This window comes from Chromobacterium subtsugae (genome assembly GCF_001676875.1).
In the GTDB taxonomy this organism is placed as follows: Bacteria; Pseudomonadota; Gammaproteobacteria; order Burkholderiales; family Chromobacteriaceae; genus Chromobacterium; species Chromobacterium subtsugae.
Map to the genome: position 1 here is coordinate 115,094 of NZ_JYKA01000003.1, position 224,485 is coordinate 339,578.

Below are 224,485 nucleotides of genomic sequence, written 5' to 3' on the forward strand. Positions count from 1 at the left end.
TTGTCGACGATGCGCAGCTGCTCTTCCTGCGCCTTCAGCAGCTCGCGCGTGGCTTCCAGCTGGCCGCGCAGCGAGGCTTCCTGCACCGCGGTGGTCACCACGTTGGCGATCAGGGTCTGGTAGGCGGCTTCGGTCTGGAAGCGCTGGTAGTCCGTGGCCGCCATCAGGCTTTCCAGCTGGCGGCGCTCGCCGCCGAACAGGTCTAGCGTGTAGGACACGTTGACGGTGGCGTTGTAGACGTTGAACTCGCTGGGGCTGGTGCCGGTCAGGATGGCGCGCTGGCGGCCGCCGCCCAGCTGGGCGTTGACTGCCGGGTAATAGGCGGTGCCGGCGGCGGCGTTGTAGTTTTCGCGCGCCAGCGCCAGCGAGGCCTGGGCCGCGTCCAGCGTCGGGTTGTGCTCCAGCGCGGCGCGGATCAGTTGATCGAGCGAGTCGGAGCGGAACAGCGTCCACCATTGCTCCGGCAGATCCTGGCCATTGGCCAGCCGCTGGCTGGCGCCGGCGGGGCCGACATGCTCGCCGCGAGCGGAGACGGTGCTGGCTGGCAGCGGGGCTTCGGTATAAGGGCCGTTGGCTGCCGATGGCAGGACGGGCGGCTTGAAGTCGGGACCGACCGCGCAGCCGGCCAGCGCGATGGCGACGGCCAGCGCCGCGGCGCCATGTTTCAGATGATGTGGCGGCAGCCGGCGCGCAATGCCGCCAGGCTGTCCGCCGCCGCTTGGACTCGATTTGGAATACACAGCGTGCTCCTGGATTTGCGGAACGCCGCCCGCCGGCAAAGGCCGGCGGCTTTCCTGATCTCTTCCCCTGCGCCGGTGCGCATGGCCGTGGCATGGGGCTGAAGCCTGTATGCTCTATGGATTTCGTCCATATGTCTACTGAGTTGATGAATGGCCGGCCGCTATGTTGCTTTGATGGCGGAGGCGGCCGCGCGGGCGGTTTGCAGCCAGTGCCGCGCCGCCTGGAGCGGATCCATGCCCTGGCGCGAAATCTGGTGGTCTAGGCAAACCACCGACGGGTTGCCCAGCGTCAGCGCGCGCAGCGCCTCGACTGCGGCCGGCGGCAGGCGCGCCAGCGCGGACTTGCGGATCAGCAGCGTCGCCTCGTCCTTGCCGCGCAGCAGCTTTTCGGGGTCGGCCAATTCCCGGATGCTGTGCCGCCAGTGCAGGAACTGCGGCTGCCAAAGCGGCACCACCGCCCAGTCCTGGTTCGCCACCGCCCGCTCGAAGGCGGTGGCGCAGTCGTCCAGGCTGCCGTGGCGGAAGTGATAGCCGGCTTCGTCCAGCCGGTAGCGCTCGATGATTTCCAGCGAAAAGCGGCTGATGCCGGCGCCGGGGTTGATGCCCTGTATCGTTTTTTGCATGCGGGCGGCCACTTCCGGCTTTTTCAGGTCGGCCAGGCTGGGAACCTGCTCCTGAGGCACGTAGTCGGGCACGCCCCACAACGCGTACGGGGTGTAGAGCACAGCCAGCTTTTCCACTTCGTCTTCCAGCGGCGCGAGATAGGCGCCATGGCTGCCTGGCAGCCAGGCGCTGCACAGCAGATCGCCTTCGCCGTTGCGCAGCAGCTCGAACGCGCGTTCGTGCGGGACGCGCCATTCGCTGACGGCCACGCCATGCTCTTCCAGCAGGGCGGCCACCACCGCGGCGCTGGCGTGGTGGAAGGACAGGTCTATCGTGATCAGGGTGAGGTGGGGGCGGTTCATGTCGTCTCCGTGGCGTTGGGGGGAGGGGCGGCCGCCAGCGCCCGGCGCAGGGCTTCGCCGCCCAGATCGGTCAGGCGGCGCGCCTGCGCGACGACGCCGCTCAGGTGCAGGCCGGCGTGGGTCAGGCCGGACAACAGGATGCAGCTGGTATCGACGCCGGCCGCGCGCAGCGCCGCGGCGTAATCCAGGCCGTCGTCGCGCAGCGGATCCAGCCCGGCGGCGCTTGCCAGCGGCGCAGGCCCTCCGCCGCCGCTCGAGCTTGCGCCAGCGTTTCGGTGGCGATGTCCAGCGTGCCGGCGGCGCGGACGCGCGCCAGGAGGGCGGTCATTTGCGGGGCGGCGGCCGGGCTCATAGCGCGGGGTTCGGCTGGAAGTGGATCAGGTCCGGCTCGCCGTCGAAGAAGTGCCAGAAGCTTTGGGCGAAGGGCTGGAAGTCGGCATGGTCCATGAAGGCGCGGTGCGCGTCCAGGCTGTCCCACTGCACTGCCAGCAGGTAGTCGCGCTCGGTTTCCAACTGGCGGCCCAGCTTGTGCGCCTGGTAGCCGGGCTGGCGGCGCAGGTAGCGGGCGGATGCCTCGGCCCAGGCGGTTTCGAAGGCTTGCGATAGGCCCGGCTTGACGCGCAGACGGACGATTTCAACGATCATTTCGCATTTTCCTTTTCGGCGATGGGGTTCAGAAGCCGGACAGCACGATCTTGCCCTTGGCGGTATGGCTTTCCAGCAGCGCGTGGGCGCGCTTCAGGTTGTCGGCGTTGATGGCGCCGAAGCGCTCGGCGACGGTGCTCTTGACGATGCCGGCGTCCACCAGCCGCGCCAGCTCGGTCAGCAGCTTGTGCTGCTCGATCTGGTCGTCGGTGGTGAACATCGAGCGGGTGTACATGAACTCCCAGTGCAGCGACAGGCTCTTGCGTTTGAGCTGGGAGATGTCCAGCGCAGCCGGGTCGTCGATCAGCGCGAGCTTGCCCTGCGGCGCCAGCGCTTCGACGATTTCGCCGAAGTGCTGGTCGGTCTGGTTCAGGCTGGCCACGTAATCGACCTGATCGATGCCGATGCGTTTGAGCTCCCGGCTCAGCGGCTGGCGGTGGTCTATCACATGATGCGCGCCCAGCTCCGCCACCCAGGCCTGGGTTTCCGGGCGCGAGGCGGTGCCGATCACGGTGAGGCCGGTGAGCCGGCGCGCCAACTGGACCAGGATGGAGCCGACGCCGCCGGCGGCGCCGACCACCAGCAGCTTCTTGCCGGACGGCTGTTGGTTGGCCAGCACTTGCAGACGGTCGAACAGCAGCTCCCAGGCGGTGATGGCGGTCAGGGGCAACGCGGCGGCGGTTTCGAAATCCAGGCTGTCCGGCATGCGGCCGACGATGCGTTCGTCCACCGCGTGCAGTTCGCTGTTGGCGCCGGGCCGCTGCAGCGCGCCGGCGTACCAGACGCGGTCGCCCGGCCGGAACAGGCTGACCTGGCTGCCGACGGCCTTCACCACGCCGGCGGCGTCCCAGCCCAGCACGCGGGCCTCGCCGGCTTCCGGCGCCATATTGGCGCGGACTTTGACATCCACCGGGTTGACCGAAATGGCCTTCACTTCGACCAGCAGGTCGTGCTCGCCGACGACGGGCTCGGGCAATTGCACGTCTTGCAGCGCTTCCGGATGGGAAATGGGCAGATTCTGATAGTAGGCGACGGCTTTCATCGCGTTTCCTTTGCTTGGCTGAGGGGCCGCCGGGATGGCGGCTCCAAGTGATGGTTTGCATGGTATTCCTGTTTTATTTCCATTAAATCCAGCTAGAATTCGAATCAGTTTCAAAAAAATATTGATAAAAATGGTCAGGACCGATGATTTGCAGGTTTTCATCCGCGCCGCGGACAACGGCAGCCTGTCGGCGGCGGCGCGGCAGCTGGATCTGAGTCCGGCGGTGGCCAGCGCGGCGCTGAAGCGGCTGGAGCAGGCGGTGGGCGCGCAATTGCTGGCGCGCTCCACCCGCAGCCTGAGGCTGACGCTGGCGGGGGAGCGCTATCTCGAACACGCGCGCGCGGCGCTGGACGCGCTGCGGGCGGGGAGCGTGGCGCTGGCGCAGGATAGGCAGGCGCTGTCCGGCAGCCTGTCGCTATCGATGCCGTCTGACCTGGGGCGCAATCTGCTGCGGCCCTGGCTGGACGATTTTCTGCTGCGGCATCCGGGCCTGGGGCTGCAGCTGCAGATCAGCGACCGGGTGGCCGATCTCTACCGCCAGCCGGTGGACGTGGCGTTGCGCTACGGCGTGCCGGAGGATTCGGCGCTGGTGGCCTTGCCGCTGGCGCCGGACAACCGCCGGGTGCTGTGCGCGTCGCCGGACTACCTGGCGCGGCACGGCGCGCCCGCCGCGCCGCAGGAGCTGCGCGGCCGCGAATGCCTGCGCTTCATCCTGGGCGCGGCGGTGCACGAGCGCTGGAGCTTCGCGCAGGGCGGCGAGCGGCAGACGGTGACGGTGGCCGGGCGCTGGCAGAGCGACGACGGCGAAATCGTGCGCCGCTGGGCGCTGGCCGGACGCGGCATCGCCTACAAGTCGCGGCTGGACGTGCTGGCCGATCTGCGCGCCGGCCGTCTGTTGCCGCTGCTGGACGGCTATGATACGGAGCAGACCCCGCTGTTCCTGGTGACGCCGCACCGGCTGATGCTGTCGCCGGCGGTGGTGGCGCTGCGCGCGCATCTGCGGCAATGCCTGGATGGCTATCTGCTTGGCCCGGACGCGGCGGGCGACAGTCTTGATTGAAACAAGTTGCGGCGCGGGAGGGCGGGGATGTGTATTTTCCGTAAAGAATCGGGCTATAATCGCGGCCTTGAATCCCTAATCTTGCGAATCCAGCATTCCAAGTCACAATCTTCCACATGATCCGCAAGCTAATCCGAAAAGTACTGGACCTGCCGGCCGGCATGAGCAAACGCCGCAACAAGCCCCGCGTCTTCCCGTTGCCGCAACACGGCGTGCGCCGCGACCAGCTGAGCCAGGCGGCGCTGCGCGTCACCTCCCGGCTGCAGGAAGCCGGCTATGCCGCCTACGTGGTGGGCGGCGCGGTGCGCGACCTGATGCTGGGCGTGTCGCCCAAGGATTTCGACGTGGCCACCAACGCCACGCCGGAGCAGGTGCACCATCTGTTCCGCCGCTCCCGCATCATCGGCCGCCGCTTCCGCATCGTCCACGTGATGATGGGTCCGGAAACCATAGAGGTGACCACCTTCCGCGGCGGCAATGTGGACGACACCAATGAAACCGGCCGCATCATGGCCGACAACAGTTTCGGCAGCCAGGAAGAGGACGCGCACCGCCGCGACTTCACCGTCAACGCGTTGTTCTACGACCCGTCCGACGAAACCGTCATCGACTACCACAACGGCGTCAAGGACCTGCACGCCAAGAAACTGGTGATGATAGGCCAGCCGGCGCGCCGCTATCAGGAAGACCCGGTGCGCATGCTGCGCGCGGTGCGCCTGGCCGCCAAGCTGGGCTTCGAGATCGACGAGGACACCAAGAAGCCGATCCGCGCCCACGCCCATCTGCTGAAGAAAGAGCCGGCGGCGCGCCTGTTCGACGAAATGCTGAAGCTGCTGATGTCCGGCCAGGCCTACGCCTGCCTGAAGAAGCTGCGCGACGAGGGCCTGGCCCGCGGCGTGTTCCCGCTGCTGGACGCGGTGATGGACGACAAGGGCAACGACGACGCCTTCCTGCGCCTCAGCCTGGAAAGCACCGACGCCCGCCTGCGCGCCGACAAGCCGATTTCGGTCGGTTTCTTGCTGGCCACCCTGCTGTGGCGCCAGGTGAACCAGGGCTGGCAGCAGCGCCTCGCCGCTGGCGAGAAGAGCCTGCCGGCGCTGTTGTCCGCCATTTCCGACGTGGAGTCCGAACAGGACAACGATTTCGCCATCCCGCGCCGTTTCAGCGTGACCATGCGCGAAATCTGGACGCTGCAGGCGCGCTTCGACAGCCGCAGCGGCGGCCGGCCGTACCGCTTCCTGGAGCAGCCGCGCTTCCGCGCCGCCTACGATTTCCTGGCGCTGCGCAGCGAAGCCGGCGAAGTGCCGGCGCAACTGGTGAGCTGGTGGGAGCGCTTCCAGCGCGCCGACGCCGACGAGTGCGAGCGCCTGATCGCCGAGGCCAAGGAGCAGGGCGGCGACGCCGAGCCGGCCAAGAAACGCCGCCGCCGCCGCAGCAACAGCCGCCGCCGCGACGAGTCCGGAGGCGGGGAGAGCGCCGAGTGACGCTGGCCTACGTGGCTCTGGGCAGCAACCTGGAGCAGCCGGCGCAACAGGTCGGGGCCGCGCTCGCGGCCCTTGGCCATTTGGCCGGCGCCACGCTACTGCGCCATTCCTCGCTGTACCGCACCGCGCCGGTCGGTTACGCCGACCAGCCCGATTTCATCAACGCGGTGGCCCTGCTCGACACCGATTTGCCGCCGCTGGCGCTGCTGGATAGGCTTTTCGAGATCGAACAGCGCTTCGGCCGCGAGCGCAGCTTCCGCAACGCGCCTCGGGTCTTGGATCTTGACCTTCTGCATTACGATGGCGTCATAATGAGCGAGCCGCGGCTGACCCTGCCGCACCCGCGCATGCGCGAACGCGCCTTCGTGATGGTGCCTCTGGCCGAAATCGCCCCGGCCGGCATGCTGCCGGGCGTCGGCGACGTGGCCGCGCTGGCGGCCGCGCTGGACGCGTCCGGCGTGGAGCGGCTGGACGAAAGCCGTGGAACCCGACAACAACAGGAATAATATGAGCCAATTGCGCTACGTGGTGGTGGAGGGGCCGATAGGCTCGGGGAAATCCTCGCTGGCGGCCCGGCTGGCGCAGTACTGGGGCGTGCAGCTGAAGGCGGAAGACCCGGCGGCCAATCCCTTCCTGCCGCGCTTCTATCGCAATATGCCGGCCCATGCCTTGTCCACCCAGCTGAGCTTCCTGATGCAGCGCGCCGACATGGCGCGCGAGATGCTGCAGGGCGATCTGATGGCGGCGCCGCTGGTGTCGGACTTCCTGTTCGAAAAGGACGCGCTGTTCGCGCGGCTGAACCTGGACGAGCACGAGCTGGCGCTGTACCAGCGCCTGGCGCGCCAGGCCTTGCCGGAATACCCGGTGCCGGACCTGGTGATTTATCTGCAGGCGTCCGAAGACACTTTGCTGCAAAGGGTGGCCGCGCGGGCGGTGGAGTACGAGGTAAACTTCCCCGAAGGCTATCTGAAGCGCGTGCAAGCCGGTTATAGCGAGTTTTTCCACCAGTACGAGTCGTCGCCGCTGTTGATCGTCAACACCGATCATCTGAACCTGGTGGACGGCGACGAAGATTTCGATCTACTGATCCGCTGCATTGCCGAAATGCGCGGCCAGCGCAGTTATTTCAACAAGAGCGTCTGACCGGGGACCGGTTGCATCGTCCCCCTGGGCGCCGCAGATGGAACACGAGGAAGTCGAGAAATGAAAATAACCGTCAATACCCTGCACAAGTTGGCCGCGGAAGGCCAGAAGATCACCATGCTGACCTGTTACGACGCCAGTTTCGCCAGTCTGCTGGACGAGGCGGGGGTCGAGATTCTGCTGGTCGGCGACTCGCTGGGCCCGGTGATGCAGGGGGTGGATTCCACGCTGCCGGTCAGCGAGGCGGACATGCTCTACCACATCCGCTGCGTGGCGCGCGGCAGCAAGAACGCGCTGATCCTGGGCGACATGACTTTCGGCGCCTACCAGGAAAGCCCGCAGCAAGCCTTCGCCCACGCCGCCCGCCTGCTGCAGGCCGGCGCGCACATGGTGAAGCTGGAAGGCGGCGCCTACATGGCCGAGACCACCCGCTTCCTGGTGGAGCGCGGCATTCCGGTGTGCTCGCACATCGGCCTGACCCCGCAGTTCGTCAACGCTTTCGGCGGCTACCGCGTGCAAGGCCGCGGCGATGACGCGCAGCGCATCGTCAACGACGCCAAGGCGCTGTCCGACGCCGGCGCCAGCCTGATTGTGATGGAATGCGTGCCGGCGGCGCTGGCCAAGGAAATCACCGCAGCCATTTCCGCGCCGACCATAGGCATAGGCGCCGGCGTCGATACTTCCGGCCAGGTGTTGGTGCTGCATGACATGCTGGGCGTGTACCCGGGCAAGAAGGCGAAGTTCGTCAAGAACTTCATGGAAGAGGCCGACAGCATCCAGGGCGCTGTCGAAGCCTATGTCAAGGCGGTGAAGGAACAGACCTTCCCGACCGCGGAACACACCTACTAAGCCCGGGAGAGAACAAGCGATGGAAATCATCCGTACCGTGGCGGACATGCGCGCCTGGCGGAAACAGGCCGGCAAGCTGGCCTTCGTGCCCACCATGGGCAATCTGCACGAAGGCCACCTGGCGCTGGTGCAAGCCGCCCGCGGCCAGGCGGACAAAGTGGTGGTCAGCATCTTCGTCAACCGGTTGCAGTTCGGCCAGGGCGAAGACTTCGACGCCTACCCGCGCACCTTCGAGGCGGACTGCGACAAGCTGCGCGCAGCCGGCGTCGACGCGCTGTTCTTCCCGACCGAAGGCGAGCTGTATCCGCGCGTCAAGCAGGACTTCAACGTGGAGCCGCCGCGCATCCAGGACGAGCTGTGCGGCGCCTTCCGCCCCGGCCACTTCCGCGGCGTGGCCACGGTGGTGACCAAGCTGTTCAACATCGTGCAGCCGGACCTGGCCTGCTTCGGCAAGAAGGACTTCCAGCAGCTGCATGTGATCAAGGCGATGGTCGAAGACCTCAACTCGCCGATTGAAATCCTGCCGGTGGACACCGGCCGCGCCGCCGACGGCCTGGCGCTGTCCTCGCGCAATGGCTACCTGAGCGCGGAGGAGCGCGCCGAGGCGCCGCGCCTGTACCGCAACCTGACCGCGATCCGCGACGGCCTGCTGGCCGGCAGCCAGGATTACGCGGCGCTGGAACAGTCCGCGCGCGACGACCTGTCCGCCGCCGGCTGGGTGGTGGACTACGTGGAAGTGCGCCAGGCGGACACGCTGGAAATCGCTCACGCCGGCGAAAAGCGCCTGGTGGTGCTGGCTGCCGCGCGCCTCGGCCGCACCCGCCTGATCGACAATATCGAAGTGTTCCGCTAAGCCGGAACGACAAGGAAGCTGTCATGCAACGCAATATGCTCAAGTCCAAGCTCCACCGCGTGACCACCACGCACGCCGAGCTGCATTACATTGGATCCTGCGCCATCGACGAGAACCTGCTGGAAGCGGCGGACATTCTCGAATACGAAGAAGTGCAGATCTGGAACGTCACCAACGGCGAGCGCTTCGCCACTTACGCGATCAAGGCCGAGCGCGGCTCCGGCGTGATTTCGGTCAACGGCTCGGCCGCGCGCCGCGCCGCGCCGGGCGATTTGCTGATCATCGCCTCGTTCGCCCAATACGAAGACGCGGAGCTGAAGAACCACTCGCCCAAGCTGGTGTTTGTCGACGGCGACAACCGCCTGACCGAAGTCAAGGGCGCCACGCCGACCCAGCCGGCCTGAGCATCGTTTATCCGGAATCCAGCCGCCTGCTGAATCAGCAGGCGGTTTTTTATTTTCCAAACAGCGCTGATTCAAATGGCCGGCCTGATTTCCCCCGTTGAAATGAATGCATCCGAATTTTCTGTTCTTGGCCGATTTTTCTTGTTTTGCTTTGCCTATTGTTCGGCAATCCGGCGCTTGGATCATTCTGGCGATGTTTTTCAACCGTTTTTCTTCGCATTGAAATAAATAAATCATCTGCAAAGGCAGAATGCCGACGCTTAAGCCAATAGAATGCCGGCTGGGCGATTCAGACCCGGTAAGACAAGAAAGGCATGTGATGAGCAAGCATAATATCGCGGCGGCAGGATGGGCAGTCCTGCTGCTGGCGGGCTGTTCCAGCGGCAGCGCGCCGTCGGGCAGGCCGGCAGAGGGGACCACGGTCAGCGTGGCGCTGCTGGAAACCACCGATATCCACCAAAACGTCCTCAGCTACGACTATTACAAACTGGCGGCCAATCCGTCGTTTGGTTTGGAGCGGGCAGCCACGCTGATTCAGCAGGCGCGCAGCCAGTATCCGAACAATCTGCTGCTGGATGACGGCGATTTGATCCAGGGCACCGCGCTGGGCGATTACCAGGCGGCGGTGAATCCGGTGAAATGCGCGGATACGCTCGCCGTGCACAAGGTGATGAATTACCTGAAATACGATGCCGGCACCATAGGCAATCACGAATTCAATTTCGGCCTGCCTTTCCTGTCGCAGGTCACCAATACCGATTTCCGCCTGGCCAATATCGCGCGGCCATCCGCCTGCGGCGCGCCGGCTTATCCGCAGGTATTGGCCAATGTGGCCAATCTGGCGGATAAAAAGCCCATTTTCCAGCCTTATGCCCTGCTCAAGCGCACTTTCGCCGGCACCGCGCCGGACGGCAGCAGCGTGCAGGTGCCGGTGAATATCGGCGTGATCGGCTTCACGCCGCCCACCATCATGGATTGGGACAAGAAAAACCTGAACGGCCAGGTCTACACCAACGGCGTGGTGGAAACCGCCAACACCTATGTGCCGCAGATGCGCCAGGCCGGCGCCGACCTGGTGGTGGCGCTGTCGCACGGCGGGCTGGATCCGTCCAGCTACAGCCCGGCGATGGAAAACGGCAGCTGGCACCTGACCAAGACCGGCATAGACGCGCTGATGATAGGCCACTCGCACGATATCTTCCCCAACCCGGGCGCGGCCGGCTCGCAGTTCAACGCTATGCAGGGCGTGGACAACAACAAGGGCTTCGTCAACGGCGTGCCGACGGTGATGGCCGGCAATTGGGGCAACCGCCTGGGCGTGATCCGGCTGACGCTGAAATACAGCGGCGGCAAGTGGGTGGTGCAAACCGGCCAGTCGGCGGTGGAGACGCGTTCGATCAAGAACGCCGACGGCAGCTATGTGGCGGCCGACCCGCGCGTTGCGCAACTGGTGGCGGGCGAGCATCAGGCCACGATCAATTACGTGAAGACGCCGATAGGCAGCACCGATTTTCGCATGAACACCTACTTCGCCTTGCTGGGAGATGTCAGCGCGATCCAGATCGTCAATATGGCGCAGCAGGACTACGTGAAGAAATACGTGCAGGCCAACCTGCCGCAGTACGCGTCGCTGCCGGTGCTGTCGGTATCGGCGCCGTTCAAGGCCGGCCGAAATGGCGCCAGCGACTACACCGACGTGGCGCAGGGGCCGATCGCCATCAACAACGCCGCCGACCTCTACCTCTATCCCAACACGGTGCAGGCGGTGAAGGTGAGCGGCGCGGATGTCAAGAACTGGCTGGAGCGCGCCGCGCAGATGTTCAACAGCGTGGACCCGACGTCGTCGGCGCCGCAGGAGCTGATCAACTCCGCCTTCCAGGTGTTCAATTTCGACGTGATGTACGGAGTGCAGTACCAGATCGACGTCAGCCAGCCGGTGGGCAGCCGCATCGTCAACCTGACGTATGACGGCCAGCCCATCGATCCGTCCCAGCAGTTCATCGTGGCCACCAACAATTACCGCGCCAGCGGCGGCGGCAACTTCCCCGGCATAGATGGCACCAAAACCATCATCCAGGCCCCCGACGCCAACCGCGACGTGTTGATCGCCTACATCAAGGCCAATGGCGACCTGGGCCGGGCCCAGTACGGCAGCAGTCGGCCGTGGAGCTTCGTCAAGATCAACGCCAAGGTCAATTTCAAGAGCATCGCCAACCAGTTGGCGGCGGCCAGCCTCGCCGGCATCAATGGCGTGAGCCAGGGGGCGGACAACGGCGATGGCACCTGGACCTACCTGGTCGATCTGAGCAAGTGAACGCGGCTGCGCCACGGAGGAGCAGAGCCGGCGGCGTCCGCCGCCGGTTGTCAGCGATGAAATCCCATAATATGTCATGGATCGCCGCCATCGCGGCGGTGTCCATTCTCGCCGGCTGCGCCGCCAAGCCCAGCCAGGCCCAGCTGGACGACGCCCGCCAGCACGCGCAGTTCGCCAACGACGCGGCGGCCTGGCGGCAACTGGAGGATTGGGCCAGGAACGACGACGCCGACGCCCAGCGCGCGTTGGCCGAGGCGCTGGCCAGCGACGGCGGCATGGCGGGCTGGCGCAAGGCGCGGCCCTGGTACCAGGCGGCGGCCGAGCGCGGCGACGCGCTGTCGGCGTTCCGCCTGGCGCGGATCTACGCCAAGGGCTTGGGCGTGGCCGCCGACGCCGGCCAGTCCGACCGCTGGCTGGCGCTGGCGGCGCGACGCCGGCAAGCCGACGCCGCCTGCATGCTGGGCCTGCGCGCCAAGGATGGCGGCGACGCGGCGGCGGCCAGGCGCTGGTTCGAACTGGCGGCGGAGCGGGGCAGCGCCGAAGCGATGTTCCAGCTGGGCATCGCCTATCAGGAAGGGCTGGGCGTGGCGGTGGACTTGCCGCGCGCGCGCGGCTGGTACGAACAAGCGGCCAGGCTGGAGATGCCCGCCGCTTTGCAGACGCTGGCGATGGCTTACGAGGGCGGCGATCTGGGTTTGAAGAAGGACCCGGCCAAGGCATCCGAGCTGTTCAACCTGGCGGCCCACGCCATCCACGATTTCGAATCGGCTTTGTTTTGAGGCGGGCGCTGCTCAGCGCGGCACGTAGCGCCGCAGCAACTGCTCCAGCTCGCCGGAAGCCTGCATCTGCCGCAATTCCCGGTCGACCAGCTGTTGCAGCTGGGCGCCCCTGGGATTCTTGCGGCTGAAGATCATGTGGAAGGCGTTGCCCGGCATGCCGGGCAGCGGCATCCGGCCGATGGCCGGGTTGTCGACGATGTGGGTGACGCTCAGCCGGTCCAGGCCGGCCAGCACTTCATAGTCTTCGGCGAACAGGTCGAAACGGTCGGCCTGCAGCATCCTGGCGAGCGTCGGATAGTCGGCGGCGCGCAGCATGGCGTTTTTGTCGACCGCGGTCAGCGCGGAATAGGCGTAGCCCTTGACGCCGCCCAGCCGGTAGCGGCCAAGGTCGGCCTGGCCGGCGACGTTTACCCCGTCCGGATACTTGGCTCTCGAATAAAACACATAGTAGTGCGTCTGGTAATAGGGAAGGGAGAACAGGAACTGCTTCTCCCGTTCCGGATTCTTGCTGGCGCTCAAGGCCATCAGGTATTGCTCGTCGTTGTCGATCGCGGACAAACAGCGCTTCCATGGCAACAGGTCTATCCGGAACGGGATGCGCTGCTTGTCCAGGATGCGGGTGATGACATCCACCGAATAGCCGGTCAGTTCGCGGGTCTGCTGCTGGTTTTTGCGGACATAGTAGGTGTAGGGCGGCCATTCGTCGGCATCGTCGCAAATGCGCAGCGGCGAGCGGTCGAGCGCTTGCGCCTGGCATGGCGCGGACAGGCATAGCCAGGCGGGAAAAAGCCAAAGAGCGCGCATGTCTAGTATCCGCCGCGGGAAAATACCCATTCCGCCAGTATAGAACGCGACGGTCCCGCTGCCCGCCAGCACGGGGCGTGACAGTTTTTTTGCACATGCAGCATAGCTCAGGCATAGTGAAGAGAGCAGGGGCGTAGCGGCGCCCGGCGGCAGGCGCAGGAAGCCGCCCGGATGCGCGCCCCAATCCTTGGGAGAGCCGTCATGACCATTGGCCTGACCGGCGGTTGCCTGTGCGGAGCGGTGCGCTACCGGCTGCGCGGCACGCCTTTCCACATCACCCACTGCCATTGCCGCAGCTGCCGGCGCGCCAGCGGGGCGGCTTTCGTCACCTGGTTCACCATGCGGGTGCATGAATTGGAATGGCGCGGCGAAAAGCCGGTGCAGTATCACTCCTCCGCCGCGGTGTCGCGCGGCTTCTGCCCGCACTGCGGCTCCACGCTGACCTACTTCCACGAATCCGATCCCGAGGAAATCGACATCACCGCCGCTTCGCTGGACAACCCCGAAGTGCTGGTGCCGGAGCACCACACCTGGTGGGAGCAGAGGCTGGAGTGGGGCACCGCCAACGCCCAGGGCGCGCTGCCGGTGCATCAGCGCGGCGGCGGCTAGGCCAGTTGGCGCTCCGCCACGATCACGCCGTCCTCGTCGGCGTACAGCCATTGGCCCGGCGCGAGTTCACAGCCGGCGATGCGCACCGGCAAATCCCTCTGGCCGCCGCCCAGCTTCACCGATTTGCGCGGATGCGCGGCCAGCGCCTTGACCCCCAGCGGCAGTTGCCCAAGCGCCGCGCTGTCGCGCACGCAGCCGTCTATCACCAGCCCGGCCCAGCCGTTTCGCACCGCCAGCTCGCCCAATTGATCCCCCAGCAGCGCGCAGCGGCGCGAGCCGCCGCCATCCACCACCAGCACCTTGCCCTGGCCGTTTTCTCCCAGCGTTTGCCGCACCAGGCTGTTGTCCTCGAACAGCTTCAGCGTGACGATCTGGCCATGGAAGCGGGCATGGCCGCCGTATGACTGGAAAATGGGCTCCAGGACGCGGACGGCGTCTGCAAAGGAATCGCAAAGATCAGGGGTAGTCGGGATCATCGATGTTTCCTGGGGATCAATTGTTGGCGGGCGGCCGGCTAGCCGGGGAACATGCTCAGGAAAGCCTTGCCGATCGCGAAGGTGGCGCCGGACAGCAGCAAGATAAGGCCAGCGGTCTTGACACCGTCAATCTCGTTTTTTTGTACCGCGCTGATATTTTGCCAGGCGAGCCGGGTGAGTTGCTCGCTATCAGTGAGCTTGCCTTCCAGGCCTTGCTGGTCGATGGCGCTCAGCACCAGCGTGTACTCTTTGCCGTCGGTGGTCTTGAGGCTGATCTTGTCGCCCGGTTTCAGCTGGCTTTGTTGCGGCGAGGCCAGGCTGGACAGGGCTTGCTGATTGTCGGCGATGACGCGCATGGACGTGCAGCCGGTGAAGCACAGGCTGCTGGCGATGATTAGGCTGCCAGCCAGTATTTTTTTCATTTCACTAAATCTCCAGACATTGCGATTTGATTTGTTTTGAATGGTCTGTGGACGACATTTAATGAATTTATCATTTTTATCGCAATAAAAAACCGGCGTTTCCGCCGGTTTTTGTGTGCTGTTTGTGACGGTTTTAGTGGAATTGTTCTTCCTCGGTGGAGCCGGTCAGCGCGGTGACGCTGGAGGTGCCGCCCTGGATCACGGTGGTGACGTCGTCGAAATAGCCGGTGCCCACTTCCTGTTGGTGGGACACGAAGCTGTAGCCGCGGTCGCGGGCCGCGAATTCGGGCTCTTGCACCTTTTCGACGTAAGCGGACATGCCGCGCGCCACGTAGTCCTGCGCCAGGTCGTACATGTTGAACCACATGCTGTGGATGCCGGCCAGCGTGATGAACTGGTACTTGTAGCCCATCGCGCCCAGCTCGCGCTGGAATTTGGCGATGGTGGCGTCGTCCAGGTTCTTTTTCCAGTTGAACGACGGCGAGCAGTTGTAGGCCAACATCTTGCCCGGGTGCTTGGCGTGCACGGCTTCGGCGAACTTGCGCGCGAACTCCAGGTCCGGCGTGCCGGTTTCGCACCATACCAGGTCGGCGTAGTCGGCATAGGCTACCGCGCGGCTGATGGCTTGCTCCAGGCCTTTCTTGGTCTTGTAGAAGCCTTCGGCGGTGCGCTCGCCGGTGAGGAAGGGCTCGTCGTTGGGGTCGACGTCGCTGGTCAGCAGGTCGGCCGCTTCGGCGTCGGTGCGGGCGATCACCAGCGTCGGCACGCCGTAGACGTCGGCGGCCAGGCGGGCGGCGATCAGCTTTTGGACCGCCTCCTGAGTCGGCACCAGCACCTTGCCGCCCATGTGGCCGCATTTCTTCACCGAGGCCAGCTGGTCTTCGAAGTGCACGCCGGCGGCGCCGGCGCGGATCATCGACTTCATCAGCTCATAGGCGTTCAGCACGCCGCCGAAGCCGGCTTCGGCGTCGGCGACGATGGGCGCGAAGTAGTCGACATAGCCCTTGTCGCCCTTGTCCAGGCCCTTGGCATGCTGGATTTCATCGGCGCGGGTGAAGGTGTTGTTGATGCGCTCCACTACCTTGGGCACCGAGTCCACCGGGTACAGCGATTGGTCCGGATACATCGCCGAGTATTCGTTGTTGTCCGCCGCCACCTGCCAGCCCGACAGGTAGATGGCCTTGACGCCGGCCTTCACCTGCTGCATCGCCTGGCCGCCGGTGAGGGCGCCCAGACAGTTGATGTAGGGCTCGGTGTTCACCAGCTTCCACAGCTTTTCCGCGCCGTGGCGGGCCAGGCTGTGCTCAACCTGCAGGGAGCCGCGCAGGCGTTCGACGTCGGCGGCGGTGTAGCCGCGTTTGATGCCCTTCCAGCGCGGATTTTCGTCCCAGTCTTTCTGGATGGCTGCAATGCGTTGTTCGCGAGTCGTCATGTTAGAACCCTTCTCGATGCGTTTCTCTGCTCGCCAGGCGGGCCCGGCGTCCTCAATAGCGTGTCGGCGTATCCGGTGTTCCGGATTTTTTTGTCAAACCGGGCCGTGTGGGCCTGATTTTCCGCGCCGGCTTGAACAGCGCGTTCGCGCCATGCCGAGCCGGCTTTTTCCTTGGTGTGCGGCCATTATAAGCACAAAAAAAATCGCTTGTGTGCGGTGCAGCAGAGAAAAAATCGTGTGTTTTCATAAGCTAACAATTCATTCACTTAAACGAATCGTTCATCTGGTTGAAATGTTGCCAATACGAAAAAATGCCAGTTGAAATTTGCGGATATTCGTTTCTTGTCTTTTTGCCGACCGGCGCCGCCGAGGGCTTGAAATCGATGCAAAAGGCCCTACCTTGGGTCTGGACATCAAATTTAGCCGGTGCAATTCCAAGGAAACGTCATGCAAGAAAATCAGAACCCGGCGGCCGAAGCCGTGGAAAACGAAGCGACCGAAACCGCCAGCGACGCGCATACCGAGCTGGAGCAGACCCCGGAGCAGCACATCGCCGGGCTGGAAGCCGAGATCGCCGAACTGAACGACACCCTGCTGCGCGCCCGCGCCGAACTGGACAACCAGCGCCGCCGCGCGCAGGAAGAAGTGGCCGCCGCGCATAAATATGCGATCGGCAAATTCGCCGCCGAGCTGGTGACGGTCAAGGATTACCTGGAAATGGCGCTGCTCGACCAGAGCGGCCAGATCGACACCTTGAAGATGGGCGTGGACCTGACGCTGAAACAGCTGGTGTCCGCCTTCGACAAGGCGCAGATCAAGGACATCGCGCCCAAGGCCGGCGACAAGCTGGACCCGCACCAGCACCAGGCGATGAGCGCGGAAGAGTCCGACGCCGAACCGAACACCGTGGTGCGCGTGATGCAGAAGGGCTACCTGCTGGCCGACCGCGTGCTGCGACCGGCCATGGTGGTGGTTTCGAAAGCCAAGGCATAAAAAAGGCTGCCGACGACCTCTTGAAAAGATCGGCATAGCCAATATTTATTGAGACAACAGGCGCTGGCTATCGGATCGGCCGGCGCCGGAACGAATCGAGAAAAGGAATACATCATGGGTAAAATCATCGGTATCGACCTGGGCACCACCAACTCCTGCGTGGCAGTGGTAGAAGGCGGCAACCCGAAAGTCATCGAAAACGCCGAAGGCAACCGCACCACCCCGTCCATCATCGCCTACGTAGAAGACGGCGAAATCCTGGTGGGCGCGCCGGCCAAGCGCCAGGCGGTGACCAACCCGAAGAACACCATCTACGCCGCCAAGCGCCTGATCGGCCGCCGCTTCGAAGACAAGGAAGTGCAGAAGGACATCGACCTGATGCCTTTCGAAATCCTGAAGGCGAAGAACGGCGACGCCTGGGTGAAGGTGCGCGACCAGGATCTGGCTCCGCCGCAAATCTCCGCGGAAGTGCTGCGCAAGATGAAGAAGGCCGCCGAAGACTACCTGGGCGAAGAAGTGACCGAAGCCGTGATCACCGTGCCGGCCTACTTCAACGACAGCCAGCGCCAGGCCACCAAGGACGCGGGCCGCATCGCCGGCCTGGAAGTGAAGCGCATCATCAACGAGCCGACCGCGGCCGCGCTGGCCTTCGGCCTGGCCAAGCAGGAAGGCGATCGCAAGATCGCGGTATACGACCTGGGCGGCGGCACCTTCGACGTGTCCATCATTGAAATCGCCGACGTGGACGGCGAGCACCAGTTCGAAGTGCTGTCGACCAACGGCGACACCTTCCTGGGCGGCGAAGACTTCGACCAACGCCTGATCGACTACATCGTCACCGAGTTCAAGAAAGAACAAGGCGTCGACCTGAAGCAGGACGTGATGGCGCTGCAACGCCTGAAGGAAGCGGCTGAGAAGGCCAAGATCGAGCTGTCCAGCGCCACCCAGACCGAGGTGAACCTGCCGTACATCACCATGGACGCCACCGGTCCGAAGCACCTGGCGATGAAGATCACCCGCGCCAAGTTCGAAAGCCTGGTCGACGACCTGATCACCCGCTCCATCGAACCGTGCCGCGTGGCCCTGAAGGACGCCGGCGTGTCGCTGTCCGACATCACCGACGTGATCCTGGTCGGCGGCCAGACCCGCATGCCGAAAGTGCAGGACGCGGTTAAGGAATTCTTCGGCAAGGAACCGCGCAAGGACGTGAACCCGGACGAAGCCGTGGCCGTCGGCGCCGCGATCCAGGGCTCGGTATTGTCCGGCGATCGCAAGGACGTGCTGCTGCTGGACGTGACCCCGCTGTCGCTGGGCATCGAAACCCTGGGCGGCGTGATGACCAAGCTGATCCAGAAGAACACCACGATCCCGACCAAGGCGTCGCAAACCTTCTCCACCGCCGACGACAACCAGACCGCGGTGACCATCCACGTGCTGCAGGGCGAGCGCGAGAAGGCCGCGGCCAACAAGTCGCTGGGCCAGTTCAATCTGGGCGACATCCCGCCGGCGCCGCGCGGCATTCCGCAGATCGAAGTGGAATTCAACATCGACGCCAACGGCATCCTGCACGTGTCCGCCAAGGACAAGGCTTCCGGCAAGCAAGCCAACATCACCATCCAGGCGTCGAGCGGTCTGTCCGAAGCCGAGATCGAGCGCATGGTGAAGGATGCCGAAGCCAACGCCGAGGAAGACAAGAAGCTGCACGAGCTGGTGACCGCGCGCAACCACGCCGAAGGCCTGATCCACAGCATCAAGAAATCGCTGTCCGAGCATGGCGAGAAGATCGGCGTCGACGAAAAGGCCAAGATCGAAGACGCCGTCAAGGCGGCTGAGGAAGTGGTCAAGGGCGACGACAAGGAAGCCATCGAAGCCAAGGCCGAAGAATTGGCCAAGGCCAGCCAGAAGCTGGGCGAGATCATGTACGCCCAGGCCGCTCAGGCTGAAGGCGGCGCCGAAGGCGCGCAAGCCGCCGGCGACAAGAAAGACGACGGCAACGTGGTGGACGCCGAGTTCGAAGAAGTGAAAGACAAGAAGTAATCGTCGCATCTCGCTGAACGAGGCACAGGGAATGGGGGAGAGGCTCTCCGCCGGCCTCTGTGCCTTTGCCGCATCAAGACGACAGGGCTGGCCGCAAGGCCGGCCGGAGAGTGAATAGACAATGTCGAAAAAAGATTTCTACGATGTGCTGGGCGTGAATCGCGATGCGTCCGACGACGACATCAAGAAGGCCTACCGCAAACTGGCGATGAAGTACCACCCGGACCGCAATCCGGACAGCAAGGAAGCCGAAGACAAGTTCAAGGAGGTGAAGGAAGCCTACGAGATCCTGTCCGATAGCCAGAAACGCAGCGCCTACGACCAGTTCGGCCATGCCGGGGTGGATCCGCAGGCCGGCGCCGGCGGCGGCCAGGGCTTCGGCGGCTTCGGCGATTTCGCCGACATCTTCAGCGACATCTTCGGCGGCGGCCAGCGCGGCGGCGGCGGCGGACGTTCCAACGTCTACCGCGGCGCCGATCTGCGCTACAACATGGAAATCACGCTGGAAGAGGCGGCGCGCGGCTGCGAGAAGCAGATCCGCATTCCGTCGCACGAGTCCTGCTCCACCTGCAACGGCAGCGGCGCCAAGCCGGGCACCCAGCCCAAGACCTGCTCCACCTGCGGCGGCCACGGCCAGGTGCGGATGAGCCAGGGCTTCTTCTCGATCCAGCAGACCTGCCCGACCTGCCACGGCAGCGGCAAGCAGATCTCCGATCCATGCACCAGCTGCCACGGCGCCGGCCAGAAGAAGACCACCAAGACGCTGAACGTGAAGATTCCGGCCGGCGTGGACGAGGGCGACCGCATCCGCCTGGGCGGCGAGGGCGAGCCCGGCCAGAACGGCGGCCCGGCGGGCGACCTGTACGTGGTCACCCACATCAAGCAGCACGCGGTGTTCCAGCGCGATGGCATGGACCTGCACTGCGAGATGCCGATCTCCTTCTCCACCGCGGCCTTGGGCGGCGAAGTGGAAATCCCGACGCTGGACGGCATGGCCAAGGTGAAGATCGCCGCGGAAACGCAGAGCGGCCGCGTCTACCGCCTGCGCGGCAAGGGCGTGAAGGCCGTGCGCGGCAGCGAATTCGGCGACCTGCATTGCCATGTGATCGTGGAAACGCCGGTGAAGCTGACCGAGCGCCAGAAGGAGCTGCTGCGCGAGTTCGAAGCCATCAGCCAGGGCGATGTGGCCACCCACAATCCGCGCTCCAAATCGTTCATGGACAAGCTGCGCGACTTCTTCGAGTAAGCCAGCCGCGGACGCGTCGAAAAGCCAGCCTGCAGCCAGGCTGGCTTTTTTATCGCCGCCAAGCAAAACAGCCACCCGCGAGGGTGGCTGTTTGCACATTCCGGAACCGGGGACGACTGCTTAGAAGTTGTGCTTCATCATCGCCCATACCGTGGAGGAGGTGGACTGCGCGTGGCCATTGATGGTTTGCGCGTCGCGGTTCTCCTTCACTTGGCCGTAGCCGGCCTGCAGCAGGGTGCGCTTGCTGACGGTGTAGTCCAGCGCGGCGGCCCACTGAGTGGCGCCCAGGCTGTAGCGCACGCCGTCCACCTTGGCGTCGCCGCGCTTGGAGTAGACCACCGACGGCTTGAAGTTGCCGAAAGCGTAGGCGGCGTTGATGGCCCAAGTGGTGTTTTCCAGCTTGTTGGTGCCAGTGGCGATGGTCGGGAAGTTGCCGATGCCGGCGAGGACTGGGCCGGAGTTATCGCTCTTCTGGGCGTGGGCATTGCCATACAGGGTGACCCACTGGTAGTTGGCAGCCAGGTACAGATTGTTGGCGTTGTAGCCGCCTTCCAGACGGTTGGTGGCGCTATTGCTGCCGCCCTTGGTATTCAGCGCGCCGGCGTAGGCCCAGGCGCCGAAGAAGCCACTGTTCTGGTAAGCGAGGCGCAGGCCGACCTTGTCGCCCTGTTTCATCTGGCCGGCGGCCTGGCTTTCGCCGGCGCCGTACTGGGCGGTGCCGCTGAAGCCGTATAGTTCCGGGGAGTCGTAGCGGATGCCGTTCTTGAAGCGGGAGTCGCCGTAGGCGCCGAACACGTCGGTGGCTTCGTACAGCGGGAAGCCGGTACCCATATTGTCGCGGAAGGGGCCGTACAGGTTGTCGGTGGATTCTGTGTCGCCGAGTACGTCGGTCAGGTAGCCCAGGCGCACCTTGCCGAAGCCGCCTTCCACGCCGACATAGGATTCGCGGTTGGCCAGCTTGCCGGAGTCGGTGCTGGAAAAGCCGGAAGTGCCGTCCAGCGACAGGCCGGTCTCAACCTGCCAGATGGTTTTCAGGCCGTTGCCCAGATCTTCCTTGCCTTTGAAGCCGATGCGGCTGCCGAAGTCGTCCACGCCGAAGGTGCTGGTGTAGTTGTTGGTGCTGTTCTTGGTGCTGGACACACCGGCGCGCAGCGAGCCGTACAGGGTGACATCGGCTTGCGCGAGCGCAGGAACGGCCGCGGCGATGGCGGCGGCGAGGATAGCTTTCTTCATTTCTCTAAAACCCTTTGTTTTTGATTTGCCACGCGGGCATCTGCCAAGGCGGTGCTTTTTTTATTCCGCCGTAGTGAAGGCGCAGTGTGTCGCGATGAAAAGTTCCCAGTCAAGAAACATTTATTAACAAGCTGGATGGTTTGTTTGGGATGTCATCAGCATTGCGCGGCGGGCGGATTGATACTATTTGGCAGTTTTATTGATATCAACGGCTTGTCTGCGTCACATTCCGTTGCATTCTCCTGAGCGGATGAAATTATGCATTATGAAATTTTGTTTACGTTTCTTGTTATCTGGATTCGTGTTGTTTTTTTGATAATTCATATCTGGTAAAAATAAAATGCCTTTGGAATTTTCCGTGAATGCTGCATTGCCGCATTGATGGAGTTAAGGGCAGCTATGAAAAAATTTCATTTTATTGGCTGGGCGAGTCTTGAGTCGACACAGCTTCCTATTGATTTGGTAAGGATTGTTGCCATTGTCTTTTCATCTGCCTCTGCGCGCGATTGTATTTGCCATGATGAATGACGATGGTGTGGTTGCGTTGCGCGGAACAGAGCTTTTTACCCTGGAGCGGCGGTAAAAGTTCGCTAGCGCCATATTTGCAAAATCCGGGCCGGATTCTTGTCGTTTGGCTAAGCTTTTGACAAAATCTGCGCGCGCAGGTCAGAGCGTTTCGGCACGGTTTCCCCATTGGCACGCAGCAGCAGATTTTGCGTTTTTGATGGCGCTCTGCGGTGATTCATTGCCGGCGCGGCTAGGGAAACATGTGTTGAATATCATGGTCTTGTCTTATGTTTAAGTGTTTTTACTTATCCATTTAACATGTTAATCAAGTGTAAAATAATCGGCTAATTGTTAAGTTTTTTATAAAAATATTAAGCCGCCTGTGATGAAACTCCGTTCTCTGGCCGCCGCGCATGGCGGCTTTTTGCTGTCCACCATCTGCCAGGCCGCCGCGCCGCCTGCCTTGATCCAGCAAACCGATCAGCTGCTGCGCCTGCAGCAGCAACAACTTGAGCAGCAACGCCAGTCGCTGCAGCAACGTCCGGATGTCTTTCTGCCTTCGTCCGCGGGCGCAAAGCCAGCGCCCGCCATTCCGGGCGCCGCGCCGGCGGCGGCTTGCTTTGCCATCGGCCAGACGCAACTGGACGGCGCGCCGGCCAGCTGGCAGCGTTGGCTGCAGCCGCTGCTGGATGCCGGGCTGGGTAAGTGCATGGGCCTGGACGCGCTGAATCGCCTGGTGGCGGCGCTGACCAACGAGATGGTGGCGCGCGGCTTCGTCACCAGCCGGGTTTATCTGCCGGAGCAGAATCTGCGCGGCGGCACGCTGCGGCTGGCGGTGGTGGCGGGCAGGATACACGCCATCCGCTTGAAGGAAGGCGGCAGCGATCTGGCCCTGCGTTCGGCGTTTTCATCCGGCCCCGGCGACATTCTCAATGTGCGCGACCTGGAGCAAGGGCTGGAGCAACTGGGCCGGTTGCCGGGCCAGCAGGCAACCATGGAGATGGTGCCGGCGGAGGCGCCGGGCGAGAGCGATGTGGTGGTGGCGCGGCAAGGCGGCCGGCCGCTGTCCGGCGCGCTGACGCTGGACGACTCCGGCCAGCGCGCCACCGGCCGGCTGCAAAGCGCCGCCAGCCTCAATATCGGCGGCGCCGCTGGCCTGAACGATGTGCTGGCGCTGTCGTGGACTCAGGATGCCGAGCATCTGCGCCATCCCTTGAGCCAGTCGACCGCCGCCTCCTGGCTGCTGCCGCTGGGCGATTGGACCGCCATGGCCAGTTACAGCGGCTTCGCCTACCGCCAGACGGTGCAGGGCGTGAACCAGGATTTCATTTCCAGCGGCCACAGCCGCAATACCCAGTTGTCGCTGTCGCGGCTGTTGCGGCGCGACCAGAGCGGCAAGACCGAACTCAAGCTGAGCCTGACGCGCAAGGCGTCGCGCAGCTTCATCGAGGACGCCGAAGTGGCGCAGCAGCGCCGCGACCTGACCATCGCCGGGCTGGAGCTCAGCCACCGCCAGTATTGGGGCGAGGCGGTGCTGGACGGTTCCATCGGCTATCAGCGCGGCATCGGCGCCTGGGGCGCGCAGTCTGACGCCCAGGCGGCGCAAGGCGGCCCCAATCCGCGCCATCAGCTTTACCAGGGGCGGCTGGCGCTGCAACTGCCGCTACATGCCTGCGGCCAGACCTTGCGCTGGAGCAGCGAACTGCGCGGCCAGTACAGTCCGGACCTGCTGATGTCCAGCGAGCAATTCGCCATCGGCGGCCGCGGCACCGTGCGCGGCTTCAATGCCAGTTCGCTGGTGGGGCAGAGCGGCTACTACCTGCGCAATGAACTGAGCTGGCCGCTGCCGCCGGCCGGCGCGCTGGCGTTGGAACCCTACCTGGGCCTGGACGCCGGCCAGATCTCGCGCCCGGTCGGGGAGACCGGCCCCGAGCGCAGCCTGTCCGGCTGGGCCGCCGGCTTGCGCCTGAGCCTGGGCGGCCATCTGTCCGCCGAACTGACCCACGAGCGCGCGCTGCACCAGCCGCAAGGCTGGGACCGCCCGGCCATCACCCACTTTTCGATCACCGCGCAGTGGTAAGCCCGCTGCCCTGTCCCGTCTTTTTGAGCTGACAATATGAACAAGCATCTTTATCGGATCATTTTCAATCAATCGCGCGGCCAATTGATGGTGGTGCAGGAAGACGCCAGCGGACAGGGCAAGGGCAACGGCGCAGAGGGCGTCGCCGCCACGCTGGGGGCGGCGTGCAAGGCATTCTCGCTGAGGCTGAGCGTATTGCTGATCGGCCTGGGGCTGGGTGCCAGCGCCTTGGCAGCCGACATCGTCGCCGATCCGCACGCGGCGGCCGGCAAGCAGCCCGGCGTGATCCAGGCCGCCAACGGCCTGCCGGTGGTGCAGATCGCCGCCCCCACCGCCGCCGGCGTGTCGCACAACCAGTACCTGCAGTTCAACGTCGGCCCCGGCGGCGCGCTGCTCAACAACAGCGCGGTCAACGTCAACACCCAGCTGGCCGGCTTTATCAGCGGCAACGCCAATCTGAAGAACGGTAGCGCCAGCATCATCCTCAACGAGGTGACGCAAGCCAACCCTTCGCAGCTGCGCGGCTATCTGGAAGTGGCCGGCCAGCGCGCGCAGGTGGTGATCGCCAACCCCTGGGGCATCAGCTGCAGCGGCTGCGGCTTCATCAACACGCCGCAGGTCACGCTGAGCACCGGCGCGCCGCAGCTGAACGCCCAGGGCGCGCTGACCGGCTACCGGGTGGCCGGCGGCCAGGTCAGCGTCGATGGGGCCGGCCTCAATGCCGCCAATGTCGACAGCTTCGCCATCATCAGCCGGGCGGCGTCGATCAACGCCAATTTGTACGCGCAGAAGCTGGACCTGGTGCTGGGCCGCAATCAGGTGGACGCCGCCAGCTTGCAAGCGCAGCCGCTGGAGGCCAGCCCTGCCGACGCGCCGGCTTTCGCGCTGGATGTGGCGCAGCTGGGCGGCATGTACGCCAACGCCATCAAGCTGGTGGGCACCGAGAAGGGCGTGGGCGTCAACCAGCAGGGCGCGATGGCGGCCCAGGCCGGCGATCTGGAACTGACCAGCGCCGGCGACCTGATTCTGCGCGGCAAAACCTATAGCCAGCAGAATCTGGCGCTGCGCGCCGGCGGCCAGCTGCAACACGAGGGCATCACCCGCGCCGAAGGCAATGTCCGCATCGACGTGGCCGGCCAGGCCACGCTGCACCAGGCGCTCAGCGCCGGCGGCGATCTGGCGCTGGAGGCCGGAGCCCTGCGCAGCGACGGCGCCCTGGCCGCCGGCTCGCAAGCCGACGGGAAGCTGAGCGAGCGCGGCAAGCTGGCGCTGACGAGCCGCGGAGAGCTGCAAAGCAGCGGCGAATTGCTGGCCGGCGGCGATGTCAGCCTGCGGGCCGGGCAGGCCAACTTGGCGGGGACAGTGCTCAGCGCCAGCCACGGCGCGCTGGAAGTCCAGGTCGCCGGCGATTTGCATGCGCAGCAAGCGCGCCTGAGCGCCGCTGGCGCCGCCCGGCTGGACATCGACGGCCAATTCGACAATCGGGATGGCCAACTGTCCGCCAGCCAAGTGCAGTTGCAATTGGGCGCGCTGGACAACCGGCAGGGCCAGATCGTGCAGACCGGGCAGGCGAATGCCGACTGGCGGATAGCCGGCGCCGTCGACAACCGCCAGGGCGAACTGGCCAGCGCCGCCGGACAGTGGCGGCTGCTGGCCGCCAGCCTGGACAACCGCGGCGGCGACATCAGCCATGCCGGCGGCGGCGCCTTGCAACTGGCGGTCGGCGAGCTGGACAACCGCGAGCACGGACGCATCGCCAGCGACAGCCGGCTGGATGCGCAGGCCGCGCGATTGGACAACCGCCAGGGGCGCTTGGTCGGCGTGCAGGCGGCGACGCTTCAGATTCAGGGGGAGTTGAGCAATGACGGCGGCGTGCTGGGCGGGGACGGCGCGGTCAAGCTGACGGCCGGCCAGCTCGACAACGGCGCTGGCCTGATCCAGGCAGGCAAAGACCTGCAGCTGAGCGCGACCTCATTGACCAACGCCGACAAGGGCCAAATCCTGGCCTTGGGCAAGGACGCGTCCAGCCGGCTGGATGTCGATGGCGAAATCCATAACCAGGGCAAGCTCGCCGGCAACGCCGACCTGACGGTCAATGCGGCGACCATCGACAACGCCAAGGGCAGCCTGCAGGCCGCCGGCCATCTGGAGTTGGGCAAACAAAGCCAGCTGACTAACGACGGCGGCCATATCGTCGCGCAAAGCCTGAACATCGCCGCCGATGCGCTCAGCAACCAGGGCGGCGAGGTGTATGCGCAGCAGCAGCTGACCAGCCAGCTCAAGACCCTGGACAACAGCAAGGGCAGCCTGATCGGCGGCCAGGGCGTCGACTTGACGGTGGCCGACAGCCTGCATAACGACGGCGCGCTGGGCGGCGGCGGCGCGGTCAAGCTGACGGCGGGCAAGCTGGAGAACGCCGCCGGCACCATCCAGTCCGGCAAAGACCTGCAACTGACCGCCGCTTCGCTCACCAACGCCGACCATGGCCAGATTCTGGCGCTGGGCCAGGACGCCGCTAGCAAGGTGGACGTTAGCGGCGAGCTGCGCAACCAGGGCAAGCTCGCCGGCAACGCCGACCTGACGGTCAATGCGTCGACCATCGATAACAGCAAGGGCAGCTTGCAGACCGCCGGCCATCTGGAACTGAGCAAGCAAAGCCAGCTCACGAACGATGGCGGCCATATCGTCGCGCAAAGCCTGGATATCGCCGCCGATGCGCTCAGCAACCAGGCTGGCGAAGTGTATGCGCAGCAGCAACTGACTAGCCGGCTGAAGACGCTGGACAATAGCCAGGGCAGTTTGGTCGGCGGCCTGGGGGTGGATCTCGCGGTCGGCGGCAAGCTGCATAACGACGGCGTGTTGGGCGGCGACGGCGCGGTCAAACTGACGGCCGGCGCGCTGGAGAATGGCGGCGGCTTGATTCAGGCGGGCAAGGACCTGCAACTGACGGCATCCAGCCTGAGCAATGCCGAAAAAGGCCGGGTTCTGGCGCTGGGCAAGGATGCGGCCAGCCTGCTGGACGTCAGCGGCGAGCTGCACAACCAGGGCAAGATCGCCGGCAACGCCGACCTAACCGTCAAGGCGGCAAGCGTCGACAATGCCAAGGGCAATCTGCAAACCGCCGGCGCGCTGAATTTGACCAAGCAAGCCGCGTTGAGCAACGACGGCGGCCATCTGGCCGCCCAAAGCCTGAACATCCAGACCGGCAGCCTGAGCAACCAGGGCGGCGAAATCCGCCAGGTCGGCCAAGGCGCGGCTACTTTGCAGATTGGCCAGGATTTCAACAACCAGCAAGGCCATGTATTCAGCCAAGGCGGCCTCACGCTCGGCGCCGGCCAGCTGGACAATAGCCATGGCGTGCTGGCCAGCCAGGGCGCGCAGCAGTTGCGGCTGCAAGCGCTGAATAACCAGAACGGCGTGCTGGCCAGCGGCCAGGCGCTGGGCCTCGCCTTGTCCGGCGCGGCCGACAACCGCCAGGGCCAGATCCAGGGCGACAGCCTGCAGTTAAGCGGCCAGAGCCTGGACAACCGCGGCGGCGCGGTCAAGGCGCTGGGCGCGGACGCCAGCCGGGTCAGCCTGTCCGGCATGCTGGACAACTCGGAAAAAGGCGCGCTGTCGGTCAACGGCAAGCTGGACCTCGCCGCCGGCCAGCTGAACAATCAGCAAGGCCTGCTGCAAAGCGCGGCGTTGCTGAGCGCGCAGATCGAGCAGGACGCGCAAAACCGCGACGGCCAGCTGTTGGCCGGCCAGCTGTCGCTGAGCGCCGCCAGCCTGGGCAACCAGCACGGCCAGATCGGCCAGGCCGGCGGCGAGCTGGCCAAGCTTGACATCCGCGGCCAGATCGACAACAGCGGCCAGGGCAAGATCACCGCCAACGGCCAGCTGCAGATCGACAGCGGCGACCTCGACAACCATCAGGGCGTGCTCAGCAGCCAGGGCGACCTGACGCTGCGGGGCGGCGCGCTGAACAACCGCCAAGGCACGCTGGGCAGCAACGGCGCGCTGGCGGTGACCGGCGCCAGCCTGGACAACAGCCAGGGCCTGTTGCAGGCAGGCCAGGCCCTGCAACTGGACAGCGGCAGCCTGCAGAACGGCGGCGGCAAGGTGCTGGCGCTGGGGCAGGGCGACAGCACCTTGAATGTGAGCGGCCAGTTAGCCAACGGCGGCCATATCGCCGGCAACGGCAACTGGCAACTGAACGCCCAAAGCCTGGACAACAGCGGCGGCAGCGTTTACAGCCAGCGCAACCTGGCGGTCAATGCCGCCACCCTGGCCAACCCCGGCGCCATGCAAGCCGGGCAGGATCTGGCGCTGACGCTGCAAAGCGACTTCGTCAACAGCGCCGGCACCCAATTGCAGGCCAACCGCAACCTTAGCATCAGCAGCAGCGGCAACCTGTTCAACAACGGCGAACTGCAAACCGGCGGCAACCTCAAGCTGAGCGGCCTCAACTGGACCAATAACGGCAATGTCAACATCGGCGGCGCGCTGGATACCCGGCTCAGCCAGAGCCTGGTCAACAACGGCAACCTGGGCGCCGGCGCGCTGAATCTCAACGCCGCCAGCCTGGTCAACACCGCCTCCATCACCGCTGGAGACATCGCCATCCATGCCGGTAGCCTGGACAATAGCGGGGGCAAGGCGCTGCTGGCCTCGGCTGGCAATCTGGCGCTGGATGTTGGCGGCACGCTGAATAACCACGACGGCGCCTGGTTGTACAGCCAGGGCGATATGCGCATCGGCCAGGCCGGCGCGAAAACCGGCCAAGTGGTGAATCACGTCGCGACCTTGCAGTCGGACGGCAATATGTTTATTGACGCCGGGCGGGTGAGTAATGAGTCGAATCCGGTGGTTACTACCGTTAGTACATCAGATTCAAGTGAAAGAAAAACACTATATCAGTTCCCAGAAATGGTAAAGGCAATAACCTCGTATTGTGGTCACGATGGGCGAGGTCATTGTATGGCAGAAACAAGACCTTATGTTGGGGTGTTTGATTTTGGGAAAGGAGAGGATTATAGCTCGCTATATCCTTTTTATGACTGTTCTGCGAATCATTGTTTCCCTCCTGATACGGAGGATCTTAGATATAGACTAATTTCAGATGATAGTTCAACTCATCGTCTGACGGTTGAGCGCATGGTTTTTAAAAATCATAGAGGGGATTCTAAATTTTCCTCAAGCTCAATTGAGAATTATTATTATTTATCTAGGGATGGTTCACGGTATATTTATCCGGTCGGTTTTGATCCGGCCAAAAATTTTCTGCCGAGTGATAGTGTTATTCAAAATAGATTGATTCCAGAGTTCTTGGCAGTTCCTAGGGGTGAGTTGGAGTCTCGGGCAGGTAAGCCAGACTATATGTATGATGATTTAGATGTTTTTAATTTGGGTTTGGTGAAGAAAGTTGAATTGGGTGCTGCTGACTTTCCATATGAAAAGGGTGTGAGTGGGGAGTTGTTTCATGATGTGAAGAAAACAATTTCTATTGATCGCGCTAGTGCCAGTGTAAATGCAGCTAACCTTTACTCTGGTGGGGATTTGGTTGTTAATGCGGATCAAGTCGTAAATCGCTATAGCAAAGTTGCTATAGGTGGTGGGCTGTATGGGGTGGGCCGAAATATTGAGAACATAGGTCAGAAGTTGCAGAAGACGACTGTAACTTCTGAAGTTCAATATTTCATGCAGGGAACTGAGAATCCATATGTCGATAGGCTTTGTGCAAAAGGAAAGACAGATCAATGCGCTACTCGGGTGGTTAATGTACCAGCTAGTACTTCGACTGAAGTTATCGGCTCCCTCGATGCCACCGTCGTCACCAACCAGCACCTGAGCCTGCAAGCGCCCACCATCGCCAACAGCAAGGGCGCGCCGCGGGTGGATGCCGCGACGATGCAGGCCGCGCTGGAGAATATCCAGGTGATGTTCGATCGGGCGCCGGACTCGGCCAGCGTCGGCGGCCAGGGCGCGCCGGACCATGCCGGCCAGACGCAGGGCGCGGCGCAGGCGGTGGACGCCGCGGCTCAGCCCGGCAAGCAGGCGCTGGGCGTGGCGGCCGCCGCGGCGTTGGCCAATGCCAGCCCCATCCGCATTTACGGCCAGGGAGAGCTGGGCGGGCAGTACCAGCCGGCGCCGGCCCATCAGCAGGTCACATTGCAGGCCGGCGGCGCCAAGGCGGGGAACCCGGTGGCGGCCGGCTACGCGGTGCCGGACAACGGCATGTTCCACGCCAAGCCCGCGCCGCAGCAGCCTTACCTGGTGGAAACCAATCCGCAGTTCACCCAGTACAAGAATTTCGTCTCGTCCGACTACCTGCTGAAGCAGCTGAACTACGACCCGAGCAAGGTGGAGAAGAGACTGGGCGACGGCTTTTACGAGCAGCAACTGGTCAGCCGCGCCGTCACCGATCTGACTGGCAAGCGCCTGCTGGACGGCAGCCGCAACGCGATGGAGCAGTACCAGCAGTTGATGAGCAACGGCGCGCAGTACGCCAAGCAATTCCAGCTGACGCCGGGCATGGCCTTGTCCGCCGAGCAGATGGCCAAGCTCACCTCCGACATGGTGTGGCTGGTGAAGCAGAACGTGGGCGGCCAGGAGGTGCTGGTGCCCATGGTCTATCTGGCCAACGCCGATCAAAAGTCGCTGCGCGGCCAGGGCGCGGTGCTGGCCGGCAACAGCATGAGCCTGCAAGCCAGCGGCGAGCTGATCAATAACGGCGTCTTGAAGGCCGACGCCACGCTGTTGGCGCAGGCCGGCGCTATCCGCATCGAAGGCGGCAAGGTGCAGGCCGGCGGCGATCTGGGCCTGAGCGCCAGGCAGAACCTGGTGGTCACCGACGACGCCCAGCACAGCCAGGCCGGCAGCAGCATACTGGCTGGTGGCAATCTGCAGCTGCAGGCTGGCGGCGATCTCAAATTGCAGGCGGCGGACGCGCGGGCGGGCGGCAACGCCTGGCTGCAGGCCGGCGGCGATCTGGACATCGGCAGCCGCGAAACCAGCTATAGCCTGGGCGGCGGCAACGGCTACGGCAGTTTCCAGTACCAGCAGGTGGACCATGTGGGCAGCCAGCTGAACATAGGCGGCAGCCTGGTCCTCAACGCCGCCAGCGACCTGACCCTGAGCGGCAGCGCCGTCAAGGCGGGCGGCGGCATTCTGGCGGCGGCCGGCAACAACCTTGCGTTGGAATCCACGCAGGACAGCAAGCACGGCGCCGGCAGCTGGCGGGGCGGCGCTTACGACACGCTGTCGCAAAGCCATCACGCCGCCACGCTGCAAGGCGGGGACATCGTGCTGAAAGCCGGCGGCGACCTCAGCCTGCAAGGCTCTTCGGTACAGGCGGATGGCAGCCTGGCGGCCATCGCCGGCAAGCAGCTGACGCTGCAAAGCCAGGTGGATACCCAGCGCGACAGCGGCTACAACTGGGGCGGCAGCCATAACTGGCGGACCGACAACCTGACCGTGGCCGGCCTATCCAGCAAGGGCAGCCTGCAGGCCAGCGCCGGCGGCGACGCCGTATTGAACGGCGCCAGCCTGAGCAGCGATGCCAAGCTGGCCTTGTCCGCCGGCAACGACATCAAGCTGGGGGCGGCAGCCACCGAAAGCCGCAGCGACAACGACTGGGGCGCCACCGTCCGCAATCAGTACGACCTGACGCAGCACGGCAGCAGCCTGCATGGCGAAGCCGGGCTGGCATTGCAGGCCGCGCGGGACATCCGCACCCAGGCCGCCAGCCTCGCCAGCGATGGCGAAGCGGCTTTGCTGGCCGGCCGCGACATCTATCTGGGCGCCGCCGACGACGCCCATAGCGACTACAGCAAGACCGTGCGCTCGTCCGGCGGCTTTTTCAAGCATAAAACCACCGTCGACATCAGCGCGCATCAAAGTACCACCCAGGTCGGCACCAATGTGTCCGCCGACACGCTCCGCGTCCAGTCCGGACATGACCTCAACATCGTCGGCAGCCAGCTGGCCGGCAGCGGCAATGTCGCGCTGCAGGCAGGCGACAATATCGACATCGCCGCCGGGGTCAATGCCAGCCAGAGCTTCCAGTTCCACCACGAAAAAACCTCCGGCTTGTTTGGGCTGGGCGGCGCGGGCTTCATGGTGGGCAGCAAGGAGTTGACCGACGCGCTCAACGCCAACGGCGTCACGCAAAGCCAGAGCAAGAGCCTGGTGGGCAGCCTGAAGGGCGATTTGTCGGTGCAGGCGGGGCAGGGCTTGAAAGTGCAAGGCAGCAGCCTGAGCGCGCTTGGCGGCAATGTCGATGTTGGCGCCGACAGCGTCGCCGTCGGCGAAGGCCGCGACATCATGGTGGTGGACCACGACCACATCGAAAAACAGCGCGGCTTCAGCGTCACCGAGGTCAACACGCTGAAAAACACCTTCGACAACCTGAAGGATGTGATCCATACCCAGCGCGGCTTCGGCCTGCTCAAGGGGCTGGCCAACGAAGCCGCCGCCAGCACCTCGTCGCAGCAGGGCGTGGACATCGCCTACTCCCGCGGCGAACAGGGCAGCCACGAACATAGCCGCACCGTCAGCAGCGTGGGCAGCGCGATCCTGGCCGGCGGCGACATCCGCCTGCAGGCCAGCGGCAAGCCGGCCGATGCCGCCGGCAGCGGCGATCTGACCATCACGGGTTCGCGCCTGCAGGGCGGCGGCAAGGTGGACCTGTTCGCCAACGGCAGCGTCAATCTGCTGGCCGGGCTCAACCAGCGCCAGGACGACAGCAGCAGCTACCGCTACGACACCCGCGTGTCGATGTACAACCAGCAAATGGGCGACGTGATCCGCGCGCTGGAGGGCGGCCCCAGCCACAACGGCACTTCGCTGTCGCCGTACAACCAGCTGCGCGCCGAAAGCGTGGGCAGCCGCCAGGACCAGCAGCTGCAGGCCAGCGAAATCCGCGGCGACCAGATCCGCGTGGTCGGCCTGGGCGGCGATGTCAACGTGGTGGGCGCCACGCTGCAGGGCGTGCACGATGTCAGTGTGGCGGCCAGCCAAGGCAGCGTCAACGTGCTGGGCGGCACGGAACATTACCAGAGCAGCCAGGACAGCCACAGCCTCACCTTCGGCAATGTCGGCGGCGGCAACCACAGCGCCACCGTCGGCGCCCAGCATACCTGGGACCAGCTGGCCGCCAACGGCAGCGAGCAAAGCGGCGGCTTCAGCCGGATAGAAAGCCAGCAGGGCAATGTCGCGCTCAGCGCCGCCGACGCCATCACGGTGGCGGGCGCCGCGCTGCAGGCCGGCCAGGACCTGTCGTTGACCGGCAAATCGCTGCAAATCGCCCCCGGCGTGGACCAGGACCAGCACAGCGAAACCCACCGCATGAACCAGCGCGGCATCACCGGCGCAGTCAGCAGCCCCATCCTGGCCGCCGCCGACGCCGTCACCAGCATGGCCGAAGTGGCCAGCAACAAGAACACCGACGCCCGCACCCGCGCGCTGGCCGCCGGCACCGCCAGCCTGGCCGCCTACAACGGCTACCAGTCGGCCAAGTCCGTCTCCGACGGCCAATTGATCTCCGGCAGCCTCACCTTCGGCGCCAGCAAGAGCGAAAGCCGCGAGGAAGGCAAATCGCTGGCCAATGCCGAAACCAGCCTGACGGCGGGGCGCGACCTGATCCTGCGGGCCAGCGGCGGCGGCAAGGACTCCAATATCGACATCGCCGGCAGTCGGCTGCAGGCCGGCCGCAACGCCACCTTGCAGGCCGACAACCAGATCCAGCTAGTGTCGGCGCAGGACAGCAGCAGCCTGCGCGGCGAAAACGACAGCTCCGGCTGGGGCGCCGGCATAGCCGTGTCTTTCGGCAAGGGCGGCTTCAGCTTCGGCGGCACCGCCAACGCCAACCACTCCTTCGGCAAGGAAAACGGCAGCACCATCGACCAGCGCGACACCACGGTCTCCGCCGGCGACACCCTCACGCTGAAGTCCGGCGGCGATGCCACCCTCAAGGGCGCCGAAGCGCGCGGCCAGACCATCGTCGCCAATGTCGGCGGCAATCTGGACATCGAAAGCCTGCAAGACCAGCACCAGTACCAAAGCAGCAGCAAGAGCATGGCCGGCAGCGTCACCATCGGCTACGGCTTCAGCGCCAGCGCCAATTACAGCCAGCAGAAGATGGACAACGACTACGCCAGCGTGCGGCAGCAGTCCGGGCTGAAGGCCGGCGACGGCGGCTACCAGGTGGCGGTGAAGGGCAACACCAATCTGGCGGGCGCCGTCATCGCCAGCAGCGACCGGGCGGTGGCGGACGACAAGAACAGCCTGAGCACCGGCACCCTCACCACCAGCGACGTATACAACCACGCCAGGTCCTCCGGCAGCAGCGTCGGCCTGGCCGTCAGCGGCAGCATGGGCGGCGGCGGCAAAGACGGAGACGGCAAGGGCGGCGCGGCCAGCGGCAGTAGCAGTAGCAGTAGCAGTAGCAGCGGAGCCGCGGCGGCCGCAGGCAACAGCGCGCCCGCCAGCCAATCGTCCGGCGGCAATTACAGCGGCGCCCACGTGCAGCAGTTCGGCAATGGCGGCAGCGCCGGCACGTCCGGCGTGATGGCTTCCAGCCAAAGCGCCGAAAGCGTCACCCGCGCCGGCATCAGCGGCGGCAAGCTCGCCATCGTCGACGACGCCGGCCAGCAGGCCCTCACCGGCCAAAGCGCCGCCCAGGCCGCCGCGGCGGTAAATCGCGGCGTCAACAGCGACAGGGACGGCGCCAACGCCTTGCAGGACAAGTTCGACAAGCAGCAACTGCAAACCGCCTTCACCGTGGTGCAGACGTTTACCGACCAGATCAGCACCTTCGCCGCCAACAAGGCGGTCGAAGCTAAAGCGGCCAAGGACCTGGCCGACAGGGCCAAGACCGACCCGTCGCTGAGCGACGAGCAAAAAGCCCAGTTGCAAGCCCAGGCCGACCAAGCGGCCAAATGGGCGCCGGGCGGCCGCTACAGCCAGATCCTCACCGCGGCAACCGCGGGGATCAGCGGCAATGTCGGCAACAGCCTGAGCGACATGGCGCAAAACGCCGGCATCGCTTACCTGCAGGGCCTGGGCGCGCAGCAGATCAAGCAGATGGTGGATGAGCTGGAAAAGGGCGACAAAACGGTAGCAGGCGAAACCGTGCGCGCGGTGCTGCACGGCGCGCTGGCCTGCGCCGGCGCCGAAGCCAGCAGCCAAAGCTGCGCGGCGGGCGCGATTGGCGGCGCGGCCAGCGTGGCGTTGAACAATGCGCTGGACAAGGCGCAAGACACCAACTCCGACAAGATGACGGCGGAAGAGAAGCAGCAGCGCGAGAATCTGGTCAGCAGCCTGCTGGCTGGCGCATCCGTCGCCGCTGGCGCGACGGATACCGCCGCGACTACGGTGAATGCGGCGAAGACGGAAATGGAGAATAATTTCTTTGCTTTGCCAATGACGCCACCGCCAGTAGCGTTACCTGGCAAAATCCCTCCCATTGTAGATAGCTCACTTGATGGTAAGCCAAATTTGGCAAGTCAGATTGCAGGAGAGGTTCGTGGCTCTTTAGAGGGGGCTGGCAAGGCATTTAATGACCCTAAGGCATTTGGTCAGTTTATTCTTGAAGGTATGGGAATCGTAGACCCAATTGATCCAAGTAGCTACTCGCGCTCTTATGGGAAAGATTTGAGTAAGGGAGATATTGTTGATTTGTCGGATTTTGGCCAGCGTCAAAAGCAGTCGGGAGGAGGTGCAAACTATGTTGATCCCAAAACTGGATGGAGTATTTCTCCCGAACGCAGTGGAAATCCGCACGGTGGTAGTGCTTGGAAGCTATTTGATGCGAAAGGACGGCGAGTAGCAACTTTGGATGAATCTGGGAAGGTTTTGAGAAAGTGAGGAGTATTGTGAAGATTGATGAATATCCATTTCGAGCTGATATTTCCGTGTATGACCATGTGCTTAATGAGGAGGAGTGTGATGCGTTGCCATTTATGTGTTTTGATCATGCGAATGATAATAATTGCTTAGATGACTATTATGTTGGTGAGAAGAAATTTTGTGGCTGGTTTGGTGATTTGATTGGTATTTCCAATGAAGTGGTTTTTTTTGCAGGGAGAAAAATTGGAAAGAATGAGTTAAGGCGATTAATAATTCTTGGATTACGTGAAAGGAAGTTAAGTGAGCTTGAATTTTCGGATGGAAGGCTAGTTGTAAGATTTGGATATGATCAAACACATAATGTTTTTTCGATGGATGGTGATTTGTTTGATAGGACAATAAAACTCGCCAAACTGAATGGTTTGCATTTAATAAGTTAAGTTAATGGTTCGGGGGGGAGGGCAGGTCACGGTTTTCATCGGGCAGGCCCTCACTCTCGAGTGCCTCTGTTTTGCACTGGTGACTCGGGTTTCCTAAAGCGGCAGGCCATAGATTGGGCTTCATTTCATTCATCCTAATCTACGGTTTCAAGCAAATTATTCAGGACCGTAGATACCGTCTTTCACGTCAAGCGGCTCGTGCGTAGTCGGCCCGGTAAGGCTGGCGTGTTTTCAGCACGCCAAAGCACAGATGGACCAGCTTGCGCATAGCTGCTCCCAGGGCGGACATTTTCGTCTTGCCCCGCGCTAATAATCGTTGATACAGCGCCTTAACATGTGGGTTGTATCGTATGGCGACCACTGCTGCCATGTACAGCACGGCTCGAAGGCGCGCTGGCCCAGCTTTGGATAGGTGAGCTCGGCCCAAGAGCGAACTGCCTGATTGACGTTCCACTGGCACCAAACCAAGATATGCGGCCAATTGCTCGGCGCTGACGAAATGATGGGTATGGATGATGGCCAGAAGATTGCTGCCCGACTGTGGGCCAATGGCCGGAATGCTGCTCAACAGGACCATAGGTTGGGCTAAGCTTGTGAAGCCCAACGTTTACCGTGAAATATATGATAATGCCTATGGGTTAGGTGATGTCTGTTGCTTCTCGGTAAGCGTTTGTTTTCATTTCATTCCGCCCAACCTATGGCTCAGTAGCCTTTTGTGGGGATGGTATGGATTTAAATGATTTTAAAAGAGGTTTTTTAAATAAAAATTTGATTTCTATTTTGTCTGAGTGCTTTAAAGGTGCTGGCAATATTGATATTGGAAAAGTCAAGAGCTTGGGCTGGGGAGGGTATGCATTAGATGATATAAACATCTTTGATGAAGATGCTGTTTTTTTAAGCATGGTGATGAAGAGTGTTGATGTGAGCAGTGTGTTCTTGGTTCGAGATATAGACATTGGCATTGAAAATCATAAGGTGGAATGTCTTGTATTTGATCCGGAAAAGAAGAGGTTGGAGGAGTTTCAAAAGTTTGATTTCCACCTTGAGTTGCCATTGCTAGACTGCGTTCTGTTCGATGAGAAATTTCAGTTTCTAATCCATCGCCCAGCAAGCTTTGACAAGGATATGATGTATTTTGGCCCGCCAGCGTTCCTGGATGTAGCAGTTGTTGGTAATGGATGGCGAAAGATTTTTTAAGGAGCGTAGGTTGGGCTAAGCTTGCGAAGCCCAAGGTTTACCGCGAAATATACGATAATGCCTATGGGGTAGGCTATATCTTTTCATTCTCGGTAAACGTTGGGCTTCATTTCATTCAGCCCAATCTGCGGCCCTGGTTAGATTGATATATTAGATTTTAAAATTAGAGTCCAATTTGGATATAAATTATTATGTTATTCAGCTAAGGACTATCATTTGTGATTGATCGGATTAATTTAAATGTCCTTATGGGAGCGTTTTTTTTCTACGTGCTTATTTTTCTTTTCGATTGCAATTTTTTTGACGATTTTTATATTTGCACTTTTGGTAAATTTCTTAAGGAGTTATGATGTTTTTGTTCTCCAGTTTTTGTCGTTTTTCTTTTTTTCGGTATCAGCTCTTGCTTTAGGGGTGATTTTTTCCGGGTTTTTGAAAGAGTGTAAATTTTATGGTGGGGTAATTTTGAGGTTGGGGTGGTATTTTTACATCCTCAAACTATTGGTATTGATTTTTTTGGGTTGGCCAGCTCATAGCGGTTGGGTAATGTTAAGGGGGCTGTGGGGATGGGTGGGGCTTTGGGTGTATTTCCCTGCTTGGATATTGGAGAGGAGGAGGATGAAATGGTTTTTAGGCTTTCCACTTTACTTGCTTCTTCCTGATGCCATTTTTATTATAATCTTTTTTTTCAGAAAGGAATTGATTGGAGTGAGGTGTTTGCTTACTTGATTTCTCTGGGGTTTTATTCCATTTTCTTTAAGTATATTTTTGATTTATTTATTCATAGATTTCATTTTAAGTCTAACTGTTTTGAATCGAATATTTTCGTGGTAGTTGCTACTGTTTTTTCTGTTTTAGGAGGAGGTGGTTTGTTTTTGTTCGTTATTTTTGTTTAAGGGTTTTGTGAGGTGGCCGTTCTGGACGGTATCTACGGCCCTGTGGGAGTCAGTTTTGTCTGAGCAAGTCGTAGGCTTAATGTGGTTTAGTCTTTCGTACGCGCCATCGATATGGCGAGAATGCCCAGCTCGCATGCCATCTGGCTGGCGCGCTCAGCGCAGTCGCGATCCACGGTTCTCGCTAGGAAGAAAGCCGCCGCCATCACTGGCGGCGGCGGGTTTCACATGTGTTTTTCAAACTGGCTGACCAGCCGGCGCAGGTCGCCGGCGGTGAGGTGCAGTTTCTGGGCCACTTGCAGCGTGGTGCTGATGCTGTGGCCGTTTTGCTCGGTCAGGCGGCTCATGGTTTCCATGTTCTGGGCGACTTCGGTGGAGGCCGACGACTGTTGCCGCAGCATATTGGCCACGCTGGCGGAGGATTCCGCCACTTTCTCGTTGGCGCCGCGGATGGCCTCCAGCCCCTGGGCCGCCACCTGTATCGTCGCTTCGGCGATGTGCACCTTGTCCACCGCCGCCTTGACGTCGGCCAGCGCTTCGCTTGAGCGTTCGCGCAGGAAGGCCACCGACTGTTCTATCTCCAGCGTGTTGCCGGCGGTGCGTTCGGCCAGCTTGCGCACTTCGTCGGCCACCACCGCGAAGCCGCGGCCTTGCTCGCCGGCCCGCGCCGCCTCGATGGCGGCGTTGAGCGCCAGCAGATTGGTCTGATTGGCGATTTCCTTGATCACGCCGGTGACGGTGTTGATCGATTCCACCGACTGTTCCAGCTTGATGATGGTGTTGCGGGTGCTGGACACCTCGTTGACCACCTCCAGCGCGGCCTGGCGGGTGCCGTTCATCTGCGTTTCGCCCTGGGTGGCCAGTTCGGTGGCCTGGCCGGCGAAGTCGGCGCCGGTGCGGGTGGCCTGGGAGATTTCGTTGACCGCCACCGACAGCTGCTCCAGCGCCGCCGCCACCCGGATGATGCCTTCCTGCGTGTGTTCGCCGCGCGAGTTCAGCGATTCGGCCTCAGCGTGGGTGGCGCTGGCGGCTTCGCTGATGTCTTCGGCTCCGGCCACCACGTCGGCCAGGATGGCGCGCAGGTGGATGCGCAGGGTTTCCATTTCTTCCAGCACCGCGCGCGGCTCGCGCAGGCCGGCCGGGGCGATCTGGCTGCTGAAGTCGCCTTCGGCCAGGCGCATCAAGGCTTTGCGGGCGGCATCGATGGGGGGCGTCTGCCAGCGGGCGGCCAGGTAGCCGGCCAGCGGCGCCCAAAGGGCCAGCAGGGCGAGTAGGCTGACCCGCGCCGCGCCGCCGGGCAGGGCGGCGGCGGCCAAGGCCAGCGCCGCGGAAGGCAGCTGCGCCAGCAGCATGGCCAGGCTCAGCGGCAGCGGCGTGGTGTGGCGGGTTTGCGGGAAGGCCTGGCGCTTTTCCCGGACGCGGGCGTAGAGCTGCTCGGCTTCGGCGGTTTGCGTCTTGGAGGGCGCGCTGCGCACCGACATATAGCCCACCGGGCGGCCGTTTTCGCAGATCGGCGTGACGTAGGCTTCCACCCAGTAGAAATGCCCCTGCTTGCTGCGGTTCTTGACCAGGCCTTTCCACGGGCGGCCGGACTTGATGGTGGTCCAGAGGTCGGCGAACGCCTCTTCGGGCATGTCCGGATGGCGGACGACATTGTGGGACTGGCCGATCAGCTCTTCTTCGCTGAAGCCGCTGATGTCGATGAAGGCCCGGTTGGCGTAGGTGATCTGGCCTTTCAGATCGGTTTTGGTGACGATGGGACGGTGGGGCAGCAGAAATAATTCAATGCTGTCCACGGGCAGGTTTTTTTTCATCGGCGGCGCCTCCTAGTTCTGTCATTGCGAATCGGCATGGCAAACCGGATTTCGCGCGGCGGCGTCCGGTTTCGAGAGGTTTGCATCCATTCGGATCCATACGGTTGGGATCGGCTTCCATCCCTAAAACCGATTGATGCCCGTAAACTTTTCGCTGCTCGCCTCCATTGGCGATATAGAACAGAAGCCCGCGATGTATATAAGCAAGTTTGGCGTTCATTTGATGTGAATTGTCGTGCTTAATAATGAGAATGATTGCCTGTCGCCAAAAGACGCGGGGCGGGGTAGGGCAGCCTTGTTTGATTTGCTGTCTATATAAGGCAAGGCCTTGGTCATTTGCGCGGTGCGGCAAACGGCGGCTGGCGCGTGATTTTTCAAGGGGTTTTATTTCTGGCGCGGCAGTCGTCATTTTCTATGAATATTCAGCCGTAACGGGATTGCGGTTTTCGCTGCATGCGTTTGCCGAGCGATTGCGGATTTTTCTTGGATCAGCGGGCTGATTTGGCGTTGGCGTTGGCATGAATGGGTCTGCTGGATGAATGATTGAATTCGGTCGATGCGATTTGGAATGCGGCGCAAGGCTTAAAGCACTTGTAGCCAATATAGACAAGTGGATCACGGCGATGGGGATTTTGCGCTAGGTGCGATTGCTTAATTGGATGACGCCTGGCGCGAGTGCGAGGCGGGGCCGCTTCTCTGCAATCGACCCGGGCGGCCGGTATGGACGAGGATGGCGCGCCGCTGCGGCAGGTCCGGGAGGGTAGCGATGCCCGCCGGCGGGAATAGGCGTACAATTGCCAACGTCTTTTAAGGGGGTTTGCCGTCATGATTTTTGCCAATCGCTATTTCCCTGCCACCCGCATGCGCCGGATGCGCAAGGATGCGTTCAGCCGCCGCCTGATGCGTGAGAATGCGCTCACCGTCGACGATCTGATTTACCCGGTGTTCGTGATGGAGGGCAGCAACCAGCAGATTGACGTGCCGTCGATGCCGGGCGCGCCGCGGCTGACGCTGGACAAGCTGCTTTACGTGGCGGAAGAGGCGCTGGAGCTGGGCATTCCGATGCTGTCGCTGTTCCCGGTGATCACCGGCGACAAGGATAACGAAGGCAGCGAGGCGTACAACCCGGAAGGCCTGGTGCCGCGCGTGGTGCGCGAACTGAAAAAGCGCTTCCCGGAGCTGGGCGTGATGACCGACGGCGCGCTGGACCCGTACACCATCCATGGCCAGGACGGCGTGATAGACGCCAACGGCTACGTGCTGAACGACGAAACCACCGAGATCCTGGTCAAGCAGGGCCTGTGCCATGCCGAAGCCGGGGTGGACGTGTTCGGCCCGTCGGACATGATGGACGGCCGCATCGGCGCCATCCGCCAGGCGTTCGAGGAAGAAGGCTTCATCCACACCAAGATCCTGGCTTATTCCGCCAAGTATTCGTCCGGCTTCTACGGCCCGTTCCGCGACGCGCTGGGTTCGTCGGCCAATCTGGGCAAGGCCGACAAGAACAGCTATCAGATGGATCCGGGCAATATCGAGGAAGCCATCCAGGAAGTGGCGCAAGACCTGGAAGAGGGCGCCGACATGGTGATGATCAAGCCCGGCATGCCTTATCTGGACGTGATCCGCCGCGTCAAGGACACCTTCCACGTGCCCACCTTCGCCTACCAGGTGTCCGGCGAGTACGCGATGCTGAAGGCGGCGTTCCAGAACGGCTGGCTGAACGAAGAAAAGTGCATGATGGAAAGCCTGCTGGCGTTCAAGCGCGCCGGCGCCGACGGCATTCTGACTTATTTCGCGATGGACGCCGCGCGTTTGCTGCGCCAGCGTTGATAATATAAAGCATGGCGTCCACCCCCTCGATCGCGCTGGCGGCAGGGGGTGTTTGTTTTTGAGGATGGGAAGATGGATGTACTGCATGCCACATGGTTTTGGGTGGCGGTGATCGCCGCGCCGGCCATCGCGCTGATCGGCACGCTGGCCAGGCTGGCGCGCAAGGAGCCGCCGATCAAGCTGCCGTCCGGCGTGGCGCCGCTGCGTTGGGATGACGACGAGGAAGACGCGCCGTCCGGCGAGGCCAAGCCGCCCGTCGCCGGCAACGGTGACAGAGTGCCGCCAAAACACTGAAAACTGTCACTGCTAGCCGCGTGACGGCTGGGCTAGAATGGCGACAGTTTATCTCGCGGCCTGCCTGTCGGGCGGGCCGCCGCGCAGTCCGGCTGCGGGCTAAGGCCCCGCGTCCGGCCAATCACAAGGACTGTTATGAACCACACTTACCTTGCCCACCTGCAAGCCACGCTGGCGCAGATCCGGGCCGACGGCTTCGAAAAACCGGAACGCGTGATCGCCACGCCGCAAAGCGCCGGCATCGCGCTGGCCGGCGGCGAGAAGGTGCTGAACTTCTGCGCCAACAACTACCTGGGCCTGGCCGACGACAAGCGGCTGGTGCTGGCCGCGAAGGCCGGCATGGACGAGTACGGCTACGGCTGCGCGTCGGTGCGCTTCATCTGCGGCACCCAGTCCATCCACAAGCAGCTGGAAAAATCCATTTCCGAATTTCTGGGCACCGACGACACCATTCTTTACTCCAGCTGTTTCGACGCCAACGGCGGCGTGTTCGAAACCCTGCTGAGCGAAGAGGACGCGGTGATCTCGGACGAGCTGAACCACGCCTCCATCATCGACGGCGTGCGTCTGTCCAAGGCCAAGCGCTTCCGCTACAAGAACAACGACATGGCCGATCTGGAAGCGCAGCTGATCGCCGCCGAAGCGGCCGGCGCGCGCTTCAAGCTGATCGTCACCGACGGCGTGTTCTCTATGGACGGCATCATCGCCAACCTCAAAGGCCTGTGCGAAGTGGCCGACCGCCACGGCGCCATCGTGATGGTGGATGACTCCCACGCGGTGGGCTTCATCGGCGAATCCGGCGCCGGCACGCCGGAGCTGTGCGGCGTGGCCGACCGCGTCGACATCTACACCGGCACGCTGGGCAAGGCGCTGGGCGGCGCGTCCGGCGGCTACGTGGCCGCGCGCCAGCCCATCGTCGACCTGCTGCGCCAGCGCTCGCGCCCCTATCTGTTCTCCAACACGCTGGCCCCGGCCATCGCCGCCGCCAGCGTGGAAGTGCTGAGCATCCTGAAGAGCGGCGAAGGCGCCGAACTGCGCGCCAAGGTGCGCCGCAACGCCGAATTGTTCCGCAAGGAAATGGCCGCCGCCGGCTTCACGCTGGTGCCGGGCGAACACCCTATCGTGCCGGTGATGCTGGGCGACGCCCGCCTGGCTGGCGAGATGGCCGCCAGGCTGCTGAAGGAGGGCGTTTACGTGATCGGCTTCTCCTACCCGGTGGTGCCCAAGGGCAAGGCGCGCATCCGCACCCAGATGTCCGCGGCGCACAGCGAAGAGCAGGTGCTGCGCGCGGTGGCCGCCTTCATCAAGGTGGGCCGCGAGCTGGGCGTCATCCCCGATTAATGCGTCAAGCGCCGCGCCGCGTCAGGCGCGGCGGGCAAGGATAAGAGAATCATGAAGGCGTTAGCCAAACTGAAGGCCGCTCCCGGCCTGGAAATGACCGATGTGCCGATGCCGGAAGTCGGCCACAACGATCTGTTGATCAAGATCGTCAAAACCGCGATCTGCGGCACCGACATCCACATCTGGAACTGGGACGAATGGTCGCAGAAGACCATCCCGGTGCCGATGCACGTCGGCCACGAGTACGTCGGCGTCGTCGCCGGCATGGGTTCGGAAGTGCAGGGCTTCAAGATCGGCCAGCGCGTGTCCGGCGAAGGCCACATCACTTGCGGTTACTGCCGCAACTGCCGCGCCGGCCGCCGCCACCTGTGCCGCAACACCACCGGCGTGGGCGTGAACCGCGAAGGCGCGTTCGCCGAATACCTGGTGATCCCGGCCTTCAACGCCTTCCCGATCCCGGATGACATCTCCGACGATCTGGCCTCCATCTTCGACCCCTTCGGCAACGCCGTGCACACCGCGCTGAGCTTCAACCTGGTGGGCGAGGACGTGCTGATCACCGGCGCCGGCCCGATCGGCATCATGGCGGTGGCCATCGCCAAACACGTCGGCGCGCGCCATGTCGTCATCACCGACGTCAACGACTACCGGCTGGAACTGGCGCAGAAGATGGGCGCCACCCGCGCCGTCAACGTCGCCAAGCAGGACCTGAAGGAAGTGATGCAGGAACTGGGTATGACCGAAGGCTTCGATGTCGGCCTGGAAATGTCAGGCAACCCGCAAGCCTTCCGCCAGATGCTGGAAACCATGAACCACGGCGGCAAGGTGGCCTTGCTCGGCATCCCGCCGTCCAACACCGCCATCGACTGGAACCAGGTGATTTTCAAGGGCCTGGAAATCAAGGGCATCTACGGCCGCGAAATGTTCGAGACCTGGTACAAGATGGTGGCCCTGATCCAGTCCGGCCTCGACATCAGCCCCATCATCACCCACCACTACAAGGTGGACGATTTCGAAGCCGGCTTCGCCTCCATGCTGTCCGGCCAAAGCGGCAAGGTGATCCTGGACTGGAGCTGATCCGGCTCCCCGCTTCGCCAGGCAAACGGCTCCCTTGCGGGAGCCGTTTTTGTTGGCGGCGGGGTCAGTCATGCGGCGGCGCGTCGGCGGCGCGGCGGGTCTTGAAGAAGGCCATCATCTGCTTCAGGCGCAGCGCCTGGCTGTTGAGCTGATCGGCGGTGGACGACAGCTCTTCCGAGGTGGAGGCGCTCAGCTGCGTGGTCATCGACAGTTGGCACACCGCGGTGTTGATCTGCATCAGCCCCTCGCTTTGCTCTTTCGACGCCATGGTGATTTCCTGCACCAGGTCGGCGGTCTTGCGGATGGAGGGCAGCATCTGCCCCAGCAGTCCGCCGGCCTGTTCGGCCAGTGCCACGCTGTCCACCGCCAGCTTGCCGATGTCGCGCGCGGCGGTGCGGCAGTGCTCGGCCAGTTTTCTCACCTCGGCCGCCACCACGGTGAAGCCCTTGCCCTGCTTGCCGGCGTGGGCGGCTTCGATGGCGGCGTTCAGCGCCAACAGATTGGTCTGGTAGGCGATGTCGTCGATGATGTCGATCTGCCGGGCGATCTCCCGTATCGCCGACACGGTCTGGCCCACCGCCTGGCTGCCCTGGTCGGCGTCCTCGGCGGCTTTGCCCGCCATCTCGTTGGTGATGCCGGCGTTGTCGGAGTTTTGCGCCACGGTGGCGGCGATCTCCTCCACCGACGCGCTGGTTTCCTCCAGGCTGGCGGCCTGCTGCGACGCGCTCTGGCTAAGCGCCTGGGCCGAGGCCGAGACTTCTTCCGAGGTCAGGTTCAGCGATTCGGCGTTGCTCCCCAGCTCCTCGATCACGCCGGTCAGCTGGCGCACCATCTGCGCCATCGCCGCCAGCACGCTGATGTCGTCGCCGGGGCGCGGCGCGACCCGCACCGTCAGGTCGCCGGCAGCCACCCGCTTGGCGATGGCGGCCACCTCGGCCGGCTCGCCGCCCACCTGGCGGAACAGGCTGCGGCCGATATAGATGATGGCGGCGGCCAGCGCCGCCAGGCTCAGCAGCGCGGCGGCGATGAACCAGCCGCGCTCGTCGCGGTAATGGCTGCGCGATTCGGCGATCTGGTCCCGCAGCAGTCGCTCGAAGCCATCCTGGATGGCGGCGCTGGCGTTAAGCAGCTGCTCGGTCATGTCGCGGTCCTGCCCCTGCACCAGCCGGTCCACGGTTTGGCCGGACAGGCGGTCGCTCTGCCGGAAGGACGCCAGCGCGGCGCGGTAGCGGCTATCCAGCTGGCTGTGCTGCTGCAGGATGGCGTTGAGGGCTGAGCGGTCCTGGCCGCTGTCTTTTTGCAGCTGGGCCGCCTGTTCCAGCGTCTGGTCCACCGTTCGGCCTTCGGCCTGGAAGGCGTTGAAGTGGCGCTGGTAGTCGGCCGGCGCGTTGCCGCGCAGCAGGATGTCCTTCCATTCCTGCACCTGGATCTTGAAATGCAAATTGGCCAATTGCACGCTGCGGTTGATCCGGCTTTGCTGGGCGACATGGTTCAATTGCCGCTCCATGTCGCGGTTCATCGCGGAAAGCTGATAGATGCCGGCGACGACCAGCAGCAACAGGGTAGACAGGTTGATCACGCCCAGCGCGACGAGCCGGGTTTTCATGCGGATTTCATGCGCCATCTGCGGATCTCGTTTGCAGTCGGATTATCTTTGTATTTTGTATAGTCCGCTTTGCCCGCGGCGGCCGGCGCTTGACCGCCATCAGGGGCGGCGCGGGCGGCGCGTCGGATAATCTGGGCCGAGCTATGCAAGGGGAGAGACGATGATCGCGGTGATAGGCGCCGGCGTGTCCGGTTTGTCATGCGCCTGGTGGCTGCGGGCGCGTGGCGCGCCGGTACGGGTGTACGAGGCAGCGGGCCGGGTGGGCGGCAAGGTCTGGACCCGGACCGAGGGTGCTTTGTGCGAGGCCGGGCCCAATACGCTGCTGGCGGACGAGGCGCTGCTGCGCTGGTTTGAGGAGCTAGGCCTGTCGCCGGTATGGCCGGCCGGCGGCGGCAGGCCGCGCCATGTGCTGAAGGATGGGCGCTACCACCCGTTGCCGCAGAGCGTCTCGCAATGGCTGGCGGGCGGTTTTCCCGGTTGGTCCGCCAAACTGGGGGTGGCGGCGGGGCTGCTGAAATCCGGCGATCCGCGGGCAGGGGAGGAAAGCCTGGCGGCGTTTTGCCGCCGCCAGTTCGGCCGCGCGGCGCTGGATAACTTGCTGGACCCGCTGGCGGGCGGCGTCTTCGCCGGCGATCCGGATGAGCTGCTGCTGGCGGAAACCCTGCCAGAGCTGGCGGTGGCGGCCCAATCGCCGGGGCCGCTGTGGCGCGCTTTGCTGCGGCTGCGCGGCCAGCGTGCGGCGCGGCGGGTCTGCACGCTGGCCGGCGGCCTGGAAAGCTTGCCGCGTCGTCTGGCGCGCGATCTGGACATCCGGCTGAACGCGCCGGCGACGGCGCTGGCGCGCGACGGCTCGGGCTGGCGGCTGCGCGCCGGGGCGGATTGGGAGCGCTTCGATCAAGTGGTGCTGGCGCTGCCGGCCGGCGCCGCCGCCGATTTGCTGGAAGGGTCGGAACCGGCGGCGGCGACGCTGTGCCGGCAGGTGCGCTACGCGCCGCTGGCGGTGGCGTTCACGCTGGCGCGCGCCGAGGCGCTGACGCGGCCGCTGCCGGGCTTCGGCGGCCTGCATCCGCACAGCGAGGGGGCGTTGGCGCTAGGGCATTTGATGTCCAGCAATCTCTACCCGCATGTCTGCCGTCCCGGCGAGCGGCTGCTGACCAGCTTCATCGGCGGCCGGCGCCAGGCCGCGCTGCTGGAACTGGACGACGATGCGCTGCTGGCGCGGCTGAATTGGGAACTGGAGCGGCTGTTCGGACTAAAGGGGGCACCGACGCTGCAGCGCGTCGCGCGCTGGCCGCAGGCCTTGCCGCAGGGCACGGCGATACAGCGCGCGCTGCGCGCGGCGACGGCGCCGTGGGCCGAGCGGGGCTTGCATCTGTGCGCCAACTGGCTGGACGGCGCGTCGCTGCCGGATTGCCTGGACAAGGGGCGGCGGCTGGCGGCCCGCATCGCCGGCGCGGACGGCACGGCTTTGCTCCGGCGGCGCTAGGCGGTAGAATCGTCGTTTACTTCTTCTTCTACCGCCACGTTTATGCTTACCTTCCAGGAAATCATCCTCACGCTCCAGCACTACTGGAACCGCCAAGGCTGCGCGCTCTTGCAGCCGTACGATACCGAAGTGGGCGCGGGCACCTCGCATACCGCCACCTTCCTGCGCGCGCTGGGCCCGGAGCCTTGGAACGCCGCTTACGTGCAGCCCAGCCGCCGCCCCAAGGACGGCCGCTACGGCGAAAACCCGAACCGGCTGTTCCAGCATCACCAGTTCCAGGTGGTGTTGAAGCCGGCGCCGGCGAATATCCAGGAACTGTACCTGGGCTCGCTGAAGGAGTTGGGCCTGGACCCCACCCAGCAGGACATCCGCTTCGTCGAGGACGACTGGGAAAACCCGACGCTGGGCGCCTGGGGCCTGGGCTGGGAAGTGTGGCTGAACGGCATGGAAGTGACGCAGTTCACCTACTTCCAGCAAGTGGGCGGCCTGGATTGCAAGCCGGTGCTGGGCGAGATCACTTACGGCCTGGAACGCCTGGCGATGTACTTGCAGGGGGTGGAAAACGTCTACGACCTGATCTGGACCCATCTGCCGGACGGCCAGCCTGTCACCTACGGCAACGTGTTCTACCAGAACGAAGTGGAGCAGTCCCGCTACGCCTTCGAGCACAGCAATGTCGAACTGCTGTTCCGCCAGTTCAGCGATTACGAAGCCGAGGCCAAGGCGCTGCTGGAAGCCAGCTTGCCGCTGCCGGCCTATGAAATGATCCTGAAGGCGGGCCACACCTTCAACCTGCTGGATGCCCGCGGCTCCATCTCGGTGACCGAGCGCGCCACCTACATCGGCCGCATCCGCACGCTGTCGCGCGGCGTGGCGCAAGCCTATTACGACGCCCGCGAGGCGCTGGGCTTCCCGATGTGCCGCAAGGACTGACGAGGTTTTGCCGGCATTGCCTATGCTGGTAAGGCCGGCGCGGGCCGGGTTTGCCGGGGAGTGGATGATGAAAGCCTGTATTGCGATATTGCTGTGCTGCAGCCTGCCGGCCTGGGCCGAGCAGCCTGCCGACTGGGTGGTGTACCAGGACGGCAAGTCGCTGCAGCTGGCGATAGACGGCAACTCCCTGTGGCTGGGCAAGGATGGCCTGGTGCATTTCATCCACCAGGAACGCTTTGCCAGGCAACGCTACGAAAAATCGTACCGGCTGCACTTTTACATCCGCCGCACCACCGGCTACGCCGATTGCAAGCAGTACCAATACGTGTTTGTCGGGTCGGAATATTTCGATCAGAACAACAAGCACCTGTTTTCCACGATGTTCCCGGTGCCGCGCTACGCCTGGAAGTGGCAGCCGGTGAACGAGGATTCGGTCGCCCACGCCATGATGAAGGTGATTTGCGAGGCGGCCGGCGCCGCTTCCCAAAATAATTGAAACGATGACAATGAACGCAACCCTGCTGATAGAACTCCTGACCGAGGAGCTGCCGCCCAAGGCCCTGCCGCGCCTGGCCGCCAGCTTCGCCCAGACCATCACCGAAGAGCTGAAAAAGCTGCAGTTCATCGCCGCCGACGCCGAAGCGGTGGCCTACGCGTCGCCGCGCCGCCTGGCGGTGCAGCTGCCGCAAGTGCTGGCCATGCAGCCCGAGCAGCGCGTCACCCGCCAGGGGCCGGCGGTGGCCGCCGGCATGAAGGACGGTCAGCCGACTCCGGCGCTGGCCGGCTTCGCCCGCTCCTGCGGCGTGGAAGTGTCCGAGCTGGCCGTGGTCAGCAACGGCAAGCAGGATGTCTACGCTTATTCCAGCACCAAGGCCGGCGAGGCGCTGTCCGCGCTGCTGTCCGACGTGGTGGCGCTGGCGTTGAAAAAGCTGCCGGCCCCCAAGCTGATGCGCTGGGGCAATCTGGACGTGCAGTTCGTGCGCCCGGTGCACGGCCTGGTGATGCTGCACGGCGACGCCGTGGTCGATGGCGAAGTGCTGGGCCTGAAGAGCGGCCGCGTTACCCGCGGCCATCGTTTCCTGTCGCAGGGCGAGGTCAGCATCGCCGACGCCGATGGCTACGCCCGCGCCATGCATGAAGAAGGCAAGGTGATCGCCAGCTTCGCCGCCCGCCGCGAATTGATCGGCCACAAGCTGGCCGAGGCCGCCGCCAAACTGGGCGCCACCATCGCCGCGCCGGATGCGCTGTTCGACGAAGTGACCGGCCTGGTGGAATGGCCGGTGGTGATGGAAGCCGGCTTCGAGGCCGAATTCCTGCAAGTGCCGCAGGAATGCCTGATCCTCACCATGCAGCAGAACCAGAAATACTTCCCGCTGCTGGACCAGAACGGCAAGCTGATGAACCGCTTCTTGCTGGTGTCCAACATCGCGCCGCAGGATCCGTCCTTCGTCATCGGCGGCAACGAGCGCGTGCTGCGCGCCCGCCTGTCCGACGCCAAGTTCTTCTTCGAGCAAGACCAGAAGGTCCGCCTGGACAGCCGCCTGCCGCGCCTGGCCAATGTGGTGTACCACAACAAGATAGGCTCGCAACTGGAGCGCGTGGAGCGCCTGCAGAGCATCGCCGGCGCCATCGCCCATGAACTGGGGGCCGACGCCGCGCTGGCCGCCCGCGCCGCTTACCTGGCCAAGGCCGACCTGGTGTCCGACATGGTGGGCGAATTCCCCGAGCTGCAGGGCATCATGGGCATGTACTACGCCCGCCATGACGGCGAGCACGCGGAAGTGGCCGCCGCCATCGAAGGCCACTACCACCCGCGCTTCGCCGGCGACACGCTGCCGGAAGGCAAGATCGCCACCGCGGTGGCGCTGGCCGACAAGCTGGAAACCATCATCGGCATCTGGGGCATAGGCCTGATCCCGACCGGCGACAAGGACCCGTTCGCGCTGCGCCGCGCCGCGCTGGGCGTGGTGCGGATGGCGCTGGAGGCAGACCTGGACCTGAAGCGCCTGCTGGATATCGTGGCCAACGCCTTCCCGACCGGCAAGCTGTCCGCCGGCGTGGCCGACGAAGTGTTCGGCTTCATGATGGACCGCCTGAAGAACTTCCTGGCCGCCGACTGCAAGGCCGACGAGATCGACGCTGTGCTGGCGTTGTCGCCCAGCCGCCTGTCCGAGGTGCGCGCGGTGCTGGCCGCCGTGGCCCAGTTCAAGGCGCTGCCGGAGGCCGCCGCGCTGGCCGCCGCCAACAAGCGGGTGAAGAACATCCTGAAGAAGGCCGAGGGCGACATCGCCGCGGTGAACCCGGCGCTGTTCGCCGAAGACGCCGAGCGCGCGCTGTTCGACGCGGTGGAGACCCTGGCGCCGGCGGTGGACGCCAAGTTCGCCGCCCACGACTTCGCCGCCGCGCTGGCGCAGCTGTCCAGCCTGAAGGCGCCGGTCGACGCCTTCTTCGACGGCGTGATGGTGATGGCGGAGGACGCCGCGGTGCGCGCCAACCGCATCGCGCTGCTGGCGCGCCTGGCCGCGCTGTTCAACCGCGTGGCGGACATCTCGCTGCTGGCGGAGTAAGGGCAGGGCGGAAGCCCGGCCTGGCCGGGCTTCCGCCAAACTTTCAGCTTGCGATAGCCTGAATGGCGGAAGGCCCCGGCGGGGCTTCCGCCCTACTCATTGGGGGACGCGTGAAACTAGTCATTCTCGACCGCGACGGCGTGATCAACGAAGACCGCGACGATTTCGTGAAGAACAGCGTGGAATGGGTGCCGATCGAGCACAGCCTGGAAGCCATCGCCAACCTGACCCAGTCGGGCTGGCGCGTGGTGGTGGCCACCAACCAGTCCGGCATCGCCCGCGGCCTGTTCGACGTGCACGCGCTCAACGCGATGCACGAGAAGATGCACCGGCTGGTGAACCAGGCCGGCGGCCGCATCGACGCGGTGGTGTTCTGTCCGCACGGGCCGGACCACGGCTGCGAATGCCGCAAGCCGCTGCCGGGCATGGTGCTGGAGATCGCCGAGCGCTTCAATGTCAAGCTGGAAGGCTTGCCGCTGGTGGGCGACAGCCTGCGCGACCTGGAGGCCGTCGCAGCGGTGGGCGGCCAGCCCATCCTGGTGAAGACCGGCAAGGGCGCCAAGACGATGGCGTCCGGCAAGCTGCCGGAAAGCACCCTGGTGTTCAACGACCTGTACGATGCCGCCGAGCATCTGATCAACCATCACTGAGGTAGACACTGCAAGCATGATCAGTCTATGGATACGCAATCTGCTGTACTGGCTGGTGCTGTGCGTCATCACGCCGCTGTTTTTCTGCCTGCTGCTATTGGCGGCGCCGCTGCCGCGCCGCGGCCGCCATGTGTTCGGCGTCAGCTGGGCGTTGACCCTGCTGTGGATGCTTGAGCACGTCATCGGCCTGAAGTACACGGTGGTCGGCCGCGAAAACATCCCGGACGAGCCGTCGGTGATCTGCTCCAAGCACCAGTCCGGCTGGGAGACGCTGGCGCTGCAGAAGATCTTTCCGTGGCAGGTGTACGTGGCCAAACGCGAGCTGGCCTGGATTCCGCTCTTCGGCTGGGGGCTGGTGCTGATGAATCCCATCATGATCAACCGCTCCGACCGTTCCCGCTCCAACCAGCGCTTGCTGGAGCAGGGGCTGGAGCGCAAGCGCCACAAGTTCTGGATCACGGTGTTCCCCGAGGGCACCCGCACCAAGCCGGGCGTGCCGGGCAAATACAAGCTGGGCGCGGCGCGGATGGCCAAGCAGTTCGACATGCCGCTGGTGCCGGTGGCCCACAATGCCGGCGAATTCTGGCCGCGCAACGCCTTCCTCAAGTATCCGGGCGAAGTCACCGTGGTGATCGGCCCGGCGGTGCGTCCGGCCGATGACGCCGGTCCGGAGGCGATGATGGCCGAGGCGGAAGCCTGGATAGAATCGCAGCAGCGCCTGATCGGCGGCGTCGGCCCCTTCGCCCATCCCGATGAAAAACGCCAGCGTCTGGCACCGCCTGCCTCTGCCTGACGGCGAGGTGCCGGTGCTGCTCACCCGCCGCGCGCGCAAGAGCATAGGCATCAAGGTGCACGGCGGCGTGGTGGAGCTGATCGCCGCGCCCGGCGTCAGCCAGCAGCGGCTGCACCAGGTGCTGGAGCTGCGCCGCGACTGGATAGTCGGCCACGTGCTGCGCCAGCGCAGCCAGCTGGCTGCCGGCGCCGAGCTCACTCACCTGACTCTGCTGGGCCAGCCGCTGCCGCTGCAACTGGCCGGCGGCCTGCGCAAAACGGCGCGCCGCAGCGGCGACGCGCTGCTGGTGGGCGGGGTGGCCGCCGGCGACCGCGACGGCCTGAAGGCGGTGGTGGCCAAATTCCTGAAACGCGAGGCGGCTACGCTGTTTCCCGGCCGCCTGGCCTTGCTGGCGGCGCGCTGTTCGCGCCAGCCGTCCAGCCTGCAGCTGTCGTCCGCCCGCACCCGCTGGGGCAGCTGCAGCGCCGATGGGCGGATCCGGCTGAACTGGCGCCTGATGCAGGCGCCGCTGGCGGTGGTGGACTATGTGATCGCCCATGAGTTGGCCCACTTGCTGCACATGAACCATTCCCCGGCGTTCTGGGCCGAGACCGAGCGTCTGTGCCCCGGCTGGCGCGATGCACGCCGCTGGCTGCGCCAATATGGCGGCGCCTTGTTTGCTTTTGATTGAATCATTTAGGAGATTGATTATGCGAATGCTCCATACCATGCTGCGCGTGGGGAACCTTGAGCGCTCTTTGTCGTTCTATCAGGAAGTGCTGGGCATGAAACTGCTGCGCCGTTCCGATTTTCCGGAAGGGCGCTTCACGCTGGCCTTCGTCGGCTACGGCGACGAGGCCGACCATACCGTGCTGGAACTGACGCACAACTGGGACACCGCATCCTACGAGCTGGGCAATGCCTACGGCCATATCGCCATCGAAGTGGACGACGCCTACGCCGCCTGTGACATGGCGCGCGCCAAGGGCGGCAAGGTGACGCGCGAAGCCGGCCCGATGAAGCACGGCAGCACCGTGATCGCCTTCATCGAGGACCCGGACGGCTACAAGATCGAGTTCATCCAGAAGGGCAGCCGCTAAGCCCAGGCGCCGTCCGCGGCGCATCCGGCCAGGCGGGCACCCGGAGTCTGCCTGCGCCGCTCACTACAACCGGGAACGTTCTGGCAGCATCTCGCTGCATTTTTTGCTCTTGGGCGCATGCCCGCAGGAAGGACTGATGAATCATAAATTACTTGGCATGGCGGCCTTGTCCATGACGCCCGCGCTCGCGCAGGCCGCCGATATGGACGGGGCCGCGATGGGCTTGGCCTGGGGCGTGCCGTTTGCCGGCATCCTGTTGTCGATCGCCCTGTTTCCGATGCTGGCGCCCGGCATCTGGCATCATCATTTCGGCAAGATCACCGCCGCCTGGACCGCGCTGTTCCTGGCGCCGTTCGCCGTGTCCTTCGGCCTGGGGCACGCCGCCACGCTGGTGCTGCACGCGCTGCTAACCGAATACATTCCCTTCATCGTGCTGCTGTTCGCGCTGTACACCGTGTCCGGCGGCATCCTGGTGTGGGGATCGCTGCACGGCTCGCCGCGGCTGAACACCGCGCTGCTGGCGATAGGCACCTGTCTGGCCTCCATCATGGGCACCACCGGCGCGGCGATGCTGCTGATCCGCCCCTTGCTCAAGGCCAACGAGGGCCGCAAGCGCAATGTGCACGTGGTGGTGTTCTTCATTTTCCTGGTGGCCAATGTCGGCGGCGGCCTGACTCCGCTGGGCGACCCGCCGCTGTTCCTCGGCTTTCTCAAGGGCGTGACCTTCGGCTGGACCTTCCAGCACATGCTGGCGCCGGTGGCGACCCTGGCCGCGCTGTTGCTGGCGATATTCTATTTCCTCGACCGCCATCTGTACGCCAAGGAAGCGCAGGAGGGCACGCTCAAGCCGGTGGACGCCAGCCACGACAAGCCGCTGAAGCTGTACGGCAAGCGCAATTTCTGGCTGCTGGCCGGCGTGGTGGGCGCGGTGCTGATGTCCGGCCTGTGGCAGCCCGGCATCGTCTTCGAGCTGCCCGGCGCCCACCTGGAGCTGCAGAATCTGCTGCGCGACGCCGCCTTGCTGCTGCTGGCGCTGGCCTCGCTGTGGATCACGCCCAAGCAGGTGCGGGCCGGCAACGAGTTCAACTGGCTGCCCATCCTGGAAGTGGGCAAGCTGTTCGCCGGCATCTTCATCACCATCGTGCCGGTGATCGCCATCCTGCGCGCCGGCGCGCACGGCGACCTGGCCGGCCTGGTGCAGATGGTGTCGGCGCCGGACGGCAAGCCGCTGGACGGCATGTACTTCTGGATGACCGGCATCCTGTCCAGCTTCCTGGACAACGCGCCGACCTACCTGGTGTTCTTCAACCTGGCCTCCGGCGACGCCGCCACGCTGATGGGGCCGTTGGGCAGCACGCTGCTGGCCATTTCGATGGGCGCGGTGTTCATGGGCGCCAACACCTATATCGGCAACGCGCCCAACTTCATGGTGAAGGCCATCGCCGAGCACCGCCATGTCAAGATGCCGGGCTTCTTCGGCTACATGCTGTGGTCGGGCGCCATCCTGATGCCTTGCTTCGTGCTGATGACCTGGCTGTTCTTCTGAGCGCGGTTCTTGGCGCAAAAAAAGCCCGCGGCGCGCCGCGGGCTTTTTTCATGCCGGCCGCTGGCTTATTTGGCCGGCGCGGCTGGGGTGAGCACCATCACTTCTTCCTGCGGCGCGGCGTACGTCGGCTGGCGGGCGTCGGCGTAGCCGCCGTTGTCGCGCATGGTTCCCAGCGCGCCGAATTGCTCGGTGATCTGTTCGACCACGTTATGGCCCAGCGACTTGGACACTTCGGACACGATCTTGCCGTTGTTGGGGTTGAGGACGGCGCCTTGCTCGCCGACCAGCTTGACGTCGGAGCCGGCTCCCATCGCGCTGAACGCCGCCTTCACCGCGTAGGTCTTGGTGTTTACCAGGCTGAAGTCCGCCACCAGCTGCATATTGCGCGACAAGGACACCGTGGAGGTGCCGGCGATGGGGTTGGCGTCGTCCTGCACGTCGATGTTGGAGACGGTGCCGAACAGCACGTAATCGGCGCCGCGGAACTCGCCGCGCTTGATGCGGGCGATCACGTCGAACAGCGTTTCGTTGTTCTTGGAGGGCCGATAGCCCTGGGCTTCCACCAGCTGCACGGTGCGCAGCTTCAGCAGCTCGCCCTTGATGTCGGCGTTGAAGCGGCGCATTTCGCCGCGGTCGATGCGGACCTTGGTGCCTTCCACTTCCAGATAGCGGTTGCTGCTGGAGGCGGCGGCGTAGTTGCGGTTGGCGTTGAAGCTGTCGTCGCTGGAGGCGGCGGTCAGGTGGAAGTATTCTTCCACTTTTTCTTCGTAGGCGAGATTGGCGACGGTGATTTTGAGGGCGGCGGCGCCGGCCAGCGTCGGCAGCACGAGGAGGGCCGCGGCCAGGCTTTTCAATAAGATTTTTGGCATGGAAATGTCAGTCTGCAGAAGGCCGGGCTTCCGTGGGAGGCCCGGCCGGAAAACAAGGATCAGCGGCGGGAGGTCTTGCGGATTTCCTGCTCGTCGGCCCATACCAGCTCGCCGGTTTCGTTGTCCACCAGCTCCAGGCTGAGCTTGTAGTACACGTCCTTGACGTCGCTGTTCTTCTTGACGATGGAGGAGATGCCGCCGGTCAGGCGGTAGTCGGCGCCGACCATCTTGCCTATCTTCTTGCTCTTGCTCTTGTCGTACAGGCCGGACTGGTTCTGGCGCATCAATTCCTGGGTCTGGCCTTCCATGTGGGCCACGTCGGCGACGAAGCGCACGGTGCCGGCCTTCATCAGCTGCACGCGGATCGATTTGGTGATTTCGGCGGTGTCGATGTATTCGCTGGTCTTGTTCTGCACGTCGGCCAGGGTCAGGCGCTTGCCGCGGATGACCGGCACCTGCACCAGCGAGCGGGTCATGCTTTCCGCCAGGCGCTGCAGGTCGGTGGAGCCGAATTCATTGCTGACCAGTTCCACCGCCTTGCTGTCGCCGTAGCTGACGGAGCCGTCGCCCAGCGTCGGCGAGTTGGTCTGGGCGCAGCCGGACAGGGCGGCGATGGCGAGGGCGCACAGGGCGGAGCGGGTCAGATTGCGGGCATTCATCATGGGTATCCTTGACTTGCGGAATTAACGGAAAAGATTGACGGAGTTGTCGGGGCTCTGCAGTTCCAGGCGGAAGTCGGCGGCCTGCGGCGTGGGGGCGACGGTCTGGATGGATTTGCGCTCCAGGCCCTGGAGCTGCAGCTGCTTCCAGGTTTCCTCGGCGCCGGTTTGCATGCCGCTGCCATCCAGCCATTTGAAGCGGTAGAACAGCATCTGCTGCTTGGTGGCGCTGTTGGACAGCTCGGCCTGGACGTTGAGGAAGTCGTTGCGCTTGACGACGCGTGCGGACTCCACCTTGATGTTGTCCATTTTCCCCAGCGTTTCCAGTTTGCTTTCCAGCCCGTCGGCATGGCAGAGCGGGGCCGCGGCCAGCGCGGCCAGGAGCAGACAACGACGGATGTGACGCATGTTCATGGTGTTCCTGAATTAAATGCCGGCGGTTTTCACTGCGGCTGCCGGCGGTTGCTTGCCGCCTTGGGGCGGGATGACGGTTTGTTCGAACAGGCGCAGCGGCACGATGGCGTGGCTGCCGGAGATATCCAGCTCGACCTGGCGTTCGCCGCTCGGGGTGGGCACGCTGACGCTGTAGCGGCCCGGCTTGAGGTTGACGCGGCCGATGGCGATGCGGGCGGGCAGGGTGCTCCAGGCGCGCTCGTCGGATTGCTCGGTCAGCACGGTGGCGGTGATGCCAGCGAGCGAACCCAGCGCGCCGAACTGGTCGCCCAGCTCTTTCTGCGCCAGCCCTTTGGCGACGGCGCGCACGGTGCTGCGCATGATGATGCCGGGCATCTCGTCGCGCAGCGCGCGGCGGGCCATGGCGTCGAAATTGCTGATCGGCGTCAGCGCGACCGGCTTGTCTCCCACCTGCAAGGCCAGCGGCTGGTAGCTGTGGCCGGGCATGATCACCGGGAAGGCGATCTGGGTGATGATGGGCTTGCCGTCCAGGCTGAACGGCATCGGAATGGCCAGCGAGGTGCGGGTGGGGATCAGCCCGCTTTCCACCACGAACAAGACGTCGGTGCCAGCGGCTTTCTGGGCGATGCGGCTGTTCAGGCCTTTCAGGCCTTGCTCCAGCAGCGGCATGTTGGGGCGCAGCTCGATGGCTTTGCGGTAGCCGGCGGAGGCGAGGGAGGGCTCGCGCAGCGACTCGAAGATGTAGCCGGCGAGGTAGTGGCTGAAGGCGCTCTGATAACCGTTCTTCAGGTTCAGGACTTCCGGGTCGTCCAGGGTTTCGACCGGATAGCCTTGCAGATCCTTGAAGGTGGTCTGGACGTTGTTCTCTTTCGCCTCCTCTTCCACCTTGTCGTACTCTTTTTCGTGCAGGCTGGCGATCAGCGCTTCGCGCTCGTAGGTTTTCTTGATTTCGGTGCGGGCGCCGGCGTAGTTGCCGGACAGCGCGTGATCCAGCGTCAGCATGGTGCTGAGCATCACTTTCTCATAGTCTTCGCCGTCGTAGCGCCGGACCTTGTCGTTGATCAGCAGGCTGCCGGCGGTTTCCGCCGCCTTGGATGTGGTGAGCTTGGATTCCTCTTCCCAGACGCGGATCTTTTCATCCGCCTTCAGCCAGGCGTCCACGCTGCCTTGCAGATCGCCCTTCAGCCGCAGCAACTGCCCCTTCTCCAGGTGATAGAGCAGGTCTTTGTCTTCGCTGCTGTTGTTGGCCTCGACGCTGGCCAGCGCATCGTCGATGCGGCCTTCGTTGGCGGCGGCCAGAGCGGTTTTCATTTCGCCTTGATAGCTGCGCATCGAGCCGCAGGCGCTGAGCGAGGCGGCCAGGCCGATGATGAGCACGGAATTGGCCAGTTTGGATTTGCGTTTCATCTTGTCTTTGGCTGTTGTTTTCGAGAGGGAAGATCGGCGGTCGACCCGGCAAGAAAGGCGGTTGCGGCGGCGAGGAGAGGGTTTCAGACGCGGAATTGCCGGATATCAGGCAGGCGGCGAAGCTTGCGCTCCAGAGTATTTGTCGCAGAGGTGACTTTATTTGCCAGGATAGTTCAAAAATTAATAATGTTAATTGTTAATAATTTTTAAGTCAAAAAGAATATTCTTACGTCCTGCCGAGAGCAGGCTGGCGGCGCGGCGTTTTCGCGGCATGGCGTTTCAGCTATCCTAGCAACTTTGTCCTGAACGCCTTACTGACCGACACCATGCACATCCACATCCTGGGTATCTGCGGTACCTTCATGGGCGGCATCGCCGCCATCGCCAAACAGGCCGGCCACAAGGTGACCGGCTGCGACGCCAACGTCTACCCGCCGATGAGCACCCAGCTGGAGGAGATGGGCATAGCCCTGACCCAAGGCTTCGGCGCGGAGCAGATCGAACTGAACCCGGACGTGTACGTGATCGGCAACGTGGTGACGCGCGGCAAGCCCTTGATGGAGGAAATCCTCAATCGCGGCTTGCCTTACATCTCCGGCCCGCAATGGCTGGCGGAGAACGTGCTGCAGGACAAATGGGTGCTGGCGGTGGCCGGCACTCACGGCAAGACCACCACCAGCTCCATGCTGGCGTGGATACTGGAAGACGCCGGCCTGGCTCCGGGCTTTTTGATCGGCGGCATCCCGGAGAATTTCGGCGTGTCGGCGCGCTTGCCGGGCAAGCCGGCGCTGGATCCGGCCAGCGTCAGCCCCTTTTTCGTGATCGAGGCCGACGAGTACGACACCGCCTTCTTCGACAAGCGCTCCAAGTTCGTCCATTACCGGCCGCGCACCGCCATCCTGAACAATCTGGAATTCGACCACGCCGACATTTTCGCCGACCTGGCCGCGATCGAAACCCAATTCCACCACCTGGTGCGCACCATTCCCGGCAACGGCCGCATCGTCAGCAACGGCCGCGAGGCCAATCTGGAGCGCGTGCTGGAGCGCGGCTGCTGGACGCCGGTGGAGCGCTTCGGCGCGGACGCCGGTTGGCAGCTGGGCGAGCTGCATGAGGACGGCGGTTTCGATGTGCTGCTTAACGGCCAGATGCAGGGCACGGTGCGTTGGGGACTAATGGGCGAGCACAACCGCCTGAACGCCGTCGCCGCCATCGCCGCCGCCCGCCATGCCGGCGTGGCGGTGAAAGATGCGATAGACGCCTTGTCGCGTTTCGCCAACGTCAAGCGCCGGATGGAAGTGAAGGGCGTGGCGGGCGGTGTAACCGTTTACGACGACTTCGCCCACCATCCGACCGCCATCGCCACCACGCTGGAAGGCCTGCGCCGCAAGGTGGGCCAGGCGCGCATCCTGGCGGTGCTGGAGCCGCGCTCCAACACCATGAAGCTGGGCACGATGAAAGACGCGCTGCCGGGTTCGCTGGCGCTGGCCGACCAGGTGTTCTGCTCGGCTGCGGGCCTCAACTGGAATCCGGGCGAGGCGCTGGAGGCGATGGGCGCCAAGGCGCAAACCTTCACCGACTTCGATGCGCTGATCGACGCCATCGTCGCCGCGGCCCGGCCGGGCGACCATGTGCTGGTGATGAGCAACGGCGGTTTCGGCGGCATCCACCAGAAGCTGCTGGACCGGCTGGCCTAAGCCATCTTCACGTAAAAAAACCGCCCGGGCGACGCCGCCGGGCGGTTTTTTTGCGCGCGCCGCCGTTCAGGGCAGCTTGATGATGTAGTTGGCGCCGCCTTCGCGCGCTTTTCCCTGCGCCTGCTGCAGCCGCTCCAGCATCGGGGCGGGGCTGGTTTCGGTCGGGCGCAGCGCGCTCAGGCCGACGCAGGCCGCGGCCTGGTGTTCCGCGCCCTGATAGACGAAGGTGAGCTGGCGCAACGACTTGATCAGCCGCCGGCCCATTTCATTGGCGCCGCTCATCGGCGTGTTGGGCAGCAGGATGATGAAGGCGTTGGCGCTGCGGCGCGCCACCAGGTCGCTGTCGCGGGCGTTTTGCAGGCACAGGCTGCCGGCCAGTCGGATCAGATGGGCGTAGGCCGAACCGTCGTCCTGGTCGGGCACCATTTCCGGCGCGTTGACCAGTTCCAGCGTCAAGCCCGACAGCGGGCCGCCATAGCGGCGGGCGCGGCTGGTTTCGGCGTTGGCGACGGCCAGCAGCCGGTGCATGCCGGCGACGCCGGTCAGCTTGTCCTCGTCGTCGGTTTGGCCGCCTTCTTCCTTCAGTGTCTTGACAATGCTCAGCGAGCGCTCCACCAGCTGGCGTTCAAAGTCCAGCAGCTGCCCCATCACCTTGGCCTCGGTGCGGTCGGAAAAGCTGAATACCAGCATCGGGCGGTCGTTGAGGCTCACCTTGCGCACCGACAGCTGCGCTTCGAAATCGCGGCCGCTGGCGGTGCGCAGCTGCATGCCGCGGTTGTAGATCATGTTGTCGCTGCCCAGCTCGGCGCGGATGCCGGCTGCCAGTTCCGGATCCTGGATGAAGTCGAAGATGGAGCGGTCCAGCAGTTCGTCGTGGGGACAGGCGAGCAGGATGCAGGCCAACTGGTTGGCGGATGCGATGCGGCCATCGTCCGGAGACGCCACGATCAGGCAACCCTGGACGGTGTCGATGAAAGGCTGGAGCGCCTGGAACGTAACCATGACTTCAACTCCTGTGGCGGACGAGGAGGGTTTTTCGCGCAGGGCGCCCGTTGGGCATTACGTGCTTTTACTTAATCTTATTCCTAGTTGGCACAGATTTCACGGTCAGGTGTTCATGCTGAATGGAAATTTTCCATGTCGTTCGGGTAATGTGCCAAGGTCGGGCCTTAATTTGGTAGATACCACCCGCAATCGTGTTACATTTTGAAACGTATCGCAGGATCTGCGATGAGGACCGGCGCGTTTCGCCACCCCAGAAACGCCGGTAGCCGCCGTTGAACCGACGGCCTCCTCTCCCGGCTCCGTCTTCCCGAGTCCCTGCCTGCCGGCAACGCGCCGCGGGAGGAGAGGACGCCATCAGACATCCGCGCCAGGCTGCAAACCGGCCGGGACGGATATCGGCACCCAAGCTTTTCCCGCTCGGACGGAACGCGTTTTCGCGCGCCGCGGGCGCGGCATGCGCTTTCAAAAAACCAATACGACAAAGAAGTGACAGGACATGGCTAGATCTCAATGGGGCTCGCGCCTCGGTTTCATTCTCGCGGCGGCCGGCTCCGCCATCGGGCTGGGCGCCATCTGGAAGTTTCCCTACGTGGCCGCCACCAACGGCGGCGGCGCGTTTTTGTTCATCTACCTCGGCATCTGCCTGACGCTGGGGCTGGTGCTGATGCTGGCGGAAATGGCGCTGGGACGCGCCACCGGCGCCGGCGCGGTCGGCGCTTTCCGCAAGGTGGCCGGCGGCTTCTGGCCGGTGATCGGCTATATGGGCGTGCTGGTGTGCTTTTTGATTTTGTCGTTCTACAGCGTGGTAGGCGGTTGGACCATCGCCTACATCGTCAAGTCGCTGCAGGGCGGCATCATGACATCCGACCCCAAGGCGCTAGGCGCCATTTTCAACGGCTTCATCAGCGATCCGGCGCAGCCGCTGCTGTATCACGGCGGCTTCGCGCTGCTGACGCTGGCGGTGGTGGCCGGCGGCGTGCAGAAGGGCATCGAGGCGCTGTCCAAGCTGCTGATGCCGGCGCTGTTCGCGCTGATGCTGGTGCTGATCGCGCGCGGGCTGACGCTGCCGGGCGCGCTGGAGGGCGTCGGCTACTTCGTCGCGCCGGACTTCTCCAAGGCGAGCGCCGCCATGCTGGTGGACGCGCTGGGGCTGGCCTTCTTCTCGCTGTCGCTGGGCCTGGGCATCATGATCACCTACGGCTCCTATGTCGGCCGCGAATCCAAGCTGCTGGGTTCGGCGCTGTGGGTGATCCTGCTGACGGTGGCGACCTGCTTCCTGGCCGGCCTGATGGTGCTGCCGGCGGTGTTCGCCTTCGGCTTCGACCCGTCCGCCGGTCCCGGCCTCACTTTCATCACCATGCCGGCGGTGTTCGCCCACCTGCCGCTGGGGCAATTGTTCGCGGTGCTGTTCTTCTGCCTGCTGCTGCTGGCGGCGCTGACGTCCTCCGTTTCGCTGCTGGAGGTGGTGACCAGCTTCGCCATCGACGAATGGGGCATGTCGCGCCGCGCCGCCGCCTGGCTGATGGCCGCCGGCATCTTCCTGCTGGGCATTCCGGCTTCGCTGTCGCTGGGCGTGTGGGGCGATTACCAGCTGGGCGGGATGAATTTCTTCGATCTGCTGGATTTCGTCACCTCCAAGCTGCTGATGCCGGCCGGAGAATTGTTGCTGGCGCTGTTCGTCGGCTGGAAGGCCTGGCCGGTGGTGAAGGCCGAGCTGTCGTCCGGCCGCTCGCCGCGGGCGATGCAGTGCATGCGCGGCTTCTGCATGGCGCTGGCGCCGCTGCTGATAGGCTGGATCATGGCGGCTGGCATCTAAGCGGATAGGTGGAAAAGGGACAACGGGAGGCGCGAGCCTCCCGTTTTGCTATGGTTCAGACTGTGCGAACCCGGCGGAGCGGCGAAATGCGGTGGATGGGGCTGTTGCTGTTCGGCCTGCTGGCCGGCGCGCCTCGCGCGGAAACATTGCAGGTGCTGACCACCCAGATTCCCGGGGTGATCGCGCTGGCGGCCGACGGCGTCACCATGGAGGGCACCGGCATCGACCTGATGCGCGAGGTGGGGCGCCGCGCCGGCGTCGATTTCCGCTTCGCCGCCTATCCGCAGGCGCGGGCCCGGCTGCTGGTGGAGCAGCAGGTCGACGCCTGCTCGCCGATGGCGCGGCTGCCGGAACTGGGCGAGCGTTACAAGTGGACCGCCACGCTGCTGCCGATGCGGCTGGTGCTGCTGGCGCGCGATGGTGACGCCCGCCGGCTGCGCAGCCTGGATGAGGCGCGCGGTTTGCGGATAGGCGCGATGCGCGGCACCATGGCGGCGGCGCGGCTGAGGGCGCGCGGGCTGGCGCCGGAGGAGAGCGCCGATTATTTCGGCGGGCTGGAGAAGCTGCAATTGGGCCGGCTGGACCTGTGGGCGATGCTGGACGTCGGCGTGGCGTCGCTGGCGCGGCGGCTGGGCATGCCGCAGCCGCGGGTGGCGCTGGTGCTGGACACGCTGGATGTGGCCTTGGCCTGCAACCGCAAGCTGGATGACGCGGTGCTGGCGCGCTTGGACCGCGCCATCGCCTCCATGCATCAGGACGGCAGCATCAATCATTTCGACCTGCGTTGAGCCGGCGCATGCCAAACGCGCCCGGGCTGGGCTACACTGCCGCTTTGCCCGTTTTGCGAGACCGCCTTGAAAGTCCGTCTGACACTGTTATCCGGCTGCCTGCTGCTGGCCGCTTGCGCCACGCCGCCGAATCCCGCCTCCGCTCCCGCTCCCATCGTCGCGCCGGTTCCGGAAGAGCCGGCCTCCGCGCCGGCGGTGGAAACACTGCCGCAAACGCCGCCGCCGGCCTCGGCGCCAGTGCAGGTGCCGTCGCTGCCCATCGCCCGGCCGGTGCAGCCGCCCGCCGTCATTTCCGACAGCCAGGGCCGCGCTTTGCTGGACCGGCTGCTGCCGCCGGGCATCCCCGACCGCAAGGGCTGGAGCAATGACGTGATGGGCGCGTTCAGCCATCTGAAGATTCCGTACACGCCGCAGTTCTTCTGCGCGGTGCTGGCGGTGGCGGAGCAGGAGTCCGGCTTCAGCTCCGATCCGGTGGTGCCGAATCTGTCCAAGATCGTTTGGGGCGAGATTGACCAGCGCCGGCAGAAATACCTGATACCGTCTTTCGTGGTGGACGCGGCGATGAGCAAGAAATCGCCCGACGGCCGTACCTACAAGCAGCGGGTGGACGCGCTGCGCACCAAGCGCGAAATGAACGCGCTGTATGAAGACATGGTGCGCGAGCTGCCGTTCGGCCAGACCATCTTCGAGCACAAGAACCCGATCCGCGACGGCGGGCCGATGCAGGTCAGCGTCGCCTTCGCCGAAACCCACGTCCGCGCCTGGCCGTATCCGTACAACTATTCCAGCCTGCGCGACGAAGTGTTCACCCGCCGCGGCAGCGTCTACTTCGGCACCGCCATCCTGCTGCAATACCCGGCGCCGTATCATGAAATGGTGTACCGTTTCGCCGACTACAACGCCGGCCGCTACGCCAGCCGCAACGCCGCCTTCCAGCAGGCGGTGGCCCGCCTGTCCGGCCGCAAGCTGGCGCTGGACGGCGACATCATGCTGTATTCCGACAAGATGAACCGCGTGCTGTCCGGCGCGGTCAGCGACACCCAGCGCGCGCTGCAGTCCATCGCCGGCCGGCTGGGGATGAGCAATGCGGAAATGCAGCGCGATCTGCAGCAGGAGAAGCTGTCCGGCTTCGGCCAGAGCCAGCTGTACCAGAAGGTGTTCGCGCTGGCCGGCCCCAAGGCCCCGCGCGAGATCATTCCGCAGATCGTGCTGGTCAGCCCCAAGTTCACCCACAAGCTCACCACCGAGTGGTTCGCGCGCCGCGTCGACGGCCGCTACCAGCGCTGCCTGCAGCGGGGAGGCTGAGCCCCGCCGGCTTGAGTCCGCACCGATAGCGCCTATAGTGATTGCAGCGGCGCCGCGGCGGGAAACCGCGCGGCGCCGGTTCGCATCCGGACGGCGGCCGTTTCCTGGCCGTCGTCTCGCGTTTTTCGGAACGGGAGGCAGGCATGAAGGTTTCCATCAACGGCAAGGAGGTGGAGCTGGGCTCCTCTCCGGACACGCCCATCCTGTGGGCATTGCGCGACGAACTGGGCCTGACCGGCACCAAGTTCGGCTGCGGCGCGGCGCTGTGCGGCGCCTGTACGGTGCTGAAGAATGGCCTGGCGATACGCGCCTGCGTGACGCCCATCTCCACGCTGGCCGCCGATGACAGCATCACCACCATAGAAGGCAACGCCGGCAAGGTGGCGCAGGCGGTGAAGCAGGCCTGGCACGATCTGGACGTGGTGCAATGCGGCTTCTGCCAGAGCGGCCAGGTGCTGGCCGCCACCGCCTTGCTCAGCGCCAACCCCCATCCCAGCGACCGCGACATCGACCTGGCCCTCAGCGGCAATCTGTGCCGCTGCGGCACCTATCCCCGCATCCGCGCGGCGATCCACGCCGCCGCCAAACTGTTATAGGAGGCCGAGATGAGCGTAAGCGGAATCTCCCGCCGCGCCTTTCTCAAGGCCGGCGGCATGGTGGGCGGCGCCTTGTGCCTGGGTTTCGTGCTGCCGAACGGCGGGCTGGCGCGGGCGGCCGGCGCGGGCGGCGCCATCCCGACGCCGAATGCCTTCGTCCGCATCGAGAAGGACGGCGGCGTCACCATCGTCAGCAACAAGTCGGAAATGGGGCAGGGCATCTACACCTCGCTGGCGATGCTGATCGCCGAGGAGCTGGAGTGCGACTGGAGCCGGATCCAGGTGGTGTCGGCGCCGGCGGCGCCCATCTACGTCCATACCGCCTTCCATATCCAGATCACCGGCGGCAGCACCAGCACGCTGTCCAGCTACGACCAGTACCGCAAGATAGGCGCCGCCGCGCGCGACATGCTGATAGCCGCCGCCGCCCAGCGCTGGCGCGTGCCTGCCGCGCAATGCCGCGCCGAAAACAGCCGGGTGTTCAATAACGCCAACGGCGCCAGCCTGGGCTACGGCGAGCTGACCGAGGCCGCCGGCAAGCTGCCGGTGCCGGACACGGTGGCGCTGAAGCCGCGCCATCGCTGGAAGCTGCTGGGCACCCGCGTGCATCGGGTGGACGGCGGCGAGAAGCTGGACGGCCGCGCGCAGTTCGCGATGGATGTCCGCCTGCCCGGCATGCTGACGGCGCTGGTCAAGCGCTGCCCCAGCTACGGCGGCAAGCCCAAGGGCTTCAATGCCGACGCGGCCAGGGCGGTGCCCGGCGTCAAGGCCGTGTTCGCGATCAGCAACGGCGTCGCGGTGCTGGCCGATGGCTTCTGGCCGGCCAAGAAGGCGCGCGACCTGCTGGAAGTTGAGTGGGACCGCGGCGCCAACGCCAGCCTGGATTCGGCCCGGCTGCGCGCCCACTACCGCGAACTGGCGTCGCGGCCCGGCCAGCATTACCGCGGCGTCGGCGACGCCGATTCCGCATTGGCCGGCGCGGCCAAGCAACTGGAGGCCTGGTACGAGGCGCCGTATCTGTCGCATTCGCCGATGGAGCCGCTCAATTGCGTGGTCTGGCTGAAGCCGGGCAGCTGCGAAATCTGGAGCGGCACCCAGTCGCAGACCATAGACGCCGGCATGGCGGCGGCGATGACCGGGCTGAAGCCGGAGCAGGTTTCGCTGCATACCACCTTTCTTGGCGGCGGTTTCGGCCGGCGCGCGGTGCCGGTGGGATCCGATTGGCTGAGAGAGGCGCTGGAAGTGGCCAAGCAACATGGTCAGGATCTGCCGGTGCGGCTGATGTGGACCCGCGACGACGATCTGGCCGGCGCCTATTACCGGCCGATGTGGCTGGACCGCGTGCGCGGCGGCATAGCCGCGGACGGCAAGCCGGCCGCCTGGCTGCAGACCGGCGTCGGCCAGTCCATTCTGGCCGGCACGCCGTTCGCGCCGATGATGGTGAAGAACGGCATCGACGCGGTATCGGTGGAGGGCACCGACGACATGCCCTACGCGCTGCCGGCGCTGGCGCTGGACCTGCATACGCCGGAGATTCCGCTGCCGGTGCTGTGGTGGCGCTCGGTCGGCCATTCGCACAGCGCCTTCGCCAAGGAAAGCTTCATCGACGAGCTGGCGCGGCTGGCGCGCCGCGACCCGGTGGCCTACCGGCTGGCGCTGATGGACAAGGCGCCGCGCGAGCAGGCGGTGCTGCGCGAGGCGGCGCGGATGGCCGGCTGGGGCCGCAAGCTGCCCAAGGGCCACGGCCTGGGGGCGGCGGTGCATGCCTCCTTCGGCAGCCATGTTGCCCAGGTGGTGGAGGTGGCGGTGAAGGGCAAGGAATTGAAAGTGCTGCATGTCTGGTGCGCGGTGGATTGCGGGGTTGTGGTCAATCCCGACCAGGTGGCCGCGCAGATGGAGGGCGGCATCATGTTCGGCCTGTCGGCGGCGCTGTTCGGCGCAATCACCTTCAAGGACGGCGAAGTCGAGCAGAAAAACTTCGACGGCTACCAGATCGTCAGGATGTTCCAGGCGCCGAAGGTGGATGTCTCCATCGTCGCCAGCGACGAAGCGCCGGGCGGCACCGGCGAGCCGGCGGTGCCGCTGGTGGCGCCGGCGCTGGCCAACGCCGTCCACGCGGCGTCGGGCAAGCGGCGGCGCGAGCTGCCGCTGATCCGCCACGGCTATCAGATGGTATGAGGAGGCGGCCATGAGAAAAACCATGATCCTGGGCTGGGCGCTGGCGGCCGCTTTGCCGGCAGCCTGGGCGGGCGGCGACCCGTCGGCGTCGCTGCGGGCCTATGGCGAAGTGGCCAAGGTGCTGCAGTCGCCGCGCTGCATGAACTGCCACACCGTCACCGACTTTCCGCGCCAGGGCGACGACCGCCATCCGCACGCGCAGCTGATCCGGCGCGGGCCGGACAATATGGGCGCGCCGTCGCTGATGTGCATGGCCTGCCACCAGGCGGCCAACTCCGCCGACGGCCTGGTGCCGGGCGCGCCCAACTGGCATCTGGCGCCGCTGGCGATGGGCTGGGAAGGCCTGAGCGGCGGGCAGATCTGCCGGCGGCTGCTGGACAAGACGCGCAACGGCAACCGCGACGTTCCGGCGCTGGTGGCGCACATGACCGCCGATCCGCTGGTGCAATGGGCATGGAAGCCCGGCGCCGGCCGCGCGACGCCGCCCCTGTCGCAGCAGGACTTCCATGCGGCGGTGCGGCGTTGGGCGGACAGCGGCGCTTATTGCCCGCGCTGAGGCCGCCATGCAAGGCAATGTCGAGGAAGTGCTGAGCCAGGCGCTGTCCTGGCTGGAGTCCGGCCGGCGCGCCGCTTTGGTGACGGTGCTGTCCACCTTCGGCGGCAGCCCCAGGCCGCCGGGGGCGATGGCGCTGATCCGCGACGACGGCGCGGTGTTCGGCTCGGTGTCCGGCGGCTGCGTCGAGGATGACCTGGGGCGGGAGATCGTCGCCGGCGGCTTTTTCGGCCGGGAGACGGCGGTGCGGGTGCGCAGCTTCGGCGTCAGCGTCGAGGAGCGCCAGCGCTACCGGCTGCCCTGCGGCAACAGCCTGCGGGTGGCGGTGGAGCCGGCGCCGGACGCGGGCCAGCTGCGCCTGTTGCTGGACGCGGTGCGCGCGCAGCGCTGCCTGTGGCGGACGGTGCGCTACCGCGACGGCGCGGCAGCGTTGTCCGACGCCGGCCCGCCGGGCGAGTTCGCCGAGGACGAACAAGGCTTCGGCGTGTTGCACGGACCGCGCTGGCGGCTGCTGATCATCGGCGCGTCGGAGCTGGGCGCCTATCTGGCGCAGATCGCGGTGACGCTGGATTACGCGGTGACGGTGTGCGATCCGCGCAGCGAATACAGCCAAGGCTGGAGCCTGTCCGGCGCGCGTCTGTCCGGCGAGATGCCGGACGACCTGGTGCTGGCTTTCGGCTGCGACAGCCGCACCGCGGTGGTGGCGGTCACGCATGATCCCAAGCTGGATGACCTGGCGTTGATGGAGGCGCTCAGGCTGCCCTGCCATTACGTCGGCGCGCTGGGTTCTGCCGCCACCACCCTGAAGCGCAAGGCGCGGCTGGCCGAGCACTTCGGCCTGTCGCCGGCGCAGCTGGAGCGGCTGCACGGCCCGGTGGGGCTGGCTATAGGCTCGCGCACGCCGGCCGAGATCGCCGTCTCCATCGCCGCCGACCTGATCGCCAGCCGCAGCGAGCGCGCGCGGCCGGGCGTCGCCGGCGCGGCGCGGACTTGCCGCGCATGATAGCCGGGGCCATGCTGGCGGCCGGAGCGGGGCGGCGCTTCGGCGGCGACAAGCGGCAGGCCGCGCTGCCGGATGGCCGCACGCTGCTGGAAGCCAGCCTGCAGGCTTTCGTCGGCCAGGTGGACGTATTGGCGGTGGCGCTGCCGGAGGACGACGCCTTCGGCGCCGCGCTGTGCCGCCAGTTGGGCGCGACGCCGCTGGCCTGCCGGCTCAATCGCGCCGGCCTTGGCCATTCGCTGGCCTGCGCCGCCGCCTGGGCGCTGGCGCTGCCGCAATGCCGCGGCCTGGTGCTGGGCCTGGCGGACATGCCGCTGGTGCGGCCGCACACCGTCAGCCAGGTGGCGGCGGCGCTGTGGCACGGCCGGCCGGTGCTGCCCTGCTACCTGGGCCAGGCCGGCCATCCGCGCGGCCTGCCCGGCGCGTGCCTGCCGGCTTTGCTCGATCTGTCCGGAGACATCGGCGCGCGCGACGCGCTGGACTGGAGCCAGGCGTTGCGGCTGGAGCTGGACGACGCCGGCGTGCTGCTGGATATCGATACGCCGGAGGATCTGCTCCGGCTGGGCTGATCCGCGCGGTTTGGCGCGCGCCGCGCCGTCTTTCCTATAGTGAAGTGTTCTTGCGCGTCGGGGGTGAGCATGCGAGTGCGCTTTACGGTTGCCCACAAGCTGGTGTTGCTGATCGCGCCGCTGGTGCTGGCCTTGTTTTTCGTGGCGATCGGCTATGCCTGGAACCAGCGCCAGCTGCTGCAGGCGCTGAATCGCGACCAGACGCTGACGGAAAACATCGCGATGGTCGGCGAGCTGATCCAGTCGCTGCAGGACGAGCGCGGCTTGAGCTACGGCTACCTGAACCGGCACCAGGCCTTGCCGGCGCAGCTGGGACGGGCGCGCGACGGGGCCTCCGCCGCCTTGCAGAAGCTGCTGCGCCAGCCGCAGGCAGAGCTGTCTGATGCGCTGCGCCATTACCTGGAAACCAGCGCGCCGCGGCCGGAACAACTGGCGCAGCTGCGGCGCGATGTCGACAACCGCCATATTTCGCCCGACCCCGCCTTCAACCGCTATTCCGACATGATCGAGCAGCTGTCCCGCATCATCACCCTGTTCAACGCCCAGACCCAGGACGTACAGGCGCTGATCTTGCAGTGGTCGGCGGTGAATTGCCAGAAGGAGTACACCGGCCGCACCCGCGGGCTGATCACCGGCGTGCTGACGGTGGGCAGCTTCACCATCACCAATTTCCGCCAGGTGAGCGGGGTGGTGTCGCAGGAAGAACTGTGCCGGACGCAATATCGGCAGTACGGCGGCGACGACGCGCTGCTGCGCAACGCCATGATGCGCAGCCGCCAGTTCGAGTCGGCGCGCGACGCGGTGCTGGCGCGCGGCGCCGGCGCGATGCAGAGCGCGACGCCGGAGGAGTGGTTCGCCGCGGCCAGCCAGCGGGTGGCGTCGCTGTACCAGGTGCAGCAGGACCTGCTGCAGCAGATCCGGCAGCGGGTGGAGGGCCAGGCGCATAGCGCGCGCCTGCATGGCTATCTGGTGCTGCTGGGTCTGCTGTTCCTGTTGCTGCCCATCGCGCTGGCAGTGCTGGTGGGGCGCAACATCATCCGCACGCTGGGCGCCGAGCCCGACGAGGTGGCGCAGGGCATGCGCGAATTGTCGGCCGGGCGGCTGGATTTCTTTCTGCCGCTGGCGGCCGGCGACGACCACAGCCTGGCCGCGCACATCCGCCAGATGGGCGACCGGCTGTCGGGGGTGATCCTGCAGGTGAAGCAGGACGCGGATGCGGTGGCCAACGCGTCCACCGAGCTGAATTCGGCTTCGCAGGGCTTGTCGCAGGGCGCGGCGCGCGCGTCGGTCGACGTGGAGGGCGCCAGCAGCGCGGTGGACGAGATCGCGCGCAGCATGGCCGAGATGGCCGGCGACGCCAACCGGGCCGGCGGCATGGCCGATACCGCGACCGGGCAGGCGGCGGACGGCAACCAGGTGGTGCAGCAGACCATCGCGGCGATGCGGGAGATCGCGCGCCGCACCACCATCATCGACGACATTGCCTACCAGACCAATCTATTGGCGCTGAACGCGGCGATAGAGGCGGCGCGGGCCGGCGAGCACGGCAGGGGCTTCGCGGTGGTGGCCGACGAGGTGCGCAAGCTGGCGAAGCGCAGCCAGGCGGCGGCCAAGGAGATCGACCAGGTGGCGAACCGCAGCGTGCAGCTGGCGGAGAGCGCCGGCCGGCAGCTGAGCGACATCGTCGACTCCAGCCAGCGGACGCTGGAATTGGTGCGCGGCATCTCGCAGGAAGCCACGGTGCAGTCGCAGCGGGTGGGCGGCATCAACGAGGCGATGCAAAGGCTGAACCAGCTGTCGCAGGGCAACGCCGCGGCCAGCGAGGAATTGTCGGCGGCGGCGCAGGAAGTGGCGATGCGCGCGGACAGCCTGCGCCGGCAGATGCAGTATTTCCAGCAGGGCGACGACGACAAGCCGGCCTAGCCTCGGCGCGCGCCCGCCTATGGAAAACCCGGCCGCCTGGCCGGGTTTCGTTTTGCGCGCGCCGCGGTTTTCAACGCACTTCGCGGATGTCTTCGCGCGAGATGCGCAGCCGCACCTCGGTGCCGCTGGCCAGCAGGTCGCCGGCGTTGCGGTTGAGACGGTCCACCTGCAGCGTGGCGCCGCGGGACTCCACCTGGTAGCGGATGATGTTGCCCAATAGCTGGTGTTGGCGGATCACCGCCGGCAGCGTGTCGGCGCCGGCCTCGCCGGCATCGGCCAGCTGGATGGATTCCGGACGTATCGCCAGATGGCCCTGGATGTCCAGGCCCAGCAGCGCCTGGCTTTGCTGCGCGGACAGCAGGTTGTAGTTGCCCATGAAGCGGGCGACGAACTCGGTGGCCGGCTGGGTGTAGATGGTTTCCGCCGCGCCTTCTTGCTCCACCTTGCCCTGGTTCATCACGAAGATGCGGTCCGACATCGTCAGCGCTTCTTCCTGGTCATGGGTGACGAAGACGGTGGTCAGGCCCAGGCGGCGCTGGATGTCGCGGATCTGCTCGCGCAGGTTTTTGCGGATGCGGGCATCCAGCGCCGACAAGGGCTCGTCCAGCAGCAGCACGCGCGGCTCCACCACCAGCGCGCGAGCCAGGGCCACGCGCTGGCGCTGGCCGCCGGACAGTTGGTGCGGAAAGTGTTTCTCGCGGCCGTTCAGCTCCACCAGCGCGATCACCTCGCCGACTTTGCGGCGGATCTCGTCGGCGCCGCGCTTCTGCATCTTCAGGCCGAAGGCGATGTTGTCGGCCACGTTCATATTGGGAAACAGCGCGTAGCTCTGGAACACCATGCCGATGCCGCGCTTCTGCGGCGACTGGTGGGTGATGTCGTCGCCGGCCAGGCGGATGGCGCCGCCGCTGGGTGTTTCGAAGCCGGCGATCATGCGCAGCACCGTGGTCTTGCCGCAGCCGGACGGCCCGAGGAAGGTGACGAACTCGCCGGCCTCCACCTTCATGTTGAAGTCGTGGACCACGGCCTGCTGGCCGAAGCGCTTGTTCAGATGGTCGATTTGCAGAAATGCCATGATGCTTTCCGTTTCCAATTCAGTGTTCATCGGCGCCGAGGGCGGCGCGGTTGCGGCTGACCACCTGCATCAGGCCCATCGCCGCCCAGGTGACCAGGAAGGCGATGATGGCCAGCGCGGCCGGCTCGTAGGCGCGGTTGGCGCCGATCAATTGCAGATAGGGGCCGAAGGCCGGGCGCGCCAGCAGGCTGGCCAGCGTGAACTCGCCGATGACGATGGCGAAGGTCAGGAAGGCGCCGGACAGGATGGCGGTTTTCAGGTTGGGGAAGATCACCAGCCTGAGGATGTCGAACCAGCCACTGCCGAGGCTCTGCGCCGCCTCGGTCAGCGAGCGCACGTCTATCGCCGACAAGCCGGTGTCGACCGAGCGGTACAGATAGGGCAGGGCCAGCGTCACGTAGCCGAACACCAACAGCAGGTCGGTGCCGCGCTCGTTGCCGGTCAGCGGCAGCCAGCCGCCGCTGCCGTACAGGCGCAGGTAGCCGAATACCAGCACGATGGCCGGGATCACCAGCGGCAGCAGGGTGAGAAACTCGATCAGCGGCCGCAGCCGCGGCAGCTTCAGCTGCACCCAGAAGGCGGTGGGCACCACCAGCAGGATGCCGGCCAGGATGGTCAGCAACGCCAGCAGCGCGGAATAGCCGAAGCTGGCCTGGAAGCCGGGGTCGCTCAGCACCACCTTGTAGGCTTCGAAGCTATAGCCTTCGCGTTTCATCTTCAGGCTGAATTCGAAGGTGGCGATCAAGGGCAGCAGGAAGTAGCCGCTGCCGAGCAAAATGGCGATCCAGGCGCCCAGGCGCGAAGTGGCGGCGGTTTTCATGCGGCCTCCCGGTGGCTGCGCTTGCGCAGCCAGATGTAGCCGGCGTTGGCGCTGCCGGTGATCAGAACCATGCCCAACGCCAGCGCGTAGCCCAGGTTCTGGTCGTGCAGCACGTCGCCGTGGATTTGCGCGTACAGCAGAATGGTCACGATATTCAATGAGCTGCCGGTCAGCGCGTAGGCGGTGGCCACCGCGCCGAAGGCGTTGGCGAACAGCAGCAGCGCGGCGCCGGCCAGGCTGGGCCACAGCACCGGCAGCGCGATGTGGCGCCAGTAGGCGAAGCCGGAGCCGCCCAGGCTTTCGCAGGCTTCGCGCCATTCATCCTTCAGGCCCTCCACCGCCGGAGCGATGATCAGCACCATCAAGGGCACCTGGAAATACAGGTAAGTGAGGGTGAGGCCGGCGAAGCTGAGAATGGAAAAGCCGCTGCCGTACAGGTCGAAGTCCAGGTATTTGCGCAACAGCATGGTCATCAGCCCCATCCGGCCCAGCGTGGACAGGAAGGCGAAGGCGAGCGGAATGCCGGCGAAGTTGGACGCCACGCCTGAGAAGGTGGTCAGCGTCGGGCGGATCCAGGCGGGCAGGCCGCCGCGTATCGCCGCCAGCGCCAGCGCGAGGCCGAGCAGGGTGCCCAGTATGGCCGAGGCCGCGCTGATTTCCAGGCTGATCTGGTAGGCGCTGAGGATATTCGGTTCGAACAGGCGGATGATATTGCCCAGCGTGAAGTCGCCCTGCGCGTCCTGGAAAGCGCCCACCATCAGCAAGGCGGTGGGCAGGATCAGGAACAGCAGCGCGAACAGCAGGAAGGGGGCGACGCCCAGCCAGGACAGGATGGATCCGCGTTGCGGTTTGCCGCTGGAGAGTCTGCTGCCGGGAGGGGACATGGTGTCGGATGATGCGGACATCGATATGGTTTCTCTTGCCAGGTAAAAAGGCCGCCTTCGGCGGCCCGGTGCGATATGGCTACGCCAGGTTTACTTGACGCTGCTGCCCACCACGCTGTCCCACTGCTTGGTGATGCCGGCCTTGTAGCTTTCCTGCTGCTCGATGGTCGGGAACACGGCCTTCTTGTAGGCGGCGGCGTCCGGCAGCTTGCCGATCAGATCGGCCGGAATCTTCTTCCGGGCGGTCAGGTCGTTGAAGCGGATCGGGTGGCAGTAGCCCTTCAGCCAGGCCACCTGGCCTTCGTCGGAGTAAAGGTATTCCATCCACAGCTTGGCGGCGTTCGGGTGCGGCGCGTAGGCGTTGATGCCCTGCGCGTACACGCCGGCCACCACGCCGCTCTTCGGCACCACCACTTCCACCTTGGGGTTGCCCTTCAGGGTGTCGCGGTCGGCCAGCGCGTTGTAGTCCCAGCGCACGATGATGGGAGTGGTGCCCTGGGCCAGCGAGGCGGCCTTGCCGATCACCGGCACGAAGTTGCCGTTCTTGTTCAGCTGCGAGAAGAATTTCAGGCCGGCGTCGGCGGATTTGTTCACGTCGCCGCGGGCTTGCGACAGGCCGGCGGCGAACACGCCCTGGATGGCCTGGTTGGCGGCGCGCGGGTCGCCGGCCAGCGCCACGGCGTTCTTGTATTCCGGCTTCAACAGGTCGGCCCAGTCGGCCGGCGCCTTGCTGATCAGGTCCTTGTTGACCTGGAAGGTCAGCACGCCGTAGTAGTCGCCGTACCAGTAGCCGTCCTTGTCCTTGGCGTTGTCCGGAATGGATTTCCAGGTGGACACCTTGTACGGCTGCAGCAGGCCCTGGGCCTTGGCTTGCGGGCCGAAGGAGAGGCCGACGTCGATCACGTCGGGCGTTTGCGGACCCTTGTTGTTCTTGTTGGCCTTGATGGCCTCCAGCTCGTCGGCGGAGCCGGCGTCCGGATTCAGTTCGTTCACCTTGATGCCGTACTTGGCCTTGAAGCCGGCGATGACGTTGCCGTAGCCGCACCAGTCATGCGGCAGGCCGATCACGGTCAGCTCGCCTTCCTTTTTAGCGGCTTGCGCCAGTGCGGCCAGATTGTCCGCCAGAGCGGAGTTGGCGATCATGCTCAGCGCGCCGACTACGGCGGCGTAACCCAGTTTGTTCTTCATCATTGCTCCCCTTCTTGGCCATTGGCTTATCAAAACTTATGCGATGGTATGAGGGATTGATGACAAATCCACGTCAGTAATATGACAAAATGATTTCAGTGCTGGATGAGTGCCCGCGCCGGACGGAAAAAACCGCCGCGGCGCGGGCGGCGGGGTCAGGCGTGCAGGGCTTCCAGACGCCAGTCTCGCGGCTGTTCGGCGAAGCGGCTGGCCAGGAAGGGCGTGATGTCCAGCGGCAGGGCCTCGCGGTGCGCCAGCTTGTCCAGCAGCACGCCGGTGATGGCCGAGGTGAGGATGCCGGTGCGGAAGTGGCCGCAGGCGTTCAGGTATCCGTCCACGCCGTCGACCGGCCCCAGGATGGGCAATTCGTCCGGGGTGCCCGGGCGCAAGCCGGCCCAGCAACGCTTGATGTTGATGCGCGCAAGCTCCGGCAGGCAGCGCACGGCGCCCTGCACCAGTCCTTGGATTTCGGGGTAGGTGGTGCTGACGTCGTAGCCCTTGTCCTCGGTGGTGCTGCCGATCAGGATTTCGCCGTTGTCCTTTTGCGCGATGTAGCAATCGCTGGTGGTGATGCAGCCGCGCAAGAGCTTGGGCATTTTCTCCGACAGCACGATCTGGCCTTTCACCGGCTTCACCGGGATGGAGAGGCCGGTCGCCCATTGGCATAGCTCATCGGCCCAGGAGCCGCCGGCGTTGATCAGCGTGCCGCAGGAAAAGTCGCCGGCTTCGGCGGTGCTAACGCCGGTGACGCGGCTGCCCTGGCGCGCCACGCCGGTGACGTTGACGTTGAAGAACACGTCGACGCCGTTTTGCCGCGCCGCCTCGGTATAGGCGTCGGCCAGGCGGAAGGGGCTGACCTGGTGGTCGCAGAGGAATTCCAGCGCGCCCTGGGCGCTATGGCTGACATAGGGCTCGTCGGCGCGCAATTGCGCCTGGTCCAGCCAGCGCACCTGGCTGGCCAGGTGGGGAATCTGCGCGGCGATGTGTTCGGCGTACAGCCGGTCTTCTTCGTCGTAGATGACGAATTTCAGCCCGGTTTCCTCAAACTTGAAATCCACGCCGTGCTTGTCCCGCAGCTCCTGGTGCAAGGCCGGGTACAGCGCGTTGGACGCCAGCGCGAAGTCGAAAAAGCTTTTGGGCAGGATGTGCGGCGCGCCGGCGCTGACGTTCACCGCGGCGCCGGCCGCTTCGCGCTTGCGCTTGGCCGAGGTCATGCGGAAGAAGATCACGCCGCAGCCCAGTCCCACCGATTCGCCTATCGCCCACAGGCCGCCGGCGGAGGCGCGCGAGGCGTTGCCCGGCCGCTTGGCGTCTATCAGGGCGATTTTCAGATTGCCGCGCTTGGACAGCTGGTAGGCGCAGGAGGCGCCGATGACGCCGCCGCCGGCGATCACGATGTCGTACTGCTTGCTCATGTCAAACCTCTTCCGTCGGTTGGGGGGCGGTGGTCGGAAATGCCGAGAACGGCAGCGGGTCCAGCGGGAAGCGCGGCCGGATCCAGCCGACGTCCTGCTTGCCGGTGTGTTCGCGCAGGCGGTCGCTGCAATAGCCGACGCACATCTTGCCCTGGCAGTCGCCCATGCTGATCCGGGTGCGCATCTTCAGGCTGATCAGGTCGTTGACGCCCTGTTCCAGCGCGGCGTCGATGTCCTGGCGGGTGGCGTGCTCGCAGCGGCAGATCACCGTGTCCGGCCGCGGCAGCGCCAGCTGGCCGGCGCCGCGGCGGGTGAAGCGGTCGATGCCGACGCGGAAGCGCAGGATGGCCGCCAGTTGGTCCAGGCAGGCCTGGCGCTGCCGCAGCGCTTGCTGCTCGCTGAGAATGTGGCGCTGCCAGAGCATGGAGATGGCGGCGATGCGGCCGGTCAGCATCGCGGCCTCGCCGCCGCGCAGGCCGCCGATGTCGCCGGCCAGGTGGATATGCGGCAGGCTGCTGCGCTGCCAGTCGTCGCTGTCCGGTTTGAGGAAGCCATCGTCGTGGTACTGGTGCGCCAGCCCCAGCTGCTGGGTCAGCTGGGTGCGCGGGATGAAGCCGTAGCCCACCGCCAGGGTCTGCGCCGGCAGGCGGCGCTGCCGGGACAGGTCGGCGGTCCAGTCGGCGTCGTAGGGCGCGACGGTGATGTCGCGCAGCTCGTCCTGGCCATGGCCTTCGACGATGCCCCAGCCGTAATGCAGGGGAATGCCGTGGCGTTTCAGATAGGCGACCATGCTCAGCCCGTCCAGGAACAGTTGCGGCTGGTTGAGCAGGGCGATGGCCTCCTTGGCCAGCCGGCCGAAGGCGCAGGCTTCGTAGATGCCCGCCACGTCGGCGCCAGCGCGGTGCAGCTGGCAAGCCACCAGAGGCAGCAGCGGACCGGTGCCGGCCAGCACGGTGCGGCCCAGCGGCTTGACCACGCCGCTCTTGAGCTGCAGTTGCAGGCCGCCCAGCATGATGACGCCGGGCAGGGTCCAGCCGGGAAAGGGCACGCTGCGTTCGTGGCAGCCGGCGGCAAGCAGCAGCTGCGAGTAGGCTATCGGCTGCACCTGCTCATCCGGGGACAGGGCGAACAGCTGGCCGCCGTCGCCGCCGACGACGCGAGTCTCCAGGCGGATGTCGATTTGCGGGCGGAATGGTTCGAATTCGCGATGCAGCGCCTGCATGTTTTCGCGGTAGCGCTCCCCCAGGTAGTCCAGCACCACGCCCTGGCGCAGCGGGCCGCGGTAGACCACGCCGCCCAGCCGCGAGGCCTCGTCCAGCAGGATGCTGTGCACGCCATGGCGGGCCAGTTCCATCGCGGCGGCAATGCCGGCGGGACCGCCGCCGACGATTAGCGGTTTGCCGTTCATTTCAAGCCCTCCGTATCCAGGCGGTTGCCGGCGGTCTCCACCCGCATGCCGGCTTGCACCACCGTCTGGCAGGCGCGCCGTTTGTGGCGGCCGTCTATGCGCACCTGGCAGCAGTGGCAAACGCCCATGCCGCAATAGGAGCCGGCGATCTGTTGCTGGTCGTTGCGGCTGAGCCGGCGCAGGCCGACGGCGTTCAGCACGCTCAGCACGGTTTCGCCGGCCGCGGCGGCCACGGCCTGGTTGTCGATATGGATGGTCAGAGTCTGGCCTTGCAGGGCCTGGATGTCATGGTCGCGGTGTAAGGACATGAAGCACCTTGCTGTGGTGAATGGTGTGGCAGGTTGAGTTTCGTGGACAGGAAGGCCCGCCAATCTCCTTCCGTGTCCCGTTGCCGCAGCAGTGAACGAATGGCGCCATTTCGGCTTCAATTGCCGCAAATGATATGGGCATTGATTTTTTGTGATTGCAATGTTTTTAGCATCGCCTTGCCTGGGTTTGTTTAATCAAAATCAACTTTTGGACTTAATCTCCAGGAAAGCGACAGGCAGACAAACTGTCTGTCACTTTTTTGCAGGACCATGGTTTTCGAACGGATTTTCACTGTTTGTTAATGAAAATTTGCAAAATCGTTTTAATTAAAATTTTTAATTAAAATAAATATGTTTTATGCGGCGAGCGGCTACAAACGCTTACATGCGGAAACCTAAATCCTGCTGAAGGCGAAGCGCGACGATGCAATGCTGTAGTCAGTCCCGGATGGATGCCGGGAGCAGATTGCGCCGCGCGGCCCGCCGCCGGATCAGGAATCGTTGAGGAGACAAGAAATGAAATTGAAGAACATTGGCATTCAGTGGCTGGCGCCGCTGATCGCCGCCGCCAGCCTGAGCGCTTGCGTGGTGACGCCGCCGCGCGCCCAGATGGTGTATCAGCCGGCGACGGTGCGGCTGGAAATGCCGCGCGACTGGCGCCCGGCCGAGCATCCGTACTATCTGCACGCGATGAGCGATCTGCGCGCGGCGCGCGCCTATCTGGCGCACGGCGACTATCCGCAGATCATGGATGACGAGCGCCGCGCGGTGTCCGAGATCGACGCCGCGCTGGGCGAGATGCAGCGCGCCGCCATCGAAGACGGCAAACAACCCTGGCGCTACGAGCAGCCCGATGCGCGGCTGAGCCCGACCGACCGCTTCCACAAGGCGCTGGAGCTGCTCGAATCGGCCCGCCGCGATGCCAGCCACCAGGAAGACGACCCGTGGGTGCGCGACCTGCAGCATCGCATCCTCCACCATGTAGACGCGGCGCACCATGCGGTGCAGCAAGCCATCAACGATGCCCTGCGCTAAGCGCGGGCCGATACCCGACTTCCCAAGGAGAGCGAGATGAAATTTTCCGGAATACTGATGATGTTGACGATGGCGGCCGCCGGCAACGCGGTGCTGAGCAGCCAAGCCATGGCCGACGGCTGGCGCGACGGCGACGCCTGGACCTGGCAGCAGCACCAGTGGCATCCCGAGGAGCATCCCTATTATCTGCACGCGATGACCGATCTGCGCGCCGCGCGCGATCTGCTGGCCCGGCCGGATTATCCGCGGGTGATGGATGACGAGCGCCGCGCGGTGGACGAGATCAACCGCGCGCTGCACAAGATGCGCGACGCCGCCATCGACGACGGCAAGAACGTCGACGACCGCATGCCGCCGGATGCGCGCTGGCGGCCGGAAGACCGTTTCCATCAGGCCAAGCTGTTGCTGGACAAGGCCCGCCAGGACGCCACCCACCGCGAGGATGATCCTTACCTGCGCTCGCTGCAGCGCGACATCGTCCATCATATAGACGAGGCGCGCCGCGCCATCGACTACGCGGTGTCCGACGCCCTGCGCTGAGTCCCGCGCGCCCGCCGCGTGTGACGACGCGGCGGGCTTGCGCTACCATCTGGCTGATAATTAAAGCCTGATGGAGTATTCAATGAGCCGAATCCTGGTGCTCTACACCGGTGGTACCATAGGCATGGACCACACCCCGGATGGCCTGGCGCCCGTGCCGGGCTTGCTGCCGCGCCTGCTGCAGCGTTTCGTCCGCCCAGGCCTGGAATTCGATGTCGTCGAATTCGAACAGCTGATCGACTCCTCCGTTCTCGTCCCTTCGCAGTGGAACCAGATCATAGACGCGCTGGCGCCGCGCTACGACGCCTATGATGGCTTCGTGGTGATCCACGGCACCGATACCATGGCCTATACCGCCAGCGTGCTGGCGTTCGCGCTGCAGGGCTGGAAAAAGCCGGTGGTGCTGACCGGCGCGCAATTGCCGCTGGTGCACCCGCGCTCCGATGGCTGGGCCAATTTGGCCGACGCGCTGGAAGCCGCCTGCCAGCCCGACCTGCACGAAGTGGCGGTGGCTTTCGACCGCTTGCTGCTGCGCGGCTGCCGGGCGCGCAAGCTGGATGTGGAGTGCTTTGCCGGCTTCAACAGCCCCAACGACCTGCCGCTGGCCGAATTCGCCATCCATGCGCATTGGCACAAGCCGCGCTGGCTGCCGGGCGAAGGCGAGCGGCGGGCGCAGCGGGTGGACGAAAATCTGAAACTGGCGGCGCTGATGCTGACCCCGGGCCATGGCAGCGCGCTGGCCGGCCAGGTGCTGCAGCGCGAAGGGCTGGATGGCGCCATTCTGCTCTGTTACGGCAGCGGCAATGCGCCGGCGGACCCGGCCTTGCTGGCCGGCGTGGCGGCGATGACGGCGCGCGGCTGTCCGGTGCTGACATTGACCCAGGTGGCGCGCGGCGGCGTGGAGGTGGGGGCTTATGCCGCCAGCCAGCCGCTGGCGCGGGCGGGCGCCTTGCCGGGGGCCGATCTGACGCCCGAGGCGGCGCTGGCCAAGCTGCAGGTGTTGCTGTCGGCCGGGCTGGCGTGGCCGGAGCTGGCGGCCGGTCTGGTGAGGCCGCTGCGCGGAGAGCTGAGCGCCTGACGCGCGCGAAATGATCGAAAATGGCTGCCTAAATAATGGGCAGCCATTTTTTGTTTACTCGATTCAATGGCTTGCCCAGCTTGTCCACAGCGAGTCCACACGGCTTTGCACCGCAGGTGTGGGAAAGGGCGATGTCTGATCCGCCGCCGCAGGGAGGGATGGCTCGATGGGGTTGCTTAAAAAATAGGCTAGAGGCCGAGCCGGGTGTCAAATCAGGGGTTTGCGTCGGTTGTCCACATGTCGCGAACAGGATTGCCGGGCGCGGATGGGGATTATCGCGGCGCGCGGCGCGGGATGGGTTGCCTAAAAAACAGGCAGCTCCGCTTTTGGCTTGTTTCTCATGGGTTTGCCGCGTTTATCCACAATGCGCCCACATGGCTCTGCACCGGGATTGGGGGAAAAGTTCCCGTTTGACCAAAAAATAGGCGGAAGAAGAAATGTCGCTTGGTTTCAATGGTTTGCCTGGCTTGCCCACAGCCAGCCCACAGCCCTGTCCCCGGCGGCTGTGAAAATCCGGGAAAGCCGGCGGCGGCGGGTTATAATGGCCGGCTTGGTCCCGGCGACTGCGGCGCCTGCCGCCGGCCGTGGACGGGAAGCGTGAATGATGCGGCACAAGCAAGCCCAAGCGCCTGTCAGGGTGGCGATAGTCGGCCCGGAGTCCAGCGGCAAGAGCACGCTGGCGCGGGAATGGGCCGAACAGCTGCGCCGCGAGGGCCGGCGCGCGGCGTGGGTGGCGGAATACTCGCGTGCCTATTATGCCGATCGGCCTTATATTTCCAGCATGGCGGACATCGAGGCGATCGCCGCCGGCCAACTCGCGGCCGAGGAGCAAGCGGCCGCGGCCGCCGACATCTTGTTGTGCGACACCACGGTGCTCACCTGCAAGATCTGGGCGGAGGTGGCGTTCGGCCAGGCGTCGGCCGAGTTGCTGCGGCTGTATCGGCCGCAGGATTACGCGCTGACTTTGCTGACCCGCCCCGACATGCCCTGGCAGCCCGACCCCTTGCGCAGCCATCCGACGCAGCGCGATTGGCTGCTGGAGCTGCACCGCGCCGAACTGGCCCGCGCCGGCATCGCCGCCGTCGAGCTGGCGGGCGGCCGGGAAGCGCGGCTGGAGCAAGCGGCACGGGCACTTTGGCCGCTTTTGCCTGCCTAAAAAACAGGCAGGTGTAAAAGGCCTAGCGAAATCAGCGGATTGCCGCGCTTGTCCACAGCGGCTCCACAACATTGTTCGCCGGCGAAGTGGATAGCCTGGCGCGGCTGCCTAAAAAATAGGCGGCCTTGAAAAGATCAGACAGATTAAGGGCTTGGCGGCCTTGTCCACAGGCCGCTCACAAGCCTGTCCAGAATGGATGTGCAGAAAATGAAAGAAACGTTCCGTCTCAATAGCGAATACATCGCCTTGTGCGACCTGCTCAAGGCCTGCAATGTCTGCCAGTCCGGCGGCGAAGCCAAGCATTTCATCGCCGAAGGCAATGTGCAGGTCGATGGCGCGCAGGAGCTGCGCAAGACCTGCAAGATCCGGGCGGGCCAGAAGGTCAGCGGCGACGGTTTCCTGATCACGGTCGAGGCCGCCTGACATGGACGACGCGACGGACGCCATGCCGCAGCCTCCGTTCGAGGTGGATGACGACATGTGCTGCGGCAGCGGCTGCGAGCCGTGCATCCTGGATATCCATCAGCAGGAGCTGCGCGCCTACCGCGCGAGGCTGGCGGCTTGGGAGGCGCGCCAGGCCGAAGGGCTGGCCGCGGGAGACGCCGATGGCCGGCATTGATCTGCATTTCCACTCGCGCGTTTCCGACGGCGCGCTGACGCCGACCGAAGTGGTTGACCGCGCCGCGCTGCGCGCGCCGTCGCTGTTGGCGCTGACCGACCACGACTGCACCGGCGGCCTGGCCGAGGCGGCCGCGGCCGCGGCGCGCAACGGCATCGATTTCCTCAACGGCGTCGAGGTTTCGGTCAGCTGGGGCCGGCATACCGTGCACATCGTCGGCCTGGGCATAGACCCCGGCCACGCGCCGCTGGCCGCCGGCCTGCAGCGCATCCGCGATGGCCGGGTGGAGCGGGCGCGGCAGATGGGCGAATCGCTGGCCGCGGCCGGCATCGCCGGCGCCTTCGACGGCGCGATGCGCTGGTGCGACAACCCGGAAATGATAGGCCGCACCCATTTCGCCCGCCACCTGGTGGCGTCCGGCGCGGTGAAGGACGTGCGCACGGTGTTCCGCAAATTCCTGACGCCGGGCAAGCCCGGTTATGTCGCCCATGACTGGGCCAGTCTGGAGGACGCGGTCGGCTGGATCGCCGGCGCCGGCGGCATGGCGGTGATCGCCCACCCGGGGCGCTACGACATGGGCAAGACGCTGATCGAGCGGCTGATCCTGGACTTCAAGGCGGCGGGCGGCGAGGGGATAGAAGTCGCCTGCGGCAGCCACAGCCTCGACGACATGCACAAATTCGCGCTGCACGCCGAACGGCACCAGCTGTACGCCAGCAGCGGCAGCGATTTCCACGCCCCGGGAGAGGGCGGGCGCGACGTCGGCTACACCGAGCCGCTGCCGCCGCTGTGCCGCCCCGCCTGGCTGGCGCTGAGCGGGCGCGTGATCCGCGCCGCGGCCTGACAAGGACGAAAACATGGCCCAGTTTTTCATGATCCACCCCGACAACCCGCAGGCGCGGCTGATCCGCGAGGCGGTGAAGATCCTGCGCGACGGCGGGGTGATCGCCTATCCGACCGACTCCTGTTACGCACTGGGCTGCGCGCTGGGCGACAAGGCGGCGATGGAGCGCATCCTGGACATCCGCGGCCTGGACCTGAAGCAGCGGATGATGACCCTGGTCTGCCACGACTTGTCCGAGCTGGCCAACTACGCCCGGGTGGACAACAGCCAGTTCCGCCTGCTCAAGAGCGCCACGCCGGGCAGCTACACCTTCATCCTGCAGGCCAGCCGCGAGGTGCCGCGCCGCACCCTGCACCCGAAGCGCGCCACCATAGGCCTGAGGGTGCCGGACCACAAAGTGGCGCTGGCCTTGCTGGAAGAGCTGGGCGAACCCATATTGTCCTGTACCCTGATGCTGCCGGGCGACGCCGAGCCGCTGTCCGACCCTTATGAAATCCGCGAACGCCTGGAGCACCTGGTGGACGCGGTGATAGACGGCGGCTGGTGCGGCACCGAGCCCACCACCGTCATCGACATGACCGACGGCGTCGAGCTGGTGCGCTCGGGCAAGGGCCCGCTCTCGCCCTTCGGTTTTTGATTCATTTTTGCTCTAGAGAAAACATGCAGTCACTTTCCTTGATTCAGCAACTGGCGATCTCCATCCTGCCGATTCTTTTCGCCATCACCGTGCCGGCCGGCGCGCAGGCCTATATGGCCGACCATCTGGGCGACCGCACCGCCTACATGACCGGCCGCCGCACCTTCAGCCCGCTGGCCCACATCGACCCGGTGGGCTCCATCCTGCTGCCGCTGCTGGGCGTGGCGCTGGGCGGCTTCATCATCGGCTGGCCCAAGTCGCTGCAACTGAACGCCGGCGCCATGCGCAAGCCGCGCAGCGCGCTGGCCAAGGTGGCGGTGGTGACGCCGCTGGCCAATCTGGCGATGGCGCTGCTGTGGGCGGGCTTGATCCTGGCATCCGCCCATGTGCCGGCCTATTTCGCCGAGCCGCTGGCGCTGATGGCGCTGGTGGGCGTCAAGATCAATGTGGCGCTGATGATCTTCACTCTGATCCCGCTGCCGCCGCTGCCGGGCGGGGTGATTTTGCAGGCGCTGCTGCCGCAGCGCGCGGCCTGGCAGTTTTCCCGCATCGAGCCCTATAGCTTCTGGATTTTGCTGCTGCTGATGTTCAGCGGCCTGCTCGGCAAGCTGTTGCTGCCGCTGGTGCAAGTGATTTTCCAGCTGATCGTGGGCGTGGCGGCGGGCTGAGCCCCGCGCTGTCGCGGCCGGCTATCTGCCGCCATGGCGACGCCTGGCGGAAACGGGAGACGAAGCCATGTTGGAAATAGACCAGCTGGTCCGGCAGATCACCATCTACGCGCTGCCGCTGTTGTTCGCGATTACCCTGCACGAAGCGGCGCATGCTTATGCCGCGCGCCGCTTCGGCGACAGCACCGCCTACATGCTGGGGCGGATGACGTTGAATCCGCTCAAGCACATCGACCCGATCGGCACGGTGCTGCTGCCCTTGCTGCTGTTGATGACCGGCGGCTTCATTTTTGGTTGGGCCAAACCGGTCCCGGTGAACTTCAGCGCTTTGCGCAAGCCGCGCCAGCACGGGCGCTGGGTGGCGGCGGCGGGCCCGCTGGCCAATTTCGCGATGGTCATCCTGTGGGCGAGCCTGCAAAAGCTGGCGTCTGTTGGCGTGGGCGAATTCAGCGAGCCGCTGTGGCTGATGGGCCGCGCCGGCGTCGCCATCAATATCTCGCTGATGCTGCTCAATCTGCTGCCCATCCTGCCGCTGGACGGCGGCCGCATCGTCGAAAGCCTGCTGCCGCCGCGCTGGGCCTGGCGCTTCGCCCAGACCGAGCGCTACGGCATGTGGCTGGTGTTGATCCTGCTGGCCACCGGCGGCCTGGGTTTGATCCTGCAGCCGTTTTACCGCTTGATGTATGATCTGATCCGACTGTTTTTCTAGAACCTTAGGCGGGGCCCGCCCTGCCGCCGGCAGCAGCCGGCGGTGTTTCGCCCCGCGCCAATGAAAGCAAAACAATATGTTCGCCAACCGCATTCTTTCCGGCATGCGCCCCACCGGCAGCCTGCACCTGGGCCACTATCATGGCGTGATCAAGAACTGGGTGGAACTGCAGCACAGTCACGAATGCTTTTTCATGGTGGCCGACTGGCACGCGCTGACCACCAACTTCGACGATGTCTCGATCATCGGCAGGTCCATCGATGAAATGGTGATCGACTGGCTGGCGTCCGGCGTCGACCCGGAAAAGTCGACGGTGTTCGTGCAGTCGCGGGTGCCGCAGCACGCCGAGCTGCACCTGGCGCTGTCGATGGTGACGCCGCTGGGCTGGCTGGAGCGGGTGCCGACCTACAAGGACCAGATGGAGAAGCTCAGCCACAAGGACCTGACCACCTACGGCTTCCTCGGCTATCCGCTGCTGCAGGCGGCGGACATCCTGGTGTACAAGGCCGGCCTGGTGCCGGTGGGCGAAGACCAGGTGCCGCACATCGAGCTGACGCGCGAAGTGGCGCGCCGCTTCAACCACATGTTCGGCCGCGAGCCCAATTTCGAGGAGCTGGCGCGCGCCGCGGTGAAAAAGATAGGCAAGGCCGGCAAGCAATTCGATCAGCTGCGCACCGCTTACCTGCAGGACGGCAGCGCCGAGGCGCTGGAGCAGGCGCGCGAAATCCTGGCTGGCAGCCAGAACCTGGGCGCGGCCGACCGCGAGCGGCTGATGGGCTGGCTGGAGAACAAGGGCAAGACCATCCTGCCCGAGTGCGAGGCCAAGCTGACCGCCGCCTCCAAGATGCCGGGCCTGGACGGCCAGAAGATGTCCAAGTCCTACGGCAACACCATCACCATGCGCGAAGCGCCGGAAACGGTGAGCAAGAAGATCCGCGGCATGCCGACCGACCCGGCCCGCGTGCGCCGCACCGACCCGGGCTCGCCGGCCAAGTGCCCGGTGTGGCAGCTGCACGAGGTGTACAGCGACGGCGCAACCAAGGAATGGGTGAAGGCGGGCTGTACCAGCGCCGGCATCGGCTGCCTGGACTGCAAGCAACCGGTGATCGACGCCGTGGTGCGCGAGCAGCAGCCGATGTTCGAGCGCGCCGAGAAATACCTGGCCAACCCTAAGCTGGTCGCCGAAATCCTGGCCGACGGCAACGCCCGCGCCGAGAAGGTGGCGCGCGAAACCATGTGCGACGTGCGCCAGGCGCTGGGCCTGGGACGCTGATCCGGCGTTCTGTCCCGCAGACATCCCGGCCGCTTGGCCGGGATTTTTTTCGCCTATTTCTGCTGCAGCAGCTCCGATACCTCGCGCACCACCTGCACCACGTCGCGGGCGCCGTCGCGGATTTCCGAAATCGCGCCGCGGGCCTGGTCGGCCAGTTGCAAGCTGCTGTCGGTCAGCGCCTGCATTTCGCCCATCGCGTCGATGGCCGAGCGCGAGTCGTCCTGGATGCTCTTGACGATGCCGGAGATTTCGCCGGTCGACTGGCTGGTGCGTTCGGCCAGCTTGCGCACCTCGTCGGCCACCACCGCGAAGCCGCGGCCGCTCTCGCCGGCGCGGGCGGCTTCGATCGCCGCGTTCAGCGCCAACAGATTGGTCTGGTCGGCGATGTCGCTGATGGTGTTGACGATGGAGCCGATCCGGCTGGAGCTGTCGCCCAGCTTGGACAGGATGGTGGACGAGCTCTCCACGCTGTCCGCCACCCGGCTGATCTCGGTGGTGGCCTGCTCCAGCACCGCGCTGCCTTGCACCGACAGTTGGGCGGTGTTTTCCGACGCCTGCACCGCGGACTGGGCGTTTTCCGCCTGCTGTTGCAGCCGCTCCACCTGCTCGGTGATGTCGGTGGCGAATTTCACCACCCGCAGCGGCCGTCCGTCCGGGTCCAGCACCGGGTTGTAGGTGGCTTGCAGCCAGACCGGACGGCCTTGCTTGTCGACGCGGTGATACTGCCCCTGCATGAAGCGGCCCTGCCGCAGCTGCGCCCAGAAATCCTGGTAGGCCTGGCTGTGGGCGTAGCCGCTTTCGCACAGCATGCTGTGCGGCTTGCCTTTCACTTCGGCCAGCGCGTAGCCGAAGGTCTGCAGGAAATTGTCGTTGGCGTCGAGGATATGGCCTTGCAGGTCGAACTCGATCCGCGCCATCGAATGGTCTATCGCCTGGCGCAGGGCCTTGTTGTCCTGCTCCGCCGCCACCTGGGCGGTGATGTCGGTAGCCACCTTGATCACGCCGCTCACCTTGCCGTCGGCGTCCAGGATCGGCGTGTAGTTGGCTTCCAGCCAGACTTCGCCGCCGTCCTTGCGCAGGCGCAGAAAATGTCCGGATTGGCATTCGCCGCGCGCCAGTTTTTGCCAGAAGGCGGCGTAGGCCGGGCTGTTGGCGTAGCCGGCCGGACAGAAGATGCGGTGGTGCTGGCCGATCAGTTCATCGCCGCGGTAGCCCATGGCGCGCAGGAAATTGTCGTTGGCGTGGACGATTTCGCCGGCGGGGCTGAATTCGATCACCGCCATCGAGCGTTCGATGGCGGCCAGCATGTCGCGGGCCTTGTCCCGCTGGGCGGTGGTCTGCTCCAGCCGGCTGATGAGTTTGCGGTTGAAAAAAGCCATGGTGATTCCTTGTCGGGTGCGCGCGGGTGTTGTTGTTATCCGCTGATAGGTACGCGGGAAATGCCGCAGTGTACTTAAGCATAAGTAAATTTACTGATGATTCGAATGATATCGCGTCGAGACGACAAACGGCGACCATGAAGACATGGCCGCCGTTCGCGCGCGAGGGGAGGAGGATCAGTCCAGCTTGTATTGCACGCCTAGGGTCAGGGTGCGGCCGGTGGGGTCGTACTGGCTGGAATCGTAGTAGATGCCGGCGTGCGAATCCCAGGGCGGCCGGCGATTGCTCAGGTTTTGCAGCGCGGCGGTCAGCGTGGCGCGCTTGATGCCTTTGTAGCTGGCGCTGAGGTTGAAGGTATTGGCGCTGCCCACCCGGGTCTGGTCGCCAGCGCCGCTGCTGAAGGCCTGGGTGTAGCCGTCGGTGTGGAACCAGGTCAGCGTGCTCGACCAGTCGTGGCTGTCCCAGCTGGCCGAGGTTTGGCCCTTCCAGCGCGGCAGCGCGCCCAGCAGATTGCTGCCGGCGCCTTCCCGCAGCGCGCCGCCTTGCTGCAACGGCTGGCGGAACGACAGCAGGCGGCTCCATTGCGCGGCCAGCGTCACCCGGCCGCCGCCCAGTTTCCAGCTTTGCCGCAGGTCCAGGTCGAAGCCGGTGGTTTCGCGGTTGCCCAGATTGGTGAACTGCTGGGTGATGGTTTGCAACCGGCCCTGGCTGTCGCGGACGATCTGGCCGGGGTAGGCGCCGGGGTTGCGCACCAGATTGTCGATGTCCTCCAGGCCGATCACGTCCTTCTGGCGGATGCGGTAGTAATCGATGGCGATGCTGCTGTCCGCAGTGGGCGACAGCACCAGGCCCAGGTTGGCGTTGGTGGAGTGCTCGGGCTTGATGGCCGGGTTGGCCACCACCAGGTGGGTGAAGCCTATGCTCTGGTTGGGCGTGATGGGGTCGTACGGGTCTTGCACGCTGCCGTAGCTGACCGCGGTGCTATGGGTGATTTCCGGCAGCGATGGCGCGCGAAAGCCCTTGGACAAGGTGCCGCGCAGGGTCAGGCTTTGCAGCGGCTGGTAGCGCAGGCCCAGCTTGGGCGAGAAGGCGCTGCCGAAGTCGCTGTAGTGGTCGGCGCGGGCGGCGGCGCTCAGCGACAGGTTCTTCACGATGGGCGCGTTCAATTCGCCATAGGCGGCCTGCACGGTGCGGGCGCCGTTGATCAGGTCCAGCGCCGGCCGCAATTCGGCGCCGCTGGCCACCTCGGGCGAGGTGCCGGCATTCATCATTTCGCGCCGCAGCTGATAGCCGGCGGCGAAGCCCAGCGGGCCAGCCGGCAATTGGCCGAGCTCGGTGCTGGCGGTGGCGTCGAAGCTGGCGGTGCGGTACCAGGCCGGGCGCAGGGTGCTGATGCGCAGGCTGTTTCTCGCTTGATCGTTGTTCTGCGACGGGTCGGCGAAGTTGTAGCCGCCGTTGGCCAGCAAGGCTTCGTAGGCATAGCGGTTGACGAAGTTGTACGCGTACTCGCGCAGCCGGCTGTCGGAATACAGGCCGGACACGTCCCAGTCCCAGGCGTCGCCGCTGCCCTTCACGCCCGCCAGCAGGCGGCGGAACGACACGCTGTCGGTTTTGTTGCGCTGGCCCAGGTCGAACAAGGTGGCGTTGATCGGCGTCGGCGTCGCGTTGGGATTGCCGGGGTTGCCGACGGGCAGCACATTGCTGATCGGCACCAGCGACTGGGTGGCGCTGTTCCAGGCGCGCAGCGAGCTGCTGATGGTGAGCGGCGGGCCGAAAATCTGGTTGCTGTGGCTGGCGCCGTACAGGAATTCGGCATAGGCCTCGGCGCCGGCGTTCAGGCGGTAGCTGCCGCGCAGCGCCGCGTGGTAGCGCTCGATGCCGGGCATCAGCGTGGTGTAGAGCGCCGGATTGTAGGCCCAGACCCGGCCGCTCTTGCCTGGGTTGACCGCGCCGTAGTCGATGTCCTGCAGCGGCCCCGCGGCGTTGGGGAAGCGCTGGGCGGGGGCGCCGTTGTAGTAGTTGGTGACGTTGCGCACCAGCGAGCCGCCTTGCTGGTTGCGAAAATCGTTATCTTTCAGCCAGGAAACGTCGGTCTGGTCCAGCCGGTCGCGCTTTTGCGCGTCGAAGGAGAACCAGACGTTGTAGCCGTCGCGCTCGAGGTCGCCCTTGCCGGCCAGCAGGTTGAACTGGCGCTCGTTCTGGCCGGTGCTGGCGTCGCGGCTGGCGCTGGCGCCCAGCTCCGCGCCCTGGTAGTCGGGGTAGAGGATGATGTTGACCACGCCGGCGATGGCGTCGGAACCGTAAATGGCCGACGCGCCGTCCTTGAGGATTTCAATCCGCTTCACCGCCTTCAGCGGCAGCGAGTTCAGGTCGACGAAAGTTTCCTGCAGCTCCTGAGCGGTGGCGTAGTTGGCGACGCGCTTGCCGTTGACCAGAATCAGCGTGTTGCGCTGGCCCAGGCCGCGCAGCGAAATGCCGGCGGTGCCGGCGGAGAAGCTGCCGGTGTATTGCTCGTTGAAGCTGTTGCCGCTGTTCACCGCCAGCGAGCGCAGCACGTCGGGCAGGCTGGTCTTGCCGCTGGAAGCGATGTCGGCGGCGCTGATCACCTGCACCGGGTTGGCCTTTGCCTTGGAGCTGGCGCGCAGGTTGGAGCCGGTGACGGTGACGCGTTCCAGCGCGTTGTCCTGGGGGGCGGAATCGGCGGCGAGGGCGGCGATGGGCAAAGCGGCGCCCAGCCCGGCCAGCAGCAGGGTGTGTTTCATCATGGAAAGGCTTTCTTGTTTATGCGGGTAAGGCGGGGCTGCTCGGACGGCGCGCAGGCGTCAGCCGGGCAGGCGCGGACAGCGGATGGCTGGAAGGACGAGGCTGGGGAGCATGGCTTTCATTTCTGGATACAAAATACATAATGGAATATGCAGAATGTATCGACGCTGACGATTTGTGTGAAATGAAAGATTCGGATTAGTTAATTCCTGGGGCGGGAAATTGCCCGCCGGCGCGGCGGCCGGCGGGGAGGGCGGGCGTCAACGCGGCGGACGCAGCGCTTCCATCTGTTGGCGCTGCGTCTCCACGCAGGCTTTCAGCGCCGGCGGCGTCTGCGCCGCCTGGATGCAGCTTTGGCTGGCTTGCAGGATCTGGATGCGCTGGGCGTGCTCTTGCAGCAGCTTGGCCTTCATTTCCCCAAAGCGGGCTTGGCCGCGCGGGGCGGAGGCGCCGGGCGCGGCGCAGGCCAGCGCGGGAATCAGCAGCAGGATGGCGGGCAGGATGTTCATATCGGCTCCGAAGCGGTTTACCCCGCAGGTATACACCATGGCGCGGCGGGCCGCTCAGTCCTGCGCTTCCACCTCGCCGCCGGCGCTGACGCGGGCGCTGATCACCTTGCCGCTGCCGACATTGCGCACCCGGATCACTTCGCCCATGCGGCCGTTGGCCAGCGCCTCGCCGGCGTTGCTGACCTCGATGCCGTCTTGGCGGGCGACGATGCGCACCTCGTCGCCGCGCTTCACCAATTGCGGCGCTTGCAGCTGCTTGCGCCGCAGCAGCTGGCCCTGGCTCAGCGCCGCGCGCGGCGCCAGGCCCAAGGGCGTGCTGGCCTGGCCGAACAGGTCGGCCGGCTCGCTGACCGGGCGCCGGCTCCAGCTGATGTCTTCTTTCTGCAGCGGCGCGCCGGCCGGCAGGTCGCGGGCGGCGCTGGCCACCCTGGCGCTGACGCTGGCGCGCGCGATGTAGTCGCCGCGCCAGTCGCCATCCGGGCAAGCGACGCTGAAGCGCATGCGGCTGAAGGCGCGGCTGTCGGTCGCCTCCACCTGCCAGGGGCGGGCGCAGGCGGGCAGGTCGCGCGGGGGAATCAGCTGCAGCGTGATGCCGGGCTGGTCCAGGCCGGCGTCGGCCAGCCGTTGCTGGATCAGCTGGGTGGCCTGCTGGCGGACCGCCTGTTCGGCGGAATGGCCGGCCTGGGCTGGCGGCGCCGCCAGCAGGGCGAACAGCGTGAGGATGGTTGCGTAGTGTGAGTTCGTGAATTTTGCCATTAGAAACTGCGTGGTAATTGTTGCGTATACGGTGCCGGGTTCGCTTATTAGTATCGCTTTCCAATAGAAAGGCTATTTCTAGTCAATAGCTTGAACATGGTAGTGAACTGATAGGGTCAAGGCAATGGGCATGCATCTGGACAAGGCCCTGAGCATCCACCCCGAAGCCTTGCGGCTGCGGGCGGAGCGGACCCGGGTGCTGGCGTCTAACCTCGCCAACGAGAACACCCCGGGTTATCAGGCGCGTGACATCGATTTCAAGGCGGCGCTGGCATCGGCCAGCGCCGATTCGCCGTTGGCGCTCGACGACGGCGGCGGCGATCTGCTGTATCGGCTGCCCAACCATCCCTCGCGCGACGGCAATACCGTCGAGCTGGGCGTCGAGCAGGCCGAGTTCTCGCAAAACGTTTCCGAATTCCAGACCAGCCTCACCTTCATCAATATGAAGCTGCATGGGCTGGCCAAAGTCATCGCGGGGTAATCAAGCATGTCATTCCGGGACATCTCGCGCATCGCCGGCTCGGCGATGACCGCGCAGACCGTGCGTCTCAATACCGTGGCCAGCAACCTGGCCAACGCCGACACCGCCGCCGGCACCGAGCAGGCGGCCTATCGCGGCCGCAAGCCGGTGTTCAGCAGCCAGATGCAGGGCGAAGGCATGGGCGTGCAGGTGCTGGACGTGGTGCAGAACCAGGAGCCGGTGCGCAAGGCGCACGAGCCGGGCAATCCGTTGGCCGACGCCGGCGGCAACGTCTTCTACAGCAATGTCAACGCGGTGGAAGAGATGACCGACATGCTCTCGGCCAGCCGGGCGTTCCAGACCAATGTCGAGGTGCTGTCCAAGGCCAAGAGCATGCAGCAGGATCTGCTGAAACTGGGAGACAACGCATGAGCGTGGATCAAGCGCAGGCCAAACCGTTCGCCGCGGGCGGCAACGGCCAGCAAGCGGGCGGGCAGGGCGTCGCCCCGGCCGCCGGCCAGGGTTCCGGCGGCAACGATATGTTCATGACGCTGCTGCTGGCGCAGATCCGCAACCAGAGCCCGCTGGACCCTGCCGACCCGTCGCAGTTCGTCAGCCAGCTGGCGCAGATGAGCCAGATGCAGTCCACCCAGGGCATGCTGAGCCAGTTGCAAAGCCAGGGCGCGATGCTGCGCGAGCTGCAAGGCGTGGCGCTGGGCGCACAGGTGGGCAAGAACGTGCTGGTGCAGACCGACCGCATCCGCAGCGACGGCCAGGGCAATCTGTCCGGCCGAGTCACGCTGTCCGGCGCCGAGGAAAGCGCCACGCTGACCCTGGTGGACGCCGCCGGCAAACGCACCAATATCGCGCTGGGCAAGCGCCCGGCCGGCGCCAGCGATTTCAGCGTCAAGCTGTCCGATTACGGCCTGGCCGCAGGCGACTACCAGGTGGAGTTCGCCACCGAATCGAAAAAAGCCGGCCTGCTGGAGCTGCAGGCCGCTGTCAGCGGCGTGCGCCTGCCGGTGAACGGCGGCGAGCCGACCATCACGCTGGCCGGCCTGGGCGATTTCCCGTCCTCTTCCATATCCGCCTTGCTGGGCAAGCCCGGCAGTTCCGCTTAACGCCCGTTCCGGAGACTTCACATGAGTTTTGAAATTGCGCTGTCCGGCATCAACGCCGTCAACAACCAACTGGGCAGCATCAGCGACAACATCTCCAACTCCGGCACCTACGGCTTCAAGTCCGGCCGGGTGACTTTCGCTTCGGCCTACGCCGGCAGCCAGGCGATGGGCGTGAACGCCAACCCCAACAACCAGAACATCGGCCGCAGCGGCGGCGTGGTGACCACCGGCCGCGCGCTGGACGCCGCCATCGACGGCCGCGGCTTCTTCGTCTCCAAGAGCGTGGCCGGCGCGATGGCCTATAGCCGGGTCGGCATCTTCAACACCGACAAGGACGGCTACCTGGTGGACAACTACGGCGGCCGCGTGCAGGGCTACGCCAAGTCCGATACCGGCGCGCTGGGCGCGATGGGCGACATTCAGATCCCGACCGGCAACATTCCGGCCAAGCCCAGCGATTCGCTGCAGTACACCGGCAATATGTCGGCCGGCTGGGCGGTGCAGACCGTGCCGTTCGACAAGACCGTCAGCCAAAGTTTCAACCATTCCAACGTATCCACCGTCTACGATTCGCTGGGCAACAAGCACAATCTGACGCAGTACTTCTGCAAGAGCGCCGACAGCACCGTCACCGTGCATTACGCGCTGGACGGCAATCTGCTGGGCACCACCACCGACCTCAAGTTCGACACCAACGGCAAGCTGACCGCGCCGACCGCGGCGGTCAACCTGGGGCTGGGCAGTCCCGCTGGCGCTTCGGCGCTGAACGTGGCGGTGGACTACACCGGCACCACCCAGTTCGCCGGCGAGCCCAGCACCAGCCGCAACGCCACCAACGGCTACGCGCCGGGCGCGCGCACCGGCGTCAGCCTGGGCGAGAACGGCGAAGTGATCGTCAGCTACAGCAACGACCAGAAAATGACGGTGGCGCAGCTGGCGATCGCCAACTTCGCCAACGAAAACGCGCTGACCGCCGGCTCGCAGACCAGCTGGCAGGAATCGGCCGGCTCCGGCGCGGCGCTGTATTCCGTCGCCGGCAGCAGCATGGCCGGCAAGCTGGCCACCGGTTCGCTGGAACAGTCCAACGTCGACGTCACCGCCGAACTGGTCAGCCTGATGACCGCCCAGCGCAACTACCAGGCCAACACCAAGGTGATTTCGGCGGAAAACCAGGCGATGCAAGCGCTGATGCAGGCGGTGTAAGGCATGGACGCGCTGATCTACACCGCGATGAGCGGCGCCGACCGCATGTTGAAGGCGCAGCAGATCCACGCCAACAACCTGGCCAACGCCGAAACCGGCGGCTTCCGCGCCGACATTGACGCCGCCACCAGCCAGGCGGTGCCTGGCTACGGCTACGACGCGCGCCTGCTGAGCCAGAACGCGCCCACCGTGCTGGACAGCCGCAACGGCGCGGTGGTGGAAACCGGCCGCGATCTGGACATCGCCTTGCAGGGCGATGGTTTCCTGGCCATCGCCGCCCCCGACGGCAGCGAAGCCTACACCCGCGCCGGCAGCATGACGGTGGGCGCCGACGGCGTCCTCAGCGTCAACAACCGGCCGGTGCTGGGCGACGGCGGCGCCATCACGCTGCCGGAGGGCTTCACCAAGGTCAGCGTCGCCGCCGACGGCACCGTGTCGGTGCTGAATCCCGGCGACACCGAAATGCAGCCGGTGGACAAGATCAAGCTGGTAAAGCCGGAGCCGAACGCGGTGACCAAGAGCGCCGACGGCCTGATCGTCAGCCGCCAGGGCCTGCCCTTGCCGGCCGACGCCAGCGTCAGCGTGCAAAGCGGCCATCTGGAGCGCAGCAATGTGTCCGCGGTGGAGGAAATGGTGGCCACCATGACGCTCAACCGCAACTTCGAGATGCAGATGAAGCTGTTCAACGCCGCCAGCGACATGAACGAGGCGGGCAACCGCCTGGTGCGCGCGTAAGCGGCCAGCGCAACGATTTGGAGAATTCAGCATGAATCCGGCATTGTGGATCAGCAAAACCGGCATCCAGGCGCAGGACGCGCGCCTGACCGCCATCGCCAACAACCTGGCCAACGTCAACACCACCGGCTTCAAGCGCGACCGCATGGTGTTCGAAGACTTGTTCTACCAGGTCGACAAGCAGCCGGGCAGCAAGGTGGACGACAACAACATCTCGCCGTCCGGCGTGCAGTTGGGCAACGGCACCCGGCTGGTGGGCAGCCAGAAGGTGTTCACCGAAGGCAACCTCACCACCACCGGCCAGTCGCTGGACGTGGCCATCGTCGGCCAGGGCTTTTTGCAGGTGAAGATGAGCAACGGCGAAACCGGCTACACCCGCGCCGGCCAGTTGCAGCTGAACGCCAACGGCCAGCTGGTGAACGCGCAGGGCCTGCCGCTGGAGCCGGAAATCACCATTCCGCCCACCGCCACCAAAATTTCGATCAGCGAGACCGGCGCGGTGTCGGTGACCGAGGGCGGCAGCGGCACGCCGACCAATGTCGGCCAGATCACCCTGGCCAACTTCATCAACCCCACCGGCCTGTTGGCGCTGGGCGACAACCTGTTCCAGGAAACCGCCGCCAGCGGCAACCCCACCACCGGCAATCCGGGCGCCGACGCGCTGGGCAAGCTCAAGCAGGGCAGCCTGGAGGGTTCCAACGTCCAGGTGGTGGAAGAAATGGTGGACATGATCGCCGCGCAGCGCACTTATGAAATGAACACCAAGGTGCTGTCCGCCGCCGACAACATGCTGCAGCAACTGGGCCAGGCGGTGCGATGAGGCTGATCCGCCTTGCGCCGCTGGCGGCCTTGCTGCTGGCGGCTTGCGCCCAGTTCCAGCCTGCGCCGCCGGAGGCGGATCCATTGCCCGATCTGTTGCAGCAGCAGGCGCAGACCAGCCGCGGCGGCGGCGTGTTCACCCCGGCGGGCGCGCTGTCGCTGACGTCGGACAATCACGCCTTCCGCGCCGGCGACGTGCTGACCGTGGTGCTGGAGGAAACCACCCAGGCCAGCAAGCAGGCCGGCACCAGCTTCGGCAAGAAGTCCGGCGCCAAGGTGGGCCCGACGCTGCTGGGCAATACCACCTTCAACGCCCAGGTGGGCATAGACGCCAGCCGCGATTTCAACGGCTCGTCCACCTCCACCCAGCAGAACGCGCTGGCCGGCTCGCTGACCGTGGTGGTGCACAAGGTGCTGGCCAACGGCCTATTGCAGGTGAAGGGCGAGAAGCAGCTGGCGCTGAACCAGGGCGAGGAAACGCTGCGCCTGTCCGGCTATGTGCGAGTGGAGGACATCGACACCGACAACCGCGTCTCCTCGCTGCGCATCGCCAACGCCCGCATCGGTTATTCCGGCACCGGCGCGCTGGCCGACGCCAACAATGCCGGCTGGCTGATGAAGTTCTTCGCCAGCCCGCTGATGCCGTTTTAAGGTTTGCCATGAAACTAGGGTTTTTCCGCCGCCTGCTGGCGGTTGTGGTGCTGGCGGCGTGCGCGCCGCTGGTTTGCGGCCAGCCGCTGCGGCAGATGGTCAACGTCGAGGGCATCCGCGACAACCAGCTGATAGGCTACGGCATCGTCGTCGGCCTGGACGGCACCGGCGACAACTCGCAGGTGAAGTTCTCCGGCCAGTCGGTCGCCAACATGCTCAAGCAGTTCGGCCTGAAAATGCCGGAGAAGACCGACACCCGCGTCAAGAACGTGGCGGCGGTGATGGTCAGCGCCAGCCTGCCGCCCGGCTACAGCCGCGGCCAGACCATAGACGTGACCGTATCGTCGCTGGGCGACGCCAAGAGCCTGCGCGGCGGCACGCTGCTGCTCACCCAGCTGAAGGCGGCCAACGGCGAGGTGTACGCGCTGGCCCAGGGCAGCGTGGTGATAGGCGGCTTGTCGGCTCAGGGCAAGAGCGGCTCCAGCGTCACCGTCAACACCCCCACTGCCGGCCGCATTCCCAACGGCGCGTCGATAGAGCGCGAGATTCCCAGCGACTTCGAGCAAGGCGACAGCATACGGCTGAGCCTGCGCCGCCCCAGCTTTGAAACCGCCAGCAATGTGGTCAAGGCCATCAACCAGAGCTACGGCAAGATCGCCAGCACCCGCAACGCCACCACCATAGAAGTGAAGGCGCCCGCCGATCCCACAGAGCGCGTGGCCTTCGTCGCGCGGCTGGAAAGGCTCAATGTCAATGTCGGCGCCGAACTGCCGCGGGTGGTGTTCAATTCGCGCACCGGCACCGTGGTGATCAGCGAGGGCGTCACCGTGCGGCCGGCGGCGGTATCGCACGGCAGCCTGCGGGTGGTGATCTCCGAATCCTCCCAGGTCAGCCAGCCGGGGCCGTTCAGCAACGGCGACACCAAGGTGGTGCCCAATTCCAACGTCAACGTCGAGCAAGGCTCGGGGCGTATGTTCAAGTGGCCCGCCGGCGCCAGCCTGCGCGCCATCATCGATGCGGTCAACCGCACCGGCGCCACGCCGGACGACATCATGGCCATCCTGCAGGCGCTGGACCAGGCCGGCGCCATCGACGGCGAACTGATTGTGATTTGAGGAAAACGGCGATGCTGAACAACGATCTGCAAAACCAGAACCTGCCGGCCGGCGGCGACGCGCCGGTGGCGCCGGCCAGCGCCGAATACCGCAAGAAAGCGGAAAAGGCCGCCGAACAGTTCGAGGCGCAGTTCGTGCGCGAAATGTTCAAGCAGATGCGCAAGACCACCCGCGAGGTGGCGGGCGAGGACAGCGTGTTCGCCAACTCCATCAACGGCGACATGATGGACCTGGCCGACGGCGCGCTGGCCGACCAGCTGGCGCACCAGCGCATTTTCGGCGTGGCCAACGCCATTCTGGCGCAGCTGCTGCCGGCGGATGGGAATATTGCCATTAAGCCGCCGGCGGATGCCGTCGCCAGTCAACAGCAAGGCCATGACAATGGCCAGGGGCTGGCGGCTTTCGCCACGCCGATGTTTCCCCTGAACAAGTGATGACAGCCAAACCATGCGCATGATCAACAACGCGCTGTCCGGCGCGCAGGCCGCCCAGGTCGCGCTGAATACGGCCAGCCAGAACATCGCCAACCAGCAGACGCCCGGCTACTCGCGCCAGGGCGTGGTGCTGACCACCCAGGCGCCGGGCATGGGCGACCCCACCAGCGCAGGCTACGGCGTGGCGGTCGGCAGCGTGCGCCGCTTCAGCGACGACTACCGCAATCTGCTGCAATGGCAGGCGGCCTCCAGCCTGGGCGAGCAGTCGTCCGCCCAGCCTTACTTCACTCAGCTGGAGAAGGTGATGGGCAGCGACGGCAGCAGCCTGTCCAGCGGTTTCGACAAATTCTTCGCCGCGCTCAACGCCGCCAGCCTGGATTCCAACACCATGCGCGACCAGGTGGTGCGCGAGGCCGGCTCGCTGGCGCAGCGCTTCAACAATCTGGACGGCGTGCTGACGTCGCAGCTGGCGGCCATCGCCGAGCAGCGCCGCGCCACGCTCACCCAGATCAACAGCGTCACCGCCAACCTGGCCACGCTCAACGACAAGCTGATGTCGGCGCGCGCGCAGGGGATCAACACTTCCGGGCTGGAGGACGAGCGCGACCGCCAGATCGACGCGCTGTCGTCGTTGGTGGAGGTGAGGGTGGTGGCGCAGCCTGACGGCAGCAAGAGCGTCAACCTGAAGAACGGCCTGCCGCTGGTGGCCGGCGACAGCGCCGCGGTGCTGGACAGCGAAGGCCAGCCGGATGGAACCCAGCAGCTGAAGCTGGTTTTCGGCACCGAGAAGTATGCGATTCCGGGCGGCGATCTGGGCGGCCAACTGGGCGGGCTCAACCAGTTTGAAAGCGACAATCTGCGGCCGATCCAGACCCAGGTGCGCACTTTGGCCGGCGAGCTGGCCAACCGCGTCAACAGCCAGCTGGCCAAGGGCTTCGATCTGAACGGCCAGCCGGGCAAGCCGCTGTTCCAGTACGATGCCGGCGCCGCCCATGGCCTGCTGCAGACCACCGGCATCGCCGCCGCCGATTTGGGTTTCTCCGCCGACGCGGCCAAACCCGGCAATAACGACAATCTGCGCGCGGTGCTGACCATCAAGCAGCAAACCTTCCCCTTGGCCGGCATCGGCCAGGTGACGCTGGGCGACGCTTATTCGCAGATGATCGGCCACCTCGCCATCTCCAGCCAGCAGAACCAGTCGGCGCTCGACACTGCCAATGTGATCCGCGCCGAGGCCGAGAAGAACTGGCAGTCCACCAGCGGCGTCAACCGCGACGAAGAAGCGGTCAACCTGATCGAATACCAGAAGATGTACCAGGCCAATATGAAAGTGATTTCGGTAGCCAACCAGCTGTTCGAAAGCACGCTGGCCATCCTGTAAGGACAAGCATGCGTATCTCCAGCAACCAGTACCGCTCCACCCTGCAGCTGGCCATGCAGAACACCAGTTCCGGCATGGCCGACCTGCTGCAGAAAATGTCCAGCGGCAAGAGCATGCTGGCCGCCTCGGAAAACCCGATCGCCAGCGTGCGGCTGCTGCGTCTGCAGCGGGAGGAGGCTTCGCTCAAGCAGTATCGCGACAATATCGGCGCGCTCAAGTCGCAGTTGTCGAAGAACGAGGCCCTGCTCGACGGCATCAGCGCCAATCTGCGCGACGCGCGCGACATCCTGGTGGCGGCGGCCAACCAGCCGCCGGCAGAGGACCTGAAGGCGATGGCCGCGCCGCTGACCAGCCTGCGCGACAGCATTCTGTTCGCCGCCAACACCAAGGACAGCGAAGGCCGCTACATGTTTTCCGGCAGCGCCATCAACACCGCCACCATCGCGGTGGATCCCAGCCAGCCGGCCGGCAGCCGCTACAGCTTCGCCGGCAACACCGACAGCCAGCTGGTGACGGTGGGCGAGGGCGTGACCCAGTCTTCCAACGTCACGCTGCAGCCGATGGCGGGTTTGCTCAACCAGCTGGACAAGGTGATCGCCACATTGCAAAGCCCGACGCTGGACAACAAGGACCCGGCGTTGGGCGCTTCCATCCGCGGCGTGATGGACGGGGTGGACGGCGCGCTGAGCGAAGTCAGCGGCCGCATCTCCGAACTGGGCGGCTCCCAGAACGTGCTGCAGACGCTGGACGACAATCACAATAGCCTCAGCCTGGCCAACCAGCAGAGCATTCTGGAGCTTGGCAGCCTGGATTACGGCACCGCCTATATGGACATGAACAATCTGTCGATGGCCTTGCAAACCAGCCAGAAGGCTTACGGCAAGGTCAGCCAGCTGACCCTGTTCGACGTGATCTGAGTCCGCAGCCATGTCCAGCACGCTCAGCTCGATCAAGCATGCCGGCGCGGACAAGCGCTGGGGCAAGGACGGCGCGGCCATCGCGCCGGCCGCCAGCCGCGCCGTCGCCGGCGGCGGCCGCCCCGCGCTGGCCAGCGCCCAGCCGTCGGCCTCCGCGGCGGCGGGCTGGCGCTACAGCACCCAGCTCAACGAACAGCTCACCGCCGCCCAGTGCGCGCAGGGCTTCGTCGACGACATGCTGCGCCAGCTGGAGGATTTCAAGGGCAATCTCAGCCTGCAGCTCACCCAGCGGCGGGTGGACGATGACGGCCTGGCCGCGCAGCGCGATCAACTGCAGCAAAGCTGGTTGCAGCGGCAGGACGATAGCGCCGGCAGCTTGGACGGCCAACTGCGGCTCAGCTTGGGCGCGCCGTCGCGCCAGCTGTTCTCCGCGCGCGGCCTGGACCTGGACAGCCTGAGCCAGGGCCAGCCGGAAACCCTGGTGTTTTCCGGCGGCGGCGGCGCGCCGGCCGGCGCGGTGAGGGTGGGCGACGGCGTCGGCCGCGAAGAAGTGCTGCGGCGGCTGAACCAGGCTTTGGGGCCGGCTAGCGTGCGCTGCGAGCTGGACAACCATGGCCGGCTGGGCTTCAGCTGCAGCGAGGCCGACTGGAGCCGGCTGCGCGACAGCCTGGCGGTGCGCGGCGGCGGCGTGCGTTTTCCCGGCGGGGTGCCGCAGCCGCTGGCGCTGGATGCCGAGCCGCCGGCTCTGGCCCCGGCGCAGTGGCAGGTGGGCGACCACGCCCAAGTGCGGCAAACGCTGCAGGGCGTGCTGCGCGCCATCGCCCAGCTGCAGCAGACGCGGGCCACCATAGGCAACGCCATCGCCGAGGCGCGCCAGTCCATCAGCCAGCTGGCGCGGCAGGATGAGCCCAGCTGGGCGGACGGCTTCGTCAGCGATTTCAACGCCCGCCTCAATCAGGGAGGGGACTTCGGCCAGCTGCAACAGCTGTTGCCGGCCTTGATGGGCATCAGCCGCTACCGCGTGTTGTCGCTGTTGTCGCTGCGCTGAGCGCCGACGCCGGGCCGCTCCGCTGGGGCGGCTTTTTTTTGCCCGGCAGGCATGCCGTCTTCATACTTCCTTAATGTGATGATGTCATAATCAGCGATTTTGCGAAGGAGGCCGCCATGCGCAGCCGCTGTTGGCCGCTGGCCCTGATTTTGTCGTCCACGCTGGCCCGCGCCGATTTCACCATTCCCGGATTCGAGCTGGTGCATACCGCGCCGCAGCATGCGGGGCTGGACACACCGGATTTGCGCGACCCGGCCGTAGTATGGAGCGAGTTGTTCGACTCCGCCCGCACGCAGATCGTGCTGGAGCAGTTTTACGCGGCGGATCAGGCGGGCAGCAAGCTGACCCAGGTGATGGATCGGCTGGAAGCCGCGGGACGGCGTGGGGTGAAGATACGCTTTCTGATGGAAAAGAAGGGCATGTTCGCCAGCGAGGCCGCCACCATCGCCCGCCTGCAGCGCATTCCCAATCTGGAATACCGCCAGCTCGACTACAGCCAGCTCACCGGCAACGGCATCATCCACGCCAAGTTCATCGTGGCCGACGGCAAAACCGCTTACGTCGGCAGCCAGAATTTCGACTGGCGCTCGCTCCAGCACATCCATGAAACCGGCCTCAAGGTGGACGACGCGGCGATGGCCGGCCGCATGCAGGCCATCTTCGAACAGGATTGGGCCGCGCAAGAGACGCTGGCCACCGGCGGCAAGGTCGCGCCGCTGCGCGCGGCCGAGCAGGCGGCGGACTTGTCGCAGCCGGCGACGCTGCTGGCCAGCCCCAACGCCTACAACCCGGACGGCGTCGGCGATTCCGAGGAGGCGCTGCCCAGGCTGATGGCCGAGGCGAAACGCGAGGTGCGCATCCAGCTGTTGGACTACGCGCCGCTCAGCTTCGGCAAGCCGCGGCAATACTACCCGCTGTTCGACAACGCCATTCGCGGCGCGCTGGCGCGCGGCGTCAAAGTGAAGCTGATGGTGTCGGACTGGAACCTGGAAAAGCCGGGCGTCGACTACCTGAGGAGCCTGGCGGCCTTGCCAGGCATGGAAGTGCGCTATGTGACCATTCCGCGCGACGGCGCCTGCATTCCGTTCGCCCGCGTCATCCACAGCAAGACCATGGCGATAGACGGCCAGATCGCCTGGGTGGGCACCAGCAACTGGAGCGGCGGCTATATGGACAAGTCGCGCAATCTGGAAGTAGTGTTGCGCAATCCGGCGATGGCGCAGCGCATCGCCACTTTGCACGAGCAGACCTGGTCGTCGCCGCTGGCGCGGAGCATCGAGCCCGGCAAGGCATACACCCCGCCGGACAAGGCCTGCCGCCAGGCGTCTTGAGCCAGATTCCGCGAGGCCGTCCGCCTGCGGCGCGGATGGCCAAAAATACGTCAAGCTCCCATTCTTATTACCAGTTTATCCGCTCTGTTCCGCGCGTCTGTCGCCGCGCGGGACGTCTCTGGCTTGCTCGGCCGCTAAAATACATTGTCATTTGTGGCTCGGCGGCCGCCGGCCATGCATCCCACCCACGGAGGAGAGAACAATGTGCGGCATCGCAGGTTGGATCAGCTTTGAGCGGAATGTGAGGGATTACCGCGAAGTCATCGACAATATGACGCGCACCATGCGGCTGCGCGGGCCGGACGCCGGCGGCGTATGGCTGGATCGCCACGCGGCGCTGGGCCACCGCCGCCTGTCCATCATCGATCTGGAAGGCGGCAGCCAGCCGATGCTGGCGGAGGAGGACGGCAAGACGCTGGCCTGTCTGGTATATACCGGCGAGGTGTACAACTTCCAGGAGCTGCGCCGCGAATTGATCGCGCTGGGCCACGGTTTCCGCACCCGCAGCGACACCGAGGTGGTGCTGCGCGCCTATCTGCAATGGGGCGAGGCGCTGACCGAGCGCCTGAACGGCATGTACGCTTTCGCCATCTGGGACGCGCGCGCCGAGCGGCTGCTGCTGGTGCGCGACCGCATGGGCGTCAAGCCGCTCTACTATTATCCGCTGCCCGACGGCGTGCTGTTCGGCTCCGAACCCAAGGCCATCCTCGCCCATCCGGAGGCGAAGCGCGTGGTGAAGGCGGAAGGGCTGCGCGAGATGCTGGATCTGGTGAAGACGCCGGAGGCGGCGGTGTTCGATGGCATGCGCGAAGTGCGGCCGGGACAGACAGTCACCGTGGACCGCGCCGGCCTGCGCAAGCACCGCTACTGGAAACTGGAGGCGCGCGAGCACGGCGACGACCTGCCCGCCACCATCCGCACCGTGCGCGAGTTGCTGGACGACATCGTCGAACGCCAGATCGTCGCCGACGTGCCCCTGTGCACCTTGCTGTCCGGCGGACTGGACTCTTCCATCATCACCGCGCTGGCGGCGTGCAGCACCGCCCGGCAAGGCAAGGGCAAGGTGCGTTCGTTCTCGGTGGATTTCATCAAGCATGGGGTGGAGTTCGCCTCCGACTACCTGCGCAGCTCGCCGGATGCCCCCTTCGTGCGCGACTTGGCCGCCCATGCCGGCACCGATCACCAGGAAATTCTGCTGGAAAGCCGTGATCTGGCCGATCCGGCGTTGCGCGCGGCGGTGCTGGGCGCGCAGGATTTGCCGCCGGCCTACTGGGGCGACATGCTGCCGTCGCTGTACAAGCTGTTCGAGGCGATCCGCGCCCAGTCCACGGTGGCGCTGTCCGGCGAGTCGGCCGACGAGGTGTTCGGCGGCTACCGCTGGTTCCACGACGCCGCCGCGGTGGCGGCCGACACCTTTCCCTGGCTGTCCGGCGCCACCGCCTCCTTCTTCGACGGCCAGTCGCTGGTATCGCCGGATTTGCTGCGGCAGCTGGACATGGCGGGCTTCCGCCGCGACAGCTACGCGCAGGCGCTGGCCGAGGTGCCGACCCTGGCCTCGGACGACGCCAAGGAAAAGCGCATGCGCGAAATCAGCCACATGCATCTGACCCGCTTCGTGCAGGGGCTGTTGGACCGCAAGGACCGGATGAGCATGGCGGTAGGGCTGGAGGTGAGGGTGCCGTTTTGCGACCACCGGCTGGTGGAATATGTGTTCAACGCGCCGTGGCGGATGAAGAATTTCGACGGCCGCGAAAAGAGCCTGCTGCGCGCCGCCGGCAAGGATGTACTGCCGGACTCCATCGTTCAGCGCGTCAAGAGCCCGTATCCGGCCACCCAGGATCCGGCATATGAGCAGGCGCTGCGCCAGGGCCTGGCGCGGGTGCTGGACGACGCCGCCGCGCCGGCGCTGCCGCTGCTGGACCGGGCCGCGGCGTGGAAGCTGCTGGACCGGCCGTTCGGCAAGACCAGCTCCGCGCCGGAGCGCGCCGGACTGGAAATGGCGCTGGGGCTGAACGAGTGGCTGCGGCACCATCGGGTGGTGCTGGATTTATAAGGCCGCGGCCACGCCGGGCGATGTCGCCCGGCGTGGCCATTCCCAAGAGAAGGGGGCTGGCTGCCATCCCAAGCGCAGAGCCCCGCCTTGGCGCCATAGGCCTCCCGCGCCGCGGCGCAAATCTTCATTTTGTCGGTCTGTTCTCATGCCTCCCAGGCCTGACTGCCCGCCGCTTGGCGGACGATCGCGCATGCCGCCCCCATTCCCGTTGCCCATGCGGCGCAAGGCAAGGCTCGGCTGGTCTGCGTCGAAAGGCTTTGCGCGTCGCCAACGGCAAGCCGTGGATCCTGAGTTCTGCAATATCGCCCAGGCGCAAACTGCGTGGCGATGGGCATCCGCGCAGATTTCCGCTGCTTCAGGCATCGGTCTTCGGCGCATGCCAGCCGCCGGACTGGGATCGGCCTGGATGGAAAGCGGCATCAGAACGCCATGCCAGCGGCGGTTGGTTGCAACGGGCAAGCTTAGGCTTCATTCGGAATAGCAATGGCTTGGGTGTTGTGTCGAATTCCGATTGGCGAGTATCGGATCAATTGAGTCTTGTTGCTCGCGTGTGGCTGGGATGCTTGTCTGGGGAGGGGCGTGACGCGTTCACTTGGGGATAGGCAGTAGGATGCAACAGTCCAGGTTGTTGTCATACTGGCTTATACTATTGTAGTATGCATATATATTTAATTATGATAATGTATTTGCCAATTGCGGTGAGTGGAATCCGAACGAATTTCGCCGGCAATGCCTTCCCGACGGAACCGGCCTCTGACAGCAAGCCCGACCGACGCGCGGGAGGTGGCGGCAGTAAACAGATGCCAGCTAAGTGGCCAGGAAAACGACTGGCTGACATTGCCCTCATGCATTGCGTCAGCAGTCTGCTCCATAGATTCAATCTATTCCTATATTTTGCTTACATTCTTGAGCGCGCGGTGTGCCTGAGTGTGGATTGCGCTCGGGTATTGTCGGAGGCGAAGAGAGTGACAGGCATGGCTGCTGCGCGCTGTTCTCGATACTGATCTGTTTTATGAAAAATATGATATGAAAAGCAAAAAAATACTCAGCGTATTGTTAGGATTGATGGCGATTATTTCATCGCAATGGTCCTTGGCGGATAATGACAATGGCAGAAACCTATATTCGCAGCGATGCGCAATGTGCCATGGGTCTGATCTTAAGGGGACGGGGCCGTTGGCTAATAAAAGCAATCCACCGACACCCGATATTACAACGCCAGCCTTCAAGAGAAGATTAGCAGCCTACCCGGGGGTTATCGTGTCATCTGTGATACTTCGGCCCAATGGTGATCTAATTCCAAAAACCTTGCAAGAGAATGGTGTGAGACTGTCGCCGTTTGCTTGGAGAATTAAAGATTTGCGTGATTTGAATCAGTATATGAGTGGCGTTATTTTAAAAAGTCGATGATTTTAAATCAAGTGATTGAAGCGTAACGCGAAGAGCCGTCATGTGGATGGTTGCAAGTAAATTATTCAGCGAAGAGTTAATTGGATATTTGGCATGGTCAGTAGTGTTTGCAGAAGGTTCTACAAATTTTCTAACTTAGGTTGATAAGCTCATGCGGACAAAGGTTGCAATCATAGGTGCGGGGCCTGCGGGGTTAATGCTGGGGCAGCTTCTTTCTTTGGCAAATATAAGCAACGTAGTGATTGAGAATCGCTCTAGAGATTATGTGGAAGGCCGAAGCCGCGCAGGCCAGATTACTCCTGCCACGGTCCAGATTCTTACCGAAAGCGGTGTTGGCGCGAGAATTCATTCTGAAGGAATGGTACATTCTACGCTGCAGTTTCATTATGAAGGCTCGACGCGTGAGTTGAATTTTCAAGCGCTAACTGGGCGCACGGTGACTATTTATGGGCAGCAAGAAATTATCAAGGACCTGATTGCCGCGCGCTTGAAGACGGAATTTCCACTGCTGTTTGACGCTGCAGATGTTCAGATTCATGATACTGACGGATTTTCGCCATATGTTTCATTTTCGCATGGCGGTGAGCAGCAGACGCTAGAGTGTGATTTTATCGTCGGTTGCGATGGCTTCCACGGTATTTGTCGACCGCATATCTCAGACTCTCTCACCCAGTTTTCGTACAACTACCCGTTTACTTGGCTTGCTGTTCTGGCTGAAATGTCGCCGATTTCGCCGGACGTCATTTTTTCCAGTCACGAGACAGGGCTTGCATTATTTACGATGCGATCGCCGAATGTGTCAAGAATCTACTTGCAGTGCTCGCCAGACGAAGACCCCAATGAGTGGTCTGGTTCGAGAATCTGGGATCTTTTGCAATTACGGTTGGAAGGCAGGCCTGAGAAGGTGAATGGCGGGGCAATCATTGAGAAAAGCATTGTGCAACTTAGAAGCTTTGTTGCTGAGAAAATGCAAAAAGGCAGGCTGTTTCTGGCTGGAGATGCCGCGCATATCGTTCCTCCTTCTGCTGCGAAAGGGCTGAATCTCGCGGTTTCCGATGCGAATATTTTGGCCCGCGCTTTTGAGCAGCACTATGGCAAAGGCAAGGAAGATCTTTTGTTGTCTTACTCTGATATCGCATTGAAGCAGATATGGCGGGATGTACAGTTTTCCCATTGGATGGCCATGTTGTTGCATCGTTTCGATGACAACTCTCATTTTCATAGACGTCTGCAGATAGCAGAGCTGGATAGGGTGCTTGGCTCTGGGCCAGCCGCGCAGAGTTTCGCTGAACTATGGGTTGGCAATCCGCCATTCGCCGCGTCGATTTAAATATAGAATTGCGCCATGGATCAAACACGAAAAATTCTGATTGTCTTGCATCAAGAGCACTCCACGCCTGGCCGAGTTGGTTTGCTGTTGCGTCAACTGGGATTCGAGCTTGATATCCGCAGGCCACGATTTGGAGATCTTCTCCCGCAGAATATGCGGGAGCACGATGGTGCGGTAATTTTCGGTGGTCCGATGAGCGCAAATGATAGCGATGCGTATATTCGTGAAGAAATCAATTGGCTGGATAAGCCGTTGAGTGAAGGGAAGCCGTTGCTTGGCATTTGTCTGGGTGCGCAAATGCTGACGCGGCATCTGGGGGAGCGAGTATATCAGCTTGATAATGGAGGAATTGAGGCTGGTTATTATCCGATAGCGCCGTTGCCGGCGGCGCACAGGATAACCGAAGACGCATGTGCCCCCTTTCCGGACTATGTCTATCAATGGCATAGCGAAGGGTTTGACTTGCCGACAGGCGCTACGCTTCTGGCCGAAGGCTCAACCTTTCCAATTCAGGCATATCGATATGGGCATAATGCCTACGCCTTGCAATTTCACCCAGAAGTGACTTATGAGACGATTGATCGCTGGTCGTCGCGTGGAACCGAGCGGCTCAAAGCGCCTGGTGCGAAGCCCGCATGCGAGCACTTGACTGATTGGCATCAATACGATTCAGCCGTTGCGGCCTGGATCAGCGCGTTTCTGCCAAAGTGGATAGCATCGCCAGCTTGAAGCCGCGCGACTGTATAGGGACTGATGCGCAATATCATCGCTAAATTGCTGGTATAAAAATTATAAAAACCAATCAGACTCATATTTTCATCAAATATGTCGGCTAGGAATGATTATGACCACCACCTTTCCGTTTCAAGAAGATGAATGCTTTTTTTTGATGCGTCGCAAAAATGAACCAACAGTACTTGCATGCACAGGAAAGGTAGAGAGGTTTCGCCATTTGGCGGATATTCCCATGAAGTCTGGGCTAGCCGATAGCCATACTTTCGATTCAGTCAACCTGATTCCATTTGCTCAAGCCCGAGAACGTGGCTTTCCTGTGCATGATGATGGGGAGCCTATCGTTTCTCTGCAAATCGAGAATTCGCAATATTTCCCGCTCAGCCAGTTTGTCGAGATGCTACCCAATGAACAGGTGGACATTTCAAATATATCGTTCACTACCGATCAGGCTGAATACGAAGCCATCATCAGAAATATCATCAACTGTGAAATCGGGACGGGGCAAGGCGCAAATTTCGTCATCGCACGGGAATGCGTCGCTCACATCGGCAATGCTGAGCTGAGTGGCATTCTCAGTATTTTCCGTTCACTGCTTCTGAATGAGTTCGGCGCTTACTGGACTTTCGCTTTCTATGATGGAGAGCATTATTATCTTGGCGCATCTCCCGAACGACATATTTCGGCTTCGTGCGGCGAGGTCATGATGAATCCCATCAGTGGCACCTATCGTAAAAATAGCGCATATGAGGTGGCGGAAAGCGAGAAGGATTTTCTGGAATTCCTTCAGGACGAGAAAGAAATTTTCGAGCTCTTCATGGTTTGCGACGAAGAACTCAAGATAATGAGCGAGATTTGCGATCAAGGCGGCTCGGTGATCGGCCCCATGCTCAAGGAAATGTCCCGCCTGATTCATACCGAATATCTGTTGGTAGGCAAGACGGACAAGTCGATCATCGATCTGCTGCGTCGCTCCATGTTTGCGCCGACGGTCACCGGCAGTCCGGTGCTGAGCGCATTTCGCGTCATCCACCGATACGAGAAGCAATCCAGAGGTTATTACGGCGCCACGATCGCCCTGGTCGGCCGCAATAAGGATGGCAGCGCGACGCTGGATGCGCCGATTCTCATCCGCACGCTTCAAATAGACCGGGCAGGCAAGGCGGTAGCCCGGGTGGGCGCCACCTTGGTTCGCGGCTCCAATCCGATGCATGAGGTGTGGGAAACGGAAACCAAGATTGCAGGTTTGTTCAACGCGGTCCGCAATGCAGGCAAGAGTCCGGCACCTCCCGAGCGCTTGTTGGACAAGATGGATCATGAGCAGATTCAAAGACTGCTGCAGTCCAGGAACGCGTATCTATCCCGCTTCTGGTTCGAATCGCAAGACGCGGACTTCGGAACGGAGCCATCGTTGCGCGGAAAATCCGTCACCATCGTGGATGCGGAGGATGATTTTTCGGTGATGCTCAAGCGTCTGCTGGAGCAGCTTGAGATGCAGGTGAGCTTGGTTTCCTTCGCCGACTACAACCCTCAGCTTCATCAGAGCGATCTGTTGGTGGCGGGACCCGGCCCAGGCAACCCTCTGGATAGCCAGGATGGCAAGATGATGCGCTTGCGCAATATAATCGCCGCCCGCTTGGAGAGTGGGCAAGCGATGCTTTGTGTTTGCCTGTCTCATCAGATTCTGTGCGACATCCTTGGCTTTCCCGTGATCACCAAGGCGGTTCCCTTGCAAGGCACGCAGCAAGTGATTGATTTGTTCGGGACTCAGCAGCGAGTGGGTTTCTACAATACTTACGTCGGATTGGCTACGCAAACGCTCGAGCAAGTCAGGGTGGCGAGCGATGAGGAATCGCGCGAGATACATGCGTTGCAAGGCGAGCGGTTCTTCAGCGTGCAATTCCATCCCGAATCGATTCTTACACCTCACGGTTTCGAGCTGACGCGGAAGATATTGAGCCGGCTCTTGCTGACGCGTCAGTTTGAAGACAGGGAAAGGCCGGTTTTGATCGGCGATGCCGTTCTGTGATCTGAGCCTGGGACGTGAGCGCTCAGCGCTTAGCCCCAGGCTTGCAAGTCGAAATCTCCGCCCGCTTATGCAATGAAAACCTGCCCCCAAGGCTGGGGGCAGGGCGGCTTTCACTTTAGCGGGGTATCGACAAACTCAGGCAACAGTTCGACTTGGTCGGCATAGGCTGCAAGCGCGGTATAGGTTTGGACATCCACCAAGTGGGATACCCTGAATTGGGTGAAACGCCAAGCCGCGGCCACGGTGACATCGGCCTGAGACAGCTGCGCGGTGGCAAGCCAAGGGTTTGCTTGGGCCGCGGCTTCTTCCAGAAGCGCCAGCGCGGCATGCAATTGTTCGGTTATGCGGCTTAGCCAAGGAGCATATTGATATTCGCCGGGCTTGTTGTGCTCATATTCGAGTTGAACGGCTTTTTCGCAAACCGTGAGGCCAAGTCCGATCAGCGACAGCACCTTTCTGTGTTGTTTCGAGTCTTTTGGCATCAAACTGCGGGAGGGGTCGACCCGTGATTCCAGATAGTCAATGATCATCGACGAATCCATGATCATTTCGCCGTCATCGCAGATCAGCGTCGGCGCCTTGACCGCCGGATTGATGGCGCGGAACTCATCCACATTGCGAAATACCGAGATTTGCCGGTGCTCATGCTCTAAACCCATCAAGCGCAACGAAATTGCCACGCGCCGAACATAGGGTGATCCCATCATGCCAACAAGTTTCATCAATTCCCCCTGAGGTTTTAATCGTTCGCTTTTCCAGTCGACCCATTTGGAGTCGAAGGTAAAGAAGAACGAGTGTTACATGAATACGATTACGTAATTAACTACATGTCGATTTTAGAAAATTCAACCTTTGAGTTGTAGAATAAAGAGGCGCGTTCCGAAACGGTTTCAGCATCACCTGTCGTAAGGAATTGGTTGTCTCCGATTCTGGTGCTGGAAAAATGCGGGTTTCTTTTTAAGTACTCAAGCAGGCTCTGGGCGCAAGCGTCCGGCTGAGAGATGATGCGCATGGAATCCGGCAGTTCTGTTCGCCATATATGCTCTACTATCGGGTAATGTGTGCAAGCCAGTACGCAAACGTCTGGAACTTCCTGGTTGGCATTAAATAGCGCGTTGATGTTTTTCCGAATTTCTGCCCGCAGCACGGCTTCAGGCGCGGCTTGTTCGATGAGCAGGGCAAGACCATTGCATGCTTGTTGGCGCACGTTTATGCCGGGGTTTCTGCTGTTGATTTCCGCCGTGAAGATATTGGATTGCACGGTGTGCTGCGTCGCGAATATCGCAACGCTCTTGACCGGGCGATGGGGATGAGCGCGCGTGCTGTCGAATTTCCAATCCCAAGGAGTGGCGATGATCTCCTCGACAGTGGGTACGACAACTCCGACCGCGCGCCGACCTGGGTACGCTTGGGGCAGCCATGTCTGCTGAATCTTTCGGAGGCTGGTGGCCACTGCAGTATTGCAAGCGATCACCACCAGTGAGCAACCATGCTCAAAAAGGCGGGCAAGAGCCGCTTGTGTCAAGTCATAGATAGCATCTGCTGAGCTATTGCCATAGGGTGGGTTTCCGTGGTCGCCTAAATAGACGAACTTCTCATTGGGCAAAACGGATTCAAACGCGCGCATCACCGTCAAGCCGCCGCTGCCGAAATCAAATACGCCAATCAAAGCCAGCCTCGCTTATCTGCTCGTGTTGTTAAACTGTTGCGATGAGCTATATCGTGGTTGCTATCGCAATGGCGACGCCAATATATAAAATGCCCGTGACTAGGCTCATTTGACGTTTTGTCTTGAATATTTTCGCCGCATGGCGAGCCATTAACATGTATAGCGCGTATACCGATGTGGAAATGAAGATCGCTGTTGCCACTAATGCAATGCACTGCGGCGCGTATGATATATTGTTATTTATGAATGTCGGGAACAGTATTATATTGGTCAATATCCCTTTGGGGTTCGTGAATGAGACAATGACGGCGCCGGTAAACATCTGAAAAGGTGTGCGCTTGCTTGAGCTTGCAACCGCAATTTGGGAGCGCGAGCGTAGCGATTTCAATGCAAGGTAGAGTAGGTAAGCAACCCCTATCCATTTGAGCCAGAAGAAGATGCCAGGATTATTCTTGACAAGTATGCCTAGGCCTGAGAGGACAATGACGGCGTGGCCCCCGCTTGCCAGACCAAAACCAATGGCGCCGGGAAAGGATTGTTTAAAACCATTATCAAGAGCTTGCGCCATAGAGAAGGCGACATTCGGACCGGGTAGGATGGCTGCCGAGAGAAATACGACGCAAAACAACATCCAAAGTTGAAAATCCATACTGCGCTATCCTTGTATAGCTGTCGAATCCCAGATGATTCCGAACTGGTTGAAATCATTCATCAGGGGAGAGGCCTAGTTACTCTGCACGCATTCACAAAGTCGGTACAGCAGCCGGTGGAGGCATGGACTCAGTGAGTTGCCGCATTCAGTCACTGAATGAGCGCCAAGCCAGCCCTGGCGTTTTGGCAGCCTTGCCCCTCATTTGGTCTCTTGGTCCTGGGGGCGGCAACGCGCCAGCTGCTTGGGGTGGCCGTTGACAGCGGCGTTGCGCGGGCACTGCATCCACCTAAAAGACATTATCATAATTAAATATATATGCATACAACAATAGTATAAGAGTCCGTGGGGGATCCATTGCCTGTAGCGCCGGCGCGCCACCTCACGGCCTCGGCTCCTTTTTCAGGAGGAGTCGCAGATTGGCGGATCAGCGGGCGAGCGTTGAGGCGCGGGGGCGCATTCAGGATGGCTGTTGTGCTGCGCGCCTTGCCGCGGCGGGTTGAGCGCGACTTCTGACGGCGGGAGGCCCGAGACCATCTTGCGCGATATGGAATGGCGCCGCGATCCCGAGCGCTTTCCCATCCTTGGGCAGAAGGCGGCAAGGACGGGAATAAGGGCGCGGCTGCGCGACCGGCGGATAACGCGGCGGGTAAAGCGGGGGACGCTACCGGGGCTTGTCTGTCAGGCTTATCGCTTGCCAAACCGCAGTCGCAGCCACCGCTAGCGCGGCGGCCGCACCGGACGGCCCTGCAGCGGCGTGGACAGGATGATGGAGGTGCGGGTTTCGCCCAGGTCGTTGAGCTGGGACACCAGTTGCTCCAGGTGGCCGACGTCGCGCGCCAGCAGGCGGAACACGTAGGAGTCGACGCCGGTGACGTGGTGGCATTCCATCACTTCCGGCATCGCTTCCAGCCGAGCCAGCAGCGTCTTCTTGTCTGGTTGCGGCACGGTGATGCCCACCCATGCCGATAGCGCGTAGCCGGCGCGTAACGGCGCCACACGGGCGTGGTAGCCGCCTATCACCCCGGCTTCTTCCAGCCGCTTCACTCTTTCCGATACCGCGGGCACCGACAGGCCCACCGCCTGCGCCAGTTCGGTCAGCGACTGGCGGGCGTTGTCCTGCAGCGCGGCCAGGATAGCCCAGGATTTTGCGTCTACTTCCATTCGTAAACTCCTTCTGCCGTTTTGCCTCAGATTTAAAAGCCAGCATAGCGTCTAGGCGAAAAAACCGCATGGGCAGTCGCGCGGCGGGGCGGCACACTATGAGCATGGATTAAGGGGAGGACGAACATGTTCTGGCAGGCGGCTTTGATAGGCTTGGCGATTGCGGCGCCGATGGGGCCGATAGGTTTGTTGTGCGTCAGCCGCACTCTGCGCGGCGGGCCGCGGCTGGGCCTGGCCACCGGCCTGGGGGCGGCCAGCGCCGATGGCCTGTTCGCAATGGCCGGCGTCGCCGGCAGCGGCGCGGCGCTGCATCTGGCCGGAGCGCTGGCGCGGCCGCTGGCTTGGGGCGGCTGCCTGCTGTTGGCGTGGCTGGGCGTGGCCACGCTCAGGCGGCCGGAAAGCCAGCCGGCGGTGCGGGAAGAAGGCCGCGTCGGGCTGCGGCGCGCTTACGCCGGCGCGCTATTGCTGACGCTGAGCAATCCGATGACCATCCTGTCCTTCGCCGCGGTGGCGGCCGGCTTGTCAGGCGGCCTGGCCGCCAGCGGCGCGCAGCAGCTGGCCATTGTCGCCGGGGTGTTTTGCGGCTCCGCCGCGTGGTGGCTGATATTGGCCTATGGCGGCGGCGCCTTGCTGGCGCGGCTGGGCGCGCGCGGCCGCCGCTTGCTGGACGCAGGCTGCGGTCTGCTCTTGCTCGGTTTCGCCGTCTTGCTGGCCTGGCGCGCGGCGGGCGGCTGAGCGGGCGGGCGAGAAAAAGGCCCGGACAAGCCGGGCCTGGGGCAGGGAGAAGGCGCGCTTATAGCTTGAAGTGGCTGACCAGTTGCTCCAGTCCGCCGGACAGCTCGCGCAGCTGCTTCACCGCCTGGCTGACCTCGCTCACCACCTGGTTGTTGTTCTGCGCCATGCTGCTGATGCGCTCGACGTTCTGCGCGATTTCCAGGCTGGCGCTGGATTGCTCGCGGGTGGCGGCGGCGATGTCGACGATGCTGGTCACCAGCTGCTGGTTGTAGCCCTGCACTTCGCGCATCGCCTGGTTGGCTTCTTCTGCGATGCCGACGCTCAGATCCACCTGCTGGCTGCTGCGCTGCACGTCGCCGACCGCCTGGCGGGTTTCGCTGCTGATGGCCTCGACGATGCGGGTGATCTGGACGGTGGCCTCGGCGGTGCGGCCAGCCAGGTTGCGCACCTCGTCGGCCACCACCGCGAAGCCGCGGCCCAGTTCGCCGGCGCGCGCCGCTTCTATCGCGGCGTTCAGCGCCAGCAGATTGGTCTGGTCGGCGATGTCCTTGATCACGCCGACAATGGTGGTGACTTCGTTGGAGCGCTCTCCCAGGCCGCTCATCCGTTCCGCCAGCTCGTGCATGCTGTCGGTCATGCGCTGAATCTCGCTGGTGACGCGGTTGACCTTGGCCACGCTCTGCTCGGTCATCGCGCCGGTTTCGCGCGCGATGTCGCCGGCTTGCTGCGCGGTGCTGGCGATGTGCTGCGCGCCCACCGTCACCTGTTCGACGCTGGCGGCGCTGGCGGTGGCGGCGTCGGACTGCTGGGCGGAGGCGTCGTGCACCTGGCCGGCCGAGTGGCTGAGCCGCGCGGCGGCGTCGGAAACCTGGCGGCTTTGCTCGCGCACATTGACGAACATGTCGCGCAGGCTGTCCAGCAGGCGGTTGAAGGCGCTGGCGGTGCGGCCGATTTCGTCGCGGTTGGCGATGGCGATGCGGCTGGTGAGGTCGCCGCCGCCGCTGGCCAGCTGCTCCATGGTTTCGGCCAGGTGCTGCAGCGGGCGGGTCTGGGTGCGGATGACGATGGCCAGCAGCAGCAGGATCAGCGCCAGCGCCACCGCGCCGATGGCGATGGCGGTGAGCATTTCGCGGCGGGCGCCGTCGGTGAGGGCGGCGGTGGGGACGCTGATGCCCAGCGTCCAGAACTGGCCGGTGTCGCCGATCGCGATGGGGTGGAAGAAGTGAGTGAAGCCGCCGTCTTCGTAGACGAAATCCTCGCCTTTCTTGATGTCGGCCAGATGGCCGGCCAGCGCGTCGTCCTTGCCTACGTTTTTGCCCAGCTGATCCGCCTGCGGGTGGACCACGTAGACGCCGCCTTCGGACAGGATGCGGATGTAGCCGGTCTGGTACAGGCGGATCTGGCCGAAGGACTTCTGCAGCTGGTCCAGCGCCACGTCGGTGGCGGAAACGCCCAGCATCTTGCCGGCATCGTCCTTCATCACCACCGCCAGCGAGCTTTCCAGCACCTTCTTGCCCTGCACTTCATAGGGGTAGGGCTCGGTGATGGTGTCGCGGCCGCGCTGTTTGGGCACGTAGTAGAAATCGCCCCAGCCCGGCTTTTCATAGTCGGGCTGATAGGTTTGCGGATGGTCCTTGAACTTGGGGAAGTCCTTGATGCGGTCAGCAGACATCATCACGTCCATCTGCGCCTTGCCTTGCGCGTTGCGGGTGATGTAGGGCTGGTAGCGGCCGGTGGGGTCGTGGCGCGGCCAATCCAGCCGGTAGGGGTTGTCGTCGCCGTCGAAGGCGTTGGGTTCCCACAGCATCCACAGTCCTATCGACTGCGGCGCGTGGTCCAGCATCTGCAGGATGATGTTGTCGGTCTGCTTGCGGTCGGCCTTGCCGCCGCGCTTGATGCCGACGACGGCGTCGGCCAGGTGGCGCGGCAGCAGAAAGCCTTGGCTGAGGGTGTTTTCCGCGTCCTTGGCGTAGCTGCCGGCCTGCTCCGAGGCCAGCTGGTAGCCGGTGTCGATGGCGGACTTGTAGTTGAGATGGGCGATCAGGGCGATCATGGCGGCGAAGGCGACCGTTATGGCGCCGGCCGCCACCAGGATGATGCGGGTACTGAGGCGTCCCCATTGTTGCTGCGCGTGACTCATGGCGATTACCTGCGAGGCTGCTGGTTGATTCGAGTGCTGCACGAAACCGGACTAATACGTATAAATTCGTATTTAAAACGAATATACCGGCATCCCGCCCGCGCAGGCAATGACCTGCGGCAGTGGCGGAGCGGGTAGGACGAGGCGGCGAGAAGGGGCTGGGCGAAAAACGGGCGGCCATGCCCGGACGATCGGACATGGCCGGGAGCGGCGCGTCAGAAGGTCAAGACGTCCTGTTCCTCCTGATAGGACATGTCGCCAGGCTCGCCGACGATCAGCGGATCGGGCGCGCGCGCCACGCGCGGGTCTTTGCCGGGATAGTCCAGCCGCGACAGAAAGTGGCGGATGCAGCCCAGCCGGGCGCGCTTCTTGTCGTCGGACTTCACCACCGTCCACGGCGCGTCGCCGGTGTGGGTGTGGAAGAACATCGCCTGCTTGGCGGCGGTGTAGTCGTCCCACTTGTCCAGCGACTGGATGTCGATCGGCGACAGCTTCCAGTGCTTGAGCGGGTCGTCGCGGCGCGAGATGAAGCGGCGCAGCTGCTCCTCGCGGCTGACCGAAAACCAGAACTTGAACAGTTTGATGCCGCTGTTGACCAGCATCCGCTCCAGTTGCGGCGTCTGGCGCATGAATTCCAGGTACTGGTGGGCGTTGCAGAAGCCCATCACCCGCTCCACCCCGGCACGGTTGTACCAGGAGCGGTCGAAGAACACGATCTCGCCGGCGCTGGGCAGGTGGGCGATGTAGCGCTGGAAGTACCATTGGCCGCGTTCCTGGTCGCTGGGCTTTTCCAGCGCCACCACCCGCGCGCCGCGCGGATTCAGGTGCTCCATATAGCGCTTGATGGTGCCGCCCTTGCCGGCGGCGTCGCGGCCTTCGAACAGGATCACGATCTTTTGTCCGCTTTCCTTGACCCAGCTTTGCACTTTCAACAGCTCGATCTGCAGCTCCTGTTTCAGCCTTTCGTATTCGGCGCGGCGCATGCGGCTGCTGTAAGGGTAGCTGGCCGGCAGCTCGGCGCTGCCGCTGTCCTCGTCGCTGCCGTGCGGCGCCAGCGCCACCTGCAGCGCCACCGGCTGCTGGCTGGTTTCCTGGATGATGTGCACCGATTCGTCGTGCGCGCGCGCCACGTTGCGGCTGCGCGCCGACTGGCGGCGCGGCTTGGCCGCAGCGGCGGGCGCGTCGCCGGCGGCGGGTTCCTGGGAGTCGGGGGGATCTTGTCGCTGCGTCATCGCTTCACCTTAATCCATGGTCTTGGCATGGTATTTATCCTACGCCGGCATGGGCGGGGTGTCGATGCGGCCGGCGACGGCCAGGCGCGCTTCGCGCCGCCTGGCGCCGTTTCGTCGCAAAACAGCACGTGGGCATGCCGGCTGGTTTACAGTGGCGGCGTGGTTTTCATTCAGGGAGAGAGTCGATGTGGTCAGTGCAGATGCGCCAGGTGCGCAAGCATTACCGGCTGGACCAGGTGACGGTGCCGGCGCTGCAGGATGTCGAGCTGGCGGTGAGACCGGCCTGCTTCACCGTGCTGTCCGGGCCGTCGGGCAGCGGCAAGACCACGTTGCTGAATCTGATCGGCGGGGTGGACCAGCCCGACAGCGGCGAAATCCTGGTGGCGGGGCAGGACATCGCCCGGCTGGGCGACGATGCGCTCAGCGATTTCCGCGCCCGCCATATCGGCTTCATTTTCCAGAATTTCAATCTGCTGCCGGTGCTGTCGGCGTATGAAAACGTCGAGTATCCGCTGCTGCTGGCCAAGGTGCCGGCCGCCGAGCGCAAGGCGCGCGCGCTGGCCATGCTGGACGCGGTGGGCCTGGCCGACAAAGCCGGCAACCGCCCCGGCCAGTTGTCCGGCGGCCAGCGCCAGCGGGTGGCGATAGCGCGCGCGCTGGCGCACCGGCCGTCGCTGGTGCTGGCGGACGAGCCGACCGCCAACCTCGACAGCCAGACCGGCGCCAGCATCCTGGCGCTGCTGCGCGGACTGCAGCAGCAATATCAGTTGACGGTGGTGTTTTCCTCGCATGATCCTCAGGTGATCGCCGCCGCCGACGACCATTACCAGGTGCGCGACGGCCGCGTCAGCCACGCGCCCGCCATCTCCCGCAAGGAGCCGGCATGAATACCCTGAAACTGGCCTGGCGCAATCTGCTGCGCAACCGCCGCCGCACGCTGGCCACGCTGGGCACCATGGTGGTGGGCGTGGTGGCGCTGCTGCTGTTCGGCGGCTACAACCGCACCGTGCAATACGGCCTGCAAACCAGCTTCGTCCGCGGCGGCGGCCATTTGCAGATCCAGCACCGCGACTACTTCCTCTACGGCAACGGCAATCCGGCGGCCTACGGCATCCGCGACTACCGCCGCGTGATGCGGGTGGTGGAGAACGACCCGGTGCTGAAGCCTATGCTGATCGCGGCGACGCCGACGTTATCGTTGGGCGGCATCGCCGGCCATTACGCCGCCGGGGCCTCGCGCACCGTCATCGCCCAGGGCAGCGAAGTGACGGGGCAGAACCTGATGCGGCGCTGGGACGACTACCATTTCGGCGACAAGCCCAAAACCGTCGCCCTCACCGGCAGCGCGCCGGACGCCGCGGTGATAGGCGTGGGCGTGGCGCGGGTGTTGCAATTGTGCGACGCGCTGAAAGTGAAGGGCTGCGCCGCGCCGGCCAAGGCTGAAAGCGGCGGCACGGCGATGCCGGCGGACCTGCAGGCGCTGTCCGACGCCGCGCCGCAGGCGGCGGCCGACAATCGCATCGAACTGTTGGCGGCTACCGCCGCCGGCGCGCCCAATGTGGCGCGGCTGACCGTGGTGAAGGCGCAGAGCATGGGCGTGAAGGAGCTGGATGACATGTTCGTCAGCATGCATCTGTCCGCCGCGCAGCGGCTGGTTTACGGCGGCGGCGAGCCGCGCGTCACCGCCATCGCGCTGCAGCTGCAACACACCCGCCAGATTCCGGCGGCGCAGGCGCGGCTGCGGCAGCTGTTCGCCACCAGCTTGAAGGACCAGCCGCTGGCCGCTTACGACTTCGCCACGCTGCAGCCGCAATACGGCCAGATCACCGGCATGTTCGGCACCATCTTCGGTTTTCTGTCCATTTTGATCGGCTGCGTGGCGCTGTTCACCATCGCCAACACCATGAATATGGTGGTGCTGGAGCGCACGGTGGAAATCGGCACGCTGCGGGCGATGGGCCTGCGCCGCGGCGGGATCCAGCGGCTGTTCCTGTGCGAAGGGGTGATGCTGGGCATGTTGGGCAGCGCGGCCGGCATCGCGCTGGCATTGCTGCTGGCCCAGCTGATCAACCACGCCGGCTTGACTTGGCTGCCGCCGGGGCAGGTGGACCCGTCTCCCATTCTAGTGAGGCTGTGGGGCGAAACCGGCATGATGCTGGCCACCGCGCTGGGCCTGATGCTGATGGCGACGATATCGGCCTGGTGGCCGGCGCGTCGCGCCGCGCGCGCGGTGATCGTGGACGCCCTGCGCCACGCCTGAGGAGAACAAGATGAAAAACATGTGGATGGCGGCGCTGGCCCTGCTGGCCGGGCTGGCCCAGGCCGCGCCGGACGCGCAGACCATACTGGCCAACAGCGACGCGGTGCGCAATCCAGACAAATCCTTCGGCCTGATCGTGTCCCTGGTCAGCTACAAGGACGGCAAGGAGAACGAACGCAGCGCGCTGGCGGTGTATTCGCGCGCCGACCCGCGCAGCGGCCAGTTCCGCAGCCTGCTGCGCTTCGTCAACCCGGCGCGCGACGCCGGCAAGTTGATGCTGAAAAACGGCAACGACCTGTGGTTCTACGACCCGGCCAGCAAGGCCAGCGTGCCGATCTCGCCGCAGCAGCGCCTGTTGGGCCAGGCGTCCAACGGCGATGTGGTGACGGTGAACCTGGCGCTGGACTACCAGGCCGCGCTGGCCGGGGAGGAGGACATCCAGGACGGCGACCGCCAGACGCGCCATTGCTACAAGCTGCGGCTGAGCGCGCGCAACCCCGGCGTCACCTACCACGCGATAGAGCTGTGGGTGGACACCGCCGGCTACCGCAGCCGCAAGGCCCGTTTTTTCGCCGAAAGCGGCGGCCTGCTGAAAACCGCCTATTACCGCGCCTATCAGCCGGTGCTGGGGCAGCAGCGCCCCACTGAGACGGTGATCATAGACGGCCTCAATCCCAAGTGGGTGACGGTGCTGCGCAACAGCGACTTCGCCTGGCGCGAGGTGCCCGAAGCCTGGCTGCAGCGCGACTACCTGCCGCGCTTCCGGGCGGAGTGAGCGATGCGGCTGAGCATGTTGGCGCTGGCGGGCTTGCTGTGCGGCCCGGCCTGGGCGGACGACGACGCGGCGGCGCTGCAACTGGCCGATCAGGCCAGCCTGCCGGCGGAAAAGCCGCGCGACCTGAAGCTGCTGCTGGAGGCGGCCGCCATCGCCAGCCCCGGCGGGCAGCGGTTGTCGGTCGACCTGCGCTGGGACGGGCGGCTGGGTCCGCAGTGGCGGGCGGTGTTCGCCGACCGGCTGGACCAGGATTTCGCCGACTCGCCGCAGCGCGGCCACGGCGTCAATACCTTGAAGGAGGCGTATCTCAGCCATGAGTTCGACGCCGCCACTATGCTGGACGCCGGCCGGATCAACACCCGCTACGGCGTCGGCGTCGGCTACAACCCAACCGACTTTCTGGGCGTGGGCACGGTGCGTTCGGTGGTGTCGGCCGATCAGGCCAGCCTGCGGGAAAACCGGCTGGGCAACGCCATGCTGCGCTGGCAGCGGCTGTGGGACAACGCCTCGCTGACCGCGATCTGGTCGCCCAAACTGGCCGACGGCCCCAGCGGCCACGGCATGAGCCTGGATTTCGGCGCCAGCAATCCGCGCGAGCGGGCCTTGCTGGCGTACAGCTACCGCTTCAGCGAGGCGCTGAATCCGCAGTGGCTGCTGCTGCAGGAGCAGGGCCGCTCGCCGCAACTGGGCTTCAATCTGTCCAGGGTGTTGGGCGATGCCACCGTCGCTTATGTCGAATGGGCCGGCGGCCGGCAGGCGCCGGACTGGCGGCGATGGCAGGGGGAGGCGGACGACAGCTGGAACAACCGGCTGGCCAGTGGCCTGACCTGGACCGGCAGCAACAAGCTGAGCCTGACGCTGGAGGGCGAGTACGACGGCGGCGCGCCTGGGTTGGACGATTGGCGGCGGCTGGCGCGCAGCCCGTTTTACCGACTGTACCGGATGCAGATGGCGACAGGCGGCGTGTTGCCGGCCCGGTGCGCCGCGCTGGCGCGCGCCAGCTGGCAGGACGCGTTGCTCGATAATCTCGACCTGACGGCGATGCGCGCCGCCAGTCTGGACGACCATAGCGGCATGAACTGGGCCGAGGCGCGCTATCATCTGGGCCCGGTCGATCTGGCGCTGCAGTGGCAGCGCTTCGACGGCGGCGCCTTGAGCCAATACGGCGCCGGGCTGGCCAAGCCGTCCTGGCAGCTGGTGTTCGATTATTTCCATTGAGGTGACATCATGAATGCAAGCCGGCGCTGGTCCGACGAAGCGCGCGAACTGGCTGTCTGCAGCGCGATCAACCTGGCCATCGGCCTGTTTTTCGCCGCGCTGGGCGGCTGGAAGATGGTGTATGACAACCTGCTGATCTCGTTCTGCATCGGTTACTGCTGTTGGCTGACCGGCACCTTGCTGGGCGGCTGGCTTCAGCTGAACCGCATCGCGGTCTGCCTGGCGGTGTTGCTGTTCAGTGTGCCGTTCGGCTTCAAGCTGGCGACGTGGCTGGGCGCTTTCGATGTGCTGGCGCGCGCTTTCCGGGTGCCGGAGCGCGCCTACCTGTTCTTGCTGCCCACCTTCCTGGTGGCGACCGGCGCGATGACGGTCAGCATGCTGTACTACCGTTCGCGGGCGCTGGCCGGCGAACTGGAGGCCACGCGGCGGCGCGAGGCGGAAAGCCGCGCCGCGCAGACCGCGGCCCAACTGGCGATGCTGCAGGCGCAGATCGAGCCGCATTTCCTGTTCAACACGCTGGCCAATGTGCAAAGCCTGATCGAGCTGGACCCGCCGCGCGCGTCCGAGATGCTGCGGCACCTGAACACCTATCTGCGCGCCAGCCTGGAGCGCAGCCGCAATGCCGACGGCACCCTGGGGCAGGAACTGGAGCTGGTGTCGGCTTTGCTGGACATCGCCGCTATCCGCATGGGCGCGCGGCTGCGGGTGCGGATGGAGGTGGACGACGCGCTGAAAGCCTTGCCGTTGCCGCCGCTCTTGTTGCAGCCGCTGGTGGAAAACGCGCTGCGCCACGGCCTGGAGCCCAGCGTGGCCGGCGGCGAGCTGGCGGTGTTCGCCCGGCGCGAAAGCGGCGTGCTGCGCCTGGGCGTCAGCGACAGCGGGGTGGGCATTGCCGAATTCGCGCCCGCCGGCGTCGGCTTGGCCAATATCCGCGAGCGGCTGGCGGCGCTGTACGGCCCGGCGGCGCAATTGCGGCTGACGCCGCGCCAGCCTAGCGGCGTGCTGGCCGAACTGCTGTTGCCGATCGCATAATCATGTTTTTCCCGACAGAAAGCTTACGATGCCCACCGCGCTGATCGCCGACGACGAACCGCTGCTGGCCGCCGCGCTGCAAAGCGCGCTGAACCGCTTGTGGCCGCAGTTGGACATTGTCGCCATCGCGCAGGACGGCGCGGCGGCGCTGGCCGCCATCAGCCGGCTGCGGCCCGACTTCGCCTTCCTCGACATCCGCATGCCCGGGGTGGACGGCATGGCGGTGGCCAGGAGCGTGTCCGGCTGCAAGGTGGTGTTTGTCACCGCCTACGAGCAGTTCGCGCTGCAGGCCTTCGAGGCCGAGGCGGCCGGCTACCTGCTCAAACCGCTGGACGACGCCAGGCTGCTGCGCTGCATCGCCCGCCTGCAGGCCGGCCATCAGGCGCCGGCCCCTGCTTTGCCGGCTGCCAGGGCCGAGGCCGAGGGCTGGCTCAACTGGATCACCGCCGGCCTGGGCAACAGCAAGCGGCTGGTCTCGGTGGACGAGGTGCTGTATTTCAAGGCCAGCGACAAATACACCGAACTGGCGCTGGCCGGCGAAAGCCTGCTGATCCGCACGCCGCTGAAGGAACTGGCCGCGCGGCTGGACCCGGAGCGCTTCGCCCAGATCCACCGCGGTCTGATCGTGCGGCTGGCTGCGGTGCGGGGCATAGAGCAGGACCTGCTGGGGCGCAGCACGGTCTTGTTGAAGCACGGCGGCGGCAGCCTGCCGCTCAGCCGCAGCTTCGCCGCCAGGTTCAAGGCGATGTAGCGGCTATTTCAGCAGTTCGAAGATTTTCGGCCGCTCCGGCTCGCCGTCCATATGCGGCGCCTCATGCAGATAGCCGACCCGATGCAGGCTGCGCACCAGCGTCTTGCCGCTGTCCGGGTAGAAGCAGACCTCGTGCGGATGGTTGGCGCCGACGCCGAGGTAGACCAGATCTTCGTCGAAGGGATTGGCCAATTGGTGGGCTACGCCGGTGCCGGCCGGACAGCACAGGCAGTCGCCGGGGCCGACTTCGCAAACCTGGTCGCCATAGCGGAACACGCCGCGGCAGGACAAGCTGTAAAACAGCTCGTCGGCCAGCGCGTGGCTGTGGAAAGGGCAGCCGGCGTGGCCGGGCGGCAGGCGTTGGCGCCCAACTGGCCCTTGGCGTCATCCATCGCCGGCGTCAGCGGCTTGTAGCCGCCGCCCCAGTGCCGGCCTTCCTGATAGTTTTTTTCTTCGACATCGTTGAGGTTCACGACATTGGCGGGTCGTTCGCCTAGGCGGCTCTCCATTGGGTTCGGCCGCGTGCGGCGCATCGCCGCTTCGGCTACGCTGACAGCATACCCGTGCCGCCGATGGAAGACATGCCATGGCCAGTCCCGCGTTCCGTCCCCGCCTGCTCGACAGTCTGAAGCACTACAACAGCCAGTTGCTGCGCGCCGACCTGATGGCCGGCGTCACGGTGGGCATCGTGGCGCTGCCCTTGGCGATGGCCTTCGCCATCGCCAGCGGAGTGACGCCGCAGGCCGGCATCTGCACCGCCGTCATCGCCGGCTTGCTGGCGGCCGCGCTGGGAGGCACCCGGCTGTGCGTGACCGGGCCCACCGGCGCCTTCATCGTCATCCTGTACGGCATCGTCAGCAAATACGGCGTGGCCAATCTGCTGGTGTGCACTTTCATGGCCGGGGCGATGCTGGTGCTGATGGGCGTATTCCGCCTGGGGCAGGTGATACGGTTTTTCCCGATGCCGCTGATCACCGGCTTCACCAACGGCATCGCGGTGCTGATCTTCCTCACCCAGATGAAGGATTTCTTCGGCTTGCCCATCGCCAGGATGCCGTCGGGTTTCTTCAACGTGGTGCTGGCGCTGCGCGGGCATTTCTCCGCGCTGCACTGGCCCACCACCTTGCTGTCCGCCGCGCTGCTGGCCTTGATCCTGGCGTGGCCGAAGCGGTTGAACCGCATATTGCCGTCGCCCTTCGCCGCGCTGGTGCTGGCGACCGCGGCGACTGCGGCTTTCGGACTGCCGGTGGCCACGCTGGGCAGCCGCTTCGGCGGCATTCCGCAAGGACTGCCGGCCTTTGCCGGACTCGATCTCAGCCCCGCCCACCTGTCCGACTTGATGGCGCCGGCCTTCACCATCGCCTTGCTGGGGGCGATAGAGTCGCTATTGTGCGCGGTGGTGGTGGACAGCCTCACCGCCGACCGCCACGACGCAAACCAGGAGCTGATAGGGCAGGGCATCGCCAATATGGTGGTGCCGTTTTTCGGCGGCATCCCGGCCACCGGGGCGGTGGTGCGCTCGGTGACCAATATCGGCAACGGCGCGCGCACGCCGCTGGCCGCCATCTTTCACGCCTTGCTGTTGCTGGCGGTGCTGCTGCTGGCCGCGCCGCTGGCCGCCCACGTGCCGCTGGCGGCGCTGGCGGCGATTCTGGTGGCGGTGGCGCTGAAAATGGGCGACTGGGACATCCGCAAGGCCTGGCGGTTTCCGCGCCACGATACCGCGGTGCTGATCCTCACCTTCGTCCTGACCGTGATTTTCGATCTGACGGTGGCGGTGGAAATCGGTCTGCTGCTGGCGGCGGTGTTTTTCATTCGCAGCATGGCCAGCCATACCTCGATCAAGCAGTTGAAGCCGGAGTACGCGCAGCTGTTCGAGCGCCATACCATCGCCGGCAAGGTCGTGCCGGACGGCTGCGCCGCTTTCCGTGTGGAGGGCGCGTTGTTCTTCGGCGCGGCCGACGCGGTGGATGTGGTGCTGAAGCAGGCGCCGCACGAGCGGGTGGTCATCCTGCAGCTGCATCGGCTGGTGTTGCTGGACGCCAGCGGCCTGCTGGCGCTGGACGCGCTGCGGGAGCGGCTGGCGGAGCAAGGCAAAACCTTGATCCTGTGCGGCGCGGCGGACGAAGTGATGGACATGCTGGTGGGGTCGAGGCTGGCGGAGCGGCTGGGCGCGGACAATCTGCAGCCCGACCTGGTGTGCGCGCTGGCGCGGGCGGAGCGGCAATTGACGGATGGCGTGGTGTGGGGCTGAGGCCGGGCGGCCCGCCGCCGCCCGGCGCCGGCGTCACTTCCCGGCGCTTTTTTCCCGGCGCAGGCGCAGCCAGCGGTACAGCGCATGCGCCACCGAAACCGGCGACAGCGGCACCAGCGCCATCAGGCCATCGCCCTGGCTGTAGCCGGGGTTCATGCTGAGGAAGAAGCGGGTGGACGGCTTGCTGGAGCTTTGCCAGAACTGGTGGTCGTCCTTGCTGTCGCGGGTGAGGATGCCCAGGTTGGCGATGAAGGGGCGGTCCGGCGACACCGGCGTCAGTTGGAAGCTGGAGAACAGCTCGTAGGCCTTGGCCGCCAGCGGGTGGCGCTCGTCCTGGCCGGGCGCCGGCCACAGCTTGTGGGCGAATTTGTGCAGCACGGCATAGCTGGACGGGTGCAGCATCACGCCGAAGAAATACATCGGCCGCAGCGGGTGGCTCAGCCAATGGAGCAGCACCTGGCGCACCATGAAGGCGAAATTGCTGTTCTTGCCGCGGTATTCCTTGAACAGGCCGGATTGGACGCGCAGCACGCTGCAGGCGCGGCGGCCTATCTGGCGGCGGAAGCGGTGCATCGCGCAGTAGCCAACCAGGCGCTGGTTCTCGTCGCGGTGCAGCAGCAGGCAGCTGTGCTCGGCCGGCGGCGAAAACACCAGTCCCTTGAAGGTGGGGTAGTCGGTGCCGGAGAAGATGGCGTCGTGCACCTGGAACAGTTCCGCGGCCAGCTGCTCTTTCTGCGCGGCGTCCAGTTTGGCGGGCATGACTCGGGTGGAGCGGATGATGGCGGCCATTTCATTCCTCGCTGTTGCATTGCAGCATTGAAATGGAGGCGATCATAGAAACCGGGCGGCGCAGTGGCTACTGGCCTTTTTGACTATCAAATGTCATTTAAATTTTACACAATAAATGACAATGAAATTTATGGATTTATCGATGGGAGCGGCGCAAGCAGGTCAGGATAGCTGCCCATTTTGCCAGTGGGTGCCGCCCGCGGGATCAATAACCTTGCTGGCGCTGCACGAGGCCGTCGGCTTCGACGCCGCGCGCCAGTTGCTGCAGCTTGCCGACTATCTGCTCCACCGCTTCCTGGCGCAGCGTGATGGCGGCGATGTGCGGCGTGATCGCGACGGCCGGATGGCGCCAGAGCGGATGGCCGGCCGGCAACGGCTCCTCGGCGAACACATCCAGCTGCGCGCAGCGCAGATGGCCGTTGTCGAGCAGCGCCAGCAACGCGTCCTGGTCCAATAGGTCGCCGCGGCCGGCGTTGATCAGCATCGAGCCGGCCGGCATCAACGACAGCCGCTCGCCGTTCAGCAGGCCCTGGGTCTGCGGCGTGGATGGCAGCACGCAGGCGACCACCTGGCTGGTTTCCAGCAGTTTCTCCAGCCCGCTTTCGCCATGCAGGCTGTGCACGCCATGGATGTGCTTGGGATTGCGGCTCCAGCCGCTCACCATATAGCCGTCGTGCGCCAGCGCCTTGGCGACGGCGGCGCCGATCTCGCCCAGGCCCAAAATCCCGACATGCACGTCTTCCGGCGGCTTGGGCGCCAGCATCCGCCATTGTCCGGCGGCCTGCTGGCGGCGGTAGATGTCCATATTGCGCTGATAGCCCAGCACGCCGTAGCGGATGTATTCGATCATCTGGGCCGCCATGCCGCCGTCCAGCAGCCGGTACACCGGCAGGCTTTCCGGCAGGTCGGGCCGGCTCAGCAGCTTGTCGACCCCGGCGCCCAGCGCGAAGAGGGCCTCCAGCTTGGGCAGGCTGGCGATCAGGCCGTCCGGGATGCCCCAGGCGATCAGGTAGCGGACGGTGTCGGGCTGGATGTCGGCCAGGCTGCCGAAGCGCTGTTCCGGCATGGCGGCGCGGAACAGCTCCAGATAGGCGGCGACTTCCTTCGGGTTGGGCGTGTGGACCAGGATCATGGCGGCGCTTCTAGTTGGGGCATGCTTGCAGTATACGCCGTCCACCGGCCGGCCTGCCAAGCCAGCCTAGCGCGCCGCGTAGCGTTCGCCCAGCCGGCGCATGGTGCCGATCAGCAGGGTTTCGACATCGTCGCCGCGCGCCAGCCGCTCGCTGGCATGCGGCAGCAGCTGCGGGTGGGCGCCGATCAACACCGAATGCCGGGCGGCGCGGAACATCGGCAGGTCGTTGCTATCGTTGCCGAAGCAGACCAGCTGTTCGGCGGCGATGCCATGCCGGCTCAGCGCGCTCATCTTGTCGACGCCGGCGGCGGTGATGTCGACGATCTGCTGGTCGGAATGGTGATGGATGTGGATATCGTCGCGGCCGCGCAGCGCCTGCTGCAAGGCGTCGCTGTCGGCGCATTCGGTCACCAGCAGCTTCACTGGCTGGTGGATTTCGTCGCGCGCCACCTGGCGGGCGCGCCGCTGCGGGTCCACCAGCGTCATGAAGGGATGGCCGGGCTCGCCCTGGTAATGGTAATGCCAGGCCAGGTCAACCAGGTAGGAGGCCGAGTGGCGCTCCGCCAGGTCTAACAGTTGTTGCAGGGTGTCTGCGGCCAGCGGGGCGATGTCGGCCAGCGCGCCGCCATGCCAGGTCATCGCGCCGTTGGAGCCGACGAACAAGCCGTGGTGGAAGCGCTCGTCCAGCAAATGGAGCATGTCGCGGTAAGGGCGGGCGGAGGCGAAGCCTATCGAATGGCCTTGCCCTTCCAGTTCGGACAAGGCGTCCTGGATGGCGGGGCTGATGTTGGCGCCGTCGAAGCAGAGGGTGCCGTCTATGTCGAAGATGAAATGCATGAGTGTGGCGAAGGGATAGGGAGAATGGGCGCAAAATTGCTTGAATGATTTGGCAATTTTACGAGTGAGCCATTTTTTTGGATATTTTAGCTAAATGTTTCATGACGTTCGCCGATATGGGTGGGGAGAATAGTATACAGGGAGCATGAGAATGGCGGTAAACGGCGGGTTTCCCATCGCTTTGCGGCCGCAGTCGGCTTTCGCCGCGGTAAGGGTGGCGGCGCCTGCGGGTGCGCCATCCAATCCCAGCGGCGCGGCGCCGCTGCTGGACATCAAGGGGCTGGAGGTGGGGACGCCAGAATCGCGTTATGGCTTCAGCATGCAAACCCTGCAGCTGCTGAAGCAGTACGACGTGCGCGATATGTCGGGCAAGGATCTGGACGCGCTGAGCGAACTGATGCTGGCGCGTGGCGAGATGGATGGCGATGTCAGCGGCACCATCCGCAGCGACATCCAGGGCCATGGCTGGAAAACCGCCGGCAGCAGCAATGCGCTGGAAATCTTCTCGGCGCGCCGCGACGAGACCATGGCCAGCGTCAAGGCGGGAGAAGTCTCGCTGAAGCTTGCCGATTTCGACCTGAAAGGCAATGCGCGGGTGACGGAGGCGCTGAACAAGCTGGCGGGCATCCACGATGCCTTGCAACACGACGACAGCGTGACGGCGGCCGCCGAGGGAGGCATGAGCCAGGCGGCGGACATCCAGCGCTTCGACAGCTGGCTGCGGCAAACCACGCGCTGGCGGGAGTTGGGCGAGGCCGAGCCGCAGCCCGATGCGGAGACCATCGACGCGGTGGGGCGCGTTTTGCAGCGGCTGGGCATCAGCTTGGCGGGCGAGGGCAATAGTGCCGAGCGGATGGCCCAAGCCTGGCAAGCCTATCAGGGCTGGCAGGCGCAGCACCCGGGCGAGCAGCCGCGGATGGATTTGCAGCCGCCGGCGGAAACGCCCGCCGAGCCGCCTCGTGCCGCACCGGCGGCTGCCGCGGTGGCTTCGACGCCGGCGGCGGCTGCGAAGCCCGCCAGGGAAGCGGCGCCGCGCTTCCTGCTGGAGGCGCAGTACGGGATGAGTTTGCCGATGCTGCAGGTGCTGAAGAGTTTCGATGTCGCCAATGCCTCGGTGGAGCAGGTCAAGCAACTGGGCCGGTTGTTGCAGGACAATGGCGAACTGTCGCAGGACGACGCCGATTCGCTGCTGCCGCTTACCCAGCGCGGGACGGCGGATTCGATGAATTATTACCGGCGCGACCTGCGCTGGCTGGCCGATTCGCAACAGCATGGCGAGACGCCTCAGTACCGCACTCCACAAGGCTTGGTCGACTTGGCGAGCCCGGCCGGCCGCGCCCGCAACGATCAGCAGGCGCAGGCGGTGCTGGACCGCTTGGCCGCTTTGCACCAGGCCTTGCAGGGAGACGACAGGGTGCAGGAGGCTGTGGACGGCGGCTTGCAGCAGGGCAGCGACCTGGCGGCGTTCAACGCCTGGGCGCAGGCGGAGGGCAAGGGCGCGCGCAGCGGCGACGACGCGCAGCCGGCGTTCCGCAACCGGCAGGACGTGGACGGCATCTTCCGCACGCTGCAGCGCTTGGGCGTGGAGCTGACGCCGCAAGATGGCGCCGTTTCGCCCGGCCAGCGGCTGGAACAGGCGTGGAAGGACTACCAGGGCTGGCGCGCCAGCCACCCGGACGCGCAGCCGGGGCTGAGGCTGGCGCCGGCCAGACGCATCAACGATTACGCCTGATCGCCGCTCTGCCGGCGCCTGCGGCCCTTTTTCTCCGCTGTCCTAGGTGCAAACCGCAGCTAGCGGCCGCGCTGTTGCCGCCGCCATGCCGTGAAGCTATATCTTGGTGAGTTCCATTGCATTCGTTTTGTCTGCATGAAAAACGCATGTCAGCCGCAGCATAGGCAAGCCGCGGCGCGGGAGGAGTCGAGATGATAGGCGCGGACATGCGGTATCTATTGGGCGAGCGCAGTTTGCGCTCGCTGAGCGCGCTGCCGGGCCGCCGCGCCGCCGCCGGCATCCTGGCCAGCGATGTCGAAGGCCCGCTGTTCTTGGGCGATTTCATCGCCGAAGCGCTGTCGGCCCGGGTTCGGCCGCGCCACTATGCGGTGGATGCCACGCCATCCTACGGCCATCTCCTGTACCAGGAAGGCTACGCGGCCTTCAGCGAAGCCACCGCGGGACTGCGTCGGCCCCATTGCCGCAACGGCTGCGCCCAGGAGGGGACCGACACCATTTTCGCCCTGCCTATGCTGCTGGCCTGCGGCGCGGACGCCGGCTATCTCGACTTGCTGGCCCGCCGCAGCGCGCCGACGCCGGGGGCCGCCCGGATGCTGGCTGAGCTGGACAGGATGGGCATGATGGCGGTGGGCATCACCACCGCGCCGCAACAACCCTACCGCAATCTGGTCGCCGCGAGCGGCCTGCTGCCGCGGGAGCGCATCCTGGGCTCGCCGTTTCCGCTGAACGAGGCCGCGGAGCTGCTGCGCGGCCACCGGCGCTGGGATGAGGAAATCGGCGCGGTGAACCGCTATCTGGACGACGCTTTCGCCATCATCGACGGCTATTCGGAGATTTACCGCGGCGTGGATGGCCAGATACGCCGTCTGTCGGACTGCGGCCGGCAGCTGCTGCAAGCGCGCTTCATCCGGCATTGTCGCGATGAGCTGGGCATCAGCCATGACCCGGCGACGCGGCGCCGCCGGACGGCGCCCACCCTGCTGGGCGAGATCATCGAGGCCTGCGCGATGATGGGCGACCGCTCGAAAGCGGCGACGGCCCTTAACCTGGGGCGCTCGCTGCGCGGCGGCCAGCCGCTGGTGGCGATGGGAGATGGCGGCAACGATGCCGAGATGCTGCGGCGGGTTCCGTTGTCGATAGGCGTGAACGGCCCGGAAGCCGCCAGCGCGGCCAAGATAGGCGTGGTGACCGCCGACATGGCCTGCGTGCTGCCCATCCTGCGGCAGATGTTGCTGGGCGAGCGGGATATCGACGCCATCATCGTCCGGGCGCAGGCCGAGGTCGGCGACGCCGCTTTGATCCACCGCGGCGGCGGCCGCCTGGCGCCGGCGCTGTTGGCGCGGCACCGGGAGATGAAACGGCAGCTGCGCGGAGCCTTCGTCACTTTCTGACTGGCCGCCATGTCCGAGCCCCCGGTCCATTCCTTGCCCCAACCCGCCTGCCGGGCTTTGTCCCGGAAGCCGGCCGGCGTTGTCGTCCGCCGCGATGGGCGATTGCTGCTGGGCGTGTTGTCGGGCTTGTTGTCCATGGTCTGCGTGCAGTTGGGATCGGCCTGGTCGGTGCCGGCGATGCGGGAGCAAGGCCCGTACGCGCTGACCTGGCTGCGGCTGTGCTGCGCGGCCTTGGCGCTGCTGGCTTGGGCGCGCCCGCCGCTATGGCGTTTGCTGCGCGCTCATGGCGGCCAACTGGCGGCCTTGGGCGCGGCGATGGCCGGCATGATGCTGTGTTTTTTCGCCGCCATCCGCAGCATGCCGCTGGGCCTGACGGTGGCGATCAACTTTCTCGGCCCCTTGCTGGTGGCTTTGGCCGGCGCGGGCCGCCGGTTGGCGCTGGCATGGCCGCCGCTGGCTTTCTTGGGCGTGGGATTGCTGGCCTGGCATGGCGGGCAGTGGCAGGGCGATGCCGCCGGGTTGGCGTTCGCCTGCGGCGCGGCGGTCTGCTGGGGGGCTTACATCTTGCTGATGAAGCGGGTGGGGCGGCTGGGCGGCGGGCTGGATGGGCTGGCGGCCTCCATGCTGATGGCCGCCTTATGGTGCGCGCCTTTCGGCTTGGCCGGCCTGCATGGCCGCCCACTGCCGGATTTGCCGCAAACGGCGGTTTTGGCATTGTTGACGCCCCTGCTGCCTTATGTGTTGGAAATGCTGGCGTTGCGACGGATGCCGGCGGCGTCGTTCGGCATCTTGGCCAGCCTGGAGCCGGCCATCGCCGTGCTGGCGGGCTGGTTGCTGTTGGCGCAGCCGGTCGCGCCGGCGCAGCTGCTGGGCGTGGCTATGGTGGTCGGCGCCAGCCTGGGCTCGCTGCTGACGGCGCGATGATCCGGCGGCGCTTACGCCGCGACGCCTTCGAGGCGCAGCACCTGCTCCAGCGCCGAAAAACAGGCGGGATCGATGGCGCTGCCCAGGCTGCGGCGCATGATGTCCAGGGTTTCCGCTATCGGCGTGGCGGGGTGGTAGGGGCGTTCGGCGTTGATGGCGTCGAAGATGTCCGCGGTGGTGATGACGCGGGTTTCCAGCGCGATGGCGTCGGCCTTCAGCCCGCGCGGATAGCCGCCACCGTCCAGCCGCTCGTGATGGGCGCCCGCCATCAAGGCCAACTCCCCGAAAGAGTCTATCCGGCTGAGAATGGCTTCGGTGTAGCCGGCGTGGCGTTTCACGGCCTCCCATTCCTCCGGCGTCAGCTTGCCGGGCTTGTCCAGAATGGTGTTGCTCACGCCCAGCTTGCCGACGTCGTGCAGCAGCGCGCCGCGTTTCAGCCAGCGCCGGCGTTCCGGCGCCACGCCCATCCGTTCGGCGATGCGGTCGGCGTAATGGCCGACGCGCAGGCTGTGGCCGGCGGTGAACGGGCTTTTGGAGTCCACCACCAGGCCGAAGCCTTCGGCGATTTCATCTAGGTAGTCTTCGTCCAGCGGCACTTCACATTGCGAGGGCTCCAACGCCAGCACCGCCTGCTCGACGTCGTCCGCCTCCAACTGGCGCCAGAAGGCTTCGTCCCGGCCGATGCCGGCCAGCGCCCGCGCCAGTTCGGGGTCGAACCAGCCGCCGGCGCGGCCTGTGGCCTCGTCCAGCGCCGCGGCGCGGCCATGGGTGGCGTGCAGCACGTCGGTCACCTGCGACAGCAGCGCGATGCGCGCGTTCAACGGAATGCCGTCTCCCTGCAGGCCGCGCGGCCGGCCGGAGCCGTCCCAGTGCTCGTCCAGGCACTGGATGCCCATCGCCACCCCCTCGTTGAAGCGCAATTGCCGCGCGATGTCGGCGCCGCGGTGACAGCGGGTGTTGATCAGTTCGTCGGCCATTTCCTTGCCGCGCAGCAGCACATTGAAGATGGAGGCGGCGCGCCGGCGCCAGCCGTCGGCATGGGTGCCGGTCTGGCTGAAGACGAAGTTCAGCATTTGCGGCAGGCTGGCGCCCACCTGTTTGAAAGCCTGTTTGAAGCGGCGGTCGTCGGCCAGGTACAGCTCGCTGATGCGGGCGGCATTGCTGCTGCAGCCCAGGTCTTTCAGCAGGATGGTGTAGTACAGTTCCCACAGCGCTTGTTCTTCCAGGCCGATGGCGCGGCCTATGTGCATGCCTATCCAGCAACTGCGCAGGCAATGCCCTTCCGGCTGGCCTTCGGTGATGTCCAGCGCGTAGCTCAGCGCGCTGATCAGTTGCGACAGTTTCAGGGTGGCGGCCATGCGGTGTCCTCGTCGCGGGGAATGCTTTGTTTATCTGCGGCCGGCCGCGTTTTGGCAATGCTTGTTCGCGGCGCGGCTGGACGAGGCGGGCTGGCGGCGGTAAAAATGCTTACAGCATGTGCTGTGGTTTCGCCCTTTCGCAAACTTGCCTGGAGCCTGCCCTGATGTCTGCCGCCATCACCCTGGATTTTCTCACCGATCACGATTTCGACACCGTCGCGGCGCTGGGCGCCGAAATCTGGCGCAAGCATTTCATCATGATGATCACGCGGGAACAGATCGATTACATGGTTTCCAGCCGCTACACGCCGGAAAAGCTGAGCCGCTACCTGGACGCGCCCGACCGCTGGTTCCGCCTGCTGCGGGTGGGTGGCCGTCCATCCGGCTATTGCAGCTACGCGCTGAGCGGCCGGCCCGGCGAAATGAAGCTGGAGCAGCTGTATCTATTGGAAGAGATGCGGGGAAGAGGGTTGGGCGGCAGGATGATGGACGAAGCGGAAGCCGCGGCCGGCACTCAGGGCTGCGCCACGCTGATGCTGACTGTCAACCGGCACAATGCCGACGCCATCGCCGTGTATGAAAAGCGCGGTTTCACTGTGCGGGAAGAGGTGGTGGCCGATATCGGTAATGGATTTGTGATGGATGACTATGTGATGGTTAAAAATTTATAAGGGGATGTATTTATAGATTTATTTCTTGGATCGAACTGGCGTTCCCTCGTGTTCCATAATTTCAGCGAAGCGTTTCCAAGTCATACGCTTTTTATTGATGGAATTTCCTGAAGGTAGCCACCCGATATTACCCTTGCTGATCAGCAGTGTACCCAGTTTTGCACCATCAAGCTTTATTTCAAATTCCACATCTTTGTGTAAGATGATTTTTTCCTGGAGGTTGAGGGTGACTTCATGGGCCATGGTTTATGCTCCAGTGCTTTGCTAAGTAATTGCGTAAAGCGGAACGCCTCTTGGTGCTGTTTATAGCAAAAAAGCAAGCATGTTTGCTTGCTTTCCCAAAGATGATCTCCTGACGCTATTGTCACTACGTTCCGCAAAACGTCCGATATCCCTCCGCGACCTCCGGCGCGGCTGGCAGCGCGTAGCGCATCAGGCCTTCGCGTTCGGTGAACGGGTCGCGCAGCACTTCCAGCAGCCGCAGTGCCGGCTCCATGTCGCCGCGTTCGCTGGCGGCGTCCAGCGCTTCTTCCACCAGATGGTTGCGCGGGATGTAGAGCGGGTTTTGCTTGCGCATCGCCGCCGCCACGTCGCTGGCGCGGCGGGTCTTGATGGCGAGGCGGGTCAGCCACTGCAGCAGCCACGGCTCCAGTTCCTGCGGGGCGGGGAACAGCGCGGCGAGCGGCGCGCGCTGTCCTTCGGCGGCGTCGGCCAGGTAGCGCCAGGCCAGCGTGTGGTCCACGCCTTGGGCGGCCAGCAGCGTCAGCCAGTCCTCAATCAAAGCCAGGTCGCCATTTTGCGCGTCCGGCAAGCCCAGCTTGCGGCGCGCCTGTTCCAGCCAGATGGATTGATAGCGGTTGGCGAAGCCTTCGATGATCTCGGTCGCGGCCGGCACCGCGCCGCCCGGGTCGGCCGGCGAAATCAGCGGCAGCAGGGTTTCGGCGAAGCGGGCCAGATTCCACTGCGCGATCGCCGGCTGGTTGCCGTAGGCGTAGCGGCCGTTGCGGTCGATGGAGCTGAACACGGTGTCCGGGTGGTGCGCGTCCATGAAGGCGCAGGGGCCGTAGTCTATGGTTTCGCCGGACAGCGCCATATTGTCGGTGTTCATCACGCCGTGGATGAAGCCGGCGTGCATCCAGCGGGCGATCAGCGCCGCCTGGCGCTCGGCCGCGGCGGCCAGCAGCGCCAGGTAGCGGTCGTCCCGGCCGGCCAGCTCCGGGTAGTGGCGGGCGATGGCGTAGTCGGCCAGCTTGCGCAGCATGTCGGTTTCGCCGCGGATGGCGAAGTACTGGAAGGTGCCGACGCGCAGATGGCTGGCGGCGACGCGGGTGAGCACCGCGCCGGGCAGCGGCCGCTCGCGGTGCACGGTTTCGCCGGTGGCGGCCACTGCCAGCGCGCGGGTGGTGGGAATGCCCAGCGCCTGCATCGCCTCGCCGATGATCAGTTCGCGCAGCATCGGCCCGACGGCCGCCTTGCCATCGCCGCGGCGGGAAAACGCGGTGCGGCCGCTGCCTTTGAGGGCGATGTCGCGGCGTTGGCCGTTGTGGTCGATGACTTCGCCCAGCAGCATGGCGCGGCCATCGCCCAGCGACGGCGACAGGCCGCCGAACTGGTGGCCGGCGTAAGCCTGGGCGATGGCTTGCGCGCCGGCGGGCAGCGCCGCGCCGGAGAAGGCCGCGGCCAGCTCCGCCGCGCTGGCGTCGGCGGCGTCCAGCCCCAGCTCGGCCGCCAGTGGCGCGTTCCAGTACAGCAGCGCCGGCGCGGGCGGCGCGTCGGGCAGCGCGGGCTCGTAAGCGCCGGGCAGGTCGCGGGCGTAGCTGTGGTCGAAGGCGATGCGGATCATGGCGGAATCCTTGTGGTGTGCTGTCGGCTGGCGGCGGCTGCGCATGGCATGACGATATCTTAATTTCGCGCCGCCGGGCTCTTGAATTTTTCTTTGCGATGCCGCGTCCGCCGTCATGGCCAGGGCCGGGCGCGGCAAAAAGCCGCCCATCGGGCGGCTTGGTCGGGACTTAGCGGCTGCGGCTGGTTTTGCCGCCAGGCTTGCCGCCGCCGCTCTTGGCGGTTGCGGGCTTGCCCGATTGCGGCCTGGCGCCGACGGCCGGCTTGCCGCGCTGCGGGGCGTTGCCCGCCGCGCGCTGTCCCGGCGCCTTGCCGCGCGCGGCCGGCGCGCCCATGCGGTGGCGCACCGCGGCGGCCTTGTCGCCCGGCGGGGTCGGCGGGATCAGGCAGTGCTTGCTGTGGCCGATCAGATCGCTGCGGCCCATCTGGATCAGCGCGTCGTGGAGGATCTGCCAGTTGTCCGGATGGTGATAGCGCAGGAAGGCCTTGTGCAGCTTGCGGCGGTAGCCGTCGCGCACCACGTCCACCTTTTCCGAGCTGCGGCTCAGGCGCTTCAGCGGATTGCGGCGGGTGTGCCACATGGTGGTGGCCATCGCCATCGGCGTCGGGGTGAAGGTTTGCACCTGGTCCAGGCGGAAGTTGTTCTTCTTCAGCCACAGCGCCAGATTCATCATGTCCTCGTCGCTGGTGCCCGGGTGGGCGGCGATGAAGTAGGGGATCAGGTACTGTTCCTTGCCGGCCTGGCGGCTGAAGCGCTCGAACAGTTCCTTGAACTTGTCGTAAGCGCCCATGCCCGGCTTCATCATCTTGGACAGCGGGCCGTCCTCGGTGTGTTCCGGCGCGATCTTCAGATAACCGCCGACGTGGTGCTGCACCAGCTCCTTGATGTATTCGGGCGAGCGCACGGCCAGGTCGTAGCGCAAGCCGGACTGGATGTTGATCTTCTTCACTCCCGGCAGCGCGCGCGCCTTGCGATACAGCTGGATCAGGTGGCTGTGGTCGGTGTTGAGGTTTTCGCAGATGTCCGGGAACACGCACGAGAGCTTTCTACAGGACGATTCGATCTTTGGGTCCTTGCAGCTGAGGCGGTACATGTTCGCGGTCGGGCCGCCCAGGTCGGAGATGTGGCCGGTGAAGCCCGGGGTCTTGTCGCGGATCTCCTCGATCTCGTGCAGGATCGATTCTTCCGAGCGGCTCTGGATGATGCGGCCTTCGTGCTCGGTGATGGAGCAGAAAGTACAGCCGCCGAAGCAGCCGCGCATGATGTTGACCGAGTACTTGATCATTTCCCAGGCCGGGATGTGGGCGTCGCCGTAGGCCGGGTGCGGGTTGCGGGCGTAGGGCAGGCCGTAGACGAAGTCCATTTCCTCGGTGGTGAGCGGAATCGGCGGCGGCGTCAGCCATACGTCGCGCTCGCCATGCATCTGCACCAGCGCGCGGGCGTTGCCGGGGTTGGATTCCAGATGCAGGGTGCGGCTGGCGTGGGCGTACAGCACCGGGTCGTGGGCGACGGCCTCGTAGGCCGGGATGCGGATCACGGTCTTGGCGCGTTCGGCGCGGCGCTTGGCCAGGCGCTCCTCGCGCGATTCGATGCGGATCACCTGCGGTTTGGACGGATCGATGTCCTTGGTGGCCTCGGCTGCCTGCTCCGGTATCTCTTGGTACGGGTTCAGGTGCGGGTCGACGCGGCCCGGCACGTCCACCACGCTGGAGTCCATCTCCTGCCATTCGTCGTCCGGCCGCCAGCCGTGCGGCACGATGAAGGCGGTGCCGCGGATGTCGCGCATCTCGGACAGCTTCTCGCCCTTGGCGGCGCGGTGGGAGATTTCCACCAGCGCGCGCTCGGCGTTGCCGTACAGCAGGATGTCGGCCTTGGAGTTGACCAGCACCGACGGGCGCACCTTGTCGCTCCAGTAGTCGAAGTGGGCGATGCGGCGCAAGCTGGCCTCGATGCTGCCTATCATCACGCCGATGCCGGGGTAAGCCTCGCGGCAGCGCTGGGCGTAGACGGTGACCGCGCGGTCCGGGCGCTTGTTGGGCTCGGCGTTCGGCGTGTAGGCGTCGTCGGAGCGGGCGCGGCGGTCGGCGGTGTAGCGGTTGATCATCGAATCCATATTGCCGGCGGTGACGCCGAAGAACAGGTTCGGTTTGCCCAGTTCGCGGAACGCGTCGGCGCTGTGCCAGTCCGGCTGGGCGATGATGCCGACGCGGAAGCCTTGCGCCTCCAGCAGGCGGCCCACCAACGCCATGCCGAAGCTGGGGTGGTCGATGTAACAGTCGCCCGTGACCAGGATGATGTCACAGGAGTCCCAACCCAGCTGGTCCATTTCGGCGCGGGTCATCGGCAGGAACGGGGCGGTGCCGAAACGGCTGGCCCAGTACTTGCGGTAGGAATCGATTGGTTTGGCGGCGGCTTGCGGAGTAGTCATGCGTTCACGTCGAATTCAGGCAGCCGCACATTATGCCGTATCCGGATAAAAAAATCAGCATAAACAATTGTTTATTATGGCGAATCGCCCGGCTGGCGGTAGGGGTTTGTCCGCGGCGGGCCGGCGCGGGGTTTTGTGATGAAAATCAAGGGTCTGTCGCGCGGACGGCCCGCGGCGGATGCCTGGGGCATGAGTTTGGTGTACCCTTGCGGGCTTGTGCGGCGCAGCACCCGGCGGGTTGGCGCCGCCGCGGACATTTTATCGATCAGGATCAAGGAGGGAATATGGGCGAGCGTATCGTGAGCGTGGCGGCGGGGGAGCGCGATCTGGTGCGGAAACTGGAGGCGGGCGCCGTGCTGCATGTGCCAGACTTCGGCTTCACCTTGAGCCCGGCCGAACAGGCGCTGCTCAATCCGGCGCTGTCCGATCCCAAGCGCAAGAACATCAGCCTGGAGCCGAACAACGGCGCGCTGCACGGCGTGCTGGGCGGCGACGAGACCCAGGCGGCGGTGCGCGCGCTGATCTCGCGCTATCAGCAAGCGGCGGCCGGCCTGCTGGCCCGCGTGCTGCCGGAATATCAAGGCAAGACGCGCGCCGCCCCTACCAGCCTGCGCCTGGTGCGGGTGGAAGACCGCAAGACCTCCTGGCGCAAGGACGACAGCCGCCTGCACGTGGATGCCTTCCCGTCGCGGCCCACCTACGGCGAGCGCATCCTGCGTGTGTTCTGCAACGTCAACCCGGCCGGCGAGCCGCGGGTATGGCGGGTTGGCGAGCCGTTCGAGGACATGGCGAAGAAGATGCTGCCGCGGGTGCCCGCGCAATGGCCCGGCTCGGCCGCCCTGCTGGCGGCGCTGAAAATCACCAAGCGCAAGCGCAGCGGCTACGACCACATCATGCTGCATCTGCACGACGCGATGAAGGCTGACCTGGAATACCAGCGCAGCTGCCCGCAGGAAACCGTGCCCTTCGCGCCCGGCGGCGCCTGGATCTGCTTCTCCGATCACGCTTCTCACGCGGTGATGTCAGGCCAGTTCATGCTGGAGCAAACCTTGTGGCTGCCGCTGGACAAGATGGACGACCCGGCCAAGTCGCCGCTGCGGCAACTGGAGCGCATCGTGGGCCGGGCGCTGGCGTGAGTTGGGACCTGGCGGGCGATGGGGCTATGACTCCCATCGCCCGGCGCGGGACTTAAGCGTCTCCCACTACGACGAAGGAGGCGACGAGACTGTATATGGCGGAGTCGGACCAGGTTTCGAAATTGGCGTTGAAGCCGTTATTGTCGATGCCATTTGCGTAAAGATTGATTCGCAGGTTCTCATTGTGAGAGGCGTCGACGTCCTTGATGGACATGATGACTTGCGGATTGCGCAGCGAGACTACGGCCCCGTTATGGAGCTTGAACGGTACCCGGATGGTGACGGGCACGCCGGACGGGAGCTGCTGGGGATGTTTGTAGCCCGAGGAAACCTCTCCTACCAATACGATTTGCGTCATGATGATGCTCCTTCGTTGGAAACGGATTGAACGCGATCCCCTTGATGGTCTATCCGGCTGCTGGTTTGGGCGGCTTGCTTGTCTGGCGTAAGCCTGGACTGGTGGCTAGGCCGGCTCAGCGTTCTTGCCGCGGCTGAGCCGGATGCGCGAGCCATGCCCCTTTCTATATCGTGCGATGCGGCAATGAAATCGTTGGATATACTTATCGTATTTGCACGGATGGCGGATCGCATGCGCGGGCCGTCAGCGAGCAGTAGCATCTAGAGTGGCCAGCTTGCGCCCGATATTCAGTCAAAATCGGGTACAATGGCCGATTCGCTATCCATACCCACAGCCAGAACATGAGCACGGAAAACAACGCGCCGGTTGTCAACAACTTCATCCGAACCATCATCGACCAGGACCTCGCGTCGGGCAAGCACAGCAGCATCGTCACCCGCTTTCCGCCGGAGCCCAACGGATTCGCCCATATCGGCCACGCCAAGGCCATCTGCATCAACTTCGGCCTGGCCGAAGACTACAAGGGCAAGTGCAATCTGCGCATGGACGACACCAACCCGGAGAAAGAGTCGCCGGAGTATGTGCAATCGTTCATCGACGATATCAGCTGGATGGGCTTCAAGTGGGATGGCGACGTGCGCTTCGCGTCCGACTATTTCGATCGCCTGTACGGCTACGCGGTGGAGCTGATCCAGGCCGGCAAGGCCTATGTGGACGACCTGTCCGCCGAGGAAATGCGCCAGTACCGCGGCAGCCTGACCGAACCGGGCAAGAACAGCCCCTACCGCGACCGCAGCGTCGAAGAGAATCTGGACCTGTTCGCCCGCATGAAGAACGGCGAGTTTCCGGACGGCAGCAAGACGCTGCGTCTGAAGATAGACATGGCCTCCGGCAACATCAATCTGCGCGATCCGGCCATCTACCGCATCCGCCGCGTGCATCACCACCGCACCGGCGACAAGTGGTGCATCTATCCGATGTACGACTACACCCACTGCATCTCCGACGCCATCGAAGGCATCACCCACTCGCTGTGCACGCTGGAATTCGAAGACCACCGCCCGCTGTACGACTGGGTGCTGGACAATATCAGCATCGGCTGCCACCCGCGCCAGTATGAATCGTCGCGGCTGGAGCTGCTGTACACGCTGACCTCCAAGCGCAAGCTGCTGGCATTGGTCAACGAAGGCGTGGTGACCGGCTGGGACGACCCGCGCATGCCCACCATCGCCGGCATGCGCCGCCGCGGCTACAGCCCGGAGGGCATCAGGCTGTTCGCCCAGCGCATCGGCGTGTCCAAGGGCGAGAACATCATCGACATGAGCGTGCTGGAAGGCGCGGTGCGCGAGACGCTGGAAAACGAATCGCCGCGCGTGATGGCGGTGGTGAAGCCGCTGAAGGTGACGCTGACCAATTACGACGCCGCCGTCACCGCCAGCCGCAGCGCGCCGTTCCACCCGCACCATCCGGAATTCGGCGAGCGCGAAGTGCCGATCTCCCGCGAGATCTGGATCGAGCAGGACGACTTCGCGGAAGTGCCGCCGCCGAAGTGGCAGCGCCTGACCGCCGGCGGAGAAGTGCGTCTGCGCTATTCCTACGTGATCAAGTGCGAGGAAGTGGTGAAAGACGCCGCCGGCAACGTGGTGGAGCTGAAGTGCTCCATCGACCACGACACGTTGGGCAAGAATCCGGAAGGCCGCAAGGTCAAGGGCGTGATCCACTGGGTGTCGGCCGAGCACGCGATCCAGGCCGATGTGCGCTGGTACGACCGCCTGTTCACCGAGCCGCGTCCGGACGCGGTGCGCGGTGAAGATGGCGAGTACGTCGACTTCCGCCAGTTCATCAACCCGGAATCGCTGACGCTGGTGCCGGCCTATGTCGAAGCCTCGGTGCTGCAGGCCGCGCCGGAATCGCGTTTCCAGTTCGAGCGCCTGGGTTACTTCGTCACCGACCGCAAGGAGCACCAGCCGGGCGTCAAGGCGGTGTTCAACCGCACCGTCGGCCTGAAGGACAGCTGGAGCAAATAAGCGACAGCAGCGATGTCGAATGGCGAGCCCCCGGGTTCGCCATTTTTACGTGCGGTCCGGCGATCGGCCGCAAGGAGAAGAAAAAATGCGTGTTTCGCCCGGATCCATCCTGCTTTCCCTGCTGGCCGCCGGCCTGTTGTCCGCTTGCGCGGCGGCGCCAGGCAAAGGCGGCTACGTCGCCGGCAAGACCTACAAGATCACCATCCTGCACACCAACGACCATCACGGCCGTTTCTGGCCCAATGCCGACGGCGAGTACGGCTTGGCCGCGCAGAAGACGGTGGTCGACCAAGTGCGCGCCGAAGTGAAGGCGGAGGGCGGCTACACGCTGCTGCTGTCCGGCGGCGACGTCAACACCGGCGTGCCCGAATCCGACCTGCAGGACGCCGAACCCGATTTCCGCGCGATGGACCGCATCGGCTACGACGCGATGGCGGTGGGCAATCACGAATTCGACAAACCGCTGCCGGTGCTGATGAAACAGCGCGGCTGGATACATTTTCCGATGCTGTCCGCCAACATTTATCAGGATGGCAAGCGGATGTTCGATCCTTACGCCATGTTCAATCTGGGCGGCGTCAAGGTGGCGGTGCTGGGCCTGACCACCGACGATACCGCCAAGATGGTCAATCCGGCGCAGATCCGGGGCATAGAGTTCAAGAGCCCGATCGCCGAAGCCGGCCAACTGGTGCCGGCATTGCGCAAGCAGGCCGACATCGTCATCGCCGCCACCCACATGGGCCACTACGCCGACGGCAAACATGGCGTGAATGCGCCGGGCGACGTGGAAATGGCGCGCGCGGTGAAGGGGCTGGACCTGATCGTCGGCGGCCACAGCCAGAACCCGGTGTGCATGAAGGCCGAAAACGTCCGCGACGACGCTTACATGCCGGGCGCCCCCTGCGCGCCCGATCGCCAGAACGGCGCCTGGATCGTGCAGGCGCACGAGTGGGGCAAATACGTCGGACGCGCCGATTTCGAATTCCATAACGGCAACCTCAAGCTGGTGAAGTATCGGCTGATCCCGGTCAACTTGAAAAAGACAATGGTCGACGCGGACGGCAAGGCGCAGAAAACGCTGTATGAGGCGCGAATTCCGGAAGACGGCAAATTGCGCAGTTTCCTGAAGAACTACCAGGATCGGGGGCAGACCGAATTGGATGTCAAGGTGGGCGAGCTATCCGCCAGGCTGGAGGGCGACCGCGCCGCGGTGCGCAGCCGGCCCACCAGCCTGGGCGTGCTCGTCGGCCGGGCGATGATGGCCAAGACCCACGCAGACTTCGCGGTGCTCAACTCGGGCGGCATCCGCGACTCGCTGCCGGCGGGCGCGGTCAGCTATCGGGATGTGCTCAAGGTGTTTCCGTTCGGCAGCACCGTAGCTTATGTGGACCTGCCGGGCAGCGAGGCGCTGGGCTATCTGCGGGCCGCGGCGAAGATGACGCCCGGCGCCGGCGCCTTCGCGCAGTTTGCCGGCGTGAAGCTGCGCATCGTGGGCGGCGAGCTGCGGGAGGCGAAGGTGGCCGGAGCGGCCATCGATCCGGCCAGGACCTACCGCGTGGCGATCAACAGCTTCATGGCGGCGGGCGGCGACGGCTACCCGAAGATGGCCGGGCATCCCGGCTATGTGAATACCGGATTTGTCGATGCCGAGATGCTGAAGGCTTATCTCGCCAGCCATGCGCCGGTGCAGGCTGGGGCTTATGCGCCATCGGGCGATGTGACGCGCGAATAGCGCGGGTGGGCCGCTTGTCGTTGGCCGGGTGGGCAATCATGCGAGGTTTGCCTGCCCAGGGGTACTAGCCCTTGGTACCGGTGTGCCGGCCGGAGCGATGGCTTAGGGTGATGGGGGCGAAAGCATTTCGATGCTTGAACAATCGCGATTCCCCGCCGCATTGTGCGTTCCGGCCCGCGCGCGGCCGGACGGCCAGCGGGGTTGGCATCACCTGGAGGAATCACCATGGCTCAGCAAGGCGTATTCACTCTTCCGGCGCGCATCAATTTCGGCGCCACTGTATTGACCAATGCCGCCAATGTGCAGAATGTCGCCATTCTGGTCGACAACGAAGTCCGCGCCACCTTCAGCGGCAGCGGCATCACCGACAAGAACCTGGGCACTCAGGTGGTCAACTCCGGCACCGGCAACGTCCGGGTGACGGTGACTGTCAACGGCAAGGCTTCCGACCTGGTGTCCACCCAGGTGATCCTGGCCAACAAGGTGAATCTGGCCTTGCTGGGTTCGGAAGACGGCACCGATGCCGACTACAACGACGCCATCGTCCTGTTGAACTGGCCGCTGGGCTAAGCTGCCCGCGCGCTGGGCCCGCGCTTGCCGCAGGCTTGGCGCGCCCCCGTTTGGCGCCAAGTCGCCGCTCGCGTTGTTTTCGCAGGCGGCGATTTGCCGTGTCTACTGTAATTCCCCCGCAACTTCGCAAGCGGTTTGCCGCCGGTCAAGGAATCCCGTTTTGCCGCGGATGCGCGGCTTGAGGCGGCTTTCCCGCAAGTGGTATGTTGGTGGTGTCAGCGGCGCCGCTATGCCTGCGCCGCCTTGTCCGTCCACTCATTCCAGGTTGCGATCATGTCCAAGCTCCGAGCCGTATATCTGCAATCCGGCGGCCCCACCGCCGTGTTGAACGCTTCCGCCCAGGGGGCGATAGAGACGGCGCGCCGCCTCGGTCTGTCGCTCTATGCCGCTTTCGACGGCCTGGCGGGCCTGCTGGACGGCCGGTTGTGCGATACGGACGGCGTGCCCGATACCGCCATCGCCCAGCTGGCCTTCATGCCTGGCGGCAGCTTCGGCGTCAGCCGCCGCATGATAGGCACATTCGAAGAGGCGCCGGAAGATTGGCTGCGGCTGCGCGATGTCTTGGCCAGGCATGATATCCATTACCTGCTGATCAACGGCGGCAACGGCTCGCTCGGCTGCGCCGAGCGTCTGGTCGATTTCGAAAAGCACACCGGCTACAAGCTGGGCGTGATCGGCGTGCCCAAAACCATAGATAACGACCTGATGGGCACCGACAACAGTCCGGGTTACGGCTCATCGGCCAAATTCCTGGCCAGCGCGATGCGCGAGGTGGGGCTGGACATGACCAGCATGGGCTGGGGGCGGGTGTTCATCATGGAAACCATGGGCCGCCACACCGGCTGGCTGGCGGCCGCTTGCGCCGCTGCCGCGCGCGCGCCGAACGAGGCGCCGCACTTGCTGCTGCTGCCCGAGGTGCCGTTCGAGCCGGCGCGGTTTCTTGCGGCGCTGGACGCCAGCCTGGCCAAGTACGGGCAATGCGCGATCGCGGTGGCCGAAGGCATCACCGGTCAGGACGGCCGCTTCGTCGCCGAAGCCAAGCAGTCGGAAACCTACGGCCATGAGCAGTTGGGCGGCGCCGGCCATTGGCTGGCGCAGCTGATCCTGCGCGAGCGCGGCATTTCCGCCCATGTCGCCCAGGTCGACTACCTGCAGCGCGCCGGCGGCCACCTGGCTTCGAATACCGACGTGCGCCAGGCTTATCTGATGGGCGAGCGGGCGGTGGAGTGGCTGCTGGCCGGCAAAACCGGGTTGATGGCCGGCATTCGGCGCTTGAACGACCACCCCTATTGCTGGGACGTGGCCGAGGTGCCGCTGTCCGAGGTCGGGGACAAGGAAAAGCGCCTGCCGCCGGCGTTCATCGGCGCCGACGGTTTCAGCGTGACCCCGGCTTTTCTGGACTATGTGAAACCGTTGATGGAGGGCGAGCGCATTCCGCCTTTCAAGGACGGCTTGCCGGATTACCGGCCGATAGCCTGGCCAAAAGTTTGACTATCCATATATTTCCATGTCATAAACCGTCGGCGTGCCGGCGGTTTTGCATTATTCAAGCGCCTGTAACAGAGTCAGGCCGCGCTCTGCTACAATCGTCCCTTTCGATAGTCCAACCATAGGTTTTTTGATCATGCTGAGCTTGTACAACACACTGACCCGCCAGAAGGAAGCGTTCAAACCCATCGAACCCGGCAAAGTGAGCATGTACGTCTGCGGCATGACCGTTTACGACCTCTGTCACATCGGCCACGCGCGTATGCTGGCCGCCTTCGACGTGATCTACCGCTGGCTGAAGGCCTCCGGCTATGAAGTCGACTACGTGCGCAACATCACCGACATCGAAGACAAGATCATCAAGCGCGCGCTGGAGCGCGGCATCACGCCGGAGCAGCTGGTGGAGGAGACCATCGCCGACATGCACCAGGACGCCGCCGCGCTGGGCCTGCTGCCGCCGACGCACGAGCCGCGCGCCACCCACCACGTGGGCGGCATGATAGCGCTGATCGAACAGCTGATCGCCAACGGCAAGGCCTATCCGGCCGCCAACGGCGATGTCTACTACGCGGTGCGCGAATTCGAAGGCTACGGCAAGTTGTCGGGCCGCACGCTGGACAAGCTGCGCGCCGGCGAGCGGGTGGAAGTGGACCCGAACAAGCGCGATCCGCTGGATTTCGTGCTGTGGAAGGCCGCCAAGCCGGGCGAGCCGTCCTGGGACAGCCCGTGGGGCAAGGGCCGTCCGGGCTGGCATATCGAGTGCTCGGTGATGAGCTGCCACCATCTGGGCGAGCATTTCGACATCCACGGCGGCGGCGAGGACCTGCAGTTCCCGCACCATGAGAACGAAATCGCCCAGTCCGAGGGCGCGCACGGCCATCAGTATGTCAACTACTGGCTGCACAACGGCTTCATCAATGTCGACGGCGAGAAAATGTCCAAGAGCCTGGGCAACTTCTTCACCATCCGCGATGTGCTGCAGCATTTCGATGGCGAAGTGATTCGTTTCTTCATCGTGCGCAGCCACTACCGCAGCCCGGTCAACTACACCGATGGCATCCTCAACGACGCCAAGCACGGCCTGACCCGCCTGTACACGGCGCTGCGCGGCATCGAACTGCCGGCCGCCAGCGGCATAGACTGGAACAATGCCTACGCCGCGCGCTTCAAGAAGGCGATGGACGACGATTTCAATTCATCCGAGGCGGTGGCGGTGCTGTTCGAGCTGGCCGGCGAGGTGAACAAGAGCCACGATCCGCAACAAGCGCGCTTGTTGAAGGATCTGGCCGGCGTGCTGGGCTTGCTCGGCCGCGACCCGGAAGCCTTCCTGAAAGGCGGAGTGGGCGAGGGCGAGCTGTCGGCCGAACAGGTGGAAGCGCTGATCCAGGCGCGCAAAGATGCGCGCGCCGCCAAGAACTGGGCCGAGTCCGACCGCATCCGCGACGAGTTGACCGCCAAGGGCATCGTGCTGGAAGACGGCGCGGCCGGCACCAGCTGGCGCCGCGCCTGAGCGATCTGCCGTTTGCGCGCTTGTCAAGTGGCGGCAAACGGCGGATAATGCCACGTTTCGCAAGCAGTGCAGGCAAAACCCCTGCACCCGTTATGAAAGGTAGAGAGATGAAAACCGATATTCACCCGAATTACAAAGAACTGTCCGTTACCTGCTCCTGCGGCAGCCAGTTCGTGACCAAGTCCACCATGGCCAAAGACAGCTTCGGCATCGAAGTGTGCTCCAACTGCCACCCGTTCTACACCGGCAAGCAGAAGATCGTCGACACCGCCGGCCGCGTGGACAAGTTCAACCAGAAATTCGGCGGCTTCTTCAAGCGCTAAGCCTGGCCGTTTCTGGAAGACAAAAAAGGCAGCCCTGCGGCTGCCTTTTTTCATGCCGCCAAGGCATGGGATAATTGATTTGACCCTTCAGAACGCTAAGGTGGCAATCGGATGCTGACTTATTCCGCGCAGGCCAGTTCGCTGGCCAAGCCAACCGAGAAACCCTGGGTGCTGCTGCTGCTGTGCTTCATCTGGCTATGGCCGGGCATCCTGGGGCATGACCCCTGGAAACCGGACGAGCCTTTCGTGCTGGCGGCGGCGCAAGGCATGCTGCATACCGGCAACTGGCTGTTGCCGACCCTGCAGGGCGCGCCGTATCTGGACAACCCTCCGCTCTATTACTGGCTGGCTGCCGGCTTGATCCGGCTGTTCTCGCCCTGGCTGCTGCCGGCGCATGACGCCGCCAGGCTGGCCACGCCGCTGCTGATGTCGCTGTCGCTGCTGTTGGCCGGCATGGCCGGCCGCGAGCTGATCGGCAGGCGTCATGGCCGCAGCGTGGTGATGATCTTGATAGGCTGCATCGGCCTGGTGGAGTCCGGCCACCAGCTGACGCCGATGATAGCGGGCTTTGCCGGCTTCGCCGCCGCCTTCTACGCGCTGGCGCTGGCGCTGCGCTCGCCTGGCCTGGCCGGCGCCATGCTGGCGGCTTCCAGCGTGGCGATTTTCCTGGGCGGAAGTCTGGCCGATCTGCTGCTGATCTGGCTGGCGGCGTTGCTGCTGCCGGCGTTCAGCGGCTGGCGCAACCGGCAGTACGCGATCACTCTGCTGCTGGCGCTGTTGCTGGCGGTGCCGGCCATCCTGGTATGGCCGATGCTGCTGCTGCGCGATTCGCCCGCGCTGTTCGCCGACTGGTGGGGCAATTACGCGCTGGGGCAGACCAGCGGCTTTCATCGTCTGCGGCTGTTTCATGATTTCGGCTATTACAGCCTGAACGCGCTGTGGTTCGCCTTCCCGGCCTGGCCGCTGGCCTTGTGGACGCTGCACCGCAATCGCTATCTGCAGTCGCCCAAGTTGCAGCTGCCATTGTTGTTTTCAGTGGTGATCGCGCTGGGCCTGACCCTGTCCGACCGGGCCAACATCACCGACGCGATGCCGCTGCTGCTGCCGCTAGCCGTGCTGGCCGCGGTGGAGCTGGACAGTTTGCGGCGCGGCGCGGCGGCTTTCCTCAACTGGTTCGCGTTGATGACTTGCGGCCTGTTCGGCCTGCTGGTGTGGCTGGGATGGGCGGCGATGAACTACGGCTGGCCCGAGCGCCTGGCCGGACGCGCGCAGTATTTCAGCCCGTTCTACCAGCCGCATGTGTCGTGGTGGCAGGCCGGCGGCGCGCTGGCGGCCACGCTGGCGTGGCTGTGGGCGTTGACGCGGCCGCACTTGCGCGGGCGCCAGGCCATCACCAACTGGGCGGCGGGGCTGACCTTGCTGTGGGGCCTGGGCATGACTTTATGGCTGCCCTGGTTCGATGCCGCCAAGAGCTATCGTCCGGTGGTGGCCGCCATGGAGGCCAAGCTGCCCGCCGACGCGCGCTGCGTCGCCACCGAAAGCCGCAACCGCCTGGCGCAGATCAGCTGGCGCTATTACGCGGGGATGGATCTGGTATCGTTCCCGGCCGGCGAGACGCCTCCCTGCGATTATTGGCTGATCGTGCGGGACAAGAGCGAAGGCATGGCGGAACCCGGCTGGCAAGTGCTGTGGGTGGGCCACCGTCCGCGCGAACAGAACATGACTTTCGCGCTGCTCAGGCGCCTGCCGACGGCGCAGTAGGACTGCAACAAGCTGGCGAAGCCATTCCGGCTGGCGCCGGGATGGCTTTTGTTTTGGGATGGCCGAAGTTTCGCGCGGATTGCCCCGGCTTGGCCCGGGCAATGGCTTTTTCTTGCGGCGGCCGCTTTGGCGCGGCCTCGGCCGGAGCGGCTTTTCCCGATCGGGATGTTCCTGCGCGCGGCGTCATGGATGCGCGAGCAGCGGGATCCGCGAGATCCTCTTGTTTACCATACCCTGCCAGACTGTCTTGTCATCCACCGCGTAGCGCCAGCATTGGGCGCCGGGGTCGGCCAGGCAAATCGACAGGGCCTTTTTCATCGCATCGGCATCATGGCTGATCCGGCGCCAGCCGCCGCGCTGGTGGGTCGCCAATGCCTTGGGACTGGCCGCCTGCAAATACGAGCTATCCCGGCCGGCTCATTCCATTTGCAGGCCGGCGAGAATATGGGCTTGCTGGGTTTCGGAAATCGGCAGCACCGAGACCAGCTTTTCCTTGGCGACGCCGGGAATATATTGGGAGATATTGCCGATGTCGGACGGCAGGGCCGGATTGTCGGGGTTCTGCATCAGATGCCGGGCGCAGTCGATGGCGATTTGGGCGATATGCGTGCGCGGCCTGTCGACGCCGCGGATCAACTGGCTGATCATCTGCGGCAATTGCCAGATGTCGGCCAGGGCCAGCGTCAATTGCCGAAACGTGAATCCGGCGGTATTCAATTGCGCCAGGCCAGTTCGGTTGGCGCGTCCGGCTTCGAATTCCGCGATGGCCTGGGCCGGCAACTCCGGCGCGAAATGCCATAACAGCAATTCGCCCGTTTCGGAAAGCAGCGTGGCCAGGGAGATTTCTTCGGGGGAGGTGTCGGAGCGGAAATTCGACCAGGCCCGCGCGATGCCGGACGCCAGGACTGCGGTGGCCACGGCGGCTTTCCAGCCCGGGTGGTTCACCGCCACGACCGGGCTTCTGGAGATCAGCGAATACAACTCATCGCTGCCGAGCTGGAGTATGGCGCCCAACTGGGTGGTAGTTTCCTTGCCGAGGCGTCTGGAGCGATGCCGTTCGGCTTCTATCAGCAATTTGAGGGCGAGATAGGGGTCGTCGTGCACCATGTCCACCAGTTCCCGCGGCGAAAACTCAGGCGCGTCGTTTCCCTGGGATTTCAGCGCCTGGAAACTATCTCTCGTCGCCGATAAAACGGGTATGTCCTTGTCTTTCAGATAGGCTGCCCATTGTTCAATACCCCAGCTTTGCTGGTGCCGGCTCAACATGTTTCCGCTCCGAAAATCGCTGCGCTTCGCTTGCTGGCGCGATGGGCGGATTCCGCTTGCGTCCACGCAATCCGCCGCTGCTCAAAAGCGCTTGTATTCATGATAATTCAGTTCAGCGCATCCCGTGTTTGAAAGCATGCCGATAGCGCCCTGATTTGGCGCATTTGGCGGATTTTGGAATGAAATGGTCGCGTCGGCGCGGTTTGGCCGGGCGCTTGGCTATCGAGCGGCCAAAAAAACGAGGGCTGCCGCCCTCGTCCTTTTCATGGCATGCCGCCGATGTTTATTCGGCCAGCTCGCCCAGGTTTTCGAACAGCTTCAGCGCTTCCGGATTGGCCAGCGCGCTGACATTGCTGACCGGCCGGCCGTGGATGACGTTTTTCACCGCCAATTCGACGATCTTGCCGCTGACGGTTTTGGGGATGTCCGCCACCGCCACGATGCGCGCCGGCACGTGGCGCGGGCTGGCGCCGTTCTTGATCTGGGCCTTGATCCGGGCGGTCAGGTCTTCGTCCAGCGCCGCGCCGTCGCGCAGCTTGACGAACAGCACCACCCGCTCGTCGTCCTGCCAACTCTGGCCGACGGCCAGGCTTTCCAGGATTTCCGGGAAAACCTCCACCTGGCGGTAGATTTCGGCGGTGCCGATGCGCACGCCGCCGGGATTCAATACCGCGTCGGAGCGGCCGTAGATGACGACGCCGTTGTGGGCGGTCAGCTCGGCGTAGTCGCCGTGGCACCAGATGCCGGCGAAGCGGCCGAAGTAGGCCTGGCGGTATTTTTCGCCGCTGTCGTCGTTCCAGAAGCCTATCGGCATGGAGGGGAAGGGGCGGGTGCAGACCAGCTCGCCCTTCTCCTGGCTGACCGGCCGGCCCTGTTCGTCGTAGATGTCCACCGCCATGCCCAGGCCGCGGCATTGCAGCTCGCCGCGGTACACCGGCAGCGTCGGCGCGCCCAGCGCGAAGCAGGAGACGATGTCGGTGCCGCCGGAGATCGAGGCCAGGTTGAGGTCGGCCTTGATGTTTTCGTACACCCAGTCGTAGCTTTCCGCCACCAGAGGCGAGCCGGTGGAGAACAAGGCGCGCAGATTGGGGAGCTGCCAGTCGCGCGCCGGCACGATGTCGGTTTTGCGCAGGCTGTCTATGTATTTGGCCGAGGTGCCGAAATGGGTGAAGCCGTGTTCGGCGGCGTAGTCCCACAGCACGCGGCCGTCGTCGGCGAACGGCGAGCCGTCGAACAGCATCAGCGTGGCGCCGGACGCCAGGCCGCTGACCAGCCAGTTCCACATCATCCAGCCGCAGGTGGTGAAGTAGAAGAAGTGGTCGCCGCGGTGCAGGTCGGCGTGCAGCTGCTGCTCCTTCAGATGCTGAAGCAGGGTGCCGCCGGCGCCGTGGACGATGCACTTGGGCTTGCCGGTGGTGCCGCTGGAGTAAAGGATGTACAGCGGGTGGTTGAACGGCAGGCGGACGAACTCCACGGCCCGCGCCGGGTGGGGGGCGAGGAAGGCGTCCAGCGTTTCGGCCCTGGGCACGGCGGCGGCGAAGGTTTTGCCGTCGCCAAGGTAGGGAACCACCACGATGCGGCGCACGCTGGGCAGGTGTTCGGCCAGGTGGATCATTTTGGCGCGGATGTCCACCTGCTTGCCGTTGTACCAGTAGCCGTCCGGGCAGAACAGGATTTTGGGCTCGGTCTGGCCGAAGCGGTCCAGCGCGCCGTCGGTGCCGAAGTCGGGCGAGCCGCTGGTCCAGACCGCGCCTATGCTGGAGGCGGCCAGCATCGCCGCCAGGGTTTCCGGCATATTGGGCATGAAACCGGCCACGCGGTCGCCAGCCGTGATGCCGGCGGCGCGCATCGCCTGCTGCAGCCGGGAGACCAGCTGGTTCAGCTCATGCCAGCTTAGCTGGCGCTCCACCTTGTCTTCGCCGCGGAACACCACGGCCAGCGCGTCGTCGTCGCGGCGCAGCAGGTTTTCCGCGTAGTTGAGCCGCGCTTCGGGGAAGAAGCGCGCGGTCAGCATATCGTCTTCGCCCGCCAGCGCCACGCCGCCCTTGTCGCCGATCACGCCGCAGTAGTCCCATACCAGCGACCAGAAGCGGCCGGGGTCGTCCACGCTGGCCTGCCACAGGCTGTGGTAGTCGGGCAAGGGCTTGTTCCAGGCGGTTTGCGCCAGCCTGGCGAAGGCGGTGAGATGGCATCCGGCCAGCCGGCCGGCGGAGGGCGTCCAGATGGGGTGATGGCTTGCTTGCATGGTTTCTCCTGTGGCGCGGCCCGTGGTTGTTGATCTTGCTTGTGCGGGCGCGCCGGTTTGTATCAGGCCTGGCGTCCGAGCGCGTGCGCGAGCTTGGACGCGGGCGGCTTGCCCAGCGCATCGCTGACGTGCCAGGCGGCGGCCACCAGTTTAGTCAGATCGATGCCAGTGTGGTAGCCCTCGCCGCGCAGCAGATAGGCGACGTCCTCGCTGGCGACGTTGCCGGAGGCGCCCTTGGCGTACGGGCAGCCGCCCAGGCCGGCGACCGAGGCGTCGAACACCCGGATGCCAGCGTTGAGGGCTTCGCGGATATTGGCGATGGCCATGCCGTAGGTGTCGTGGAAATGCCCGGCCAGCCGCGCGGCCGGCGCGGTTTTCAGCACGGCGTCCAGCATCTGGTGCACCGAGGCCGGGGTGCCCACGCCTATGGTGTCGCCCAGCGACACTTCGTAGCAACCCATGTCCAGCAGGGTTTGCGTCACTTCGGCCACCTTGGCCGGCGCGATCGGGCCTTCGTAGGGGCAGCCCACCACGCAGGACACGTAGCCGCGCACGCGGAGCTTCTCCGCCTGGGCGCGCCGCATCACCGATTCGAAGCGCTGCAGGCTTTCGGCGATGCTGGCGTTGATGTTTTTCCGGCTGAAGCTCTCGCTGGCGGCGCCGAATACCGCGATCTCGCGCGCGCCGGCCTCCAGCGCGGCGTCCAGTCCCTGGTCGTTGGGCACCAGCACCGGATAGGCGACGGCGCCGCCAAGGTCCAGAGCCTTGAGCACTTCGGCGCTGTCCGCCATTTGCGGCACCCACTTGGGCGAGACGAAGGCGCCGGCCTCGATGGCGGAGAGGCCGGCGTCGGCCAGCCGGCGGATCAGTTCCAGCTTGACGGCCAGCGGCACCAGCTGTTTTTCGTTCTGCAGCCCGTCGCGCGGGCCGACTTCCACAATCTTCACGTGTTGCATGGTTTTCCTTGGCGCAGCTTGGGCTGAATCGGGAGGTAGATGTCCATCTGGAGGCGGGTCTGGCCTGGCGCGCAGCGTCCGTCGTAGCGCTCAAAGACATCGCCGGGCGCATGCTGCCAGTCGGCGGAAGCAGGCAACCAGTCCTGGTAGATGCGTTGCCAGGTCTGAGCGATGCGCTGGCCGAACTCGGCGGGGCCGGCGGCCGGCGGGGTGGTGAAAACGGCGTATCTGGCAGGGGGCAGACGCCGTCGTTCGACGCCGGGAGGCAGGGCGGCCGCGTCCGGGCATTCGATGGCGATCAGATAGCGGAAGCCGCCGCCGGCGGGGTCGAAATCGTAGACCACGCCGTACTCCGCGGCATGGGGCAGGCGCAGCGCATCCAGCAGCGGCTGGCGCAGGCGGGCGGCGTAGTCCGCCCAGAAAGCGGGGATGTCGCGCAGATTGTCGCCGTCCGCCTTGCGGGTGGCGATGCTGTGGCCCGCCAGCGCCAAGCCGGGGCAGTCGATGATGGCAGCTTCCATGCCGGCTTCCTTGTTGGGTTTCGTTACCAGGCGCGGTCCAGGTCTTCGGCGTAGAAGCGCAGCGTTTGCCGATGGTTCTGGATGCCGGCGTCGCCGCTGGTGCCGGCCAGCAGCTGCAGCAGGCTTTGCGTGGCTTCCTTGTGCTGGCCGCGGTTGTACAAGGCCATCGCCAGGAAAGCCTGTAAGGCCGAGTTGTCCGGGAAATGCTGCAGGCCGTGGCGCAAGGCGGCTTCCGCGTCGGCGTACTGCCCCAGCGCCCGCAGGCTGCTGCCCAGGCCCAGCCAGGCGTGGGCGGCGTTGTCGCCGCTCAGGCCTAGCTCCAGCGCTTGCTGGTAATGCGGAATGGCCGCGGCCTCCAGCCCCATGCCATCGTGGATGCAGGCGGTCAGATAATGCAGATCGGCGTGCTGTGGCTGGTGCTGCAGCAATTCCAGCGCCTGTTTGCGAGCGGCGTCGTGCTCGCCGCGAGCGCGCAATTGCTGAATTTTCTCCAGAGCGATATGCATGGTGTCGATTCCTTTTTATGCATTAATGACTAAGTCATTCTGCGGCAAAATCCACCAGTTCGTCACCATCATTGACCTGCTCGCCGGCGGCGAAGTAAAAATCCTGCACCACGCCATCGCCGGGGGCGGTGATGGTGTGCTCCATCTTCATCGCCTCCAGGATCAACAACGGCGAGCCTTTGGCCACCTTTTTGCCGATCTCGGCCAGCAGCGCCACCACCCGGCCCGGCATCGGCGCCTTGAGGTGGGTTTCGCCGTGCACGCCCAGTTCGGCGTAGGCATAGGGATCCACCCAATCCAGCGCCAGGCGTTCGCCGTTTGCGAACAGCACCCGCTGCGCGCCGTGGCGCGCCACGGTGGCGTGGATGGCGGCGCCGTCCAGCGTGGCGCGCAGTTGCTGGCCTTGCAGGCTGGCGCGGGCGGCGAATGTTTGCCCGTTCGCGGCGACGGCGTAAGCATTGGCTGCATGGCGCAGCGTCGCCGCATGCTCTTCTTCATCCTGGCGGAAGCTGAAGCGGCGCGTCTGCTCGCCATTCAGCCGCCAGCCTGCAGGCGCCGGGTAGGTCGGTTGGTCCGCCAGCGCTTCGGCCAGCGCCAGCAGCGCCAACTGGCGGGCCGTCGGCGCGGCGGGCGGCGGCAGCAGTTCGTCATGGTGGCGGGCGATCAGGCCGGTATCGACATGGCCGCCGGCAAAGCTGGGGTGGTTGACGATGCGGCGCAGGAAAGACACATTGCTGGACAGGCCGACGATCTGGTACTGCGCCAGCGCGGCGTCCATCTGCCGGAGCGCGGCCTCGCGGGTTTCGCCCCAGACGATCAGCTTGGCGATCATCGGGTCGTAGAACGGCGAGATGGCGTCGCCTTGCTCGACGCCGGTGTCGATGCGCACATTGGCGGACTCCGCAGGCGTGGCCAGATGGACCAGCGTGCCAGTGGACGGCAGAAAGCCCTTGTCCGGGTCCTCGGCGTAGATGCGGGCCTCGATGGCGTGGCCGCGGATGGCCAGCTGCTCTTGCTTCAGCGGCAGCGCGCCGCCGGCGGCGACGGCCAGCTGCCAGGCCACCAGGTCCTGGCCGGTGATCATCTCGGTCACCGGGTGTTCCACTTGCAGCCGGGTGTTCATCTCCATGAAGTAGAACTTGCCGGTGTCGACATCCATGATGAACTCGACTGTGCCGGCGCCGACATAGCCCACCGCGCGCGCGGCGGCCACCGCGGCTTCGCCCATCGCCTCGCGGGTGGCTTGCGGCAGGTGGGGGGCCGGGGCTTCTTCCAGCACTTTCTGGTGGCGGCGCTGCACCGAGCAGTCGCGCTCGAACAGGTAGACGCAGCCGCCCAGTGTGTCGGCGAAGACTTGAATCTCAACGTGGCGCGGGCGGGTCAGGTATTTCTCCACCAGCACCTTGTCGTCGCCGAAGCTGGCGCGCGCTTCGCGCTGGCAGGAGGCGAGGGAGGCGGAAAAGTCTGCGCTCTTTTCCACGATGCGCATGCCCTTGCCGCCGCCGCCGCTGCTGGCCTTGATCAGCACCGGGTAGCCGATGGCGTCGGCCTGGTTTTGCAGCAGCGCCGGGTCCTGGTCATCGCCGTGATAGCCGGGCACCAGCGGCACGCCGGCTTTCTCCATCAGCGCCTTGGCGGCGGACTTGCTGCCCATCGCGGCGATGGCCGAGGCCGGCGGGCCGATGAAGGCGATGCCGGCGGCCTCGCAGGCGGCGGCGAAGTCTTCGTTTTCCGACAGGAAGCCGTAGCCGGGGTGCACCGCCTGGGCGCCGCTCTGCCGGGCGATGGCCAGGATCCGGTCGGCGCGCAGATAGGACTCGGCGGCCGGCGCCGGGCCCAGACGGTAAGCCTCGTCGGCCAGCTTGACGAAGCGGGCGTTCGCATCGGCGTCCGAGTAAACGGCGACGGTGGCGATGCCCAGGGCCTTGGCGGTCTTGATGACGCGGCAGGCGATTTCGCCGCGGTTGGCGATCAGTATCTTATTGAACATGGCGGTCTCCCGCGGCGAAACCGCCCTGGCGCTGGGGCGCCGGCAGGCGATGTTGCTTCGCAGCTGCGCAGCCTTGCGGCTGCTGGTCGCCTCTGTTTGCGATCAGTATCTTGTTGAACATGGCTTTGTCCTGGTTATTCCTGCCACTTCGGCGCGCGTTTCTCGAAGAACGACGCCAGCCCCTCGCGCGCCTCGTCGCCGGCGCGGATGGAGGCGATGCGGCCGGCGGTGTGCTCCAGCAATTGGTCGTCCCACGGCGAGCCTTCCCGCAGCTCGGCCAGCAACAGCTTGGCTTCGCGCAGCGCGCCCGGCGCGCCCTTGGCTAGCTCTTCGGCGATTTCGGCCACCCGCTGGTCCAGCAGTTCTTCGCTGACCAGCTCGTGGATCAGCCCCAGCTTCAGCGCGGTGCCGGCGGGGATGCGCTCGGCGGAGAGGAAATAGCGCCGCGCCTGGCGCGGGCCGATGGCGTCGGCGACATAGGGGCCGATGGTCGCGGGGATCAGGCCCAGCCGCACTTCGGTCAGCGCGAACTTGGCGGCGTCGGTGGCGATGGCGATGTCGCAAACCGCCGCCAGGCCGGTGCCGCCAGCCATCGCCGCGCCGTGGATGCGGGCGATCACCGGCTTGGCGCTGCGGTAGACGGCCTTCAGCATGGCGGCCAGCTTTTGCGCGTCGGCCAGGTTTTCGGCTTCGCTGTAGCCGGCGGCGCGCCGCATCCAGTCCAGGTCTGCGCCGGCGCAGAAGCTCTTGCCGCGGCCGGCCAGCACGATCACGCGGACGTCTTGCTTGCGGTTCAGCTGGCGCATCGCCTCGGTCAGCTCGGCGATCAGCACTTCGTTCAGCGCGTTGTGCAGCTCCGGCCGGTTCAGCCAGACGGTGGCTACCTTGCCGGCTTGCTCGATTTGCAGCGTGGTGTGGCTCATCATCCGCTCCTTACATCCGGAACACGCCGAAGCGCGTGGCTTCGACCGGGGCCGACAACGCGGCATCCAGCGCCAGCGCCAGCACGTCGCGGGTCTGGGCCGGGTCGATCACGCCGTCGTCCCACAAGCGGGCGCTGGCGTAATAGGGGTGGCCTTGTTCTTCGTACTGCTGGCGCACCGGGGCTTTCAGCGCCTCTTCCTGTTCAGCCGTGAAGGCGTCGCCCAGTTGTTCCTTCTTCACCTGCGCCAGCACGCCGGCGGCCTGTTCGCCGCCCATCACCGAGATGCGGCTGTTCGGCCACATCCACAAAAAGCGCGGCGAGTAGGCGCGGCCGCACATGCCGTAGTTGCCGGCGCCGAAGCTGCCGCCTATCAGCACAGTGAACTTGGGCACCTTGGCGCAGGCCACCGCGGTCACCAGCTTGGCGCCGTCCTTGGCGATGCCGCCGTTCTCGTACTTCTTGCCCACCATGAAGCCGGTGATGTTCTGCAGGAAGATCAGCGGAATGCCGCGCTGGCAGCACAGCTCGACGAAGTGCGCGCCCTTCAGCGCCGATTCGCTGAACAGGATGCCGTTGTTGGCGAGGATGCCGACGCGATAGCCGTTCAAACGGGCAAAGCCCGTGATTAATGTGGTCCCGTAGTTCTGCTTGAATTCGTCGAAGTCCGAATCGTCCACCAGCCGGGCGATGATCTCGCGCACATCGAACGGCTTTTTCAGATCGGCCGGGATCACGCCGTAGATTTCCTCGGCGGCGTAGCGCGGCGGTTTGGGCTCGGCGCGGTCGAGTTCGCCTTGTTTCTTCCAGTTCAGGTCCGACACGATGCGGCGGGCGATGGCCAGCGCATGGGCGTCGCTTTGCGCCAGGTGGTCGGCCACGCCGGAGATTTTGGCGTGCACGTCGCCGCCGCCCAATTCCTCGGCGCTGACCACCTCGCCGGTGGCGGCGCGCACCAAGGGCGGGCCGCCCAGGAAGATGGTGCCCTGTTCCTTGACGATGACGGTTTCGTCGCTCATCGCCGGCACATAGGCGCCGCCGGCGGTGCAGCTGCCCATCACCACGGCGATCTGCGGAATGCCGGCGGCGGACAGATTGGCCTGGTTGTAGAAGATGCGGCCGAAGTGGTCGCGGTCCGGAAATACCTCGTCCTGCAGCGGCAGGAAGGCGCCGCCGGAATCCACCAGGTAGACGCAGGGCAAGCGATTGTCGCGGGCGATTTCCTGCGCGCGCAGATGCTTCTTCACCGTCATCGGGTAATAGGTGCCGCCCTTGACCGTGGCGTCGTTGGCGATGATCAGGCAGTCGATGCCGGAAATGCGGCCGATGCCGGCGATCACGCCCGCGCCGGGCGCGTCGCCGCCATACATGTTGTAGGCGGCTAGCTGGGACAGCTCCAGGAACGGCGCGCCGGGGTCCAGCAGCAGGTCGATGCGCTCGCGCGGCAGCAGTTTGCCGCGCGCGGTGTGCTTGGCGCGGGCTTTTTCGCCGCCGCCCCACGCCGCCTGGGCGACTTTTTGTTTCAGATCGTCCACCAGCGCGCGCATCTTGTCGGTGTTGGCGACAAAGTCCGCGGCGCGCGGCGACAGCTTGGATTCGAGGATGGGCATGTGGTTTACCTTGTCATTCGGCGTCGACGAACCAGACGGCTGCTATCAATCCATCGGCGTTGATATCGTAGATGGCGACGGCGCGAAAGCGGTTTTCGCCGTCCAGCGTCACCTCCTCGTGGTCGATGACGCGGCTGCCCTGCACGATGCGGTGCAGCAGCGCGGCGTGCAGCTTGGGCAGGTTGAAGCGCTTGCCGGCGTAGTGGTCGGCCAGCGCGGCGCGGCCGGATAGGCTCAGCGCCATGGACGGCAGGCGGTAGACCTTGACGTCTTCGGCGTAGCAGGCGGCGAAGGCCTCGAGATTGCGGGCGTTGTAGGCGTCCAGCTGGGCCTGGACGATGCGTTCGGCGGCGTTCATGTTTTGGTTTTCCTCGGTATGGCCGGGGCATGGTTGGAAAAATCGTCCGAGACAAGGCGCGCCGCCGCAGACAGTACAAATAGTACGGCCAGGCGGCGCAACGCCGTATCGGACGATTTAGCCACCATGCTTATCGGGTTTCGGCCATCAGTTCGCGGCCGATCAGCCAGCGGCGGATCTCGCTGGTGCCGGCGCCGATCTCGTACAGCTTGGCGTCGCGCAGCAGGCGGCCAGTGGCGTATTCGTTGATGTAGCCGTTGCCGCCCAGGCACTGGATGGCGTCCAGCGCCAGCTGGGTGGCGTTCTCGGCCGCGTACAGGATGGCGCCGGCGGCGTCCTTGCGGGTCTGGCGGCCGGTTTCGCCGCGGTCCAGCGCCTGGCCCACGGCATAGACGTAGGCGCGGCTGGCGGACAGCTTGACGTACATGTCCGCCAGCTTGCCCTGCATCAGCTGGAAGTCGCCGATGGGCTGGCCGAACTGGCTGCGGTCGTTCAGATAGGGCACCACGATGTCCAGGCTGGCCTGCATGATGCCCAGCGGGCCGGCGGCCAGCACCGAGCGCTCGTAATCCAGGCCGCTCATCAGCACTTTCACGCCATTGCCTTCGCCGCCCAGCACGTTTTCTTCCGGCACGAAACAGTTGTCGAAGAAGATCGGGTAGGTGTTGGAGCCGCGCATGCCCAGCTTGTCCAGCTTGCTGCCGTGGCTGAAGCCGGCGAAGGACTTTTCAATGATGAAGGCGGTGATGCCCTTGGGACCGGCGTTGACGTCGGTTTTGGCGTATACAACCAGCGTGTCGGCGTCGCCGCCGTTGGTGATCCACATCTTGCTGCCGTTCAGCAGGTAGCCGCCGTCAGTCTTGTCGGCCTTCAGCTTCATGCTGACCACGTCGGAGCCGGCGTTCGGTTCGGACATCGCCAGCGCGCCGACGTGCTCGCCGGAGACCAGCTTGGGCAGGTATTTCGCGCGCTGTGCGTCGTTGCCGTTCTTGTAGATCTGGTTGACGCACAGATTGGAGTGCGCGCCGTAAGACAGGCCCACCGAGGCGCTGGCGCGGCTGATTTCCTCCATCGCGATCATGTGGGCGAGGTAGCCCATGTCCACGCCGCCGTACTGCTCGCCGACGGTGATGCCGAGCAAGCCCAGCTCGCCGAACTTGCGCCACAGATCGGCCGGGAACAAGTTGTCCTGGTCGATGGCGGCGGCGCGCGGGGCGATTTCGCGATCGGCGAAGTCGCGCACCGATTCGCGCAGGAGGTCGTAAGTCTCGCCGAAGGCGAAGCGCAGGCTGCTGTACATGGAATTCTCCTCGTTGGGCGTGCGGCGCGGCTGGCGGCGCCTGATGAGCACATCATCGCTTACGTTTACGTAAGCGTCAATATGTCGCCATGATGAGGAGCCGACTGGGCACGGCGGGCGCTTATTCGCGATTGATCACATGGCGCAGGCTGCGGTCTTCGCTGATCAGCATGTCTTTCATGGGCTGCGGCAGGATGCGCAGCTCGCCGAGCTGCTCGCGGCTGAACCAGTCGAACTCCAGGCGAGCGCCGCCGTCTTCGATTGCGAACGGCGTGGCGCGGCTAGGCAGCGCGGAGCCCGCGGCCAGATGAGTCTGGAAATACAAGCCCAGCTCATGGTTGCGCTGGCCGCCCGCGCTGAAGAAGTTTTCAATCAGCATGACCATCTCGCCGCAACGCACGGCTTCGCCCAGCTCCTCCAGCATTTCTCGTTCCACCGTTTTGGCCGCTTCCTCGTCGGGGTCTACACGGCCGCCGGGCAGGGTCCAGAAATCGTCGCGGATCAGGCGGTGCAGCAAGACCTTGCCCTCATGCTCGATGATGGCGGCGGCGCGCAGATTGAAACGGGTGCCGGCTATGTCGACGCTGATCACTTGCTATCTCCTTGGCATTTTTGGCGGGCGCGCAGCATAGCGCTTTCTCCCGTCATGGACAAGGGCAGGTATCATGGCGGCCTGTTGATAGAGAAAGAAGCCGACATGACGATCTGGGTAGACGCCGATGCCTGTCCCAAGGTGATACGGGAAGTGTTGTTCCGCGCGGCGCAGCGCACCGGCGTGGAGTTGGTGTTGGTCGCCAACCAGCTGCTGACGGTGCCAAAGGCGCCGAACATCCGCGCGCTGCAAGTGCCCAAGGGCTTCGATGTGGCGGACAATGAGATCGCCCGCCGCATCGAGCCGACCGATTTGCTGATCACCGGCGACATTCCGCTGGCGTCCGAGGTTCTGGCCAAGGGCGCGCAGGCGCTGAACTGGCGCGGCGAGGCGTTTTCCAAGGAAACCATCGCCGCGCAACTGACGATGCGCGATTTCATGGACAATCTGCGCGCCAGCGGCGTGCAGACCGAGGGACCGCCGCCTTTGAGCCAGGCCGACCGGCAGGCCTTCGCACGCCAGCTGGACATCTGGCTGGCGAAGCGGCGCTAGGGGGGAAGCCCGGCTTGAGCCGGGCATTATGCCAAGTAGTGGCCGCAGAGGGGATGATTTGTGGTGCAGCTTCCGCCAGTAGGCGGGTCAGGGGGCTGCGCGGCCAGCCCCCCGACACCCCCAGGCCGCCCCGACAGCGCGTCGAAACCCCGTCTTCAAAGCCATTTCCAAGGAGCCGCCGGAACTACATGCGTGCGAATCTCTGATTCGCTCAGCAGTACGCGCTACCGTCGCGCGGCGTCGAACAACCGGCGTCTTAAAACCTCGGAAATGGCTTCGAAGCCGGCTAGCGCTGACGGGGATGACGCACATCGGTTCGGTTTCACAGCATTTGTATAAGTTGTCGCCAAATTGATTGATCGTCAAAGCGGTATCCGCCATTTATGCAAAAGCCCCCGAATCCGGGGGCTTTGTCTTGTCTGGGAGGCGAGAGACTCAGGCCTTGCCCAGATGCGGTTCGGCGTCGAATTCTTCCTTGTCGGCTTGGGCCGCGCCCGGCTGGCGGATGGTCAGCGAGAACAGCAGGGCGACGATCAGCAGCGCCAGAATCAGGTGGAAGGTGGCGAGGAAGCCGCCGAACAGCGAGGCCACGATGGAGCCGACGATGCTGCCGATACCGAAGCCCAGGTAGATCACGCCGTAGTTCTTGGTCAGGTTGTTCAGGCCGAAGAAATCGCTGACCAGCGAAGGGTAGACGGTGATGGTGCCGCCGAAGCTGAATGCGATGCAGGCGATAGCGGCGAAGAACAGGCCGGCGTTGAGCGGGGCGAACAGCAGGGTCAGCATGCCGGCCAGCGCGGCCACTTGGGCGATGGTGATGACGCGGATGCGCGGCATCTTGTCGGACAGCACCCCCAGCACCAGGCGGCCGGACAGGTTGGCCACGGCGATCACGGCGACGGCGTTGGCGGCGGTGGTGGCCGACAGGTGGACGAAGCTCTCGCCGATGTCCTTGGCCACACCGATCACGTACAGGCCGCTCATGCACACGGTCAGGAACATCAGCGCCAGCATCCAGTACTGCGGCTGGCGCATCGCCTCGGCCAGCGTGAAGTCGCGGCTGCCGCCGGTTTGCGCGGCGGCCGGCTGTTGCGGCGCGTCAGTCATCAGCAGGGCGCCTGCCACCACCATGGCCATGGCGATCAGGCCCCACAGCTGGAAAGTGGCTTCCAGGCTGAAATGCGACAGCAGCGCCAGGTTGATGAACTTGAAGCCCAGGCTGCCCAGGCCGTAAGCGCCGATGGCGCAGGCCGAGATCAGGCCCTTGCGCTCCGGGAACCATTTCACGCAATTGGACAGCGACATCAGGTAGCCGGCGCCGTCGGCGAAGCCCACCAGCAAACCGGCGCACAGGTAGAGCATGATCAGGCTGCCGGCATGCGAGGTCAGGTAAAAGCCCAGGCCCAGCAGCAGGCCGGAGGCGATGGCCACCTTGCGCACGCCGAAGCGCTCCTGCAATTTGCCGGCCATCGACGACGCCACCGCCAGCGCGAGGCTGAGCAGGCCGAAGGCGAAAGCCACCTGGCTGACCGGCTCGCCCAGCTTGTGCGACAGCTGGGCGTTGAACAGGCTCCAGGTATAGACGGAACCCAGCGCGAACTGGGTGAGGACGGTACCGGCCAGGGTACGGTAGCGGATGGCGTTGCTTGAGGCGTTCATGGCGCTGCTCGCTTATAAAGTCATTACTGTTGGCATGACTATAAGCCCGCGCTTATAAAGGCGGCGCAGCGTGGGAATGAAATGCAGACGATGGGGAATGAAATGCAATCGGGGGGGCATCAGTCACAATGCGGCTGAATGGGCGACGCTACTGAAGCGGTAAAATCTTGATACGGAGGGAGGATGGACTTTCAGTTCGAGTTTGACTGCAACGGGGTGGATGGCAGTCGACCGTTGCTTTATTTATGGGATGTGGGCGGCCGTCTTTACATTGGGAAGGCGAGCCGAGGAAGTAAACGTCCGTTGAAGCATTACGCGCGAAACGTGAGCCGCTTGTTGGCCGGCCAGCCGTACCGTCGAGGCAAGCCGAATGGTTTTAGGAAAGTGCATCTAGCCATGCAGGCTGCCGTATTGCAGTCGCAACGGATCAGGCTGGTGCTATTGAAAAACGTCGAGCTTGCACGAATTAATGAAGAAGAACTGACGGCAATTAAACAGTATGGTTGTGAGTTGAATGAGCAATGGCCGCGGGGTTGTTTGTTGACTCAATGGCCTAGCGCTAGAGATGCATCAGCTGCCTGAACGCCTTGATATTGCTGCGGCTGACCGGGATTTCCGCCTTCAGGTCGTACAGTTTGATGATGTAGGTGCTGTTCTGCCACGGCGCGATTTCGCGGATCTTGTGGATGTTGACGCAGAAAGAGCGGTGGCAGCGGAAGAAGCTGTCGGCCGGCAGCCGCGACACGAATTCGCTGATGCTCATCGCCATCACGTAGCGGTCGCGGGCGGTGTAGACTAGGGTGACTTTCTCGTCGGCCTCCACGTAGTAGATGTCGTCGCAGGGGGTGACGATGATGCTGTCGCCCTTGGCCAGGTTGACGGTGCGGCTGGCCGGCGCGGCGTCGGCGGCCGGGGCGCTTGCCGCGGCGGCGGGCGGCGGCGCCGGCTCCAGCGCTTCCAGCTTGTGCAGCACGTGGGCGATGCGCTGTTCGTTGTAGGGCTTGAGGATGTAGTCGAAGGCCTCCACTTCGAACGCTTCCACCGCGAATTCCTTGTAGGCGGTGACGAAAACGATGCGCGGCGGACGGGTGGTCTTGTGCAGGTTCTTGGCCAAGAGCAAGCCGTCTATCGACGGGATGTGGATGTCGAGAAACACCACGTCCACCTCGTTTTCCTGCAGAAACTTGAATGCCTCCAGGCCGTCCTCGACGCTGGCCAGGATCTCGATGCCGCTATGCTCGCGGATCAGGTAGGCCAGCTCCTGGCGCGCCAGGTATTCGTCTTCCACAATCAGCGCCTTCAGCATGCCGCCTCCTCCGCCGGCAGGTCGAAGCATACCGCGGTGCCGGGCTCCAGCCGCGTCAGCCGCAGGCCCTCGCCGTACAAAAGCTTCACCCGCTCGTTGACGTTCATCAGCCCGATGCTGCGGCTCTCCACCTTGCCGTCGGCGATGCCGTCTATCACTTCCTGGCTGATGCCGTAGCCGCTGTCTCGCACGCAGACATGGATGCGCGCGCCGTCGCGCTTCACCGCGATGCACACCTCGCCCGGCCCCTTGCGCGGCTGGATGCCGTGCAGGATGGCGTTTTCCACCAAGGGCTGCAGCAACAGGCTGGGCACCCGCACATGCACGTCGTCGACGTCGAACACCACTTTCAACTTGTCGCCGAAGCGCGCCTGCTCGATGGCGACGTAGTCGCGCACCTGCTTCAGCTCTTCCTGGATGTCGATCAGCGTGTCGCCCAGCGACAGGTTGTAGCGCAGGTAGTCGGCCAGCTTGGCGATCAGCTGGCGCGCTTCCGACGGCTGGATGCGGATCAGCGACGAGATGGCGTTCAGCGCGTTGAACAGGAAGTGCGGGTTGATCTTGCTTTGCAGCGCGGCGAATTCGGCCTTGCGCGCCATTTCCTGCAGCTGCTTGATCCGCGACGCCTCCATCTGGGTGGAGATCAGCTGCGACAGGCCGACGGCCAGCTCGCGCAGCGAACTGGTGATGCCGCCGCTCTTGCGATAGAAGATTTTCAGCGTGCCGGTGACGCGGGCGTTTTCGCGCAGCGGGATGATGATGACCGAGTGGAAGTCGGCCACCCGGTAGCGCTGCAGATTGTTCTCGATGATGATCTGGTCCTGTTGCACCGCCTGGCGGGTGATTTCGCCGATGGCGGAGTGGGCGGCCGGTTCGTAGTAGTCCTTGCCCAGGCCGACATAAGCCTGCACGTCGGCGGTGTCGGTGATGGCCACCGCGTCGGCGCCGATGTGGTTGCGGATCACCGTGCACACCTCCACCAGCGCGTCGCGGTCCACGTTCTGGAAATAGGGCAGGGTCTGGTTGGCGATGGTCAGCGCCAGCTTGGCCTGGCGCGCCGCCAGCAGCTCCTTTTCGTCATCCAGGTCTTGCACCAGCTTGATGACCAGGCCGATGCAGACGGTGCCGGTGATCATCGGGTAGGCGATATGGCCGACGATGGCGCGGCCGATGGCCGGCTCGGTGAACCACAGGATCAGCGCCATGGTCAGGCTCTCGCAGGCTATGCCGGCGGCCACGCCGTACAGCCACAGCCGGCGGCGGCCGGCGCGGAAATGGATGATGGTGGCGAGCAAGCCGGCGCAGATGCTGGAGATCAGGCAGGGCAGCGAGGTATAGCCGTGGATGTCTATCAAATAACGGTGCAGGCCGGAGACGATGCCTGCCGGTATGCCCACCCAGGGGCCGAACAAGATGCCGCCGGCCAGGATGGCGATGGTGCGGACATTGACCAGCGAGCCGTCCACCGGAATGCCGGTATAGGTGCTGAACACGGCGAACAGGCAGAACAGCAGCGACACGCCGGCCAATTCCGCCGGGGTGTGGCGTTGCTGGCGCAACAGGTCCTGGAACGGCCGGATGCGGGTGAGGAAGAACAGCGCCATCAGCATCAGCGCCGCGCGCTCGAACACCGCGAGCAGCAACATATTCGGGTTGTTTTCTATCATCGGAAACAGAGCCGCGGCGGCGGCTGGGCAAGCGGTGAAAACGGAATGGTTGCCGTCATTTTAAAGCATGAGGGGGAAGGGAGCAGCCCGACGGCCAATAAAAGAACATGGGCATGCCGGGGCCGGAAGCCCGCAGGCCTCCGGCGATGGCGGGTTTACGCGCGGGTTTGGACCAGCGGGAAGTCCACCGCGGTGGCGGCGGCGTTGTTGATGTAGTTGGTCAGGATATTGAGCGCTACCACCGCTACGATTTCCAGCGTTTCCGCCTCATCGAATCCTGCCTCGCGCAAGGCCGCCAGCTCGGCGTCGGCCACGCGGCCGCGCTGTTCCGCCACATTCAGCGCGAAGCGCAGCGCGGCGGCCTGTTTGGCGTCGGCGCTGGAAAAATCGCGCGCGGCGACGATTTCGTCATCGCCGAGCCTGGCCACATGTTTGGCCAGATAGCTGTGGGCGGACAGGCAGTAGTCGCAGCCGTTGAATTCGGCTACCGCCAGCGCGATGCGCTCGCGCAGCGCGGCGCCCAGCCTGCCCTTGCCCAGCGCGCCGTTCAGCGACAGATACCCTTCCAGCGCGGCAGGGCTGTGGGCCAGCAGCTTCATCAGATTGGGCACCATGCCCAGTTGTTGTTGCACGGCGGCCAGCAGCGGCTGGCTGGCGGCGGGAATGTGTTCGGGGGCGGGAATGGCGATGCGGTTCATGGCAAGACTCCTGGGTGGATGCGGAACGTTTCCGCGATGGGTGTACTTTGCCAAATTCTTCATTTTGGAAGAATATCTGTTTTCTAGAATGGATTATTTCAGTATGAGGAATAGCGGATGGACCGATTCCACTTGATGAGCGTGTTCGTCGCCGTGGCTGAGGAAGAGGGTTTCGCCGGCGCGGCGCGCAGGCTGAAAGTGTCGCCGCCGGCGGTGACGCGCGCGGTGGCGGCGTTGGAGGAAAGCCTGGGTGTGCGTCTGCTTAACCGGACCACGCGCTATGTCAGGGTGACCGAGGCCGGCGCGCGTTATCTGGACGACGCGCGCCGCATTCTGGCGGCGGTGGCCGAGGCGGAGGATGCGGCGGCGGGGGGCAACGCCGAGCCGAGTGGCCTGATCCGCCTGACCGCGCCGGTGTTGTTCGGCCGGCTGTACGTGATGCCGGCGGTGGTGGATTTTTTGCGCCAGCATCCGCTGGTGGAGGTGTCGGCGCAGCTGCGCGACAACGTGGTGAACCTGATGGAGGAGGGGCTGGACGCGGCGGTGCGCATCGGCCACTTGCCGGATTCTTCGCTGCGCGCGCTCAAGGTGGGCGAGGTGAGGCGGCTGGTGTGCGCGGCGCCGGACTATCTGGCGCGCCATGGCGCGCCCGCCGCGCCTGAGGATTTGCGGGAGCACACGGTGATTGCTTCCACCGCCGCGTCGACCTCGCTGGAGTGGAAATTCGGCGCGGACGGCGAGCGGCGGGTGCGGGTGAGGCCGCGGCTGACGGTCAGCGGCAACGACGCGGCGATAGACGCGGCGCTGAGCGGCTTCGGCTTGATCCGGGTGATGTCCTACCAGGTGGCGGAGGCGCTGGCGGCGGGCGAGCTGGAACGGGTGCTGACAGCTTACGAGAGCGCGCCGCTGCCGATACACATCGTCCATGCCGAAAGCCGTTACGGCTCGACGCGGATGCGCCGCTTCATCGACCTGCTGGCCGAACGGCTGCGCGCCGACCCGCGGCTTAAAGATTGATTTCCAGCTTGTCCGCGCCGGCGGCCGGATAGGCGCAGCACAGCAGGATGTCGCCGGCTTGGGCGGCGTACTCGGGGGGCTGCAGATAGGTGGCCGCGCCGGACAGCAGAACGCCGCGGCAGCTGCCGCAAGTGCCGCCGCGGCAGCTGAAGTCCGGATTCAGGCCGCAGGACTCGGCCAATTCCAGCAGGCTTTGGCCCGGTTGCCACTCGGCGTCGATGGCGGAGGCGGCAAAGCGCACCGGCACCGCGTGATCGGCCGGCGGCGGCAGGGCCTGGGTGGCCGAGCCGGCGCGCTTCAGCCCTGCCGGGCCGAAGGCTTCGGCGTGGATGCGCGCGTCTGTCACGCCGGCTGCGATCAACTCGTCGTACAGCGCCTGCATGAAGCCGGCCGGGCCGCACAGGTAGAAGTCGCCATCAAGATCGGCGCCTGATTGGCGCAGCAGCGCGAGGTCGGCGCGGCCGGCGTGCTGGTAGTCGACGCCGGCGCGGCTGGAGGTTTCCGGCCGGCTCACCGCCGTCACAATGCGCAGCTTGCCCGCGGATTGACGCCGCAGCTGTTCCAGCTCGGCGTCGAAGGCGCGCTCGGCCACGCTGCGGGTGGCGTAAAGCAACAGGGTGGGCGGCATGGCGGCGGGCTGCCCGGCCAGTTGGTGCAGCATCGCCAGCAACGGAGTGATGCCTATGCCGCCGGCCAGCAGCGCGATGGGGCGCCGCGGCGGCAGCAGTATGAAATCGCCGCGCGGCGGCAGCGCTTCCACGATGTCGCCCGGCGCCAGCTGATGCAGCCGGGCCGACGCCTTGCCCTGCAGTTTGACGCTGATGCGGTAGCCGCCTGTCTGCGACAGCGTGTAGTTGCGCAGCCTGACCCCGTCCACGCCGGCCACCTTGACGCTCAGGTGCTGGCCGGGGACGAAGGGCGGCGGCGGGCTGCCGTCCGCCGGCTCCAGATAGAAAGAGCGGACTTGCGGGCTTTCCTCCACCACCCGCGCCACCCGCAAGGGCAGCCATTGCCGGGCGGCGGTTTGCGGCCAGGCGCCGGTGGCCAGCGCATATGGCGAAAACTCCCGCAGCTGCCAGCGCAGGGCCAGCGCGTTGCGGCGGCGCACCACCCGCTCCGCGGTGACGCGCCATAGCCGCTCGGCGCCGGCGAAGCCTTGCCCGTCTTCCGGCAGCACTTCCGCGCCACCGCACAGCTGCAAGGTGTCGCCGCTGGAAAAATCGATGAACAGCAGGCCGGCCTGCGGATGCCGCAGCAGATTGCCCAGCGTGTTGAAGTAGCCGTTGCCGGCGAAGTCCGGGATGGTGAGGGTGTCGCCGTCGACGCGGACGAAGCCGGGTTTGCCGCCGCGGTGGGAGATGTCCACTTGCCAGTTGCTTGCGCCGGGCGCCGCGCTGGCGACGAAGAAAGTATCGGCGGCGGCGATGAAGGCGCGGGCGTCGTCGTCCAGCCGGTCCATCCATTCCACGGTGCCGACGATGCGGCCGTCGGGCGGGCGGGCGAAGCTGAATTCGCGCAGCTGGATGTATTTGGGGCAGTTGCCGAACGATTGTTCTGCCGCCAGCGTGAAGCCGGCGTCGTCAAGCTCGGCCAGCGCGCCGTTCAGGCGGTTGCGGCGGCGGGTGTGCAGCTCTATGCCCAAGAGCGCCAGCTGCGCGCCGGCCCGCAGGCAGTCGCGCAGCGGATCGGCGCGGCTGGGCAGGCTGTCCACCCGCAGCCGGCGCGGGTCGGGCGAGCGGGCGAAGCCGGGCTGGCTTTCGATCAGTCCGGCCCAGGGGCGGCCGGCCTCGTCCACCGCCGCCGCCGCCAGAAACGGCAGTTGCGGGAAGAAGTCGCGGTGCTGCTGCGGCATGTGGTCGCGGATATTGCGCGGACCGGCCGCCGCCATCCGCTCCAGGCTGCCGGCGCGGCGCTGCATTTCCAGCTCGCCCGCGTGCCAGGGGCTGGGGGTTTTGGCTTCAGCCATGCCGCTAGACGCCATTCAGCTTGCGGTGTTGGCCGGCATCGCCACGAAGCCGGGCAGCGCCTCGACGCGGGTCAGCCAGGCGCGCACATGCGGGTAGGGCGCCAGCGGGATTTCGCCTTCCGGCGCGTGCGCAGTGTAGGTGTACAGCGCGACGTCGGCGATGGTGGCGGCTTGGCCGGCCAGGAACGGCCGTTCCGCCAGTTCTTGCTCCATCACTTGCAGCAGCGCTTCGGCGCGGCTGACAGCCAGCGGGTAGTCCAGCGGCACGCCGCGCCATTTGTGCAGCCGCGCCTGCGCGGCGCCGAAGGCCAGCGGGCCGGCGGCGGCGGACAGCCAGCGCTGCACTTGCGCTTCGGCGGCGGGGTCGGCCGGGATCCAATCGCCATGGCCGTAGCGGCGCGCCAGATAAACCAGGATGGCGTTGGAGTCGGCGATGACGGCGTCGCCGTCCACCAGCACCGGCACCTGGCCGAAGCGGTTGCGCTTCAGATATGCCGGCTGCTTGTGCTCGCCGGCCGCCAAATTGACCAGGATGGCTTCGTATTCCAGGCCCAGCAGAGACAGCATCAGCCGCGCGCGATGGCTGTGGCCGGACAGGGGGAAGTCATATAGCTGGATGGCGCTCATGGAGGTTTCCTGTATTGGGGGGCGATGTCACTGTGCCAGCAAATGGTCTTTTCAAGAATGCCTGAACAAGACAATAGATTATTCCGCCGCTTGCAATAAAGCCAGCGCGGCGTCCAGGCAGGATGGCAGGAGGTGCTTCCATTTTGACGGCAATATTGATGCGCAATCTCAACTGATATAAAGCACGAATGATCTTTTGTGCCGCATTAAACATAATCGTGTGCCACTGTTTTCGGCAGAAAAAGATACTTTCACTCAAGTTTGACTACTTGGAGTCCGTGATGAACATTCGGCAGGCGATATTGGGCGGTTTGATCGGCGGCATGGCTGCGGGAATGGGCGGGGCGGCCTGGGCCGCGGAGCGCGTCGATCTGGCGGCGGCCGGGGCGGCGTTTCCCGGCATCGAGCAGGCGGGGCTGAAGGCGCAGCGCAGCGCGCAGTTTCCCGACGGCAAGGTGGTGACGCGCTACCAGCAGTACTACCAGGGAGTGCCGGTATGGGGCGAGGCGGTGGTGGAGGATAAGCGTCCCGGCCAGCCCGCGCAGTACAGCGGCCGTTATATCGCGGGGATAGAGGCCGATCTGGCTTCCGCGCAGCCCACCGTGAAGCGCGACGCCGCGCTGGCGCAGGCCAAGGCGTTGGCGGCGAACGGCTATCCCACCCGCAACGACAAGGCTGAGCTGTGGGTGCGCGTCAACGAAAGCGGCGTCGCGCAGCTGGTCTACCTGGTTTCCTTCGTGGTGGAAGGCGGCCGCGGCCCCAGCCGGCCCAATTTCTTCATCGACGCGCATGGCGGCCAGGTGCTGCAGCGCTGGGAAGGCCTGGCCCATGCCGAGGCCGGCGGGCCGGGCGGCAACGTCCGCACCGGCAAATACGTTTACGGCAAGGACTACGGCCCCTTGATCGTCACCAGCGATTGCGCGATGGACAGCGGCGAGGTGGCGACCGTCAACCTGGCGGGCGGCACCCGCGGCGACGCGCCGTTCAAGTTCGCCTGCCCCACCAATGATTACAAGGCGGTCAACGGCGCGTACTCGCCCTTGAACGACGCGCACTTTTTCGGCAACGCCGTGGTGAAAATGCACAAGGCCTGGTTCGGCGCCGCGCCGCTGCGGCAGAAGCTGTACGTCAAGGCGCATTACGGCAACGGCTCCGAGGCGGCGTTCTGGGATGGCCAGGCGCTGAATCTGGGCGATGGCTCCAGCCGCTTCTACCCGCCGACGGTGCTGGACGTGATCGCGCACGAGGTGCATCACGGCTTCACCGAGCAAAATTCCGGCTTGGTCTACCAGGGCCAGTCCGGCGCCATCAACGAGGCGTTTTCCGACATGGCCGGGGAGGCCGCCGAGTATTACCTGCGGGGCCGGAACGACTGGCTGGTCGGCGCGGAAATCTACAAGCAGGGCGGCGCGCTGCGTTATTTCATCGACCCGGCGCGCGACGGACACTCGATCGGCCATGCCCGCGACTACCGCGACGGCATGGACGTCCACTACGCCAGCGGCGTGTACAACAAGGCGTTCTATTTGCTGGCCACTCGTCCGGGCTGGAACACCCGCAAGGCGTTTGAGGTGTTTGCCGACGCCAACCGGCTCTACTGGACGGCGAATGCCACTTTCAATAGCGCCGCTTGCGGCGTGAGCCGCGCCGCGGAAACGCGCGGCTACGGCAAGCAGGACGTGGCGCAGGCTTTCGCCGCGGTGGGGGTGGTTTGCGCCGCTTGAGCGGCGTGCAGGCTTGATTGTCGCTATTCGGCGCGGGCGGCGGATCGAGGCTGCATCCGCCGCTCCGCGCCGGATTTATCTTTTGCCGCTGGCCGCCGTCGCATCCTCCAGCGCGGCGAGCAGCTCCGCCAGCCGTTTTTCCAGCGCGTCCAGGCTGCGCGGGGGCAGCGCCGACAAAATGGCGTGCTCATTGGCCACATGCGCTTCCAGCGCGCGCTCGATCAAGGCGAAGCCGACTTCGCTCAGCCGCACCAGCGTGCTGCGCGCGTCTTGCGCGCTGGCCTCGCGCGAAATCCAGCCTTTTCCTTCCAGCACTTTCAGCCGGTGCGTCATGGTGCCGGATGTCACCATCAAGGACGAAAACAGCTCGGTCGGCGCCAGGCAATAGGGCGCGCCGCTGCGCCGCAGCGTGGCCAGCATGTCGAACTCCCAGCCGCTCAGCCCGTATTGTCCGAACACCGCGTCCATCCGTTGCGACAGCAGCGCCGCGCAGCGGTTGAGGCGGCCTATCACGCCCATCGGGCTGGCGTCCAGATCGGGTCTTTCCCTGGCCCATTGCGCCAGAATTCTGTCTACCGCATCGCCTTCCCGTTGTACGGCCATTCATGTTCCTTGTCTTGAATTCAAGATTTATTTGCCTTGAATTAAAGATAAATGTTATCTTGAATTCAAGTTAATTGATCTCGATTATAAATCGAATGGAAAGGCTTGCCCATGTCTCTTCGGCGCGCATCCGCTCTGTGGAGCGATGTCTTGATCACCGCCATGGTGCCGGTGATCTGGGGTTCTACCTATATCGTCACCACCCAGTTGCTGCCGCCGGACCGGCCCTTCACCGCCGCCTTGCTGCGCGTGTTGCCCGCCGGTTTGCTGCTGGCTTGCCTGGGCGGCTGGCGGCCGGCCAAGGGGCAGTGGGGAAAATTGCTGGCGCTGTCGGCGTTGAACATCGGCGTGTTCCAGGCTTTGCTGTTTGTCGCCGCCTATCGTCTTCCCGGCGGACTGGCCGCGGTGGTGGGCGCTTGCCAGCCGCTGCTGGTGATGGCGCTGGCCTGGCAGGTGGAAAAGCGCAAGCCGGCGCGGCTGGCTTTGTGGGCCAGCTTGAGCGGCGTAGCCGGCATGGCGGCCTTGCTGTTGTCGCCGGGTTCGCGCTGGGACGGCTTGGGCATGCTGGCGGCGTTCGGCGGCGCGGTGGCGATGGCCTGCGGCACCTATCTGACCCGGCGTTGGCGTTTGCCGGTGCCGGTGGCGGCCTTGACCGGCTGGCAGCTGACTTTGGGCGGCCTGATGCTGCTGCCCCTGGCGCGGATCATCGATCCGCCGTTGCCGGTTTTGACCGCGGCGCAGATCGGCGGCTATGCCTATTTGACGGTTTTCGGCGCGTTGATCGCCTACTGGCTGTGGTTTCGCGGCATCGCCCGCTTGTCGGCGGTGGCGGTGACATCGCTGGGCCTGCTGAGCCCGTTGACGGCGGTGGTGCTGGGCTGGGCCTTGCTGGGCCAGGCCTTGTCGGCGCAATCGATGCTGGGCCTGGCCATTGTGCTGGCCAGCGTGCTGGCGGTGCAGTGGAGCATGCTCAATGCCGCGGCCAAATAAGAGGTCTTATGGCTTGGACGACGCGGTAGGCGTCAGCCGCGCCATCATCAAGACATCCTTGTAGCGCCCATCGATGCAGATCGCCTCGCGTTTGCGGCCTTCCAGCAGAAAGCCGTGTCTTTCGTAGAGCTTGATCGCGTTGAGGTTGTCTTCATGCACGGTCAGCTCCAGGCGGCGATAGCCGCGCTGCTCGGCCAATTGCAATGTGCTGTCCAGCAGCCATCCGCCCAGGCCCATGCCGCGGTAGCGCGGCAGCAGGCCCATGCCCAGCGTGCCGCCATGCTGGTAGATGGGAAAGTGCTGGGGGGCGACATCGCACCAGCCGACGACCTGCTTGCCGTCCAGCAGCAGCAAGTGCGGGGCTTTCCGGGCCAATTGGCTGCGCGCGTATTCGGCCGAAGCCGCTTGCGGGATTTCCAGAAAGGCCAGGTAGCGCCGTTCTCGGGCCACGCTGTCGGTGACGCGCCAGAAATTCTCGATATGCTCGGCGCTCAGGTGTCGCAGGGAAAATGCAGTGGTGTAGGGATTGGGCATGGCAATGGCCTTCTTTGAGAGGGCCATTTTATGGAGTGGGAGATGACGTTGCAATATTGCTGTCGGTCAGGCGGCTGTGCTCTGGCTGCCGATCACGTTGCGGCAATGGTTTTCCAGCGCGCCGATTTCGTCCAGCACCGCGTCGATGTCATGGCGCTGCGATTCCAGCTGGTTGCGGCGGGACTGGAGCAGATCCAGCAGCTTTTGCGACTGGCTGGCTTCATCGCGCGCCAATTGGTACAGGTCGATGATTTCGCGGATCTCCGCCAGCGACAGGCCGATGCGCTTGCCGCGCAGGATCAGCTTCAGACGGGCGCGGTCGCGGCGGTTGAACAGACGCTGGCGTCCTTCGCGCTGGGGCTCGATCAGCCCTTGTTCCTCGTAGAAGCGGATGGTGCGCAGGGTGACGTCGAATTCTTGCGCCAGATCGGAGATGGTGAAAAATTCTGCTTGGTTCATATGTTTTCCTTCAGGCGGCGATTGTAGCGTTTTTCCCACTCCAACAGATGAAAGCTTGATTTACGTTTACGTAATCGTCAACCTGTGTCTTCGCGCAACCGACACGGGGAACCGTCGATGCAACAGGCCAGCTACGCCCAGGGGGCCAGCGATCAGCCGCTATTGGGACAGACCATAGGACGTTTTTTCGACCAGGCTTGCGAACGCCATGCCGACCGGCTGGCGCTGCGCGTGCGGCAGCAGGACATCCGCTGGAGCTACGCCGAATTGCGGCGGCAGGTGGATCGGCTGGCCTGCGGCTTGCTGCGGCTGGGCCTGGCCCCGGGGGAGCGGGTAGGCATCTGGTCGCAGAACCGCGCCGAATGGGTGCTGATGCAGTTCGCCAGCGCCAAGGCCGGCCTGGTGCTGGTCAACATCAACCCGGCCTACCGCCGCGCCGAGCTGGAGTACGCGCTGAACAAAGTGCAGTGCCGCGCGCTGGTGCTGTCGCCCGGCTTCAAAAGCAGCGACTACGTGGAGACGATGCGCCAGCTGGCGCCGGAACTGGACGCCTGCAGGCCGGGCGAGCTGCGCGCGGGGCGCGTGCCCGAGCTGCGCTGGGTAGTGCGGATGGGGCAGCAGGCGCTGCCGGGCATCCTGCCGTTTTCCGAGCTATTGGCCGAGCCGACGGCGGCCGAGCTGGCGGCGCTGCAGGCGGTGGGCGAGGCGCTGCAGTGCGGCGACGCGGCGAACATCCAGTTCACCTCAGGCACCACCGGCCATCCCAAGGGCGCGACGCTGTCGCATCGCAATATTCTCAACAACGCCTGGTTCGTCGGCGCGGCGATGCGGCTGCGCGCCGACGACAGGCTGTGCATTCCGGTGCCGCTCTACCATTGCTTCGGCATGGTGATGGGCACGCTGTGCTGCCTGTGCCGCGGCGCGGCGATGGTGCTGCCGGCGGAGGGTTTCGACGCGCTGGCGGTGTTGCAGACGGTTGCCGAGGAGCGCTGCACCGCCTTGCACGGCGTGCCGACCATGTTCATTTCGCTGCTGGACCACCCGCGCTTCGCCGAATTCGAGCTGTCCAGCCTGCGCACCGGCATCATGGCCGGCAGCCCCTGCCCGGTGGAGGTGATGAAGCGGGTGTTGTCGCAGCTGCACATGGCCGAGGTGACCATCTGCTACGGCATGACCGAAACCAGCCCGGTCAGCCTGCAAAGCGCCGCCGACAGCCCGCTGGAGCAAAGGGTGAGCACGGTGGGCGGCGTTCATCCGCATGTGGAGGTGAAGATAGTGGACGCCGAGGGGCGCGTCGCGCCGCGCGGCCAGCGCGGCGAGTTGTGCGTGCGCGGCTACTCGGTGATGCTGGGCTATTGGGACGATCCGGACATGACGCGCGCCGCCATCGATGCGGAAGGCTGGATGCACAGCGGCGATCTGGCGATCATGCGCGACGATGGTTTGGTCAACATCGTCGGCCGGGTCAAGGACATGGTGATCCGCGGCGGCGAAAACATCTATCCGCGCGAGGTGGAGGAGTTCCTCTACCGCCATCCCAAGATCCAGGACGTGCAGGCGATAGGCGTGCCGGACGCGCGCTACGGCGAGGAGCTGTGCGTGTGGATACGGCTGCGCGACGGCGAAACCGCGACCGAGGAGGAGATCCGCGCCTTTTGCCAGGGCGAGATCGCTCATTACAAGATTCCGCGTTACATCGAGTTTGTCGATGGCTTTCCGATGACGGTCACCGGCAAGGTGCAGAAGTATCTGATGCGGCGGAAAATGCTGGAAAAGCTGGGTTTGCCGGATGTCAAAACAGCCTGATTCCAGACCGTCCAGGCAGCGAAATGCCGGCCAGAAGCGCGCTTTTGGCTTACAATGCGCCCAGACCTGATTCACCCTTGAGGAATACACCATGACCGTTACCGCTTTCAACGATGCCGACCTGGCCCGTCTCGAAACGCTGTTGACCCCGTTGTCCGCCAGCGGCAGCACCATGCGCCCGGACGAAGTGCAGGGCTTCTTCGCCGCGTTGGTGAGCGGACCAGATGCGGTCGATACCGATTTCTGGCTGCCGGAAGTGCTGGGCGACGCGCCGGCTTTCGAAAGCCAGGCCGATGAAGCCGAGCTGAAAACCCTGCTGCAAAAGCTGTTCGACACCACCCGCGACGTGCTGGCCGCCGGCGAAGAGCTGGACATGATCTTGTACGCGGAAGAAGACAGCGAAGAAGAGGGCGAGCCGGACTACTGGCCGTGGGCGAACGCCTACCTGTACGCGCTGGATCTGGTCGACACCGACTGGTTCGAAGTGGCGGAAGAGGACGAGGGCTTCGAAAGCCTGATGATGCCGATGCTGGTGCTGGGCGGCGCGTTCGAGGAAGAAGACGGCGAAGACCTGCTGACTTTCACCGACGAAGAGGTGGAAGGCTACAAGGAAGAGCTGACCGACGCCCTGCAGGCGGTGTTCGGCTACTGGCGCGCCAAGGAGCAGGCGCCGACCACGGTTCGCCGCGATGGCGACAAAGTGGGCCGCAACGACGTGTGCCCGTGCGGCAGCGGCAAGAAGTACAAGGCTTGCTGCGGCAGCAACTGAGCCGGCCGGCCGATCATGAAAGCGGACCATGGGTCCGCTTTTTTTATGGCCATGCATCCGGAACGCGCGCAGGCGGGCCCCATCGACGCGGAGACGCTAGGCGCGGGTGCTTAGGCATGGCTTAATATGCCTTTGAAATTTTCGGCCGCAAGCCTAGCCTGGACCCGCGATGAACCCCGCCCTCGTTTTCGATTACTACAATCCCACCCATCTTCATTTCGGCGCCGGCCAGTTGGCCGGCCTGGAGCGGCTGCTGCCTGCCGGCGCCAGGATCCTGCTGCTGTACGGCGGCGGCTCGATCAAGCGCAACGGCATCCACGCGCGCTTGCAGCAAGCCTTGCGCGGCCATGACTGGCTGGAGTTCGGCGGCGTGGCGCCCAATCCAGACGTGGAGGCTTTAGCCGGCGCGCTGGCGCTGCTGCGCGAGAGCCGGCGCGATTTCATCCTGGCGGCGGGCGGCGGTTCCGTCATCGACGCCGCCAAATACCTGGCGGCCGCGGCCTTGCATGACGGCGATGGCTGGGAGCTGGTTTCCGGCAAGCAGCCAGTGCGGGCGGCATTGCCGCTGGGCGTGGTGCTGACGCTGGCCGCCACCGGTTCGGAAGGCAACGGCACCGCGGTGATTTCGCGGCTGTCCAGCCAGGAGAAGCTGGCTTTTCGCTCGCCGCTGCTGCGGCCGCGTTTCGCGGTTCTCGACCCCGACACCCTGGCCACCCTGCCTGACCGGCAACTGGCCAACGGCGTGACCGACGCCTTCGTCCATGCCTGCGAGCAATACCTGACCTACCCGGTAGGCGCGCTGGTGCAGGATGGCTGCGCCGAGGCGGTGCTGCGGGCGCTGTACCGGCTGGCTTGCCGTTTCGACGAGCGCGGCACGCCGGACTGGCGGCAGAACATGATGTGGGCCGCCAACCAGGCGCTGTCCGGCGCCATTGGCCTGGGGGTGCCGCATGACTGGGCCACGCACGGCATCGGCCGGGCGCTGACCGCGCTGTACGGCATAGACCACGGCCGCACCCTGTCCATCGTACAGCCGTCGCTGCTGCGCGAGGCCTGCGCGGAAAAAGCCGCCAAGCTGCGCCAGATGGGCGCGCGGGTGTTCGACGCTCCGGAATTGGCCGCGGAGCGGGTGATAGACAAGGTGGAAGACATGTATCGCGCGCTCGGCATGCCGGTGACGCTGGCCGAGGCCGGCGTGCCGGATGCCGGGGCGGCCGCCGACGATGTGCTGGCCTTGCTGCGGCGCGACGGCCGGTTCGGATTGGGGGAGGGCGGCATCTTGATCGAGGCGCGCGTCGGCCGCATCGTGCGGGCGTTTTGCCGCTGAGGCTAGTTTTGCGCCAGGCGCTCGCGCAGCAACCGGGCCGTCAGCTGGCACAGGCCCTGCAGCTGGGCGGCGGTGGCTGGCGGATAGGCATTCAGTTGCCGCAGCACCTGGCAGGTTTCCTGATGGCCGCGCTCCAGCCCGGCCTCGGCCAGCGGCGCGAAGGCCTGGCCGGCTTCCTGCCGCGCCAGTTGCGGATGCCGGCCGCAATAGTGCTCGAACAGGGCCGCGATGCCCAGCAGCAGGTGCTGGCTGTGGCTGTCGCCCGGCAGCGCGCTTTCCTGCAGCTGGCCCGGGTCGACGTCCAGTCCGGCCAGTTGCGCGACTTGGTCCATCACCGCGCTGTACAGCAGCTGGGCGGCCTGCCGGCCATGGCTGAGGCTGATGTCGGCATTGTCTTCCGTGTCCTGGCGGCGCCCGCGCTGTCCGTGCTGGGCCAGCGCGTGCACGCCGCGCGCCCCCCCGGCGCGCGGGTGGACGCCGCCTATCGGCGCGACGATGATGTCGTCATCGATTGCCATGGCCGACTCCCGCGGTCATGCCTGCTCAGCTGCCGCTCTGGCTGTCGCCGGCGGCCGCCTGCGAGGACTGCGTGCCGGCGGACTGATTCTGCTGCAGGAAGGCGTCCAGTCCCTGCTCGACCAGGTCGTGGGTTTGCTGGATGCCGCTGGAGACATCGCCGTTGAAGACATTGAGGTTTTTCAGGATGCCGGTGGCCTCCTGATAACCTTGCTCGAAGCCTTGGCGGATCAGCCCGACGAAGTTTTGCGCCTGCTGGTCGGAGCTCAGCTCCGGGTGCTGCTGCTTGTACAGGCCGAACAGGCTGGTGGCGCCGTCCAGGATGCGCTTGGCGGTGGCTTGCGGCGAATTGTCGTCGTCGCTGTTCTGTCCGCTTTGCTGCTGCACCGAAATGCTCAGCTGCGTGCTGTTGATCTGCAGCGTGGACGAGGAGGCGTTGCCGCTGCCGTCGCTGTTTTGTCCGCCGCTGTCGGCGCTGAGGATCTGGTTGATATTGGTGATCGAGGCGTGGAACAGCAGCGTTTGCGATTGCTTGCCGCTGCTGATGGATACGTCCAGCGACTCCACCAGCACCGAGTTGAGCTGGTTGCGGGCAGTCTGGGCGCTGTAGCCGGCGTTCTGCGTCTGGCTGGCGCCGCCGGTCTGGCCGGCCTGGTTGCTGTTCAGCGATGAGATCGACATCACGGACTCCTGTCGGCGCGTCTCTGCAATCCGGCGCACTGTATAGGGTTGAGGGAACGACTTCAGTATGACCTGATTTCGGCAGCGGCACGGAAAACTTGTGGATTGCCGATTCGGGCTAGGTGGTTTCGCTGAAGAAAAAGCAACAGGCCGCATGCCTGCATGGCATGCGGCCCGTTCGCGGCGCAATCCGCGGCGTCATATCAGAAGCCGAAGTGCGCTTCCTCCAGCGCCATCAGCGGCTTGGCGCCCGTTTTGATGCTGGCCTTCAGCGCTTCCGCTTCCGGCAGCAGCTTGGCGTAGTAGAAGCGGGCGGTGGCGATCTTGGCGTTGTAGAACGCGTCCTCGCCCTGGCCCAGCTTGGCGTAGGCGACTTCGGCCATCCGCGCCCACAGCCAGGCGTAGGTCAAGTGGCCGACCAGGCGCAGGTAGTCGGTGGCGGCGGCGCCGGCCTCATCCTTGTTGGACAGGCTGGCCATGCCGATGCCCATGGTGATCTCGCCGATTTCCTTCATCAGCTTGGCGAGCGGATTGACGAATTCGCCCAACTGCGCATGGCCTTCGTACTGCTGGCAGAACTTGTGGATCAGCTTGGTGAATTTGCGCAGCTTGGCGCCCTGGTCCAGCAGCACTTTGCGGCCCAGCAGGTCTATCGCCTGGATGCCGTTGGTGCCTTCGTAGATCTGCGAGATGCGGGCATCGCGCACCAGTTGCTCCATGCCCCATTCGCGGATGTAGCCGTGGCCGCCGAACACTTGCATGCCCAGATTGGCGGCGGTGTAGCCGTTGTCGGTCATGAAGGCCTTGGCCACCGGGGTCAGCAGCGCCACCAGGTCGGCGGCGTCGGCGCGGACGCCGGCGTCCGGATGCTTGTCCTCTATGTCCAGCTGCAGCGCCAGCAGCGCCGCCAGCGCGCGGCCGGCTTCGGTATAGGCTTTCTGAGTCAGCAGCATGCGGCGCACGTCCGGGTGGACGATGATGGGGTCGGCAGCCTTGTCCGGACACTGCGCGCCGTTCAGCGCGCGCATCTGCAGCCGTTCGCGGGCGTAGGAGAGCGCGCCCTGGAACGAGGCTTCGCCTATGCCCAGGCCCTGCATGCCGCAGCCCAGGCGGGCGGCGTTCATCATGGTGAACATGCAGGACAGGCCCTTGTTAGGCTCGCCTATCAGCCAGCCCTTGGCGCCGTCCAGATTGATCACCGCGGTGGCGTTGGCCTTGATGCCCATCTTGTGTTCCAGGCTGCCGCAGGACACGGCGTTGCGGCTCTTGTCGTCGAGGAATTTGGGCACGATGAACAGCGAGATGCCCTTCACGTCTTTCGGCGCGTCCGGCAGGCGGGCCAGCACCAGATGGATGATGTTGTCCGATAGGTCGTGCTCGCCGGCGGAGATGAAGATCTTGGTGCCGGTGATGCGGTAGCTGCCATCGCCGTTCGGCTCGGCCCTGGATTTGAGCAGGCCGAGGTCGGTGCCGCAGTGGGGTTCGGTCAGGCACATGGTGCCGGTCCAGCTGCCGTCCACCAGCTTGGGCAAGTAAGCGGCTTTCTGTTCTTCTGTGCCGTGCGCGTGGATGGCAGAATACGCGCCATGGGACAGGCCCGGATACATCGACCAGGCGACGTTGGCCGAGCATTGCATCTCCATGATGGGGAAGGCCAGGCTCTTGGGCATCCCCTGGCCGCCGTAGGACGGATCGCAGTCCAGCGCCGGGAAGCCCAGTTCGCAGTACTGTTTGTAGGCTTCCTTGAAGCCCGTGGGAGTGGTCACCGATTTGGTCGCGCTGTCGTACTGGCAGCCTTCTTCGTCCGCCTGGCGGTTGAGCGGCGCGAGCTCGGACTCGCAAAACTGGGCCGCCGCCTCCAGGTAGGAGCTGAAGATGTCCTGCGTGGCCTCTTCGTAGCCTGGCAGAGAGGGGATGATGTCCTGTACCTTGATCAACTCGTTGAGAACAAAGTCGAAGTCGCGCAGCGGTGCTTTGTAGACAGGCATTCGGTTTCTCCAGTGGGTTGGCGCGGCCTGGTGCATGCCAGGTCGATACGCTTTATGATGACCCCTTGGCCGGGGCGGTTTAATTCAAACGCTTGTTTAGATTATTCCCGGCCTTTTGACAACAAAATGCGTTGCCGCGCGCGGGCGGGTGTGGCATTACGACAACGTAGCGGCATGAAAATGGAATGACCTGGCTCAAGCGGAAAATGCGGCGGTTCGCCGGACGGCGCCACCAATGGTTCGCCCGGCCGGGCATGCGCCGGCTGGCGCCGTATCTGGACCAGCCGGCCTATTGGGCGTTCAATCGGCGCAAGGTGGCGATGGGCGTGGCGGTGGGACTTTATTCCGGCGTGATGCCAGGCTTCACCCAGAAGGCCACCGCGCTGGCGCTGGCGCTGCTGCTGCGGGTGAACCTGCCGGCGGCGATGGTGGTTTCCCTGTACAGCAATCCGTTGACGGTGTTGCCGCTCTATTATCTGGCCTACTGTTATGGCAGATGGCTGCTGGGCGGCCCCACCTCCCTGTCGATGGCGCCGCCTCCCGGCCTGGGCGGAGCGGGCTTGGCGGCTTGGCTGGCCGGCACGGTCGGCTGGCTGGTGGACATGGGGTGGCCGCTGCTGGTGGGCATGCCGGCGCTGGGGCTGACCCTGGGGGCGGCGGGCTATCTGGCGACGCGAGTGATGTGGCGCTGGGCTGTAGTCAGCGCCTGGAACAATAGAAAGGCGAAGTGTGGATCTGCTTGAAAAACAATTGACGTCGGAGCTGGTGTACGAGGGCGGCTTCCTGCGCGTGCGCAAGGACCAGGTGGCGCTGCCTGATGGCAAGCAAGCCGCCCGCGAGTACATCCTCCATCCCGGCGCGGTGGCCATCCTGGCCCTGACGCCGCAGCGCGAGCTGGTGCTGGAGCGGCAGTACCGCTATCCGGCCGGCCGCGAGTTCATCGAGATTCCCGCCGGCAAGATCGACCCGGACGAGGCGCCGGAAGAGACCGCGCGCCGCGAGCTTTTCGAGGAAACCGGCTATCGCGCCGCCAGCTGGACTTATCTGGGCACCGCCCACCCCTGCATCGGCTATTCGAATGAAAAAATCAGCTATTACCTGGCGCAAGATCTTATTCTTAGCGAAAGGCGGCTGGACGAGGGCGAGTTTCTGGAGGTGCTGACCAAGCCGCTGGACGAAGCGATGGAGATGGCGCTGAGCGGCGGGATCTGCGACAGCAAATCGATAGTCGGCCTGCACTGGCTGGCGGCTTATTTGAGCGGGAGGATGCGAGGTGTCCCGATTTGACGCGTATTACGACCGTCGGCGCGGCCGACGCGTCAGCATGGGGTGCAAGGCCCGGATCAAGTCGCTGTTGAGCGGGCAGACCTATTACGGCGAGTGCGTGGACTTGTCGGTGGACGGCATGGCGCTGCGCTCAGCCTTTGTGCCGCAGTACGGCGAAAAGCTCAATGTGATCGTGCTGGTGCCCAGCGTGGGCGGGGTGTCGGGCAAGCCATTCGAGGCCGAGGTCGAGGTCAAGCGCTGCAATGAAGTGCAGCGTGGACTCATATATGAAATCGGTGTCCGCATCCTGCAGAGAAAAAGCTGACAAGCCTTTGTAATTTCAGATTTTTATATCCAATTATTCCTTTCGGCATTACAAGAATTTACTAAGCTTCATCAATTGTTACAAAATTCCAAAATTAAAAATCCTTATTGATTCAACGGCTTTTCCCACGCGATGCCGGCTGTGCTGGTTGATTCCAGTTTTTGCCGGCTTTTGTCCGGTCGTTTCGTACTGCTATGCTATACCCAAAAAAAGACCGGAGACACAGTCAGCACTCTAATTCAGCAAGGGGAACGGCCTCATGCGAGGTGCATTTCGCCCAGCCCCTGCTACCAGCCAGGAGAGAGTCATGCACCCGGATATCTTCAGTCACTACGCAGTGCGCTACGACAAGACCCGCGAGGAAGAGTACACGATCCAGGAGTATCTGGAGCTGTGCCGGCAAGACCCCGGAGCCTACGCCACTGCCGCAGAGCGCATGCTGGCAGCCATCGGCGAACCGGAGCTGGTGGACACCCGCCACGACTCCCGGCTGTCGCGCATCTTCTCCAACAAGGTCATCAAGGTATATCCGGCCTTCCGCGACTTCTACGGCACCGAGGAAGTCATTGAACAGGTGGTCGCCTACTTCCGCCATGCCGCGCAAGGGCTGGAAGAGAAGAAGCAGATTCTCTACCTGCTGGGGCCGGTGGGCGGCGGCAAGTCCTCCATCGCCGAGAAGCTGAAGGAGCTGATGGAGCTGGTGCCGTTCTATTGCCTGAAGGGCAGCCCGGTCAACGAGTCGCCGCTGTCGTTGTTCAATTACGACGAAGACGGCCCCATCCTGGAAGAACAGTACAATATCCCGCGTCGCTACCTTAAGGGCATTCCCAGCCCCTGGGCGGTGAAGCGGCTGCATGAATTCAACGGCGACATCGGCCAGTTCCGCGTGGTCAAGCGCTATCCGTCCGTGCTGCGCCAGGTGGCGGTGGCCAAGACCGAACCGGGCGACGAAAACAATCAGGACATCAGCTCGCTGGTGGGCAAGGTGGACATCCGCAAGCTGGAAAAATACGCGCAGGACGATCCCGACGCCTACAGCTACTCCGGCGGCCTGTGCCTGGCCAACCAGGGGCTGCTGGAATTCGTCGAGATGTTCAAGGCCCCGATCAAGGTGCTGCACCCGCTGCTGACCGCCACCCAGGAAGGCAACTTCAAGGGCACCGAAGGTTTCGGCGCGATTCCGTTCGAAGGCATCATCCTCGCCCACTCCAACGAGAGCGAATGGAAGCAGTTCCGCAACAACAAGAACAACGAGGCCTTCCTCGACCGGATCTACATCGTCAAGGTGCCGTACTGCCTGCGGGTGGCCGAGGAAATCAAGATCTACGACAAGCTGATCCGCAACTCCTCGCTGGGCAAGGCGCCGTGCGCGCCGGGCACGCTGAAGATGATGGGCCAGTTCGCCGTGCTGTCGCGGCTGAAGGAGCCGGAAAACTCCAGCCTGTACAGCAAGATGCAGGTGTACGACGGCGAAAACCTGAAGGACACCGATCCCAAGGCCAAGTCGCTGCAGGAGTACCGCGACTACGCCGGCGTGGACGAGGGCATGAGCGGGCTGTCGACGCGCTTCGCCTACAAGATCCTGTCCAAGGTGTTTAATTTCGACCACAGCGAAGTCGCCGCCAATCCGGTGCATCTGCTGTACGTGATCGAGCAGCAGGTCGAGCGCGAGCAGTTCCCGGCCGAAACCGAACAGAAGTACCTGACCTTCCTGAAGGAGTATCTGGCGCCCAAGTACGTCGAGTTCATCGGCAAGGAAATCCAGACCGCCTATCTGGAAAGCTATTCCGAGTACGGGCAGAACATCTTCGACCGCTACGTGACCTTCGCCGACTACTGGATCCAGGATCAGGAATACCGCGATCAGGACACCGGCGAAATCTTCGACCGCACCTCGCTGAACGCGGAGCTGGAAAAGATCGAGAAACCCGCCGGGATCTCCAACCCCAAGGACTTCCGCAACGAAATCGTCAACTTCGTGCTGCGGGCCCGGGCCAACAACGGCGGCAAGAACCCGACCTGGACCAGCTACGAGAAGCTGCGCACGGTGATAGAGAAGAAAATGTTCTCCAACACCGAAGAGCTGCTGCCGGTGATTTCCTTCAATGCCAAGGCCAGCGCCGAGGACGCCAAGAAGCACGAGGACTTCGTCAACCGCATGGTGGAAAAGGGCTATACCGCCAAGCAGGTGCGCCTGCTGTGCGAATGGTATCTGCGGGTGCGCAAGTCCTCATAAGCCGTCATGAACCGCTCGCTCCGATTGGAGCGGGCGGGTTGGCGATGTCCGGCGGTTGACGCCGGTCGACAAGGAGACACAACCGCGCGCGGCGTCGGGCGGCGGGTTTCGGAACGGAACCGGCCGCCCGCGGCTGCGCGCAAGAGAGGTGGCTATGTCCCACATCATAGACAGACGCCTCAACGGCAAGAACAAGTCGGCGGTCAATCGCGAACGCTTTCTTCGCCGTTTCAAGGCGCAAATCAAGGAAGCCGTCTCCAAGGCGATCAAGGGACGGAGCATTACCGATATCGAAAGCGGGGAAAAGGTCTCGATACCGGTCAAGGATATTTCCGAACCCAATTTCCATCATGGCAAGGGCGGGGTGTGGGAGAACATCCACCCGGGCAATGAGGAATTCATCAAGGGCGACCGCATCCCGCGGCCGCAGGGCGGAGCGGGCGGCGGGGGCAGCAAGGCCAGCCAGGACGGCGAGGGCGAGGACGATTTCGTGTTCCAGCTGTCGCGCGAAGAATTCATGAACGTGTTCTTCGATGATCTGGCGCTGCCCAATCTGATCAAGACCCAGCTGATGGGAATCGAGGAGCTGAAAACCGTGCGCGCCGGCTACACCAACGACGGCACGCCGGCCAACATCAATATCGTCCGCTCGCTGCGCGGCGCGCTGGCGCGGCGGGTGGCGATGGCGGCGCCCACCTTGTCGAGCCTGGACGACGCCGAGGAAGAGCTGGACACGCTTATCGAGTCGGACGACGACAACGCGCTGGATGTCCGCGAAAAGCGCCAGCGCATCCACCAGATGCGCGAGCGCCTGGCCAGCATCCCCTTCATCGATCCCTTCGACTTGCGCTACAACAACCGGGTCAAGCAACCCAAGCCGACAAGCCAGGCGGTGATGTTCTGCATCATGGATGTGTCCGGCTCGATGGATGAGCAGAAAAAGGACATGGCCAAGCGTTTCTTCATCCTGTTGTACATGTTCCTGCAGCGCAATTACGAAAAGATCGAGGTGGTGTTCATCCGCCACCATACCAGCGCGGTTGAAGTCAACGAGCAGGACTTTTTCCACTCGCGCGAGAGCGGCGGCACGGTGGTGTCGTCGGCGCTCAACCTGATGAGCGACGTCATCCGCAAGCGCTATGCCAGCAGCGAGTGGAACATCTACGCCGCCCAGGCATCCGACGGCGACAACTGGGACAGCGATTCCGCCAACTGCGGCCGCATCCTGGAGGAGAACCTGCTGCCGTACTGCCAGTACTTCGCCTACATCGAGATCACCGAGGGCGAGCCGCAAAACCTGTGGTACGAGTACCTGAAGGTCAAGTCGCAATGCCCGCAGTTCGCGATGCAGAAAATCCGCTCGGCGTCGGACATCTACCCGGTGTTCCGGGAGTTGTTCAAGCGCCAGCCAGCCAATGGAAGGGTCGGCACATGAAACGGACTCGCAAGGGGGAAGAGGAGGTCGGCAAGCCGATTTCCACCGGTTCGGAATGGACTTTCGACCTGATAGGCGAATACGACCGGCAGATCCGCACCATCGCGGTGGACGAATTCAAGCTGGACGTCTACCCCAATCAGCTTGAGGTGATCACCGCCGAGCAGATGATGGACGCCTACGCCTCGGTCGGCATGCCGGTCAACTACCACCACTGGAGCTACGGCAAGCATTTCGTCTCCACCGAGAAAAGCTACAAGCGCGGCCAGATGGGGCTGGCCTACGAAATCGTCATCAATTCCAACCCCTGCATCGCCTATCTGATGGAGGAAAACTCCATGATGATGCAGGCGCTGGTGATCGCCCACGCCGCTTACGGCCACAACAGTTTCTTCAAGGGCAATTACCTGTTCCGCTCCTGGACCGACGCGTCGGCCATCATCGATTACCTGGTGTTCGCCAAAAGCTATATCAGCAAGTGCGAGGAGCGCTACGGCATAGACGAGGTGGAGGAGCTGCTGGACTCCTGCCATGCGCTGATGAACTACGGCGTCGACCGCTACAAGCGGCCGCAGAAACTGTCGCTGGCCAAAGAGCAGGCGCGGCAGGAGGAGCGCGAGCAATACCTGCAGATGCAGGTGAACGACCTGTGGCGCACGATACCGAAGCGCGACAAGGACGACAGCGGCAAGCCGGCGTCGCGCTTCCCGCTGGAGCCGCAGGAAAACCTGCTGTACTTCATCGAGAAATCGGCGCCGTTGCTGGAACCCTGGCAGCGCGAGGTGGTGCGCATCGTGCGCAAGGTCGCCCAGTATTTCTATCCGCAGCGCCAGACCCAGGTGATGAACGAAGGCTGGGCCACCTTCTGGCACTACACCATCATGAACCGGCTGTACGACAAGGGCCTGATCACCGACGGCTACATGCTGGAGTTTCTGCAGAGCCACACCAATGTGGTGACGCAGCCGCCGGTGACGGCGCGCTGGTACAACGGCATCAATCCCTACGCGCTGGGTTTCGCCATGTATCAGGATATCAAGCGCATTTGCGAGGCCCCCACCGACGAGGACCGCGCCTGGTTCCCGGACCTTGCCGGCAGCGACTGGCGCGAGTCGCTGGAGTTCGCGATGCGCAATTTCAAGGACGAAAGCTTCATCTCGCAGTATCTGTCGCCGAAGTTGATCCGCGATTTCCGCTTTTTCGCCATCCGCGACGACGACAAGGACGACAAGCTGGAGATTTCCAGCATCCACGACGAAGAAGGCTACCGTGATATCCGCGGCAAGTTGGCCGAGCAGTACAACCTGGGTTCGCGCGAACCCAATATCCAGGTGTGGTCGGTCAATGTGCGCGGCGACCGCAGCCTGACGCTGCGCCACGTGATGCACAACAGGCGGCCGCTGGAAGACCAAAGCGCCCAGGAGGTGCTCAAGCACGTCTGCCGGCTGTGGGGCTTCGATGTGAAGCTGGAAAGCGTGGACGGCAACGGCGAGGTCAAGCAGTCGTACGAGGTTCAGGCGGTCAGGGATCCGGAGATGGCCTGAACGCCGGCGGGAACGCCGCGATGAAAGCCGGGCAGCCAAATGGCGGCCCGGCTTTGTTTTGGCTCCGCCGCACTCAGGCGGTGCCGGCGACGGGCGTCAGGCTGCAGCGCGAGCGGTCTTCGAAACTGCAGTTGGGCAGGCCCCAGCCATGGGTGTATTGCATCTGGCCATTGGCTTCCAGCCGAATGGTGATTTCCTGGCGGAATTGCTCGGTCAGACTGCGCGGCGCGCTGGCGAACACCACTTCCAGCGTGCCGTGGGCGCCCTCGGCCAGGCGCACCGCAGGGTGGGGCAAGACGAAGGGAAGCTCTTCCATCACCGGCCACAGGCATAGCGTGCCGTCCGGCAGGTAGCCCAGCAGGGTGGTTTCGCGGTGCAGCACATCGCCGCTGGTGCCGCTGGCTGTGTAGTGCAGCAGCAGGGCTCTTTGGCCGGGCAGCGCCTGCCAGTGCAGGCAGCCGGTGAAGGTCTGGTCCTCGTGGTTGATGCCTTCGCCACAGAACTGGTTGGGAAGCGATTGCAAAGCGGCAAGCAGCGGCATGTTCAATCTTCCAGTCGCAAATGCGAGATGGTCAGAATGGCAGGTTTGCCGTTCCGGCGCAATATGGATCAGCGTTGCGGGCTGTCGGGCAGGGGGATGAAGGCCCGCCATGGCTGTTCTGGGTGGCTCAGCTCCGCCAGTCTGACGCCGTATACCGCTTCCAGCCGCTCGCGCCGCATCATCTCCTGGTTGTCGCCGTAGCCGGCCGCCTGGCCATTGTTGAGCAGCAACACCTTGTCGGCGTGGCGCAGCGCCAGGTTGAGGTCGTGGATCACGGCCAGGCCGCCTATTTGCAGGCGGTGGCATAGCTGGCGGACCTGCGCCATCAATTCGTCGGCCAGTCCGAAGTCCAGCGCCGCGGTGGGCTCGTCCAGCAGCAAATAGCGCTCGGTTTCGGGAGAGAGCAGCAACTGGCACAAGGCGCGCGCCAGTTGCAGGCGCTGCAGCTCGCCGCCGGATAATTCGTTCAGGCTGCGCGCCGCCAGTCGTTCGGCGCCGGTCAGCGCCAGCGCTTCCGAAATGGCTTCGCGAATCTGCCGCGAAGGCAGGCGGGGATAGCGGTAGGCGCCGGCGGCGACCAGCTCGGCGCCGGTCCAGCCGGCGGGCGTCACCGGATGCTGCTCGACCACCGCGCGCCAGCCGGCTTGCGCGGCGGCCGGCAGATCATCCAGATTTTCGCCGGCCAGGTGGATCGCGCCGGAATCGGGCCGCCACAGGCCAGACAGCAGCTTGAGCAGGCTGCTCTTGCCGGCGCCGTTGGGGCCCAGCGCGATCAGCAGCTCGCCCGGGCGCAGCGCCAGGCTGATGTCCTGAAGCAAAAGCCGGCCGTTGCGGCGGAGGGTCAATCGGCTGGCTTCAAGCATGGCGGCGCTCCTGCCGGCGCAGCAGCCACAGGAAAAACGGCGCGCCCAGCAAGCTGGTGATCACGCCGACCGGCAACTCCGCCGGCGCGAGCAAGCCGCGCGCCAGCCAATCGGACGAGACGGCCAGCCAGGCGCCCAAGAGCGGCGCGGCCAGCAGCAAGCGGCGCGAATCGCTGCCCAGCAGCTGGCGGGCCAGGTGCGGCGCCATCAGGCCGATGAAGCCTATCATGCCGCAGCCGGACACCACCAGGCCGGTGGCCAGCGCCGCCAGCATCACGATGCGCCACTCCAGCCGGCGCACGGCGAAGCCCAGGTGGAAGGCCGTGCTTTCCCCCAGCTGCAGCGCGTTGAGAAAGCGCCACTGGCGGAACAGGGCCAGCCAGACCAGCGGCGCGGCCAGCAGCATCAATAGCGCTTGCGGCCACTCCACGCTGGCGAAGCTGCCCATCAGCCAGAAGGTGACGATGCGCAGCGAGCCGTCGGGCAGCATGGTGATCAGCAGGGTCAGCAGGCTGCCGAGCAGGGTGCTGACCGCCAGTCCGCTCAAGATCAGCCGGTTGCCGTCCTGATCGGCGCCCAGGAGGCGCACCAGCAGCAGGGCCGCCATGCCGCCGCCGAAGGCCGAGGCGGCGACCCCGTACAGGCCGGCGCCCAGGCTGAGCGCCAGCGCCGATGCCAGCGCCGCGCCGCTGTTGACGCCTATCAGGCCGGGCTCGGCCAGCGGATTGCGAAAGCGCGCCTGCATCGCCGCGCCGGCGCTGGCCAGCAGGGCGCCGGCGCCGGCCGAGGCCAGCAGCCGGGGCAGGCGCAACTCCACCAGCAATTGCCATTCCAGCGCCGGCTGAGGCTGCAGCCGCCACAAACTGGCGAGCAGCAGATGGCTGTGATGGAGCAGGGACGCGATGGACGTCAGCGCGAGCAGGAGCAGCAGAGTGAGGGTCAGCGTGAGCGCGCGCATAGGAAGGAAAGGGAGGGGATGCCCCCTCCCGGATCAGCGCAGGCCCAGCACGTCCTGCATGTCGAACAGGCCGTGCGGCTTGTCCGACAGCCAGCGCGCGGCGCGCACCGCGCCATTGGCGAAGGTGGCGCGGCTGGAGGCCTTGTGGCTGATTTCCACCCGTTCGCCCAGCGTGGCGAACAGCGCGGTGTGGTCGCCGACGATGTCGCCGCCGCGCACGGTGGCGAAGCCGATGGCATTGGGGTCGCGCTCGCCGGTCACGCCTTCGCGGCCATAGACCGCGCATTGCTTCAGGTCGCGGCCCAGCGCGTCGGCGATCACTTCGCCCATCCGCAAGGCGGTGCCGGACGGGGCGTCCACCTTGAAGCGGTGGTGGGCTTCGGTGATTTCTATGTCGTAGCCTTCGTTCAGCACCCGGGCGGCCATGTCCAGCAGTTTGAAGGTGAGGTTGACGCCTATGCTGAAGTTGGAGGCGAACACGATGGCTATCTTGTCGGCCGCGGCGCGGATGGCGGCCTTGCCGGCGTCGTCGAAGCCGGTGGTGCCGATGATCATCTGCACCTGGTGCTCGACGCAGGCCATCATGTGTTCCAGCGTGCCTTCCGGGCGGGTGAAGTCTATCACCACGTCGGCGCCTTCCAGCGCGGCGATGAAGTCGGAAGTGATCTTGACGCCGCTGGCGCGGCCGCAGAACAGGCCGGCGTCCTGGCCGACGAAGCCGGAGTCGGAGCGTTCTATCGCCGCGTGCAGGCGCGCGCCGGGGGCGCTCAACACCGATTCGATCAGCACGCGGCCCATGCGGCCGGATGCGCCTACGATGACGATGTTTTGGCTCATGGCTGTTTCGTCTCCTGCGCCGGCATCGAGGCGTCCAGTTGCTTGGCCGGCGGGGCGGGCTGGGCGGCGCCTTCGACGCGGTCGAGCACGTCGCCCTTGAAGTAAACGGTCAGCAGCTTGTCGCTGGAGGTTTCCAGCCGGCCTTGCTTGGTGTCGCTATACTTGTAGTCCCAGCGGTCGGCATGGAAGGCGTCGGTCAGCAGCGGAGTGCCCAGCAGGAAGCGCACTTGCGAGCGGGTCATGCCCGGCTTCAGCTTGGCGACGGCGTCCTGGGTCACGTAGTTGCCCTGCTGGATTTCCACCTTGTGGGTCCAGTCAAGCGGATTTATGGAACTGCAGCCGGAGACGGCGATGACGGCGGCGAAAATCAGGGCGCGCATGATACTCCGATTGACTCAAGTGTTTATGAGGCTGTAATTAGGCAAAGCCGTCAAAAGGCTTTATCATGATTCGAAATCGACACACTTTATATCACGATGAGCAAAGCCAGTCACCTCAAAGATATCGGCCTGAAAGCCACCGGTCCGCGCCTGAAAATCCTCGACTTGTTCGAGGAGGCGGACTCCGGTCACATGTCCGCCGAAGACGTTTACCGCAAGCTTCTGGCGGAGAACATCGACATCGGTCTCGCCACCATTTACCGGGTGCTGACCCAGTTCGAGCAGGCCGGCATCCTGGTGCGCCACCATTTCGAAACCGGCAAGGCGGTGTACGAGCTGAACCAGGGCGGCCACCATGATCACATGGTCTGCGTCAGCTGCAGCAAGGTGGTGGAGTTCTTCGATCCAGAGATCGAGGCGCTGCAGGACCGCATCGCCGAGCAGCATGGTTTCCGCATCGTCGACCACGCGCTGTACATGTACGGCGAGTGCCCGGACTGCCTGGCCAAGGGCGGCCGCCGCGGATGATTCCCTGGCTCGGTCCCGAGCCTGTCTTCCCGCCGGTGGCGCAGGCCTTGAGTCATCCCAACGGCCTGCTGGCCGCCGGCGGCGATTTGTCGCCCAGGCGCATCCTTAGCGCCTACTCCGAAGGCATTTTCCCCTGGTTTTCCCTGGGCGAGCCCATTTTATGGTGGTCGCCCGCCCCGCGCATGGTGCTGTATCCGTCGCGGCTGAGGGTCAGCCGTTCGCTGGCCAAGGCGCTGCGTCGTCCCGATTACGAAATTCGCACCGATCAGGCCTTTTTCGAGGTGATGGAAGCCTGCTCCCAGCCTCGGGCGGGCCAGGACGGCACCTGGATCGTGCCGGAAATGGTGGCTGCCTACTGCCGGCTGCATCAGCTTGGCTACGCGCACAGTTTCGAAACCTGGATCGACGGCGAGTTGGCCGGCGGCCTGTACGGCGTGGCGATCGGCAGGATGTTCTACGGAGAGTCGATGTTCGCGCGCCGCACCGACGCCTCCAAGCTGGCCTTCGTGCACATGGTGCGGCACCTGGCCACGCAAGGCGTGGAAATGATCGACTGCCAGATGCATACCGCGCATCTGGAAAGCCTGGGCGCCTGCCTGGTGCCGCGCGATGTTTTTCTTGCTACTCTGAAGGAGAAGATCCGGCAGCCGCAGCCCGGCCAAATGTGGGACTATCATTACCGCCATGAGTCATCGTGAAGCCGGCCAGGTCGCGGCCATCCATTTCTACGCCACTGCGCCTTATCCCTGCAGCTACCTGTCGGGCCATCAGGCGCGTTCCCAGGTAGCCATTCCCGCCGAGGCGATAGACGGCGGGGTGTATAGCCAGCTGGTGCGGCTGGGCTTCCGCCGCAGCGGGCTCTATACCTATCGTCCGTATTGCGACGCCTGCCAGGCCTGCATCCCGGTGCGATTGGCGGTCGACCAGTTCCAGCCCAATCGCACTCAGCGCAAGGTGTGGCGGCGCGGCGGCGAACTGACGGTCGAGTGGCTGCCGCTGGCTTTCGACGCCGAGCACTACGCGTTGTACCGGCTTTACCAGCAGGCGCGCCATGCCGGCGGCGGCATGTCTGACGACGATGCCCAGCAGTACGCCGAATTCATACTGAAAAGCGGTGTGGACAGCCATCTGGCCGAGTTTCGGCTGGAGGGGGCGTTGAAGATGGTCAGCCTGGTGGACCGGCTGGCGGATGGCTTGTCGGCGGTCTACACCTTTTACGATCCGGCCGACGCCCAGATGAGTCTGGGCGTGTACAACGTGCTGTGGCAGGTGGAGCAGGCCAGAGCGATGGGTTTGAGCTATCTCTATCTGGGTTACTGGATCGCCGATTGCCGCAAGATGGCTTATAAGGCCGGCTATCGTCCGCTGCAGATGCTGCACGGCGGCCGCTGGCAGACGATGCCGGAGCCGAGCTAGGCGCGGGGAAAGTAAAAACAGGCCCTTCCGGGCCTGTTTTCGTTTGGCTGCGCTGCCCGCTCAGTACGGCACGACGCGGTCGTTGCCGCCGCCGCTCAGCAGCTTCACGCGCTGGTTGGCGACGAAGGGAATGTCGGCTTCCTGCACGATGGACACCACCCGGCCGGAATCCAGCTTGACGGTGATTTCCAGCGCGTTCTTGCCCAGCGCTTCCTGGGCGGCCTTGGCGCCGTAGCCGCCGGCCAGCGCGCCGACGATGCCGCCGGCGATCTGGCCCTTGCCGCCGCCGATATTGCTGCCGGCCAGCCCGCCCAGCGCGGCGCCGCCCAGGGTCAGCAGTTCATTGTTCTGGCCTTCCATCTTGACGTTCTGCACCGAAACCACCGTGCCGAACTGCACGGTCTGCGCCTGGCGCATCTGGCTTTTGGAATACACCGCGGCGGAGTCCGAGGTGGCGCATCCGCTGAGCGCGCCGACGCTCAGCAAGGCGATGACGGTGATGCGGCTGAGAGTAGTTGTCTTCATGTTCTTGCTCCATTCATTCTCGTGTGCGAGCTTGCAGGTATTGCGCCGCCGCCCGGGCGCATTCGCCGACCAGTTCCGGCCCGCGGTATATCAGGCCGCTGTACAGCTGCACCAGGCTGGCGCCGGCTTCCAGTTTTTCCACGGCATCGCTGCCGGAAAGGATGCCGCCCACTCCTATGATAGGCAGAGCGCCGTCAAGTTCCTTGGCCAGTTTGCGGATCAGCGCGGTGGAGCGGCTGCGCACCGGCGCGCCCGACAGGCCGCCGGCCTCGTTTTCCAGCGGATGGCCGGCGATCTCACGCCGCGACAGCGTGGTGTTGGTGGCGATGACGCCGTCGATGCCGTTGCCGATCAGCAGGCGGGCGATCTCTGCGATCTGCTCGTCGTCGAGATCGGGCGCGATCTTCACCGCCAGCGGTACATGGCGGCCGTGCCGGTCCGCCAGCTCGCTCTGGCGGCGCTTGAGCGCGGCCAGCAGCTTGCCCAGTTCGTTGCCCTGCTGCAGCTGGCGCAGGTTTTTGGTGTTGGGGGAGGAGATGTTGACGGTGACGTAGCTGGCGGCAGCGTATACCTGATCCAGGCAGGCCAGGTAGTCGTCGACCGCGTTTTCTATCGGGGTGATCGCGTTCTTGCCGATGTTGATGCCGAGCACGCCCTTGAATTTGCAGCGGCGCACATTGTCCAGCAGCGCGGCTACGCCGAGGTTGTTGAAGCCCATCCGATTGATGATGGCTTCGTGCTCCGGCAGGCGGAACAGGCGCGGCTTGGGATTGCCGTCTTGCGGGCGCGGGGTGATGGTGCCGATTTCGATGAAGCCGAAGCCCAGATCCGCTAGCGCGTCGACGTGGGCGCCGTTCTTGTCCAGGCCGGCGGCCAGGCCGACCGGATTGGGGAAGGTCAGGCCCATCGCCTGCACCGGGTGGCCGGCGGCGGGCGAGCCCGCCAGCGAGCCCAGGTGCAGCCGGTGCGCGCGATCCAGCATCTTCAGCGTGTGTTCATGGGCGGTTTCCGCGTCGAACTTGAACAACAGCGGGCGCAGCAGCGGGTACAGCATGGCATTCTCCGGGCAGACAAATGCCCGGCATTATAACCGGGCATCGGGGCGGAGCCAGCGGGAATTACAGGATCTGGCAGGCGTCGGCGAAATCGAAGCGCGGCGAGCGCGGGAACAGCTTGTCGGCTTCGCCGTAGCCCAAGTTGATCAGGAAGTTGGACTTGACGTTGCCTTCGGGGAAGAAGGCGGCATCCACCGCGGCGTTGTCGAAGCCCGACATCGGGCCGCAGTCCAGGCCCAGCGAGCGGGCGGCCAGGATCAGGTAGGCGCCTTGCAGCGTGCCGTTGCGGAAGGCGGTGGTCTGGATCAGCGCGTCGTTGCCTTCGAACCAGCTCTTGGCGTCGGCATGCGGGAACAGCTTGGGCAGTTGCTCGTAGAATTTCATGTCTTGGGCGACGATCACGCATACCGGCGCGGACATGGTCTTGTCGACATTGCCTTCGGCCAGGCAGGGCTTGAGCTTGGCTTTCGCTTCCGGGCTCTTGACGAAGACGAAGCGCGCCGGCGAGCAGTTGGCGCTGGTCGGGCAGTGCTTGAGCAGGTCGAACAGCTGGCGTAGCAGGTCGTCGCCAACCGGGCGAGCCTGCCAGTGGCTGTGGGTGCGAGCGTTCAGGAACAGCTGTTCCAGCGTGGCATGAGAGAGGGGAGTGCTCATGGTTTTACCTCGGTTGCAGTGGGGGGTGTTGTCTGCGCTTCGGGTGCGCCGGCATCGTTGGCTTGCACCGAAATGGTGACGCGGCGATTGCGGGCGCGGCCTTCCGCGGTGGCGTTGTCGGCGACGGCCAGGTTGGCGCCGTGGCCGACCGCCACCATTCTTTGGGCATTGATGCCGTTTTCCTGGAACAGCCGCACCACGCCGCCGGCGCGCGCGGCGGACAGTTCCCAGTTGGACGGGAAGGACGGGGTGCGGATCGGCACGTCGTCGGTGAAGCCTTCCACCTTGATGGAATTGTCGACGCCGGCCAGCAGCTTGGCCATGCTGGACATCAGCGGCAGCGACTGCTGATTGGGCACCGCCTGGCCGACGGCGAACAGCGCGCTGTCGCGGATATCGATGTTGATGCCCTGGTCGCTCTGGGTGATGGTGACTTCGCCGCTTTGCACCAGCGGTCCCAGCACCTTGGCCAGGTTCTGCGTCAGCTGGCCGAGCTTGGCGGCTTCTTCCACATGGTGGTCGGCCTTGATGCTTTTGGAGATGGGCTTGGTTTGCGGAATCTCAATCATGGTGTTGGCTCCGCCATTGGGCGGGGAAGTTTGCACTGTGACCAGGGTGCCGCTGCGGAAGGCATCCATGATGGCCGAGGACATCACCCGGTACTTGCCCTCGTTCAGCGAGGAGATGGCGTACATCACCACGAAGAACGCGAACAGCAGCGTGATGAAGTCGGCGTACGAAACCAGCCAGCGTTCGTGGTTTTCGTGCTCGTCTTCATGTCGTTTGCGCCTGGATGCCATGTCGCTCTCCGCGTTCTAGAACAGGGCGGTGTCGAACAGCGACTTGACGCCGCCGGCGAACTGCACGCCTATGCGGCGCGCCACCCGGCTGGAAAAGTCGTCCTGCTGAGTATAGTCGACGGTCTTCTCCGCCTTGACCACGTCGCGGGCCACCGACGGCACGGTGCCCAGGCCGTCGGCCAGGCCCAGCGGAATCGCCTTGGCGCCCAGCCATACCATGCCGCTGAACATTTGCGGATCGTTCTGCAGGCGCTTGCCGCGGCCGTCGCGCACCGCCTGGATGAACTGCTGGTGGATGTCGTCCAGCAACTGCTGGCGGATGGCGTCATGCTTGGGGTTGACCGGGGAGAAGGGGTCGCCCATCGCCTTGTTTTCGCCGGCGGTCTTCAGTCTGCGCTCGATGCCCAGTTTTTCCATGGCGCCGGTGAAGCCGAAACCGTCGGACAGCACGCCGATCGAGCCGACGATGCTGGCCTTGTCGACGAAGATCTTGTCGGCGGCGGCGGCGATGTAGTAGCAGCCGGACGCGCAGACGTCGCTCACCACCACGTAGATCGGAATGTCGGCGTGCTTCTTCTTCAGGCGGCGGATCTCGTCGTAGACCATGCCCGACAGCACCGGGCTGCCGCCGGGGCTATTGGCGTCGATGATGACGCCCTTGGTGTTGCGGTCGCGGAAGGCGTGGTCGAGCGCGTCCACCATTTTCTGGCCGCTGTCGTTGTCGCTGCTGATCACGCCATCCAGCTTGATCACCGCGCTGTGTCCGCTGCCGGACAGGCCGGCGCCGGCCTTGTCTTCGCTGCGCATGAACAGGCTGGCGACGACGAAGCCGATGATCAATAGCCAGGCCAGGCGGAAGAAGATTTTCCATTGCCGGGCGCGGCGTTGCTCCACCAGGGCTGCGGTGGCCAGTTTTTCCAGCAATTGACGTTCCCAGTTGGGGGTGTCGCTCATGGTAGGGATGCTCCGGAACAATTCCAAAAGTCTAGCAAAATTCAGTCAGGCATGACATTCAGCCAGACTTGGCCGTTTTGTTCAATGACTTCCAGCCTGGCGAGCGATTGGCCGCGGCATGGCCCCCAGCTGCAATAGCCGTTGTCGGGGTGGTAGCGGGCGCCGTGCATGCTGCAGATCAGATAGTGGCCGGTCAGGTCGAACAGCTTGCCGTCTTCCAGGTCGAGCTCCACCGGAATGTGGCAGCAGCGGTTGATATAGGCGTGGACCTTGCCGCGGTAACGGACGGCGAAGGCGGGCAGGCGGCTGCCATCGGCTTGTTCGATTTCAAAGCGGTGGGCGGGGCCGCTGTCCAGCAGCTCGGCGGACGGGCAGATCAGCCTAGGCGCGGCAGCAGCCATGAGCTCAGCTCCGGCAGCGAGTGGACGAGGGCGGCGGGCTGGCAGCGGAGCAGTTCTTCGTCCGCGTGCGCGCCGTGGCTGATGCCGACGCCTACGCTGCCGGCGTTGCGGGCCATCAGCAGGTCGTGGCTGGTGTCGCCCACCATCAGCGCGCGGCCGCAGGCCACGCCGAAGTAGTCGGTCAACTGGAACAGCATGTCCGGGTGCGGTTTGGAATGGCACTCGTCGACGGTGCGGGTGGCATCGAACAGGTCCTGGATGCCGGCGGCCTGCAGCGCGCGGTCGAGGCCGGCGCGGCTGCTGCCGGTGGCGATGGCGACGAAGATGCCGGCGGCCCGGATGGCTTGCAGCGTGGACTGGGCGTGTTCGAACAGCGTCACCCGCTCCAGCCCCGCCTGGTAGCGGCGGCGAAAGGCGGCGGTCAGTTCGGGCAGGCGGGCGCCGGCCGCCGGGCAGGCGCGCAGCAGGGCGTCGTCCAGCCGCAGGCCTATCACGTGGCTGGCGGCCTCGCGGCCGGGGACCGGCAGGTCCAGATCGCGGCAGGCTTGCTGGATGGCGTGGACGATGTGGCCGGTCGAATCCATCAGCGTGCCATCCCAGTCGAACACCACCAGGTCGAACTCTCGCATCAGCGCGGCTCCAGGGTTTTCAGGAATTTCGCCAATTCTGGCGGCAGCGGCGCCTCCAGCTTCAGCGGCGCGCCGGTCAATGGGTGCGGCAGCGCCAGGCTTTTCGCGTGCAGGAACATCCGCTTCAGGCCGCGGCGCGCCAGCTCCTTGTTGAGCGCGAAGTCGCCGTATTTCTCGTCGCCGGCGATCGCGCAGCCGTTGGCTTGCATGTGCACCCGTATCTGGTGGGTGCGGCCGGTGCGCAGATGCGCTTCCACCAGCGTGAATTCAGTGTAGCGCTGCTGGATGGCGAAGTTGGTGTGCGCGTACTGGCCGTCGTCGCCTTCGGCGATCTTGACGCGGCGCTCGCCGTCGGCGGTGTGGAATTTGAACAGCGGCAGCTTCACCTGCTTGATGTTTTCCGGCCAGTGGCCGGCGCCCAGGGCCAGGTAGCGCTTGTCGGGCACATTGTCGCGCATCATGTCGTGCAGGCGGGTCAGCGCCGAGCGCTTCTTGGCCAGCATCAGGAGGCCGGAGGTCTCGCGGTCCAGCCGGTGCACCAGCTCCAGGTAGCGCCACTCCGGGTGGGCCTGGCGAAGTTGTTCGATCACGCCGAAAGACACGCCGCTGCCGCCGTGCACCGCCACGCCGGCCGGCTTGTTGATCACCAGCATCGCATCGTCTTCGTACACCACCGGGAAGGTGGCGGCGGGCACGTTTTTCTCGGCGCGCTCGGCGACGCGGATCGGCGGGATGCGCAGCGTGTCGCCGGCCGCCACGCGGTAGCTGGCGTCCGCCCGGCCCTTGTTCACCCGCACCTCGCCGGAGCGCAGAATGCGGTAGATATGGCTTTTGGGCACGCCCTTGAGCAGGCGCTGCAGGTAGTTGTCCAGCCGCTGGCCGGCATCTTCTGCGTCGACTTCAAGGAAGGTTACGGAATCTTTGCGAATGTCTGTCATATTGCTTATACTTGTGGCGCTGCCCAGCTGTGCCTATGCACGGCGCGGCGGCGGATTTCGGAAAGCCAAGGTCACGGCCTGTTTCGCGTGATGCTGCTGCGGAAATTCCGAACGGCCGGCAGGGCTTTCGTCCTGACCTGATGCCGTCAGCACCGGCCGCAGCCAAGGTTAACTCGCTCACCGAAAAGTAGCGATGGTAATGCATTTATACGCATAACGCACTCACGAGTATTCCGTTTCCTGATGCTAAGCCAGTCAGGGAATTTTGCAGCGAAGTTTGACCCGGCATGCCAGCCGTCCTGTCGATGTTTGTCCTGCCTGGTAGGCAGGATCGGTACGAAACCGATGCGCCGTTTGCGCACAGAGTCGGCGGGCTGCATGTGACCCAATCAGGAAGTAGGCTTGTTAGCAAACCTGTTTTTCTCGATCTTTACATCGACACTTCTTTCGGAAAGCGCCCATCGATAGTCACTGGGCCGTCAAATACTGGCTGCATCCTTGCGTGAGTGCCGCGCAAGGAATGTAAATGAAACGCATGTTGTTCAACGCGACGCAAGCCGAAGAGCTGCGCGTCGCCATCGTCGATGGACAAAAGCTCGTCGACCTTGATATCGAAACCGTAGGCAAGGAACAGCGCAAGGGCAATATCTACAAGGGTATCATCACCCGCATCGAGCCCTCGCTGGAAGCCTGCTTCGTCGATTACGGCACGGAACGCCACGGCTTCCTGCCGTTCAAGGAAGTGTCCCGCTCCTATTTCCAGGGCTATGACGGCGGCCGTCCGCGCATTCAGGACGTGCTGCGCGAAGGCATGGAAGTGGTGGTGCAGGTGGAGAAGGACGAGCGCGGCAACAAGGGCGCGGCGTTGACCACCTACATCAGCCTGGCCGGCCGCTACTTGGTGCTGATGCCCAACAACCCGCGCGGCGGCGGCGTATCGCGCCGCATCGAGGGCGAGGAGCGCCAGGAGCTGAAGGATCTGCTGTCGCAGCTGGAAGTGCCGCACGGCATGAGCCTGATCGCCCGCACCGCCGGCATCGGCCGCAATCTGGAAGAGCTGCAGTGGGACCTGGGTTACCTGATGCAGCTGTGGCGCGCGATTGAAGGCGCGGCCGGCGCGCAGTCCGCTCCCTTCCTGATTCTGCAGGAAGGCAGCCTGGTGATCCGCGCGATCCGCGACTACTTCCATCCGGACATCGGCGAAGTGCTGATCGACACCGAGGAAATCCACGACCAGGCCCGCCAGTTCATGAGCCATGTGATGCCGAACATGCTGTCGCGTGTGAAGCTGTACAAGGACCATGTGCCGCTGTTCTCCCGCTTCCAGATCGAACACCAGATCGAAACCGCGTTCTCGCGCAGCGTGCAGCTGCCGTCCGGCGGCGCCATCGTGATCGACCATACCGAGGCGCTGGTGTCGGTGGACGTCAACTCGGCGCGCGCCACCAAGGGCGCGGACATCGAGGAAACCGCCGTCCGCACCAACCTGGAAGCCGCGGAAGAGATCGCCCGCCAGCTGCGCCTGCGCGACCTGGGCGGACTGGTGGTGATCGACTTCATCGACATGGAAAACGCCAAGAACCAGCGCGACGTGGAAAACCGCCTGCGCGATGTTCTGAAGCATGACCGCGCCCGCGTGCAGATGGGCAAGCTGTCCCGCTTCGGCCTGCTGGAGCTGTCGCGTCAGCGCCTGCAGCCTTCCCTGGGCGAGACCAGCCACGAGCCATGTCCGCGTTGCCACGGCATCGGCTTCATCCGCGGCACCGAATCGTCGGCGCTGCACATCCTGCGCATCATCCAGGAAGAGGCGATGAAGGAAAACACCGGCGCGGTGCACGCGCAGGTGCCGGTCGATGTGGCCACCTTCCTGCTGAACGAAAAGCGCGCCGAGATCCACTCGATCGAAGAGCGTCTGGACGTCGACGTGGTGCTGATCCCGAACATCCATCTGGAAACCCCGCACTACAAGATCGTGCGCGTGCGCCACGACGATCTGGCCGAACTGGGCGAAGCGCCGAGCTACAGCCGCGTCGAAGTGCAGGAAGAGGATGTGATCACCAACTTCGGCCAGGAAAAGCCGAAGGTGGAGCGCCAGGAAGCCGCGGTCAAGGGCATCACCCCGCAACAGCCGGCTCCGACCGCCGCGCCGGCAGCCGCCAAGCAGCCGGCTGCCGAGGCGGGCCTGTTCTCCGGACTGGTGTCGTGGTTCAAGGGCCTGTTCGCCGAACCGGAAAAGGCGCCCGAGCCGGAAGCCAAGAAGAAGCCGGCGGCGGCGCGCGAGCAGCGCGGCAACCGCCAGCGCAGCCAGGAGCGCCGCACCGGCGGCCAGGCGCGTCGCGAGCACGAGCAGCGCCGCGGCTCCCCGCAGGATGAGGGCCGCCAGCGTCGCCAGGACGAGCGCGGCGAGCGCAAGGACGCCGAGCGCAGCGAACGCGCCGATCGCGCTGAACGCAAGGATCCGGCCGGCCGCGAAGCACGCGAAGAGCGCAACGAGCAGGCGCGCGAACCGCGCGGCAACCGCCGCCGCGAACGCGAAGGCCGCGAACCGCGCGAAGCCCGCGAGCCGCGTGAACAGCAGCCGCGCGAAGAGCGTGTGAGCGACAAGGCCGAGAAGCAGGACAAGCCGGAACCGCGTCGTCGCCAGGCGCCGGCCGCCGCGCCGCAGGAAGCCGAAAAGCCGGTGCAGGACGAATTGCGCCTGGATACCGAAGCCGAGCAGGCGGAGCAGGCCGAGCAGCAGGAGCGCGGCGAACGCCGTCGCCGCCGCAGCCGCCGCGATCGTCGCCGCGACACGCCGGAAGGCGCCGTGGCAGAAGCGGGCGCGGAAGCGCCGGCAGCTGACGCCGCCGAGGCGGTGGTTGTCGCCGCAGTGGCCGCTGAGGTGGTTGCCGAAGCCGCCCAGCCGGCGGTTGAGCCGGAGGCCAAACCGGTAGTCGAAGCCGTGACTGAGCCGCAGGTGGAGGCGGTTGTGGAGGCCGTGGCGGTTGTCGAGCCGGAAGCCAAGCCGGTGGAGCCGGTAGTCGTTGCCGAACCTGCAGCTGCGGTGTTTGTTGAAGCCAAGGTTGACGCGGCGGCGGCGCCCGCTGTTGTGGAACCGGTTGAGGCCCGAGCCGAGCCCGAAGCCGTTCCGGTGGCCGAGCCTGTGTCGGAAGCCGTGGTGATGGCGGCAGTTGTCGAGGAGGAGCCGCAAGCGGCCGAGCCGGTGGCGGTTGCTGTCGAGCCGGTCGTCGAAGCCGAGCCGATCGTGGTGGAAGCCAAGCCGGTGGAAGCCAAGCCCATGGATCTGGGCGGCCTGGTGATGGTTGCGACCAAGCCGGTTGCCGAGCATTCGGCAGTGCTTGAGCCGGAACTGCCGCAAGGCCCGCGTCGCCGCGACATGGCGGCTGGCATCGATGCCGCTGCGCAGGCCCCGATGGAGCTGGTTCAGGTGGAAACCCGCAACAACTGATGCGGCGGATGCTGGCGCAGGGCAAGCCTTGCGCCAGCGATCGCCAGCAGAATTGTTGACAGTTATCAGAAGGAAAGCTACAATTCTTTCCTCTGATGTTCCCTGATAGCTCAGTCGGTAGAGCGACGGACTGTTAATCCGCAGGTCGCAGGTTCGAGCCCTGCTCGGGGAGCCAAAGAATCAAGAAAAGCCCGCACTTCCGAGTGCGGGCTTTTTGCATTTCAACCAGCGGTGGCCGGCGCGCTGTTGCCCTGGCGCGACGGCGCCGGGTTTGGATCGAGATGCGCCAGCATGATGTCGCGCACCGCGGAGGCGGGCAGCATGCCGTCCGCCAGGCTGCCGGCTTCGGAGCTGATCAGCAGCGGGCCGTCGTCGGGAGAGTCCGTCGGCCTGCCGTGCGAGCCTTTCACCAGCGAGCCATCCAGCGAAACCACCTCCAGCAGGCTGCGCTGTCCCAGCTTGCGCTTCAACAGCGTCCAGGCGATGCGCAGCTTGGGCAGAGCCAACTGCGGGTCGAGGAACAACTCCACCGGGTCGTAGCCTGGCTTGCGGTGGATGTCGACGGTGCGCGCGAAGTCCGGCGCCTTGGCTTCGTCCAGCCAATAGTAATAGCTGAACCAGCGGTCGGCCCGGCTGATGGCAACCAGCTCGCCTGAGCGCGGGTGATTGAGGCCGTACAGCTTCTTGCCGGCCTCGTCCAGCACCATCTCCACGCCATCCAGTTGTTGCAGCAGTGCCTTGACCTCCCCGACCAGCTCCGGCCGGCGGACATAGACATGGGCGACTTGATGGTCGGCCAGCGCGAATGCCGCCGACGCGCCGCAATCCAGCTTGTCTTCGCCTTGTTCTTCCCTGACCTGCAGCCAGCCTGCCTGCCGCAGCGCCCGATTGATGGCGATGTCACCGCGCACCTGGGTGATGCCGTATTCGGACAGCGCCAGGATGCGCGTGCCGTCGCGGCGCGCGGCTGCTATCAGCTCTGCGCACAGCTGGTCCACCGCCGCCACTTCGCGGGCGATCTGCGGATGGTCCGGCCCCAGCTTTTGCAGGCTGTAGTCCAGGTGGGGCAGGTAGACCAGCGTCAGTTTCGGGTGGCGGCTGCGATACAGGTGCAGCGCACAATCGGCGATCCAGCGGCTGGAGCGGATGTCGCTGGCGGGGCCCCAGAAATGGAACAGCGGAAAATCGCCCAGCCGGTCGCGCAATTCTTGGTGCAGTTCGGCGGGCGCGCTGTAGAAATCGGGGATCTTGCGGCCATCGGCCTTGTAGATCGGGCGCGGCGTGACGCTCCATTCCACGTCGGCGTACATGTTGTACCACCAGAACAGCTGCGCGCAGCTGAAGTCGGCATGGCGCCGGCGCGCCTCGTGCCATATTTTCTCGCCCTGGATCAGCGCGTTGTTCTGTTTCCAGAACAACGGCTCGGCCAATTCGCGCGAGTACCAGCCATTGGCGACGCAGCCGTGCTGCCTGGGCGGCGCGCCGGTGAGGAAGGTGGCTTGCGCCGGGCAGGTCAGCGCGGGGGTAACGGTGGCCAAGGGCCGCATGCAGCCGTCCTCGGCCAACTGGCGCAGCGCCGGGGCGAAGCGCAGCAGTTTGGGCGTCAGTCCTACGACATTGAGCACGATGGCGCGGGGCATGGCGCGGCCTATTGGTCCAGGGTGTCGACTTGCGGCTGCTGGCCGCGCAACACCGAGTTGCCCTGCCATTGCTGGCGCTGGTCCACATCGAGGCTGGCTTCGGCTTCGGCGATGTCCAGCTTGCCGCTTTGCGCGAAGAAGCGGATGGGATTGCGCCAGACTATGGTTTCGATGTCGCGCTCGGCGATGCCGGCCGCGCGGAATGCCGCGACGGTCTTGGGCACCTTGAGCGGATCGCTGATGCCCCAGTCGGCGGCGCTGTTGATGATGATGCGTTCGCTGCCGTATTGCTGCACCAGCGCTACCATCCTGGGTTCGCTCATCTTGGTGTTGGGGTAGATGGAGTGGCCGGCCCAGCAGCCGCTGTCCAGCACCAGTGGCAGGGTTTCCTCGGTGTTGTGGTCGATCAGCACCCGCTCTTCGGGGATGCCGCTGTCGCGCACCAGGGCCAGGCTGCGGATGGTGCCGGCCTTCTTGTCGCGGTGCGGGGTGTGCACCAGCACTGGCAATTCGTGCTTGACCGCCAGTTCCAACTGCAGCTGGAAGTAATGCTCCTCGGCCGCGGTTTCGTCGTCGAAGCCGATTTCCCCCACCGCCACCACGCCGTCCTTGTCCAGATAGCGGTCCAACAGCGCGATCACGCCGTCGGCGATGTCCGGGTTGTTGGTTTCCTTGGGGTTGAGTCCCAGCGTGCAGAAATGGCGGATGCCGAACTGGCTGGCGCGAAACCGCTCCCAGCCGAGCAAGGACAGGAAATAGTCCTCGAAAGTGCCGATGTGGGTGCGCGGCTGTCCCATCCAGAACGCGGGTTCGACGATGGCGTGTATGCCTTCGCGGCGCATCGCCTGGTAGTCGTCGGTGGTGCGGGAGCTCATATGGATGTGGGGATCAAACATTTTCATGGCGGCTTCCTTTCAGGATCAGGTATACGTCGTCTGGTATGTCGGCCTGGGTGGCTTGGCGTTCGCTGGCCAGATCGGCCGCCATGCGGCGCAGCTGCGGGGTCAGCCTGTGTCGCAGCCCGTGGATGCGCGACAGCGGCGTGCGGGTGAATAGCGCCTTCAGGACCATCTGGTTGAAGTTGAGCTCGGGGAAGAAGCGCGCCGGGTAGCCGTTTTCGCAGGCGATGGCCTCGAAACAGCCCTGGATGTGGCTGCGGCAGGCGTCAATGGCCAGGGGTAGGTGCCGCTCCGGCGCCGGCAGCAGCGGCAGCGCGCGCAACAGGCTTTGCTGTTCGCCGGCGTCGCCGCCGCGATACAGGCGCGCGAAGCAGGGATGCGCCTGCCCGTCGCGTGATTCTGGCAGGGACAGCAGCAACAGCAGCCGGCCGATGTCGCCAGGCCGCCAATCCAGCGGCGCGATGGCGCCGGCGCGCTCCAGCTCCGGCTGCAGTTGCCGGGGCAGCTGGGACAGCGGCTGCAGGCTGCGGGCGGCGGTGCTGTAAAGCCGCTGCAGCGCGGCGGCATCCGGAAGCGCCGCCAGCGCGGCGGGGAGTTGTTCCAGCCATTGCCGCGCAGCCGGCGCGGCGGGGAGTTCGGCCGATTGCCGGATGTGCAGCTGGATCAGGTTTTTCAGCATGGCAGGCTCTCCAGGTTGGCGCCGGTTCAGGTGCCGGCGATGCGTTGCTGGAACTGGGTGGTGAGCAGGAAGGCGAGCGCGCCAGCCAGCGCCCAGGCTGCCATGCCGTGCGATGCCATCAGCAGCGCGTCGGCCAGCGAGATGCCGGCGATCAGGCCGCCGACGGCGGCGCGGATGTCGCGCTGGTTGCGAAACATCGCCAGCCATACGCAGCGGCCCACCCAGGCGACAAATAGCGCCAGGCCTGGCAGCAGCAGCCAGTTTGGCGGCTGCGTCGGCAGGTACAGCAGCGGCGCGGCCAGGCCCAGCAGCGGGAGCAGGCGTTGGATGCGGCCGCTTTGTTCGTGCTTGGCGGCGTAGGTGAGGCCGATCAGGTAGGCGAGCAACGCGCCGGCGCCCAGCCAGACCGGCGGCGGCAGCTGGCCGCCGGTCACGGCCAGCGCGGCAGCGATGTAGACCAGCGCGCGGCAGAGGCCCATCAGCAGCGGACTGAAGGCATTGCCCTTGTGATGCAGGTCGTACAGCAGGACCAGGCCGGCCAGCAACAGCCCGGCCAGCAGCGCCGGCCTGCCCATGGCTGCCAGTAGCAGCACGCCCGCGCCCAGCATGGCGAAGCCGGCCGCGAACACCGCGGCGGCGGAAACCTGCCCGGAGGGAATGGGCCGTTCGGGCCGCTCCAGCTGGTCGATGCGGCGATCAAATGCGTCATTGAGGAACATGCCGGCGGTGTAGATCAGCGACAATGCCAGCAGCAGGATCAGCAGCGTGGGGGGGGAGGGCGGCTGGCCGGACAGCACGGCGCCGGCGGCGACATTGCTCCACACCGTCGGCAGGTTGGATACCCGACCCAATTTCAGAAAAACGCGCCAATCGCTCATTGCAGTTGCTCCTTGACCCATGACAGCTCCTGGCAGATCGCGTCATCGAGATTGCCGGCGCGAAAGCCGGGAGGCAGCACGTGCCAGCTGTAGGTTTCCACTTCCAGGTGGCTGGTGAGGCTTTGCCGGCGGTGCCTGGCCAGAACCTGGCGCACGCAGTCCTGGGTGCTGGAGAAGTCTCCCAGTTGTTGCGCCCATAGCGGCACATGGAAGTGGATGCGCCATTCGGCGCCCTGCGCCTGCTCCAGTTGGGACAGGGCCGCCGGCAGATCGTCGAAGCGCCGCAGCCCGGCGGGGGTGCGCTGGACGACTTGGTGCAGGTAATGGTCGTCGGCGAACGATTGCAGCTGCGCCTGGTGGCCCGGCTGGACATCGGCCAGCTTCAGGCCGACGCTCAATTGCAGTTTGACCAAGGCGATGCCGGCGGCGGCCAGCTGGTCCAGGCTGGATTCGATGTCCTCGAACTCCACGGCGGCGTGGCAGCAGTCCAGGCAGACGCCAAGATGGCGCCGCAGCAAGGTTTCCGCATGGCCGGGCGGACAGTGGCATAAGTTGGCCAGGCGCGTCAGCGCGGACGCTGTCAGCAGATGCCGCTGGAAAAAAAGGATGGCGTCGCGCGTGGTTTCCAGCAGGCATTCCGGCTCAGGCTCCAGCGCCAGGCGGATGCAGCGGCCGCTTTCCATGTGCAGATGGTGCAGAGTGGCGGCATGCCGCAGCAGATGGTCCGCGATCAGCGGCAATTCTTGATCAGGCTGCCGCAAATGGGCGGCGTACGCGCCGGGCAGCGTGCTGATGCTGCCGTCGATGTCGGGGGGCAGCAGATGGCTGAGCAGCCGCGCCAGCCTGTCGCTGTACTCCAGCCGTTCCGGATGGCGCCAGTCGGGCAGATAGACCTGGCGCTTGGCGCCGGGGCCGTGGAAGCGGCCATAGGGGAAACCGTTCAGCGTGAACACGTACAGCTGGTGGCGCGCCAGGAACTGCAGGAATTCCGGCAGCAGGCCGGCTTGCGTTTCCAATTGCCGCGCGGCCAGCGCCGACAGCCGCAGCCCGACGCCGAACGGTTGCAGCGGAGAGACCTGGGCCTTGATCGCCGGCAGATGCTTGCCCAGCGCCGCGCGGGTTTCGTCCCAGCTTTCCGCGGGGTGGATGTTGGTGCAATAGCACAGGTGGCCCAGCTCGATGGCCGGCGAGGCTGTCGTGGCCAGCCTCATGCGCAGGCCTCGGGCATGCCGTGCCTGAGCCAGCTTATGCTGCTGGCCAGCAGCGATTTGTCCATCTGGTGGATCTCTATCCCGTGTCCCAGCCTTTGCAGCAGAGTGACGGTCAATTCGCCGCCCAGATGCTCGCGGAACTCGTCCAGGCCGGCCAGAACCTGAAGCTGCCCTTGGGCGTCGCGCTGTTCCAGCAGCGGCGTCCACAGCGTGAAGCCCAGTTTCTCCAGCAGCAGGCACAGCTGGGCGGCGGCTTGTTGCGGCAGCAACCCGCTCTGCGCCGCGTAGCAGGTGTCCAACGCCATGCCTATCGCCACCGCTTCGCCATGGCTGAGCTGGTAGTGGCTCATGGCTTCCAGCTTGTGCGCCGCCCAGTGGCCGAAGTCCAGTGGCCGGGCGTTGCCGAACTCGAACGGGTCGCCGGCGCCGGCGATGTGCTGCAGATGCAATTCGGCGCAGCGGCGTATCATCCACTGGCAGGCATCGTCATCGCCCCGGCGCAGCGCGTCGGCGTGTTCCCGTAGCCAGTTGAAGAAGGCGATGTCGCGGATGGCGGCCACCTTCACCGCTTCGGCCATGCCGGAAATGCGCGCGCGCATCGGCAGGGTGGCGATGAAGTCGTAATCGTTGATCACCGCGTAAGGCGGGGCGAAACAGCCGAGGAAATTCTTGCTGCCGAAGGCGTTGACGGCGGTTTTGACGCCGACGCCGGAGTCGTTTTGCGACAGCACGGTGGTGGGAACGCGGATGGTGCGGATGCCGCGATGGGCGGTGGCGGCGGCGAAGCCGGCCATGTCCAGCAGCGCGCCGCCGCCGACGATGACAACGTAGCTGTGGCGGTCGATGTGCTCGTCATGCAGCCACTGCTGCAGCGCCTCCAGCATGACCGGATGGTTCTTGACCGCCTCGCCGCCGGGCAGCACGCGCGGCGCGGCGGCCAACTGCAGGCAGTCGCGGTGATGGTCGGCGTAGCGCTGGAAATCCTGCGCGAGGCTGGGGTGATGCTGGGCCACACCCTGGTCGATGACCACCACGAAGCGGTGCCGGATGTGGGACGCCTCCCGGCAGATGGCGTCGCGCAGCGTCGGGTTGTCCGGCTGCAGCAGCTTGCGGGTGAACCACACCTGATACTCGTAGGAAACGCTGAAGCGTTGGCGGATCGAGTCGTGCGAAATGCCATTGGTTTTCGAGCCGTCGTCCAGTGCGGGCATAGGGCGCTTTCTTTCGGAAATGCAGGGTTGGCGGGGGCTCAGTTGTAACTCATGCCGTTTTGCACATCGCGGTAGACAAAACTCAGTCCGATCGGCGGCTTGGGCTGGCCCTTGTCGTAGCCAAGCAGCATTGAAGGGTTCATCAGGCTGGCCGACAGCACCTTGAGGTCGAACATCAGGCCGATGGCCGTGTCCATCTGGCCAGGCTCGCCGTTGAAGGCCTGGTGCAGGCTGTTGAGCAGGCTGCTGTAGCTGTAGGCGAAGCGTTCGATCAGCGTGCGCTCCTGGCTGTTTTCCGGGTAGTCCTCCGGTTTGGGCGTGGGCGGCATCGGCCACACGCCGTCCTGATTGAAAGGAATGGGCTTGCCGCCGAAGCAATAGCCTTTGCCGTCGGGACAGGGCGTGATTTCGCGGCCGTTGGCGATGGATTCGAATTTGTAGTAGTGGGCCAGGTCCTCCAGTTTTTCCGGAGCGTTCGGATTCTGATAGGGGCTGGCGCTGGTGCCTTCGCCCTGGGTGATGATCACGTCTATCGCCTTCTTGGCGCTGTCCACGTCGGTGATGGGGAACAGCACCTGGGGCGGGAAGTAGTTCAGCACTTGCTGCGGCAATTGGCCGAATTGCAACTGGCCGCTCAACTCGTCCAGCTTGTACTTGATGCTTTCGTAGTACTCGCCGATGGTGTGGAATTCCGGTTCCTGGCCTTTTGCGTAAAGTCCGATCATTTCATGTACCGGGATCGGGTCGGTCGGCTCTTCAATTCCCATGAAGGTCTTGCGCGTCAAGTCGAGGCTGAAGGCTTCGATGCCGACGATCAGGCCGTCGGCGATGCCCATCGGCAGCGGGCCTGGGTAATTCGGGATGAAGTCCGGCGTGTTGATGCGCGGATGGCCGCCAATGGCGATCAGGATATTGGCGGAGATGGTCATGTGCAGCATCTCTTGCATCACGATGCCGTGGATCAGTTTGCCGATTTCGCGGTTTTGGCCTGGTTTCAGCGACAGCATGGCGGTGAGATAGGGCGGGATGGTGCTGTGCTCCAGTTCGATCGCCTTTTGCAGGTAGAAATGCAATTGCGCCGGCGTGGTGGCGCTGAGCAGGCCCTGGATGAATTTTTTGTCGATCTGGAAGGCGGGTATGCGCTTGGTCATGGCAGATCCTCTACTTGGCCGTTTTCTGGCGGAAGGATGTGGAGGCGGTGGGCCGCGGCTGGCGGATCGCGCTTTCCCGCAACTCTATCTCGACGATTTCGGGTTCCGGCGGCGTGGTTTCCGCCTGCTTCGGCGCCATGGCGCTGAGCCAGGAGAGCAGCATCTCTCTGTTGGCGTCGGACAGGTCGCGCGACACCGGCATGTAGTTGGGGTCGGTCGGCGGCAGCGAGAAAGCCAGCAGCAGCGCGTGGCGATGGGCGCGCACCGATTCGTAGTTGCCCAGATCCACCAGGTGGCGGCTCATGATCGGATACAGGTTGCCGTATTGCTGCAGGATGGGTTGGATATCCCGTTCCCAGGTGGGGTGCTTGGGAATGGCCGTCTTGTTGAAGGCTAACAGGCTGACGAAATTCCAGTATTCGCAGTACGGCCCGCCCGGAACGGTGGCCATTTTCCCGGCGTAGCTGTCCGGCGGCGGCTGGAAGCCGTAGCTGAGCGCATACAGCTGGCCGTCGATATAGCCGCGCGGCGTTTCGCCCAGTGGCGGCGACGCGGAGATGGTCAGCGAGCCCTTGCCGTGGAAGTCGGTTTCCAGTTGCTCGGGCACCTGCAGATTGGCTTCGGGGAAGCCCACATGCGGGGTATCCACCGGCGGGGTCAGCGAATTGTTCGACATGCCGGTGCCGCCCATCGGGTTGCTGTTGGGATTGCCGGGCGGCAATTGCCAGACATGCAGCTTGGTGGCCAGCGGCTTGCCGAACTGGCTGGCATAGAAATCCACCTGCTGCGGCGTGTCGGGATTCAGCCGGAACACGTGGCCGTCGGCCCGCGCGTACTGGCCGTCGATGGCTTCGTAAGTCAGCACCGGGTATTTGCCGCTGCTTTGTTGGGGGCCCAGCAGCAGCAGCGGCGTTTGTCCCAGATAGGCGGCGATGTATTGCTTGTTTTCCAGTGTCGCCTGGTTGTCGCTCTCGCCGGCCGCGTAACAGAAACCCTGGATGCCCGCCGTGCGGGTGTACCAGCCTTCCTGCAGGTAGTCGACGGTGCCCAATGGGACAAACTCTGACGATTTCACGAGGGATGGGATGTGGTCGGTGTCGTCATCCAGTCGCGCCAGCGCCAGCGTCAGGGTGCCGATATTGTGCAACTGGCCGGTGGCGTCGGTGATCGGCAGGGCCAGGCCGAAATCCGCATAGAGGGTTTGCTGCTCGGGACGGTTGACGCATTGAAAACCGTACACGCCTCCCAGCGGCTGGGTCGGGAAGGGGGCGCCATTGGGCGTGGTGGGTTGCAAGGGGGTGGTCAGGTGGCGGCCCAGCACGAAGTGCTTGGGCTCGTCGCGGTGGTAGGGGCCGATGCTGCCGCTGACCAGGCCCATGGTGAAGCGTTGGCTGGTGTTGTCGCGGGTGTAGCCGTACAGGTTGAAGTTGATCGACAGGCAACCTTGTTCGCTGGCTTCCTTCAAGGCCAGCAGCACGGCGGAGTCGGCGCAGCCGCTCCAGTCGACGTCGTGCAGGATGGACTGGTAGTTGGCGGCCATCGGCTGCTCCCAACGGCTTTGTGCGTTGAGCTGGCGTTGCCAGAGGTTCATCAGGGGCACCGGCAGCAGGTCGCCGCAGAAGAGCGCGCGCTCGGTCGGGCTGGCCAGCCGCACTTGCACGCCCCATAGTTGCGAGACGTACTGCATCTGCGGGTCGAGGTCGACTATCTTGCCCGGCGGCTGCTGGTCGGCGTTCTCCACGCGCAGACCGATCACCGGATCCTCCTCCGGACAGGTGAGCAGCCGGTCGCCCAGCTGGGCGCCGGTGATCTTGCATTCTATGAAACGGAAAATGCCGGTGCCTTCCGGATTCCAGTAGCCTTCGGCGCCTTCCGGGCCGCCATCCGGGTAGTGCTGACGCTGATATTCGGGGCGGAAGGCTTCGTTGTCGTAGTAGCGGACGTCGTTGTTGACGGTGGAGGGGTCTGCCTGGAATACACCGGTGAAATTGATGCGCGGCGCGTCGAGATAGCTCATGTCGGCTCCTGGGAGGGCACTGCGGTTGGCTACGGCCTCTAGCCAGAATAGGAGCCGCAAATCATGACATGCAAATTTGCTAGGCTGTACTTTGGTGCAGGTTGAATTGGGATAGCCCATAGTGTAAGCGGTGGGTGGACTGTTTGATGTCATTGGTATTTTTGTTGCGGCGGGAACCAAGATCGGCGGATTAGCCCTAAGATGTCATCCCTTTGACTACCACGGTGCCGGGCGGGCAAGCCCGGCAGGTTTGCATACGAATGGCTTTTCTCGAATCCCTGAATCAATCCCTGTTCCTGCTGATCAACGCCACCCCCGAAACCTCCCCGCTGGCCATCAAGGCGGCCACCCTCGTCGCCAAGGACGTGATGCTGCTGCTGCCGGTGTTCCTGGCGGCCATCTGGCTGTGGGGCCGGCCCGCGCTGCGCGATACCGTGTTGAAATCCTGCCTGCTGACGCTGGTCGCCCTGCTGGGCAACTGGTTGATCGGCCTGGCCTGGCCGCATCCGCGCCCGTTCGCGATGCCGATCGGCAATACCTTCCTGCTGCACGACGCCACGCCGTCCTTTCCCAGCAATCACGGCACCATCTTCGCCGTGATGGCCTTATGCTGGTGTTTCAGCCCGGCGCGCGGCTGGGGCTGGCTGCTGAGCCTGGCCGGCATCGCCGTCGCCTGGGCGCGGGTATTTCTCGGCGTGCACTTCCCGCTCGACATGCTGGGCGCCCTGCTGGTGTCCATCTTCTGGTACGCTAGCCTGTCGCCGTTGTGGTCGCGCCGCGGGACGGCCCTGACCGAAACGCTGGAATCCTTGTACCGCCAGTTGTTGGCCAAACCGATCGCCGCCGGCCTGATCAGGCGCTAAGCGCGCCCGTCGCTTCCGGCGGCCAATGATGTCGCCGGGAGCTTTCGTGCCGCAATCTTCCTCTCTGCTGTCCGTCGCCGGCCGTGCGGCTATCCCGCGCGGCGTCTGGGTGCTGGGCTGCGTCAGCCTGCTGATGGACGTGTCGTCCGAGCTGGCCCATAGCCTGCTGCCGCTGTTTCTGGCCGGCACCCTGGGCGTGCCCGTGCTGGCCATCGGCCTGATCGAGGGCGTGGCCGAGGCCACCGCGCTGATCTGCAAGGTGTTCTCCGGCGCGCTCAGCGACTGGCTGGGCAAACGCAAGCCGCTGGTCTTGCTGGGCTACGGCCTGGCGGCTTTCTCCAAGCCGCTTTTCCCTCTTGCCGACTCCGCCTCCACCGTGCTGTTCGCGCGCTTTGTCGACCGCGTCGGCAAGGGCGTGCGCGGCGCGCCGCGCGACGCGCTGATCGCCGACATCACGCCGCCGGCCATCCGCGGCGCGGCCTTCGGCCTGCGCCAGAGCATGGACACCGTCGGCGCGGTGCTGGGCCCGCTGCTGGCGATCGCGCTGATGTTTGTTTACCGCGACGACATCCGCAGCGCGCTGTGGTGGTCGTTGCCGCCGGCTTTGCTGGCGGTGGCCGCCATTTGGCTGTGGGTGCGGGAGCCGGCGGAACATGGCGAGAAAAGAGAGCGCGCGCCCATGCTCAACCGGGCGGCGCTGTCGCGATTTTCCGCAGGTTTCTGGGGCATAACCGCGCTGGGCGCGGTGTTCACGCTGGCGCGCTTCAGCGAGGCCTTCCTGGTGCTGCGCGGCGCCCAGTTGGGCTTGCCGCTGGCTTGGGCGCCGCTGGTGATGGTGGCGATGTCGGCCAGCTACGCGCTCAGCGCTTACCCCTTGGGCTGGCTGTCGGACCGCGTCAGCCGCGCGCGGCTGCTGCAGTTGTCGCTGCTGTTGCTGATCGCGGCGGACCTGGCTTTGGGCGCGGCCTCGGGTCCGGCGCTGTTGCTGGCCGGCGCGCTGTTGTGGGGCCTGCATCTGGGCTGCAGCCAGGGTTTGCTGTCGGCGCTGGTGGCGCAGACCGCGCCGGCGGGCCTGGCCGGATCGGCATTCGGCCTGTTCAATCTGGTCTGCGGCCTGGCGACCTTGCTGGCCAGCGTGGTGGCCGGCGCCTTGTGGCAAGAATGGGGTGCGGCGGCGACTTTCCATGGCGGCGCGGTATTCGCGGCGGCGGCGTGGCTGCTTGGCCTGGTTTTGCGTCCGCTGCGACAGTTCTGACAGATGGTGTCTTGACTGTGCGCAGATTGCCTGTTTTTTAAGCACACAGGCTGGCGAGTTGGTGGTAAAGTAAATGTAAAGTTATTTGCTTATATCAATTTGTTATGTGTCGGCGGAGTGAGCATGTCTGAACGTGAAGTTAGGTTGTGGCCGGAGTTCGTCAAGGCCCTGAAACAGGAAGTGGTGCCGGCCCTGGGCTGTACCGAGCCGATTTCGCTGGCGCTGGCCGCCGCGCTGGCGACGCGCGAGCTGGGCAAGCCGCCGGAGCGCATCGACGCCTGGGTATCGGCCAACCTGATGAAGAACGGCATGGGCGTGACTGTGCCCGGCACCGGCACCGTCGGCCTGCCTATCGCCGCCGCGGTCGGCGCGCTGGGCGGCGACCCGGACGGCAAGCTGGAAGTGTTGAAGAGCCTGACCGTCGAGCAGGTGGCCGCCGGCAAGCAGATGCTGGCCGACGGCAAAGTGAAGCTGGGCGTGGCGGCGGTGCCCAACATCCTGTACGCCGAAGCCTGTGTCTGGCACGGCGACGAGTGCGCCCGCGTCGCCATCGCCGACGCCCACACCAATGTGATCAGGATCGAGCGCAACGGCGAGGTGAAGCTGAAGCGCGAAGCCGCCGACGCCAAGCCGGTGGAAAGCTACGAGCTGGGCGACGCCACCGCGCGCGACGTCTATGAGTTCGCGCTACGCGCGCCGCTGGACAGCATCGCCTTCATCCACGACGCGGCGGTGCTGAACAGCGCGCTGGCCGACGAAGGCATGAGCGGCAAGTACGGCCTGCACATCGGCGCCACGCTGCAGCGGCAGATCGAGGCCGGGCTGCTGTCGGAAGGCCTGCTGTCCAACATCCTCACCCGCACCACCGCCGCGTCCGACGCGCGGATGGGCGGCGCCACGCTGCCGGCGATGAGCAATTCCGGCTCCGGCAACCAGGGCATCGCCGCGACGATGCCGGTGGTGGTGGTGGCCGAGCATGTCAAGGCAGACCAAGAAACGCTGATCCGCGCGCTGGCGCTGTCGCACCTGATCGCCGTTTACATCCACACCCGCTTGCCCAAGCTGTCGGCGTTGTGCGCGGTCACCACCGCGTCTATGGGCGCGGCGGCCGGCATGGCCCTGCTGCTGAACGGCGGTTATCCGGCGGTCAGCATGGCGATTTCCAGCATGATCGGCGACCTGGCCGGCATGATCTGCGACGGCGCGTCCAACAGCTGCGCGATGAAGGTCTCCACCTCGGCCGGTTCCGGCTTCAAGGCTGTGCTGATGGCGCTGGACGGCACCCGCGTCACCGGCAACGAGGGCATCGTCGCCCATGATGTCGACGTATCCATCGCCAACCTGGGCAAGCTGGCTACCCAGGGCATGGCGCAGACTGACACCCAGATCCTGCAGATCATGATGGACAAGCGCTGAGCGCGGTTCACCACGATGCGACAAGCCCGGCAGCGCCGGGCTTTTTTCTTGCCGCGCGGCGGGTTTCAACGGGAAGCCAGGTATTGCGCCGGCGGCGCGCCCAGCGCGCGGCGGAACATGGCGATGAAGTTGCTGGGCGAGGCGTAGCCCAGCGCGTCCGACACCTGGGCGACGGTTTTGCCCGACGCCAGCTGCTCCATCGCCTATACCAGTTGCGCTTGTTGCCGCCAGCGCGAAAAGCTCATGCCGGTGTCGGCTTGGATCAGCCGGCGCAAGCTGCGGCCGGACAGCGCGCCGAGGCTGGCCCATTCATCGGTGGAACGGTCGGCGGCGGGGGCGGCCAGGATGGCGGCGGCGATGCGGCGCAGCCGCGGGTCGGCCGGCATCGGCAGGTGCAGTTCCTGCCGCGGCGCCTGGCGGATTTCGTCGACGATGACGTCGATGATGCGCTGCTGCTCCGGCGATGGCGGAGCGGCAGGATGCCAGCAGGCGGCCAGCCGCACCAGCGCCTGCAGCAACGGCAGGACGGCCAGACATATCCGGCGGCGCTGGCGGTGGCGGCGGACGGCCTGCATTCGGCCTTGCGCCGGCAATGGCTGCCGCTGGCGGAACCGCCGGCGACCGGCGCGCTGAATCTGTACGGCAAAGCGCGGATGGCTTGCGCCGATGATTTCGACGCCGATCTGCTGCGCGGGCCGACCATCGTTTTCGCCGACGGCTGCACGCTGGTGGTCGAGCCGATGCGCTTTCGCGCGCCAATGCCGGCGTGCCGGCCGAGTCCGGTCGACGATTATATCTACTGGGCGCTGTTCGGGCGGGAAGCCAGCCTAGGCGGCCGTCTGCCGCCGGACGAGGGCGCGGCGGCGTTGCGGGAGCGTGTCAGAGCGGCGGCGCGCGGCTGGCATCCCAGCTTGCGCGCCTTGCTGGAGCGCACCGACGCGACAGCCATCATCGGGCGGGAAGTGCGGATGGCAGAGCGCGTGCCGGCTTGGCCGTCCGGCCGGCTGACGGTGCTGGGCGACGCCATCCACGCGATGAGTCCGGCCGGCGGCGTCGGCGCCAACACCGCGCTGGCCGACGCCGCCATGCTGGCGCAATGCCTGGCCGAAGGCGATATCGGGCGGGCGGTAGTCCGCTACGAAGCCGACATGCGCCAGCGCGCCGAGCGAGCGCTGGCGCTGACGCGGGCCGGCGCCGAACGGCTGCTGCGGCGCGCCTGAGCCGCGGGTTGGCTTATTCCTGCACCGCCGGGCTCAGCGCCTGGCGCACGCTCTTCTCGCCCAGCGCCGGCGCGCACAGTTCGATGAAGCGGTAGGCGTAGCTGCGCAGGTAATGGCCGCGGCGGATGGCGATGCGGCTGGTCTGCTGGCCGAACAGCGGCTCGCCGTCCACCACCTTGACGCCGTGGTCGCGCTGCGGGTCCACCGCCATCGAGGCGACGATGCCGACGCCCAGCTCCAGTTCGACATAGGTCTTGATCACGTCGGCGTCCAGCGCCGCCATCACGATGTCGGGCGCGAGGCCGGCTTCGGCGAAGGCATTGTCGATGCGGGCGCGGCCGGTGAAACCGTGGTGGTAGGTGACGATAGGGTATTCGGCCAGCGTCTCCAGCGTCAGCGCCTGCCGGTGCAGCGGGTGCTCGGGCGGCGCGATCACGCAGTGGTTCCAGCTGTAGTAGGGGAAGGACACCAGTTCCGGCACCTCGGTCACCGCCTCGGTGGCGATGCCGATGTCCGCTTCGCCGGCCAGCAGCAGCCGCACCAGCTCGTCCGGGCTGGCCTGGTGCAGCACCAGGTGCACGCGCGGGAAGGCGCGCTTGAAGGCGGTCACCACCTGCGGCAGCGCGTAGCGCGCCTGGGTGTGGGTGGTGGCGATGGTCAGCTGGCCTTCGTCGCGCAGGCTGAACTGCTCGGCCAGCCGCTTGATGTTGCCGGCGTCCAGCAGCATGCGCTCGACGATGGTCAGCAGTTCCTTGCCGGGGTCGGTCAGGCCGAGGAAGCGCTTGCCCTTGCGGATGAACAGCTCCACGCCCAGTTCGTCCTCCAGGTCCTTGATGTGCTTGCTGACGCCGGACTGCGAAGTGAACAGCGCGTTGGCTACCTCGGTCAGGTTGAAGCCCTGGCGCACGGTTTCGCGGATGATGCGCAGTTGCTGGAAGTTCATGCTTCACCTGCCTGTGTCGGGGTGGCGAAAACCCTGGCGCCGCGCGCCTGCAGCCGCACCGGCTGCCCGACGGCGATTTCCGCCAGCAGCGGGTCGTCGGCCGGCAGCTCGGCGTCGAACTGCTGGCCGGTCAGCTCGCCGCGGCCCTCCAGCTCGATCCGCGACAGCGCACCCAGCGTCAGGATGCGTTGCACCTCGGCCGGCAAGCCGGCGCCGTCCGCGCCGGGCAGGATGGCCAATTCGTGCGGGCGCACGAAAGCCTGGACCGCCTGTCCGGGCGCCAGCTGGTGCTCGGCCTCCAGCAGCGATGCGCCCACCGCGATGCCGCCGGCTTGGCTGCGGCCGGCGAAGCGGTTGGCGCTGCCGAGAAAGCCATAGACGAAGGCGCTGGCCGGCGCGCGGTACACCTCGTCCGGCGCGCCGATCTGCTCCACCTTGCCGTGGTTCATCAATACCACCCGGTCAGCCACTTCCAGCGCCTCTTCCTGATCGTGGGTGACGAAGATGGAGGTGATGTGCAATTCATCGTGCAGCTTGCGCAGCCAGCGGCGCAGCTCCTTGCGCACCTTGGCGTCCAGCGCGCCGAACGGCTCGTCCAGCAGCAGCACGCGCGGCTCCACCGCCAGCGCGCGGGCCAGGGCGATGCGCTGGCGCTGGCCGCCGGACAGCTGGGCGGGGAAACGGTCGGCCAGCCAATCCAGCTGCACCAGCTCCAGCAGCTCATGCACCTTGCGGGCGATGTCGGCTTCGGACGGGCGCTCGCGCCGCGGCTTCATCCTCAGGCCGAAGGCGACGTTGTCGAACACGCTCATGTGGCGGAACAGCGCGTAGTGCTGGAACACGAAGCCCACCTGGCGTTCGCGCACATGGGTGGCGGAGGCGTCGGCGCCGTCCAGCAACACCTGGCCGGCGTCGGCCTGCTCCAGGCCGGCGATGATGCGCAGCAGCGTGGTTTTGCCGCAGCCGGACGGGCCCAGCAGCGCCACCAGCTCGCCGCCGGGGAAGTGCAGGCTGACATCGTCCAGCGCGGTGAAGGCGCCGAAGGCCTTGCGGATATGGTTTACCTGTATGCTCATCTCAGTTTTCCTTGACGCTGCGCCATTCCACCCAGCTTTTCAGCGCCAGCGTGATCAGGGCCAGCATGGCCAGCAAGGACGCCACGGCGAAGGCGGCGGCGAAGTTGTATTCGTTGTACAGAATTTCCACGTGCAGCGGCAGGGTGTTGGTTTCGCCGCGGATGTGGCCGGACACCACCGACACCGCGCCGAACTCGCCCATCGCGCGGGCATTGCTCAGAATGATGCCGTATAGCAGCGCCCAGCGCACATTCGGCAGGGTGACATGCCACAGCACCTGCCAGCCGCGCGCACCCAGCACCACCGCGGCTTCCTCTTCCTCGCGGCCTTGCGCTTCCAGCAGCGGGATCAGTTCGCGGGCGACGAAGGGCACGGTGACGAACAGCGTGGCCAGCACGATGCCGGGCACCGAGAAGATCACCTTCAGCCCGTATTCGGCCAGCCAGCTTCCCAGCCAGCCGTGGTTGCCGAACACCAGGACGAAAACCAGGCCGGCCACCACCGGCGACACCGAGAACGGCAGGTCGATCAGCGTGATCAGCCATTGTTTGCCGCGGAAGTCGAAGCGGGTGACCGCCCAGGCCGCGGCCACGCCGAACACCAGGTTGAGCGGCACCGCTATCAATGCCGCCAGCAGGGTGAGGCGCACCGCCGACAGGGCGTCGGGCTCGGCCAGCGCGGTCAGGTAGGTGCTCCAGCCTTTGGACAGCGCCTCGGCGAACACCACGAACAACGGCAGCAGCAGGAAGACGGCGAAGAAGCCCAGCGCCAGCGTCAGGATCACGTATTTGACGGCGCGCGATTCGCGGGTGGCGGCGCGGGACTCCAACTGCGCGGCCTTGTCGGACGCCGCGCGCGGATGCGGGATGGCGGCGCTCATCGGCTGCCTCCCGCGCGGCCATGGCGGCGCGCGCTCCAGAACTGCAGGCCGTTGATCGCCAGCAGCAGCAGGAAGGACGCCGCCAGCATCACCGAGGCGATGGCGGTGGCGCCGGCGTAGTCGAACTGCTCCAGCTTGCTGATGATCATCAGTGGCGTGATTTCCGACACCATGGGGATGTTGCCGGCGATGAAGATCACCGAGCCGTATTCGCCGACCGCGCGGGCGAAGGCCAGCGCGAAGCCGGTGAGCAGCGCCGGCTGC

The 224,485-nt window shown here is 64.9% G+C and carries 208 protein-coding genes, 1 tRNA gene and 3 pseudogenes (2 of these 212 cut by a window edge); 113 read left to right on the top strand and 99 right to left on the bottom strand.

Going from position 1 to position 224,485, the window contains the following annotated elements; genetic code table 11:
- The 6 genes from MY55_RS04555 to MY55_RS04575 all read right to left on the bottom strand — a co-directional run.
- Positions 1-740 carry the 5' end (the start) of an efflux transporter outer membrane subunit gene (locus MY55_RS04555; RefSeq protein WP_065202090.1) on the bottom strand. Its footprint begins 811 nt before the window's first position, so 740 of the gene's 1,551 nt are visible here — the first part of the coding sequence; the start codon lies at positions 738-740; its stop codon lies off the left edge, out of view.
- Positions 741-901: 161 nt separating this feature from the next.
- Positions 902-1,705 carry a glycine betaine ABC transporter substrate-binding protein gene (locus tag MY55_RS04560; protein WP_065202033.1) on the bottom strand — a complete coding sequence of 268 codons (804 nt, stop codon included), beginning with the start codon at positions 1,703-1,705 and terminating at the stop codon, positions 902-904.
- Positions 1,702-1,917 carry a hypothetical protein gene (locus tag MY55_RS24575; RefSeq protein ID WP_373566564.1) on the bottom strand — a complete coding sequence of 72 codons (216 nt, stop codon included), beginning with the start codon at positions 1,915-1,917 and terminating at the stop codon, positions 1,702-1,704. The genes MY55_RS04560 and MY55_RS24575 overlap by 4 nt, the downstream gene beginning before the upstream one ends.
- Positions 1,827-2,033, bottom strand: coding sequence for a hypothetical protein (locus MY55_RS24215; protein WP_244270650.1), 207 nt, complete (start codon positions 2,031-2,033; stop codon positions 1,827-1,829). Before MY55_RS24215 ends, MY55_RS24575 begins: the two co-directional genes overlap by 91 nt.
- Positions 2,034-2,053: 20 nt before the next feature.
- Entirely contained in the window at positions 2,054-2,350 is a 297-nt protein-coding gene (locus tag MY55_RS04570; RefSeq protein WP_043573955.1) for an antibiotic biosynthesis monooxygenase family protein, read from the bottom strand.
- Between the two features lie 28 nt (positions 2,351-2,378).
- Entirely contained in the window at positions 2,379-3,392 is a 1,014-nt protein-coding gene (locus tag MY55_RS04575) for a zinc-binding alcohol dehydrogenase family protein (RefSeq protein ID WP_047238237.1), read from the bottom strand.
- Positions 3,393-3,522: 130 nt separating this feature from the next.
- Here MY55_RS04575 and MY55_RS04580 point away from each other — a divergent pair, with 130 nt between their 5' ends.
- From MY55_RS04580 to MY55_RS04620, 9 genes are all read left to right on the top strand, one after another.
- Positions 3,523-4,452, top strand: a complete 930-nt coding sequence (locus tag MY55_RS04580; RefSeq protein WP_047238236.1) for a LysR family transcriptional regulator — start codon at positions 3,523-3,525, stop codon at positions 4,450-4,452.
- A gap of 116 nt (positions 4,453-4,568) precedes the next feature.
- Positions 4,569-5,936, top strand: coding sequence for a polynucleotide adenylyltransferase PcnB (gene pcnB, locus MY55_RS04585; RefSeq protein ID WP_047238235.1), 1,368 nt, complete (start codon positions 4,569-4,571; stop codon positions 5,934-5,936).
- Positions 5,933-6,442: a 2-amino-4-hydroxy-6-hydroxymethyldihydropteridine diphosphokinase gene (folK, locus tag MY55_RS04590; protein WP_043573948.1), complete on the top strand. Its 510-nt coding sequence runs from the start codon at positions 5,933-5,935 to the stop codon at positions 6,440-6,442. The genes pcnB and folK overlap by 4 nt, the downstream gene beginning before the upstream one ends.
- A 1-nt stretch (position 6,443) precedes the next feature.
- Positions 6,444-7,079, top strand: a complete 636-nt coding sequence (locus MY55_RS04595; protein WP_043573946.1) for a deoxynucleoside kinase — start codon at positions 6,444-6,446, stop codon at positions 7,077-7,079.
- A 60-nt stretch (positions 7,080-7,139) separates the two neighbouring features.
- The gene (panB, locus tag MY55_RS04600; RefSeq protein WP_043573944.1) at positions 7,140-7,928 is read left to right on the top strand and encodes a 3-methyl-2-oxobutanoate hydroxymethyltransferase; all 789 of its coding nucleotides are present in this window, start codon (positions 7,140-7,142) and stop codon (positions 7,926-7,928) included.
- A gap of 19 nt (positions 7,929-7,947) precedes the next feature.
- Positions 7,948-8,781: a pantoate--beta-alanine ligase gene (gene panC / locus MY55_RS04605; RefSeq protein ID WP_043573942.1), complete on the top strand. Its 834-nt coding sequence runs from the start codon at positions 7,948-7,950 to the stop codon at positions 8,779-8,781.
- 23 nt (positions 8,782-8,804) lie between these two features.
- On the top strand, positions 8,805-9,185 hold the full coding sequence (gene panD, locus MY55_RS04610) for an aspartate 1-decarboxylase (RefSeq protein WP_043573938.1): 381 nt from the start codon (positions 8,805-8,807) through the stop codon (positions 9,183-9,185).
- 319 nt (positions 9,186-9,504) lie between these two features.
- Positions 9,505-11,499, top strand: coding sequence for a bifunctional 2',3'-cyclic-nucleotide 2'-phosphodiesterase/3'-nucleotidase (locus MY55_RS04615; protein ID WP_043573934.1), 1,995 nt, complete (start codon positions 9,505-9,507; stop codon positions 11,497-11,499).
- A 71-nt stretch (positions 11,500-11,570) separates the two neighbouring features.
- Positions 11,571-12,278, top strand: coding sequence for a tetratricopeptide repeat protein (locus tag MY55_RS04620; protein ID WP_052257993.1), 708 nt, complete (start codon positions 11,571-11,573; stop codon positions 12,276-12,278).
- A 12-nt stretch (positions 12,279-12,290) separates the two neighbouring features.
- Here the strand turns inward: MY55_RS04620 and MY55_RS04625 are convergent, their stop codons facing one another.
- Complete coding sequence (locus tag MY55_RS04625; RefSeq protein WP_065202034.1) at positions 12,291-13,082, bottom strand: substrate-binding periplasmic protein; 792 nt, start codon at positions 13,080-13,082, stop codon at positions 12,291-12,293.
- 201 nt (positions 13,083-13,283) lie between these two features.
- Between MY55_RS04625 and MY55_RS04630 the strand changes: the two genes are divergently transcribed.
- Positions 13,284-13,691: a GFA family protein gene (locus MY55_RS04630; protein ID WP_043573929.1), complete on the top strand. Its 408-nt coding sequence runs from the start codon at positions 13,284-13,286 to the stop codon at positions 13,689-13,691.
- Here the strand turns inward: MY55_RS04630 and rraA are convergent.
- From rraA to aceA, 3 genes are all read right to left on the bottom strand, one after another.
- A complete protein-coding gene (gene rraA / locus MY55_RS04635; protein WP_043573926.1) occupies positions 13,688-14,167 on the bottom strand; it encodes a ribonuclease E activity regulator RraA in 480 nt (159 codons plus the stop codon). The genes MY55_RS04630 and rraA overlap by 4 nt on opposite strands.
- Before the next feature lie 38 nt (positions 14,168-14,205).
- A complete protein-coding gene (locus MY55_RS04640; protein WP_043573924.1) occupies positions 14,206-14,589 on the bottom strand; it encodes a hypothetical protein in 384 nt (127 codons plus the stop codon).
- A gap of 133 nt (positions 14,590-14,722) precedes the next feature.
- Complete coding sequence (gene aceA, locus MY55_RS04645) at positions 14,723-16,021, bottom strand: isocitrate lyase (protein ID WP_043573922.1); 1,299 nt, start codon at positions 16,019-16,021, stop codon at positions 14,723-14,725.
- 447 nt (positions 16,022-16,468) lie between these two features.
- On the opposite strand from aceA, the gene grpE reads away from it, so the two are divergent.
- The 3 genes from grpE (at position 16,469) to dnaJ (ending at position 20,297) form a co-directional block, all read left to right on the top strand.
- Positions 16,469-17,014: a nucleotide exchange factor GrpE gene (grpE, locus tag MY55_RS04650; protein WP_043573920.1), complete on the top strand. Its 546-nt coding sequence runs from the start codon at positions 16,469-16,471 to the stop codon at positions 17,012-17,014.
- Between the two features lie 114 nt (positions 17,015-17,128).
- On the top strand, positions 17,129-19,051 hold the full coding sequence (gene dnaK / locus MY55_RS04655) for a molecular chaperone DnaK (protein ID WP_065202035.1): 1,923 nt from the start codon (positions 17,129-17,131) through the stop codon (positions 19,049-19,051).
- 121 nt (positions 19,052-19,172) lie between these two features.
- Positions 19,173-20,297: a molecular chaperone DnaJ gene (gene dnaJ / locus MY55_RS04660; RefSeq protein WP_043573916.1), complete on the top strand. Its 1,125-nt coding sequence runs from the start codon at positions 19,173-19,175 to the stop codon at positions 20,295-20,297.
- A 120-nt stretch (positions 20,298-20,417) separates the two neighbouring features.
- On the opposite strand, the gene MY55_RS04665 is transcribed toward dnaJ, so the two are convergent.
- Positions 20,418-21,530, bottom strand: coding sequence for a porin (locus tag MY55_RS04665; protein ID WP_065202036.1), 1,113 nt, complete (start codon positions 21,528-21,530; stop codon positions 20,418-20,420).
- An 892-nt stretch (positions 21,531-22,422) separates the two neighbouring features.
- Between MY55_RS04665 and MY55_RS04670 the strand changes: the two genes are divergently transcribed.
- Genes MY55_RS04670 through MY55_RS23295 form a run of 3 tightly spaced genes read left to right on the top strand, consistent with a single transcriptional unit; the run spans position 22,423 to position 36,389 of the window.
- Positions 22,423-24,117: a ShlB/FhaC/HecB family hemolysin secretion/activation protein gene (locus MY55_RS04670; protein ID WP_065202037.1), complete on the top strand. Its 1,695-nt coding sequence runs from the start codon at positions 22,423-22,425 to the stop codon at positions 24,115-24,117.
- Positions 24,118-24,153: 36 nt separating this feature from the next.
- Positions 24,154-35,967, top strand: a complete 11,814-nt coding sequence (locus MY55_RS23030; protein ID WP_065202038.1) for a hemagglutinin repeat-containing protein — start codon at positions 24,154-24,156, stop codon at positions 35,965-35,967.
- An 8-nt stretch (positions 35,968-35,975) separates the two neighbouring features.
- A complete protein-coding gene (locus MY55_RS23295) occupies positions 35,976-36,389 on the top strand; it encodes a hypothetical protein (RefSeq protein WP_157889259.1) in 414 nt (137 codons plus the stop codon).
- A gap of 187 nt (positions 36,390-36,576) precedes the next feature.
- On the opposite strand, the pseudogene MY55_RS22510 reads toward MY55_RS23295, so the two are convergent.
- A pseudogene (locus tag MY55_RS22510) lies at positions 36,577-36,978 on the bottom strand (transposase); the annotation flags it as partial.
- A 137-nt stretch (positions 36,979-37,115) separates the two neighbouring features.
- Between MY55_RS22510 and MY55_RS04680 the strand changes: the two are divergent.
- The gene (locus tag MY55_RS04680; RefSeq protein ID WP_157889260.1) at positions 37,116-37,586 is read left to right on the top strand and encodes a hypothetical protein; all 471 of its coding nucleotides are present in this window, start codon (positions 37,116-37,118) and stop codon (positions 37,584-37,586) included.
- Positions 37,587-37,826: 240 nt separating this feature from the next.
- Positions 37,827-38,312: a hypothetical protein gene (locus MY55_RS23980; RefSeq protein ID WP_167595285.1), complete on the top strand. Its 486-nt coding sequence runs from the start codon at positions 37,827-37,829 to the stop codon at positions 38,310-38,312.
- Positions 38,313-38,700: 388 nt separating this feature from the next.
- Here the strand turns inward: MY55_RS23980 and MY55_RS04685 are convergent, their stop codons facing one another.
- Both MY55_RS04685 and MY55_RS23300 read right to left on the bottom strand, forming a co-directional pair.
- The gene (locus MY55_RS04685; protein WP_047258514.1) at positions 38,701-40,290 is read right to left on the bottom strand and encodes a methyl-accepting chemotaxis protein; all 1,590 of its coding nucleotides are present in this window, start codon (positions 40,288-40,290) and stop codon (positions 38,701-38,703) included.
- Positions 40,259-40,699 (bottom strand): hypothetical protein, encoded by a 441-nt coding sequence (locus tag MY55_RS23300; RefSeq protein WP_157889261.1) that lies wholly within the window; start codon positions 40,697-40,699, stop codon positions 40,259-40,261. Before MY55_RS23300 ends, MY55_RS04685 begins: the two co-directional genes overlap by 32 nt.
- A gap of 416 nt (positions 40,700-41,115) precedes the next feature.
- On the opposite strand from MY55_RS23300, the gene hemB reads away from it, so the two are divergent.
- The 4 genes from hemB (at position 41,116) to tdh (ending at position 44,832) form a co-directional block, all read left to right on the top strand.
- The gene (hemB, locus tag MY55_RS04690) at positions 41,116-42,120 is read left to right on the top strand and encodes a porphobilinogen synthase (protein ID WP_043578015.1); all 1,005 of its coding nucleotides are present in this window, start codon (positions 41,116-41,118) and stop codon (positions 42,118-42,120) included.
- Positions 42,121-42,192: 72 nt separating this feature from the next.
- Positions 42,193-42,414 (top strand): hypothetical protein, encoded by a 222-nt coding sequence (locus MY55_RS04695; RefSeq protein WP_043578013.1) that lies wholly within the window; start codon positions 42,193-42,195, stop codon positions 42,412-42,414.
- Between the two features lie 135 nt (positions 42,415-42,549).
- On the top strand, positions 42,550-43,755 hold the full coding sequence (locus MY55_RS04700; protein ID WP_043578010.1) for a glycine C-acetyltransferase: 1,206 nt from the start codon (positions 42,550-42,552) through the stop codon (positions 43,753-43,755).
- 51 nt (positions 43,756-43,806) lie between these two features.
- Positions 43,807-44,832 (top strand): L-threonine 3-dehydrogenase, encoded by a 1,026-nt coding sequence (gene tdh, locus MY55_RS04705; RefSeq protein WP_043578008.1) that lies wholly within the window; start codon positions 43,807-43,809, stop codon positions 44,830-44,832.
- A gap of 64 nt (positions 44,833-44,896) precedes the next feature.
- Here the strand turns inward: tdh and MY55_RS04710 are convergent, their stop codons facing one another.
- The gene (locus MY55_RS04710; RefSeq protein WP_244270651.1) at positions 44,897-46,438 is read right to left on the bottom strand and encodes a methyl-accepting chemotaxis protein; all 1,542 of its coding nucleotides are present in this window, start codon (positions 46,436-46,438) and stop codon (positions 44,897-44,899) included.
- 160 nt (positions 46,439-46,598) lie between these two features.
- Between MY55_RS04710 and hemG the strand changes: the two genes are divergently transcribed.
- The 9 genes from hemG (at position 46,599) to MY55_RS04755 (ending at position 55,492) form a co-directional block, all read left to right on the top strand.
- Complete coding sequence (gene hemG / locus MY55_RS04715) at positions 46,599-47,924, top strand: protoporphyrinogen oxidase (protein ID WP_065202039.1); 1,326 nt, start codon at positions 46,599-46,601, stop codon at positions 47,922-47,924.
- Positions 47,925-47,966: 42 nt separating this feature from the next.
- Positions 47,967-48,857 carry a glycine--tRNA ligase subunit alpha gene (gene glyQ / locus MY55_RS04720; RefSeq protein WP_043578002.1) on the top strand — a complete coding sequence of 297 codons (891 nt, stop codon included), beginning with the start codon at positions 47,967-47,969 and terminating at the stop codon, positions 48,855-48,857.
- A 67-nt stretch (positions 48,858-48,924) separates the two neighbouring features.
- On the top strand, positions 48,925-49,353 hold the full coding sequence (locus MY55_RS04725) for a surface-adhesin E family protein (protein ID WP_043578000.1): 429 nt from the start codon (positions 48,925-48,927) through the stop codon (positions 49,351-49,353).
- 10 nt (positions 49,354-49,363) lie between these two features.
- Positions 49,364-51,424 (top strand): glycine--tRNA ligase subunit beta, encoded by a 2,061-nt coding sequence (gene glyS / locus MY55_RS04730; RefSeq protein WP_081284626.1) that lies wholly within the window; start codon positions 49,364-49,366, stop codon positions 51,422-51,424.
- A 110-nt stretch (positions 51,425-51,534) separates the two neighbouring features.
- Positions 51,535-52,074, top strand: a complete 540-nt coding sequence (gene gmhB, locus MY55_RS04735) for a D-glycero-beta-D-manno-heptose 1,7-bisphosphate 7-phosphatase (protein ID WP_043577996.1) — start codon at positions 51,535-51,537, stop codon at positions 52,072-52,074.
- A gap of 16 nt (positions 52,075-52,090) precedes the next feature.
- Positions 52,091-52,867 carry a lysophospholipid acyltransferase family protein gene (locus tag MY55_RS04740; RefSeq protein ID WP_043577993.1) on the top strand — a complete coding sequence of 259 codons (777 nt, stop codon included), beginning with the start codon at positions 52,091-52,093 and terminating at the stop codon, positions 52,865-52,867.
- Complete coding sequence (locus tag MY55_RS04745; RefSeq protein WP_065202041.1) at positions 52,827-53,537, top strand: M48 family metallopeptidase; 711 nt, start codon at positions 52,827-52,829, stop codon at positions 53,535-53,537. The genes MY55_RS04740 and MY55_RS04745 overlap by 41 nt, the downstream gene beginning before the upstream one ends.
- Positions 53,538-53,556: 19 nt before the next feature.
- The gene (gloA, locus tag MY55_RS04750; RefSeq protein ID WP_043577988.1) at positions 53,557-53,946 is read left to right on the top strand and encodes a lactoylglutathione lyase; all 390 of its coding nucleotides are present in this window, start codon (positions 53,557-53,559) and stop codon (positions 53,944-53,946) included.
- Between the two features lie 136 nt (positions 53,947-54,082).
- A complete protein-coding gene (locus tag MY55_RS04755) occupies positions 54,083-55,492 on the top strand; it encodes a sodium:proton antiporter (RefSeq protein ID WP_043577986.1) in 1,410 nt (469 codons plus the stop codon).
- Between the two features lie 65 nt (positions 55,493-55,557).
- Here MY55_RS04755 and MY55_RS04760 read toward each other — a convergent pair whose 3' ends face one another.
- The 4 genes from MY55_RS04760 to MY55_RS04775 are packed head-to-tail and all read right to left on the bottom strand — an operon-like array spanning position 55,558 to position 58,841.
- Entirely contained in the window at positions 55,558-56,361 is an 804-nt protein-coding gene (locus MY55_RS04760; RefSeq protein WP_152681999.1) for a penicillin-binding protein activator LpoB, read from the bottom strand.
- A gap of 59 nt (positions 56,362-56,420) precedes the next feature.
- Complete coding sequence (gene lpoB / locus MY55_RS04765) at positions 56,421-57,023, bottom strand: penicillin-binding protein activator LpoB (protein ID WP_043577983.1); 603 nt, start codon at positions 57,021-57,023, stop codon at positions 56,421-56,423.
- 21 nt (positions 57,024-57,044) lie between these two features.
- Positions 57,045-57,428, bottom strand: coding sequence for a YcfL family putative periplasmic lipoprotein (locus MY55_RS04770; protein WP_157889262.1), 384 nt, complete (start codon positions 57,426-57,428; stop codon positions 57,045-57,047).
- 18 nt (positions 57,429-57,446) lie between these two features.
- On the bottom strand, positions 57,447-58,841 hold the full coding sequence (locus tag MY55_RS04775; protein ID WP_052258202.1) for a COG3014 family protein: 1,395 nt from the start codon (positions 58,839-58,841) through the stop codon (positions 57,447-57,449).
- A gap of 326 nt (positions 58,842-59,167) precedes the next feature.
- On the opposite strand from MY55_RS04775, the gene mpl reads away from it, so the two are divergent.
- Positions 59,168-60,538: a UDP-N-acetylmuramate:L-alanyl-gamma-D-glutamyl-meso-diaminopimelate ligase gene (gene mpl / locus MY55_RS04780; protein WP_065202043.1), complete on the top strand. Its 1,371-nt coding sequence runs from the start codon at positions 59,168-59,170 to the stop codon at positions 60,536-60,538.
- Positions 60,539-60,604: 66 nt separating this feature from the next.
- On the opposite strand, the gene MY55_RS04785 is transcribed toward mpl, so the two are convergent.
- Positions 60,605-61,540: a PAS domain-containing protein gene (locus MY55_RS04785; RefSeq protein WP_043577978.1), complete on the bottom strand. Its 936-nt coding sequence runs from the start codon at positions 61,538-61,540 to the stop codon at positions 60,605-60,607.
- A 499-nt stretch (positions 61,541-62,039) separates the two neighbouring features.
- Between MY55_RS04785 and MY55_RS04790 the strand changes: the two genes are divergently transcribed.
- The 9 genes from MY55_RS04790 (at position 62,040) to MY55_RS04830 (ending at position 72,271) form a co-directional block, all read left to right on the top strand.
- On the top strand, positions 62,040-63,359 hold the full coding sequence (locus tag MY55_RS04790) for a sodium-dependent transporter (RefSeq protein ID WP_065202044.1): 1,320 nt from the start codon (positions 62,040-62,042) through the stop codon (positions 63,357-63,359).
- An 86-nt stretch (positions 63,360-63,445) separates the two neighbouring features.
- Positions 63,446-64,147 carry a substrate-binding periplasmic protein gene (locus MY55_RS04795; RefSeq protein WP_053006638.1) on the top strand — a complete coding sequence of 234 codons (702 nt, stop codon included), beginning with the start codon at positions 63,446-63,448 and terminating at the stop codon, positions 64,145-64,147.
- Between the two features lie 66 nt (positions 64,148-64,213).
- The gene (locus tag MY55_RS04800) at positions 64,214-65,452 is read left to right on the top strand and encodes a DUF1615 domain-containing protein (RefSeq protein WP_047244378.1); all 1,239 of its coding nucleotides are present in this window, start codon (positions 64,214-64,216) and stop codon (positions 65,450-65,452) included.
- A 143-nt stretch (positions 65,453-65,595) separates the two neighbouring features.
- Entirely contained in the window at positions 65,596-66,048 is a 453-nt protein-coding gene (locus MY55_RS04805) for a (2Fe-2S)-binding protein (RefSeq protein ID WP_043578156.1), read from the top strand.
- 9 nt (positions 66,049-66,057) lie between these two features.
- Entirely contained in the window at positions 66,058-68,226 is a 2,169-nt protein-coding gene (locus MY55_RS04810) for a xanthine dehydrogenase family protein molybdopterin-binding subunit (protein WP_047249115.1), read from the top strand.
- 10 nt (positions 68,227-68,236) lie between these two features.
- Entirely contained in the window at positions 68,237-68,782 is a 546-nt protein-coding gene (locus MY55_RS04815; RefSeq protein WP_146008466.1) for a hypothetical protein, read from the top strand.
- 7 nt (positions 68,783-68,789) lie between these two features.
- Positions 68,790-69,782, top strand: coding sequence for an XdhC family protein (locus MY55_RS04820; RefSeq protein ID WP_043577965.1), 993 nt, complete (start codon positions 68,790-68,792; stop codon positions 69,780-69,782).
- Positions 69,779-70,348, top strand: a complete 570-nt coding sequence (locus tag MY55_RS04825; protein ID WP_065202092.1) for a nucleotidyltransferase family protein — start codon at positions 69,779-69,781, stop codon at positions 70,346-70,348. The genes MY55_RS04820 and MY55_RS04825 overlap by 4 nt, the downstream gene beginning before the upstream one ends.
- A gap of 69 nt (positions 70,349-70,417) precedes the next feature.
- The gene (locus MY55_RS04830; RefSeq protein ID WP_081284628.1) at positions 70,418-72,271 is read left to right on the top strand and encodes a methyl-accepting chemotaxis protein; all 1,854 of its coding nucleotides are present in this window, start codon (positions 70,418-70,420) and stop codon (positions 72,269-72,271) included.
- A gap of 70 nt (positions 72,272-72,341) precedes the next feature.
- Here the strand turns inward: MY55_RS04830 and MY55_RS04835 are convergent, their stop codons facing one another.
- The 7 genes from MY55_RS04835 to hcnA form a co-directional block, all read right to left on the bottom strand.
- Positions 72,342-73,346, bottom strand: coding sequence for an ABC transporter ATP-binding protein (locus tag MY55_RS04835; protein ID WP_043578145.1), 1,005 nt, complete (start codon positions 73,344-73,346; stop codon positions 72,342-72,344).
- Between the two features lie 19 nt (positions 73,347-73,365).
- On the bottom strand, positions 73,366-74,166 hold the full coding sequence (locus MY55_RS04840) for an ABC transporter permease (protein WP_043577962.1): 801 nt from the start codon (positions 74,164-74,166) through the stop codon (positions 73,366-73,368).
- Entirely contained in the window at positions 74,163-75,071 is a 909-nt protein-coding gene (locus MY55_RS04845; RefSeq protein WP_043577960.1) for an ABC transporter permease, read from the bottom strand. Before MY55_RS04845 ends, MY55_RS04840 begins: the two co-directional genes overlap by 4 nt.
- A 69-nt stretch (positions 75,072-75,140) precedes the next feature.
- Positions 75,141-76,241, bottom strand: coding sequence for an ABC transporter substrate-binding protein (locus MY55_RS04850; RefSeq protein ID WP_043577957.1), 1,101 nt, complete (start codon positions 76,239-76,241; stop codon positions 75,141-75,143).
- 152 nt (positions 76,242-76,393) lie between these two features.
- Positions 76,394-77,653 carry a cyanide-forming glycine dehydrogenase subunit HcnC gene (gene hcnC, locus MY55_RS04855; protein ID WP_043577954.1) on the bottom strand — a complete coding sequence of 420 codons (1,260 nt, stop codon included), beginning with the start codon at positions 77,651-77,653 and terminating at the stop codon, positions 76,394-76,396.
- Position 77,654: 1 nt separating this feature from the next.
- Entirely contained in the window at positions 77,655-79,061 is a 1,407-nt protein-coding gene (locus MY55_RS04860; RefSeq protein ID WP_047236336.1) for an FAD/NAD(P)-dependent oxidoreductase, read from the bottom strand.
- A complete protein-coding gene (hcnA, locus tag MY55_RS04865) occupies positions 79,058-79,369 on the bottom strand; it encodes a cyanide-forming glycine dehydrogenase subunit HcnA (RefSeq protein ID WP_043577949.1) in 312 nt (103 codons plus the stop codon). The genes MY55_RS04860 and hcnA overlap by 4 nt, the downstream gene beginning before the upstream one ends.
- A gap of 516 nt (positions 79,370-79,885) precedes the next feature.
- Here hcnA and MY55_RS04870 point away from each other — a divergent pair.
- The 11 genes from MY55_RS04870 to MY55_RS04920 all read left to right on the top strand — a co-directional run bounded on the left by MY55_RS04870 (position 79,886) and on the right by MY55_RS04920 (position 87,928).
- The gene (locus MY55_RS04870; protein WP_052258195.1) at positions 79,886-80,404 is read left to right on the top strand and encodes a hypothetical protein; all 519 of its coding nucleotides are present in this window, start codon (positions 79,886-79,888) and stop codon (positions 80,402-80,404) included.
- Positions 80,405-80,440: 36 nt separating this feature from the next.
- On the top strand, positions 80,441-80,944 hold the full coding sequence (locus tag MY55_RS04875) for a hypothetical protein (protein ID WP_052258194.1): 504 nt from the start codon (positions 80,441-80,443) through the stop codon (positions 80,942-80,944).
- An 82-nt stretch (positions 80,945-81,026) separates the two neighbouring features.
- On the top strand, positions 81,027-82,022 hold the full coding sequence (locus MY55_RS04880; protein WP_043577946.1) for an asparaginase: 996 nt from the start codon (positions 81,027-81,029) through the stop codon (positions 82,020-82,022).
- Between the two features lie 601 nt (positions 82,023-82,623).
- Entirely contained in the window at positions 82,624-83,178 is a 555-nt protein-coding gene (locus tag MY55_RS04885) for an AAA family ATPase (RefSeq protein WP_043577944.1), read from the top strand.
- Positions 83,179-83,385: 207 nt separating this feature from the next.
- On the top strand, positions 83,386-83,601 hold the full coding sequence (locus MY55_RS04890) for an RNA-binding S4 domain-containing protein (protein ID WP_043578137.1): 216 nt from the start codon (positions 83,386-83,388) through the stop codon (positions 83,599-83,601).
- A 1-nt stretch (position 83,602) separates the two neighbouring features.
- Entirely contained in the window at positions 83,603-83,797 is a 195-nt protein-coding gene (locus MY55_RS04895; RefSeq protein WP_047236337.1) for an oxidoreductase-like domain-containing protein, read from the top strand.
- Positions 83,784-84,641, top strand: a complete 858-nt coding sequence (locus tag MY55_RS04900) for a 3',5'-nucleoside bisphosphate phosphatase (protein WP_043577941.1) — start codon at positions 83,784-83,786, stop codon at positions 84,639-84,641. The genes MY55_RS04895 and MY55_RS04900 overlap by 14 nt, the downstream gene beginning before the upstream one ends.
- 13 nt (positions 84,642-84,654) lie before the next feature.
- Positions 84,655-85,278 carry an L-threonylcarbamoyladenylate synthase gene (locus MY55_RS04905; protein ID WP_043577938.1) on the top strand — a complete coding sequence of 208 codons (624 nt, stop codon included), beginning with the start codon at positions 84,655-84,657 and terminating at the stop codon, positions 85,276-85,278.
- 23 nt (positions 85,279-85,301) lie between these two features.
- Complete coding sequence (locus MY55_RS04910; RefSeq protein ID WP_043577935.1) at positions 85,302-85,946, top strand: site-2 protease family protein; 645 nt, start codon at positions 85,302-85,304, stop codon at positions 85,944-85,946.
- 67 nt (positions 85,947-86,013) lie between these two features.
- Entirely contained in the window at positions 86,014-86,655 is a 642-nt protein-coding gene (locus MY55_RS04915) for a site-2 protease family protein (protein ID WP_197466026.1), read from the top strand.
- A gap of 76 nt (positions 86,656-86,731) precedes the next feature.
- Positions 86,732-87,928: a tryptophan--tRNA ligase gene (locus MY55_RS04920; RefSeq protein ID WP_043577933.1), complete on the top strand. Its 1,197-nt coding sequence runs from the start codon at positions 86,732-86,734 to the stop codon at positions 87,926-87,928.
- Positions 87,929-87,981: 53 nt separating this feature from the next.
- On the opposite strand, the pseudogene MY55_RS24580 reads toward MY55_RS04920, so the two are convergent.
- The 5 genes and pseudogenes from MY55_RS24580 to flgA form a co-directional block, all read right to left on the bottom strand.
- Positions 87,982-88,323 (bottom strand): annotated as a pseudogene (locus tag MY55_RS24580) (methyl-accepting chemotaxis protein); the annotation flags it as partial.
- 210 nt (positions 88,324-88,533) lie between these two features.
- Positions 88,534-89,307: pseudogene (locus MY55_RS24585) on the bottom strand (PAS domain-containing protein); the annotation flags it as partial.
- A gap of 177 nt (positions 89,308-89,484) precedes the next feature.
- On the bottom strand, positions 89,485-92,073 hold the full coding sequence (locus MY55_RS04930; RefSeq protein ID WP_047236338.1) for a TonB-dependent receptor plug domain-containing protein: 2,589 nt from the start codon (positions 92,071-92,073) through the stop codon (positions 89,485-89,487).
- A gap of 258 nt (positions 92,074-92,331) precedes the next feature.
- On the bottom strand, positions 92,332-92,580 hold the full coding sequence (locus tag MY55_RS04935; RefSeq protein ID WP_047236339.1) for a hypothetical protein: 249 nt from the start codon (positions 92,578-92,580) through the stop codon (positions 92,332-92,334).
- Between the two features lie 54 nt (positions 92,581-92,634).
- A complete protein-coding gene (gene flgA / locus MY55_RS04940; protein ID WP_047236340.1) occupies positions 92,635-93,336 on the bottom strand; it encodes a flagellar basal body P-ring formation chaperone FlgA in 702 nt (233 codons plus the stop codon).
- Between the two features lie 130 nt (positions 93,337-93,466).
- Here flgA and flgB point away from each other — a divergent pair, with 130 nt between their 5' ends.
- The 18 genes from flgB (at position 93,467) to MY55_RS05025 (ending at position 112,105) form a co-directional block, all read left to right on the top strand.
- The gene (gene flgB, locus MY55_RS04945) at positions 93,467-93,817 is read left to right on the top strand and encodes a flagellar basal body rod protein FlgB (RefSeq protein ID WP_279625433.1); all 351 of its coding nucleotides are present in this window, start codon (positions 93,467-93,469) and stop codon (positions 93,815-93,817) included.
- Positions 93,818-93,823: 6 nt separating this feature from the next.
- Positions 93,824-94,228, top strand: a complete 405-nt coding sequence (gene flgC, locus MY55_RS04950) for a flagellar basal body rod protein FlgC (RefSeq protein WP_043577918.1) — start codon at positions 93,824-93,826, stop codon at positions 94,226-94,228.
- Positions 94,225-94,917: a flagellar hook capping FlgD N-terminal domain-containing protein gene (locus MY55_RS04955; protein ID WP_047236342.1), complete on the top strand. Its 693-nt coding sequence runs from the start codon at positions 94,225-94,227 to the stop codon at positions 94,915-94,917. The genes flgC and MY55_RS04955 overlap by 4 nt, the downstream gene beginning before the upstream one ends.
- A gap of 21 nt (positions 94,918-94,938) precedes the next feature.
- Positions 94,939-96,120 (top strand): flagellar hook protein FlgE, encoded by a 1,182-nt coding sequence (locus tag MY55_RS04960; protein ID WP_043577913.1) that lies wholly within the window; start codon positions 94,939-94,941, stop codon positions 96,118-96,120.
- Positions 96,121-96,123: 3 nt separating this feature from the next.
- Entirely contained in the window at positions 96,124-96,855 is a 732-nt protein-coding gene (locus tag MY55_RS04965) for a flagellar basal body rod protein FlgF (RefSeq protein WP_043577911.1), read from the top strand.
- Positions 96,856-96,886: 31 nt separating this feature from the next.
- Complete coding sequence (gene flgG, locus MY55_RS04970; protein WP_043577907.1) at positions 96,887-97,675, top strand: flagellar basal-body rod protein FlgG; 789 nt, start codon at positions 96,887-96,889, stop codon at positions 97,673-97,675.
- Positions 97,672-98,325, top strand: a complete 654-nt coding sequence (gene flgH / locus MY55_RS04975) for a flagellar basal body L-ring protein FlgH (protein ID WP_043577905.1) — start codon at positions 97,672-97,674, stop codon at positions 98,323-98,325. Before flgG ends, flgH begins: the two co-directional genes overlap by 4 nt.
- Positions 98,326-98,333: 8 nt before the next feature.
- Complete coding sequence (locus MY55_RS04980; RefSeq protein ID WP_043577902.1) at positions 98,334-99,440, top strand: flagellar basal body P-ring protein FlgI; 1,107 nt, start codon at positions 98,334-98,336, stop codon at positions 99,438-99,440.
- Positions 99,441-99,451: 11 nt separating this feature from the next.
- Positions 99,452-99,874 (top strand): rod-binding protein, encoded by a 423-nt coding sequence (locus MY55_RS04985; RefSeq protein WP_043577900.1) that lies wholly within the window; start codon positions 99,452-99,454, stop codon positions 99,872-99,874.
- Positions 99,875-99,887: 13 nt separating this feature from the next.
- A complete protein-coding gene (gene flgK / locus MY55_RS04990) occupies positions 99,888-101,255 on the top strand; it encodes a flagellar hook-associated protein FlgK (RefSeq protein ID WP_047236343.1) in 1,368 nt (455 codons plus the stop codon).
- A gap of 8 nt (positions 101,256-101,263) precedes the next feature.
- On the top strand, positions 101,264-102,172 hold the full coding sequence (locus MY55_RS04995) for a flagellin N-terminal helical domain-containing protein (protein WP_043577895.1): 909 nt from the start codon (positions 101,264-101,266) through the stop codon (positions 102,170-102,172).
- Between the two features lie 10 nt (positions 102,173-102,182).
- On the top strand, positions 102,183-103,220 hold the full coding sequence (locus MY55_RS05000; protein ID WP_065202046.1) for a hypothetical protein: 1,038 nt from the start codon (positions 102,183-102,185) through the stop codon (positions 103,218-103,220).
- Between the two features lie 116 nt (positions 103,221-103,336).
- Positions 103,337-104,551: a phospholipase D-like domain-containing protein gene (locus MY55_RS05005; RefSeq protein WP_047238309.1), complete on the top strand. Its 1,215-nt coding sequence runs from the start codon at positions 103,337-103,339 to the stop codon at positions 104,549-104,551.
- A 202-nt stretch (positions 104,552-104,753) separates the two neighbouring features.
- Entirely contained in the window at positions 104,754-106,604 is a 1,851-nt protein-coding gene (gene asnB, locus MY55_RS05010) for an asparagine synthase (glutamine-hydrolyzing) (RefSeq protein ID WP_047238308.1), read from the top strand.
- Positions 106,605-107,630: 1,026 nt separating this feature from the next.
- Positions 107,631-108,014 (top strand): c-type cytochrome, encoded by a 384-nt coding sequence (locus MY55_RS22515; RefSeq protein WP_076098019.1) that lies wholly within the window; start codon positions 107,631-107,633, stop codon positions 108,012-108,014.
- A gap of 151 nt (positions 108,015-108,165) precedes the next feature.
- Positions 108,166-109,344 (top strand): 4-hydroxybenzoate 3-monooxygenase, encoded by a 1,179-nt coding sequence (locus MY55_RS22520; RefSeq protein ID WP_047238307.1) that lies wholly within the window; start codon positions 108,166-108,168, stop codon positions 109,342-109,344.
- Between the two features lie 15 nt (positions 109,345-109,359).
- The gene (locus tag MY55_RS22525; protein ID WP_076098018.1) at positions 109,360-110,073 is read left to right on the top strand and encodes a glutamine amidotransferase; all 714 of its coding nucleotides are present in this window, start codon (positions 109,360-109,362) and stop codon (positions 110,071-110,073) included.
- A 115-nt stretch (positions 110,074-110,188) separates the two neighbouring features.
- The gene (locus tag MY55_RS05025) at positions 110,189-112,105 is read left to right on the top strand and encodes a chorismate-binding protein (protein ID WP_167595286.1); all 1,917 of its coding nucleotides are present in this window, start codon (positions 110,189-110,191) and stop codon (positions 112,103-112,105) included.
- 110 nt (positions 112,106-112,215) lie between these two features.
- Here the strand turns inward: MY55_RS05025 and MY55_RS05030 are convergent, their stop codons facing one another.
- The 4 genes from MY55_RS05030 to MY55_RS05045 all read right to left on the bottom strand — a co-directional run bounded on the left by MY55_RS05030 (position 112,216) and on the right by MY55_RS05045 (position 115,587).
- Positions 112,216-112,827: a glutathione S-transferase family protein gene (locus MY55_RS05030; protein ID WP_043577874.1), complete on the bottom strand. Its 612-nt coding sequence runs from the start codon at positions 112,825-112,827 to the stop codon at positions 112,216-112,218.
- 101 nt (positions 112,828-112,928) lie between these two features.
- Positions 112,929-113,774 carry a glutamate racemase gene (locus MY55_RS05035; protein ID WP_047244489.1) on the bottom strand — a complete coding sequence of 282 codons (846 nt, stop codon included), beginning with the start codon at positions 113,772-113,774 and terminating at the stop codon, positions 112,929-112,931.
- Positions 113,775-113,820: 46 nt separating this feature from the next.
- A complete protein-coding gene (locus MY55_RS05040; RefSeq protein WP_065202049.1) occupies positions 113,821-114,423 on the bottom strand; it encodes a LysE family translocator in 603 nt (200 codons plus the stop codon).
- A 720-nt stretch (positions 114,424-115,143) separates the two neighbouring features.
- On the bottom strand, positions 115,144-115,587 hold the full coding sequence (locus MY55_RS05045; protein WP_047244487.1) for an Lrp/AsnC family transcriptional regulator: 444 nt from the start codon (positions 115,585-115,587) through the stop codon (positions 115,144-115,146).
- Positions 115,588-115,713: 126 nt separating this feature from the next.
- On the opposite strand from MY55_RS05045, the gene MY55_RS05050 reads away from it, so the two are divergent.
- Positions 115,714-116,322, top strand: coding sequence for a LysE family translocator (locus tag MY55_RS05050; protein ID WP_043577863.1), 609 nt, complete (start codon positions 115,714-115,716; stop codon positions 116,320-116,322).
- A 58-nt stretch (positions 116,323-116,380) separates the two neighbouring features.
- On the opposite strand, the gene MY55_RS05055 is transcribed toward MY55_RS05050, so the two are convergent.
- Both MY55_RS05055 and ppk2 read right to left on the bottom strand, forming a co-directional pair.
- A complete protein-coding gene (locus MY55_RS05055; protein ID WP_065202050.1) occupies positions 116,381-118,462 on the bottom strand; it encodes a methyl-accepting chemotaxis protein in 2,082 nt (693 codons plus the stop codon).
- 215 nt (positions 118,463-118,677) lie between these two features.
- The gene (gene ppk2 / locus MY55_RS05060) at positions 118,678-119,694 is read right to left on the bottom strand and encodes a polyphosphate kinase 2 (protein WP_047238044.1); all 1,017 of its coding nucleotides are present in this window, start codon (positions 119,692-119,694) and stop codon (positions 118,678-118,680) included.
- 185 nt (positions 119,695-119,879) lie between these two features.
- On the opposite strand from ppk2, the gene MY55_RS05065 reads away from it, so the two are divergent.
- The 6 genes from MY55_RS05065 to MY55_RS05090 are packed head-to-tail and all read left to right on the top strand — an operon-like array spanning position 119,880 to position 125,730.
- A complete protein-coding gene (locus MY55_RS05065) occupies positions 119,880-120,581 on the top strand; it encodes an ABC transporter ATP-binding protein (RefSeq protein WP_047238043.1) in 702 nt (233 codons plus the stop codon).
- Positions 120,578-121,954 carry an ABC transporter permease gene (locus tag MY55_RS05070; protein WP_065202051.1) on the top strand — a complete coding sequence of 459 codons (1,377 nt, stop codon included), beginning with the start codon at positions 120,578-120,580 and terminating at the stop codon, positions 121,952-121,954. Before MY55_RS05065 ends, MY55_RS05070 begins: the two co-directional genes overlap by 4 nt.
- 10 nt (positions 121,955-121,964) lie before the next feature.
- Positions 121,965-122,729, top strand: a complete 765-nt coding sequence (locus tag MY55_RS05075; RefSeq protein ID WP_099049604.1) for an outer membrane lipoprotein-sorting protein — start codon at positions 121,965-121,967, stop codon at positions 122,727-122,729.
- 3 nt (positions 122,730-122,732) lie between these two features.
- The gene (locus MY55_RS05080; protein WP_065202052.1) at positions 122,733-123,947 is read left to right on the top strand and encodes a hypothetical protein; all 1,215 of its coding nucleotides are present in this window, start codon (positions 122,733-122,735) and stop codon (positions 123,945-123,947) included.
- A 9-nt stretch (positions 123,948-123,956) separates the two neighbouring features.
- Positions 123,957-124,979 carry a sensor histidine kinase gene (locus tag MY55_RS05085; protein WP_047238041.1) on the top strand — a complete coding sequence of 341 codons (1,023 nt, stop codon included), beginning with the start codon at positions 123,957-123,959 and terminating at the stop codon, positions 124,977-124,979.
- A gap of 28 nt (positions 124,980-125,007) precedes the next feature.
- A complete protein-coding gene (locus tag MY55_RS05090) occupies positions 125,008-125,730 on the top strand; it encodes a LytR/AlgR family response regulator transcription factor (RefSeq protein WP_047238040.1) in 723 nt (240 codons plus the stop codon).
- A 3-nt stretch (positions 125,731-125,733) separates the two neighbouring features.
- Here the strand turns inward: MY55_RS05090 and MY55_RS05095 are convergent, their stop codons facing one another.
- Entirely contained in the window at positions 125,734-126,087 is a 354-nt protein-coding gene (locus MY55_RS05095; RefSeq protein ID WP_080509367.1) for a cupin domain-containing protein, read from the bottom strand.
- Between the two features lie 229 nt (positions 126,088-126,316).
- Here MY55_RS05095 and MY55_RS05100 point away from each other — a divergent pair, with 229 nt between their 5' ends.
- Positions 126,317-127,984: a SulP family inorganic anion transporter gene (locus MY55_RS05100; RefSeq protein WP_065202053.1), complete on the top strand. Its 1,668-nt coding sequence runs from the start codon at positions 126,317-126,319 to the stop codon at positions 127,982-127,984.
- 33 nt (positions 127,985-128,017) lie between these two features.
- On the opposite strand, the gene MY55_RS05105 is transcribed toward MY55_RS05100, so the two are convergent.
- The 3 genes from MY55_RS05105 to MY55_RS05115 form a co-directional block, all read right to left on the bottom strand.
- Positions 128,018-128,773, bottom strand: coding sequence for a hypothetical protein (locus MY55_RS05105; protein ID WP_043577844.1), 756 nt, complete (start codon positions 128,771-128,773; stop codon positions 128,018-128,020).
- A 205-nt stretch (positions 128,774-128,978) separates the two neighbouring features.
- Entirely contained in the window at positions 128,979-129,905 is a 927-nt protein-coding gene (locus MY55_RS05110; protein WP_043577838.1) for a 2-hydroxyacid dehydrogenase, read from the bottom strand.
- Between the two features lie 66 nt (positions 129,906-129,971).
- Positions 129,972-130,742, bottom strand: coding sequence for an HAD-IIB family hydrolase (locus MY55_RS05115; protein ID WP_065202054.1), 771 nt, complete (start codon positions 130,740-130,742; stop codon positions 129,972-129,974).
- 151 nt (positions 130,743-130,893) lie between these two features.
- Here MY55_RS05115 and MY55_RS05120 point away from each other — a divergent pair, with 151 nt between their 5' ends.
- The 3 genes from MY55_RS05120 to MY55_RS05130 all read left to right on the top strand — a co-directional run bounded on the left by MY55_RS05120 (position 130,894) and on the right by MY55_RS05130 (position 134,789).
- A complete protein-coding gene (locus MY55_RS05120) occupies positions 130,894-132,474 on the top strand; it encodes a hypothetical protein (RefSeq protein ID WP_076098016.1) in 1,581 nt (526 codons plus the stop codon).
- 206 nt (positions 132,475-132,680) lie between these two features.
- Positions 132,681-133,865 (top strand): hypothetical protein, encoded by a 1,185-nt coding sequence (locus MY55_RS05125; RefSeq protein ID WP_157889263.1) that lies wholly within the window; start codon positions 132,681-132,683, stop codon positions 133,863-133,865.
- A 9-nt stretch (positions 133,866-133,874) separates the two neighbouring features.
- Positions 133,875-134,789 (top strand): EamA family transporter, encoded by a 915-nt coding sequence (locus tag MY55_RS05130; RefSeq protein WP_080962187.1) that lies wholly within the window; start codon positions 133,875-133,877, stop codon positions 134,787-134,789.
- 11 nt (positions 134,790-134,800) lie between these two features.
- Here MY55_RS05130 and MY55_RS05135 read toward each other — a convergent pair whose 3' ends face one another.
- A complete protein-coding gene (locus tag MY55_RS05135) occupies positions 134,801-136,147 on the bottom strand; it encodes an HD-GYP domain-containing protein (RefSeq protein WP_047258630.1) in 1,347 nt (448 codons plus the stop codon).
- Positions 136,148-136,311: 164 nt separating this feature from the next.
- On the opposite strand from MY55_RS05135, the gene MY55_RS05140 reads away from it, so the two are divergent.
- On the top strand, positions 136,312-136,818 hold the full coding sequence (locus tag MY55_RS05140) for a GNAT family N-acetyltransferase (RefSeq protein WP_052258183.1): 507 nt from the start codon (positions 136,312-136,314) through the stop codon (positions 136,816-136,818).
- 18 nt (positions 136,819-136,836) lie between these two features.
- Here the strand turns inward: MY55_RS05140 and MY55_RS22530 are convergent, their stop codons facing one another.
- From MY55_RS22530 to MY55_RS05150, 3 genes are all read right to left on the bottom strand, one after another.
- Positions 136,837-137,061: a hypothetical protein gene (locus tag MY55_RS22530; protein WP_047239035.1), complete on the bottom strand. Its 225-nt coding sequence runs from the start codon at positions 137,059-137,061 to the stop codon at positions 136,837-136,839.
- Between the two features lie 124 nt (positions 137,062-137,185).
- Complete coding sequence (locus MY55_RS05145; protein ID WP_043577825.1) at positions 137,186-138,661, bottom strand: protein adenylyltransferase SelO; 1,476 nt, start codon at positions 138,659-138,661, stop codon at positions 137,186-137,188.
- Positions 138,662-138,830: 169 nt separating this feature from the next.
- Complete coding sequence (locus MY55_RS05150; RefSeq protein ID WP_065202057.1) at positions 138,831-141,089, bottom strand: YgiQ family radical SAM protein; 2,259 nt, start codon at positions 141,087-141,089, stop codon at positions 138,831-138,833.
- Positions 141,090-141,373: 284 nt separating this feature from the next.
- Here MY55_RS05150 and kdoO point away from each other — a divergent pair, with 284 nt between their 5' ends.
- Positions 141,374-142,225 (top strand): Kdo hydroxylase KdoO, encoded by an 852-nt coding sequence (gene kdoO, locus MY55_RS05155; RefSeq protein WP_043577821.1) that lies wholly within the window; start codon positions 141,374-141,376, stop codon positions 142,223-142,225.
- A 52-nt stretch (positions 142,226-142,277) separates the two neighbouring features.
- Here the strand turns inward: kdoO and MY55_RS05160 are convergent, their stop codons facing one another.
- The gene (locus MY55_RS05160) at positions 142,278-142,583 is read right to left on the bottom strand and encodes an H-type lectin domain-containing protein (protein ID WP_043577818.1); all 306 of its coding nucleotides are present in this window, start codon (positions 142,581-142,583) and stop codon (positions 142,278-142,280) included.
- Positions 142,584-142,924: 341 nt separating this feature from the next.
- Between MY55_RS05160 and MY55_RS05165 the strand changes: the two genes are divergently transcribed.
- The 7 genes from MY55_RS05165 to MY55_RS05195 all read left to right on the top strand — a co-directional run bounded on the left by MY55_RS05165 (position 142,925) and on the right by MY55_RS05195 (position 151,994).
- Complete coding sequence (locus tag MY55_RS05165; protein ID WP_043577815.1) at positions 142,925-144,610, top strand: glutamine--tRNA ligase/YqeY domain fusion protein; 1,686 nt, start codon at positions 142,925-142,927, stop codon at positions 144,608-144,610.
- An 85-nt stretch (positions 144,611-144,695) separates the two neighbouring features.
- The gene (gene ushA, locus MY55_RS05170; protein WP_047237708.1) at positions 144,696-146,342 is read left to right on the top strand and encodes a bifunctional UDP-sugar hydrolase/5'-nucleotidase UshA; all 1,647 of its coding nucleotides are present in this window, start codon (positions 144,696-144,698) and stop codon (positions 146,340-146,342) included.
- Positions 146,343-146,567: 225 nt separating this feature from the next.
- A complete protein-coding gene (locus tag MY55_RS05175; protein WP_043577808.1) occupies positions 146,568-146,912 on the top strand; it encodes a fucose-binding lectin II in 345 nt (114 codons plus the stop codon).
- Between the two features lie 273 nt (positions 146,913-147,185).
- Complete coding sequence (locus MY55_RS05180; RefSeq protein WP_076098013.1) at positions 147,186-148,403, top strand: 6-phosphofructokinase; 1,218 nt, start codon at positions 147,186-147,188, stop codon at positions 148,401-148,403.
- A 133-nt stretch (positions 148,404-148,536) separates the two neighbouring features.
- Positions 148,537-149,910, top strand: coding sequence for a cysteine--tRNA ligase (gene cysS / locus MY55_RS05185; protein WP_047237707.1), 1,374 nt, complete (start codon positions 148,537-148,539; stop codon positions 149,908-149,910).
- A 107-nt stretch (positions 149,911-150,017) separates the two neighbouring features.
- Positions 150,018-150,233, top strand: a complete 216-nt coding sequence (gene rpmE, locus MY55_RS05190) for a 50S ribosomal protein L31 (protein ID WP_043577805.1) — start codon at positions 150,018-150,020, stop codon at positions 150,231-150,233.
- A gap of 111 nt (positions 150,234-150,344) precedes the next feature.
- On the top strand, positions 150,345-151,994 hold the full coding sequence (locus MY55_RS05195) for an ArnT family glycosyltransferase (protein ID WP_043577803.1): 1,650 nt from the start codon (positions 150,345-150,347) through the stop codon (positions 151,992-151,994).
- A gap of 183 nt (positions 151,995-152,177) precedes the next feature.
- On the opposite strand, the gene MY55_RS05200 is transcribed toward MY55_RS05195, so the two are convergent.
- The 12 genes from MY55_RS05200 to MY55_RS05255 all read right to left on the bottom strand — a co-directional run bounded on the left by MY55_RS05200 (position 152,178) and on the right by MY55_RS05255 (position 164,260).
- On the bottom strand, positions 152,178-152,390 hold the full coding sequence (locus tag MY55_RS05200) for a hypothetical protein (protein ID WP_065202058.1): 213 nt from the start codon (positions 152,388-152,390) through the stop codon (positions 152,178-152,180).
- Between the two features lie 21 nt (positions 152,391-152,411).
- Positions 152,412-153,260 (bottom strand): HDOD domain-containing protein, encoded by an 849-nt coding sequence (locus MY55_RS05205; protein ID WP_060379918.1) that lies wholly within the window; start codon positions 153,258-153,260, stop codon positions 152,412-152,414.
- Positions 153,261-153,543: 283 nt separating this feature from the next.
- Positions 153,544-155,505, bottom strand: a complete 1,962-nt coding sequence (locus MY55_RS05210; RefSeq protein WP_043577799.1) for an acetoacetate--CoA ligase — start codon at positions 155,503-155,505, stop codon at positions 153,544-153,546.
- Between the two features lie 62 nt (positions 155,506-155,567).
- Positions 155,568-156,461, bottom strand: coding sequence for a hydroxymethylglutaryl-CoA lyase (locus MY55_RS05215; RefSeq protein ID WP_043577796.1), 894 nt, complete (start codon positions 156,459-156,461; stop codon positions 155,568-155,570).
- Positions 156,449-156,982, bottom strand: a complete 534-nt coding sequence (locus MY55_RS05220; protein ID WP_043577793.1) for a GyrI-like domain-containing protein — start codon at positions 156,980-156,982, stop codon at positions 156,449-156,451. The genes MY55_RS05215 and MY55_RS05220 overlap by 13 nt, the downstream gene beginning before the upstream one ends.
- Before the next feature lie 23 nt (positions 156,983-157,005).
- The gene (locus MY55_RS05225; RefSeq protein ID WP_047237704.1) at positions 157,006-157,488 is read right to left on the bottom strand and encodes a tetratricopeptide repeat protein; all 483 of its coding nucleotides are present in this window, start codon (positions 157,486-157,488) and stop codon (positions 157,006-157,008) included.
- A gap of 34 nt (positions 157,489-157,522) precedes the next feature.
- Positions 157,523-159,478, bottom strand: a complete 1,956-nt coding sequence (locus MY55_RS05230) for an acetyl/propionyl/methylcrotonyl-CoA carboxylase subunit alpha (RefSeq protein ID WP_065202059.1) — start codon at positions 159,476-159,478, stop codon at positions 157,523-157,525.
- Positions 159,479-159,612: 134 nt separating this feature from the next.
- Positions 159,613-160,401 carry an enoyl-CoA hydratase/isomerase family protein gene (locus MY55_RS05235; RefSeq protein WP_047237702.1) on the bottom strand — a complete coding sequence of 263 codons (789 nt, stop codon included), beginning with the start codon at positions 160,399-160,401 and terminating at the stop codon, positions 159,613-159,615.
- Between the two features lie 10 nt (positions 160,402-160,411).
- Positions 160,412-162,010, bottom strand: a complete 1,599-nt coding sequence (locus tag MY55_RS05240) for a carboxyl transferase domain-containing protein (protein ID WP_065202060.1) — start codon at positions 162,008-162,010, stop codon at positions 160,412-160,414.
- A 13-nt stretch (positions 162,011-162,023) separates the two neighbouring features.
- Positions 162,024-162,368, bottom strand: a complete 345-nt coding sequence (locus MY55_RS05245) for a nuclear transport factor 2 family protein (RefSeq protein WP_047237701.1) — start codon at positions 162,366-162,368, stop codon at positions 162,024-162,026.
- 130 nt (positions 162,369-162,498) lie between these two features.
- Entirely contained in the window at positions 162,499-163,668 is a 1,170-nt protein-coding gene (locus MY55_RS05250; RefSeq protein ID WP_065202061.1) for an isovaleryl-CoA dehydrogenase, read from the bottom strand.
- Between the two features lie 121 nt (positions 163,669-163,789).
- Entirely contained in the window at positions 163,790-164,260 is a 471-nt protein-coding gene (locus tag MY55_RS05255) for an NUDIX hydrolase (protein ID WP_065202062.1), read from the bottom strand.
- Positions 164,261-164,365: 105 nt separating this feature from the next.
- On the opposite strand from MY55_RS05255, the gene MY55_RS05260 reads away from it, so the two are divergent.
- Positions 164,366-164,812 carry a YaiI/YqxD family protein gene (locus MY55_RS05260; protein WP_065202093.1) on the top strand — a complete coding sequence of 149 codons (447 nt, stop codon included), beginning with the start codon at positions 164,366-164,368 and terminating at the stop codon, positions 164,810-164,812.
- A 435-nt stretch (positions 164,813-165,247) separates the two neighbouring features.
- On the opposite strand, the gene MY55_RS05265 is transcribed toward MY55_RS05260, so the two are convergent.
- Entirely contained in the window at positions 165,248-166,471 is a 1,224-nt protein-coding gene (locus MY55_RS05265; protein WP_065202063.1) for an L-lactate MFS transporter, read from the bottom strand.
- A gap of 183 nt (positions 166,472-166,654) precedes the next feature.
- Here MY55_RS05265 and MY55_RS23305 point away from each other — a divergent pair, with 183 nt between their 5' ends.
- Complete coding sequence (locus MY55_RS23305) at positions 166,655-167,053, top strand: GIY-YIG nuclease family protein (RefSeq protein WP_146008469.1); 399 nt, start codon at positions 166,655-166,657, stop codon at positions 167,051-167,053.
- On the opposite strand, the gene MY55_RS05270 is transcribed toward MY55_RS23305, so the two are convergent.
- From MY55_RS05270 to MY55_RS05280, 3 genes are all read right to left on the bottom strand, one after another.
- Positions 167,031-167,777 (bottom strand): LytR/AlgR family response regulator transcription factor, encoded by a 747-nt coding sequence (locus MY55_RS05270; RefSeq protein WP_043577762.1) that lies wholly within the window; start codon positions 167,775-167,777, stop codon positions 167,031-167,033. The two genes, MY55_RS23305 and MY55_RS05270, sit on opposite strands and share 23 nt — an antisense overlap.
- A complete protein-coding gene (locus MY55_RS05275) occupies positions 167,771-169,423 on the bottom strand; it encodes a LytS/YhcK type 5TM receptor domain-containing protein (RefSeq protein ID WP_230623410.1) in 1,653 nt (550 codons plus the stop codon). Before MY55_RS05275 ends, MY55_RS05270 begins: the two co-directional genes overlap by 7 nt.
- Before the next feature lie 176 nt (positions 169,424-169,599).
- Entirely contained in the window at positions 169,600-170,142 is a 543-nt protein-coding gene (locus MY55_RS05280; RefSeq protein ID WP_065202064.1) for a carboxymuconolactone decarboxylase family protein, read from the bottom strand.
- 117 nt (positions 170,143-170,259) lie between these two features.
- Between MY55_RS05280 and MY55_RS05285 the strand changes: the two genes are divergently transcribed.
- Positions 170,260-171,159, top strand: coding sequence for a LysR family transcriptional regulator (locus tag MY55_RS05285; protein ID WP_047243560.1), 900 nt, complete (start codon positions 170,260-170,262; stop codon positions 171,157-171,159).
- Here the strand turns inward: MY55_RS05285 and MY55_RS05290 are convergent.
- Genes MY55_RS05290 through MY55_RS23310 form a run of 3 tightly spaced genes read right to left on the bottom strand, consistent with a single transcriptional unit; the run spans position 171,149 to position 174,011 of the window.
- Positions 171,149-173,125 (bottom strand): pyridoxamine 5'-phosphate oxidase family protein, encoded by a 1,977-nt coding sequence (locus MY55_RS05290; RefSeq protein ID WP_065202094.1) that lies wholly within the window; start codon positions 173,123-173,125, stop codon positions 171,149-171,151. The genes MY55_RS05285 and MY55_RS05290 overlap by 11 nt on opposite strands.
- A gap of 15 nt (positions 173,126-173,140) precedes the next feature.
- Positions 173,141-173,752, bottom strand: coding sequence for a glutathione S-transferase family protein (locus MY55_RS05295; RefSeq protein WP_047243561.1), 612 nt, complete (start codon positions 173,750-173,752; stop codon positions 173,141-173,143).
- Entirely contained in the window at positions 173,730-174,011 is a 282-nt protein-coding gene (locus MY55_RS23310; protein ID WP_157889264.1) for a hypothetical protein, read from the bottom strand. The genes MY55_RS05295 and MY55_RS23310 overlap by 23 nt, the downstream gene beginning before the upstream one ends.
- 22 nt (positions 174,012-174,033) lie before the next feature.
- Between MY55_RS23310 and MY55_RS05300 the strand changes: the two genes are divergently transcribed.
- Entirely contained in the window at positions 174,034-175,476 is a 1,443-nt protein-coding gene (locus MY55_RS05300; protein WP_052877990.1) for a M4 family metallopeptidase, read from the top strand.
- 75 nt (positions 175,477-175,551) lie between these two features.
- Here MY55_RS05300 and MY55_RS05305 read toward each other — a convergent pair whose 3' ends face one another.
- Positions 175,552-176,079 (bottom strand): MarR family winged helix-turn-helix transcriptional regulator, encoded by a 528-nt coding sequence (locus tag MY55_RS05305; RefSeq protein ID WP_065202065.1) that lies wholly within the window; start codon positions 176,077-176,079, stop codon positions 175,552-175,554.
- 111 nt (positions 176,080-176,190) lie between these two features.
- Here MY55_RS05305 and MY55_RS05310 point away from each other — a divergent pair, with 111 nt between their 5' ends.
- Positions 176,191-177,069 (top strand): EamA family transporter, encoded by an 879-nt coding sequence (locus MY55_RS05310; protein WP_065202066.1) that lies wholly within the window; start codon positions 176,191-176,193, stop codon positions 177,067-177,069.
- A gap of 6 nt (positions 177,070-177,075) precedes the next feature.
- Here the strand turns inward: MY55_RS05310 and MY55_RS05315 are convergent, their stop codons facing one another.
- Both MY55_RS05315 and MY55_RS05320 read right to left on the bottom strand, forming a co-directional pair.
- Positions 177,076-177,603 (bottom strand): GNAT family N-acetyltransferase, encoded by a 528-nt coding sequence (locus MY55_RS05315; protein ID WP_047237539.1) that lies wholly within the window; start codon positions 177,601-177,603, stop codon positions 177,076-177,078.
- A gap of 66 nt (positions 177,604-177,669) precedes the next feature.
- On the bottom strand, positions 177,670-178,062 hold the full coding sequence (locus MY55_RS05320; RefSeq protein WP_047248337.1) for a MerR family transcriptional regulator: 393 nt from the start codon (positions 178,060-178,062) through the stop codon (positions 177,670-177,672).
- 117 nt (positions 178,063-178,179) lie between these two features.
- On the opposite strand from MY55_RS05320, the gene MY55_RS05325 reads away from it, so the two are divergent.
- The 3 genes from MY55_RS05325 (at position 178,180) to MY55_RS05335 (ending at position 181,964) form a co-directional block, all read left to right on the top strand.
- Complete coding sequence (locus tag MY55_RS05325) at positions 178,180-179,868, top strand: AMP-binding protein (RefSeq protein ID WP_047237538.1); 1,689 nt, start codon at positions 178,180-178,182, stop codon at positions 179,866-179,868.
- Between the two features lie 91 nt (positions 179,869-179,959).
- Positions 179,960-180,637, top strand: a complete 678-nt coding sequence (locus MY55_RS05330; protein WP_043577732.1) for a YecA family protein — start codon at positions 179,960-179,962, stop codon at positions 180,635-180,637.
- Between the two features lie 169 nt (positions 180,638-180,806).
- Positions 180,807-181,964 (top strand): iron-containing alcohol dehydrogenase, encoded by a 1,158-nt coding sequence (locus MY55_RS05335; RefSeq protein ID WP_065202067.1) that lies wholly within the window; start codon positions 180,807-180,809, stop codon positions 181,962-181,964.
- 2 nt (positions 181,965-181,966) lie between these two features.
- On the opposite strand, the gene MY55_RS05340 is transcribed toward MY55_RS05335, so the two are convergent.
- The 3 genes from MY55_RS05340 to MY55_RS05350 form a co-directional block, all read right to left on the bottom strand.
- Positions 181,967-182,482, bottom strand: coding sequence for a DUF5610 domain-containing protein (locus MY55_RS05340; protein WP_043577722.1), 516 nt, complete (start codon positions 182,480-182,482; stop codon positions 181,967-181,969).
- Between the two features lie 25 nt (positions 182,483-182,507).
- The gene (locus MY55_RS05345) at positions 182,508-183,161 is read right to left on the bottom strand and encodes a DUF5610 domain-containing protein (protein WP_052258179.1); all 654 of its coding nucleotides are present in this window, start codon (positions 183,159-183,161) and stop codon (positions 182,508-182,510) included.
- A gap of 203 nt (positions 183,162-183,364) precedes the next feature.
- Complete coding sequence (locus MY55_RS05350) at positions 183,365-185,149, bottom strand: acyl-CoA dehydrogenase C-terminal domain-containing protein (protein ID WP_047243566.1); 1,785 nt, start codon at positions 185,147-185,149, stop codon at positions 183,365-183,367.
- Between the two features lie 185 nt (positions 185,150-185,334).
- Between MY55_RS05350 and MY55_RS05355 the strand changes: the two genes are divergently transcribed.
- From MY55_RS05355 to MY55_RS05380, 6 genes are all read left to right on the top strand, one after another.
- A complete protein-coding gene (locus MY55_RS05355) occupies positions 185,335-185,892 on the top strand; it encodes a DUF2062 domain-containing protein (protein ID WP_043577716.1) in 558 nt (185 codons plus the stop codon).
- Positions 185,879-186,436, top strand: coding sequence for an NUDIX domain-containing protein (locus MY55_RS05360; protein ID WP_043577714.1), 558 nt, complete (start codon positions 185,879-185,881; stop codon positions 186,434-186,436). The genes MY55_RS05355 and MY55_RS05360 overlap by 14 nt, the downstream gene beginning before the upstream one ends.
- Positions 186,423-186,740: a PilZ domain-containing protein gene (locus MY55_RS05365; RefSeq protein ID WP_230623409.1), complete on the top strand. Its 318-nt coding sequence runs from the start codon at positions 186,423-186,425 to the stop codon at positions 186,738-186,740. The genes MY55_RS05360 and MY55_RS05365 overlap by 14 nt, the downstream gene beginning before the upstream one ends.
- Positions 186,741-187,047: 307 nt before the next feature.
- Positions 187,048-188,976 (top strand): PrkA family serine protein kinase, encoded by a 1,929-nt coding sequence (locus MY55_RS05370; RefSeq protein WP_043577710.1) that lies wholly within the window; start codon positions 187,048-187,050, stop codon positions 188,974-188,976.
- Positions 188,977-189,130: 154 nt separating this feature from the next.
- Complete coding sequence (locus MY55_RS05375; RefSeq protein ID WP_065202068.1) at positions 189,131-190,411, top strand: YeaH/YhbH family protein; 1,281 nt, start codon at positions 189,131-189,133, stop codon at positions 190,409-190,411.
- The gene (locus MY55_RS05380) at positions 190,408-191,955 is read left to right on the top strand and encodes a SpoVR family protein (protein ID WP_065202069.1); all 1,548 of its coding nucleotides are present in this window, start codon (positions 190,408-190,410) and stop codon (positions 191,953-191,955) included. The genes MY55_RS05375 and MY55_RS05380 overlap by 4 nt, the downstream gene beginning before the upstream one ends.
- A gap of 73 nt (positions 191,956-192,028) precedes the next feature.
- Here the strand turns inward: MY55_RS05380 and MY55_RS05385 are convergent, their stop codons facing one another.
- From MY55_RS05385 to MY55_RS05405, 5 genes are all read right to left on the bottom strand, one after another.
- On the bottom strand, positions 192,029-192,496 hold the full coding sequence (locus tag MY55_RS05385) for a hypothetical protein (RefSeq protein ID WP_047257919.1): 468 nt from the start codon (positions 192,494-192,496) through the stop codon (positions 192,029-192,031).
- Positions 192,497-192,564: 68 nt separating this feature from the next.
- Positions 192,565-193,359 (bottom strand): ATP-binding cassette domain-containing protein, encoded by a 795-nt coding sequence (locus tag MY55_RS05390; protein WP_065202070.1) that lies wholly within the window; start codon positions 193,357-193,359, stop codon positions 192,565-192,567.
- Positions 193,352-194,317, bottom strand: coding sequence for a FecCD family ABC transporter permease (locus tag MY55_RS05395; protein WP_052941647.1), 966 nt, complete (start codon positions 194,315-194,317; stop codon positions 193,352-193,354). The genes MY55_RS05390 and MY55_RS05395 overlap by 8 nt, the downstream gene beginning before the upstream one ends.
- Before the next feature lie 33 nt (positions 194,318-194,350).
- Complete coding sequence (gene dapB / locus MY55_RS05400) at positions 194,351-195,154, bottom strand: 4-hydroxy-tetrahydrodipicolinate reductase (RefSeq protein WP_043577699.1); 804 nt, start codon at positions 195,152-195,154, stop codon at positions 194,351-194,353.
- Positions 195,151-195,534 carry an outer membrane protein assembly factor BamE gene (locus MY55_RS05405; RefSeq protein ID WP_043577696.1) on the bottom strand — a complete coding sequence of 128 codons (384 nt, stop codon included), beginning with the start codon at positions 195,532-195,534 and terminating at the stop codon, positions 195,151-195,153. Before MY55_RS05405 ends, dapB begins: the two co-directional genes overlap by 4 nt.
- Positions 195,535-195,630: 96 nt before the next feature.
- Between MY55_RS05405 and fur the strand changes: the two genes are divergently transcribed.
- Genes fur through MY55_RS05420 form a run of 3 tightly spaced genes read left to right on the top strand, consistent with a single transcriptional unit; the run spans position 195,631 to position 197,478 of the window.
- Entirely contained in the window at positions 195,631-196,062 is a 432-nt protein-coding gene (gene fur / locus MY55_RS05410) for a ferric iron uptake transcriptional regulator (protein WP_043577694.1), read from the top strand.
- A 47-nt stretch (positions 196,063-196,109) separates the two neighbouring features.
- Positions 196,110-196,760, top strand: coding sequence for a leucyl/phenylalanyl-tRNA--protein transferase (gene aat, locus MY55_RS05415; protein ID WP_230623408.1), 651 nt, complete (start codon positions 196,110-196,112; stop codon positions 196,758-196,760).
- Positions 196,747-197,478, top strand: coding sequence for an arginyltransferase (locus tag MY55_RS05420; RefSeq protein WP_043577685.1), 732 nt, complete (start codon positions 196,747-196,749; stop codon positions 197,476-197,478). The genes aat and MY55_RS05420 overlap by 14 nt, the downstream gene beginning before the upstream one ends.
- Positions 197,479-197,538: 60 nt before the next feature.
- Here the strand turns inward: MY55_RS05420 and MY55_RS05425 are convergent, their stop codons facing one another.
- From MY55_RS05425 to MY55_RS05460, 8 genes are all read right to left on the bottom strand, one after another.
- Positions 197,539-198,003, bottom strand: coding sequence for an outer membrane lipoprotein (locus tag MY55_RS05425; RefSeq protein ID WP_043577683.1), 465 nt, complete (start codon positions 198,001-198,003; stop codon positions 197,539-197,541).
- A gap of 13 nt (positions 198,004-198,016) precedes the next feature.
- Positions 198,017-199,057, bottom strand: coding sequence for a quinone-dependent dihydroorotate dehydrogenase (locus tag MY55_RS05430; RefSeq protein WP_047243569.1), 1,041 nt, complete (start codon positions 199,055-199,057; stop codon positions 198,017-198,019).
- A gap of 64 nt (positions 199,058-199,121) precedes the next feature.
- Positions 199,122-199,712 carry a malonic semialdehyde reductase gene (locus MY55_RS05435; RefSeq protein WP_043577677.1) on the bottom strand — a complete coding sequence of 197 codons (591 nt, stop codon included), beginning with the start codon at positions 199,710-199,712 and terminating at the stop codon, positions 199,122-199,124.
- Positions 199,709-200,512 carry a flagellar motor protein MotD gene (gene motD / locus MY55_RS05440; protein WP_043577670.1) on the bottom strand — a complete coding sequence of 268 codons (804 nt, stop codon included), beginning with the start codon at positions 200,510-200,512 and terminating at the stop codon, positions 199,709-199,711. Before motD ends, MY55_RS05435 begins: the two co-directional genes overlap by 4 nt.
- A gap of 15 nt (positions 200,513-200,527) precedes the next feature.
- The gene (locus MY55_RS05445) at positions 200,528-201,466 is read right to left on the bottom strand and encodes a S49 family peptidase (RefSeq protein WP_065202071.1); all 939 of its coding nucleotides are present in this window, start codon (positions 201,464-201,466) and stop codon (positions 200,528-200,530) included.
- A gap of 41 nt (positions 201,467-201,507) precedes the next feature.
- Entirely contained in the window at positions 201,508-201,867 is a 360-nt protein-coding gene (locus tag MY55_RS05450; RefSeq protein ID WP_043577665.1) for a Rieske (2Fe-2S) protein, read from the bottom strand.
- The gene (locus MY55_RS05455; RefSeq protein ID WP_208856021.1) at positions 201,843-202,496 is read right to left on the bottom strand and encodes an HAD-IA family hydrolase; all 654 of its coding nucleotides are present in this window, start codon (positions 202,494-202,496) and stop codon (positions 201,843-201,845) included. Before MY55_RS05455 ends, MY55_RS05450 begins: the two co-directional genes overlap by 25 nt.
- Positions 202,496-203,434, bottom strand: coding sequence for an RluA family pseudouridine synthase (locus MY55_RS05460; protein WP_043577660.1), 939 nt, complete (start codon positions 203,432-203,434; stop codon positions 202,496-202,498). Before MY55_RS05460 ends, MY55_RS05455 begins: the two co-directional genes overlap by 1 nt.
- Positions 203,435-203,960: 526 nt before the next feature.
- Between MY55_RS05460 and MY55_RS05465 the strand changes: the two genes are divergently transcribed.
- Positions 203,961-206,882, top strand: coding sequence for an Rne/Rng family ribonuclease (locus tag MY55_RS05465; RefSeq protein WP_043577658.1), 2,922 nt, complete (start codon positions 203,961-203,963; stop codon positions 206,880-206,882).
- Positions 206,883-206,981: 99 nt separating this feature from the next.
- A tRNA-Asn gene (locus tag MY55_RS05470) sits at positions 206,982-207,057 on the top strand.
- Positions 207,058-207,103: 46 nt separating this feature from the next.
- On the opposite strand, the gene MY55_RS05475 is transcribed toward MY55_RS05470, so the two are convergent.
- Genes MY55_RS05475 through MY55_RS05510 form a run of 8 tightly spaced genes read right to left on the bottom strand, consistent with a single transcriptional unit; the run spans position 207,104 to position 216,568 of the window.
- The gene (locus MY55_RS05475; RefSeq protein WP_047236807.1) at positions 207,104-208,522 is read right to left on the bottom strand and encodes an alkaline phosphatase family protein; all 1,419 of its coding nucleotides are present in this window, start codon (positions 208,520-208,522) and stop codon (positions 207,104-207,106) included.
- Positions 208,523-208,530: 8 nt separating this feature from the next.
- Positions 208,531-209,424, bottom strand: a complete 894-nt coding sequence (locus MY55_RS05480) for a TatD family hydrolase (protein ID WP_043577656.1) — start codon at positions 209,422-209,424, stop codon at positions 208,531-208,533.
- A complete protein-coding gene (locus MY55_RS05485) occupies positions 209,411-210,100 on the bottom strand; it encodes an EboA domain-containing protein (protein WP_052258174.1) in 690 nt (229 codons plus the stop codon). Before MY55_RS05485 ends, MY55_RS05480 begins: the two co-directional genes overlap by 14 nt.
- 26 nt (positions 210,101-210,126) lie before the next feature.
- Positions 210,127-210,978 (bottom strand): UbiA family prenyltransferase, encoded by an 852-nt coding sequence (locus tag MY55_RS05490; protein WP_043577653.1) that lies wholly within the window; start codon positions 210,976-210,978, stop codon positions 210,127-210,129.
- Positions 210,975-212,189: a metabolite traffic protein EboE gene (gene eboE, locus MY55_RS05495; protein ID WP_208856022.1), complete on the bottom strand. Its 1,215-nt coding sequence runs from the start codon at positions 212,187-212,189 to the stop codon at positions 210,975-210,977. Before eboE ends, MY55_RS05490 begins: the two co-directional genes overlap by 4 nt.
- A complete protein-coding gene (locus MY55_RS05500; RefSeq protein WP_047236809.1) occupies positions 212,186-213,400 on the bottom strand; it encodes a 3-dehydroquinate synthase in 1,215 nt (404 codons plus the stop codon). The genes eboE and MY55_RS05500 overlap by 4 nt, the downstream gene beginning before the upstream one ends.
- Before the next feature lie 38 nt (positions 213,401-213,438).
- Positions 213,439-214,551 (bottom strand): ferritin-like domain-containing protein, encoded by a 1,113-nt coding sequence (locus MY55_RS05505; protein ID WP_053006674.1) that lies wholly within the window; start codon positions 214,549-214,551, stop codon positions 213,439-213,441.
- A gap of 10 nt (positions 214,552-214,561) precedes the next feature.
- Positions 214,562-216,568, bottom strand: coding sequence for a hypothetical protein (locus MY55_RS05510; RefSeq protein WP_047236810.1), 2,007 nt, complete (start codon positions 216,566-216,568; stop codon positions 214,562-214,564).
- 260 nt (positions 216,569-216,828) lie between these two features.
- On the opposite strand from MY55_RS05510, the gene MY55_RS05515 reads away from it, so the two are divergent.
- The 3 genes from MY55_RS05515 (at position 216,829) to MY55_RS05525 (ending at position 220,102) form a co-directional block, all read left to right on the top strand.
- Entirely contained in the window at positions 216,829-217,431 is a 603-nt protein-coding gene (locus MY55_RS05515; RefSeq protein ID WP_043577649.1) for a phosphatase PAP2 family protein, read from the top strand.
- A 46-nt stretch (positions 217,432-217,477) separates the two neighbouring features.
- A complete protein-coding gene (locus MY55_RS05520) occupies positions 217,478-218,686 on the top strand; it encodes an MFS transporter (RefSeq protein WP_230623407.1) in 1,209 nt (402 codons plus the stop codon).
- Positions 218,687-218,809: 123 nt separating this feature from the next.
- Positions 218,810-220,102, top strand: coding sequence for an L-cysteine desulfidase family protein (locus MY55_RS05525; RefSeq protein WP_043577646.1), 1,293 nt, complete (start codon positions 218,810-218,812; stop codon positions 220,100-220,102).
- A 65-nt stretch (positions 220,103-220,167) separates the two neighbouring features.
- On the opposite strand, the gene MY55_RS24045 is transcribed toward MY55_RS05525, so the two are convergent.
- Positions 220,168-220,302, bottom strand: coding sequence for a helix-turn-helix domain-containing protein (locus tag MY55_RS24045; protein WP_080509542.1), 135 nt, complete (start codon positions 220,300-220,302; stop codon positions 220,168-220,170).
- A gap of 3 nt (positions 220,303-220,305) precedes the next feature.
- Entirely contained in the window at positions 220,306-220,605 is a 300-nt protein-coding gene (locus MY55_RS24050; protein ID WP_208856023.1) for a helix-turn-helix transcriptional regulator, read from the bottom strand.
- Here MY55_RS24050 and MY55_RS05535 point away from each other — a divergent pair.
- Entirely contained in the window at positions 220,582-221,322 is a 741-nt protein-coding gene (locus MY55_RS05535) for an FAD-dependent monooxygenase (protein WP_157889265.1), read from the top strand. The genes MY55_RS24050 and MY55_RS05535 overlap by 24 nt on opposite strands.
- Before the next feature lie 13 nt (positions 221,323-221,335).
- On the opposite strand, the gene MY55_RS05540 is transcribed toward MY55_RS05535, so the two are convergent.
- The 4 genes in view from MY55_RS05540 to cysT are tightly spaced (at most 1 nt apart) and all read right to left on the bottom strand, a layout consistent with a single transcriptional unit that may run on beyond the window.
- Positions 221,336-222,265 carry a CysB family HTH-type transcriptional regulator gene (locus MY55_RS05540; protein ID WP_047236811.1) on the bottom strand — a complete coding sequence of 310 codons (930 nt, stop codon included), beginning with the start codon at positions 222,263-222,265 and terminating at the stop codon, positions 221,336-221,338.
- Positions 222,262-223,341 carry a sulfate/molybdate ABC transporter ATP-binding protein gene (locus MY55_RS05545; protein ID WP_043577641.1) on the bottom strand — a complete coding sequence of 360 codons (1,080 nt, stop codon included), beginning with the start codon at positions 223,339-223,341 and terminating at the stop codon, positions 222,262-222,264. The genes MY55_RS05540 and MY55_RS05545 overlap by 4 nt, the downstream gene beginning before the upstream one ends.
- Before the next feature lies 1 nt (position 223,342).
- Positions 223,343-224,221, bottom strand: coding sequence for a sulfate ABC transporter permease subunit CysW (cysW, locus tag MY55_RS05550; protein ID WP_043577638.1), 879 nt, complete (start codon positions 224,219-224,221; stop codon positions 223,343-223,345).
- On the bottom strand, positions 224,218-224,485 hold the final stretch of the coding sequence (gene cysT / locus MY55_RS05555) for a sulfate ABC transporter permease subunit CysT (RefSeq protein ID WP_047243576.1). 599 nt of this gene lie beyond the right edge of the window; 268 of the gene's 867 nt are visible here — the last part of the coding sequence; its start codon lies beyond the right edge, outside the window; its stop codon occupies positions 224,218-224,220. The genes cysW and cysT overlap by 4 nt, the downstream gene beginning before the upstream one ends.

Excerpts from the sequence above, each read along its gene's own strand:
- MY55_RS04560 (WP_065202033.1), bottom strand. The coding sequence starts at position 1,705 with ATGAACCGCCCCCACCTCACCCTGATCACGATAGACCTGTCCTTCCAC.
- MY55_RS24215 (WP_244270650.1), bottom strand. The coding sequence starts at position 2,033 with ATGACCGCCCTCCTGGCGCGCGTCCGCGCCGCCGGCACGCTGGACATC.
- MY55_RS04570 (WP_043573955.1), bottom strand. The coding sequence starts at position 2,350 with ATGATCGTTGAAATCGTCCGTCTGCGCGTCAAGCCGGGCCTATCGCAA.
- MY55_RS04575 (WP_047238237.1), bottom strand. The coding sequence starts at position 3,392 with ATGAAAGCCGTCGCCTACTATCAGAATCTGCCCATTTCCCATCCGGAA.
- MY55_RS04580 (WP_047238236.1), top strand. The coding sequence starts at position 3,523 with ATGGTCAGGACCGATGATTTGCAGGTTTTCATCCGCGCCGCGGACAAC.
- pcnB (WP_047238235.1), top strand. The coding sequence starts at position 4,569 with ATGATCCGCAAGCTAATCCGAAAAGTACTGGACCTGCCGGCCGGCATG.
- MY55_RS04595 (WP_043573946.1), top strand. The coding sequence starts at position 6,444 with ATGAGCCAATTGCGCTACGTGGTGGTGGAGGGGCCGATAGGCTCGGGG.
- panB (WP_043573944.1), top strand. The coding sequence starts at position 7,140 with ATGAAAATAACCGTCAATACCCTGCACAAGTTGGCCGCGGAAGGCCAG.
- panC (WP_043573942.1), top strand. The coding sequence starts at position 7,948 with ATGGAAATCATCCGTACCGTGGCGGACATGCGCGCCTGGCGGAAACAG.
- panD (WP_043573938.1), top strand. The coding sequence starts at position 8,805 with ATGCAACGCAATATGCTCAAGTCCAAGCTCCACCGCGTGACCACCACG.
- MY55_RS04615 (WP_043573934.1), top strand. The coding sequence starts at position 9,505 with ATGAGCAAGCATAATATCGCGGCGGCAGGATGGGCAGTCCTGCTGCTG.
- MY55_RS04620 (WP_052257993.1), top strand. The coding sequence starts at position 11,571 with ATGTCATGGATCGCCGCCATCGCGGCGGTGTCCATTCTCGCCGGCTGC.
- MY55_RS04625 (WP_065202034.1), bottom strand. The coding sequence starts at position 13,082 with ATGCGCGCTCTTTGGCTTTTTCCCGCCTGGCTATGCCTGTCCGCGCCA.
- MY55_RS04630 (WP_043573929.1), top strand. The coding sequence starts at position 13,284 with ATGACCATTGGCCTGACCGGCGGTTGCCTGTGCGGAGCGGTGCGCTAC.
- rraA (WP_043573926.1), bottom strand. The coding sequence starts at position 14,167 with ATGATCCCGACTACCCCTGATCTTTGCGATTCCTTTGCAGACGCCGTC.
- MY55_RS04640 (WP_043573924.1), bottom strand. The coding sequence starts at position 14,589 with ATGAAAAAAATACTGGCTGGCAGCCTAATCATCGCCAGCAGCCTGTGC.
- aceA (WP_043573922.1), bottom strand. The coding sequence starts at position 16,021 with ATGACGACTCGCGAACAACGCATTGCAGCCATCCAGAAAGACTGGGAC.
- grpE (WP_043573920.1), top strand. The coding sequence starts at position 16,469 with ATGCAAGAAAATCAGAACCCGGCGGCCGAAGCCGTGGAAAACGAAGCG.
- dnaK (WP_065202035.1), top strand. The coding sequence starts at position 17,129 with ATGGGTAAAATCATCGGTATCGACCTGGGCACCACCAACTCCTGCGTG.
- dnaJ (WP_043573916.1), top strand. The coding sequence starts at position 19,173 with ATGTCGAAAAAAGATTTCTACGATGTGCTGGGCGTGAATCGCGATGCG.
- MY55_RS04665 (WP_065202036.1), bottom strand. The coding sequence starts at position 21,530 with ATGAAGAAAGCTATCCTCGCCGCCGCCATCGCCGCGGCCGTTCCTGCG.
- MY55_RS04670 (WP_065202037.1), top strand. The coding sequence starts at position 22,423 with ATGAAACTCCGTTCTCTGGCCGCCGCGCATGGCGGCTTTTTGCTGTCC.
- MY55_RS23030 (WP_065202038.1), top strand. The coding sequence starts at position 24,154 with ATGAACAAGCATCTTTATCGGATCATTTTCAATCAATCGCGCGGCCAA.
- MY55_RS04680 (WP_157889260.1), top strand. The coding sequence starts at position 37,116 with ATGGATTTAAATGATTTTAAAAGAGGTTTTTTAAATAAAAATTTGATT.
- MY55_RS23980 (WP_167595285.1), top strand. The coding sequence starts at position 37,827 with ATGTCCTTATGGGAGCGTTTTTTTTCTACGTGCTTATTTTTCTTTTCG.
- MY55_RS04685 (WP_047258514.1), bottom strand. The coding sequence starts at position 40,290 with ATGAAAAAAAACCTGCCCGTGGACAGCATTGAATTATTTCTGCTGCCC.
- MY55_RS23300 (WP_157889261.1), bottom strand. The coding sequence starts at position 40,699 with ATGACGACTGCCGCGCCAGAAATAAAACCCCTTGAAAAATCACGCGCC.
- hemB (WP_043578015.1), top strand. The coding sequence starts at position 41,116 with ATGATTTTTGCCAATCGCTATTTCCCTGCCACCCGCATGCGCCGGATG.
- MY55_RS04695 (WP_043578013.1), top strand. The coding sequence starts at position 42,193 with ATGGATGTACTGCATGCCACATGGTTTTGGGTGGCGGTGATCGCCGCG.
- MY55_RS04700 (WP_043578010.1), top strand. The coding sequence starts at position 42,550 with ATGAACCACACTTACCTTGCCCACCTGCAAGCCACGCTGGCGCAGATC.
- tdh (WP_043578008.1), top strand. The coding sequence starts at position 43,807 with ATGAAGGCGTTAGCCAAACTGAAGGCCGCTCCCGGCCTGGAAATGACC.
- MY55_RS04710 (WP_244270651.1), bottom strand. The coding sequence starts at position 46,438 with ATGAAAACCCGGCTCGTCGCGCTGGGCGTGATCAACCTGTCTACCCTG.
- hemG (WP_065202039.1), top strand. The coding sequence starts at position 46,599 with ATGATCGCGGTGATAGGCGCCGGCGTGTCCGGTTTGTCATGCGCCTGG.
- glyQ (WP_043578002.1), top strand. The coding sequence starts at position 47,967 with ATGCTTACCTTCCAGGAAATCATCCTCACGCTCCAGCACTACTGGAAC.
- MY55_RS04725 (WP_043578000.1), top strand. The coding sequence starts at position 48,925 with ATGAAAGCCTGTATTGCGATATTGCTGTGCTGCAGCCTGCCGGCCTGG.
- glyS (WP_081284626.1), top strand. The coding sequence starts at position 49,364 with ATGAACGCAACCCTGCTGATAGAACTCCTGACCGAGGAGCTGCCGCCC.
- MY55_RS04740 (WP_043577993.1), top strand. The coding sequence starts at position 52,091 with ATGATCAGTCTATGGATACGCAATCTGCTGTACTGGCTGGTGCTGTGC.
- MY55_RS04745 (WP_065202041.1), top strand. The coding sequence starts at position 52,827 with ATGAAAAACGCCAGCGTCTGGCACCGCCTGCCTCTGCCTGACGGCGAG.
- gloA (WP_043577988.1), top strand. The coding sequence starts at position 53,557 with ATGCGAATGCTCCATACCATGCTGCGCGTGGGGAACCTTGAGCGCTCT.
- MY55_RS04755 (WP_043577986.1), top strand. The coding sequence starts at position 54,083 with ATGAATCATAAATTACTTGGCATGGCGGCCTTGTCCATGACGCCCGCG.
- MY55_RS04760 (WP_152681999.1), bottom strand. The coding sequence starts at position 56,361 with ATGCCAAAAATCTTATTGAAAAGCCTGGCCGCGGCCCTCCTCGTGCTG.
- lpoB (WP_043577983.1), bottom strand. The coding sequence starts at position 57,023 with ATGATGAATGCCCGCAATCTGACCCGCTCCGCCCTGTGCGCCCTCGCC.
- MY55_RS04770 (WP_157889262.1), bottom strand. The coding sequence starts at position 57,428 with ATGCGTCACATCCGTCGTTGTCTGCTCCTGGCCGCGCTGGCCGCGGCC.
- MY55_RS04775 (WP_052258202.1), bottom strand. The coding sequence starts at position 58,841 with ATGAAACGCAAATCCAAACTGGCCAATTCCGTGCTCATCATCGGCCTG.
- mpl (WP_065202043.1), top strand. The coding sequence starts at position 59,168 with ATGCACATCCACATCCTGGGTATCTGCGGTACCTTCATGGGCGGCATC.
- MY55_RS04785 (WP_043577978.1), bottom strand. The coding sequence starts at position 61,540 with ATGGTTACGTTCCAGGCGCTCCAGCCTTTCATCGACACCGTCCAGGGT.
- MY55_RS04790 (WP_065202044.1), top strand. The coding sequence starts at position 62,040 with ATGGCTAGATCTCAATGGGGCTCGCGCCTCGGTTTCATTCTCGCGGCG.
- MY55_RS04795 (WP_053006638.1), top strand. The coding sequence starts at position 63,446 with ATGCGGTGGATGGGGCTGTTGCTGTTCGGCCTGCTGGCCGGCGCGCCT.
- MY55_RS04805 (WP_043578156.1), top strand. The coding sequence starts at position 65,596 with ATGAAGGTTTCCATCAACGGCAAGGAGGTGGAGCTGGGCTCCTCTCCG.
- MY55_RS04810 (WP_047249115.1), top strand. The coding sequence starts at position 66,058 with ATGAGCGTAAGCGGAATCTCCCGCCGCGCCTTTCTCAAGGCCGGCGGC.
- MY55_RS04815 (WP_146008466.1), top strand. The coding sequence starts at position 68,237 with ATGAGAAAAACCATGATCCTGGGCTGGGCGCTGGCGGCCGCTTTGCCG.
- MY55_RS04820 (WP_043577965.1), top strand. The coding sequence starts at position 68,790 with ATGCAAGGCAATGTCGAGGAAGTGCTGAGCCAGGCGCTGTCCTGGCTG.
- MY55_RS04825 (WP_065202092.1), top strand. The coding sequence starts at position 69,779 with ATGATAGCCGGGGCCATGCTGGCGGCCGGAGCGGGGCGGCGCTTCGGC.
- MY55_RS04830 (WP_081284628.1), top strand. The coding sequence starts at position 70,418 with ATGCGAGTGCGCTTTACGGTTGCCCACAAGCTGGTGTTGCTGATCGCG.
- MY55_RS04835 (WP_043578145.1), bottom strand. The coding sequence starts at position 73,346 with ATGGCATTTCTGCAAATCGACCATCTGAACAAGCGCTTCGGCCAGCAG.
- MY55_RS04840 (WP_043577962.1), bottom strand. The coding sequence starts at position 74,166 with ATGAAAACCGCCGCCACTTCGCGCCTGGGCGCCTGGATCGCCATTTTG.
- MY55_RS04845 (WP_043577960.1), bottom strand. The coding sequence starts at position 75,071 with ATGTCCGCATCATCCGACACCATGTCCCCTCCCGGCAGCAGACTCTCC.
- MY55_RS04850 (WP_043577957.1), bottom strand. The coding sequence starts at position 76,241 with ATGATGAAGAACAAACTGGGTTACGCCGCCGTAGTCGGCGCGCTGAGC.
- hcnC (WP_043577954.1), bottom strand. The coding sequence starts at position 77,653 with ATGAGCAAGCAGTACGACATCGTGATCGCCGGCGGCGGCGTCATCGGC.
- MY55_RS04860 (WP_047236336.1), bottom strand. The coding sequence starts at position 79,061 with ATGAACGGCAAACCGCTAATCGTCGGCGGCGGTCCCGCCGGCATTGCC.
- hcnA (WP_043577949.1), bottom strand. The coding sequence starts at position 79,369 with ATGTCCTTACACCGCGACCATGACATCCAGGCCCTGCAAGGCCAGACT.
- MY55_RS04870 (WP_052258195.1), top strand. The coding sequence starts at position 79,886 with ATGAAATTGAAGAACATTGGCATTCAGTGGCTGGCGCCGCTGATCGCC.
- MY55_RS04875 (WP_052258194.1), top strand. The coding sequence starts at position 80,441 with ATGAAATTTTCCGGAATACTGATGATGTTGACGATGGCGGCCGCCGGC.
- MY55_RS04880 (WP_043577946.1), top strand. The coding sequence starts at position 81,027 with ATGAGCCGAATCCTGGTGCTCTACACCGGTGGTACCATAGGCATGGAC.
- MY55_RS04885 (WP_043577944.1), top strand. The coding sequence starts at position 82,624 with ATGATGCGGCACAAGCAAGCCCAAGCGCCTGTCAGGGTGGCGATAGTC.
- MY55_RS04890 (WP_043578137.1), top strand. The coding sequence starts at position 83,386 with ATGAAAGAAACGTTCCGTCTCAATAGCGAATACATCGCCTTGTGCGAC.
- MY55_RS04895 (WP_047236337.1), top strand. The coding sequence starts at position 83,603 with ATGGACGACGCGACGGACGCCATGCCGCAGCCTCCGTTCGAGGTGGAT.
- MY55_RS04900 (WP_043577941.1), top strand. The coding sequence starts at position 83,784 with ATGGCCGGCATTGATCTGCATTTCCACTCGCGCGTTTCCGACGGCGCG.
- MY55_RS04905 (WP_043577938.1), top strand. The coding sequence starts at position 84,655 with ATGGCCCAGTTTTTCATGATCCACCCCGACAACCCGCAGGCGCGGCTG.
- MY55_RS04910 (WP_043577935.1), top strand. The coding sequence starts at position 85,302 with ATGCAGTCACTTTCCTTGATTCAGCAACTGGCGATCTCCATCCTGCCG.
- MY55_RS04915 (WP_197466026.1), top strand. The coding sequence starts at position 86,014 with ATGTTGGAAATAGACCAGCTGGTCCGGCAGATCACCATCTACGCGCTG.
- MY55_RS04920 (WP_043577933.1), top strand. The coding sequence starts at position 86,732 with ATGTTCGCCAACCGCATTCTTTCCGGCATGCGCCCCACCGGCAGCCTG.
- MY55_RS04930 (WP_047236338.1), bottom strand. The coding sequence starts at position 92,073 with ATGATGAAACACACCCTGCTGCTGGCCGGGCTGGGCGCCGCTTTGCCC.
- MY55_RS04935 (WP_047236339.1), bottom strand. The coding sequence starts at position 92,580 with ATGAACATCCTGCCCGCCATCCTGCTGCTGATTCCCGCGCTGGCCTGC.
- flgA (WP_047236340.1), bottom strand. The coding sequence starts at position 93,336 with ATGGCAAAATTCACGAACTCACACTACGCAACCATCCTCACGCTGTTC.
- flgB (WP_279625433.1), top strand. The coding sequence starts at position 93,467 with ATGCATCTGGACAAGGCCCTGAGCATCCACCCCGAAGCCTTGCGGCTG.
- flgC (WP_043577918.1), top strand. The coding sequence starts at position 93,824 with ATGTCATTCCGGGACATCTCGCGCATCGCCGGCTCGGCGATGACCGCG.
- MY55_RS04955 (WP_047236342.1), top strand. The coding sequence starts at position 94,225 with ATGAGCGTGGATCAAGCGCAGGCCAAACCGTTCGCCGCGGGCGGCAAC.
- MY55_RS04960 (WP_043577913.1), top strand. The coding sequence starts at position 94,939 with ATGAGTTTTGAAATTGCGCTGTCCGGCATCAACGCCGTCAACAACCAA.
- MY55_RS04965 (WP_043577911.1), top strand. The coding sequence starts at position 96,124 with ATGGACGCGCTGATCTACACCGCGATGAGCGGCGCCGACCGCATGTTG.
- flgG (WP_043577907.1), top strand. The coding sequence starts at position 96,887 with ATGAATCCGGCATTGTGGATCAGCAAAACCGGCATCCAGGCGCAGGAC.
- flgH (WP_043577905.1), top strand. The coding sequence starts at position 97,672 with ATGAGGCTGATCCGCCTTGCGCCGCTGGCGGCCTTGCTGCTGGCGGCT.
- MY55_RS04980 (WP_043577902.1), top strand. The coding sequence starts at position 98,334 with ATGAAACTAGGGTTTTTCCGCCGCCTGCTGGCGGTTGTGGTGCTGGCG.
- MY55_RS04985 (WP_043577900.1), top strand. The coding sequence starts at position 99,452 with ATGCTGAACAACGATCTGCAAAACCAGAACCTGCCGGCCGGCGGCGAC.
- flgK (WP_047236343.1), top strand. The coding sequence starts at position 99,888 with ATGCGCATGATCAACAACGCGCTGTCCGGCGCGCAGGCCGCCCAGGTC.
- MY55_RS04995 (WP_043577895.1), top strand. The coding sequence starts at position 101,264 with ATGCGTATCTCCAGCAACCAGTACCGCTCCACCCTGCAGCTGGCCATG.
- MY55_RS05000 (WP_065202046.1), top strand. The coding sequence starts at position 102,183 with ATGTCCAGCACGCTCAGCTCGATCAAGCATGCCGGCGCGGACAAGCGC.
- MY55_RS05005 (WP_047238309.1), top strand. The coding sequence starts at position 103,337 with ATGCGCAGCCGCTGTTGGCCGCTGGCCCTGATTTTGTCGTCCACGCTG.
- asnB (WP_047238308.1), top strand. The coding sequence starts at position 104,754 with ATGTGCGGCATCGCAGGTTGGATCAGCTTTGAGCGGAATGTGAGGGAT.
- MY55_RS22515 (WP_076098019.1), top strand. The coding sequence starts at position 107,631 with ATGAAAAGCAAAAAAATACTCAGCGTATTGTTAGGATTGATGGCGATT.
- MY55_RS22520 (WP_047238307.1), top strand. The coding sequence starts at position 108,166 with ATGCGGACAAAGGTTGCAATCATAGGTGCGGGGCCTGCGGGGTTAATG.
- MY55_RS22525 (WP_076098018.1), top strand. The coding sequence starts at position 109,360 with ATGGATCAAACACGAAAAATTCTGATTGTCTTGCATCAAGAGCACTCC.
- MY55_RS05025 (WP_167595286.1), top strand. The coding sequence starts at position 110,189 with ATGACCACCACCTTTCCGTTTCAAGAAGATGAATGCTTTTTTTTGATG.
- MY55_RS05030 (WP_043577874.1), bottom strand. The coding sequence starts at position 112,827 with ATGAAACTTGTTGGCATGATGGGATCACCCTATGTTCGGCGCGTGGCA.
- MY55_RS05040 (WP_065202049.1), bottom strand. The coding sequence starts at position 114,423 with ATGGATTTTCAACTTTGGATGTTGTTTTGCGTCGTATTTCTCTCGGCA.
- MY55_RS05045 (WP_047244487.1), bottom strand. The coding sequence starts at position 115,587 with ATGGAAGTAGACGCAAAATCCTGGGCTATCCTGGCCGCGCTGCAGGAC.
- MY55_RS05050 (WP_043577863.1), top strand. The coding sequence starts at position 115,714 with ATGTTCTGGCAGGCGGCTTTGATAGGCTTGGCGATTGCGGCGCCGATG.
- MY55_RS05055 (WP_065202050.1), bottom strand. The coding sequence starts at position 118,462 with ATGAGTCACGCGCAGCAACAATGGGGACGCCTCAGTACCCGCATCATC.
- ppk2 (WP_047238044.1), bottom strand. The coding sequence starts at position 119,694 with ATGACGCAGCGACAAGATCCCCCCGACTCCCAGGAACCCGCCGCCGGC.
- MY55_RS05065 (WP_047238043.1), top strand. The coding sequence starts at position 119,880 with ATGTGGTCAGTGCAGATGCGCCAGGTGCGCAAGCATTACCGGCTGGAC.
- MY55_RS05070 (WP_065202051.1), top strand. The coding sequence starts at position 120,578 with ATGAATACCCTGAAACTGGCCTGGCGCAATCTGCTGCGCAACCGCCGC.
- MY55_RS05075 (WP_099049604.1), top strand. The coding sequence starts at position 121,965 with ATGAAAAACATGTGGATGGCGGCGCTGGCCCTGCTGGCCGGGCTGGCC.
- MY55_RS05080 (WP_065202052.1), top strand. The coding sequence starts at position 122,733 with ATGCGGCTGAGCATGTTGGCGCTGGCGGGCTTGCTGTGCGGCCCGGCC.
- MY55_RS05085 (WP_047238041.1), top strand. The coding sequence starts at position 123,957 with ATGAATGCAAGCCGGCGCTGGTCCGACGAAGCGCGCGAACTGGCTGTC.
- MY55_RS05090 (WP_047238040.1), top strand. The coding sequence starts at position 125,008 with ATGCCCACCGCGCTGATCGCCGACGACGAACCGCTGCTGGCCGCCGCG.
- MY55_RS05100 (WP_065202053.1), top strand. The coding sequence starts at position 126,317 with ATGGCCAGTCCCGCGTTCCGTCCCCGCCTGCTCGACAGTCTGAAGCAC.
- MY55_RS05105 (WP_043577844.1), bottom strand. The coding sequence starts at position 128,773 with ATGGCCGCCATCATCCGCTCCACCCGAGTCATGCCCGCCAAACTGGAC.
- MY55_RS05110 (WP_043577838.1), bottom strand. The coding sequence starts at position 129,905 with ATGATCCTGGTCCACACGCCCAACCCGAAGGAAGTCGCCGCCTATCTG.
- MY55_RS05115 (WP_065202054.1), bottom strand. The coding sequence starts at position 130,742 with ATGCATTTCATCTTCGACATAGACGGCACCCTCTGCTTCGACGGCGCC.
- MY55_RS05120 (WP_076098016.1), top strand. The coding sequence starts at position 130,894 with ATGGCGGTAAACGGCGGGTTTCCCATCGCTTTGCGGCCGCAGTCGGCT.
- MY55_RS05125 (WP_157889263.1), top strand. The coding sequence starts at position 132,681 with ATGCGGTATCTATTGGGCGAGCGCAGTTTGCGCTCGCTGAGCGCGCTG.
- MY55_RS05130 (WP_080962187.1), top strand. The coding sequence starts at position 133,875 with ATGTCCGAGCCCCCGGTCCATTCCTTGCCCCAACCCGCCTGCCGGGCT.
- MY55_RS05135 (WP_047258630.1), bottom strand. The coding sequence starts at position 136,147 with ATGGCCGCCACCCTGAAACTGTCGCAACTGATCAGCGCGCTGAGCTAC.
- MY55_RS05140 (WP_052258183.1), top strand. The coding sequence starts at position 136,312 with ATGTCTGCCGCCATCACCCTGGATTTTCTCACCGATCACGATTTCGAC.
- MY55_RS22530 (WP_047239035.1), bottom strand. The coding sequence starts at position 137,061 with ATGGCCCATGAAGTCACCCTCAACCTCCAGGAAAAAATCATCTTACAC.
- MY55_RS05145 (WP_043577825.1), bottom strand. The coding sequence starts at position 138,661 with ATGATCCGCATCGCCTTCGACCACAGCTACGCCCGCGACCTGCCCGGC.
- MY55_RS05150 (WP_065202057.1), bottom strand. The coding sequence starts at position 141,089 with ATGACTACTCCGCAAGCCGCCGCCAAACCAATCGATTCCTACCGCAAG.
- kdoO (WP_043577821.1), top strand. The coding sequence starts at position 141,374 with ATGGGCGAGCGTATCGTGAGCGTGGCGGCGGGGGAGCGCGATCTGGTG.
- MY55_RS05160 (WP_043577818.1), bottom strand. The coding sequence starts at position 142,583 with ATGACGCAAATCGTATTGGTAGGAGAGGTTTCCTCGGGCTACAAACAT.
- MY55_RS05165 (WP_043577815.1), top strand. The coding sequence starts at position 142,925 with ATGAGCACGGAAAACAACGCGCCGGTTGTCAACAACTTCATCCGAACC.
- ushA (WP_047237708.1), top strand. The coding sequence starts at position 144,696 with ATGCGTGTTTCGCCCGGATCCATCCTGCTTTCCCTGCTGGCCGCCGGC.
- MY55_RS05175 (WP_043577808.1), top strand. The coding sequence starts at position 146,568 with ATGGCTCAGCAAGGCGTATTCACTCTTCCGGCGCGCATCAATTTCGGC.
- MY55_RS05180 (WP_076098013.1), top strand. The coding sequence starts at position 147,186 with ATGTCCAAGCTCCGAGCCGTATATCTGCAATCCGGCGGCCCCACCGCC.
- cysS (WP_047237707.1), top strand. The coding sequence starts at position 148,537 with ATGCTGAGCTTGTACAACACACTGACCCGCCAGAAGGAAGCGTTCAAA.
- rpmE (WP_043577805.1), top strand. The coding sequence starts at position 150,018 with ATGAAAACCGATATTCACCCGAATTACAAAGAACTGTCCGTTACCTGC.
- MY55_RS05195 (WP_043577803.1), top strand. The coding sequence starts at position 150,345 with ATGCTGACTTATTCCGCGCAGGCCAGTTCGCTGGCCAAGCCAACCGAG.
- MY55_RS05205 (WP_060379918.1), bottom strand. The coding sequence starts at position 153,260 with ATGTTGAGCCGGCACCAGCAAAGCTGGGGTATTGAACAATGGGCAGCC.
- MY55_RS05210 (WP_043577799.1), bottom strand. The coding sequence starts at position 155,505 with ATGCAAGCAAGCCATCACCCCATCTGGACGCCCTCCGCCGGCCGGCTG.
- MY55_RS05215 (WP_043577796.1), bottom strand. The coding sequence starts at position 156,461 with ATGCAACACGTGAAGATTGTGGAAGTCGGCCCGCGCGACGGGCTGCAG.
- MY55_RS05220 (WP_043577793.1), bottom strand. The coding sequence starts at position 156,982 with ATGGAAGCTGCCATCATCGACTGCCCCGGCTTGGCGCTGGCGGGCCAC.
- MY55_RS05225 (WP_047237704.1), bottom strand. The coding sequence starts at position 157,488 with ATGCATATCGCTCTGGAGAAAATTCAGCAATTGCGCGCTCGCGGCGAG.
- MY55_RS05230 (WP_065202059.1), bottom strand. The coding sequence starts at position 159,478 with ATGTTCAATAAGATACTGATCGCCAACCGCGGCGAAATCGCCTGCCGC.
- MY55_RS05235 (WP_047237702.1), bottom strand. The coding sequence starts at position 160,401 with ATGAGCCACACCACGCTGCAAATCGAGCAAGCCGGCAAGGTAGCCACC.
- MY55_RS05240 (WP_065202060.1), bottom strand. The coding sequence starts at position 162,010 with ATGCCCATCCTCGAATCCAAGCTGTCGCCGCGCGCCGCGGACTTTGTC.
- MY55_RS05245 (WP_047237701.1), bottom strand. The coding sequence starts at position 162,368 with ATGAACGCCGCCGAACGCATCGTCCAGGCCCAGCTGGACGCCTACAAC.
- MY55_RS05250 (WP_065202061.1), bottom strand. The coding sequence starts at position 163,668 with ATGTACAGCAGCCTGCGCTTCGCCTTCGGCGAGACTTACGACCTCCTG.
- MY55_RS05260 (WP_065202093.1), top strand. The coding sequence starts at position 164,366 with ATGACGATCTGGGTAGACGCCGATGCCTGTCCCAAGGTGATACGGGAA.
- MY55_RS05265 (WP_065202063.1), bottom strand. The coding sequence starts at position 166,471 with ATGAACGCCTCAAGCAACGCCATCCGCTACCGTACCCTGGCCGGTACC.
- MY55_RS23305 (WP_146008469.1), top strand. The coding sequence starts at position 166,655 with ATGGACTTTCAGTTCGAGTTTGACTGCAACGGGGTGGATGGCAGTCGA.
- MY55_RS05270 (WP_043577762.1), bottom strand. The coding sequence starts at position 167,777 with ATGCTGAAGGCGCTGATTGTGGAAGACGAATACCTGGCGCGCCAGGAG.
- MY55_RS05275 (WP_230623410.1), bottom strand. The coding sequence starts at position 169,423 with ATGTTGCTGCTCGCGGTGTTCGAGCGCGCGGCGCTGATGCTGATGGCG.
- MY55_RS05280 (WP_065202064.1), bottom strand. The coding sequence starts at position 170,142 with ATGAACCGCATCGCCATTCCCGCCCCCGAACACATTCCCGCCGCCAGC.
- MY55_RS05285 (WP_047243560.1), top strand. The coding sequence starts at position 170,260 with ATGGACCGATTCCACTTGATGAGCGTGTTCGTCGCCGTGGCTGAGGAA.
- MY55_RS05290 (WP_065202094.1), bottom strand. The coding sequence starts at position 173,125 with ATGGCTGAAGCCAAAACCCCCAGCCCCTGGCACGCGGGCGAGCTGGAA.
- MY55_RS05295 (WP_047243561.1), bottom strand. The coding sequence starts at position 173,752 with ATGAGCGCCATCCAGCTATATGACTTCCCCCTGTCCGGCCACAGCCAT.
- MY55_RS05300 (WP_052877990.1), top strand. The coding sequence starts at position 174,034 with ATGAACATTCGGCAGGCGATATTGGGCGGTTTGATCGGCGGCATGGCT.
- MY55_RS05305 (WP_065202065.1), bottom strand. The coding sequence starts at position 176,079 with ATGGCCGTACAACGGGAAGGCGATGCGGTAGACAGAATTCTGGCGCAA.
- MY55_RS05310 (WP_065202066.1), top strand. The coding sequence starts at position 176,191 with ATGTCTCTTCGGCGCGCATCCGCTCTGTGGAGCGATGTCTTGATCACC.
- MY55_RS05315 (WP_047237539.1), bottom strand. The coding sequence starts at position 177,603 with ATGCCCAATCCCTACACCACTGCATTTTCCCTGCGACACCTGAGCGCC.
- MY55_RS05320 (WP_047248337.1), bottom strand. The coding sequence starts at position 178,062 with ATGAACCAAGCAGAATTTTTCACCATCTCCGATCTGGCGCAAGAATTC.
- MY55_RS05325 (WP_047237538.1), top strand. The coding sequence starts at position 178,180 with ATGCAACAGGCCAGCTACGCCCAGGGGGCCAGCGATCAGCCGCTATTG.
- MY55_RS05330 (WP_043577732.1), top strand. The coding sequence starts at position 179,960 with ATGACCGTTACCGCTTTCAACGATGCCGACCTGGCCCGTCTCGAAACG.
- MY55_RS05335 (WP_065202067.1), top strand. The coding sequence starts at position 180,807 with ATGAACCCCGCCCTCGTTTTCGATTACTACAATCCCACCCATCTTCAT.
- MY55_RS05340 (WP_043577722.1), bottom strand. The coding sequence starts at position 182,482 with ATGGCAATCGATGACGACATCATCGTCGCGCCGATAGGCGGCGTCCAC.
- MY55_RS05345 (WP_052258179.1), bottom strand. The coding sequence starts at position 183,161 with ATGTCGATCTCATCGCTGAACAGCAACCAGGCCGGCCAGACCGGCGGC.
- MY55_RS05350 (WP_047243566.1), bottom strand. The coding sequence starts at position 185,149 with ATGCCTGTCTACAAAGCACCGCTGCGCGACTTCGACTTTGTTCTCAAC.
- MY55_RS05355 (WP_043577716.1), top strand. The coding sequence starts at position 185,335 with ATGACCTGGCTCAAGCGGAAAATGCGGCGGTTCGCCGGACGGCGCCAC.
- MY55_RS05370 (WP_043577710.1), top strand. The coding sequence starts at position 187,048 with ATGCACCCGGATATCTTCAGTCACTACGCAGTGCGCTACGACAAGACC.
- MY55_RS05375 (WP_065202068.1), top strand. The coding sequence starts at position 189,131 with ATGTCCCACATCATAGACAGACGCCTCAACGGCAAGAACAAGTCGGCG.
- MY55_RS05380 (WP_065202069.1), top strand. The coding sequence starts at position 190,408 with ATGAAACGGACTCGCAAGGGGGAAGAGGAGGTCGGCAAGCCGATTTCC.
- MY55_RS05385 (WP_047257919.1), bottom strand. The coding sequence starts at position 192,496 with ATGCCGCTGCTTGCCGCTTTGCAATCGCTTCCCAACCAGTTCTGTGGC.
- MY55_RS05390 (WP_065202070.1), bottom strand. The coding sequence starts at position 193,359 with ATGCTTGAAGCCAGCCGATTGACCCTCCGCCGCAACGGCCGGCTTTTG.
- MY55_RS05395 (WP_052941647.1), bottom strand. The coding sequence starts at position 194,317 with ATGCGCGCGCTCACGCTGACCCTCACTCTGCTGCTCCTGCTCGCGCTG.
- dapB (WP_043577699.1), bottom strand. The coding sequence starts at position 195,154 with ATGAGCCAAAACATCGTCATCGTAGGCGCATCCGGCCGCATGGGCCGC.
- MY55_RS05405 (WP_043577696.1), bottom strand. The coding sequence starts at position 195,534 with ATGCGCGCCCTGATTTTCGCCGCCGTCATCGCCGTCTCCGGCTGCAGT.
- fur (WP_043577694.1), top strand. The coding sequence starts at position 195,631 with ATGAGCAAAGCCAGTCACCTCAAAGATATCGGCCTGAAAGCCACCGGT.
- MY55_RS05420 (WP_043577685.1), top strand. The coding sequence starts at position 196,747 with ATGAGTCATCGTGAAGCCGGCCAGGTCGCGGCCATCCATTTCTACGCC.
- MY55_RS05425 (WP_043577683.1), bottom strand. The coding sequence starts at position 198,003 with ATGAAGACAACTACTCTCAGCCGCATCACCGTCATCGCCTTGCTGAGC.
- MY55_RS05430 (WP_047243569.1), bottom strand. The coding sequence starts at position 199,057 with ATGCTGTACCCGCTGCTGCGCCCGCTGTTGTTCAAGTTCGACGCGGAA.
- MY55_RS05435 (WP_043577677.1), bottom strand. The coding sequence starts at position 199,712 with ATGAGCACTCCCCTCTCTCATGCCACGCTGGAACAGCTGTTCCTGAAC.
- motD (WP_043577670.1), bottom strand. The coding sequence starts at position 200,512 with ATGGCATCCAGGCGCAAACGACATGAAGACGAGCACGAAAACCACGAA.
- MY55_RS05445 (WP_065202071.1), bottom strand. The coding sequence starts at position 201,466 with ATGAGCGACACCCCCAACTGGGAACGTCAATTGCTGGAAAAACTGGCC.
- MY55_RS05450 (WP_043577665.1), bottom strand. The coding sequence starts at position 201,867 with ATGGCTGCTGCCGCGCCTAGGCTGATCTGCCCGTCCGCCGAGCTGCTG.
- MY55_RS05455 (WP_208856021.1), bottom strand. The coding sequence starts at position 202,496 with ATGCGAGAGTTCGACCTGGTGGTGTTCGACTGGGATGGCACGCTGATG.
- MY55_RS05460 (WP_043577660.1), bottom strand. The coding sequence starts at position 203,434 with ATGACAGACATTCGCAAAGATTCCGTAACCTTCCTTGAAGTCGACGCA.
- MY55_RS05465 (WP_043577658.1), top strand. The coding sequence starts at position 203,961 with ATGAAACGCATGTTGTTCAACGCGACGCAAGCCGAAGAGCTGCGCGTC.
- MY55_RS05475 (WP_047236807.1), bottom strand. The coding sequence starts at position 208,522 with ATGCCCCGCGCCATCGTGCTCAATGTCGTAGGACTGACGCCCAAACTG.
- MY55_RS05480 (WP_043577656.1), bottom strand. The coding sequence starts at position 209,424 with ATGAAAATGTTTGATCCCCACATCCATATGAGCTCCCGCACCACCGAC.
- MY55_RS05485 (WP_052258174.1), bottom strand. The coding sequence starts at position 210,100 with ATGCTGAAAAACCTGATCCAGCTGCACATCCGGCAATCGGCCGAACTC.
- MY55_RS05490 (WP_043577653.1), bottom strand. The coding sequence starts at position 210,978 with ATGAGCGATTGGCGCGTTTTTCTGAAATTGGGTCGGGTATCCAACCTG.
- eboE (WP_208856022.1), bottom strand. The coding sequence starts at position 212,189 with ATGAGGCTGGCCACGACAGCCTCGCCGGCCATCGAGCTGGGCCACCTG.
- MY55_RS05500 (WP_047236809.1), bottom strand. The coding sequence starts at position 213,400 with ATGCCCGCACTGGACGACGGCTCGAAAACCAATGGCATTTCGCACGAC.
- MY55_RS05505 (WP_053006674.1), bottom strand. The coding sequence starts at position 214,551 with ATGACCAAGCGCATACCCGCCTTCCAGATCGACAAAAAATTCATCCAG.
- MY55_RS05510 (WP_047236810.1), bottom strand. The coding sequence starts at position 216,568 with ATGAGCTATCTCGACGCGCCGCGCATCAATTTCACCGGTGTATTCCAG.
- MY55_RS05515 (WP_043577649.1), top strand. The coding sequence starts at position 216,829 with ATGGCTTTTCTCGAATCCCTGAATCAATCCCTGTTCCTGCTGATCAAC.
- MY55_RS05525 (WP_043577646.1), top strand. The coding sequence starts at position 218,810 with ATGTCTGAACGTGAAGTTAGGTTGTGGCCGGAGTTCGTCAAGGCCCTG.
- MY55_RS24045 (WP_080509542.1), bottom strand. The coding sequence starts at position 220,302 with ATGGAGCAGCTGGCGTCGGGCAAAACCGTCGCCCAGGTGTCGGACGCG.
- MY55_RS05535 (WP_157889265.1), top strand. The coding sequence starts at position 220,582 with ATGCCAGCAGGCGGCCAGCCGCACCAGCGCCTGCAGCAACGGCAGGAC.
- MY55_RS05540 (WP_047236811.1), bottom strand. The coding sequence starts at position 222,265 with ATGAACTTCCAGCAACTGCGCATCATCCGCGAAACCGTGCGCCAGGGC.
- MY55_RS05545 (WP_043577641.1), bottom strand. The coding sequence starts at position 223,341 with ATGAGCATACAGGTAAACCATATCCGCAAGGCCTTCGGCGCCTTCACC.
- cysW (WP_043577638.1), bottom strand. The coding sequence starts at position 224,221 with ATGAGCGCCGCCATCCCGCATCCGCGCGCGGCGTCCGACAAGGCCGCG.